Annotated in this window: 216 protein-coding genes, 1 other RNA gene, 1 pseudogene and 1 riboswitch (2 of these 219 running past the window's edge); of the genes and pseudogenes, 87 read left to right on the top strand and 131 right to left on the bottom strand. The window is 37.8% G+C overall.

All coding sequences use genetic code 11. The features are described 5' to 3' along the window. The 4 genes from HLV59_RS08550 to HLV59_RS08535 form a co-directional block, all read left to right on the top strand. Positions 1-523, top strand: the 3' portion of a protein-coding gene (locus HLV59_RS08550) for a phytanoyl-CoA dioxygenase family protein (protein WP_171429752.1). It extends 320 nt beyond the left edge of the window; the window shows 523 of its 843 coding nt (coding positions 321-843); its start codon lies off the left edge, out of view; it ends in the stop codon at positions 521-523. A gap of 29 nt (positions 524-552) precedes the next feature. Beyond that, positions 553-960: a RidA family protein gene (locus HLV59_RS08545; protein WP_031948427.1), complete on the top strand. Its 408-nt coding sequence runs from the start codon at positions 553-555 to the stop codon at positions 958-960. A 143-nt stretch (positions 961-1,103) separates the two neighbouring features. Then, the gene (locus tag HLV59_RS08540; protein WP_016145403.1) at positions 1,104-2,486 is read left to right on the top strand and encodes an MFS transporter; all 1,383 of its coding nucleotides are present in this window, start codon (positions 1,104-1,106) and stop codon (positions 2,484-2,486) included. A gap of 104 nt (positions 2,487-2,590) precedes the next feature. Next, positions 2,591-3,310 (top strand): TorF family putative porin, encoded by a 720-nt coding sequence (locus tag HLV59_RS08535; RefSeq protein ID WP_016145404.1) that lies wholly within the window; start codon positions 2,591-2,593, stop codon positions 3,308-3,310. A 133-nt stretch (positions 3,311-3,443) separates the two neighbouring features. Here the strand turns inward: HLV59_RS08535 and HLV59_RS08530 are convergent, their stop codons facing one another. From HLV59_RS08530 to HLV59_RS08490, 9 genes are all read right to left on the bottom strand, one after another. Further along, positions 3,444-4,628, bottom strand: a complete 1,185-nt coding sequence (locus HLV59_RS08530) for an acetyl-CoA C-acyltransferase (protein ID WP_016145405.1) — start codon at positions 4,626-4,628, stop codon at positions 3,444-3,446. Positions 4,629-4,914: 286 nt separating this feature from the next. After that, positions 4,915-6,738 carry an acyl-CoA dehydrogenase gene (locus tag HLV59_RS08525; protein WP_016145406.1) on the bottom strand — a complete coding sequence of 608 codons (1,824 nt, stop codon included), beginning with the start codon at positions 6,736-6,738 and terminating at the stop codon, positions 4,915-4,917. 12 nt (positions 6,739-6,750) lie between these two features. Continuing rightward, positions 6,751-7,227 carry a MaoC family dehydratase gene (locus HLV59_RS08520; RefSeq protein WP_016145407.1) on the bottom strand — a complete coding sequence of 159 codons (477 nt, stop codon included), beginning with the start codon at positions 7,225-7,227 and terminating at the stop codon, positions 6,751-6,753. A gap of 2 nt (positions 7,228-7,229) precedes the next feature. Beyond that, a complete protein-coding gene (locus HLV59_RS08515; RefSeq protein WP_171429751.1) occupies positions 7,230-8,141 on the bottom strand; it encodes an SDR family NAD(P)-dependent oxidoreductase in 912 nt (303 codons plus the stop codon). 44 nt (positions 8,142-8,185) lie between these two features. Beyond that, entirely contained in the window at positions 8,186-8,941 is a 756-nt protein-coding gene (locus HLV59_RS08510; RefSeq protein WP_016145409.1) for an SDR family NAD(P)-dependent oxidoreductase, read from the bottom strand. 12 nt (positions 8,942-8,953) lie between these two features. Further along, on the bottom strand, positions 8,954-9,718 hold the full coding sequence (locus HLV59_RS08505) for an SDR family oxidoreductase (RefSeq protein WP_171429750.1): 765 nt from the start codon (positions 9,716-9,718) through the stop codon (positions 8,954-8,956). An 89-nt stretch (positions 9,719-9,807) separates the two neighbouring features. Continuing rightward, entirely contained in the window at positions 9,808-10,500 is a 693-nt protein-coding gene (locus HLV59_RS08500; protein WP_171429749.1) for a histidine phosphatase family protein, read from the bottom strand. Between the two features lie 15 nt (positions 10,501-10,515). Further along, entirely contained in the window at positions 10,516-11,577 is a 1,062-nt protein-coding gene (locus HLV59_RS08495; RefSeq protein WP_125739761.1) for a phosphotransferase family protein, read from the bottom strand. Then, complete coding sequence (locus HLV59_RS08490; protein ID WP_171429748.1) at positions 11,577-12,839, bottom strand: acyl-CoA dehydrogenase family protein; 1,263 nt, start codon at positions 12,837-12,839, stop codon at positions 11,577-11,579. Before HLV59_RS08490 ends, HLV59_RS08495 begins: the two co-directional genes overlap by 1 nt. Before the next feature lie 81 nt (positions 12,840-12,920). Between HLV59_RS08490 and HLV59_RS08485 the strand changes: the two genes are divergently transcribed. The 3 genes from HLV59_RS08485 to HLV59_RS08475 all read left to right on the top strand — a co-directional run bounded on the left by HLV59_RS08485 (position 12,921) and on the right by HLV59_RS08475 (position 16,519). Further along, positions 12,921-13,874: a LysR family transcriptional regulator gene (locus HLV59_RS08485; protein WP_016145414.1), complete on the top strand. Its 954-nt coding sequence runs from the start codon at positions 12,921-12,923 to the stop codon at positions 13,872-13,874. Between the two features lie 104 nt (positions 13,875-13,978). After that, positions 13,979-15,595 (top strand): AMP-binding protein, encoded by a 1,617-nt coding sequence (locus HLV59_RS08480; protein ID WP_081173691.1) that lies wholly within the window; start codon positions 13,979-13,981, stop codon positions 15,593-15,595. Between the two features lie 72 nt (positions 15,596-15,667). Next, positions 15,668-16,519 carry an acyl-CoA thioesterase gene (locus HLV59_RS08475; protein ID WP_171429747.1) on the top strand — a complete coding sequence of 284 codons (852 nt, stop codon included), beginning with the start codon at positions 15,668-15,670 and terminating at the stop codon, positions 16,517-16,519. 189 nt (positions 16,520-16,708) lie between these two features. Here the strand turns inward: HLV59_RS08475 and HLV59_RS08470 are convergent, their stop codons facing one another. The 7 genes from HLV59_RS08470 to HLV59_RS08440 all read right to left on the bottom strand — a co-directional run bounded on the left by HLV59_RS08470 (position 16,709) and on the right by HLV59_RS08440 (position 25,372). Continuing rightward, entirely contained in the window at positions 16,709-17,581 is an 873-nt protein-coding gene (locus HLV59_RS08470; RefSeq protein ID WP_016145417.1) for a phytanoyl-CoA dioxygenase family protein, read from the bottom strand. Positions 17,582-17,902: 321 nt separating this feature from the next. Then, positions 17,903-19,324: an aldehyde dehydrogenase family protein gene (locus HLV59_RS08465; protein WP_171429746.1), complete on the bottom strand. Its 1,422-nt coding sequence runs from the start codon at positions 19,322-19,324 to the stop codon at positions 17,903-17,905. A gap of 150 nt (positions 19,325-19,474) precedes the next feature. Continuing rightward, the gene (locus HLV59_RS08460) at positions 19,475-20,590 is read right to left on the bottom strand and encodes an NAD(P)-dependent alcohol dehydrogenase (RefSeq protein ID WP_171429745.1); all 1,116 of its coding nucleotides are present in this window, start codon (positions 20,588-20,590) and stop codon (positions 19,475-19,477) included. A 429-nt stretch (positions 20,591-21,019) separates the two neighbouring features. Next, on the bottom strand, positions 21,020-21,790 hold the full coding sequence (locus HLV59_RS08455; RefSeq protein ID WP_171429744.1) for an IclR family transcriptional regulator: 771 nt from the start codon (positions 21,788-21,790) through the stop codon (positions 21,020-21,022). Positions 21,791-21,963: 173 nt separating this feature from the next. After that, positions 21,964-23,313 (bottom strand): outer membrane protein transport protein, encoded by a 1,350-nt coding sequence (locus HLV59_RS08450; RefSeq protein WP_171429743.1) that lies wholly within the window; start codon positions 23,311-23,313, stop codon positions 21,964-21,966. A gap of 252 nt (positions 23,314-23,565) precedes the next feature. After that, positions 23,566-24,177: a TetR/AcrR family transcriptional regulator gene (locus HLV59_RS08445; protein WP_171429742.1), complete on the bottom strand. Its 612-nt coding sequence runs from the start codon at positions 24,175-24,177 to the stop codon at positions 23,566-23,568. Positions 24,178-24,400: 223 nt separating this feature from the next. Beyond that, positions 24,401-25,372 carry an aminotransferase class IV gene (locus HLV59_RS08440; RefSeq protein WP_171429741.1) on the bottom strand — a complete coding sequence of 324 codons (972 nt, stop codon included), beginning with the start codon at positions 25,370-25,372 and terminating at the stop codon, positions 24,401-24,403. A 536-nt stretch (positions 25,373-25,908) separates the two neighbouring features. Between HLV59_RS08440 and HLV59_RS08435 the strand changes: the two genes are divergently transcribed. Together HLV59_RS08435 and HLV59_RS08430 are read left to right on the top strand one after the other, a co-directional pair. Continuing rightward, positions 25,909-27,441 carry a flavin-containing monooxygenase gene (locus tag HLV59_RS08435; RefSeq protein ID WP_171429740.1) on the top strand — a complete coding sequence of 511 codons (1,533 nt, stop codon included), beginning with the start codon at positions 25,909-25,911 and terminating at the stop codon, positions 27,439-27,441. A gap of 70 nt (positions 27,442-27,511) precedes the next feature. Then, the gene (locus HLV59_RS08430) at positions 27,512-28,417 is read left to right on the top strand and encodes an alpha/beta hydrolase (protein WP_171429739.1); all 906 of its coding nucleotides are present in this window, start codon (positions 27,512-27,514) and stop codon (positions 28,415-28,417) included. Positions 28,418-28,625: 208 nt separating this feature from the next. Here the strand turns inward: HLV59_RS08430 and HLV59_RS08425 are convergent, their stop codons facing one another. Then, entirely contained in the window at positions 28,626-29,495 is an 870-nt protein-coding gene (locus HLV59_RS08425; RefSeq protein ID WP_171429738.1) for a phytanoyl-CoA dioxygenase family protein, read from the bottom strand. 589 nt (positions 29,496-30,084) lie between these two features. Next, positions 30,085-30,729 carry a TetR/AcrR family transcriptional regulator gene (locus tag HLV59_RS08420; RefSeq protein WP_031948445.1) on the bottom strand — a complete coding sequence of 215 codons (645 nt, stop codon included), beginning with the start codon at positions 30,727-30,729 and terminating at the stop codon, positions 30,085-30,087. A gap of 436 nt (positions 30,730-31,165) precedes the next feature. Between HLV59_RS08420 and HLV59_RS08415 the strand changes: the two genes are divergently transcribed. After that, positions 31,166-31,738, top strand: coding sequence for a hypothetical protein (locus tag HLV59_RS08415; protein WP_163118602.1), 573 nt, complete (start codon positions 31,166-31,168; stop codon positions 31,736-31,738). Between the two features lie 96 nt (positions 31,739-31,834). Here HLV59_RS08415 and HLV59_RS08410 read toward each other — a convergent pair whose 3' ends face one another. From HLV59_RS08410 to adeR, 3 genes are all read right to left on the bottom strand, one after another. After that, positions 31,835-32,281 carry a phytanoyl-CoA dioxygenase family protein gene (locus HLV59_RS08410; RefSeq protein WP_267313496.1) on the bottom strand — a complete coding sequence of 149 codons (447 nt, stop codon included), beginning with the start codon at positions 32,279-32,281 and terminating at the stop codon, positions 31,835-31,837. 289 nt (positions 32,282-32,570) lie between these two features. After that, positions 32,571-33,641 carry a two-component sensor histidine kinase AdeS gene (adeS, locus tag HLV59_RS08405; RefSeq protein WP_171429737.1) on the bottom strand — a complete coding sequence of 357 codons (1,071 nt, stop codon included), beginning with the start codon at positions 33,639-33,641 and terminating at the stop codon, positions 32,571-32,573. Positions 33,642-33,689: 48 nt separating this feature from the next. Further along, positions 33,690-34,418 (bottom strand): efflux system response regulator transcription factor AdeR, encoded by a 729-nt coding sequence (gene adeR / locus HLV59_RS08400; protein ID WP_171429736.1) that lies wholly within the window; start codon positions 34,416-34,418, stop codon positions 33,690-33,692. 146 nt (positions 34,419-34,564) lie between these two features. Between adeR and HLV59_RS08395 the strand changes: the two genes are divergently transcribed. The 4 genes from HLV59_RS08395 (at position 34,565) to HLV59_RS08380 (ending at position 42,455) form a co-directional block, all read left to right on the top strand. Further along, the gene (locus HLV59_RS08395) at positions 34,565-35,710 is read left to right on the top strand and encodes an efflux RND transporter periplasmic adaptor subunit (protein ID WP_171429735.1); all 1,146 of its coding nucleotides are present in this window, start codon (positions 34,565-34,567) and stop codon (positions 35,708-35,710) included. After that, positions 35,710-38,820 (top strand): efflux RND transporter permease subunit, encoded by a 3,111-nt coding sequence (locus tag HLV59_RS08390; protein WP_171429734.1) that lies wholly within the window; start codon positions 35,710-35,712, stop codon positions 38,818-38,820. Before HLV59_RS08395 ends, HLV59_RS08390 begins: the two co-directional genes overlap by 1 nt. 79 nt (positions 38,821-38,899) lie before the next feature. Next, the gene (adeC, locus tag HLV59_RS08385) at positions 38,900-40,294 is read left to right on the top strand and encodes an AdeC/AdeK/OprM family multidrug efflux complex outer membrane factor (protein ID WP_171429733.1); all 1,395 of its coding nucleotides are present in this window, start codon (positions 38,900-38,902) and stop codon (positions 40,292-40,294) included. 154 nt (positions 40,295-40,448) lie between these two features. Then, on the top strand, positions 40,449-42,455 hold the full coding sequence (locus HLV59_RS08380) for an esterase/lipase family protein (RefSeq protein ID WP_171429732.1): 2,007 nt from the start codon (positions 40,449-40,451) through the stop codon (positions 42,453-42,455). Positions 42,456-42,498: 43 nt separating this feature from the next. On the opposite strand, the gene HLV59_RS08375 is transcribed toward HLV59_RS08380, so the two are convergent. Continuing rightward, positions 42,499-42,906: a hypothetical protein gene (locus HLV59_RS08375; protein ID WP_031948455.1), complete on the bottom strand. Its 408-nt coding sequence runs from the start codon at positions 42,904-42,906 to the stop codon at positions 42,499-42,501. 137 nt (positions 42,907-43,043) lie between these two features. Then, complete coding sequence (locus tag HLV59_RS08370; protein WP_171429731.1) at positions 43,044-43,640, bottom strand: TetR/AcrR family transcriptional regulator; 597 nt, start codon at positions 43,638-43,640, stop codon at positions 43,044-43,046. An 80-nt stretch (positions 43,641-43,720) separates the two neighbouring features. Here HLV59_RS08370 and HLV59_RS08365 point away from each other — a divergent pair, with 80 nt between their 5' ends. The 3 genes from HLV59_RS08365 to HLV59_RS08355 all read left to right on the top strand — a co-directional run bounded on the left by HLV59_RS08365 (position 43,721) and on the right by HLV59_RS08355 (position 46,757). Beyond that, the gene (locus tag HLV59_RS08365; RefSeq protein WP_062848838.1) at positions 43,721-44,476 is read left to right on the top strand and encodes a hypothetical protein; all 756 of its coding nucleotides are present in this window, start codon (positions 43,721-43,723) and stop codon (positions 44,474-44,476) included. 79 nt (positions 44,477-44,555) lie between these two features. After that, positions 44,556-45,923, top strand: a complete 1,368-nt coding sequence (locus tag HLV59_RS08360) for an NAD(P)/FAD-dependent oxidoreductase (RefSeq protein ID WP_171429730.1) — start codon at positions 44,556-44,558, stop codon at positions 45,921-45,923. 198 nt (positions 45,924-46,121) lie between these two features. Then, a complete protein-coding gene (locus HLV59_RS08355; protein WP_081173665.1) occupies positions 46,122-46,757 on the top strand; it encodes a TetR/AcrR family transcriptional regulator in 636 nt (211 codons plus the stop codon). 340 nt (positions 46,758-47,097) lie between these two features. Here the strand turns inward: HLV59_RS08355 and HLV59_RS08350 are convergent, their stop codons facing one another. The 3 genes from HLV59_RS08350 to abaQ are packed head-to-tail and all read right to left on the bottom strand — an operon-like array spanning position 47,098 to position 50,996. Further along, positions 47,098-48,672, bottom strand: coding sequence for an aldehyde dehydrogenase (NADP(+)) (locus HLV59_RS08350; RefSeq protein WP_081173663.1), 1,575 nt, complete (start codon positions 48,670-48,672; stop codon positions 47,098-47,100). A 10-nt stretch (positions 48,673-48,682) separates the two neighbouring features. Then, the gene (gene araD1 / locus HLV59_RS08345) at positions 48,683-49,681 is read right to left on the bottom strand and encodes an AraD1 family protein (RefSeq protein WP_171429729.1); all 999 of its coding nucleotides are present in this window, start codon (positions 49,679-49,681) and stop codon (positions 48,683-48,685) included. Between the two features lie 10 nt (positions 49,682-49,691). Further along, on the bottom strand, positions 49,692-50,996 hold the full coding sequence (gene abaQ / locus HLV59_RS08340) for a multidrug efflux MFS transporter AbaQ (protein ID WP_016140856.1): 1,305 nt from the start codon (positions 50,994-50,996) through the stop codon (positions 49,692-49,694). Between the two features lie 169 nt (positions 50,997-51,165). Between abaQ and HLV59_RS08335 the strand changes: the two genes are divergently transcribed. Next, positions 51,166-52,899 carry an IlvD/Edd family dehydratase gene (locus HLV59_RS08335; RefSeq protein ID WP_031948463.1) on the top strand — a complete coding sequence of 578 codons (1,734 nt, stop codon included), beginning with the start codon at positions 51,166-51,168 and terminating at the stop codon, positions 52,897-52,899. Positions 52,900-52,982: 83 nt separating this feature from the next. Next, complete coding sequence (locus HLV59_RS08330) at positions 52,983-53,699, top strand: FadR/GntR family transcriptional regulator (RefSeq protein ID WP_002113901.1); 717 nt, start codon at positions 52,983-52,985, stop codon at positions 53,697-53,699. Between the two features lie 68 nt (positions 53,700-53,767). Here HLV59_RS08330 and HLV59_RS08325 read toward each other — a convergent pair whose 3' ends face one another. Both HLV59_RS08325 and HLV59_RS08320 read right to left on the bottom strand, forming a co-directional pair. After that, the gene (locus HLV59_RS08325; protein ID WP_216606767.1) at positions 53,768-54,562 is read right to left on the bottom strand and encodes a TorF family putative porin; all 795 of its coding nucleotides are present in this window, start codon (positions 54,560-54,562) and stop codon (positions 53,768-53,770) included. A gap of 81 nt (positions 54,563-54,643) precedes the next feature. Then, positions 54,644-55,558 carry a LysR family transcriptional regulator gene (locus HLV59_RS08320; protein ID WP_016140852.1) on the bottom strand — a complete coding sequence of 305 codons (915 nt, stop codon included), beginning with the start codon at positions 55,556-55,558 and terminating at the stop codon, positions 54,644-54,646. A gap of 100 nt (positions 55,559-55,658) precedes the next feature. On the opposite strand from HLV59_RS08320, the gene HLV59_RS08315 reads away from it, so the two are divergent. From HLV59_RS08315 to pcaD (HLV59_RS08285), 7 genes are all read left to right on the top strand, one after another. Further along, positions 55,659-56,765, top strand: a complete 1,107-nt coding sequence (locus tag HLV59_RS08315; RefSeq protein ID WP_171429728.1) for a muconate/chloromuconate family cycloisomerase — start codon at positions 55,659-55,661, stop codon at positions 56,763-56,765. A 23-nt stretch (positions 56,766-56,788) separates the two neighbouring features. Beyond that, the gene (gene catC / locus HLV59_RS08310) at positions 56,789-57,079 is read left to right on the top strand and encodes a muconolactone Delta-isomerase (protein ID WP_016145449.1); all 291 of its coding nucleotides are present in this window, start codon (positions 56,789-56,791) and stop codon (positions 57,077-57,079) included. A gap of 162 nt (positions 57,080-57,241) precedes the next feature. Then, complete coding sequence (gene catA / locus HLV59_RS08305; RefSeq protein ID WP_061875030.1) at positions 57,242-58,162, top strand: catechol 1,2-dioxygenase; 921 nt, start codon at positions 57,242-57,244, stop codon at positions 58,160-58,162. Between the two features lie 134 nt (positions 58,163-58,296). Then, entirely contained in the window at positions 58,297-58,968 is a 672-nt protein-coding gene (locus HLV59_RS08300; RefSeq protein WP_163118584.1) for a 3-oxoacid CoA-transferase subunit A, read from the top strand. 18 nt (positions 58,969-58,986) lie between these two features. Next, entirely contained in the window at positions 58,987-59,637 is a 651-nt protein-coding gene (locus HLV59_RS08295) for a 3-oxoacid CoA-transferase subunit B (protein ID WP_171429727.1), read from the top strand. 503 nt (positions 59,638-60,140) lie between these two features. Further along, positions 60,141-61,355: a 3-oxoadipyl-CoA thiolase gene (pcaF, locus tag HLV59_RS08290; RefSeq protein ID WP_171429726.1), complete on the top strand. Its 1,215-nt coding sequence runs from the start codon at positions 60,141-60,143 to the stop codon at positions 61,353-61,355. Between the two features lie 10 nt (positions 61,356-61,365). Next, a complete protein-coding gene (gene pcaD / locus HLV59_RS08285; RefSeq protein ID WP_171429725.1) occupies positions 61,366-62,145 on the top strand; it encodes a 3-oxoadipate enol-lactonase in 780 nt (259 codons plus the stop codon). A 61-nt stretch (positions 62,146-62,206) separates the two neighbouring features. On the opposite strand, the gene HLV59_RS08280 is transcribed toward pcaD (HLV59_RS08285), so the two are convergent. The 14 genes from HLV59_RS08280 to HLV59_RS08215 form a co-directional block, all read right to left on the bottom strand. Beyond that, a complete protein-coding gene (locus tag HLV59_RS08280) occupies positions 62,207-63,694 on the bottom strand; it encodes an NAD-dependent phenylacetaldehyde dehydrogenase (RefSeq protein WP_171429724.1) in 1,488 nt (495 codons plus the stop codon). A 43-nt stretch (positions 63,695-63,737) separates the two neighbouring features. Beyond that, a complete protein-coding gene (locus tag HLV59_RS08275; RefSeq protein WP_171429723.1) occupies positions 63,738-65,345 on the bottom strand; it encodes a GMC family oxidoreductase in 1,608 nt (535 codons plus the stop codon). Between the two features lie 65 nt (positions 65,346-65,410). Further along, complete coding sequence (locus tag HLV59_RS08270; RefSeq protein ID WP_171430599.1) at positions 65,411-66,628, bottom strand: hypothetical protein; 1,218 nt, start codon at positions 66,626-66,628, stop codon at positions 65,411-65,413. A 143-nt stretch (positions 66,629-66,771) separates the two neighbouring features. Then, positions 66,772-69,087, bottom strand: coding sequence for a primary-amine oxidase (gene tynA, locus HLV59_RS08265; RefSeq protein ID WP_171429722.1), 2,316 nt, complete (start codon positions 69,085-69,087; stop codon positions 66,772-66,774). A gap of 208 nt (positions 69,088-69,295) precedes the next feature. Beyond that, positions 69,296-70,210, bottom strand: a complete 915-nt coding sequence (feaR, locus tag HLV59_RS08260) for a transcriptional regulator FeaR (RefSeq protein ID WP_016145458.1) — start codon at positions 70,208-70,210, stop codon at positions 69,296-69,298. Between the two features lie 197 nt (positions 70,211-70,407). Continuing rightward, positions 70,408-71,364, bottom strand: coding sequence for a p-hydroxyphenylacetate 3-hydroxylase reductase component (locus tag HLV59_RS08255; RefSeq protein ID WP_171429721.1), 957 nt, complete (start codon positions 71,362-71,364; stop codon positions 70,408-70,410). A gap of 45 nt (positions 71,365-71,409) precedes the next feature. Beyond that, complete coding sequence (locus HLV59_RS08250; protein ID WP_062848855.1) at positions 71,410-72,363, bottom strand: PDR/VanB family oxidoreductase; 954 nt, start codon at positions 72,361-72,363, stop codon at positions 71,410-71,412. 34 nt (positions 72,364-72,397) lie between these two features. Then, positions 72,398-73,135, bottom strand: a complete 738-nt coding sequence (locus tag HLV59_RS08245; protein ID WP_171429720.1) for an SDR family NAD(P)-dependent oxidoreductase — start codon at positions 73,133-73,135, stop codon at positions 72,398-72,400. Between the two features lie 10 nt (positions 73,136-73,145). Beyond that, on the bottom strand, positions 73,146-73,631 hold the full coding sequence (locus tag HLV59_RS08240; RefSeq protein WP_151748328.1) for an aromatic-ring-hydroxylating dioxygenase subunit beta: 486 nt from the start codon (positions 73,629-73,631) through the stop codon (positions 73,146-73,148). A 10-nt stretch (positions 73,632-73,641) separates the two neighbouring features. Continuing rightward, positions 73,642-74,919, bottom strand: coding sequence for an aromatic ring-hydroxylating oxygenase subunit alpha (locus tag HLV59_RS08235; RefSeq protein ID WP_005069110.1), 1,278 nt, complete (start codon positions 74,917-74,919; stop codon positions 73,642-73,644). Positions 74,920-74,948: 29 nt separating this feature from the next. After that, positions 74,949-75,482: a nuclear transport factor 2 family protein gene (locus HLV59_RS08230; protein ID WP_078224335.1), complete on the bottom strand. Its 534-nt coding sequence runs from the start codon at positions 75,480-75,482 to the stop codon at positions 74,949-74,951. Between the two features lie 4 nt (positions 75,483-75,486). Then, the gene (locus tag HLV59_RS08225) at positions 75,487-75,846 is read right to left on the bottom strand and encodes a hypothetical protein (RefSeq protein WP_000387554.1); all 360 of its coding nucleotides are present in this window, start codon (positions 75,844-75,846) and stop codon (positions 75,487-75,489) included. A gap of 25 nt (positions 75,847-75,871) precedes the next feature. After that, positions 75,872-77,020 (bottom strand): acyl-CoA dehydrogenase family protein, encoded by a 1,149-nt coding sequence (locus tag HLV59_RS08220; RefSeq protein WP_127492927.1) that lies wholly within the window; start codon positions 77,018-77,020, stop codon positions 75,872-75,874. A 36-nt stretch (positions 77,021-77,056) separates the two neighbouring features. Next, complete coding sequence (locus tag HLV59_RS08215; protein ID WP_171429719.1) at positions 77,057-78,166, bottom strand: amidase; 1,110 nt, start codon at positions 78,164-78,166, stop codon at positions 77,057-77,059. A gap of 149 nt (positions 78,167-78,315) precedes the next feature. Here HLV59_RS08215 and HLV59_RS08210 point away from each other — a divergent pair, with 149 nt between their 5' ends. The 3 genes from HLV59_RS08210 (at position 78,316) to HLV59_RS08200 (ending at position 81,898) form a co-directional block, all read left to right on the top strand. Further along, positions 78,316-78,783: a MarR family winged helix-turn-helix transcriptional regulator gene (locus tag HLV59_RS08210; protein ID WP_017386059.1), complete on the top strand. Its 468-nt coding sequence runs from the start codon at positions 78,316-78,318 to the stop codon at positions 78,781-78,783. Positions 78,784-79,182: 399 nt separating this feature from the next. Continuing rightward, a complete protein-coding gene (locus HLV59_RS08205; protein WP_171429718.1) occupies positions 79,183-80,532 on the top strand; it encodes a spinster family MFS transporter in 1,350 nt (449 codons plus the stop codon). Between the two features lie 109 nt (positions 80,533-80,641). Beyond that, positions 80,642-81,898, top strand: a complete 1,257-nt coding sequence (locus tag HLV59_RS08200) for an OprD family outer membrane porin (protein WP_171429717.1) — start codon at positions 80,642-80,644, stop codon at positions 81,896-81,898. Positions 81,899-81,935: 37 nt separating this feature from the next. Here the strand turns inward: HLV59_RS08200 and HLV59_RS08195 are convergent, their stop codons facing one another. Genes HLV59_RS08195 through HLV59_RS08180 form a run of 4 tightly spaced genes read right to left on the bottom strand, consistent with a single transcriptional unit; the run spans position 81,936 to position 85,769 of the window. Further along, the gene (locus HLV59_RS08195; protein WP_171429716.1) at positions 81,936-82,679 is read right to left on the bottom strand and encodes an SDR family oxidoreductase; all 744 of its coding nucleotides are present in this window, start codon (positions 82,677-82,679) and stop codon (positions 81,936-81,938) included. 14 nt (positions 82,680-82,693) lie between these two features. Beyond that, complete coding sequence (locus HLV59_RS08190; protein ID WP_171429715.1) at positions 82,694-83,392, bottom strand: histidine phosphatase family protein; 699 nt, start codon at positions 83,390-83,392, stop codon at positions 82,694-82,696. Next, positions 83,389-84,510, bottom strand: a complete 1,122-nt coding sequence (locus tag HLV59_RS08185; protein ID WP_171429714.1) for a phosphotransferase family protein — start codon at positions 84,508-84,510, stop codon at positions 83,389-83,391. Before HLV59_RS08185 ends, HLV59_RS08190 begins: the two co-directional genes overlap by 4 nt. Before the next feature lie 17 nt (positions 84,511-84,527). Further along, on the bottom strand, positions 84,528-85,769 hold the full coding sequence (locus HLV59_RS08180; protein WP_171429713.1) for an acyl-CoA dehydrogenase family protein: 1,242 nt from the start codon (positions 85,767-85,769) through the stop codon (positions 84,528-84,530). A gap of 88 nt (positions 85,770-85,857) precedes the next feature. Here HLV59_RS08180 and HLV59_RS08175 point away from each other — a divergent pair, with 88 nt between their 5' ends. After that, complete coding sequence (locus HLV59_RS08175) at positions 85,858-86,778, top strand: LysR family transcriptional regulator (protein ID WP_171429712.1); 921 nt, start codon at positions 85,858-85,860, stop codon at positions 86,776-86,778. 42 nt (positions 86,779-86,820) lie between these two features. Further along, on the top strand, positions 86,821-87,633 hold the full coding sequence (pcaU, locus tag HLV59_RS08170) for an IclR family transcriptional regulator PcaU (protein ID WP_163118556.1): 813 nt from the start codon (positions 86,821-86,823) through the stop codon (positions 87,631-87,633). Positions 87,634-87,727: 94 nt separating this feature from the next. On the opposite strand, the gene HLV59_RS08165 is transcribed toward pcaU, so the two are convergent. The 20 genes from HLV59_RS08165 to HLV59_RS08070 form a co-directional block, all read right to left on the bottom strand. Then, a complete protein-coding gene (locus HLV59_RS08165; RefSeq protein WP_171429711.1) occupies positions 87,728-88,594 on the bottom strand; it encodes an MBL fold metallo-hydrolase in 867 nt (288 codons plus the stop codon). A gap of 4 nt (positions 88,595-88,598) precedes the next feature. Continuing rightward, a complete protein-coding gene (locus HLV59_RS08160) occupies positions 88,599-89,012 on the bottom strand; it encodes a DUF6691 family protein (RefSeq protein ID WP_125739623.1) in 414 nt (137 codons plus the stop codon). 4 nt (positions 89,013-89,016) lie between these two features. Continuing rightward, positions 89,017-89,430: a YeeE/YedE family protein gene (locus tag HLV59_RS08155; RefSeq protein WP_016145477.1), complete on the bottom strand. Its 414-nt coding sequence runs from the start codon at positions 89,428-89,430 to the stop codon at positions 89,017-89,019. Between the two features lie 135 nt (positions 89,431-89,565). Next, positions 89,566-90,024 carry a DUF6438 domain-containing protein gene (locus HLV59_RS08150; protein ID WP_080648833.1) on the bottom strand — a complete coding sequence of 153 codons (459 nt, stop codon included), beginning with the start codon at positions 90,022-90,024 and terminating at the stop codon, positions 89,566-89,568. Positions 90,025-90,676: 652 nt separating this feature from the next. Then, on the bottom strand, positions 90,677-93,106 hold the full coding sequence (locus tag HLV59_RS08145; RefSeq protein WP_171429710.1) for a glucose/quinate/shikimate family membrane-bound PQQ-dependent dehydrogenase: 2,430 nt from the start codon (positions 93,104-93,106) through the stop codon (positions 90,677-90,679). Between the two features lie 82 nt (positions 93,107-93,188). After that, positions 93,189-94,508 (bottom strand): carbohydrate porin, encoded by a 1,320-nt coding sequence (locus HLV59_RS08140; protein WP_171429709.1) that lies wholly within the window; start codon positions 94,506-94,508, stop codon positions 93,189-93,191. Positions 94,509-94,569: 61 nt separating this feature from the next. Next, entirely contained in the window at positions 94,570-96,024 is a 1,455-nt protein-coding gene (locus tag HLV59_RS08135) for a right-handed parallel beta-helix repeat-containing protein (RefSeq protein ID WP_171429708.1), read from the bottom strand. A 19-nt stretch (positions 96,025-96,043) separates the two neighbouring features. Further along, positions 96,044-96,871, bottom strand: coding sequence for a type I 3-dehydroquinate dehydratase (gene aroD, locus HLV59_RS08130; protein ID WP_171430598.1), 828 nt, complete (start codon positions 96,869-96,871; stop codon positions 96,044-96,046). Between the two features lie 69 nt (positions 96,872-96,940). Further along, positions 96,941-97,570, bottom strand: a complete 630-nt coding sequence (gene pcaG, locus HLV59_RS08125; RefSeq protein WP_031948497.1) for a protocatechuate 3,4-dioxygenase subunit alpha — start codon at positions 97,568-97,570, stop codon at positions 96,941-96,943. A 14-nt stretch (positions 97,571-97,584) separates the two neighbouring features. Next, the gene (pcaH, locus tag HLV59_RS08120) at positions 97,585-98,310 is read right to left on the bottom strand and encodes a protocatechuate 3,4-dioxygenase subunit beta (RefSeq protein WP_000077912.1); all 726 of its coding nucleotides are present in this window, start codon (positions 98,308-98,310) and stop codon (positions 97,585-97,587) included. Positions 98,311-98,320: 10 nt separating this feature from the next. Beyond that, complete coding sequence (pcaC, locus tag HLV59_RS08115; protein ID WP_005306044.1) at positions 98,321-98,734, bottom strand: 4-carboxymuconolactone decarboxylase; 414 nt, start codon at positions 98,732-98,734, stop codon at positions 98,321-98,323. A gap of 15 nt (positions 98,735-98,749) precedes the next feature. Further along, positions 98,750-100,105 (bottom strand): MFS transporter, encoded by a 1,356-nt coding sequence (locus HLV59_RS08110; protein ID WP_016145484.1) that lies wholly within the window; start codon positions 100,103-100,105, stop codon positions 98,750-98,752. Between the two features lie 42 nt (positions 100,106-100,147). Continuing rightward, positions 100,148-100,933 carry a 3-oxoadipate enol-lactonase gene (gene pcaD / locus HLV59_RS08105; RefSeq protein WP_171429707.1) on the bottom strand — a complete coding sequence of 262 codons (786 nt, stop codon included), beginning with the start codon at positions 100,931-100,933 and terminating at the stop codon, positions 100,148-100,150. After that, positions 100,930-102,288: a 3-carboxy-cis,cis-muconate cycloisomerase gene (pcaB, locus tag HLV59_RS08100; protein WP_171429706.1), complete on the bottom strand. Its 1,359-nt coding sequence runs from the start codon at positions 102,286-102,288 to the stop codon at positions 100,930-100,932. Before pcaB ends, pcaD (HLV59_RS08105) begins: the two co-directional genes overlap by 4 nt. A gap of 2 nt (positions 102,289-102,290) precedes the next feature. Continuing rightward, positions 102,291-103,502, bottom strand: a complete 1,212-nt coding sequence (gene pcaF / locus HLV59_RS08095) for a 3-oxoadipyl-CoA thiolase (protein WP_171429705.1) — start codon at positions 103,500-103,502, stop codon at positions 102,291-102,293. 12 nt (positions 103,503-103,514) lie between these two features. Continuing rightward, positions 103,515-104,168: a 3-oxoacid CoA-transferase subunit B gene (locus HLV59_RS08090; protein WP_171429704.1), complete on the bottom strand. Its 654-nt coding sequence runs from the start codon at positions 104,166-104,168 to the stop codon at positions 103,515-103,517. Between the two features lie 18 nt (positions 104,169-104,186). After that, on the bottom strand, positions 104,187-104,858 hold the full coding sequence (locus HLV59_RS08085; RefSeq protein ID WP_171429703.1) for a 3-oxoacid CoA-transferase subunit A: 672 nt from the start codon (positions 104,856-104,858) through the stop codon (positions 104,187-104,189). A gap of 340 nt (positions 104,859-105,198) precedes the next feature. Next, on the bottom strand, positions 105,199-105,915 hold the full coding sequence (ispD, locus tag HLV59_RS08080; protein ID WP_171429702.1) for a 2-C-methyl-D-erythritol 4-phosphate cytidylyltransferase: 717 nt from the start codon (positions 105,913-105,915) through the stop codon (positions 105,199-105,201). Beyond that, positions 105,881-106,270 (bottom strand): cell division protein FtsB, encoded by a 390-nt coding sequence (gene ftsB, locus HLV59_RS08075; protein ID WP_004643028.1) that lies wholly within the window; start codon positions 106,268-106,270, stop codon positions 105,881-105,883. The genes ispD and ftsB overlap by 35 nt, the downstream gene beginning before the upstream one ends. Before the next feature lie 315 nt (positions 106,271-106,585). Beyond that, positions 106,586-108,781 carry a TonB-dependent siderophore receptor gene (locus tag HLV59_RS08070; protein ID WP_407646325.1) on the bottom strand — a complete coding sequence of 732 codons (2,196 nt, stop codon included), beginning with the start codon at positions 108,779-108,781 and terminating at the stop codon, positions 106,586-106,588. Positions 108,782-109,156: 375 nt separating this feature from the next. Between HLV59_RS08070 and HLV59_RS08065 the strand changes: the two genes are divergently transcribed. Together HLV59_RS08065 and HLV59_RS08060 are read left to right on the top strand one after the other, a co-directional pair. Further along, complete coding sequence (locus HLV59_RS08065) at positions 109,157-109,837, top strand: hypothetical protein (RefSeq protein WP_171429701.1); 681 nt, start codon at positions 109,157-109,159, stop codon at positions 109,835-109,837. Positions 109,838-110,176: 339 nt separating this feature from the next. Then, positions 110,177-110,854: a DUF421 domain-containing protein gene (locus tag HLV59_RS08060; RefSeq protein ID WP_016145493.1), complete on the top strand. Its 678-nt coding sequence runs from the start codon at positions 110,177-110,179 to the stop codon at positions 110,852-110,854. An 82-nt stretch (positions 110,855-110,936) separates the two neighbouring features. Here the strand turns inward: HLV59_RS08060 and eno are convergent, their stop codons facing one another. From eno to HLV59_RS08045, 3 genes are all read right to left on the bottom strand, one after another. Further along, positions 110,937-112,226, bottom strand: a complete 1,290-nt coding sequence (gene eno, locus HLV59_RS08055) for a phosphopyruvate hydratase (protein ID WP_016145494.1) — start codon at positions 112,224-112,226, stop codon at positions 110,937-110,939. Between the two features lie 63 nt (positions 112,227-112,289). Then, entirely contained in the window at positions 112,290-113,147 is an 858-nt protein-coding gene (gene kdsA / locus HLV59_RS08050; RefSeq protein ID WP_057106403.1) for a 3-deoxy-8-phosphooctulonate synthase, read from the bottom strand. Between the two features lie 30 nt (positions 113,148-113,177). Then, positions 113,178-114,815 (bottom strand): CTP synthase, encoded by a 1,638-nt coding sequence (locus tag HLV59_RS08045; protein ID WP_002121060.1) that lies wholly within the window; start codon positions 114,813-114,815, stop codon positions 113,178-113,180. Positions 114,816-115,038: 223 nt separating this feature from the next. Here HLV59_RS08045 and HLV59_RS08040 point away from each other — a divergent pair, with 223 nt between their 5' ends. After that, positions 115,039-115,491, top strand: a complete 453-nt coding sequence (locus tag HLV59_RS08040; RefSeq protein WP_171429700.1) for an internalin — start codon at positions 115,039-115,041, stop codon at positions 115,489-115,491. A gap of 242 nt (positions 115,492-115,733) precedes the next feature. After that, a complete protein-coding gene (locus HLV59_RS08035; RefSeq protein ID WP_216606766.1) occupies positions 115,734-116,579 on the top strand; it encodes a metal-dependent hydrolase in 846 nt (281 codons plus the stop codon). Positions 116,580-116,642: 63 nt separating this feature from the next. Here HLV59_RS08035 and HLV59_RS08030 read toward each other — a convergent pair whose 3' ends face one another. The 4 genes from HLV59_RS08030 to HLV59_RS08015 all read right to left on the bottom strand — a co-directional run bounded on the left by HLV59_RS08030 (position 116,643) and on the right by HLV59_RS08015 (position 121,015). Continuing rightward, a complete protein-coding gene (locus tag HLV59_RS08030; RefSeq protein ID WP_057106401.1) occupies positions 116,643-117,737 on the bottom strand; it encodes a YheT family hydrolase in 1,095 nt (364 codons plus the stop codon). 19 nt (positions 117,738-117,756) lie between these two features. Further along, the gene (locus tag HLV59_RS08025; protein WP_171429699.1) at positions 117,757-118,473 is read right to left on the bottom strand and encodes an SGNH/GDSL hydrolase family protein; all 717 of its coding nucleotides are present in this window, start codon (positions 118,471-118,473) and stop codon (positions 117,757-117,759) included. A gap of 38 nt (positions 118,474-118,511) precedes the next feature. Beyond that, positions 118,512-118,919, bottom strand: coding sequence for a nuclear transport factor 2 family protein (locus tag HLV59_RS08020; protein WP_057106400.1), 408 nt, complete (start codon positions 118,917-118,919; stop codon positions 118,512-118,514). Positions 118,920-118,990: 71 nt separating this feature from the next. Beyond that, entirely contained in the window at positions 118,991-121,015 is a 2,025-nt protein-coding gene (locus HLV59_RS08015) for an NADPH-dependent 2,4-dienoyl-CoA reductase (RefSeq protein ID WP_171429698.1), read from the bottom strand. Positions 121,016-121,150: 135 nt separating this feature from the next. Between HLV59_RS08015 and HLV59_RS08010 the strand changes: the two genes are divergently transcribed. Together HLV59_RS08010 and HLV59_RS08005 are read left to right on the top strand one after the other, a co-directional pair. Beyond that, the gene (locus HLV59_RS08010; protein WP_005069032.1) at positions 121,151-121,711 is read left to right on the top strand and encodes a PadR family transcriptional regulator; all 561 of its coding nucleotides are present in this window, start codon (positions 121,151-121,153) and stop codon (positions 121,709-121,711) included. A 2-nt stretch (positions 121,712-121,713) separates the two neighbouring features. Next, the gene (locus HLV59_RS08005) at positions 121,714-122,631 is read left to right on the top strand and encodes an alpha/beta fold hydrolase (RefSeq protein WP_171429697.1); all 918 of its coding nucleotides are present in this window, start codon (positions 121,714-121,716) and stop codon (positions 122,629-122,631) included. A 47-nt stretch (positions 122,632-122,678) separates the two neighbouring features. Here the strand turns inward: HLV59_RS08005 and HLV59_RS08000 are convergent, their stop codons facing one another. From HLV59_RS08000 to argC, 6 genes are all read right to left on the bottom strand, one after another. After that, positions 122,679-123,734, bottom strand: coding sequence for a 3-deoxy-7-phosphoheptulonate synthase (locus HLV59_RS08000; RefSeq protein ID WP_171429696.1), 1,056 nt, complete (start codon positions 123,732-123,734; stop codon positions 122,679-122,681). A 425-nt stretch (positions 123,735-124,159) separates the two neighbouring features. Continuing rightward, positions 124,160-124,522 (bottom strand): YnfA family protein, encoded by a 363-nt coding sequence (locus tag HLV59_RS07995; RefSeq protein ID WP_005069026.1) that lies wholly within the window; start codon positions 124,520-124,522, stop codon positions 124,160-124,162. A gap of 3 nt (positions 124,523-124,525) precedes the next feature. Further along, positions 124,526-126,802 carry an ATP-dependent Clp protease ATP-binding subunit ClpA gene (clpA, locus tag HLV59_RS07990; RefSeq protein ID WP_031948515.1) on the bottom strand — a complete coding sequence of 759 codons (2,277 nt, stop codon included), beginning with the start codon at positions 126,800-126,802 and terminating at the stop codon, positions 124,526-124,528. A gap of 9 nt (positions 126,803-126,811) precedes the next feature. Beyond that, positions 126,812-127,225 carry an ATP-dependent Clp protease adapter ClpS gene (clpS, locus tag HLV59_RS07985; RefSeq protein WP_002121129.1) on the bottom strand — a complete coding sequence of 138 codons (414 nt, stop codon included), beginning with the start codon at positions 127,223-127,225 and terminating at the stop codon, positions 126,812-126,814. A gap of 9 nt (positions 127,226-127,234) precedes the next feature. Next, entirely contained in the window at positions 127,235-127,993 is a 759-nt protein-coding gene (locus tag HLV59_RS07980; RefSeq protein ID WP_081173585.1) for a DUF6776 family protein, read from the bottom strand. A 75-nt stretch (positions 127,994-128,068) separates the two neighbouring features. Beyond that, positions 128,069-129,124 carry an N-acetyl-gamma-glutamyl-phosphate reductase gene (argC, locus tag HLV59_RS07975; RefSeq protein ID WP_171429695.1) on the bottom strand — a complete coding sequence of 352 codons (1,056 nt, stop codon included), beginning with the start codon at positions 129,122-129,124 and terminating at the stop codon, positions 128,069-128,071. A 183-nt stretch (positions 129,125-129,307) separates the two neighbouring features. On the opposite strand from argC, the gene HLV59_RS07970 reads away from it, so the two are divergent. Further along, positions 129,308-130,828, top strand: a complete 1,521-nt coding sequence (locus HLV59_RS07970) for a hypothetical protein (RefSeq protein ID WP_171429694.1) — start codon at positions 129,308-129,310, stop codon at positions 130,826-130,828. Here the strand turns inward: HLV59_RS07970 and HLV59_RS07965 are convergent. Together HLV59_RS07965 and rpiA are read right to left on the bottom strand one after the other, a co-directional pair. Then, a complete protein-coding gene (locus HLV59_RS07965; protein ID WP_171429693.1) occupies positions 130,825-131,505 on the bottom strand; it encodes a YgjP family zinc-dependent metalloprotease in 681 nt (226 codons plus the stop codon). The two genes, HLV59_RS07970 and HLV59_RS07965, sit on opposite strands and share 4 nt — an antisense overlap. Then, positions 131,505-132,176, bottom strand: coding sequence for a ribose-5-phosphate isomerase RpiA (gene rpiA, locus HLV59_RS07960; RefSeq protein WP_002046900.1), 672 nt, complete (start codon positions 132,174-132,176; stop codon positions 131,505-131,507). The genes HLV59_RS07965 and rpiA overlap by 1 nt, the downstream gene beginning before the upstream one ends. Positions 132,177-132,277: 101 nt before the next feature. Between rpiA and ilvA the strand changes: the two genes are divergently transcribed. The 3 genes from ilvA (at position 132,278) to HLV59_RS07945 (ending at position 135,976) form a co-directional block, all read left to right on the top strand. Then, positions 132,278-133,825 (top strand): threonine ammonia-lyase, biosynthetic, encoded by a 1,548-nt coding sequence (ilvA, locus tag HLV59_RS07955; protein ID WP_171429692.1) that lies wholly within the window; start codon positions 132,278-132,280, stop codon positions 133,823-133,825. 144 nt (positions 133,826-133,969) lie between these two features. Continuing rightward, entirely contained in the window at positions 133,970-134,620 is a 651-nt protein-coding gene (locus HLV59_RS07950) for a potassium channel family protein (protein WP_057106394.1), read from the top strand. Positions 134,621-134,638: 18 nt separating this feature from the next. Next, positions 134,639-135,976, top strand: a complete 1,338-nt coding sequence (locus HLV59_RS07945) for a TrkH family potassium uptake protein (RefSeq protein ID WP_171429691.1) — start codon at positions 134,639-134,641, stop codon at positions 135,974-135,976. Between the two features lie 39 nt (positions 135,977-136,015). On the opposite strand, the gene HLV59_RS07940 is transcribed toward HLV59_RS07945, so the two are convergent. Together HLV59_RS07940 and HLV59_RS07935 are read right to left on the bottom strand one after the other, a co-directional pair. After that, the gene (locus tag HLV59_RS07940; protein WP_151748160.1) at positions 136,016-137,167 is read right to left on the bottom strand and encodes a phospholipase A; all 1,152 of its coding nucleotides are present in this window, start codon (positions 137,165-137,167) and stop codon (positions 136,016-136,018) included. Between the two features lie 20 nt (positions 137,168-137,187). Beyond that, a complete protein-coding gene (locus tag HLV59_RS07935) occupies positions 137,188-140,127 on the bottom strand; it encodes an insulinase family protein (RefSeq protein ID WP_171429690.1) in 2,940 nt (979 codons plus the stop codon). Between the two features lie 370 nt (positions 140,128-140,497). On the opposite strand from HLV59_RS07935, the gene HLV59_RS07930 reads away from it, so the two are divergent. The 8 genes from HLV59_RS07930 (at position 140,498) to HLV59_RS07895 (ending at position 146,174) form a co-directional block, all read left to right on the top strand. Then, positions 140,498-141,502, top strand: a complete 1,005-nt coding sequence (locus HLV59_RS07930) for an adenosine kinase (protein WP_171429689.1) — start codon at positions 140,498-140,500, stop codon at positions 141,500-141,502. A 16-nt stretch (positions 141,503-141,518) separates the two neighbouring features. Further along, on the top strand, positions 141,519-141,827 hold the full coding sequence (locus HLV59_RS07925; protein ID WP_002121079.1) for a Rieske (2Fe-2S) protein: 309 nt from the start codon (positions 141,519-141,521) through the stop codon (positions 141,825-141,827). Between the two features lie 25 nt (positions 141,828-141,852). Beyond that, positions 141,853-142,461 carry an OB-fold-containig protein gene (locus HLV59_RS07920; protein WP_031948524.1) on the top strand — a complete coding sequence of 203 codons (609 nt, stop codon included), beginning with the start codon at positions 141,853-141,855 and terminating at the stop codon, positions 142,459-142,461. Positions 142,462-142,839: 378 nt separating this feature from the next. Beyond that, the gene (gene cydP, locus HLV59_RS07915) at positions 142,840-143,034 is read left to right on the top strand and encodes a cytochrome oxidase putative small subunit CydP (protein ID WP_005073962.1); all 195 of its coding nucleotides are present in this window, start codon (positions 142,840-142,842) and stop codon (positions 143,032-143,034) included. Then, positions 143,034-144,620 carry a cytochrome ubiquinol oxidase subunit I gene (locus HLV59_RS07910; protein WP_016145517.1) on the top strand — a complete coding sequence of 529 codons (1,587 nt, stop codon included), beginning with the start codon at positions 143,034-143,036 and terminating at the stop codon, positions 144,618-144,620. Before cydP ends, HLV59_RS07910 begins: the two co-directional genes overlap by 1 nt. Then, entirely contained in the window at positions 144,617-145,762 is a 1,146-nt protein-coding gene (gene cydB / locus HLV59_RS07905; protein WP_171429688.1) for a cytochrome d ubiquinol oxidase subunit II, read from the top strand. Before HLV59_RS07910 ends, cydB begins: the two co-directional genes overlap by 4 nt. A 10-nt stretch (positions 145,763-145,772) precedes the next feature. Further along, the gene (gene cydX / locus HLV59_RS07900) at positions 145,773-145,874 is read left to right on the top strand and encodes a cytochrome bd-I oxidase subunit CydX (RefSeq protein WP_000270276.1); all 102 of its coding nucleotides are present in this window, start codon (positions 145,773-145,775) and stop codon (positions 145,872-145,874) included. Then, positions 145,875-146,174 carry a cyd operon YbgE family protein gene (locus HLV59_RS07895; RefSeq protein WP_004791954.1) on the top strand — a complete coding sequence of 100 codons (300 nt, stop codon included), beginning with the start codon at positions 145,875-145,877 and terminating at the stop codon, positions 146,172-146,174. Between the two features lie 64 nt (positions 146,175-146,238). On the opposite strand, the gene HLV59_RS07890 is transcribed toward HLV59_RS07895, so the two are convergent. From HLV59_RS07890 to HLV59_RS07870, 5 genes are all read right to left on the bottom strand, one after another. Continuing rightward, positions 146,239-146,910 (bottom strand): YccT family protein, encoded by a 672-nt coding sequence (locus HLV59_RS07890; RefSeq protein ID WP_081173570.1) that lies wholly within the window; start codon positions 146,908-146,910, stop codon positions 146,239-146,241. Positions 146,911-147,130: 220 nt separating this feature from the next. Further along, positions 147,131-147,727 (bottom strand): nitroreductase family protein, encoded by a 597-nt coding sequence (locus HLV59_RS07885; protein WP_171429687.1) that lies wholly within the window; start codon positions 147,725-147,727, stop codon positions 147,131-147,133. A 189-nt stretch (positions 147,728-147,916) separates the two neighbouring features. Then, positions 147,917-149,029, bottom strand: a complete 1,113-nt coding sequence (ftsY, locus tag HLV59_RS07880; protein WP_171429686.1) for a signal recognition particle-docking protein FtsY — start codon at positions 149,027-149,029, stop codon at positions 147,917-147,919. Between the two features lie 120 nt (positions 149,030-149,149). Next, positions 149,150-149,476 carry a hypothetical protein gene (locus tag HLV59_RS07875; RefSeq protein ID WP_057105153.1) on the bottom strand — a complete coding sequence of 109 codons (327 nt, stop codon included), beginning with the start codon at positions 149,474-149,476 and terminating at the stop codon, positions 149,150-149,152. Between the two features lie 99 nt (positions 149,477-149,575). Beyond that, positions 149,576-149,935, bottom strand: coding sequence for a hypothetical protein (locus tag HLV59_RS07870; RefSeq protein WP_002120892.1), 360 nt, complete (start codon positions 149,933-149,935; stop codon positions 149,576-149,578). Between the two features lie 216 nt (positions 149,936-150,151). Here HLV59_RS07870 and HLV59_RS07865 point away from each other — a divergent pair, with 216 nt between their 5' ends. From HLV59_RS07865 to HLV59_RS07855, 3 genes are all read left to right on the top strand, one after another. Further along, positions 150,152-150,385, top strand: a complete 234-nt coding sequence (locus HLV59_RS07865; protein ID WP_002121063.1) for an SEL1-like repeat protein — start codon at positions 150,152-150,154, stop codon at positions 150,383-150,385. 387 nt (positions 150,386-150,772) lie between these two features. After that, positions 150,773-151,147 carry a DUF2750 domain-containing protein gene (locus HLV59_RS07860; RefSeq protein ID WP_057105154.1) on the top strand — a complete coding sequence of 125 codons (375 nt, stop codon included), beginning with the start codon at positions 150,773-150,775 and terminating at the stop codon, positions 151,145-151,147. Positions 151,148-151,295: 148 nt separating this feature from the next. Further along, the gene (locus HLV59_RS07855; protein WP_031948532.1) at positions 151,296-151,727 is read left to right on the top strand and encodes a CBS domain-containing protein; all 432 of its coding nucleotides are present in this window, start codon (positions 151,296-151,298) and stop codon (positions 151,725-151,727) included. A gap of 55 nt (positions 151,728-151,782) precedes the next feature. On the opposite strand, the gene HLV59_RS07850 is transcribed toward HLV59_RS07855, so the two are convergent. Next, positions 151,783-152,991 (bottom strand): aspartate aminotransferase family protein, encoded by a 1,209-nt coding sequence (locus HLV59_RS07850; protein ID WP_062849442.1) that lies wholly within the window; start codon positions 152,989-152,991, stop codon positions 151,783-151,785. Positions 152,992-153,218: 227 nt separating this feature from the next. Here HLV59_RS07850 and grxD point away from each other — a divergent pair, with 227 nt between their 5' ends. Beyond that, complete coding sequence (grxD, locus tag HLV59_RS07845; RefSeq protein ID WP_016145530.1) at positions 153,219-153,560, top strand: Grx4 family monothiol glutaredoxin; 342 nt, start codon at positions 153,219-153,221, stop codon at positions 153,558-153,560. A 47-nt stretch (positions 153,561-153,607) separates the two neighbouring features. Here the strand turns inward: grxD and HLV59_RS07840 are convergent, their stop codons facing one another. After that, on the bottom strand, positions 153,608-153,931 hold the full coding sequence (locus HLV59_RS07840; RefSeq protein ID WP_062849443.1) for a hypothetical protein: 324 nt from the start codon (positions 153,929-153,931) through the stop codon (positions 153,608-153,610). 244 nt (positions 153,932-154,175) lie between these two features. Here HLV59_RS07840 and HLV59_RS07835 point away from each other — a divergent pair, with 244 nt between their 5' ends. Further along, the gene (locus tag HLV59_RS07835) at positions 154,176-155,075 is read left to right on the top strand and encodes a LysR family transcriptional regulator (RefSeq protein WP_016145532.1); all 900 of its coding nucleotides are present in this window, start codon (positions 154,176-154,178) and stop codon (positions 155,073-155,075) included. A gap of 51 nt (positions 155,076-155,126) precedes the next feature. Here the strand turns inward: HLV59_RS07835 and map are convergent, their stop codons facing one another. Then, entirely contained in the window at positions 155,127-155,921 is a 795-nt protein-coding gene (gene map, locus HLV59_RS07830) for a type I methionyl aminopeptidase (protein WP_016145533.1), read from the bottom strand. 352 nt (positions 155,922-156,273) lie between these two features. On the opposite strand from map, the gene brnQ reads away from it, so the two are divergent. The 3 genes from brnQ (at position 156,274) to HLV59_RS07815 (ending at position 158,697) form a co-directional block, all read left to right on the top strand. Next, the gene (brnQ, locus tag HLV59_RS07825; protein WP_061875354.1) at positions 156,274-157,575 is read left to right on the top strand and encodes a branched-chain amino acid transport system II carrier protein; all 1,302 of its coding nucleotides are present in this window, start codon (positions 156,274-156,276) and stop codon (positions 157,573-157,575) included. Positions 157,576-157,764: 189 nt separating this feature from the next. Further along, the gene (locus HLV59_RS07820) at positions 157,765-158,184 is read left to right on the top strand and encodes a GlcG/HbpS family heme-binding protein (RefSeq protein ID WP_062849445.1); all 420 of its coding nucleotides are present in this window, start codon (positions 157,765-157,767) and stop codon (positions 158,182-158,184) included. Between the two features lie 258 nt (positions 158,185-158,442). Continuing rightward, on the top strand, positions 158,443-158,697 hold the full coding sequence (locus tag HLV59_RS07815; protein WP_005073940.1) for a hypothetical protein: 255 nt from the start codon (positions 158,443-158,445) through the stop codon (positions 158,695-158,697). Between the two features lie 30 nt (positions 158,698-158,727). Here the strand turns inward: HLV59_RS07815 and HLV59_RS07810 are convergent, their stop codons facing one another. Next, complete coding sequence (locus HLV59_RS07810; RefSeq protein WP_062849446.1) at positions 158,728-159,183, bottom strand: hypothetical protein; 456 nt, start codon at positions 159,181-159,183, stop codon at positions 158,728-158,730. A gap of 141 nt (positions 159,184-159,324) precedes the next feature. On the opposite strand from HLV59_RS07810, the gene HLV59_RS07805 reads away from it, so the two are divergent. From HLV59_RS07805 to HLV59_RS07770, 8 genes are all read left to right on the top strand, one after another. Beyond that, positions 159,325-160,185, top strand: a complete 861-nt coding sequence (locus HLV59_RS07805) for an alpha/beta hydrolase family protein (RefSeq protein WP_062849447.1) — start codon at positions 159,325-159,327, stop codon at positions 160,183-160,185. 323 nt (positions 160,186-160,508) lie between these two features. Next, positions 160,509-163,361 (top strand): phosphoenolpyruvate--protein phosphotransferase, encoded by a 2,853-nt coding sequence (gene ptsP, locus HLV59_RS07800; RefSeq protein WP_171429685.1) that lies wholly within the window; start codon positions 160,509-160,511, stop codon positions 163,359-163,361. 15 nt (positions 163,362-163,376) lie between these two features. After that, positions 163,377-164,324, top strand: a complete 948-nt coding sequence (gene pfkB, locus HLV59_RS07795; RefSeq protein WP_081173550.1) for a 1-phosphofructokinase — start codon at positions 163,377-163,379, stop codon at positions 164,322-164,324. Continuing rightward, complete coding sequence (locus HLV59_RS07790; RefSeq protein WP_171429684.1) at positions 164,311-166,029, top strand: fructose-specific PTS transporter subunit EIIC; 1,719 nt, start codon at positions 164,311-164,313, stop codon at positions 166,027-166,029. Before pfkB ends, HLV59_RS07790 begins: the two co-directional genes overlap by 14 nt. 840 nt (positions 166,030-166,869) lie before the next feature. Beyond that, on the top strand, positions 166,870-167,334 hold the full coding sequence (locus HLV59_RS07785; RefSeq protein ID WP_031948545.1) for a MarR family winged helix-turn-helix transcriptional regulator: 465 nt from the start codon (positions 166,870-166,872) through the stop codon (positions 167,332-167,334). Between the two features lie 185 nt (positions 167,335-167,519). Beyond that, on the top strand, positions 167,520-167,735 hold the full coding sequence (locus tag HLV59_RS07780) for a hypothetical protein (RefSeq protein ID WP_031948546.1): 216 nt from the start codon (positions 167,520-167,522) through the stop codon (positions 167,733-167,735). Between the two features lie 588 nt (positions 167,736-168,323). Then, a complete protein-coding gene (locus HLV59_RS07775) occupies positions 168,324-170,420 on the top strand; it encodes a putative bifunctional diguanylate cyclase/phosphodiesterase (RefSeq protein ID WP_031948547.1) in 2,097 nt (698 codons plus the stop codon). Between the two features lie 141 nt (positions 170,421-170,561). Then, positions 170,562-171,005 carry a universal stress protein gene (locus HLV59_RS07770; protein WP_031948548.1) on the top strand — a complete coding sequence of 148 codons (444 nt, stop codon included), beginning with the start codon at positions 170,562-170,564 and terminating at the stop codon, positions 171,003-171,005. 54 nt (positions 171,006-171,059) lie between these two features. Here the strand turns inward: HLV59_RS07770 and HLV59_RS07765 are convergent, their stop codons facing one another. Beyond that, the gene (locus tag HLV59_RS07765) at positions 171,060-172,499 is read right to left on the bottom strand and encodes a glucose/sorbosone family PQQ-dependent dehydrogenase (protein ID WP_171429683.1); all 1,440 of its coding nucleotides are present in this window, start codon (positions 172,497-172,499) and stop codon (positions 171,060-171,062) included. 387 nt (positions 172,500-172,886) lie between these two features. Here HLV59_RS07765 and HLV59_RS07760 point away from each other — a divergent pair, with 387 nt between their 5' ends. Next, a complete protein-coding gene (locus tag HLV59_RS07760) occupies positions 172,887-173,513 on the top strand; it encodes an SOS response-associated peptidase family protein (protein WP_171429682.1) in 627 nt (208 codons plus the stop codon). A gap of 232 nt (positions 173,514-173,745) precedes the next feature. Then, positions 173,746-175,200: a SulP family inorganic anion transporter gene (locus HLV59_RS07755; protein ID WP_171429681.1), complete on the top strand. Its 1,455-nt coding sequence runs from the start codon at positions 173,746-173,748 to the stop codon at positions 175,198-175,200. A gap of 41 nt (positions 175,201-175,241) precedes the next feature. On the opposite strand, the gene HLV59_RS07750 is transcribed toward HLV59_RS07755, so the two are convergent. From HLV59_RS07750 to kynU, 5 genes are all read right to left on the bottom strand, one after another. Then, entirely contained in the window at positions 175,242-176,423 is a 1,182-nt protein-coding gene (locus HLV59_RS07750) for a S8 family peptidase (protein ID WP_171429680.1), read from the bottom strand. A gap of 560 nt (positions 176,424-176,983) precedes the next feature. Then, positions 176,984-177,265, bottom strand: coding sequence for a DUF6527 family protein (locus HLV59_RS07745; RefSeq protein WP_125699297.1), 282 nt, complete (start codon positions 177,263-177,265; stop codon positions 176,984-176,986). Positions 177,266-177,870: 605 nt separating this feature from the next. Then, positions 177,871-178,617 carry an alpha/beta hydrolase gene (locus tag HLV59_RS07740; RefSeq protein WP_171429679.1) on the bottom strand — a complete coding sequence of 249 codons (747 nt, stop codon included), beginning with the start codon at positions 178,615-178,617 and terminating at the stop codon, positions 177,871-177,873. Positions 178,618-178,624: 7 nt separating this feature from the next. After that, positions 178,625-180,031 (bottom strand): amino acid permease, encoded by a 1,407-nt coding sequence (locus HLV59_RS07735; protein WP_171429678.1) that lies wholly within the window; start codon positions 180,029-180,031, stop codon positions 178,625-178,627. A 38-nt stretch (positions 180,032-180,069) separates the two neighbouring features. Further along, entirely contained in the window at positions 180,070-181,320 is a 1,251-nt protein-coding gene (kynU, locus tag HLV59_RS07730) for a kynureninase (RefSeq protein WP_171429677.1), read from the bottom strand. 147 nt (positions 181,321-181,467) lie between these two features. On the opposite strand from kynU, the gene gigD reads away from it, so the two are divergent. Next, on the top strand, positions 181,468-181,917 hold the full coding sequence (gigD, locus tag HLV59_RS07725) for an Lrp/AsnC family transcriptional regulator GigD (protein ID WP_004791887.1): 450 nt from the start codon (positions 181,468-181,470) through the stop codon (positions 181,915-181,917). Positions 181,918-181,947: 30 nt separating this feature from the next. Further along, positions 181,948-182,484, top strand: a pseudogene (locus HLV59_RS07720) (GNAT family N-acetyltransferase). Positions 182,485-182,521: 37 nt separating this feature from the next. On the opposite strand, the gene HLV59_RS07715 reads toward HLV59_RS07720, so the two are convergent. Continuing rightward, entirely contained in the window at positions 182,522-182,815 is a 294-nt protein-coding gene (locus HLV59_RS07715; protein ID WP_025465974.1) for a hypothetical protein, read from the bottom strand. A 424-nt stretch (positions 182,816-183,239) separates the two neighbouring features. On the opposite strand from HLV59_RS07715, the gene HLV59_RS07710 reads away from it, so the two are divergent. The 4 genes from HLV59_RS07710 to HLV59_RS07695 all read left to right on the top strand — a co-directional run bounded on the left by HLV59_RS07710 (position 183,240) and on the right by HLV59_RS07695 (position 186,075). Next, positions 183,240-183,926: an HAD-IA family hydrolase gene (locus tag HLV59_RS07710; RefSeq protein WP_171429676.1), complete on the top strand. Its 687-nt coding sequence runs from the start codon at positions 183,240-183,242 to the stop codon at positions 183,924-183,926. Beyond that, the gene (locus HLV59_RS07705; protein WP_171429675.1) at positions 183,910-184,338 is read left to right on the top strand and encodes an RNA-binding S4 domain-containing protein; all 429 of its coding nucleotides are present in this window, start codon (positions 183,910-183,912) and stop codon (positions 184,336-184,338) included. The genes HLV59_RS07710 and HLV59_RS07705 overlap by 17 nt, the downstream gene beginning before the upstream one ends. A 145-nt stretch (positions 184,339-184,483) precedes the next feature. Continuing rightward, a complete protein-coding gene (gene recA / locus HLV59_RS07700) occupies positions 184,484-185,530 on the top strand; it encodes a recombinase RecA (RefSeq protein ID WP_016140739.1) in 1,047 nt (348 codons plus the stop codon). Between the two features lie 62 nt (positions 185,531-185,592). Next, positions 185,593-186,075, top strand: coding sequence for a regulatory protein RecX (locus HLV59_RS07695; RefSeq protein ID WP_171429674.1), 483 nt, complete (start codon positions 185,593-185,595; stop codon positions 186,073-186,075). A 13-nt stretch (positions 186,076-186,088) separates the two neighbouring features. On the opposite strand, the gene ffs is transcribed toward HLV59_RS07695, so the two are convergent. Next, positions 186,089-186,185, bottom strand: an RNA gene (ffs, locus tag HLV59_RS07690) — signal recognition particle sRNA small type. A gap of 314 nt (positions 186,186-186,499) precedes the next feature. On the opposite strand from ffs, the gene HLV59_RS07685 reads away from it, so the two are divergent. Further along, positions 186,500-187,372, top strand: coding sequence for a YbgF trimerization domain-containing protein (locus HLV59_RS07685; protein ID WP_062848653.1), 873 nt, complete (start codon positions 186,500-186,502; stop codon positions 187,370-187,372). Positions 187,373-187,426: 54 nt separating this feature from the next. On the opposite strand, the gene lpxA is transcribed toward HLV59_RS07685, so the two are convergent. The 12 genes from lpxA to rimO all read right to left on the bottom strand — a co-directional run bounded on the left by lpxA (position 187,427) and on the right by rimO (position 199,774). After that, on the bottom strand, positions 187,427-188,215 hold the full coding sequence (gene lpxA, locus HLV59_RS07680) for an acyl-ACP--UDP-N-acetylglucosamine O-acyltransferase (RefSeq protein WP_031948565.1): 789 nt from the start codon (positions 188,213-188,215) through the stop codon (positions 187,427-187,429). After that, positions 188,212-188,697: a 3-hydroxyacyl-ACP dehydratase FabZ gene (gene fabZ / locus HLV59_RS07675; RefSeq protein ID WP_002115603.1), complete on the bottom strand. Its 486-nt coding sequence runs from the start codon at positions 188,695-188,697 to the stop codon at positions 188,212-188,214. Before fabZ ends, lpxA begins: the two co-directional genes overlap by 4 nt. A gap of 6 nt (positions 188,698-188,703) precedes the next feature. Then, entirely contained in the window at positions 188,704-189,774 is a 1,071-nt protein-coding gene (gene lpxD / locus HLV59_RS07670; protein WP_171429673.1) for a UDP-3-O-(3-hydroxymyristoyl)glucosamine N-acyltransferase, read from the bottom strand. A 4-nt stretch (positions 189,775-189,778) separates the two neighbouring features. Further along, entirely contained in the window at positions 189,779-190,279 is a 501-nt protein-coding gene (locus tag HLV59_RS07665; protein WP_151748214.1) for an OmpH family outer membrane protein, read from the bottom strand. Positions 190,280-190,320: 41 nt separating this feature from the next. Next, positions 190,321-192,840 (bottom strand): outer membrane protein assembly factor BamA, encoded by a 2,520-nt coding sequence (gene bamA, locus HLV59_RS07660; protein WP_171429672.1) that lies wholly within the window; start codon positions 192,838-192,840, stop codon positions 190,321-190,323. 36 nt (positions 192,841-192,876) lie between these two features. Continuing rightward, the gene (gene rseP, locus HLV59_RS07655; RefSeq protein ID WP_171429671.1) at positions 192,877-194,232 is read right to left on the bottom strand and encodes an RIP metalloprotease RseP; all 1,356 of its coding nucleotides are present in this window, start codon (positions 194,230-194,232) and stop codon (positions 192,877-192,879) included. A 1-nt stretch (position 194,233) separates the two neighbouring features. Continuing rightward, positions 194,234-195,430 (bottom strand): 1-deoxy-D-xylulose-5-phosphate reductoisomerase, encoded by a 1,197-nt coding sequence (gene ispC / locus HLV59_RS07650; protein WP_130119315.1) that lies wholly within the window; start codon positions 195,428-195,430, stop codon positions 194,234-194,236. Then, on the bottom strand, positions 195,431-196,255 hold the full coding sequence (locus tag HLV59_RS07645) for a phosphatidate cytidylyltransferase (protein ID WP_016145648.1): 825 nt from the start codon (positions 196,253-196,255) through the stop codon (positions 195,431-195,433). It abuts the gene before it with no gap. Next, the gene (uppS, locus tag HLV59_RS07640) at positions 196,255-197,007 is read right to left on the bottom strand and encodes a polyprenyl diphosphate synthase (RefSeq protein ID WP_016140730.1); all 753 of its coding nucleotides are present in this window, start codon (positions 197,005-197,007) and stop codon (positions 196,255-196,257) included. The genes HLV59_RS07645 and uppS overlap by 1 nt, the downstream gene beginning before the upstream one ends. Before the next feature lie 4 nt (positions 197,008-197,011). Continuing rightward, positions 197,012-197,566: a ribosome recycling factor gene (gene frr / locus HLV59_RS07635; protein WP_016145650.1), complete on the bottom strand. Its 555-nt coding sequence runs from the start codon at positions 197,564-197,566 to the stop codon at positions 197,012-197,014. 85 nt (positions 197,567-197,651) lie between these two features. Beyond that, on the bottom strand, positions 197,652-198,380 hold the full coding sequence (pyrH, locus tag HLV59_RS07630) for a UMP kinase (RefSeq protein ID WP_000852257.1): 729 nt from the start codon (positions 198,378-198,380) through the stop codon (positions 197,652-197,654). A 50-nt stretch (positions 198,381-198,430) separates the two neighbouring features. Further along, on the bottom strand, positions 198,431-199,774 hold the full coding sequence (gene rimO, locus HLV59_RS07625) for a 30S ribosomal protein S12 methylthiotransferase RimO (RefSeq protein ID WP_171429670.1): 1,344 nt from the start codon (positions 199,772-199,774) through the stop codon (positions 198,431-198,433). A gap of 342 nt (positions 199,775-200,116) precedes the next feature. Between rimO and glnL the strand changes: the two genes are divergently transcribed. The 5 genes from glnL (at position 200,117) to HLV59_RS07595 (ending at position 205,374) form a co-directional block, all read left to right on the top strand. Next, a complete protein-coding gene (gene glnL, locus HLV59_RS07615) occupies positions 200,117-201,226 on the top strand; it encodes a nitrogen regulation protein NR(II) (RefSeq protein ID WP_031948572.1) in 1,110 nt (369 codons plus the stop codon). Then, positions 201,213-202,706: a nitrogen regulation protein NR(I) gene (glnG, locus tag HLV59_RS07610; RefSeq protein ID WP_081173514.1), complete on the top strand. Its 1,494-nt coding sequence runs from the start codon at positions 201,213-201,215 to the stop codon at positions 202,704-202,706. The genes glnL and glnG overlap by 14 nt, the downstream gene beginning before the upstream one ends. A gap of 264 nt (positions 202,707-202,970) precedes the next feature. Continuing rightward, the gene (locus tag HLV59_RS07605) at positions 202,971-203,624 is read left to right on the top strand and encodes a TetR/AcrR family transcriptional regulator (RefSeq protein ID WP_171429669.1); all 654 of its coding nucleotides are present in this window, start codon (positions 202,971-202,973) and stop codon (positions 203,622-203,624) included. Between the two features lie 112 nt (positions 203,625-203,736). Next, positions 203,737-204,654 carry an ornithine carbamoyltransferase gene (gene argF, locus HLV59_RS07600; protein ID WP_057106884.1) on the top strand — a complete coding sequence of 306 codons (918 nt, stop codon included), beginning with the start codon at positions 203,737-203,739 and terminating at the stop codon, positions 204,652-204,654. Positions 204,655-204,849: 195 nt separating this feature from the next. Continuing rightward, on the top strand, positions 204,850-205,374 hold the full coding sequence (locus HLV59_RS07595) for a protein tyrosine phosphatase family protein (protein ID WP_087088130.1): 525 nt from the start codon (positions 204,850-204,852) through the stop codon (positions 205,372-205,374). On the opposite strand, the gene ispF is transcribed toward HLV59_RS07595, so the two are convergent. Continuing rightward, positions 205,362-205,853 (bottom strand): 2-C-methyl-D-erythritol 2,4-cyclodiphosphate synthase, encoded by a 492-nt coding sequence (gene ispF / locus HLV59_RS07590; protein ID WP_062848646.1) that lies wholly within the window; start codon positions 205,851-205,853, stop codon positions 205,362-205,364. The genes HLV59_RS07595 and ispF overlap by 13 nt on opposite strands. A gap of 100 nt (positions 205,854-205,953) precedes the next feature. On the opposite strand from ispF, the gene HLV59_RS07585 reads away from it, so the two are divergent. Next, positions 205,954-206,598 (top strand): A1S_1983 family putative colistin resistance protein, encoded by a 645-nt coding sequence (locus HLV59_RS07585; RefSeq protein WP_016145656.1) that lies wholly within the window; start codon positions 205,954-205,956, stop codon positions 206,596-206,598. A 44-nt stretch (positions 206,599-206,642) separates the two neighbouring features. Here the strand turns inward: HLV59_RS07585 and HLV59_RS07580 are convergent, their stop codons facing one another. The 3 genes from HLV59_RS07580 to HLV59_RS07570 all read right to left on the bottom strand — a co-directional run bounded on the left by HLV59_RS07580 (position 206,643) and on the right by HLV59_RS07570 (position 209,475). Beyond that, positions 206,643-207,887, bottom strand: coding sequence for a D-amino acid dehydrogenase (locus HLV59_RS07580; protein WP_171429668.1), 1,245 nt, complete (start codon positions 207,885-207,887; stop codon positions 206,643-206,645). Between the two features lie 175 nt (positions 207,888-208,062). Next, positions 208,063-208,151: riboswitch (glycine riboswitch) on the bottom strand. 149 nt (positions 208,152-208,300) lie between these two features. Beyond that, on the bottom strand, positions 208,301-208,792 hold the full coding sequence (locus tag HLV59_RS07575) for a hypothetical protein (RefSeq protein ID WP_061874508.1): 492 nt from the start codon (positions 208,790-208,792) through the stop codon (positions 208,301-208,303). Positions 208,793-209,031: 239 nt separating this feature from the next. Further along, a complete protein-coding gene (locus tag HLV59_RS07570; protein ID WP_031948581.1) occupies positions 209,032-209,475 on the bottom strand; it encodes a BLUF domain-containing protein in 444 nt (147 codons plus the stop codon). A 226-nt stretch (positions 209,476-209,701) separates the two neighbouring features. Here HLV59_RS07570 and HLV59_RS07565 point away from each other — a divergent pair, with 226 nt between their 5' ends. Then, the gene (locus tag HLV59_RS07565) at positions 209,702-209,965 is read left to right on the top strand and encodes a hypothetical protein (protein WP_016145660.1); all 264 of its coding nucleotides are present in this window, start codon (positions 209,702-209,704) and stop codon (positions 209,963-209,965) included. Here the strand turns inward: HLV59_RS07565 and HLV59_RS07560 are convergent. Beyond that, complete coding sequence (locus HLV59_RS07560) at positions 209,960-210,661, bottom strand: alpha/beta fold hydrolase (RefSeq protein WP_171429667.1); 702 nt, start codon at positions 210,659-210,661, stop codon at positions 209,960-209,962. The two genes, HLV59_RS07565 and HLV59_RS07560, sit on opposite strands and share 6 nt — an antisense overlap. 174 nt (positions 210,662-210,835) lie before the next feature. On the opposite strand from HLV59_RS07560, the gene HLV59_RS07555 reads away from it, so the two are divergent. Beyond that, on the top strand, positions 210,836-211,129 hold the full coding sequence (locus HLV59_RS07555) for a hypothetical protein (protein WP_016145661.1): 294 nt from the start codon (positions 210,836-210,838) through the stop codon (positions 211,127-211,129). Between the two features lie 96 nt (positions 211,130-211,225). Here the strand turns inward: HLV59_RS07555 and fumC are convergent, their stop codons facing one another. Continuing rightward, positions 211,226-212,620, bottom strand: coding sequence for a class II fumarate hydratase (fumC, locus tag HLV59_RS07550; protein WP_163118476.1), 1,395 nt, complete (start codon positions 212,618-212,620; stop codon positions 211,226-211,228). A 116-nt stretch (positions 212,621-212,736) separates the two neighbouring features. Further along, the gene (gene galE / locus HLV59_RS07545; RefSeq protein ID WP_171429666.1) at positions 212,737-213,744 is read right to left on the bottom strand and encodes a UDP-glucose 4-epimerase GalE; all 1,008 of its coding nucleotides are present in this window, start codon (positions 213,742-213,744) and stop codon (positions 212,737-212,739) included. Positions 213,745-213,809: 65 nt separating this feature from the next. Between galE and tusD the strand changes: the two genes are divergently transcribed. Genes tusD through HLV59_RS07525 form a run of 4 tightly spaced genes read left to right on the top strand, consistent with a single transcriptional unit; the run spans position 213,810 to position 215,205 of the window. Further along, positions 213,810-214,178 (top strand): sulfurtransferase complex subunit TusD, encoded by a 369-nt coding sequence (gene tusD, locus HLV59_RS07540; protein ID WP_002115623.1) that lies wholly within the window; start codon positions 213,810-213,812, stop codon positions 214,176-214,178. A gap of 44 nt (positions 214,179-214,222) precedes the next feature. Continuing rightward, positions 214,223-214,573, top strand: coding sequence for a hypothetical protein (locus HLV59_RS07535; protein ID WP_151748207.1), 351 nt, complete (start codon positions 214,223-214,225; stop codon positions 214,571-214,573). Positions 214,574-214,590: 17 nt separating this feature from the next. Next, on the top strand, positions 214,591-214,875 hold the full coding sequence (locus HLV59_RS07530) for a DsrH like protein (RefSeq protein WP_151748206.1): 285 nt from the start codon (positions 214,591-214,593) through the stop codon (positions 214,873-214,875). An 18-nt stretch (positions 214,876-214,893) separates the two neighbouring features. Then, positions 214,894-215,205, top strand: coding sequence for a TusE/DsrC/DsvC family sulfur relay protein (locus tag HLV59_RS07525; RefSeq protein ID WP_002115694.1), 312 nt, complete (start codon positions 214,894-214,896; stop codon positions 215,203-215,205). Between the two features lie 2 nt (positions 215,206-215,207). On the opposite strand, the gene HLV59_RS07520 is transcribed toward HLV59_RS07525, so the two are convergent. Beyond that, complete coding sequence (locus HLV59_RS07520; protein ID WP_016145666.1) at positions 215,208-216,071, bottom strand: DMT family transporter; 864 nt, start codon at positions 216,069-216,071, stop codon at positions 215,208-215,210. Positions 216,072-216,194: 123 nt separating this feature from the next. Between HLV59_RS07520 and HLV59_RS07515 the strand changes: the two genes are divergently transcribed. After that, the gene (locus tag HLV59_RS07515; RefSeq protein WP_171430595.1) at positions 216,195-217,586 is read left to right on the top strand and encodes an aminotransferase-like domain-containing protein; all 1,392 of its coding nucleotides are present in this window, start codon (positions 216,195-216,197) and stop codon (positions 217,584-217,586) included. Positions 217,587-217,597: 11 nt separating this feature from the next. On the opposite strand, the gene HLV59_RS07510 is transcribed toward HLV59_RS07515, so the two are convergent. The 11 genes from HLV59_RS07510 to nirB all read right to left on the bottom strand — a co-directional run. Then, complete coding sequence (locus HLV59_RS07510) at positions 217,598-218,080, bottom strand: winged helix-turn-helix transcriptional regulator (protein ID WP_005068860.1); 483 nt, start codon at positions 218,078-218,080, stop codon at positions 217,598-217,600. Positions 218,081-218,287: 207 nt separating this feature from the next. Further along, positions 218,288-219,523, bottom strand: coding sequence for a molybdopterin molybdotransferase MoeA (locus HLV59_RS07505; protein ID WP_171429665.1), 1,236 nt, complete (start codon positions 219,521-219,523; stop codon positions 218,288-218,290). Further along, the gene (gene moaCB, locus HLV59_RS07500; protein WP_000799986.1) at positions 219,523-220,446 is read right to left on the bottom strand and encodes a bifunctional molybdenum cofactor biosynthesis protein MoaC/MoaB; all 924 of its coding nucleotides are present in this window, start codon (positions 220,444-220,446) and stop codon (positions 219,523-219,525) included. Before moaCB ends, HLV59_RS07505 begins: the two co-directional genes overlap by 1 nt. A gap of 23 nt (positions 220,447-220,469) precedes the next feature. Next, entirely contained in the window at positions 220,470-220,955 is a 486-nt protein-coding gene (locus HLV59_RS07495; RefSeq protein ID WP_171429664.1) for a molybdenum cofactor biosynthesis protein MoaE, read from the bottom strand. Positions 220,956-220,958: 3 nt separating this feature from the next. After that, a complete protein-coding gene (locus HLV59_RS07490) occupies positions 220,959-221,213 on the bottom strand; it encodes a MoaD/ThiS family protein (protein WP_171429663.1) in 255 nt (84 codons plus the stop codon). Further along, positions 221,214-222,254, bottom strand: a complete 1,041-nt coding sequence (moaA, locus tag HLV59_RS07485) for a GTP 3',8-cyclase MoaA (RefSeq protein ID WP_171429662.1) — start codon at positions 222,252-222,254, stop codon at positions 221,214-221,216. Positions 222,255-222,481: 227 nt separating this feature from the next. Next, positions 222,482-224,755: a molybdopterin-dependent oxidoreductase gene (locus HLV59_RS07480; RefSeq protein WP_171429661.1), complete on the bottom strand. Its 2,274-nt coding sequence runs from the start codon at positions 224,753-224,755 to the stop codon at positions 222,482-222,484. 151 nt (positions 224,756-224,906) lie between these two features. Next, positions 224,907-225,536 (bottom strand): molybdenum cofactor guanylyltransferase, encoded by a 630-nt coding sequence (mobA, locus tag HLV59_RS07475; RefSeq protein WP_171429660.1) that lies wholly within the window; start codon positions 225,534-225,536, stop codon positions 224,907-224,909. Next, positions 225,533-228,313 (bottom strand): nitrate reductase, encoded by a 2,781-nt coding sequence (locus HLV59_RS07470; protein WP_171429659.1) that lies wholly within the window; start codon positions 228,311-228,313, stop codon positions 225,533-225,535. The genes mobA and HLV59_RS07470 overlap by 4 nt, the downstream gene beginning before the upstream one ends. Before the next feature lie 18 nt (positions 228,314-228,331). After that, on the bottom strand, positions 228,332-229,954 hold the full coding sequence (gene nirD, locus HLV59_RS07465; protein ID WP_171429658.1) for a nitrite reductase small subunit NirD: 1,623 nt from the start codon (positions 229,952-229,954) through the stop codon (positions 228,332-228,334). Positions 229,955-229,966: 12 nt separating this feature from the next. Beyond that, a protein-coding gene (gene nirB, locus HLV59_RS07460; protein ID WP_216606765.1) for a nitrite reductase large subunit NirB crosses the window boundary here: on the bottom strand, positions 229,967-230,686 show its 3' portion. The gene runs 1,827 nt beyond the window's last position; only the last 720 of its 2,547 coding nucleotides appear in the window; its start codon lies off the right edge, out of view; the stop codon is at positions 229,967-229,969.

Raw genomic sequence — 230,686 nt, 5'->3', positions numbered from 1 at the left:
TAACAGCGGTCGAGGACCTTGGCATCAAGACACAGCCAACCTTCCATGGGCTGGCAAACATTGGGGTAATGCTTGGATTACTTTTCAATCTTTACCTAAGAAAAATTCTTTAGAAATTATTCGTGGATCTCATAATGGTATCCAATATGATGGTTCAAGTTTCAGCAATCCAGACGATCCAACAGAGCCATTATGGGGTGATGGAACTTACCCTCGCTTACCACATATTGATGAAGAACTATCAAAAGATCCAAATGCTTACGATGTTTTATCATGGGATTTAAAACCAAGAGATGTTGTGATTCTTCATCCAAGAGCATTACATGGCGGAGCTCCTGTCGACGAACAGTGTCCAACTAGACATACATTAGTTTTACGTTTCTTTGGCGATGATGCTACGTTTCGTTGTTTACCTACTTCAAATCCAAGCCATGCACGTAATGGATTTCTTTTTAGAGAAGAAATGGAAAAACTGAATGAAGGAGATCTATTTAGATCACCAATCTTTCAGAAAATTGCTTAATAAATAAAATCTTAAAAATGGAATAAAAAATGCAAAAACAATTAATTAACCCCGGTTTACGCAAAGAGAAACACTACGATCCATTTCATTTTTCTGCTGCTGTACGTGTAGGCAATATGATTTGGGTCTCGGGCTGTGTAGGTGAAAATCTTGAAACTGGTGTTCTAGAACCATCTATGGAAAAACAAGCCCGTCAGACCTTTGAGAACATAAAAGAAGTGCTCAATGCTGCTGGTGCAACAATGAGTGACATCGTGGAAATCATCACATTCCATACAGATCAAAGAGGAGAAATTGCTGAATTTATGTCTGTAAAAGATGAGTATTTGCCAGAGAATTATCCTGCTTGGACAAGTATAGGTGTATCTCAACTAGCTCGGCCAGAATTCAAAATCGAAATACGTGTAGTAGCGGTGATTGGCTGTGGAGATAAATAAATTTAGCTCTTAAAGCTGTAGATAATCACTTTCATACAAATAAGCCTAAATAAACCTCCTTAATAGAGTAAGAACAGGTATTTATGCTTAATTGTATATAAAACAATGGACTAAATTAAATAATAGTAAATGGAGTTTTTAATATGAGTAATTCAGGCCCAATAAATGATAATAGTAGTGGTGCCCAACTTCTTGCTCGCTTAGATCGTTTACCGGTTATGAGGATGCATTACTTTTGGGCATTATTGCTAGCAATAAATTTAATGCTGGAATATTACGATAATGCAATTTTTGCCTATGCTTCTCCAACGATTAAGGCGCATACGAATTATAGTACAGAACAAATTGGTCTTATAGGAAGTATGTTTTTCGTTGGTATGATTATTGGAGCCTTAGTGGGTGGAAGGTTATCTGATAAATTTGGACGGCGTTCCATCATGGTCTGGGCTACTCTTCTCTACTCATTCGGCTCACTTTTGACAGCCCTTTCACCCAACTATGAAATAATGCTGTTTTCGAGAACAATCACAGGAATTGGCGTACAGGCAGCAACCTCGGTTTTGCTCGTATATGTGTCTGAAATGTTTCCTAGTAATACTCGTGGTCGCTTTATGTCGGTGGTCACAATCGGTTTTGCATTTTCAGCTGTAGCCGCATCCGCTTTAGCACTGTTCTATTTACCCAATAGTGGTGATAATGCTTGGCGTCATCTTTTTTATGTAGGCAGTATTGGATTTTTCATTGCTCCTTTTATGCGTTTTTATATCCCTGAATCTGTGCGTTGGTACATTGCCAGAAAAAAATATCAACAAGCAGAAACCCTTATTAGCGAATTTGAGAGACAAGCGATTTTAAAAAATAAAATATTAGAAACGCCAAATATTTCATCTGTAGAACATTATAAAGAGGCAAAACTTTCCGATCTTTTCACAAATAAAACCGTTGTTCTTACTATTATTGTAATGGGTATTGGTTACTTCGGCTCAACATTAGCATACTACTTATTTGGCAACTGGGCGGTCTACTCTTTCGTCTATGGTTTAAAATATTCCGAAGAAAAAGCTTATTATATTTTCTTTATATGGAACGTGATCTACTGCGTAACTCCATTTATAACTATGTTTATACTTGATCGCTTTGAACGTAAGTCATTAATTTTAGCCATGTCAGCATTAACGACTATCCCTCTTATTATATTAGGAATATCAAATATAATGTGGGAATTAATCGTTGCTGGCGGTATTGCCTGCATAGTCACGGGCATCATTGTAAGTGGCTATTACACTTATATTCCTGAATCATTGCCTACAAAATTACGAGCATTAGGAAGTGGAATTATTATCTCCATTGGTCGCTTTGGAGGTGCAGTCTCTGGAGTTCTTGGTGCTTGGTTATTTACCAATGGTGGGATACAAGGAGTAATGTTCACTGCCGCAGCATTGTATATTCTATTCGCCGTTCCTGTGATGTTATACGGCCCCCTCACCACTAACCGCTCTCTTGAAGTAGTCAACAGTAAAGAATAAGCAAATAGTCTTCTCAATCAAACATATAGTTTAAAAAATCTTGCGATTATTAATCGCAAGCTAGGAAAACTCAACTTAATTTCATGATATTTAAGGAAAAAATCATGTTAAATAAAAAACTTATAATTGTTTTTTTAAGCTTTACCGCAACTTCACCATTGGTTCAAGCAGTTGAAATTAATAAGGATTTAAATCTAAATTTCACTGCTACGGCTATGTCAGAATATCGCCGTTCTGGTTTTGATCTGAGTGATGGTAAACCAGTAGTACAAGGGTTAGTATCTCTCGCTCATAAATCAGGGTGGGATATTTCTGCACAAATTTCCAATTATGATGTAGTCGTTGTACCAGCAAAATATGAGATCGCTTATACGGCAGGCTATTTTCATGCCTTTAATGAGAAAGTATATGTTTACTCCTCTCTAGGGCAAACTATCTATCCAAATTGGGCTGATGGCAACGTAACTGAATGGTTTATCAGTGCGAATGCTTATGGAGCTTTTTTTAATTACTTTTATGACTGGGGAAAAAACTCAAATGCCCAATATCGTTATATAGGTTATAAATATAATTTCCCTAATGACGTCTGGCTTGATATGCGTTATGGCTATAATGATGTAGGTATACAATTAAAAAATGAGAATGGTGATATCCGTCATAATTACAGTACACGCAAGGTAGAGTTAGGGAAAAAATATAATGATATTAGTTACACACTCGCTTATGCTGATACTGATTTAACGAATTCAGAATGTACACAGATCATGGCATATGGAGATAAATGTTCATCCACTGTAGTATTTGGTATAAAAAAGACTTTTTAATTAAATAGATAGAGAACTTTTCTTAGATAGGAAAAGTTCTCTTTTTTTATTCATAATAATTTAATTTGTTATAAAAATACTGTTTGCACCTTATTCTATTTCAATACAAACAGTAGTTGAGTAATTTTTGACTTTATACGACTTCAAATAATCCAGCAGCGCCCATTCCTCCACCAATACACATTGAAACCACTACAAACTTCACACCACGTCGTTTACCTTCAAGTAAAGCATGTCCCACTAATCTTGATCCTGTCATGCCATATGGATGGCCAATTGAAATACTCCCTCCATTTACATTGTATTTATTTGGATCGATGCCTAGATGATCACGGCAATATAGTACTTGGCAAGCAAAAGCCTCATTGAGTTCCCACAATCCAATATCATCTATTGAAAGACCATGTTGTTTAAGTAGTTTAGGAATCGCATAAATAGGACCAATACCCATTTCTTCAGGCGCATTTCCAACAACAGTCATTCCACGATAAATACCTAGAGGTTCGATCCCCAACTGTTCTACTAATTTTCCATTCATTACTACACAAGCGCTTGCACCATCGGATAGTTGACTCGCATTTCCAGCAGTAATTACGCCCCCTTCAATGACTGGAGATAAACTATTTAATGACTCTATCGTAGTACTTGGACGATTACCTTCATCCTGACTTAACGTTACTTCTTTAAATGAAGATATCCCGGTAGTTTTATCCGTTATCATCATCTGAGTTGTCATTGGAACAATTTCATTATCAAATATTCCAGCTGCTTGTGCGCGAGCTGTACGCAATTGTGACTCTAAGGCATACTGATCTTGAACTTCTCGAGAAATGCCATATTTTTTTGAAACAAACTCTGCGGTTTCTAACATTGGCATATAAGCTGTAGGCTGATGGGCTAAAACATTAGGGTCCATTTCAGCTTTCACCCATTCCATATATCGGCTTTGTACAGCAGAAATATTTTCCTGACCTCCAGCAATAACGGTTTGCATACCGTCATACATAATTTGTTTCGCTGCGGTAGCAATCGCCATTAAACCGGATGCACATTGTCGATCAATTGTTTGAGCACCAATCACCGCTGGTAAGCCAGCAGCGAATAAACCATTTCGAGCGATATTATTTCCTGCCGTACCCGCATTTAAAACTGAACCAATAACAGCATCTTCAATACGATCAGGTTCAATGCCTGCGCGTTCAACGGCATGTTTAATAGCATGTCCTAACATCGTTGGGGAGTGCGTAGCATTAAAAGCACCTCTATATGCTTTCCCAATAGGTGTACGAGCTGTTGAAACAATTACTGCATCAATCATAAATCTTCCTTGTAAAAGAGAAATAAATAGAAATATTGCAATGGAATTAAGGTATTAAAGATATTCCAACTTATTAAAGTGGCACTAAGCTTATAAGGAAGTTTTATAAATTTTAGGCAAAGCAAATACATTGCCTCGTTAGGTAACGAAACTTATTTACTTACTTAGTCTACAAATTGAAATAAGAATATTTTTATCGAATAATCTATCACTACCTAATTTAGAATGGGCTTGAATTAGAAGTCACTTTTCATTCTAAAAATAATTGCTTATATATCTAAAATCCTTAAAACCATTGCTCAGGCATATTCAGTGGTGTTGTCTCCACTGGATCCAGTACTGCCAACCAACTGGATATTTTTGGCATTTCCCAGCCAAAAAAGTAATCACAAGCTGCCAATTTCCCATTTAAGAAATCGCTACTCGATGATGTCTTAATCATTTCATATATAGTTATTGCTTGATCTAACCATAACCACCCTACAACTAAATGCCCAAAAGCCTCTAAATAATTTGCAGCATTTGCTAACTGCATTTCTAAATCATCTAAGGCGTGTAATTGCTCAGTAACTTTAAGAATTTCTTGCCAATGATCATTTAGCTTTGTAGCGTGATTATGTAATTTATCTATTAAAAGTGCTTGGTGAACTGTTTTAGTAATCCGTTCATTTAACAACCTCATAGATAAACCATCATTTATACGTGTTTTACGGTCTAATAAATCGAGAGCTTGAATACCAAATGTACCTTCATGAATTGGGTTAAGGCGGTTGTCTCTATAAAACTGCTCAACGTTATATTCACGCGTATACCCATATCCACCATGAACTTGAATGGCCAAGTCATTTGCGACTAGCCCCCATTCAGAAGACCAACTTTTTACGACGGGTGTTAATAGATCTAGTAAAGCATTGATATTATTTTGTTCTTTTTCATCTTCAACAGATTTAATCTCATCGACCAATCTTGCTGCATACAAACATAATGCTAAAGCTCCTGATACATAAGACTTCTGTGCTAATAGCATTCTACGAACATCAGGGTGTTTTATAATTGGGACTTGAGAAGAATTAAGATTTCTGTCACTTTTTGGTCGCCCTTGTAGACGAGTTTTTGCATAATCAAGAGCATGCAAATAACCCGTATAACCTAATGCCGCAGCTGATAATCCCACAGAAATACGAGCTTCATTCATCATATGAAACATATAAGCCAATCCTTTACCAGGTTCACCTATGAGGTGTCCTAAGGCTCCAGCTTCACCTTCAGGAGTAAACTTACCTTCTCCAAAATTTAAAACACAATTAACTGTGCCTCTATAGCCCATTTTATGGTTTATTCCAGCCAGAACTACATCATTTCTTTCATCTGGTTGCCCATCTTTATTAAGTAGTTTTCGAGGGACGGCGAATAATGATATAGCTTTAACTCCTGTCGGAATTTGACCATTTTCATCAGGAATTTTAGCAAGTACTAAGTGTAGAATATTTTCAGAAATTTCATGATCTCCTCCCGAAATCCACATTTTATTGCCAAATAGACGATATCGACCATCTCCATTAGGAACAGCACGTGTACGAATATCAGCTAGACTTGAGCCTGCTTGGGGTTCAGATAAACACATAGTCCCGAAACATTTTCCTGCTGCCATAGCAGTAATATAAGGCGAGATAATTTCTTTCTCCCCATATGTTATTAAAAGATTAGCATTCCCAATTGTTAAAAAGGCATAAGCTGCTGTACCCGCATTTGCACCCAGCAGATATGCCATACCAGCCCGTTCAATTGTAGTAGGAAGACTCATTCCATCCCATTCTAGCGGAAGTGCAGCATTCATTAATCCAGCTTCAGAAAATTCGCGTAATGCTACTCCCACTTCTGGATTTACCGTGACCTTTTCTCCATCAAAGCTAGGTTCATTACTATCGTTTTTCTTATTGTGTGGGGCAAATAGATCAGTTGCTAAACTTTCATAAACATTTAAAACTGAAGTATAGTCAAAACGATCTTGACCAGAAAAACGTGTTCTCTGGTTTAATAGGTCTACTTTTAACCAGTCAAACAATATAAAATCCAAATCGCTACGAGACAGAATAAGTTCATCTACCATGGAAAATACCTACTATAAAATGAGAAGTGATAACCATTCTGCGACAAGCGCAGGCTTAGTTTCGTTTTCAATTTCAACACTTACATCAACAACCATTTGATAACGGCCAAGAGACTTCTCTTTAAGTGATTTTAATAAGAATTGGCCCCTTACTCTTTTTCCACTATGAACTGGATGAATAAAACGTAAATTATTCATTCCATAGTTTATAGAACTCGTTAGCTCTTTAATCTGCGGCAAAGCTTCTGAAGCCATAGCAGATAACAATGATAAGGTAAGGAACCCATGGGCAATTGTGCCTCCAAATGGACTTTTACTTGCTGCCTCCGTATCGACATGAATGTATTGCCAATCTCGTGTTACATCTGCAAACGCATTAATTGTTGCTTGATCAATAGTAATCCAATCAGACATTCCAAGTACTTCGCCTTGCAGTTCAAAAAGTTGAGCAATTGAAATCGGAGTTTTATTTGAAAGAGTATCACCCATTTTTATTCCCCTACTTTTAAACCCGCTTTATCCAACTCTAAATTACCTTGAATAAAACCAGATGTAGGGACGATTTCACCTGCACGATTAGATACTTCATTTAATCGCTCTAACAATTTATGTGCTGTCTCGTCGCTGTTTCCAATGTGAATACCGTGAGTCAATGTAATATGTGCAGCCTCGAAACTTCCCGCTCCTGCACATAAAATCATTCTTGTTGGAGCATCTTCGCTCACTAACACGGCGGCAGCTGGACTTACTGCAGCAGGTGCAAGTGCTTTAAGAGATTCATCAGGTAATAAACCTTCCAACATGCGAGTTGCTGCCGTAGGTGCAAGGCAATTAACCCGAATATTGTATTTTTCTCCCTCAAGCGCTAGCGTTTGCATTAATCCCACTAGCGCCATTTTTGCAGCACTATAATTAGACTGACCAAAGTTCCCATATAGGCCAGAAGAAGAAGTAGTCATTACTATACGACCATATTTTTGCTCGCGCATAATATCCCATACAGCCTTAGTGGAATTTACAGCTCCCATCAAATGCACATCTATAACAGTTCGAAAATCGTCTAAAGACATCTTGGTAAATGTTTTATCACGCAGGATACCTGCATTATTAATTAAAATATCGACACGCCCCCAGCGGGACATTGTTTGCTTTACCATTTCTTCTACTTGGGCTGCATCAGTTACAGATGCGCCATTTGCAATTGCTTCACCGCCTGCAGCAATAATTTCATCTACTACTTTTTGAGCAGCAGTAGTTGAACCGCCATTACCATGAACATCACTACCTAGGTCATTTACAACAACTTTTGCGCCTAAGCGTGCCAATAATAAAGCATGCTCTCTTCCAAGGCCTGCACCTGCACCAGTCACAATTGCTACACGATTTTTTAAATTAATTGTCATGATTTTTTCCTAAATAAATGAATAAGATGTATTTAATAAATGTTTTAATAAGCTGTCACGCCGCCATCAATTGCAATGGCTTGACCTGTGAGATATGAGTTTTCTTTGGCACACATCATCAGCATCATTGCCACCACTTCGCTTGGATGGCCAAGACGCTTCATTGGCGAGGCCTGCGCTAAAAAGTCTTGTTTCTCTTTGAGTTCACTGTCGACCACCATCGGGGTGGTTGTATAAAATGGACAAATTGCATTAACTCGAATACCTTTATTTGCATATTCAATCGCTGCTGTTTTGGTTAATCCCACCACAGCATGCTTTGCCGCAGCATAGGCAGCCAATTTGGGAGCCGCGCCTAAACCTGCAACAGAAGCAACATTCAGAATAATGCCACCACCTTGTTGCAACATCTGACGAATTTGATGCTTCATTCCAAAGAACACACCTTTGGCATTGACGGCAAAACTCAAATCTAGATCTGCTTCATTGGTATCAATAAAGCTTTTCATAGGCGGACTCATACCTGCATTATTGATCCCGACATCGATTCTACCAAACTGAGTAACTGCACTTTGCACCAAAGCCTGTACATCTGCTTCACAGCTGACATCACACACTTGCGCAACCACTTCCACTCCTGCTTGGCGTAGCGGTTCAACTACAGTATTTAACCTTTCAATATTCAAGTCACCCAACACTAATTTTGCACCATACTTTGCCAGTTGTTCTGCCAGCAATGCACCAAATCCACTCGCCGCACCTGTGATTAAGACCACTTGACCTGAATAATGTTCGTACATTGCTATTCCTCCCTAAATAGTTAAACCGCCATCAACCACAATACATTCACCATTCGTATAGCTCGCAGCATCTGACACTAAATAAAGTACAGTTCCAGCCATTTCACGCGGCTCTGCGTGACGGCGTAATGGAATTGTGTCCATCCAGCTTTTATAGATATCTTCATTTTCAAATAGTGCCGAAGCAAATTTGGTCTTGGTAAGACCAGGTAGCAAAGCATTCACTCGAATACCCAGCGGTCCACATTCCTTTGCAAATGCTTTGGTCATATTAACTACAGCAGCTTTGGTAATAGAATATATTCCTTGTTGGTCTCCCGGCTGCAGAGCATTCACAGATGCAGTATTTACAATGACACCACTTCCTTGTGATTTCATTAATTTACCGGCTTCAATAGACATGAAGAAATAACCACGAATATTCACTTCAACAGTTTTGTTATAAGCGGCTAAATCCGTATCGAGAACATGACCAAAATATGGATTTGCTGCAGCATTATTTATCAGAATATCTAATCGGCCATGCTGACTACGAATATGTTCAAAAATAGATGATATATCTTCCATTTTCCCAACATGACAAGCAAATGCCTCCGCAGTACCTCCGGCTGCAATAATTTCTTCTGCCACGACCTTACAGTCTTCAATTTTTCGGCTTGAAACGATGACATGAGCGCCTTGTTGTGCTAATAATTTAGCAATTTCTTCACCAATACCACGGCTAGCTCCTGTAACTAAAGCTATTTTTCCAGTTAAATCAAAAAGATTTGTGGCCATACTTTTATACTCCTAGTTCCTTTGTGTTCCATCTATCCTAATAATGATTTTTTATTGCTTTAGTAAACTTATTTTTCCACTTCAATAAGTTAGTGCCAAGTTAATAAATTTATACCATGTTCACGAAAGTGCTGATGTTCATTCATACTTAAAATACTATGACGTTTAGTATCGCTAAGAATTTGAGTAATACCACAATTCACCAGTGACCAATTCAATCTAAATGTCGCGCGATCACTTAAACCCAGTAAAGATTGAATAATCACGGAGATCACTCCACCAGAACTAAAAACGACGACATTTTTCCCTTTTGAACTATTTACAATATCTGTAAAAGCACCTACACATCTATTCTGAAATTGCTTCCATGTTTCAGTATAATTGGTGTCATATTCTCCACTCTGCCAACGGTAAACCGCCTCAGCAAACATGTCTCCCATTGTCTTTGTTGGATGAGTTGAATTTTTAATAAACTGAATAATCTCAGATTTATTCGCATATTTTTTCTTATCCAAATTCAACAAAATTTGTTCATGATCAAATTCATTTAGACCTGTATGCGGTATAGCGACCAGAGAAGAATGCATCTCGCTTAAACAATGTTGTGCGGTTTCATAGTGCCTAACCATTTCTCCACGCCATGCAATATCGAAAGATTTAGCCTGATCATCAAAGACTTTACCCAGAACCCTAGCCTGTTCAGTTCCTTTTATCGATAGTTGATCATAATTATCTGTGCCCCATGAAGCTTGCCCATGCCTAACAAAGGTAATTAAAGCCACGATAATCTCCTTCTTTTATTTCGATTGCCAAGACAATTGCATACAACGAACAAATAGAGCTTCAACAAAACGACCAAACTCTTTAAAATCAGGGTTTTGTGTTTCTTTATGGTAATAACGATAATAAATTTGCTGGCAAATTACGGCTAAACGAAATAAACCAAAAACTTCGTAAAAATTCCAGTTATCCGTGTGTAACCCTGTCTTTTGTAAATAATATTTAACCACTTCCTGACGAGTGAGCATTCCAAACAAATGGGTAGGCTGTCGTCTCAAAGTTCTTAATAAAACGCTGTCATCATCTTGTATCCAATAAGCTAGCGCACAACCTAAATCCATTAAGGGGTCACCTAAAGTTGCCATTTCCCAATCTAATACACCAATGAGTGTTGTAGGCGATTTGGGATCTAGAATCACGTTATCAAGACGCCAGTCATTATGAATAACACAGGTTTTCACATCATCTGGTATATGCTCTAACAACCAAGCTTGTATACCCTTAAAACTAGCAACATCTGGTGTTTTTGCTTGTTCAAAACGTCGTATCCAACCCTCTACTTGTCTACGACAATATCCATCACCTTTACCGATTGTTTCTAAATCAGAGCCTTTATAAGGCACATTATGAAGTGCAATTAGAGCATCTATGGCATTAATACATAGTTGATGCATTTGTTCAGGTGTTAAGTCTAAATTTTCCGGAAGATTTGCTCTTGTAATTACGCCCTCAATTCGATCCATAACATAAAAATCGCAACCAATAACATTTGCATCAGTGCAAAGTGCCACCATATCTGGCACCAATGGATAGAGTGGCTTAAGCGCTTTTTGAACGTTATATTCACGTTGCATATCATGAGCAGACTTAGCTTTGGTTCCTGCAGGTGGACGCCTTAAAATCAGATCTCGATTTTCATACTGTATTCGATATGTCCAATTGGAAGCCCCACCTGAATACTGAGTAATTTGTGGTATACCTTTTAAAACAATGTCTTGTTCCTTCAACCACTGATTTACTTTATTAATATCTAACTCTTCACCTCGGCGAACAGCTCCACCTACATCTATAGTACTCATTAAGCAATCTTTCCTTTTAATGGCTGGTAATTACGTCCGTAACCTCGCTTTTTGAGCTCAATTCTTGTAATTACTCTCTTATGGACTTCATCAGGACCATCGGCGAGTCTTAATGAGCGAGCAATTCCCATAAAACGTGCTAAAGGTGTGTCATTGGAAACTCCCATCGCTCCGTGCATTTGAATGGCCATATCTATAACTTGTTGCATCATATTTGGTGCAATTACCTTAATCGCCGAAATCTCTGTCATTGCAGCAGTATTCCCAACCGTATCCATTTTCCAAGCAGCATAAAGTGTCATTAGACGTGCTTGTTCAATAGCAATTCGAGCATCTGCGATTTTTTCTTTATTTCCTCCTAACTCTAGGATAGGTTGACCAAAAGCAATACGAGTCATTCCCCTGTCAATCATTAACTCCAATGCACGCTCTGCAGCACCCACACATCGCATACAATGATGAATTCGTCCTGGACCTAATCTGCCTTGGGCGATTGCAAAACCTTCACCTGGGCCACCAATAAAGTTTTCAATAGGTACACGCACGTTATTAAAACAAACTTCTCCATGACCATGCGGCGCATCAATATCGCCAAAAATTGGTAACATTCTTTCAATTTTTACTCCTGGTGTGTTAACAGGAACAAGAACCATAGAATGTTGCTCATGATGGCCTTTTGATGAATCAGGTGTATGTGCCATAAAAATTAAGAGTTTTGTATTAGGATCTCCTAACCCTGATGACCACCATTTACGGCCATTTAAAATAATTTCATTTCCATCGACTATTGCTGTGGCTTGCATATTGGTTGCATCACTTGAAGCTACATCAGGTTCAGTCATACAAAATACGGAACGAATTTCACCATTTAATAATGGCATTAACCATTGATTCTTTTGTGCTTCACTGCCGTACTTCCACAAAAGCTCCATATTTCCTGTATCAGGCGCATTACAATTAAAGACCATAGGTGCTAAAAAACTACGGCCAGTATATTCAGCAATATGAGCATACTCTTGAATACTTAATCCGGCTCCAAGCTTTTCATCAGGCAGAAACATATTCCACAATCCAGCTGATTTTGCTTTAGCTTTTAGAATTTCTAAAGCTGCTGGCCATTTCCACGTAGTCCAATCTTCTGGATCACAAGTTTGGTGTACTTCTTTCCAAAATTTTTCTTCTATTGGAATAATCTCTGTATCCATGAATTGTTTAGTTTTTTCTAAATACGCCTTACCTTTAGCGCTAAGTTCAAAATCCATTATCTATAACTCTGTTTTAGTATTTGCCAAGCGTACATAAAATCGTATAATGAATAAAATGAATTAATTTAATAGTAAATCATGCACGAAGATAATAAAAAGGTAGCATCGCTTGCGAGAATTGATCTCAATTTATTTCGAGTTTTTGCCACGATTTATAAAGAAAAAAACTTAACACGTGCTAGTGAACAATTGTTCTTAAGCCAACCTGCGGTAAGTCATGCGCTTGCACGTCTTCGCGAACATTTTAATGATCCATTATTTATTAGAGATGGTCACGGCGTAATGCCGTCTATATTGGCTAAACGCATATGGCCCAATATTGAACAATCATTGTCTTTAATGAACGAAGCAATAAAAAGCACTTTAGATTTTCAACCAGAAAGAGACTTAAAAAAATTAACAATCGCAATGATTGATGAATTTGAACCCATACTACTTCCTTTGATTACTCAACATTTTTCAAAGTTTAATAAAGATTTAATTATAAATAGCGTGCGTATTGATAGAAAAAATTTACGTCAAGAGTTAGTGTCGGGAAGAATTGATTTTTCGATAGACGTTAATCATTTAGTTGAAGAAGGAATTGCTCAGCAAACCTGTTTGAAAGATAAATTAGTCATTATGTGTCATAAAGAACATCCAATTTTACAATCGGGTATAAGCATAGAAAGCTATTTAAATGCAAAACATATTACGGTATCCGCTCGACCAACAGGTAGAGTATTTGAGGATTTTATTTTATCAAAACATGGATTTAAGAGAGAAATTAAACTTCGTTGCCAACAGTATCAGACCGCTATTAGTATGTTGGCTCAAACAGAGTACTTACTTACGATTTCTCACACGCAAGCGTTGTATCATAAAAAAAATTATCCTGATGTAAATATTTATTCTATTCCAGCAAAAATTGAAGGGTATGAAATGAACCTTTATTGGGATGAAGAAAAATCAAAAGAACAAGAAATCGTGTGGTGTAAAGCACAATTAATAGAGATTATGAATACTCTCCAAAACCAGTTTAAAAGTGACTAAATAAAATTAGTTTTATGCATGATTTAATATTTGTTTAATTCATTTTATTCATTGAATAAAAAACCTTACTCTTTTTGCAATACAAGGAAGATAGGAATTAAACAGTGAATAAAAAATGGCAAAAGACATATGATGAATTAGGCATTCCTAACGAAATTACATTGCCACCCGTAAACACTTCAATGATTGAGATTTTTGAAAGAAATGTTCAAAAATTCTCAGACAAAACGGCTTATATTTTTAGAAATGAAAAATTAAGTTATCAACAAGTAGATAATTTATCTTTACGGTTCGCGGCCTATTTCCAGTCTCTAGGACTAAAAAAAGGTACACGTATCGCGGTGATGCTACCGAACGTTTTACAATACCCGATCTCCGTTATGGGTATTTTGCGGGCAGGACTAATTCTAGTAAATGTAAACCCATTGTACACTCCAAGAGAACTTGAGCATCAACTTAAAGACTCGGGTGCTGAGGCTATTATTTTATTAGAAAATTTAAAAGGTATTTTTCAGCAAATTGCCTCAAATACATTTGTAAAACATGTATTTATAGTAAATTTAGAAGATTCTTTAACTCACCCATTCACAGACCATACTCATGACAAATTAAATTCTTTTAATAGAGGATTAAGATATCCGTCATGTTGTTATACTAAACCAAAATTAAATTTGGATGATACCGCTGTTTTACAATATACAGGTGGTACAACTGGTGTGTCTAAAGGAGCCGAATTAACACATCGCAATCTGGTTGCTAACTTATTACAAAATGATGCAGTTTATGGCCCAGTTTTACTCACAGGCAGTCAAGATCATCAAAATATGATTTGTGCGTTACCGCTTTATCATATTTTCGCTTTTCAACTTTCCATGATTTCTCAGTATGCAGGTTTCGCTTGTGTATTAATTTTAAATCCAAGAGATACTGCAAGTCTGATAGAGGAAATGGTTAAATACCCTCCTGTATTATTTCCTTCTGTAAACACTTTAACCAACGCTTTAATCAACCATGAAAATATTAAATTAGTAGATTTTAGTCATTTAAAATTATCGACTAGCGGTGGAATGGCCACCTTGCCATCAACTGCAAAAGCTTGGTATGAACTAACAAATAAACCTCTACTAGAAGGTTACGGTTTATCTGAAACTTCACCGGTTGTCACGATTAACCCACCGACTCTTAAAGGATTTAATGGAAAAATAGGTATACCTTTACCTTCCACTGAGGTTGCTATTCTGGACGATAATGGACATGAGGTTCCATTGAACCAAGAGGGAGAAATTGCGATTAAAGGTCCCCAAGTAATGAAAGGATACTGGAACCGTCCGGAAGAAACGGCGAATGTGATGACACAAAACGGTTTTTTCCGTACTGGGGATATAGGTGTAATGGACTCAGATGGTTTCACAAAAATTGTGGATCGCAAAAAAGATATGATTTTAGTATCTGGCTTTAATGTTTATCCTAATGAAATAGAAGAAGTTGTTAGTAGACATCCTAAGGTACTAGAAGCAGCAGCGATTGGCGTCATCGATGAAAAAAGTGGAGAAGTCCCAAAGCTATTCATTGTAAAAAAAGAAAATGATTTGACTGAAAATGATATTTTCGCATTTGTTTCAGATAAATTAACAGCGTACAAGCAACCTAAATATATTGAGTTTTTAAGTGAACTACCTAAATCAAATGTAGGTAAAATTTTACGTAAAGAATTGAGATAAGATTAGGTTAATCATTTATTGAGACATATTTAAACAAATCTGTCTCTTTTTATTTATTAAGGGACATAAATAATGAACATCCTTACTCAGGATCTCCTTTATTTACTTGAGCTAAGAGAAATCGATTCTTTAATATTTCAAGGAAATTGTACACAAGTCTTCGGTTCACATTTATTTGGTGGACAACTTTTAGCTCAATCCTTAGTCGCTGCAGCAAAAACAACAGATCGCCCGGCCCATTCATTACATGCATATTTCATACAAGCTGGCAGAACTGATATCCCAATTCTTTATCAAGTATCTAACCTCCAAGATGGTTCAAGTTTTAGCCGCAGAGAAGTAAAAGCTTTACAAAATGGACAGTTAATTTTTATTGCACTCATCTCTTTTGCATATTTTGAACAAGGCCCCGAGTTCCAGGTTTCTCCTCCAGTTTACCCTTCCCCAGATTCCTTACAGCCAGAGCAGCACCATAAGTTACAAGTGATTGAACAAGTGCCAGACAATCATAAATCAATATTTATGCGCCCTTTTCAATTAGAAATTAAACCAACTCAATTTTTAGGTTTTAAAGCAGAAAGTAAGTCTTCTTATGCTGAATATTTTCGAACTTATGACAAATTAACCTTAAAAATAGACTCTGTTATTTTACATCAAGCTATTATGGCCTATTATTCCGATTACAACCTACTTTCTATTTCTCTTTTAAATCATGGAATTAGTTACTTTGATGATAAGATCAAAGCTATAAGTTTAGATCATATTATTTTTTTTCATCATGACTTTAGAGTTGATGAATGGTCTCTTTATGATTTAAGTACAAACATTAGTTCACAGGCAAGAAGCTTGAACTACGGTAAAGTATGGCAGAACAATAAACTCGTCTGCAGTACTGTTCAGGAATGCTTGATACGAAAAGTCTAAAAAATCATATTTTTATTTTAAAGAATTAAAAACTGATGCTAAAAAATAAACTAATTAAATTAAAACTCATATAAATAAAATATAAAGGGGTATTTAATAAAATATGACCTCTATCCATATTTGAATAGAGGTTAAATGTAAGTTAAAAACTATCAAAAAATTAAATACTATTTTTTATAAAGATAAGGGTTAATCCAAACCTAAAAACTTTTCTAGTTTGTCATAATTATGTTGCCAAAGCCCACTGCCTGTAGAAGGAAATACAGATCTAAATCCAATCATTTTTTGAACACGTGAAGGAAGAGTTTTTACAATTTCTAGATCTATAGAAAACGCATATGATTCTTCCGGAGTAAAATAAGCTGGAGTTAATGGTATAGCTATACCCCGTCTGTACTCATCTTTTGTCTTGTTTTCCCCACCAGAATGAATAACTTTACCATCCCAAATTAGCATATCTCCTGCCTTCATTAGGGCTGGAATAGTGTCTTCATGTTTTTGACGATCTTCTGGTGACATCACAAAATTATCCCATTCATGACTTCCAGGAATTATACGTGTTGCTCCATTCTCTTCAGTAAAGTCTGTTAAAGCTAGCATACAATTTGCCGCTACACATGGCCCACTTTTTCCCATTTTAATAAACGGTGGAAAATTCTCTAAATCTCTATGTAATCTTTGAGCAGTATTACCGGGACCAATTTGAATGAGTTGTGTTGCTAATAGCCACCAATCACCGCTCTCCTCTCTGAAATAGTATTCACCAAGGTCATGTATCAAATCATGATCTAATATTTCTTCCCTAAAAAGCTTACTATGAGTGACTAAATTATTAATACGCGTGGTTTGATATCCGTGAAATTCTTTAATACTCTCGTATCCATCACCTCTTTTCGAACCTGGACCAGTATCAATAATTGGCTGATCAAAATCTAAGTTCATTTGTTTAACTTGTTCAGGGCTTGCAAATCCTTCATAAACAACTGCGCCATCTTTTCGTAGAATGTCAAAAATTGTCTGTAAATCTGTATTTTTATCTACCCTTTTTAGTTCCGTAGTCATTTATTTTTTCCTATCAATAAAGTTCTTACTACAAATAAACTCTAATAAAAATAGTTTACGAACACTAAGCTCAAAATCTATTCTCATAACTCCGTTTAGCATTTATCTAGCGTACATATAAATACATAATGAATAAAATGAATAAATTTAATAGTAAATCATGCATAAAAATAATAAAAAGATAGCCCTACTTGTCAGAATTGGATCAGATCTAATATGATTTTTTACTATGATTGATAAATAAAAAATTAACCTCCCAAGCTAAAAAATACTTTCATTAAATAAAAAACAGGGCTTTTAAAGCCCTGTTTTTTTATTTAATTATCCGAAGCCAACTACTGACTTTATTTCAACAAATTCATACAGTGCTTGTTCTCCCCATTCTCGACCATTTCCAGATTGTTTATAGCCTCCAAATGGAGCAGCAAAATCTAACGGGGCATAATTTAAATAAATCTGTCCTGCCCGAATTTTCGATGCGACTTTTCGAGCACGTTCTATGGAACTACTTTGCACATAACCTGCTAAACCAAAAGGAGAGTCATTGGCAATTGCGATCGCCTCCTCCTCATTAGAATAAGGAATCATGACAAGTACTGGCCCAAAGATCTCTTCCCGAGCAATTCTCATAGAATTCGTTACATTCGCAAAAATAGTCGGTTTAGCAAAAAAACCTTTTTCTAACCCTTCAGGTGAACCTAGACCACCGGCAATAATTTCTGCGCCTTCATCAATACCAATTTGAATATATTTTTGAACAGTATCAAATTGTTTTTTAGATGAAAGTGGCCCCATATAAGAATTACTAGATGGAGCACCCACCGTAATACTTTCTGCAGTTTTACGAGCCTGTTCCACAGCTGCTTCATATTTTGATTCATGAATAAGCATTCTGGTAGGAGCAGTACAGGTCTGGCCTGTATTCATCATAATTGCTTTGACCCCATTATCTACAGCCTGAGCAATATCAGCGTCATCTAATATAATATTGGCAGATTTTCCGCCTAATTCTTGATGAACACGTTTCACTGTAGGAGCAGCATCTACAGCCACAGAAATCCCTGCACCCGTAGATCCTGTAAAGCTAATCATGTCTATATCTGGATGACGTGATAAAGCTGACCCAACTTTACCACCATGCCCGTTTACTAGATTAAAGACGCCTGCAGGTACACCAGCTTTATCAAAAATCTCTGTTAGGAGCCATGCTGAAAATGGGGTTTGAGCAGCTGGCTTCAATACCATAGTGCAGCCAGTAGCTAGAGCTGGCAAAACCTTTACAACCACTTGATTGATAGGCCAATTCCATGGAGTAATAAACCCACACACACCTATAGGCTCTCTTAATATACGCGTAGTACCTTTTTGCTCTTCAAACGGAAACTTTGACAGTGCTTCAATCGTAGTATTTAAATGGGCTAATCCCATCGCTGCCTGATATTGACTAGCAAGCCAATCAGGAGCACCCATTTCTTCACTAATTGCAGCCGCTATTTCAGCTTCACGTTGTTTATATTCATTCGTAATTGCTTTTAGAAGTTCAAGCCGCTCATTGACTGAAGTTTGTGAAAAACTGACAAAGGCACGTTTTGCAGCTTCTACGGCATTATTAACTTGTTTTTCGTTACCATCAGAAATAATACCAGCAACTTCACCAGTAGATGGGTTAATTACTTCAATATTAGATGTACCTTGTGCATCCAACCAGTTACCATCAATGTAAAATCCTGTATATTTACGCATAACTTCTCCTATTTTAAGGCTTATTTTCCTTAAAAATTATTAAATTTAATATATAGTTTATGAATATAAATTTTTAACTAAGATATAATTCTAGTTATAAATAGTTTCATATTAAGAACTACAATCCATTTTACTTAACATTCATTTAAACTATGCAGCATAATTCCGATCAACAATTAAAACAGGTTTAATCGTTGTTCCATTTAGTGAATCAGAAGATGCCGTATTAATATCATCGAAATCATAGAATTTTATTAGTTTTTCATAAGGAAATTTTCCTTGAGCATGAAATTCTAATAATTGGGGAATACTAATTTGTGGAATACCTTCGCCCATAACGACACCAATAATCTTTCGACTATATACAACAAGATCTGCTAGTGTATTCACGGTAAGATCCTTGTTTGTCACAGCAACGGGAGCAGCTACCCCTTTAATTGCTAATGCATCAATAGACGCTTTCATAACTTCAGATATTCCTGTGGTATCGATTGAATAATTAACACCGACCCCTTTGGTAATTTCTTTAATTTTTTCTACGGCATCTACAGACTTGCTATTAATTACATGAGTCGCCCCTAACTCTTCAGCTAGACTCAGTCGCGAATCATGGATATCAACCGCAATAATTGTTGAGCAACCCATAATTTTAGCAGTCATCATTGCTGCTAAACCTACCGCACCAGTACCAAAAATCGCAATTGAAGAACCAGTTGTTGGCTTCAAGCCATTAAGAACGGTGCCTGAACCTGTTAACAAACCGCATCCTAAAGGACCAAGGAGGCGAAGATCTGCTTCTTTAGGAACTGCAATTAAGTTAGTTTCTTTAACATTTGTATGAGTCGCAAAAGATGATTGGAAGAAGAAATTATTCACCTCTGTACCATCTTCTTTTTTAAATGGAGCTGAACCATCATCACGATGTTTACCCCAATTTAAAGTCATCCAATCTGTACATGCTGCAGGCAATCCATGCATGCAGTGATTACACTGTTTACAGTATGCATAAGCTAAAACAACGTGATCACCGATTTTAAAATTTTTAATATTTTTGCCTACTTTCTCTACAATACCAGCACCTTCATGTCCTAATACGCCTGGAAATTCATAGGCAGCATGGCCTAATCGAACAGCATCATCAGAATGACAAATCCCTGAGGCAACAATTTTGACTTGTACCTCATCATCTAATGGCTCAGCGAGTTCAAGAGTTTCTATTTCATATGGCTCATTAACTGATTTAACAACAGCTGCTCTAATTTTCATCTTATAACTCCATTTAAGATTTTGATTATTATAGATAACCTAGGATGTAAATATTATTTAAAAATATAATAAAATAAATAGGTCATCGCTAGAACTCTAACATTAATAACTGCAATTGAAATTTATTTAAAGTCCACTCTATGGATCATTTAAAATAAGAAACATAACTAGGTTTAAAATCAACCCAGCATCTTTTAATAAATAATTGAATTTAAAAATAAAACATAAAATTCTCATAGAAAATATAGAATTTAAATAAAAACAACTTAATTTAAATAGATTTTTAAGAGAAATTAATATATTTAAAATTATTTTACATACTATTTTTATTTATTATATACATTGAAAAAATTAGCCCATATATAACGATAAATTATTATATTTTTGATATTTATTAAAAAAAACAAATAGCTAATTATTTATATAAAATCAATAAATTAAACTCGACATCTTACTTGCTGTACTCATTATTTTGGGTATTAACTTCTTTGCGTACTCTGGTTGAAGTCGCTCGGTACTAGCTGAAATGGAAAGCGTCATATATGGCATTCCTCCATTTTGGGATGGAATAATAGTCGTAATTCCACTAATGTTTGGGTAGACTAAATTTTGAGCATATATATAATTATCCTTTTTCATTTTATCTATAAAATCAGGTATAGATTTCTTTAAATGTAAATGGTTCTCTGAAACCCATTCTATAGGAGCATCTAATTTCGGTTTTTGAATCCAGTATCTTTGCTCTTCTTCTTTTAAATAAGCTAAAAGTGCAATACCTGAATAAGTCGCAGTAAAGGGCTTCAAATCACCTTTATGTATGCTGTAAGGGAAAATAGGATTTTCACCTTGACAAACAGCGACATAGCGTACTCCATTAAATTGCTTTAATCCAATACAAACTAAATCGCCACAGTCATCTGCCAACTCTTGCGCAAATTCCTCTAAGGTATTTAAGTCTGATATTGGTACAGGTGCACTTAGTCCTAAAGTAAATATTTCTGGACCAAGTTGATATATTTTATTATCTAGCTGCTGAACAAACCCAATTTTAATCAAATCATTCAATATACGATGTGTAGAAGCATGTGCAATACCCGTTTCAAGCACTAAATCTTTTAAACGCATACCTTCTTTAGAACTACTTAAGCTTAATAAAATATGAGCAATTTTATTCGTTAATATTGCAGTTTCACTTCTCATTACTTTATCCCTTGTAATATTAATGAGATATATATCATTAGAGCCTTACAAACATCACCCCATTGATTTAATTAATATTTTTTAAAAATTTAAATTAAAATAAACTCAGGCAGAAAAATAAGTTAGTCTGCCTTACATTTCAAAAATTTCAAAAAATAGCTACCCCACATAGACTAAAAGCGATATCCAAATTTTAACGCATATACAATTGCGCGATTATCTTTAAACTCAGCCTGCTCTGAAAATTCTTTAATACCTTCGATTGGTAAGAAGTAACCACCACCTTCAGCTTTAGTATCCCCTAGCCAGAAATATTTTACGCCAGCAGCAATAAAATAATTAGGTGCTGGATTAAATTGAGCGCCAAGCCCAAAAGACCAAAAACCGTTCACGGGTCCAAGCGTTGAAGCAGGATGACCTGATCCAGAATCCCAACCAATATCAGATGCAATACTCCAACGGTCTGTTAACTGTTGTCCTAACCCAAGCGTTACACTATATTGATCTTTTTGGTAAGAATCCAAATCAATACCTTGTTTATATGCTCCTCCTGTTAATGTATCCATATAGAATGCTGTAAGTGCATCATATTGCGTTGGGCGAATATTAAATTTTTTCCAATTCACCCATCTAAGGTTCATATAGGCAAGCGTCTTTTCAGCAATACCTGTTTGAAAATCTATATTTACAGATTGAGGTGCTTCTATTCTTGTTTTTGCAGGTGCAGTGTATTGTAATGGCTCACCAAAGATATTTTCATCTACTTGAAAATCATATTTAATTTTTGAACGATAAGTTACAGCTGCTTTAAGCGCAATTTCCGGAATTTGATAACTTCCCCCTACTAGCCAACCTAGCTCTCCCTCTTTTTTAAATTTAGCATTGTATCCATTAAAAGCTTCGGTATATGCCATTCCTCTGAAAGACACATCACCTTCTACAGTTTGATAAACGGGTCCACCATAAACTTGAAAGTTTTTAATAGGTGAATAACCCAAAATAAAACTTAAATTTTGGCTTTTTACATTTACGGATGTACCTTCACGACTGGCTTCATCAGAATAACTATTATTAGGGAGAACTGGATATGCTGATTTTGCAGCAAAAGGCTGATCGTAGAGTAACCCAAAACTGAATTGGTCTGTGAGTTGCAACTTTAATGCAGCTGTATAGAATTGATTATCTTGCCCAATATCACCTGTATTACGACTTTGATTAGGTCGAACAAGATCTGGACGATCATGGACTACACCAGAAACAGAAGGATCAATAGCGAAAGCACTTACTTCTGCATAATTACCGGCTTCCAAAAAAGGCAATATCGATTGGCCCGACTGTTCAAGTGCTGAAGCATGACTATAACCACTAAAAAAGACACCGATTGTACTAAATATAATGGAGCCAGATTTCAACTGAAATTTTCTGCCTAAGAAATATTTCATTCGGTTATTTACAATCGTATTTTTAACTATTCCTAAGTGTGATCCTAACTCAGCACACCCTTTGCTTACAGATTTTTCCATCATTAATCCTTGAGTTATAATTCTTTATAAACCATAAGTTAATTAATAACTTACCTATCCATTTCAATTAATTTTAATAATAAAAAAGAACAAAATATACACTACAAAATTAATAACACAGTGTCAATGACATTGTGTCAATATTATGAAAAATTACAGAATGGTTTAACAATATTTTTAATTAATGAACATGGAATGTAACTTTAAAGTTGATTAAAGATAGAAAAAATTCTTTCTATTACTCCACTCTTGCTAATTCGCACCATATAATGTTGAAATCCAAATATTTTCTAATACCCGAATTACAACATCTGATTGAACTTGTGTAGTGTATCCAAAAGCTTCTGAAAGATATCTTTCTTCAAGCCAAATTAGAGCTTTTGCTGTTTCTTCTACTTCTACATCTTTTCTAATTTTTCCAGCTTGTTGCTCTGCCCTTATATGCTGAGCAGCAGCGGTGATAAATTCCTGTATTAAGCCACGATAGACAGCATCAACGCGCTCATCACCACTTGCAGCTTCGACAAAAGCTCTTAATAAACGACCATGCTCTACATAGACTTTTACTGAATCGACTAACGCCCGATGGAAATCTTCCTTAGGATTATTACCCTCTAACCAGCGATCTGAAATCTTAAATAGTTCTTTACTAATATTTTGAACGAGACGAAGAGTAAGATCATTTTTATCACGAAAATGGACATAAAAAGCTGGGCGTTTTAAACCCGTGCGTCGCATAACTTCATCAACATTGAGTTCACGAAAATGATGTTCACTTAAAAACTGTTCAGCAGCTTCCAATATTTCTCGCTCAGATTCTTTTGGGTCGTGTTTTGGTCTACGGTGGCGAGGAGCAGTTGTCATACTATCCTAGTTCTAATGAGCACGGTGCCATTGTAGGTATTAATAAAAATTTCGACAAGACTTAAATTATTTTAGTTCATACATAAACAGATTTTCAAATTATCTTTAACAATCAATTATATAAAATTAAAAGTATTATTTTAATAAGTTTCAGATATTTTAGTTATAAACAAGTTAAGCCTATTTATCGAAATAGGCTTAACTATTTTTATATTATAAAACTTTAAGAATCATAGTTGACCTTAGTCGCTAACCAACCGTCCCAACGCTTTGTCCAATATAAATCGTGTAATTTAGCCGCTAAAGAATTTTCGTTGGTAGGTGCAATGGGTAAAACCACCTCATCAACTGTTTGAATAGGCATAACTCCACCTGCTGAGCTTGAAGTGAACGCTTCATCAGCTTCTAGAAGTTCTTCCTCTTTCACTTTTGTTATATGTGTTTTTACGCCTAATTCATTAGCCAATTCAATGACAGTTCTTCGGGTAATACCTTCTAAACACCCTGAATCTGGAGTATAAATTTCATTATTTTTTATAGCAAAAATATTGGCGCCAGCAGCTTCAGTTAAATAACCATTTCCATCAGTCAAAACAACCCAATCTTTGTCTTGACTACGAGCTTCGTAAAGACCAAGTTTCATGTCCATCCAATGGAAATTTTTAGCTGTTGGATCTACAGCTTTCTCAGAAATACGATTGTAGTGTTTACTAATTAATATTTCTAAGCCATTTGTTCTACGTTCATCATCTGCTTGGAAGAAGTATGGTGATACAAAAGCGAACATAGCATTTTGTTGCAATACAGGATTTTTTCTGCTTGCACTGCTTAAAGGTCCTCTTGTTACAGCCCACCAAACATAAGCATCTTTTAGACCTGTTAATTTAACTAGGTTTGTAAGAATTTCTCTGACTTCTTCACGACTATACGGATTTTCAAGAAAGAATTTTTGACATGATGCTTCCATACGATCCAAGTGATCATCTAAACGGAAAAAAGCACCTCTAGAAACCGTAACCACATCATATGCCGCATCTGCATGTAAAAAACCAGCATCCATTAATGGGACAGATGCTTCTTGTATTGGTACGTATTGTCCATTACAAAATGCACTTCCATAAGAATATTGCTCTTCATGTTCTGCACGCTGATGCAATTCATGTTCAGCCATGATTTTTTCGACTTGTATAACCATTTACAACTTCCTTTTGTGCAACACAACTAATCTATAGAAAATATGACTTAATAAAATTAAAAAAGCAATAATTTTATAAAAAATGAAAATTAATCCATAATTGATATTATTTAATGTTACTTAAAATTTCTAATAAACTATGAGATTCAATTACTTTTTATATTTTTTCCAATAAATATGATAAAAAATAAGCGCATATCTATAATTAAATTAACAAGATAAAATCAATAACTTAAAGCAATAAAAATAATTTATTTTTTTAAAATTAATATTTATCAAACATTTAGGGCATGAATTTTCAAAATTAAACTGTAGAGTTCAATAACTACCACAAGTCATTGACACAGTGTAATTGATAAATTAATAATAAAAGAATGCCTCTTTTCCTTTACCAGAGCAGGCTTATAAACCTGAATAGACATATAGGAATTAGGCTTTTGTTCATCAGAGTCAAGGAAGAATGAAGATTAAAAATCATCATCTTAGAAATCTAACTGGTGCTCAATTTACTGAAATTATGTAAAGAGGAAAAAGATATGAGCTCATCAGATCAATCAGCCATTACTGATGTTTTAATTATTGGTGCAGGGATCGCAGGTATTAGCGCTGCTTATCATTTAAAGAAATATAGACCACAATCGACATTTAAAATATTAGAAGGACGTGATGAAATTGGTGGGACGTGGAGTTTATTCCGCTACCCTGGTATCCGTTCTGATTCAGATATGCAATGTTTTGCTTTTGGTTTTAAGCCTTGGACTAGCGAAAGAACTTTTGGTAGTGCAAAAATGATCTGTGATTATCTAAAAGAAACGGTTTCAGAGAATGATATTGAAAAGCATATTTGTCTTAGCCACTCTGTAACAAATGCAGAATTTTCATCTGATGAAGGTATCTGGTTAGTCAAAGTTAAACAAAAAAATCAAAAAAACATCACCACTTTGCGTTCTAGGTTCTTAATCCTAGGTACAGGTTATTATGACTACAGCACTGGTTACACACCAGATTTTAAAGGAACCGAAGACTTTCAAGGTCAAATCATCCATCCTCAACAATGGCCTGAAAACCTAGACTATACGGGTAAGAAAGTTGTTGTTATTGGTAGTGGCGCTACTGCAGTGACATTAATTCCAGCTATGGCTGAAAAAGTTAAGCATATTACTATGCTTCAAAGATCTCCGAGCTACTTAATGGCGCTTCCTAGTGTAGATCCTATCGCCAATACTATAAATAAACTTTTTTCTCCTAAACGTGCCTTTGATCTTATTAGACGTAAGAATATTACGTTAAGTAGAGCAGTTTATAAATTAAGTCGTCAATTCCCAAGTGCTATGCGCCGCTTATTAATTGCAGATGTACGAAGAAAACTACCTAAAGACTTTGATGTATCTACTCATTTTTCGCCAAAGTACAATCCATGGGATGAACGTCTATGCGTAGTACCAGATGGAGATATGTTTAAAGCAATTTCTTCTGGAAAAGCATCAGTTGTAACCGATCATATCGATAAATTTACCAAAGATGGTATTTTACTAAAATCCGGGAAAACATTAGACGCCGATATTATTATTACAGCTACCGGCTTAAATGCTCTGCCATTTAGTCGCATTCAATTATCTGTAGATGGTAAAGCAATAAACTATCCAGACACTACGATATTTAAATCAATGATGTTGTCAGATGTACCTAATTTTGCGTTCGCATTTGGCTATACCAACATCGCCTGGACCTTAAAAATTGATCTTATTTGGAGACACTTCTGTAGACTTTTAGACTACATGGATAAGAACCAATATAGAATTTTTACACCAGTCATCAGTAACAAAAATATGAACCGTGTACCATTTGTCGATTTGAATTCTGGGTACATTCAAAGAAGTATTGCACAATTTCCTAAGGCAGGTACCGAAGGTCCATGGACTTTATTACAGGATTATGAGTTTGATCTTGAAAGACTTGATAAGGGACCTGTATTTGATAAGGAATTACAGTTTAGTCAGATCATCCCTAAGAAAAAATTAACTGTAGTTACGGACCCATCACCAGAAGGCGCAAAAGTACAAGCTTAATCATATATAAAAAATTTCAGTCTCTTATAAACCTACTCAAATAAGAGACTGAATATAAAGGAAAAATATTATGGAAAATATCAAATTTACAAGTAAAGGAGTTACATGTTCAGCATGGTATATTCCTGCAAGTACCGATAAACATATGAATTCAAAAGGTAGACCATGCATTGTCATGGCGAATGGTTTTGGCGGTACTAAAGATACAGGTTTATTAAGTTTTGCTGAACCCTTAAACAAAGCTGGTTTTGATACATTTATTTTCGATTATCGTGGTTTTGGAGAATCTGGCGGCTTCCCAAGACAAAATGTTTCCTATAAAGCTCAGCGTGAAGACTACCAAGCAGCAATTACAACTGTGCGGAATCTACCTTATATAGATCGAAACCGAATAATACTTTGGGGTACCTCTTACTCTGGTGGTCATGTTATTACCGTTGCAGCGCAAGATCAAAAAGTTTCAGCTGTTATTTCTATGAATCCTGCAACAGATGGTTTAGCAGCTCTTTTTCAAGTTTACCAATATGGCGGTTTCAAACAATTAACCACCGCTATTGCCCATGGCTTGAAAGATCAATTTAGGGCAATTATGCTTCAAGACTCTCACACCATTCCAATTGTGGGACAACCTGGAACGGCTGCAATGATTAGTACGCCTGGCGCAGAAGAGAATTATAAATCAATGGCTGGCCCGACGTGGCGTAATGAAGTCTGTGCTCGAGCAGCCTTAGAAGTAACTAGAAATCGACCTATCACTTTTGCTAAAAGTATACAATGCCCTGCGTTAGTACAAGTAGGAGCCAATGATCAAATTGCTCCACCAGATGCTGCCAGAAAAACTGCAAGCTTAATGAAAGGTCCTACCGAATTAATTGAGTACCCAATTGATCACTTTGATTTTTACGCTACACCATGGCAAGAAAAGTTACTTACCGATCAAATTAACTTTTTAGAAAAACATCTAAGTACAGTTTGAAAAATAATTTTAATTAAATTGAATATCATGCAATTCAATAATACAGTGTTGAATTGCATTTTTATAGAAAATATTTTAATAGCATCAACTTAATCTAACTTATTCTTAAAATAGAAATAAATTTTAAATAGATTAGAATATATTAAAAAACCAAATAAAGTATAATCATTCATACTCTATTTGGCTCTAAAATATTTAATAATAAATATTAGATTTTCTGACTAGTTTGTTGAGCATTTAATAAATCAAGAGGATTCATCATTCTACCCTCATGCTCCACAAACCCTACAAATGTACTACTCATGTTCCAGCCTAATAGCCCCTTCAGCTCATCTGAAAAATTACTCATTGATTCAGGTGACATAGAAAGATAATGATTCTCTTCTTGTCTTAAAAAAGCTAAATCATAAGACATAGTCAAACCAATTCGAGGTTCACTGCTAACATTTTCTCCCCCGCCATGATAAGTTGATCCAATCCAGATTAAAGCATCTCCTGCTTTCATTTCTGCAGAAACTGCTTCATCTATTTGAGGCCCTCTTTGGTCATCCCATAAATGGCTTTGAGGGATCACTTTTGTAGCACCATTTTCTTCAGTAAAGTCAGTAACAGCAACCATAATTTGTACACGTGCTTCGCGCCCATATATAGGATGTCGCCACATCCATACGGCATCATCACGATGCAGAGGTTGAGCTTTTTGACCTGGCCAAATTTGAATGGCTTGAGTCATTCCGATTTGAACGTCTGGGATAAGTTCTACTCTATTTTCACCACTCCAAAAATGCAAAGGCTTTTGAAGGATAGTTTTTGCCGTTTCAAAAAAGACCGGATTCATTGCCACTAATTGCATTTGTGGTAAACGTGAGAATAATCGACTCATTCTTCGTGTTTTAGTACCTGCAAAATACTCATCCTCACCATCAGGGATACTATCTAATTGTTTAGATAATTCTTGATAAATTTCTTGGGTAAGTTCTTCATTTAAAAAATTTTCAATAATTACTCCACCATCTCTCATGATAGTAGAAACAATTTCATTGATTTCTGTGTCTTTACTTAGCTTCATTAATGACATATGAGGTCCTTTTCTTTAACTATTTAATATTTAAAGCATTTTTGCTTTACTTTTAAAGTTGCAAAAGCATGCCTATAGAATATTGCTACTTGTATCCATTGTAGGATCTATCAAACATATAATAAACTACAATTATTATAGCTTAATTGCTATTTTTCAATAATAAAACTATTCCAATCAAAAATAAACTATAATTACTATAGTTTAGTAAGAATTTTTTGGATTTCTGATCCCATAAATCAGCTACTGACTAATTGAAAAAATTTCTGAGATTTAGGTTAATTAGGCAAAGTTAAAAAAGACATAAGGTTTTGATAAGAAATAATTAATTTGTATTTATAAATAATATATTTTAGTAATCAACTTATTGCCTGAATTGTATTTTCGGCTATTTTATTAAATTAGCTTCGCTACTATAAGTTTCTGTAATCTAAACAATTCTTTGTTTTTTTATTTGTCTCTTTTAAGTCTATGCTTTATTGATATATAAATGAGAAATATGAATTTTATAGCTGTGAAATATTGAAGTAAAAATTTAAAAAACACTCTATGAACTCTTAACAATTAAGAGTTCATAGAGGCTTAATTTTTAAGCCTCTAGCTTCTTTTTGGGTTCGAAGTCTTCTGGGAAATAACTTCTTAGATAAGAAATCAATGCTCTTTGGGATTCTTTTACAATTTCATCTGGTAACGAGCCATACTGAAAAAAAGCATTTTTCCAAATTCCATCTAAGATATACACTGCAATAATCATTTTTTCTGTATAACGAGCTTTGTTAATCCCTTCAAAGTAATTATCTAGACTATCCATTATTGCCATCGCTAAAGCAGCGCATTGATTTGAATCAACTTCTCTAGTTTCCATTGGTGAATTATTATTTAAAATTAGTTTAGGTACATATGAGTTTTCTCTAAGATGATTCGCACCAATAGATATAAACTGGCAAATTAACTCTTGCCATGATTCAATATCAGGACTAATTTTTGAACGAATATTTTGTCTCCAATTTTCATGAACTCTTTCAGTAAGAGCAACCAATATGCTATTTTTATTTGGGAAATGATAGTAGATTGAAGGTAATGCTATTCCAGTTAAGTCAGAAATTTCGACCAGATTAATATCGTTTATTTCTTTTTCTTTGAGCAAAGCTTCCATACAATCTAAAATTTGATTGGTTCTTTCTATTTGCCTTTGCTGAGGCGCACGAATGCGTTTTACACGAATATTATTCACTACAGATCACCACATATAAAACTTCACAACCTACTGATGAAAGTCTACTTTAGATTAACACTTTGTCCAAACTAATATTTTTTATAGATCTTTTCAGTAAATTTCTTCACCTTTAAGCCTATTGGCTGTGTAATTCTTAAAAAAGCATGATTCACATGAGTTATATAGGGCTTATTTTAACACCTCAATAAACAAAAACAAATATAGCTTAATAAAATAATAATCAAAATTAAAACCACTAAATACTTAATATATATAAATATTTTAAATTAAAATTATGCACATTTTATAACTAAACTATAATAAAAATAGTTTAATCTTTATAATCTCTAAGAGTTTTAAAGGAAATTTAAGTAATTTTTGTTTTAGAACTAAAAAATACTCTAGATAAAAAATTTAGATTTCCACCTGTTAGAAGATGCATACGGAGCTAGAAATGGAATTTATACTCAAACATGTTACAGAATTCTCTGTAACTTTATTTCCTAAGAATTTACATCTACATCTTCAAAAAGATGGCTTTTTATTAATCCGTAATTTTTGGGATAACAATCAAGTTAAATATATAAAAAAGAATAATTATTTTAAATTTGATGTAATTAGTAGCTTAGTAGAGATGGATACAATTTTAGAGAAGAATTTAATTTTATATAAAGTACAGTTAGATTTAATAAGGTCAATTAAAACTAATTGTAATTCAGCAATTTATATAAAAGATTTCAATTTAAAACACACCTCTAATAATGCTCAAAAATTTATGAGTTATATTGAAAGGTTTAACCCACAGGATATGAATAAGCCTGAAGTGCTTTCCTCAGTAAAATGTATAACTAATTTTAATAATTTAGACAGCCTTGATTTTGATTTATTACTCGGAAGTCATAAATGGGAAGATGATCTAGATGCTTTTAGGCTCAGTTCAGATTTATCGGTAAAAGCTTCTATAAACTCAACAGACCTAGCCTTTATCTCTACGCAATTGCTTTATAAACTTTCCTCAAACACCTAAAAATCGGTCATTAAGTAAAGTGTCTAAGATCAGTGGCGGTAGTTTATATCTCAAGTTTAGCCATATAAACTACTTCACTTAAGTTCAAAAAGAATTCTAATTTAGGCCTAAATAGTCTTCTAATTTTTCGAAATTATGTTGCCAAAGTCCATTACCAGTTTTCGGAAAAATTGACCTAAAACCTATAATTTTTTTAACACGTGCAGGTAAATTTCTGACAATTTCTAGATCTATTGAAAATGGATAAGTTTCTTCAGGAGTAAAATATCCTGGAATCATTGGCAATGAAATACCCCGTCTATATTCATTACCAGTTTTATTTTCACCACCGGAATGGATAACCTTACCTTCCCAAATTAGCATATCGCCTGCTTTCATGAGAGCGGGAATAGTCTCTTGGTGTCTAAAGCGTTCTTCATCAGACATTTCAAAATTATCCCATTCATGACTACCTGGAACTACACGCGTAGCTCCATTTTCTTCAGTAAAATCTGTTAAGGCTATCATGCAATTTGCAGTAACACAGGGTCCTTTTTTACCCATCTCAATAAAAGCGGGGAAATTCTCTAAATCTCGGTGTAATGGTTGGGCTACGTTAAGAGCATCAAAAATTGTTTGTAAATCTACTTTTTTAGCTCCATAACCATGTAACTCTCCTCATCCTTAAATATTTCTTACCACTAAATTATATAAATTATGTTTTATTTGTAAAAAAAATATCAACAATTTTTATGAAAAGCCAAATAAACCATATTAAATATAGTTTAATATTTATAACTCTCTTATTCTTTATATTTTTTTAAAGATTTACTTTCTCATTTATCAATTAAGGCTAACTTTTTATATTTATTGTGATAATAAATAGACTTCTCGAATCTTTATTTTCATATTCAATTGTACCTGAATGAGCTAAAACAATGGCTTGCACGACTGCTAAGCCCAGCCCCGTTCCACCTAAAGCTTTATTTCTGGACTGCTCTACTCTATAAAAAGGATTGAATAACTCTTTTTGATATTCAAGTGGAATTCCCGGTCCTTCATCTAGTATTTCTAATGTCCATTGGTCTTGTTCAACTGACGACTTAATTTTTAGAACTCCAGAGTTTGAGTATCTAACAGCATTATCAATTAAAGCGATTAAAACTTGTTCTATACGTCTTGAATCGCATCTTACAAAATCATGTGAAATGTCGTAATCAATAGTAATCTTTGCTTGTGTTAGCTTTTCCTCAAACATCTGTACTACTTTTTCAATACATGTTAAAAAATCAACTGACTCAATATTTAATCTAAGCTGTTTATTTTCAAATAAACTCAATGTTCTCAAGTCTTCTACTAGATGTGACAGCCCCTCTACTTGATTCAATAAACTTCGGATTAGCTCTGGTTCAGCTTTAAAAACTCCATCTACAATACCTTGTAATCTACCTTGTAAAATTGTGATAGGCGTTCTTAATTCATGAGCAATAGCAGCATTCCATACTTGTGCATTTTGTACAGAACTTTCAAGCTTTTGAGCCATATCATTAAAATTTAAAATTAATGTATAAATCTCTGTAGAATGGACTTTTTGATCATTTGCTCGGGCAGACAAATCACCCTCACTAATTTTATTCGCGGCATCTGCCAATGAATTGATGGGCACAATAAATCTTTTTGCTAACTGCATTCCAATAATTAAAGAAATAATTGAACCACATAAAATGACTGTACCTAGCCAAATCCAGTCAATAAAATGAAAATCAGTAAAGTCTCCTTGCAGCGAACTTAATGAAATCCAGTCATGATCAATTGCATACTTATAAACTACATAGCCTAGAAATACAGACAATAAAGTGATGCTCAAATTCACCATACTAAAAGCAATAAAAAATTGCTTATTAATCCCTAATTTATTTTTCATTGTCGTATCTCAACTTACAGTATGTCGGCTTGTTTCTGTCCAATCCTATTATTCTTGGGGATGATCTAATCTATACCCGACACCACGGACATTAATTAGCATCTGTTCAAGCCCATATTCCTCTAATTTTTTTCTTAATTTACTGACGTGGCTATCCACTGTTCTTTCTAAAGCATCGCTGTCTGGCAAACATTGATTCATCAATTCTCCACGCGTAAATACTTTATGTGGCTGATTAATCATCAAAAGTAATATTTTATATTCAGTTAATGTCAAGTTAAGTAAGGTCTTCTTTTCCATCTGATTGATATAAGCACTATGAATCTCAGTATCGATTTCAATATTTTTATAAATCAGATTTTTGATAACCGTTTTTTTATTCTGATGGGTTCTTCTAAGAACAGCCTGAACACGTGCAACCACTTCATTTGGATTGAAAGGCTTAACCACAAAATCATCTGCGCCGATTCGCAAGGCCATCACTTTATCTATATCTTGATCTAATGCAGTCAGCATAATGACGGGCGTTTGTGCTTTTTGACGAATTTTACTGAGTACTTCCCAACCATTGAGTTCAGGTAATTTAATATCAAGTAAGATTAAATCAATTGTTTGTGACGCATGAATTTCTATCGCCTGTTTTCCATTCATTGCCCGAATAACTCTCATGCCTTCACGTTTTAAATATTGTTCAATAATGTCACCAATATCGTATTCATCTTCTACAACAAGAATTTGTTTATCACGACAATCAAAAGAAAATGAAGCTTCGAACATAGATAAATCATCGAAAAATTTCAGACAAACATCATAATACGCTTATTTATGTGCTGATCTCCACACTTTTTCCACATTTCAAAGATCTTGATTACACACTTACCCAAAATAATAACAACATCAAAAACTCCATAAGGTTGGACAGTATGCAAAAGCATTTTTTACTTCCATTATTTTTGTCTATTGGACTGGTTGTCCAAGGTTGTAGTTCCGAAGAAGCTAAACAACCAGAAGTACCACCGGCGAAAGTCAGTGTATTAAGTCTTAAGCCACAATCCGTTAATTTTAGCGAGAATCTCCCAGCTCGCGTTCAAGCCTTCCGTACTGCTGAAATTCGTCCGCAAGTCGGCGGTATTATTGAAAAAGTATTATTTACTCAAGGTAGTGAAGTTAGAGCGGGTCAAGCCCTCTACAAAATTAATGCTGAAACTTTTCAGGCTGATGTAAACAGCAATAAAGCTTCTCTCAATAAAGCCGAAGCTGAAGTCGCACGTTTAAAGGTCCAGTTGGAACGCTATGAACAACTTTTACCAAGTAATGCGATTAGTAAACAGGAAGTCAGTAATGCTCAGGCTGAATATCGCCAAGCTTTAGCTGATGTCGCGCAAATGAAAGCTTTACTGGTACGTCAAAATCTTAATTTACAATACGCAACAGTACGTGCTCCCATCTCTGGACGTATTGGGCAATCATTTGTGACCGAAGGTGCACTAGTCAGCCAAGGTGACACAAATACTCTTGCTACAGTGCAGCAGATTGACAAAGTTTATGTGGATGTAAAGCAGTCTATTGGTGAATATGAACGTTTACAGGCTGCACTACAAAGCGGTGAGTTGTCTGCCAATAGTGATAAAACCGTTCGTATTTCTAATAGCCAAGGTCAGTTCTACAATGTTAGCGCAAAGATGCTATTTGAGGATATCAATGTAGATCCTGAAACAGGCGATGTTACCATTCGTATTGTAGTAAACAATCCTGAACGTAAATTACTTCCTGGAATGTATGTGCGTGTCAATATTGACCGAGCATCAGTCCCTCAAGCCCTTCTTGTACCAGCTCAAGCGATCCAGCGTAATAACAATGGTGATCCACAGGTTTATGTCATCAATGCTAAAGGCTCTGCAGATATTCGTCCAATTGAACTTGGGCAGCAATATGAACAGTTCTACTTAGTGAATAAAGGGCTCAAAGTAGGTGACAAAGTCATCGTTGAGGGAATTGATCGCATTCAACCTAATCAAAAGCTTGAAATAACGAATTGGAAAGCACCTGTTAATAAAGGAGCTCAATGATGTTGTCACAATTTTTTATTCGTCGCCCTGTATTTGCATGGGTGATTGCGATTTTCATTATCTTGTTTGGGCTACTTAGTATTCCCAAACTCCCCATAGCACGTTTCCCTAGCGTCGCGCCTCCACAGGTCACCATTAGTGCTGTTTATCCAGGTGCTACTCCGAAAACAATTAATGACAGTGTAGTGACACTGATTGAAAGAGAACTATCCGGCGTTAAAAACTTACTTTATTACAGCGCAACCACCGATACTTCGGGTATGGCTCAAATATCGGCTACCTTTAAACCAGGTACAGATGTCGATATGGCTCAGGTTGATGTACAAAATAAAATTAAAGCCGTTGAAGCTCGTCTTCCTCAAATTGTTCGTCAACAAGGTCTACAAGTCGAGGCGACATCATCTGGCTTCTTAATGTTAGTGGGTATTAATTCACCTACCAATCAATATTCTGAAGTTGATCTGAGCGATTACCTTGTCCGAAATGTCGTTGAAGAGTTAAAACGTGTTGAAGGTGTTGGTAAAGTTCAATCTTTTGGTGCCGAAAAAGCCATGCGTATTTGGGTAGATCCAAATAGGTTAGTTTCATATGGTCTTTCAATCAGTGATGTAAATGCGGCAATTCGTGAAAATAATGTCGAAATCGCTCCTGGCCGTTTAGGTGATTTACCTGCTGAAAAAGGACAACTTATTACGGTTCCTTTATCTGCCCAAGGACAATTGAATGACGTTGAACAATTCAAAAATATCAGCTTAAAAAGTAAGATCAACGGTAGTGTCATTAGACTTTCTGATGTCGCGAATGTTGAAATTGGTTCACAAGCATATAACTTTGCTATTTTAGAAAATGGTAAACCAGCAACGGCAGCAGCCATCCAGCTTAGCCCTGGCGCAAATGCTGTAAAAACTGCTGAAGGTGTCAGAGCTAAAATTGAAGAATTAAAAGTTAATTTACCGGAAGGTATGCAATTTAGTATTCCTTACGATACTGCTCCATTTGTCAAAATATCGATTGAAAAGGTAATTCACACATTACTTGAAGCCATGGTTTTGGTCTTCATTGTGATGTATCTATTTCTTCATAATGTCCGTTATACGCTCATTCCGGCAATTGTTGCTCCTATTGCATTGTTAGGAACATTTGCAGTCATGCTGATTGCAGGTTTCTCAATCAACGTACTCACCATGTTTGGTATGGTGCTCGCCATCGGTATTATCGTCGATGATGCGATTGTTGTCGTAGAGAATGTCGAACGAATTATGGCGACTGAGGGCTTACCTCCCAAGGAGGCGACCTCTAAAGCCATGAAAGAAATCACCAGTCCAATTATTGGGATTACCTTAGTACTCGCTGCTGTATTTTTACCGATGGCTTTTGCCAGTGGTTCGGTCGGAATCATTTACAAGCAATTTACGCTGACCATGTCAGTGTCTATCTTATTCTCTGCACTGTTAGCATTGATTTTAACCCCCGCACTTTGTGCGACAATTCTTAAACCAATTGATGAACATCATCAGAAAAAAGGATTCTTTGCATGGTTTGACCGTACTTTTGATAACCTCACTAAAAAGTATGAAATCATTCTCTTTAAGGTCATCAAACACTCCATTCCAATGATGGTGCTCTTTATCATTATTACAGTTGCGACTTTTGCTGGAATGAAATATTGGCCAACCGCATTTATGCCCGAAGAAGATCAAGGTTGGTTTTTAACAACCTTCCAACTTCCATCTGATGCTTCTACTGAACGAACTAAAAGTGTCGTGAAAGAGTTTGAAGCAAGTATTCAAGACAATCCGGATATTAAAAGCAATACGTCAATTTTAGGTTGGGGTTTCGGTGGTTCAGGTCAGAACGTTGCCGTTGCCTTTACAACACTAAAAGATTTCAAGGAAAGAACATCTTCAGCATCTGAAATGACCAACTCAATTAATCAAACAATGGCACATAGTAAAGAAGGAACATCAATGGCTGTTCTACCTCCAGCCATTGATGAGTTAGGTACGTTCTCTGGCTTTAGTCTTCGATTACAAGACCGAGCGAACTTAGGTATGCCTGCATTGCTTGCTGCCCAAGATCAATTAATGGAAATGGCTGCCAAAAATAAAAAGTTTTATATGGTTTGGAATGAGGGCCTCCCTCAAGGAGATAGTATTTCTCTAAAAATTGACCGAGAAAAATTAAGTGCTCTGGGTGTTAAATTCGCTGATGTTTCAGACATTATCTCAACATCAATGGGTTCGATGTATATCAATGACTTCCCAAATCAAGGTCGCATGCAGCAAGTGATTGTGCAGGTTGAAGCAAAATCACGTATGCAATTAAAGGATATTTTGAATCTTAAAGTAATGGGTGCCAGCGGCCAGTTGGTGTCTTTATCAGAAGTTGTGACTCCTCAATGGAACAAAGCACCCCAACAATACAACCGCTACAACGGACGTCCATCTTTAAGTATTGCGGGTATTCCTAACTTCGATACTTCATCTGGTGATGCAATGCGTGAAATGGAACAACTCATCGCAAAATTACCAAAAGGGATTGGCTATGAATGGACTGGTATTTCTCTCCAAGAGAAACAATCAGAATCACAAATGGCATTCTTACTTGGATTATCGATGCTCGTTGTGTTCCTTGTACTCGCAGCTCTTTATGAAAGCTGGTCAATTCCGCTATCTGTCATGCTGGTTGTGCCATTAGGTATTTTTGGAGCGATCATTGCCATTATGTGCAAAGGGCTGATGAATGATGTGTTTTTCAAGATTGGCCTGATTACGATCATTGGTCTTTCCGCCAAGAATGCAATTTTGATTGTTGAATTCGCCAAGATGCTCAAAGAAGAAGGAATGAGTTTAGTTGAAGCTACTGTTGCCGCAGCAAAACTTCGCTTACGCCCTATTCTCATGACTTCCCTTGCCTTTACTTGTGGTGTTGTGCCTTTAGTCATTGCATCAGGAGCAAGTTCTGAAACACAACATGCGCTTGGAACTGGTGTGTTTGGCGGCATGATTTCAGCAACAATTTTGGCAATTTTCTTTGTACCGGTGTTCTTTATCTTTGTACTAGGTGCGGCCGAAAAACTGTTTTCTTCCAAGCAGAAAATTAAATCTTAAATGAAATAAAACAAGGGAAATTAAAGAATTTCCCTTGTTCCTCTTATATCTAAATTTATTCTATTATTTGGAGAAAAGCATGTCTAAGTCGGCTGTTTTATCTCGTGGATTTATGATTTCCACACTTTCAATTACCTTAACTGCATGTATAAGTATGCAATCGCCTCAACCGGCTGTTAAGTCTGATATTCCACAAAATTTCGCTGAAACTTATTCTGGTCCTTCAATTGCTAAACAAGGATATAAAACTTTCTTTTCCGATCCTCGTTTATTGGAAGTCATTGAAATAAGCTTGAATAATAACCGTGATTTACGTACAGCAGCGTTAAATATTGAGCGTGCCCAGCAGCAATACCAAATTACTAAATATGATCAACTTCCAACTATTGGTGCAACAGCAAACGCCATTAGGCAAGTTAACCCATCTGTAGATCCTAACAATCCTTATTCTACATTTCAGGTAGGATTAGGTGTAACGGCGTATGAGCTAGATTTTTGGGGCCGTGTTAAAAGTCTTAAAGATGCGGCATTAAATAACTACCTTGCAACACAAAGTGCTAAAGACTCAACTCAAATTAGTTTGGTGAGCCAAGTTGCACAAGCTTGGTTAAACTATTCGTTTGCAACAGCAAACTTAAACCTTGCGCAGCAAACCTTAAAAGCTCAACTTGATTCATACAATCTCAACCAGAAACGTTTTAACGTCGGGATTGATAGTGAAATACCTTTACGCCAAGCCCAGATTTCAGTCGAAACAGCACGTAATGATGTCGCAAACTATAGAACTCAAGTTTCACAAGCACAGAACTTGTTAAATCTTTTGGCTGGACAAGCGATTCCATCAAAACTACTTCCGACTCGGTCGGTTAAAACGATTACTCAAGAAAAGAATTTTTCAACAGGCTTAAGTAGCGATTTACTACAAAACCGTCCAGACCTAAAAGTAGCTGAATATCAACTTCGTGCAGCTGGTGCCAACATTGGCGCTGCAAAAGCCCGCATGTTTCCGACCATTACACTCACAGGTTCAGCTGGATATGCATCAACGGAACTGAAAGATTTATTTAAATCTGGCGGCTTTGCATGGTCAGTTGGTCCTAGTATAGACCTGCCTATTTTTGACTGGGGAACGCGTAAAGCCAATATTAAGGTTTCAGAGATCGACCAAAAGATTGCACTTTCTGAATATGAAAAAGCGATTCAGTCTTCTTTCCGCGAAGTCAATGATGCCTTAGCAGCCCATGCTCATATCGAAGAACGTTTAAATGCCCAGCGCCGTTTAGTGTCTGCAACCGATACCAATTATAAACTCTCTACTGCCCGCTTTAGAGCCGGGATTGATAGTTATTTGACTGTTTTGGATGCTCAGCGTTCTGCATATTCGGCTCAACAAGGTTTACTGATTCTCGAACAAACCAAATTAAATAATCAAATTGAACTCTATAAAGCCTTGGGTGGAGGGTTAAATAAATAATCTATTCTCAAAAAATCTTTAAAGGCTAATTAGGCATCATCATTAGCCTTTAAATTTCATATTTTTTCTAAAAAGGACGATTAGAAATTTGTTTTTTCGCATATTTAATTCAGTTGAATTGAATTTTGCCCTGCCTTATTTATGAGGTCTATTTATGAAAATACTAATATTCCCCCTACGCCAATCCCTATATATTCTCAGCCTATTTAGTATAGTAATTACAAGTGGCTGTCAGTTGGTGAGCTTGAAAAAACAGACACTTCATACCACTATTTCAAACGAACGTAATAGTATTCTCACCCAAAAAAAATTAAGTGAAGCCAGCCTAAATGTTTTATATATGTCTGGTATGGATGCAAAAATTTGCATGCAAACTCCAGAAGCATGTATTGCTGATTTAGAGAAAATTCCTCAAATTCAGGGAGATCAATTATTATCTACTGCCAGTGAACTCTATCTCTCAAAAGCTTTAGCTCTTTCGGAGTCTTATGATTGCAAAACCAATAATAATGTAAATGCTAAAGCTGAAGAAGCAAACAATGGGGACTGTTTGGAACAAGAACTTCACGCTTTAGATAAAACTATTCGCTATAGCTATGCTTATTTATTTAAGTCGTCTCGCGAACCTCAAGATCGTATTTTTGATAATCGACAAGTACAAATTCGAGATTTTTATAATCAAGCACTCAATCAATTAGTGAATGTGTATAGTGAAAAGAATACTTCCGCAACAATTCCTTCCGAGATAAAAATTGGTAAAAGTACATATACGATTGATATTGAGTCCTATCAAAAATTACAAGGCAAAAAACTTGAAAAATTCACTTCAAGCTACAACATGAATTTTTCTGGTTTAAGAAGTATTAACCGTCGTGATGGTTTTGGTTCAGATTTTGTTGCGGTTTTACACTCTAATGAAGACCCATCTCAAAAAGAGAACCCTTATATTCTTGATCCATTAGCTTACAACTACCCAAATGGCATCAATCCCAATATTCATAAAGCCCATTATCTCGCTTCTACTCTTGTGGCCGAACCACAAAATAAAATAACGACCCAAAGTGACATATTGAATAGTCCAGATTTCAAAATAAAAATCTATGACCCTTACAATGTCGAAAAAATTAATATTGCGGGCAAAGAATACTCACTGGCAGCAAATTTTTCTGCACCTTATGGTTTATGGCTGGCCGAAAATAATCTAGGTGCGGCTGCATATTTGACACTGATTGACCGCAATCAACGATTAAACATGCCGCATTTATATATGCTTGAACCCTATAATCCAAATAAAAAAGTAATTGTATTGGTTCACGGGCTTGCCAGTAGTCCAGAAGCATGGATTGCAGTAACCAATGAAATTATGGGAGATAAAACGTTACGTGAAAATTATCAAGTTTGGCAAATCTTTTACTCAACCAATATGCCTATTTTGGAAAGTCGTTTTCAAATTTACGCATTATTGAAGCAAGCATTTGGATCTCTTAATCCTCAAGATCCAGCTGCCACTAATGCTGTTTTAATTGGTCATAGCATGGGAGGAATTATTAGTCGGCTTTTAGTGAGTAATGCTGATATTTTAAAAGAAGCCTTACCTATGATGAGTAACTATGAACAAGCACGTATGAGAAAACATCCTGTAATTGGCGAACGTTTAAAAATGGAACCCATTCCAAACTTTGATCGCGTCATTTTCCTTGCGGCTCCGCATCGGGGGACAAACTATGCCGATCGTTGGTTCACTTTAACTGCACGTAAAATTATTCGATTACCCTCTACATTTTTAAAAACCTTAACTGATACATTGATAAGTAATGATGACGACCTTAAAGACTTTGTAAGAACTATCAATAATAAACTTCAAAATGGCCCTAGCGATCTGAGTAATAAATCTGAGTTTATGGAACTCACCTCAGGCATAACCCCTAAAGAAGGTCTAGTTTTTCACTCTATTATGGGCAATATCACCAAAAGCGATGATCCAAACACCATTACAGACGGTATCGTTCCCTATAAGAGCGCTCATTTGGAGGGGGCTATTTCAGAAAAAGTCATTAAAGGTGGGCATTCAATCCAACTAAAACCTGAAACAGTATTAGAACTTCGTCGTATATTGAGCCAACATTTAATAAATCATAGTTTAAATGATCAGAAAAACTAAATATAAAAAAGCTAAAGTGAAATCACTTTAGCTTTTTTTCTATCTATTGTTTAGTTTCTTCTATCCGTTTACGAATTTCTTCTCGCCATTTTACGGCGTTTTCTTGTTGTTTATTCAGTAGGACGCCGAGCATATAAGCGGTCACTGCTGCACCAATTAAAGCAATTCCACTTTCATAAATAATATCTATGACGAACTCTAAAACGCCTTCTGACAAAAAGTCTAAAGTACCAGAAAATTTAAGGAGTTTAGCGATTGCTACTACAACAATTCCTAAAAGTGCTCCAGTCCATAAAAATATTTTGTGGATATTAATAGGCGCTGTGACTTGGTCAATTTGGTCAGGATATTTTCGATAGTACTCAACTTCATCTTCTGTCACTTTGGCAGATGACTTAAATAGTAATTTAATAAAAAGTGTATCTTGATCAAGTTTTGAATTTTTCTTCATAGATACCGTACTTTATAAATTTTCTAATCTTTTATCTTACCTATTGTTGTTCACTACGCAACTACTCCTTAGAAGATCTAGCCATTTATAGAGAGCTTTAACATCCTCTATATTCACATTTTTATTAAGTATTAAATTTAGCTTAGCCCATTTAAAATCATTAATACCGTTTGCTCCATTTGCTTTTGTCTGTGTTGATCAGTGACGCCTTGAATACTGAACGCCCAATAAGCTTCAAATAAACAAACAATGACATAGGCCGCTGAGCTAATCGCCTCTGGAGGTGCTTTTGTATATTCTTGTGCCAATTGATTTTTAAAATCCGGAAGCCAATGCTTTGTCCAAAGTGTATGGAGCATTTGCTGGATAAACGGATTTCTCGCACTTTGAGCAACCAGTTCGAACCAAACGATTAAATCATCTTGAGTCCGATACACTTCCGGTGTGAACATCATTATGATTCGTTCGCTCAATGGTTTCCCACTAAAACGATGAATAATTTCAGTCCCCATTTTCGAAATGTAATGTTCAATGAAAGCGTTCATTAACTCTGAACGTGACGAAAAATAATGATGTACTAGAGTACGTTGCATGCCTGAAGCTTCAGCTACTTTGGCAAAAGTAATTCCTTCGAGTCCTTCCCTCGCCACTACAGAAACAGCCGCTTGAAGAATTTCATAAGACCTTTCCTGAGCTTTACTCGGCCTTCCTATTTTGTTTTCCATTATCGCCATAAATAAAAAGTAGTTTACTAATTAATCATAACATATTATTTTACTGACATGACAGTCAATTAATTACAAGGAAGTCTATTATGAAAATTCTCGGTCTAGATGCCGGCAGTGAAACGGAAGCTACGGCATCAAAAATCCTAACAAACAATGAAATGACACATGCCGCTATTTTGGAAATTGTAAATATTTGCGGGCTGGTTGCCTGTATTGTATTAGCACTTATTGGCTGGATGTACGGCGCAAAATTTCTCAAGAAAAAGAATATATTGCTCGGCTTAGAATGTTGGATCGTTGCTTTCTCTGCCACTAACTTTGTTGCTTACATGTTGACTGCTTGGAATGTTAATCTTTCAATTACTATGTTTCTTGATTCATTCTCACGTAGTTTCGGTATGCCAATTATTGCCGTGCTTGGCCTGATGGCTCTGACCCATAATTACAAACCTTCTCCTCTTAAGGAGTTTCTATTATTCGCATTTTCATTTGCCGGCACTTTTGTTGTTTTTCTGGCGGATTTCTTTGACGAAATACGTCCATATTTTTACATAGTTATGTGGGTAATTCTGGTGATTTACCTTTGTTACTTCATTATTTGTTTGGTACGTGCCAGAGAGATCGTACATGCTTTGGCTACTACATTAACAGTTATAAGCAGTCTATCGATAGCTATCGTATATGACTTCTTCCCTATACCTGGCGATGACAACCATATGATTTTTATGACTTTGGCTTTTATTACCTGGGGGTTCTCTATTATTCAATTGTATTACGCATATACAGCCCTAGAGCGATCACAAAATGTTTCTATGCAATCTTTTGTTCCTGCTCGCCAGTAAAAACATAGCAAATGCATTGTTTTTAAAAAGGATTAAAACCAGTGCTCTAGCACTGTGAAATGATATAGAAGGATAACGAATGAATTATTCAGATAAACAAGTGATGAGTGGCAACCCTGAATCAATGCCATTTCGTCTTTTAGGTGGCTGGATAGAACAGCCTAGCGACCTTCAACCGGAACTGGAAGGTTCTGTTAGTGCAGATGTTATTGTGGTCGGTGCTGGTTTTGCCGGGTTGTCGACAGCTCTTGAACTCACTGCTCGTGGTGCAAAAGTCATCGTACTTGAGCAAGAGTTCGGTGGTTTCGGTGCCAGCGGCCGTAATGCTGGCTATCTGCTCGGTAGTATGGGAATTGAATTCGAAGTGTTCGCCAAGCGCCTTGGCGTTGACCGTGCAAGGCAATTTGTTAATTTCTACGATGAGGGTGTGACCTATGTTGAAAAGCGTCTAGTCGAGTTAGGCATTGATTGTGATTACAATCCTTCTGGCATTATCCGCGCTGTCATAGATCCTTCGCAGGAAAAATGGCTACGCCGTAGTATGAGAGTTGGTGAAGAACTAGGGTCCCATACTCGCTTTGTAGATCAAGCTGAAATGCGTGCTCGTGGGATTCCACCAGCTTTTTTGTTTGGTAGCGAACAGCGCGGCGGCACGCTAAACCCTGGTAAATACGTGAGTGGTTTACGCCGTGCAGCCATACAAGCAGGTGTTAAGATTTATGAGAAAACACCAGTGCTCTCTTATAACGAAGGACCAATCATTACATGCAAAACCGCACGCGGTAGTGCCAGCGCACCCATCATGGTGTTAACTACAAATGCTTTCACACCTCAGTTAGGATTGCTGCGTGATAAAGTTGCGCCAATACGGGTTTCGGCAATTGAAACCCACCAATTATCTCCAAAGCAATTGGAATCTCTGGGTTGGCCTGGCCGAGAAGGTATTATTACACCGCACCTCATGATGGAAAGTCATCGTCTTACTGCCCACAACACAATGGTGTTGACAGTTAAGAAGTTGAATTATGTTTACGGTTCAAAAACTCCAAACGTACCAGATCACGACGCCTATGCTGCACTCGCACAGACCTTACGTGAGCGTCATCCCACATTGAAAGGTCTTGGCATTAAGCACTGCTGGAGTGGTTACGTTAGTGTGGCTTATGACTTTTTGCCTGTGGTTGGATCAACTGGACCACATCAAAACATTATCTATGCCGCGGGCTGTACGGGACATGGGCTTGCAACTCAGTCACTCATGGGACAGCTCCTTGCCGAGAAAATTAAAGGAGTAGAAAATCCTATTCTGAAGAACTTATACCACAAGACTCCTTCGACACTACCTGAACCACTCCAGTGGTGTGTATTTAAAACAGGTTTCAAGGGAGCAGCCTTCTATGATCGTCTAACTGACCGCAAAGCGCTTGCTGCTAAAAAGGATTCATAGGGCTAAGCATTTGTTAGTGCCGTAAATAATTAATGGGCTACATTCTTGTAGTCCATTTTAAAAATCTCCTCTAAGCCTAGCTTTAAATATTGCCCTATCTAAACCCATGATCAATTCAAACAGTGATTTCGACTCAACGCATTCGTTATTTTTTGATATCAAAATTTATTAATTAGAATAAAAAGGATAGTAATTATTGTGACTAAAAACAATCGAGGCAAACGTGGTCGGCCTGCCAATCTAACACTTAGCCAAACGATAATCGATGCAGCATACGAACTATTTGTAGAATTAGGTTTTAAAGCAGCGACATTGAACATGGTCGCCCAACGTGCAAATATTTCTAAGCTGAGTATTTATAGACACTTCGAGAATAAAGAAGCCCTTTTCAGCGCGGTTGTCGCCACCCGCTGCCAACATTTTGCAACTCATGCTTTTCTAAAAGATCTCGATGGTTCAGCCGAAGAACAGCTTATGTCAGTGGGATCATCTCTACTTTGTACTCTATTGAGCTCGGACTTCCGTAGTCTTGAGACTATGATCATAGCTGATAGGACAAACCAAAAACTTTTAAGCGAACTACATTACGAAGTCGTGTTCGTTCATGTCATTAGACAAATTGAGGCACTACTCCGTCGGTTACACATGAAGAAGGTTCTAAACGTGCCTTATCCTCTTCAGTCCGCCCACTTGTTTGTCGCGCTTTTCAAAGGATCCAACCTCCGGATTATTGCACGTTTCGATGATGCAAAAGCAGAAGACGATAACACAATTAAATCCTACTGCCGCTCAGCTGTCGACATGTTCATCGCTATTCATAGGGGTAGTGGCTAAATAGGTTGTTTATTCTATCAGTTATAAGATGGGTAATATTTCAATCTATTTAGAGTACAAAAAATTTATTTTAACATACTAATTGTTTGTCCTAAAATTTTAATACTCTTATGTAATTTAAAGAAAAATATAAATACTATCCTTTAATAAACAATCTACTTTATATAAATATTAATATGTATAGTAAATTATAATTAGATCAAAAATTATCTTTTATAATGTTTAAAATAGTTTTCTTTTAAAAGTTAACGATGCTCAAGTCCTGCTTAATTTGCCTACTCCGCTATAGATTTATTTTTAGGATATGAAAAGAGACCAGCTAGTGGTCTCTTTTTCATTTTTAGATCGCTGCTTTGGTCATCTTACCATTGACCAGTCTTAAAATCTGCAATGGGTTGCTGTCTTTTAAAGCTTCCGGCAACAAACTTTGCGGGTAGTTTTGGTAACAGACTGGGCGCAAATAACGGTCTATGGCCAAAGTTCCAACCGAGGTGCCTCGTGCATCAGAAGTCGCTGGATATGGCCCGCCGTGTACCATGGCATCACATACTTCAACACCCGTTGGGTAGCCATTTATAAGTAATCGGCCAGCTTTTTCTTCTAGCACAGGAACCACATCTGCAAACTCGGTGAAGTCTGCTTCATCGGCAATTAAAGTTGCTGTCAGTTGTCCATTCATACTTTGTAGGGCTTGCACAAGTTGAGCTTTATCTGCTACCTCAATTACCACTGTCGCTGGACCAAAGATTTCTTCTTGTAAAAGCTGATCACCTGCAAGTAACAGCTCCACATCAGCTTTAAATAGTTGTGGCTGTGCCTGATTGCCTTGTTGGGTTTGACCTGCCAAGTGTTTAATACCTTGATGCTGGGTTAAATGCTCAAGACCAGCGGTATAGCTTTTTAAGGTGCCTGCATTCAGCATAGTCTGTGCAGGTTTACCGCCCATAATTTCGGTTAGGTTACGAATGAGCTGGCTAAATTCAGCTGATTTAATACCTAAAATTAAACCTGGATTGGTACAGAACTGACCACAGCCTAAAACAACTGAGTCGGCTAAGTCCTGTGCAATTTTTTCACCACGGTTTTTCAAGGCTTCCGGTAACATCAGCATCGGGTTAATACTGCTCATTTCCGCAAAGACAGGAATCGGTTGTGGACGGGCTGCGGCCATATCACATAAAGCACGGCCACCGCGAAGAGAGCCTGTAAAACCTACAGCCTGTATTAAAGGATGCTTAACCAGTGGTTCACCCACACCATTACCGTAGATCATGTTAAATACGCCTTTAGGCATATTTGATTTTTCGACAGCACGTTCGATTGCCTGAGCCACAAAATCTGCTGTCGCCATATGACCACTATGCGCTTTCACCACTACCGAACAACCAGCTGCCAGTGCAGAAGCAGTGTCACCACCCGCAGTTGAAAAAGCGAGTGGAAAGTTACTTGCCCCAAAGACTGCCACAGGGCCAATACCAATTTTAATCTGGCGCAAGTCTGGGCGAGGTAAAGGCTGACGCTCAGGCAAAGCTGTATCAATACGAGCCCCTAAGAAGTCACCACGACGCAACACTTTAGCAAACAGGCGCATTTGTCCACTGGTACGGCCACGTTCACCTTGCAAACGTACAAGTGGCAAAGCAGTTTCTTGCGAGACAATTTCTAGAAAATCTGTTCCTAAAGCATCGAGTTCATCAGCAATGTTTTCTAAAAAAGTAGCACGCTGTTCAGGTGAAGTATGGCGGTAAGTCTTAAAGGCTTGACTTGCAGCTTCACAGGCCTGATTAATTTCCTGTTCGGTTGCATGGTGAAACTCATAAGGCAAAGCCTCACCCGTTGTTGCATTCACACTTTTCAATAAAGTTGTACTTTGTGCACTACGTGAACCGCCAATAAAGTTGTGTCCGATGACCATTTTAAATTCCTTAAAGTGTTATAACTGAACCGATCGGTAACTCTGCTTGTGTATGAGCAAGTTTGTTTTTAAGGGGAAGACCGAATTCTTTCATTTCGATTTCAAACTCATCGTTGACTTGTGCCTGAATACCATCGGCAAAAGATAAAGTGGCTGTACCGAAGTAATGAATATGAACATCCCCTGCTTTTAAGAATTGTTGATACTTAAAGTGGTGATATTCCAGATTTGCCAAGCTATGGCACATATTGTCCTCACCCGACAAAAACTCTTTTTCCCAAATAATTTGTCCATCACGACGCAAGCGGCTGGTTCCCACTAAATGTTTCGGTAATTCGCCTGTTCGTAAAGCTGGACCAAAACTACAAAAACGTAATTTTGAATGGGCCAGATATAAATAATTACGGCGCTCCATTACATGGTCAGAATATTCATTACCCAGTGCAAACCCGATTCGGTAAGGCTTTAAGTCTTCTCCAATCACATATAGGCCAGCGATTTCAGGCTCTTCGCCACCGTCTTCAGCAAATGGAGGTAAAGGCAACTCCGCTCCCGGTCTTACCACAATTGAACCATCGCCTTTATAAAACCATTCTGGCTGCGCACCGACCTGACCTTCTGGTGGACGGCCCTTTTGTAGCCCCCATTGAAATATCCGCATGGTGTCGGTCACTGAGCTGTCATCGCTTAAATTTTGCTGATGCATTTTGTCGCGTGCTGATGCAGAACCTAAATGAGTTAAACCTGTACCAGAAACTAAACAATGCGTTGGATCTGGATGGTCTAAAGGCGGCAGTACCTTTAAATCTGCTAATAAAGATGAATAATCATAGGTCTCTGATTCAAACCCTAACGCCTCAACTTGTTGCTCCAATGAAACTTTATTACGAATTGCCAAAAGTGCTAAATCACGAACCGATTGAATATTTTTAACCGGATATGCCGTGTTGCCTTCTACTTTGGCAACGGCACGTTGATTTGCACGATTTTCAAATTGAATAATTTGCATGTTTTAATCCTTACAAAGGCTTTTGAATATTCACTGTTTGTGTTTTTTGACGTTCGAGCTTGGCATAGACGATATAAGTCAAAATCAGACCAAAAAGCATGACGATAGATAAGAAATACAAACCTGCAGCCATATTTCCTGTGTATTCTTTTAAAAGTCCGATGCCAAATGGCCCAACATAGCCACCTAAATTTCCGACAGAATTAATTAAGGCAATGCCAGCCGCTGCACTTGCGCCTGTTAAGAAACGGCCCGGTAATGTCCAAAACACAGCAGTTGATGAAAATAGGCAGAATGCAACAACAGCCAAAGCAGCCAACTGCATGACTGGAGAATTTAGCCAAGCACTTAAAAACATTGCGCAAGCGCCTAGTGCGTAGAGAAAACTTAAATGTCCATAGCGATCATTTAGACGATCGGTACTACGTGGAATAATTAATAATCCAATAATTCCAAAAACGTAGGGAATGCTAGATAAGAAGCCAATTTGAAGATCAGTACCGCCTCCAAATTGCTTGATAATAGAAGGCAGCCAGAGGTTTAAACCGTAAATACTTAAAGTCACTGGTAAGTAATACAATGCTAATAAAAGTACGCGTTTGTCTTTTAAAGCATGTAATGGATTGGCATGTCGAGTTTGATCGTATTCGGCTTCATCTTTAACAAGTTCATTTTTAAGCCATTGTTTTTGTTCAATGCTTAACCATTTCACTTTATCAATATTATCTGGTAACCACAGGAATGTTGGTAGAGCCAATAAAACTGCAGGTAAGCCGACTGCAATGAATAACCATTGCCAACCATGTAAGTTTGCAATGCCATCCATCCCAAGTAATAGACCCGCTAAAGGCCCCGCAATCATCATGGCAATGGGTTGTGAAAGCACAAACATTCCCATAATTTTTCCGCGATGACGCACCGGATACCACTGAGTGATGAGATATAAAACACCCGGGAAAAAGCCTGCCTCCGCTACACCCAGTAAAAACCGTAAGAGATAAAAGCTTTTCGGCCCTTCAATGAGCGCCATAGCCATGGTGATTAAACCCCACGTCAACAAAATGCGGGTAAACCATTTGCGGGCACCAAATTTGTCTAAAAGTAAGTTACTCGGTACTTCAAAAAGAAAGTACCCAATAAAGAATAAGCCTGCTCCTAGACCATAGGCTGCATCACCAATTCCGACGTCGGCACCCATATGCAAATGAGCGAACCCAACAGCGGCACGATCAATGTATGCCACCAGATATAGTATGACTAATGCGGGTATGAGCTTAAACGTGACCGTCCGTATTACATCCTTTTCGAAATCCATCTTCGACTCCATTTCCTATTATTTACTTATAGAGCATCTTGCTCGTAAATTATCCTTTCAATTTAAAATATAGTAATACTATTTAAATTTCAAACCTTTTAAAAATAAAATTTATGGTGTATTTTTAAATCAATTGGTTCTAATAGTAATACTATATAGGGAAATTTGTATGAATAACAAACAAGTTCTTCGTTCGGCTGCCTGGTTTGGTACAACGGATAAAAATGGCTTTATGTATCGCAGCTGGATGAAGAATCAAGGAATTCCAGATCATGAGTTTCAAGGTAAACCGATCATTGGGATTTGTAATACGTGGTCTGAACTCACACCATGTAATGCCCATTTTCGAAAAATTGCCGAACACGTAAAAAAAGGGATTTTAGAAGCTGGTGGCTACCCTGTTGAGTTTCCAGTATTTTCAAATGGTGAGTCGAATTTACGCCCTACTGCCATGTTTACCCGTAACTTAGCCAGTATGGATGTTGAAGAAGCTATTCGTGGTAACCCTATTGATGGGGTGGTGTTACTAACAGGTTGTGACAAAACTACACCTGCATTATTAATGGGTGCAGCAAGCTGTGATATTCCTGCCATTGTAGTAACTGGTGGGCCAATGCTGAATGGTAAACACAAAGGTAAAGATATTGGTGCTGGTACCATCGTTTGGCAAATGCATGAAGAGTTAAAAGCAGGCAAAATCGATTTAAATGAATTTCTTTCTGCCGAATCTGGTATGTCACGCTCAGCGGGTACATGTAATACCATGGGTACTGCTTCTACCATGGCGTGTATGGCAGAAGCCTTAGGCACTTCTTTACCACACAATGCAGCCATTCCAGCAGTAGATTCTCGTCGTTATGTGTTAGCTCACCTTTCTGGCATGCGTATTGTCGACATGGTTCATGAAGATTTACGCCTTTCTAAAATCTTAACCAAAGAAGCCTTTGAAAATGCGATTAAAGTTAATGCCGCTATTGGTGGTTCAACCAATGCCGTGATTCATTTAAAGGCAATTGCTGGACGTATTGGGGTGGATTTACAACTCGATGACTGGAACCGTGTTGGCCGAGGTATGCCAACGATTGTTGACTTGCAGCCTTCTGGTCGTTTTCTCATGGAAGAGTTCTATTATAGCGGTGGCTTACCAGCCGTAATCCGTCGTATGGGCGAAGCCAATCTCTTACCACATCCACACGCTTTAACCGTAAATGGTCAAGGCATTTGGGAAAATTGCCAGCAGTCACCTATTTATAACGATGAAGTGATTCGAAAAATAGATAACCCAATTCGACAAGATGGCGGCATGTGTATTTTACGCGGTAATTTAGCCCCTAAAGGTGCTGTGCTTAAACCTTCTGCTGCAACACCAGAACTGATGAAACACCGCGGTCGTGCAGTCGTATTTGAAAACTTTGATGACTATAAAGCCCGTATTAATGACCCAGACCTAGATGTCGATGAAACTTGTATTCTAGTCATGAAAAACGCTGGTCCTAAAGGCTACCCAGGCATGGCTGAGGTTGGAAATATGGGATTACCACCAAAGATTTTAGCCAAAGGCATTACCGACATGGTTCGTATTTCCGATGCACGTATGAGCGGTACAGCGTATGGCACCGTGGTTTTACATGTTGCCCCTGAAGCTATGGCTGGCGGGCCTTTAGCCGTAGTTCAAAATGGTGACTTTATCGAACTCGATGCCTATGAAGGAAAACTTCATCTGGAAGTGAGTGATGAAGAACTTAAACAACGTCTTGAGAATTTAGCGCCTCCAGCACCACCAAGTTTTATTGGCGGCTATCGCAAACTCTATGTAGAACATGTTCTACAAGCAGACGAAGGTTGTGATTTTGATTTCTTGGTCGGTTGTCGAGGCTCGGAAGTTCCACACCATTCCCATTAATATTTATTCTTGAAAAAGATGATCTTGTTAAAACACAAGGTCATCTATACCATAGGATATTCAACATGTCGTAATAGTGAAATATGAGTAAAGCTGACTATAAAAATCCTATTCCAAGCAAAAGCCAACATGCATTAATTGTTCAACAATTGGGATTAAAAATTGTTTCTGGTGAAATCTCAGAAAATGAAAAGCTCCCAAGTGAAGTTGATTTATGTGAGGAATATAAAGTCAGCCGCCCTGTCTTTCGCGAAGCAATCCGTGTTTTAAACGCGAAAGGCTTAACTTACTCAAGACCAAAAATTGGAACTGTAGTAAGGCCTAAAGAAGAATGGCATTTGCTCGATCCGGATGTATTGTTTTGGTTGATTCAAACGACGCCTGAACATGAGTTTTTCAAAACACTTTCTACCGTACGACGCGTTTTGGAACCTGAGCTTGCTTATATTGCGGCAAGTACGGCAAACGAAGAAGATATTGAACGCATTAAACATGCCTATGATGGGATGGAAAAAGCGACAACAGTTGAAGAATTTATAGAGCCAGATATTCAATTTCACTTAGCAATTGCTAAAGCAACGCATAATGACTTGCTGGCGTATATGTCGAAAATGCTGGTTTTACCTTTACAACAATCGATTCAAGTCACCAGTTTACGTCCAAATTTACAAGGCCATTCGTTACCTAGACATAAAGCAATTTTAACCGCAATTGAAAATAAAGACCCGCTTTCTGCTCGTCATGCTTCACTTGTTCAGCTGGACGACACCAAAATGGCTTACGATTTAATTAAAAAATAATTTTTATATATTCATTACTTAAAGCCTGACAACTCAAAATAAAGTCATCAGGCTTTTTTATTTATAAACTAAAACACTTTTTTAACTGAGACAGTCAATGTCGAACCAATCGGGTTAGAAATGGGTGCATCAGGTTCACCATTACTATACTTTTTATAGAACCCATCTTTGTCCCAAGCTTTGGTATAGGCTAAGCCAGTAGTCCAGCCATCACCTAAATCTTTAATCAGCTCGACTTTCATATCCTGAAAATTAGCTTCCGAGAAATTTTTAATTCTTTCATAGCCATAATGAGCACCAAAAGTCCAAGTCTCATTGATAGGCTGAGTAAAAGTTAGATCTAAATAAGTTGTTCCCCGTGAACGTTTACCCTCAGGGCCGCCCATCGTATCGGAGTTATAGCCTGCATAATCTGGGGTATAGGTAATATAATATTTAAGAGTCAAAGGTCCATAACCAATTTGAGGCACGATTTCGCCATAGTTATAACTGGTACTCCCCGTTTCAGGCGTGCTTTCAGCTCCCGGATAGTAGTAATAAAAAACCGTCATTCCAGCCGAAAACTTATCGAAAGTTTTGATATAACCTGCATAAACATCCCACTCAACTGAAGCATCTCGCAAATAGTTAGAACTTACATTCGATGCCCAAGTTCCCACAAATAATCCATTCGGATTTGCATAATCTAGACCAATTTGTAATGCAGGCTTGCCCCAAGTTTGTTGAAAACCACGTGAAATGTATTGGCTAGCAAAAGTAATATTCGCACTATATGGAGAAATTTTTTCTTGTTCATTTAATTGTTCAGCATGTACAACACCAGTAGACATAATAAGTGAAGCTATCCCTAAAATTTTTCTCATTCAATAATTCCTTTTACATATTACCTATAGGTTTAAAGTTTTAAAATAACATGATAATTCAATTTAAAACGTATTAAAAAGTTATAAATTTAGATTTCTAGATACTTCTTCTTGACTATAGATCTCTTCAATACAATCTAAGATTTTAGGAATGTATGAACTTTGGTCCATGTTGCGCATCGATAGAGAAATGGGACTATAGGCTTCTAAATCCAAGATATTTAAATAAGTTAAATTCTTCATTCCAATGTCACAGGCACTTTCGGGAATAATACATATACCCTCACCCGATGCCACTAAACCGAGTGCCATGTGAATTTCGCGGACTTCAGTCAGTTTGGCAGGAACAAGACCTAATTTGGTAAATAAAGCTTGAATAGTGGTCGAAAAGTTCGGTTTAGGTGTGGTTGGATAAGAAAAAATTGTCTCATTGATAATTTGAGATAAATAAATTCCCGATTCTTGGAACTCACTTAAAGGATGTTTTTTATGAATCGCGAGTTTTAATTTTTCTTTTCGAAGTAGAAGTCGCTTAATGGCTGGGTCACTAATTGGTAAGCGACCAAAACCTAAATCAATTTTTCCTAACTTTAAAGCTTCGACCTGATCTCGTGTGCCACATTCAATAAGCTCGACATGAATGTCAGGATTTTTTTGTCTAAATAGATAAATGACCTGCGGTAATCGCCCATAAAGAAGCGAACTCACATAGCCAACTTTAACAACATTCTCGACCAGCTTCATTTTTTTAGCCATCGAAGCAGCTTGAGCCGTATGCGTTAAAATCTGAACAGCATGTTGGTAAAAAAACAGCCCTGCCTCTGTCACCTTTAATGGACGTGAGCCTTTCACAAACAAATCAATGCCTAACTCTTCCTCTAGCTTTTTGATTTGACGCGTGAGTGGTGGCTGAGCAATAAAAAGCTTTTCTGCGGCTTTAGTCAGACTTTGTTCTTCAACCACGGTAACAAAATAACGCAGATGTCTTAATTCCATTAATATACCTTTTTAGTATCTTAAAATACCGTTCTATATCTATTTTAGGCTATTACATTCTTCTATGGTATGTAAACAAGTTTGAAATAGTTGAAACTTCATGTATAGAACCATAGAAACCATACTTGTGGATATTCCAACTATCCGTCCTCACCAGTTGTCTGTGACTACCATGCGTACTCAGACTTTGGTGCTCGTTAAAATTACGACCACGGATGGTATTGTAGGTTGGGGTGAAGCGACCACCATTGGTGGACTGAACTATGGTGAAGAAAGTCCTGAAAGTGTCAAAGCCAATATTGATACTTACTTTGCACCATTACTCGCATCAGTTAAAGATTTAAACGTTGCTCAAACACTAAAACTGATTCGAAAAAATATTAATGGTAACCGTTTCGCGAAATGTGCCATTCAGACTGCTCTACTTGATATTCAGGCAAAACGTTTAGGCGTGCCGTTAAGTGAAGTTTTAGGCGGCCGTCTGCGTGATAGTTTACCTGTACTTTGGACGCTCGCGTCTGGCGACACAGAAAAAGACATTGCTGAAGCTCGAAAAATGATTGAGCTAAAACGTCATAACACGTTCAAACTCAAAATCGGCTCACGCCCTTTGCAACACGATGTTGATCATGTGATTGCAATTAAAAAAGCATTAGGTGCAGATATTAGTGTACGTGTCGATGTAAATCGTGCATGGTCAGAGCTGGAATGTATTCAAGGTATTCAACAGCTACAAGATGGCGGAATTGATTTAATTGAACAGCCTTGCGCTATTCAAAATACTGAAGCACTTGCTCGTTTAACGCGTCGTTTTGATGTCGCAATCATGGCAGATGAAGCTTTAACTGGCCCTGACAGCGCATACCGTATTGCAAAAAGTCATGGTGCAGATGTATTTGCGGTGAAGATTGAACAATCTGGTGGTCTGATCGAAGCATGTGAAGTTGCCAAGATTGCAGGCTTAGCTGGAATCGATCTTTATGGCGGTACTATGCTTGAAGGGCCTATAGGTAGCATGGCTTCTGCTCATGCATTTGCAACCTTTGAAACATTAGCGTTTGGTACTGAATTATTTGGTCCGTTATTACTTACCGAAGAAATTTTGAAAGAACCGCTACGTTACGAAAACTTTGAATTGCACTTGCCAACGGCACCAGGCTTAGGCATTGAAATTGATGAAGATAAAGTTGAAAAGTTACGTCGTTAAGGCAACAGGATAAGGAGTTTCCCATGTTATTTCATGTACGTATGGATGTGCATATTCCACTTGATATGCCAGCCGACAAAGCGAATGAAATTAAAGCCGTTGAAAAGGCTTATTCGCAAGACTTACAACGTCAAGGTAAATGGCGCCACATCTGGCGAGTTACAGGCCAGTACTCAAACATCAGTATTTTTGATGTCGAGAGCAATGAAGAATTGCATAACATTTTACAGGGTTTGCCACTTTATCCTTACATGGATATCGAAGTGATGGCGCTTAATCGTCACCCTTCATCTGTTCGTGATGATGATTCGTAATCCAAAAGAATTTTTTAAATGTGATTTCTGAAGTCTATTTAAAAACTAAGCATATTTTATTCAGAAGGTAACAAGGAACGTGGTAGCAACTATTCGCTAGCAAAATAAAATGCCCGCAACGCTGCCACCCAAAACCGTATTGCATACTTAAGGAGTTTTAGTATGAACCGTCAACAAATTGATGCGCTTGTAAAACAAATGAATGTCGACACTGCAAAAGGTGAAGTTGATGCACGTGTTCAACAAATTGTAGTGCGCCTTCTCGGGGATTTATTTCAAGCCATCGAAGACTTAGACATCCAACCTTCAGAAGTATGGAAAGGTCTGGAATATTTTACCGATGCTGGTCAAGCCAATGAACTTGGTCTTTTAGCAGCTGGCTTAGGTCTAGAGCACTATCTTGATTTACGTGCAGATGAAGCTGATGCAAAAGCTGGTGTTACGGGTGGCACACCTCGTACCATCGAAGGTCCACTTTACGTAGCAGGTGCGCCTGAATCTGTTGGTTTTGCGCGTATGGATGATGGTACTGAAACAGGCAAAATCGATACTTTAATTATTGAAGGTACTGTGACCGATACTGATGGCAATATCATTGAAAATGCTAAAGTTGAAGTTTGGCATGCCAACAGTTTGGGTAACTACTCATTCTTTGATAAGTCTCAATCTGACTTCAACTTACGCCGTAGTATTTTGACTGATGCTGATGGTAAATATGTTGCATTAACGACTATGCCTGTAGGTTATGGTTGCCCTCCTGAAGGCACGACTCAAGCTCTGCTTAACAAGTTAGGCCGTCATGGTAATCGTCCATCTCACGTTCACTATTTTGTTTCTGCACCGGGTTACCGCAAACTTACAACTCAATTCAACATTGAGGGTGATGAGTACCTATGGGACGACTTTGCCTTCGCTACTCGTGACGGCTTAGTTGCAACAGCAGTTGATGTAACAGACCCAGCTGAAATTCAACGCCGTGGTTTAGATCACGCTTTCAAACACATCACATTTAACATTGAACTTGTTAAAGATGCCGCTGCTGCTCCTTCAACTGAAGTTGAACGTCGTCGTGCTAGTGCTTAATTGAAAGTATATGTGAGTTAAAAGTTCGCTTTTGACTCACAAAATTTATTCCATTTATTACTACCATTAAGAATTTAAATAAATTTTTAGCGGTAGTAATACATCACGTTACCTCATGCTCTAAGGTTTCTCACATGATTGACAAAAGTAAGTCCTCACTAAGCGAGGCACTCTCGCAGATTAAAGATGGCGCAACCATTCTGATTGGTGGTTTTGGTACCGCAGGACAACCCGCTGAACTCATTGATGGACTGATTGAACTGGGTGTTAAAGACCTGACCATTGTGAGCAACAATGCCGGTAATGGCGATTATGGCTTGGCTAAACTACTTAAAGCCGGCTCAGTTAAAAAAGTGATTTGTTCTTTTCCACGTCAGGCAGACTCTTACGTGTTTGATGAACTGTACCGTGCCGGAAAAGTTGAACTTGAAGTCGTACCACAAGGTAATCTGGCTTGTCGTATTCAGGCAGCAGGTATGGGACTTGGAGCCGTGTTTACCCCAACTGGCTTTGGAACACTTTTGGCCGAAGGCAAAGAAACCCGTGAGATTGATGGCAAAGATTATGTACTTGAATATCCGATCAAGGCTGACTTTGCCTTGATTAAAGCTTACAAGGGCGACCGCTGGGGCAATCTGGTTTACCGTAAATCTGCACGTAACTTTGGCCCGATCATGGCGATGGCTGCTGATGTCACCATTGCTCAGGTGTCTGAGGTTGTAGAACTGGGTGGATTAGACCCTGAGCACATCATCACGCCAGGTATCTTTGTACAGCATGTTGTACAAGTCGCACCCGCACAGTAAGCAATAAGGAGAAATAACATGAGCTACCAGAAACTCAGCCGTGACCAGATTGCAAAACGTGTGGCACAAGATATTCCAGACGGTGCCTATGTGAATTTGGGTATTGGTTTACCGACCAAGATTGCAAGCTACTTACCTAACGATAAAGATATTTTTCTTCATTCTGAAAATGGCCTGTTGGCATTTGGCCCGCCACCTGCGGCAGGTGAAGAAGACCCAGAACTGATTAATGCGGGTAAAGAGTTTGTGACCATGCTTGAAGGTGGCAGCTTTTTTCACCATGGCGATTCATTTGCCATGATGCGTGGAGGTCACCTCGATATTGCTGTTCTTGGCGCATTTCAGGTTGCAGCCAATGGTGACTTGGCGAACTGGCACACTGGTGCACCGGATGCGATTCCTGCAGTAGGTGGTGCGATGGATTTGGCTGTAGGTGCCAAGAAAGTCTTTATCACCACAGACCATGTAACCAAGCAAGGTGAACCGAAGATTGTGGCTGAGCTCACTTACCCAGTTACGGGTAAGCAATGTGTTGACCGTATTTACACTGACCTGTGTGTAATAGATGTGACTAAAGATGGTTTAAAAGTGATTGAGAAAGTGGAAGGTCTTAGCTTTGATGAGTTACAAGCTTTAACGGGTGCAACTTTGTTTGATGCAACGAATTAAGTCTCTAAATTGATTGAGTATGGCAGCTAATCAATAGCGCCACAGCCTATAAATGATGGTGATATTCAAAGGCCCTTTGTATAGGCAATACCTTACTTTTTAAGGATAAAAAGTAACAAAAATCCTTTGTTACTCAGACACAACATCCCTGTTGTGCTGAGCAACGAGGCGACATCCATGTCGCCAACGCGAAACATTGAATGGAACTCTTTGAATACGGTTCTTGCTTATTAATTTGGATTTTACCGTAATTCGCTATTGTGACAGGCGACATGGATGTCGCCCGTTGGACAGGGAGGCAAGGAAGCCTCCTCTGTTCAACAAAGGTTTTTGGTTACTTTTTTAAAAAAGTGACAAGAATTAGCTACTGGCATTTGACTCAACACGATAAGACTCTGTCATGACTACTTTTAACTTAGTAACCATGATGATCGCCAGCAAACTCTGGAAAAGCCTAACTATGTGGCAATGACAGCAATAGATTTCAAAATGGAAATGTAAGAATGAAAAACGCTTATATCATCGATGCGATCCGTACTCCATTCGGCCGTTATGCCGGTGGCCTTGCACCTGTCCGTGCCGATGACCTTGGCGCTGTGCCGATTAAGGCGCTTATGCAGCGTAACCCGAATGTAGATTGGGAACAGGTCGATGATGTGATCTATGGCTGTGCCAACCAGGCCGGTGAAGATAACCGTAACGTGGGCCGTATGTCAGCACTGCTTGCAGGTTTACCGTATCAAGTACCAGCAACCACCATTAACCGTCTCTGTGGTTCTTCACTCGATGCGATTGCCATTGCTGCCCGTGCTATTAAAGCCGGTGAAGCAAACTTGGTGATTGCAGGCGGTGTGGAAAGCATGAGCCGTGCACCTTATGTGATGGGTAAGTCAGACAGTGCTTTTGGCCGTAGCCAGAAGATCGAAGATACCACCATGGGCTGGCGTTTCATTAACCCTAAACTTAAAGAATTGTATGGTGTAGACACTATGCCCCAGACTGCCGAAAACGTGGCTGAACAGTTTAACGTTAATCGTGCAGATCAGGACCAGTTTGCCTTGGTGAGCCAACAACGCACCGCAAGCGCGCAAGCCAAAGGCTTTTTTTCTAAAGAAATCGTGGCAGTTGAAATCCCTCAGCGTAAGGGTGATGCTGTTGTGATTGATACCGATGAGCATCCACGTGCATCAACCACGCTTGAAGCTTTAAGCAAACTTAAACCAGTGGTTAAAGCAGATGGTTCAGTTACTGCGGGTAATGCTTCAGGCATCAACGATGGTGCAGCAGCTCTGCTGATTGCTTCTGATGAGGCAGTTCAGGCCTATAAGCTAAAACCACGTGCCAAGATCATTGCTTCAACAGCGGTGGGTGTAGAACCCCGCATTATGGGTTTTGCTCCGGCACCAGCCATTAAAAAATTACTTAAACAAGCCAACCTGACTTTAGAGCAGATGGATGTAATTGAGCTGAATGAAGCCTTTGCTGCACAAGCTTTGGCTGTGACCCGTGATTTAGGTTTGCCAGATGATTCTGACAAAGTGAATCCGAACGGTGGTGCGATTGCACTGGGTCATCCGCTTGGTGCATCAGGTGCACGCCTAGTCACCACAGCCCTAAACCAACTTGAACAGACAGGTGGTCGCTATGCCTTGTGTTCAATGTGTATTGGTGTAGGCCAAGGCATCGCTTTGATTATTGAACGTGTTGAAGCACTTTAAGGAGAAAAAAATGCCATCTTTTCAATCTGCCGATGCACAAATTAACTATCAAACCTTTGGTGAGCCATCTTCCCCTGCTCTGGTATTTTCCAATTCGTTGGGCACCAATTATGGTATGTGGCAAAAACAGTTTAATGAATTGAAAGATCAGTTTTTTGTAATCTGCTATGACACTCGTGGTCACGGTTCATCATCCACACCTGACGGCCCATACACTGTAGAGCAATTAGGTGAAGATGTTGTACGTTTACTTGATCATCTGAATATTACTAAAGCTGCTTTTTGTGGTATTTCAATGGGCGGTTTAACCGGTCAATGGCTTGCAATTCAATACCCTGACCGCTTTAGTCATGTCGTTGTGGCAAATACTGCCGCTAAAATTGGACAAGAACAGGCATGGCTTGACCGTGCAAAATTAGTACGTGAGCAAGGTTTACAACCAATCGCAGCTACAGCAGCTTCGCGATGGTTTACAGATCCCTTTATCCAAAGTCATACTTCAATTGTCAACAACCTGTGTAACGACTTAAGTGCTGGCAGCGCAATCGGTTATGCCAATTGTTGTGAGGCTTTGGCTAAAGCGGATGTCCGTGAGCAGTTAAAAGACATTAAAATTCCAGTATTAGTAATTGCTGGAACTCAAGACCCTGTAACAACTGTTGCAGATGGTGAATTTATGCAGCAACGCATTCCACAAGCAAAACTTGCAGAAATAGATGCTTCTCATATTTCCAATGTAGAACAGCCAGAAGCTTTTAATAAAATCTTAAAGGATTTTTTATTAGGTTAATTTAATGATTCAAAAAATGGCCTTTATAGGCCATTTTTTATATCTCGTAGAATCTTTGAACTTAATACCGAATCATGACCGATTTCAATTCGGTGTAATCTTCAATAAATGCATCTGAAAACTCTCTGCCAATTCCTGAAGCTTTCACCCCACCAAATGGAACAGATGGATCTAAGAACGTATGCATATTGACCCATAGAGTGCCTGCTTCAATCTTAGGAATTAAACGCAAAGCTTTAGATAAGTCATTTGTCCAAATACTTGCAGTTAAGCCAAAGCGCGACTGATTCATCAACTGAATAAGCTCTTCGTCAGTTTCAAATGACATTACCCCGACCACTGGACCAAAGGTTTCTTCTGAAAATAAAGGATCATCCGTATTTTTAAAGGAAATTAAAGTCGGCTGTACAAAATAACCAGTCTGATCTAAAGCCTCACCACCTGCAATAATCTGGTTGTTGGCTTTTGCCATATCTAAATAATGTTTTACTTTATGAAAATGTGGCTGATTAGAGAGTGGACCAAACATACTTCCCTCATCCATGGCCGACCCAATTTTGAAACCAGAGAGTGCTTTAGAGAGTTTTTCCACCAATTCATCGTATTTTGTACGGTGTACAAAAAACCGCTCTGGGGATGCACAAACTTGGCCTTGATGTACAAAAGTTGCTTGCAACAAAGTCGGTAAAATCTCATCGACATTTGCATCAGCCAAAACAGCTATAGCATTTTTACCGCCTAACTCCAGACTTACACGGGTTAAATCGCTGCTCATCGCGAGTTTACCAATCGCAATGCCTGTCGGCACTGAACCTGTAAATGAGACTTTCTTAACGAGCGGTGACTCAATTAAATATTGCCCTGTTTCTCCATTACCTGTTACTACATTAATCACACCCGCTGGAATACCTGCTTCAATGGCAAGTTCAGCTAAGCGTAATAAAGATAAGCTGGCAAACTCACTCGGTTTAAGCACAATGGTACAACCCGTTGTTAAAGCTGAACCGATTTTCCAAACGCCAATCATCAGTGAAAAATTCCAAGGCACAATCCCTGCAACCACACCAATCGGTTGTCTTAAAGTAAAGGCCGTATATTTCTCACCTTGCATAGAAGGAATAGAGGGTCGCATGGTTTGACCATTAATTTTGGTTGCCCAACCAGCAAAATATCTTAAGAAAATAACAGATTGTGCGACTTCAAGATGGCGGGAAATATTGATAAGTTTTCCGGTAGACAACGTCTCGAGCTGTGCAAGTTCTTCACCATATTGCTCAATTAAATCGGCCAGCTTGTTCAGTTTAACGCCACGCTCATACGGTGTCGTTTCAGCCCAAGCATTTTGAAAAGCATGTTCAGCACTTTTCACCGCATTTTCGACATCTTGTTGACTACCAACACTAATTTGAGCAACAACTTGTTCAGTGGATGGATTTACAATATCCACTTTATCCAAAAGCTCGGCAGCAACTAGTTTTCCATTAATAAAATGTCCATGTTGTCGCGCCATAAATTGCTGTACGCTTTCTAAAATCTGAACTTCACTCATTTTCTTTTCCTCTTTTCATTTCTAAATATTGATATGACAGCAACTACGCGACCTGATTCAAAATAAAGTCTGCACCACGTTCTCCAATCATGATGGCAATTGCGTTGGTATTACCGCTTGGAACTTGGGGGCAAATAGAACAATCCACCACACGTAAATTTTTAAAACCATGGACTTTTAGGGTCTGATCTGTGACCGAATCTTGCGGAGCATTGCCCATTTTGCAACTACCAGCGGGGTGATAAACCGTTTTAATGTTCTGGCGCATCCATTTATCAATCGCTTCAATATCATCAGGATCGATATTTGCAGGCTCAATCACTTCTTTGACAATTGCTTTTAATGCGGGCTGTTGTAATAGACGAAGTCCGGCCTGTACCGCACGGATATTGGCGTCAATATCTTCTTGATGACCTAAATAATTAGGATCAATGACAGGTAAATCTTTAGGATCTTTACTACCTAAACGTAAAGTCCCACGTGCTTTTGGCTGTACATGTCCGACCTTAATCGTAAGGCCATGTGCTTGAGCCACTGATTTTTCACCAGGGGTATTATCGAAATTATCCAGCACAGGTAAAAAATGAAACTGAACATCAGGTCGACCATTGTTATTGGTGTCAATAAAACCACCACCTTCTAGAATATTGGTGGTCAACAATCCTGAACGTGTAAAACACCATTGTAAAAAGTGCCGTACGGCGGTTAAACCTTGGTCTTCACCGAGCAGACTATTATTGGTTGTTACCGTTGCATTCACCGACATATGCAAATGATCGTGAAAATTTTCACCTACGGGTAGGTCACGGATACATTCAATGCCGAGCTCATCTAAATGCTGTTTTGGACCAATTCCCGAAAGTAATAAAACCTTAGGACTACCAATTGCACCAGCGCTCAGAATGACTTCTTTTTGAGCTTGTACAGTAATTGGTGATTTACCCCCAACGCTATAAGTCACCCCAGTAACCTGATCACCTTGAGTTTCAATTTTATGGACTAAGGCATCAGTAATCACCGTGAGGTCTGGGTGGTTTTCGACTGACTTTAAATAGGTTTTTGAGGTACTCGCCCGTGAACCATTTTGAGTGGTGGTTTGATAAAACCCTATACCTGCCTGATCCCAACCATTAATATCATTGACGTAATTCATGCCCATTTGCTGACCTGCTTTAATACAAGCAAGTGTCAAAGGATGGCGATAGCGGTTTTCACTGACAGGTAAAATGCCATCTTGTCCGTGATATTCATTAGCAAGACTTTCATTTTTTTCTGCTTTTTTAAAAAAAGGCAGTACATGTTGATAAGACCACTGATTGCATCCCCATTCCGTGGCCCATAAATCATAATCCTGACGTTGGCCTCGGCAATAGATCATTCCATTGACCGAGCTTCCGCCTCCCAACACTTTTCCTTGTGCAAGGATCATTTCACGATGATTACAATATTTCTGAGGGACAGTCATGTATTGCCATGATTTTTGCTGGAATACTTTAACCACCGTGGCAGGTATAGTATGAAACATACTGCTATCTCGGCTTCCTGCCTCTAAAACAAGAACGCGCCCTGCTTTGGCCTGTAACAGCCGTGCTGCAACCACACAGCCTGCCGAGCCCGCACCAATCACGATATAGTCATATTGTTTATTCATCTGATTTCACCTAAGTTTATTTTTATGAATGCACCGTCAATAAACACGGTCTCCTTTGCTCTGATTTAATAGATGTATTGCAAAATTAACTGTGCATACACATTGGTTTTGTCATCGTAGTTTTGAGTACCACCACTATGGATATCGTGTTTCGGTTTATAGAGTCCCACTAAAGGAATAACGTTGAATTTTTTATTAACCGACCAAACCGAAAACACATCTAGTTCATGTCCATCTACATTAGTTAAAGATTTATTAACTGTTTTGAACTTATAAGCCAAAGCACCTAACATAAAATTTTCTTTTAGATTCATACTGTAAGAAACTTGGTGAATATCTGCATTTTTATTAAATGGGCCAGCATAATTTCCTGCAACTTCACCTTGAAACCACGTGCCGAACCCGACTGTATTTCCATAAAACATCGGGTCGTATTGGTCGGAAAAATGGCTAAAACGATAGCCTAATGAGGGCGTATATTTGGAAGATAAAAAGTTATAGTTCAGCGCCAAGTAGCCTGCATTTTCTTGACTATCTTTTTTATCTTGCACAACAAACTCAGTTTTAACTTGTAGTTCTGGCAAAGGTTGATAATTTAAACGTAAAGCATAATTTTTAAGATCTTCGCGCCCTGAAACTTGCTCAGCATCTTCAAGGTCTAATACATTTAAGTAAGTAAATCCAACACCTTTATCTTTAAGCTGATACATCAGATCGGTTACAAAGAGTTCAGGTGCAAATTGTGCTTTATTGTCCGATTTTAAATAAGCCAGTTTTAGCGTGGTATTCTCTTGCGGTTTGTATTGAAGCAAACTTGTAAAATCAAAACTTCGACGGGCTGCCAGATAATATGCTCCGCCCCGATCGAGTGCGCCATCCGCAGGCACTTTACCGAGGTTTAATGCATCACCCGCAATAAAAAACCCGTCACCAATCATGATATTTTGTCGACCAATACTTAAATCATAGGTCGTTAACTCATCTTTATTGGTGCCATCTTTAAAACCTAAGATCCATTCATTCACATCTGTTTTGCGTTCTTTACCATTACTATTTTGGCCTGCATCACCATCACCAAATGTTGCCGAGCTAATACCGCTCAAGCTTGCATAAAGCTGATTGTTTTTAAAGGTGTATTGTCCTTTAGCACCATATTTAAGATGGCCTTCTTGCCAATTGACTCTTTCATCATCTAGGTTTTCGCCGTTATAGCTTTTACCGCTACTAAAAGCCCCAAAAGTTGCTTCAAAAGTCGGCTTAATTTCAAGCTCACCAGCATGCACTGTTGAAAAAAATGAGACAAAGAGAGTCCCTCTCATAACTTGAGAAAGTAGAGTTTTCATACAAAATTCCTTTTTTGTGAATGGTCTACCAGACGCTAAGAGTGGGTAACCGATTCGTTACCCATCTCGCGTGATACACGTCTTTAGTGATGGTCGTGCTGCGTGTTTTGCTCTTCTTCGCCCAAGTTTAAAGTCGGCGTATTGTCAAAGAAGTTCCACGGTTTGATCAGTGTATTCACCCACTCTGTCGGCATGATTGGCCATTCTTCAGCACGTGCCACATGGGTTGTGCCTGTTGTCATCCACACCACAAGATCTTTATTTTCAATATTTTCATTGTTGCTAATAAACTGACCTAAGCCTGTGTCATGAGTCGAACGGTTTGAATATTTACCTTCAGGATAGCGTTCATCCTGATTATATTGCGTCACCCAAATTTGCTTATCCATAAAGTTCAAACGTTTAAATAACCATTCATCTTTAGAAAAATTAGCACCCTTCGCCACAGGGTGTGTTCCACCTGCAAAAGGAATGAGCTGGTAAGAAACAGGATTTCCTAATTTATTTTCCTTATTGAAATTAGTTAGTAAGCGAATGGTAGATGGATCAAATTTTTCAGCTGCATTTTGCTCATTGGTAATGACTTTACTATCAATTTGCATCGTACTTGTACGCACCCCACCTCGGTCATTGGCCTTAACCACAGGATCCATGTGCATAAAGCTGTTGTTCTCACCATCTACATCCATGTCTAAGCGGAAGTTATAGATGTGTTGATGGGTTGTACCCACAATATTATGGTCAATTAAAGTGCCATATTTAGTGTCTTCTTTTGCGGTACTGTCATGCATGGTGCGTGCTTTAACGCCTTTAACCGCTTCAATACCTGTAGCACCTGCATTAATGCCAATCACGCCATTTTGAGCAAATACCCAGTCAAACATGTAATCGTAGTTACCCACTGTGCTAATCCAGCGTACTACAAGTTCACGGCGTGCTTCACTGGCATCTTGATCACCAAATATTTCTTGATGTTTATATTCAGGGCCAGCATAGCGCTCGAAAATTGCAATCGCATTTGGAATCACTTGTGGCTGGCCTTTATAGTCTGCAATCACTGCATCAAGTAACACCGCATTTTCTGGCGCATCGGTCCCAAGTTGAATGGCTGATGTGAGTGTTCCCATTCCGTACTCACCAGAGTCCAGATAAGACTTAAAGTACCATCCCATGTCAGGGTCACCATATGGAACCACCATTCCACCAAGGTTACCTTCATACATGACTTTACGTTTTACGCCTTTATCTTTATATGTCACGGTTGAAAGCTGTAAGCCAACACGAGAATCTAAAGCCACATGGAAGCACCAATTACCCCAATGTACCGTTTGTCCTGTAATAGAAAAGTTCTTACCTTCGGGTTCACTAATATTCAACGGTTTGATTTTTGGTGGTTTGGTATTTTTAGTGGCATAAGGTCGATCCGTCATGGGAACTGGAATCATGGCTCCTTCTTCGATTTTAATAATTTTTTCTTTATCTAAATCAACCACAGCCACCAAGTTTTCAATTGGATGTGCCCAATAGTTACCATCACCAGTATCTAGATACGACACAACTTTTAAAACATTAAGTTGTTTATCCAAGCCATCTTTACCGCCAAAATATCCAACGGTTAATGGATTGGTAATGACTTTCTTAACATCTGTTACACCACGCTTGCGTAAAGCATCCTGATATTCTTTACTCGCTTCAATCACACGCTGTACGGTTTCAAAGTTATCTAGCAAGACCATTCCATGAGTATCTTTAAGTACATTCCATTTTGTGACTTGCTGAGTGTTAAGGTTAACTTCACCTTCAATCGCTTGGTTGCCTTTTAGCAAAATGAAAGATGCAATTCGAGCGTCTTTATATTCTTTGTGATTAATAAAGTAATCCCAAACTTTTGCTTTTTCTGGTTCTTTTAGCTTTAACTCGGCAAAACGCATATTTTTATAGGCATATTTTGAGCGGTTAATGACATCAAATGTCTTTTTAATTTCGTCAGAATTTAAACTATTGAGTGGATGAAACGTATTTTCAACTTTAAAAGTTTGATCTAAACCAGACTGAAATACTTCATTAAAGAAGTCTTTTCCAATAACAGGTTTATTATCTTTAATTAATAGCGGGACACTTAATTTTAGAGGTTTGCCATTCACTAAAACCTGATTTGAGTTTGGCTTGGCTCTTACCACGATAGAGCCTTTGGTAATCATATAAGTATTAGTAAAATCGTCTTTGACAACTTTAGCGCCTTGCTCACTCATGTTTTGGTAAAGAGATACCATTTCAGCTTTTCCACCATGAGCAAAAGCTTGAGTATTTAATCCCCAAAAGCTTGCAGCTATTGATAAATTAAGCGCTAATATCTTTTGTATGTCATTCAATAATCGTTGTTTACGCATTGGTTTCATCCTTTTCATCTATCCCTGAACTATCTGAATCAGACAGTTAAAATGCACTTTCCCATGTGTGAAATTCATTAAATAAACTTAATAGTTCTATGCTTATTAAGCTCATCTAACCTGTTCTAATTAATTTAATTTCAACACACTTGCATGGGGCTAGCTTGTTCAAGAATGACCTAGAACTTGTCTAAAAATGACATCAAGAGAGGAGCGTTTAAGCTGTCATCCCCTCTCTAAATTCTTTAGGAGAAATACCATAAGTCTTTTTAAAGATTTTTGAAAAATGAGCGCCGTCCCAAAACCCCCATTTCAAGGCAATCTGGGTAATCGAGCTTTGTTTATTTCTTTTATCGAGTAAATCTGCTTTGACTTTTTCTAGGCGTTTGAGCTGTATATACTTGTTAATAGATAAATTTTCTTGAAGGAATAAACGGTAAAGATGTCGTAGTGATACACCAATATGCTCTGCAATTAATTTGGGTGTTAAATCTGGTTTTGCTAAGTTCTCAATAATAAAACGCTCGGCTTTTTCCATCAGGTTATTTGAGCTATTAATATTTTTATAATTAATTGTGGGTTTGATTAAGGCAATCAGCGCATCTTCAAAAGCATTACCATCTTCGGTCGCATACCAAAGCTTGATGTTTTCGGGAGACATATTTTTCAAAATATTTTTGAGTAAAAAACCGCTCATATTTTGAGTAATGAGTTTTCCAAAATATTCGGTACTAATATTTTCTTTAAGTAATTTTTCACGCGACAGGTGTACTGAAATCTGGCTGACTAAGCCTTGCGGGTACATCGAAATGGTTTCAACCGGGTCCACCAACACAATATCGCCTTCATTCAGGCTTAGCGTTTCATTTTTATATTCGAGCAGCATTTTTCCCGAATACTGCAAAATCAAAAAGCAAAAACGATTATTCACTCGATCGATTTCATCGGCTTTTCGGACAATCTTATTTGCATTATTTCTAATGAACGCAATTTCGGTATCTCCCAATAAAAAGCATTGAACTTCTCCAATGAATAAATTACGGGTGCCGTCAAAATCTGTTTCAAAATTTCCGCAAACATTCTTGATATGGTGTGTCCAATTCAACAATGCGTCACTTACATATTGGTTCATCCCTTACCTCTCTATACACGTGCTACAGCGAAACATTTTCTTTGGCTGTAGTTCACTGTCTTGGCTTATTTGCAATCATGTTTTATTGATAAACAAATTGTGTGCCAAAAATTCCTTATCCTTGGAATTGTTTTGATGATAGTCAGCTAGATGTAAAGAAGCTGATAAATCAATTCAATTTATCAGCTTAATGGGGCTTATGCTACTCCTGCAAAATCTCGTAGCATGGTAATAAAAATATCCTTTTGCTCATCAGAATATTTTTTAAACACTTCATTTTGGTGGCTGTCGGCAATATCAAACAAATACTGCGCCGTTTGTTTACCTTTCTCGGTCAGTGCATACAAATTATCGTGGTCGACCAATAATCCTTCAAATTTTAGAATTTCAGCCGATCTTTCAACTTCTTGCATTGGCATAGCAATATCGCGCGGTAAATCTTCCTTACTAGAAGCAGTACCACTGGCTAAAACGAGTAAAAGACGTGATTCACTGGTACGGAACCCTGAAGCCATTTGCTTAGGAATATAGTCAGTTTGATAAGCTTTAAAAGCACGACTCATCAAATAGCAGACATTATTATATAAGTGCCCATAATGTGTTTGGTCTACGCCATTCTGCTCAGTTTGTTTAACTTGCAGGCTTGGATGCGGCATGACACAAGAATATGCGCCTTGATGGTAGACCAGTGGGCTTCGGCCTTGGTCATGGAAACGAACCACTTTACCAATAATAATCCAGTGGTCACCACCTTCAATCACTTGATAGCGTTCACACTCAAACACCGCAGAACAATTTTCTAAAATGGGTGCGCGTCCAACACCAAGTTGAAAGTTTGTGTCTGCAAATTTATCAATATTGCGTCTCGAAAACTTATTAGACAGCTCAATTTGCGTACCCGATAAAATATTGACCGCAAAATGAGTTGCTTCTTCAAATACTGAAAAACTCGAAGATTTTTTATCAATGCTCCACAAAATAAGTGGTGGGTCTAGAGACACTGAGTTAAAGCTATTTGCTGTTACACCAACCTTCTCACCTTGCGCATTCTGTGCGGTAATAATCGTAACGCCTGTTGCAAAATTTCCTAATGCCCGTCGGAACTGTAGTGGATCGACCGTAAACTCATCTATTTGTTGTAATACATTCATCATCTTTCTCCTAAACCTTCTCTTACATCCATATAAATCGCGAGAGCATTAGATATCTAAAACTAGTCTCGGTGTTTTAGAGCGCGAACAGCACACCAATATTTGCTCATTGCTGGCTTTTTCTTCATCAGTAAAGTAAACATCTCGATGGTCAGGTTCGCCTTCAATCACATCGCACATACAGGTTCCGCATACGCCTTGCTCACAAGACATTTCAATCTCGATGCCTTCTTTAGCCAAAGCCTGCAAAATGGTTTCACCTGCTTCAACCATAATGATTTTTCCGCTACGCTCAGCCACCACCTCAAATGAATCTCCAGAAGTGTCAGTTTCAACTTGGAAATATTCTTTGTGGATTTGCTGCTCAGGAAAATCGTGAGTCGTGGCAAGGTTAATCACCCAGTCCATGAAACCGACTGGACCACAGGTGTAAATATGGCTCTCAAGGTCAATATCTTTAATAGCAGATTCAAAAAATGCCCTGTGGCTTGCCCCTTCGGATTTAAAATGGAAGGTTGTGTACTTGGCTAACTCACCATTTTTAATTTCATCAACAAAAGCACAGTTTTCTGGGCTAGCGCCGCAGTAATGAAGCTCAAATGATTCGCCTTCATGTGCAAGTTGATATGCCATCGTAATTAACGGCGTAATCCCGATACCACCGCCAATCAATACACTGTGTTTGGCTTTTAAAAGTGGAAATAAATTTTTTGGCTCACTGACCTGAATTTGCATGCCATCTTTAATTTCATCAAAAGCCGAGATTGAGCCACCACGTGATTCAGGATCACGTAAAATTCCAAGGCGAAACTTACCTTCGTCATTTGGATTTTGGCAAAGTGAATATTGGCGCACCATGCCATTTGGTAAGTGCACATCAATATGCGCACCTGCTTCCACTTTTGGCAAGGTTGTAGAAGTTGCAGATTCAAATTCCATGACTGCAATATTTCCACCTTCCACATGGCGATTTTTAACGACAACATCATAAAGTGTAGTCATGATTCAACTCCCTTTTCATGGTTAAGCTCGTGGCTTAACGCATGAATAAACCACCGTTAATATCCCATGTTGCACCAGTCACAAACCCCGCATTTGGACTCGCGAGCAAGCCACAAGTTTCAGCAATGAAATGCATACTTCCTAAGGCTTTAACCGGAATATTCTGGATGAACTGTTCCATTTTTTCGTCTGACACCACACTATGAACGATTGGTGATTCCATTGGACCCGGTGCAACTGCATTGACCGTCACCCCTTTTGCCGCAAACTCTTTGGCAAAAATTTTGGTTAATGTCACAATCGCACCTTTTGTTGCCGCATAGTGTGCACCCGTTGCAGTACCACCGTTTTGTCCCGCCAAAGACGCCATATTAATGATGCGTCCATAGCCTTTTTTAGCCATATATTGGCCAATAATTTGACAAGCCTGAAAGGTGCCACGTTGGTTGACTTGGGTCACCCAATCAAAATCGGCTGCGGTAATTTCTAATACTGGCGTTGCTTTGGTGACGGTGGCATTGTTAATCAACACATCAAGTTTAGAAAATTTCTCTTCAATCCATTGCACGGCAGCATGAAAATCTGCTTCGACAGAAATATCTAATTTCACTGGAAACATATGTTGTGCATATTGACTTTGTGCCTTGGCATTTTCGGCTTTTTCAAGCGTACTTGCCGACAAAATCACTTGATGACCTTGGCTCGCAAAATATTCAGCAATGACATTACCGAGTCCAGAAGCAGCACCTGTCACTAAAACAACTTGTTTCATGTTACTGCTCCTAAAGAATGTAGCTAATACCAGCTAAGGTATCGGTTGAGTTAACCAAGTTAATGATTTTACGGTTAATCTTAAAGCCTGTAGCCGCATCACGAGTTAGATGGTAAGTAATATCTGCGGTGTAATGCTTAAGGTTTTCTTTACGGAATTCACGTAAGTTTTGAGCACAACGCAAAACGATTTCATCATCTTGGTCCTGAACAATGCGTACACGAGAAACGCTACGCACCGTATTTGCCTTAGGTGCTGTAGAAATCGCTTCACCATTTTCAAGACGCTCTACACGTAAAGTACGCATATGATTATCGTCATAGGCATAATTTAAGTTGTTTTCGTAGTCCGTTAGGTTTGGGTCAATTGGAATGATATAAACGCCTTTTTCATCCCATAAATTGAGCCATTCACGGTATTCACTATGATCTAACATATCTGCTTCAGCCCAGATGAAAGCAGTGACTTCATTTAATAATTGCAGATTTATATTCATTGCTCTCTCCTTAAGCCGTCATCATCTTTTTCCACTGCTGATAGGCTGCACGCATACCTGTTTCAGCACTGACATCACTTTTTAAGCCATCTTCAGTTTTGACTTCGCCTGGTAAACCACGGTTCAACATGATCCATAAATCATTACCCGCATTGGCGCCGTGCTGTACGCGCTCCCAAGCTTCTGAGTCATCTGGCGTACCAAAACCAAATGGACCTTGGAAATGTTCATGCAAACGTAAGCGGTATTGGTTGGCAATTTGCGGACCGCCATCCATCGTAATCACCGAGTGATGAATTTCTGTTTCAGCAACTGAAATTGGTTGTAACACACGGAAGAAGGCCATTGAACATGCAATATTTGGGAATAAATTTAAGTTAAAGCCAGAACCACCCACTGCGCGAACAATACGGCGGACTTCTAATTCTTCATGACCTTCATCACGCAAAGCTTGAGCCAAGTCTTCAAAACGCTCTTGAATTGGTCGCTCCATAAGCTCTTCGTCTAGATCAACCAGTTCAGGAATCATTACCATCACACTGTGACCATTACCTAAGTCTTCAACAAAGCCCGGTTGGTTTTCGAAGTTAAAGAGTTCTTCTGTTTTTTCATCGACAGAACTTAAGAATGACTTATGTACCAACGGGAAGTGATATGCATCGGTGGTATTTTCAAGCTGGATTTTCCAGTTACCCGGGAAACGGAAACGGTGTTCACCCAACACTTTAATTGGATAACCCGCGCCCTGTTTCATAAATAGGTCAATCCATTTTTTTGCAGGCCCAAGGAACTCTTCAAGCGGTTGAATGTCTTCTTTAAATGAAGCGAAGATCATGCCGTTATATTCTTCTACCCGTAGACTCACCAGTGGTAATTCTGATTTATCTAAACAATCGCCGTAGCTTTCCGGAGATGGAACACCACGTAAACTACCGTCAAGTGCATAACTCCAACCGTGGTACGGACATACAAAACTATTGGTTTTTCCTTTTTTATGTTCACATACGGTTGCTGCACGGTGACGACAACGGTTTAAAAGTACATGGACTTTCTTTTTACGGTCACGTACCACAACCACAGGCTGTTTACCGATATTAATGGTTTTATAGCTTCCGCCTTCCGGAATTTCGCTGGCATGCGCAACCCACACCCAAGTGCTATAAAAGATTTTTTCCATCTCTTCATCAAAAATGCGTTCATCTTTATAAAGAGAAGTATGGGCACGGTCACTTTGAACCAAAGCATCGTAATCAATGCCAATGTTATGCGTTGGGATAATACTGTTCATATCAATAGTCCTTTTAAATATGTCCTGGGTCATTCCTGGGAAGGTACCGGCAATTCAGCTTCACTGTGCCAATGCGATACCGGACGACTGAAAATATTCTGTGTTTGGAAATGTTTAATTTTCCATGTTCCATCTGCTTGCTTTTGAAACTTCACATTGAGCTTTGCTGTATTCAGATGACTACGGCCATCTTTAAAGGTTGAAGTTTGCAACATGAGCCATGAAGCATTTGCATCATTTTGATTTACATAAATTTGTTCTGAATTTACAAAGTGTGCATTCATAACAAAGTGAGATTCTTTTTGGGTATAGCTTTTAAACATGTCGTAAATCGACTGCCAAGAATCATAACGGCCAAAAGATTTGGCATATTTCTCGCCAACACCTTCCCAAATACAGTCCTGATCAAAAAGATTCATTAGCTCATCAAGGTCTGTATTTGCATTAAGCTCGTCGCAGATCTCCATATAACGGTTCAGGCAGTTACGAATCGCGTTGTGCGCTTCTAACTGTTCTAGCCGCTCTATGATTTCTGCCATATTCACTTTGTCATTCATTGCCATCGCCTTAACGTTGGATAATCAATTCACGCCCAACACGAGCTTCAACTTTGCAATATTTCCAAAGTTTGTATGGCCCTTCACCCACCACGGTCGTTCTAAACAAGTTACAAGCGGCATGTACGGTTTCAATATCCGGAACATCAGCAAGCAAATAAGTTGTCCAAGGCCAACCTGCACTTGGGCCAACCATGCTTTGGTCATCATCAAGATTTCCAAAAACATGCACGCCCGGTAAGTCATGAATGCCATTCCACATTTCACCAAACGCTGCCCAAACTGCTTTGGCTTCAGCAGGTTCTGCATCAAAAAAGTTTTGGTTAATACCCATGCAGAACAAAACGCGTAATGATTTTTTAGCTTCCATCTCAATATCCTTTTAAAAATTAAACTTATAAATAACCTGGGGTTGGTTTTAACCCGAAACTGATTGAGCCTGCATTTTGTAAAGTTGCATCACCCATAAAGGCATGCTGAGTCACCACGTTGGTGTCATTCACAAAACGGCTAAATGGATTGTTGGTATAAATCGCTGTCATGCCCGCAAGCATTTGCATTTTTCGGGTGACTTTGGCGCAAACTCGAGCTGCATGAGTACATGCCAGACGCATATCACTAATTTGTTCAGCAGTTGCTTCATGCCCAGCAATAATTTCATTCCAAACAATGTCCATGGTTTGATAAAACCAAGACTTTGCAGCCTGAAACTCTGCATCAGCCTGAGCAAACTCATATTGAGTCACTGGACGGTTTGCAATTTCTGACCCGCCAGTAATGGATGCTTTACCCGGTGCCAATTTTTCAAATTCTTCTAATGCAGCAGCAGCAACACCAATACCCACCACGGTTAATACTTGCGTCGCTAACGACAGTGACGGATATTTAAAAAATGGCTCGCTTAGTTTTGAAGGTTCACCACGGACAAAGGTCCATTTCTTTTCAACCAATACATCTTCGACCACTAAATCATGGCTTCCCGTGCCTTTTAGGCCAACGGTGTCCCATGTCATTTCAATTTTGGCTTTTTTGGCAGGCATCACTGCCATGCGTGGTAAGCCTTGCATTTCATTGTTTTTAAGCGGTGAAATCCCCACGCCAACAATGTCAGCTCCCATACAGCCGCTGGAAAATTTCCAACGTCCACGAACCACTACACCTTCATCGGTAATTTCAGCAGGTTGTGGCGGAAAAATACCTCCGGCAAATACAACATCTGGCCCGTTTTGGTACAATTCTTTAAGCGTTTCTTCAGGCAAACTTCCTAAATAGGCAGGGCTCATACCGAAACTTGCCACCCAACCGACTGAACCATCAGCTTTAGATAAAGTTTCGATCAACTCACAAAATTGCCGAGGAGACCATTCTTCACCACCAAAACGTTTAGGCACCAACGCACGATAAACCCCAATCTGTTTAAGTTTTTCGATAATGTCTTGGCTCACATACGCCTGATTATCAAATTCACCTGTACAGGCACGCTCACGTATTTCTTGACACAAAGCATCTAAATCAACTGCTTTGTCTTGAGAAGCAAACTCCATTTTAGACAACTTATTCATCATCTAACTCCTTGTAATTTATTGCATTGCATCAACACAAAATTTAGCTATTGCGCATAATTGCTCATCTTTTTGATGCTTCGATACGATCTGTAAGCCCACAGGTAAACCTTCACTGGTTGCAAGTGGCACTGAAATGGCTGGATGCCCTGATAAATTAAATGGTCGAACTAAACCCGTAAGATTTAAAAAAGCGACCGTGTTTTCAGCTTCAGAAACTTTCGGTGGAATTTGTGGAAGTGTCGGTAAAACCAATGCATCATATTTTTCTAGTAGAGCATCGAGTTCTTGGGTCAACTGCACTTTCACAACTTCTGCTTGTTTAACTTGCTCTAAAGTTGTTGCGGCAGCTTTTAATAAACGATTATTTACATCAGAACCAACTAAGCCTGTCTGAGTTAACTCACCAAAAGCTTGCCAATTTTCATAATTAATAATCTGCATGCCTGCATCAAAAGCAGCTTCAAAATGTTCAACTTTTTCTAAAGTGGTCTGTAAATTGGCTTTTTGAAGTGCTTGATAAATACAGTTCCAAATAACCTCATCTGCTTTTACATCGAGAACAGCAATTTTTGGGGCACTAGTAAATTCAGTTGGCTTAAAAGTTGGATCAATAATTTGCATCGCTTTTTCAATCATCTCGACTGAATTTGCAAAAGGGCCAACACAATCTAAAGAACTCGACGGCGGATATACGCCTTTTCTGCTGACGCGCCCGAAAGTCGGTTTTAAACCAAAAACTCCACAACACGCAGCGGGCATACGGATAGAGCCGCCCGTGTCTGTACCTAAAGTAAAGTCAGCTTGCTTTGCAGCAACGGCTGCGGCCGAACCACTCGAAGACCCACCAGGAATAAGTTCAGAATATTTAGGATTAATGGGTGTACCAAAAGCATGATTAATGCCCGTAATTCCAAAAGCCAATTCGTGCAAATTTGTTTTCGCAATAATTTCACAATCTGCTTTTAAAATGTTTTTAACTACCTCAGCATCCTCTTGAGCAGGTTCAACATTTAATAAAGCTCGACTACCAGCAATGGTTTTTAGACCTTGAATATCAATTGTGTCCTTGACCATGACCTTGAGCTTGCCACTTCCTTTGTGCACGCTTTGGCTAACAATATTCATTCACTTTTCCATGTATTTTTATTCATTAATTAAAATATGGGAAAATTTAATGGAATTGTCAAGTATTTTTTATAATTTGTTCTCAAGGAAATATGCAAAATTTTGTTTATAATAGGATTACCCTTTTTTCACTAAGTTATTGCTTAGCTATGCTTGATCATTTAGAACAATTTCTTCCTAATAAAGAACCGTCGAGTATTCAAAATTTTCCTTTTTTTTGGGTTTCTCAAGTTAACGGAAAGTATTCACAACTCATTGAAAAGTCAATAAAAAAACTAGGTATTGATAATACACGCCGTAAAATTATTTTAAGTACGAATGCCCTTGGTGAAGCCAGTATTACCGATATTGCCAATCTTTCTACATTAAAGTTAACGACAGCAACCAAAGCTGTATATCGCTTGGTAGAAGATGGAATTGTCGAGGTCTACTCTTCTACTTCGGATGAACGAATCTCGATGGTGAAATTAACAGCCAAAGGCATTGAGCTGGTTGAACAGATTAATCAAATTAGTGTGGTCACCTTAGCAGGCATCCTGAATGCTTTTTCAGAAGATGAGCTACACAATTTAAATCATCAGTTAAAGAAATTATTTGACCTGATGCCGTCAAGTTAAAAATTCCTCATCATAATAAATTAGTTCTTTTAGAGCAGTTAAAATTTCTTTTCCTTTAGCTGCTCTTTCGTTAGAATACTAAAAACAAATAAAATCAAATTCTTATATCATAAATTTATCTATATATAATTACTTAACATACTTTTTAGGTATTCTAACATACTCAATAAGTAATGGAATTTTACATATAAAAAGAAAATAATAATTCCATGATCTTAAAAATCCCATTAACTCCTAATTGGGTTTAGACACACTCTTCCGGTCTGTACGAGACCAAATTACTCATTTCTAGCCTATTTATTATTCTTATCTAAAAGGGGGAAATATCGAAAACTTCAGAGGAATAATAAAAGTTAGATATCAATTTCTTTAAGCGTTTTATACATAAGGATTAAGTGTATGAACCAAAGTAATATCGCTGTTGAAAGGACACAGAAGAAAAGCAATGCCTATGCATGGTATGTGGTCATACTTTGTATGTTGGCATATATATTTTCATTTATTGATCGCCAAATTCTGGCGCTGATGATTGAACCCATCAAAGCAGATCTCCAACTTTCAGATACACAATTTAGCTTGTTACATGGCCTCGCCTTCTCACTGTTTTACGCAGTTATGGGCTTACCATTAGCCTATATTGCCGATCGTTTTTCACGACCAAAACTGATTTCAATCGGGATTATTGTTTGGAGTCTAGCAACGGCAACTTGTGGTTTAAGTAAAAACTTTATTCAACTGTTTTTAAGCCGTATGGCAGTAGGTGTCGGTGAAGCTGCCTTATCTCCAGCTGCTTATTCAATGTTTAGCGACATGTTTAGTAAGGACAAACTGGGGCGTGCCGTCGGGATCTATTCAATTGGTGCTTTTTTAGGTGGAGGTATTGCCTTCTTAGTTGGCGGTTATGTCATTAACTTGCTTAAAGGCGTGACACTCATTGAAGTTCCACTATTAGGCGCACTCAAGGCATGGCAAATTGCCTTTTTAGTAGTGGGTTTACCCGGCATCATTATTGGTTTGCTGTTTATTTTGACCGTTAAAGATCCTGCACGTAAAGGCCAACAACTCAACCAAAATGGACAAGTTGACCAAGTTAAATTCACGCAATGTCTTCAGTTTATTAAAAAACATTCGAAAACATTTACTTGTCATTATTTAGGTTTTACCTTTTATGCAATGGCGCTCTATAGCCTAACTAGCTGGACACCTGCATTTTATATTCGAAAGTTTCAACTTGCGCCGACTGAAACAGGCTATATGCTCGGTACCATTCTATTAATCGCAAATACATTAGGCGTGTTCTGTGCAGGCTGGCTAAACGACTGGTTTATCAAAAAAGGCCGTCAAGATGCACCGATGTTCACAGGCGTTATTGGTATTGTTGGTCTGATTATTCCAATTGCATTTTTTACCCAAACAGACCAGCTTTGGCTTTCAGTTAGCTTACTGATTCCGGCAATGTTCTTTGCTTCTTTCCCTTTAGTGATTTCGGCAACTGCTTTACAGATGTTAGCTCCTAACCAATTTAGAGCACGACTTTCTGCCCTCTTTCTTTTGGTCAGTAACTTAATTGGACTCGGTATTGGTACAACATTGGTGGCCATTATTACAGATAAAGTTTTTGGTAATCCGTTAATGGTGGGTTCTTCTTTATCTATTGTGGGTGGTCTGTCATGTGTACTGGCTTTAATTCTACTTTTTAAAGGCTGCAAATTCTTTAGTGAAAGCATGAAGCTTGAAAAATTAAATTAATAGTTCTCAACGTTTGCAAAAAAGTACTCTCTATCTATATGCATAGAGAGTACCAAAATATTCAAAATTAAGTATTGCCGAGGACTGGCATACATCTGGGAAATGGATTATGGAATTATTTCACCGTTTTAAACCACATACTTTAGCTGTTGCCACTTTATTACTGATGTGCAGCAGCTCATGGGCCGCAAATCCGAATCAGCAAGCTGAAGATGAATGGAAATTCACTTTAAAAAATGCCTATATCAACCGTGATTTTGATAACGATGCCTTAAAAGATACTGGCAGTTGGTCTCAGGCAGCATCGTTATTTTATAAATCGAAAATGCATGACACCCCACTAGTTATTGCAGACAAGCCTATCACGATTGGGGCCGATGCTTCTGTTCAATACGCCGTGCGCCTGAGTTCAGACAAACATGTCGCAGATACAGTTTTGCCTTTTAATAAAGAAACGCAATCTCAGGCATCAGACTATCTTAAATACGGTGCCACCTTAAAACTTGGCTATGACAAAACCCTTTTAAGTGTCGGTGAACTCTGGCTCGATTTACCTGTAACGGCGGTAGATGCTAGTCGTCAGCTACTCACTTCTTATTGGGGAACCAACCTAAAGTCACAACTTTCAGATCAACTCTATGCTGAAATTGGCCGAGTTGAAAAAGTGTCTCCACGTAATGAAGAAGACTTTAAAAAGTTTTCCTTTACTGCAAATGGAATTACTAAAGAATCTGATGGATTGAATTATATTGACCTGCGATATCAATTCACACCGTCTTTGAAGGGTGAATACTACTTTGGTAATTTAGAAGATCTGTATAACAAGCATTATGTTGGGCTTGAACATACTTGGAAACAGCCAACTTTCGCTCTTACTTCTAAGTTTAAGTACTTTAATGCCAAAGATGACGGTAATACCTTTGATATTGATGCAGAGAACATTGGATTACTTGAAACCGTCAAAGTAAAAAACCATACCTTTGGTTTGGGTTACCAACAAATTATTGGTGAGTCAGCTTATCCACTACCAGATGGTTTTTTACCAGAAACTTATTTCATTAATTGGAACGCAACAGGTTTCTTTAAAGAAGACGAAAAGTCTTACCATGTCATGTACGGCTATGACTTTAAAGATTATGTACCAGGCTTAAATGCGATGGTGAAATATGTTTACGGTCATGATTTTAAAGCAGCCAATGGTGAGAAAAACCACGAAACTGAGTCAAATGTGATTTTAAACTATGCGTTTCAGCAACCTTTCCTAAAAGGCGTGGCCCTGCAATACATTCGGATTGATTACAACGTTAAACACGGCAATGACTTTGGTGAAGACCGTTTATTCGTCAATTACACCAAAAAATTCTAAATAAAAAATACCCCCCTAAAATTTAGGGGGTATTTTTTTATCCTAATTTATTAACCAATCTTAAAGGCAAAACCTTCATAGCAATACTCATTGGTAACCATGGCCACTGTGGTACATACGCTTTTACAGGTTGTTTTTCGATAGCTTTAACCAAAGCCTTACATCCTGTTTTGGCATCAACTTCAAAAGGTAAATGTTTAGCGCCTTCATTCATTTCAGTACGAATGTAGCCCGGGAAAATGGTTGAGACTTTAATTGGGGTATCCAATAATTCAGCACGAATACCTTCAGCCAAGTGAGCAACCGCAGCTTTACTTGCTGCATAAGTCGATAAATGTTTTGGTAATCCGCGCATCGCACTCATGGATGACATCACCACTAAATGACCTGCATTTTGCTCTCTAAAAATTTCGGTTGCTGCCTCACATTGTGCTAAAGCAGAAATAAAGTTGGTTTCGGCAGTGGCTTTGTTAATTTCAAAATTGCCTTTACCAATACGGCGGCCATTTCCGACTCCAGCATTAACAATAATTCGGTCTAAATAGCCAAACTCTTGTTTAAAGGCACGAAATACTTCAAAAACTTGATCGTAATTGGTAACGTCCAGACTTTTTGCAATGACTTTAATATCGTACTGATTTTCAAGTTCGAGTTTTAAAGTTTCCAATCTGTCTAAACGGCGTGCACAAATCGCCAAGTTATAACCTTTGGCTGCAAATTCATGGGCCATACCCGCGCCAAGGCCTGAACTTGCGCCTGTAATTAAAATTGTCTTTGCCATGTTTTATCCTTATTTTAAATCCATGTCAGTAAATCTGGACGTTCAGCTTTTATAAAGTGATGTTCATTTAAACTTAATACCTGAGCTTCATTTCCAACCAAACGCAAAGTGGTGAGGCTTGTATTAGCAATTGCCCAATTCAACGCAAAAGTTCGATTGGGACTCAGTTCAAGCAGTTTGCCAATTGCTACGGAAATCACACCGCCAGAGGTAAAAACAACTGCATAGCGAGGCTTGGTTTTTGCTAAATCATCACAAAGTTGCTGTAATGCCTTTTCGACTCTATTTTTAAAATGCGGCCAAGACTCATCATACTCATGATGAAAATCACCATCAGTCCATCGTCCAATGGCACCTTCGAATATTTTGGCAAGATATGCACGAGGGTTCTGTTCTTGTGCGACATCAGCTTTTAAAAGTTCAGGCTGTTCAAAACGTGGTTCATAGCGGGCAAAAACTTGTTGATGGTTAAACTCATTCCATAAATTGTTATGATGAATCACTGCATCTGGAAAGCATTCATTGAGTGCGAGCTTTGCTGTTTGCTCATGACGCTGCATAGTCCCTGCAACCACATAAGGCTGTTCTTTCAATATTTGCTTAAAATAACGACCTAACAGAGTCGCTTGAGCTTCACCATTTTCAGACAGCTCATCATAGTTACTTTTACCAAATGATGCCTGTCCATGTCTTACCAGATAAATTGTGGTCATTTTCTTAAAATACCCTGTATTTTCTGTAGAGATTGCTGAGCAAATTCCGATTCTTGCAATTTTTGCTGCCCAATAAGTTTTAAAGCTCTGATATGCAGCGCATGAATGACAATCCAGAAATCTTTAAAAGCAGGATTTCGGGTTTGCTTGTGGTAATAACGGTAATAGATTTGCTGGGCAATCACTGCTAAGCGGAATACACCAAACACTTCATAAAAAGCCCAGTTTTGAGGTTCCAACCCTGTTTTTTGCAAATAATAATCAACCACTTCTTTTCGAGAGAACATTCCCTTTAAGTGAGTCGGCTGACGGCGTGTTGATCTAAAAATCATGTTATCCGTAGGCTCAACCCAGTAGGCCAAAGCACTACCCAAATCCATTAGTGGATCACCCAAGGTCGCCATTTCCCAATCAAGCACACCAATCACTTCTGTTGGATGCTCTGGATCTAAAATCACATTATCAAAACGCCAATCATTGTGAATAATACAAGTCGTCGAGTCTTGAGGGATATTATCGTTTAGCCATTTTCGAACATATTTAAATGAAGGGACATTAATTGTGCGAACCTTTTCATAACGCTTATCCCAACCCTCAACTTGTCTACGGCAATATCCTGTACCTTTCCCAAGTTCAGCTAAAGGCGTGTTCTCATAAGGAACTTGATGTAGCTCAATCAACTTATCAATAACATTTACACAAAGTTGATGCACATCATCTTCATGAAAACCAAGTTCAGGCGGTAATTTTGCACGAGGAATAATGCCTTCAATACGTTCCATGACATAGAAATCACAGCCAATGACTGATTCATCCTGACAAAGTGCCACCATTTTTGGAAGCACTGGATAATAAGGCGCAAGATTTTTCTGCACCATATATTCACGGGCCATATCATGAGCTGACTTCGCTTTTGTTCCTTTTGGGGGACGTCGTAAAATTAAATCGGTATTTTCATACTTTAAACGATAAGTCCAATTCGACGCCCCACCTGTATATTGAGTAACAACTGCTAGACCAACCAACTCAACACCCTGGCTTTTTAACCAGTTTTCAACTGCCCCAATATCAAGCTCTTCACCTTCACGTACTTCACCACCTATATCAATTACCGACATATTCACTTCCTTTAAACTTATACTTTCTTATGACGACCATAACCACGTTTGGCCAACTCTAATTTGGCAATCATGCCTTTATGTACTTCATCTGGACCATCAGCTAAACGTAAACTGCGTGCTTGGGCAAAGAAACCAGTTAATGGTGTATCTCTTGAAACACCCGCACCACCATGTAGCTGAATCGCCATATCGACTACTTTTTCTAAAACACTCGGAGCGACCACTTTAATTGCAGATATTTCTGTTAAAGCAGCCATATTTCCTAAAGTATCCATTTTATAAGCAGCATACAAGGTTAAAAGTCTGGCTTGATCTATGGCGACTCGAGCATCGGCTACACGTTCGAGGTTTCCTCCGAGTCTTAAAATTTCTTTGCCAAACGCCGTTCTAGACATGCCTCTATCAATCATGAGTTCTAGTGCTTTTTCAGCAGCCCCAATACAGCGCATGCAATGGTGAATACGTCCTGGTCCTAAACGGCCTTGGGCAATTTCAAAACCTTGTCCCGCTCCGCCAATAAAGTTTTCGATAGGCACTCGAACATTATTAAAATGAACTTCACCATGTCCATGCGGTGCATCGTAGTCACCAAACACAGGTAACATCCGCTGAATTTCGACACCCGCCGTATCAATCGGTACTAAAACCATAGAGTGTTGATGATGACGGTCTTTACTTTCATCTGGGGTGTGCGCCATAAAAATAATGACTTTGGCATTTGGATCACCTAAACCAGACGACCACCACTTTTTGCCATTTAAAACAATTTCATTACCGTCGATTAAGGCAGTCGCTTGCATATTGGTCGCATCACTTGAGGCCACTTCTGGTTCAGTCATACAAAAAACCGAGCGAATTTTGCCATCTAATAAAGGCTGTAACCATTGTTGTTTTTGCTGTTCACTACCATAGCGCCATAACAATTCCATATTTCCCGTATCCGGTGCATTACAGTTAAAAACGGTTGGTGCCAATAAGCTACGGCCAGTTAATTCAGCTATATGCGCATATTCTTGAACAGTTAATCCAGCACCCAGCTTTTCATCGGGTAAAAACATATTCCAAAGGCCAGCTTGCTTCGCTTTAGATTTCAGCGTTTCTAAGAGCTCTGGCCACTGCCATTTTTTCCAATTTCCATCCGGATTTAACTCATGAACTTCTTCCCAAAATTTTGCTTCGACAGGTTCTATTTCTTCTAAAATAAATTTTCTTGTTCGCTCGACAAAATCTTGAGCTTTTTTTGAGAGTTCAAACATTCTTTTTCCCTTACATCGCTATCTTGTCTTTACATGAACATAACTTGAAACTTAATATGAATGAAATGATTTTATTAAATAACGCCTCATGAATAATATTCATAACCTTCACGGCCTAGACTTAAATTTTTTTCACCGAATTGATATCAATTTATATCCGCTTTTTGTTGCGATTTATGAGCAAAAAAGTATTTCGAATGCGGCAAGTAGTCTTAATATTACGCAGTCGGCAGCCAGTCATGCTTTACAACGATTGCGTCAGCAACTTGAAGATGATGTGTTTATACGAGTAGGCAATAAAATGTCTGCCACTCCTTTTGCCGAACAGATTTACCCAACTGTGAAGCAAGCGCTTTTAACCATTCAAAATATTAGCCAGCAGAAACATGTCTTTGATCCAACCAGTTTAAAAAATTTAAAAATCGCCGTGCATGATGAAATTGAGCCGATTATTCTTCCAAGACTCGCTCAACACTTTCAAAATCTTAATTTAGATTTGCAGTTTGTCAGTATGAAGCTAGATCGAAAACACATCATGGCTGACTTGGCAACGCAGCAACTCGATTTCGTAATTGACCTAGAACAATACTTATCTCCAAAAATTACTTTTGATCATTTGGTAACAGATGAGTTCGTTATTTGCAGTCAACTTAAAGAAGTCAATTTATCAAGCTATATTAATGGACGACACATTGGCGTTTCATCACGCCGTACAGGCGCCTTGCTTGAAGATATTTATTTAAACCAACATCAAAAAATTTCAAGAAATGTATTTATGCGCTGTCAAAACTACTCAACGGCGTTACAAGTTTTAGGTGCTCAAGCCAACGCAATATTGACCATGCCACGTATGATTTTGCAGCATTTGTCTTATAGTTCTGAAATTTGCTTACATTCCCTACCTTTTGAGATAACCAATATTAAAATGGGTATGTTTTGGCACGAAGATTTAAGGGATAATTTAAGACATCAATTTTTGCGACATGAAATTATTAAACTTTTTCAGTAAAGCAAATTGATCAACCAAGTTTCTATCGTACAAGGACCAGTAATGAGTAAAGATGAACGGATAATCCAGAATCAGGACAACAAAAAAACGATTCGTCATGAAGATTACATTGCTGGCATCGGTAAAGGCATGGCGATTTTAGATAGCTTTAGCAGTAATCAACACCGTTTAAATATTTCTATGGCAGCTGAAAAAACTGGACTCACCCGAGCGGCAGCTAGACGTCATTTATTAACTTTAGAATATTTAGGTTATCTTGAATCTGATGGTCATTATTACTATTTAACTCCTAAAGTTCTTAAATTTTCAGGTGCTTATTTAGGTGCAGCTCAGCTTCCAAAAGTATCTCAACCCTTATTAAATCTGTTAACCAACCAAACTTCTCTCATTTATTCAGTGATGGTACTTGATGGTTATGAAGCCATTACCATTGCCCGTAGTGCTGCCCACCAACAAACCGACAGAGTAAACCCATACGGTTTGCACTTAGGTAACCGCCTACCTGCTCATGCGACCTCGGCGGGTAAAATTTTGTTAGCGCATTTAAGCCAAGAGGAACAATTAGATTGGCTTCAAAAATATCCACTCCAGCGTTTAACCAAATATACCCATGTCGAAAATGATAAATTTTTAGAGTTACTAAAGGAGATTCGAGAACAAGATTGGTGCTATTCACGTGAAGAACACGAATTAGGAGTTCATGCGCTCGCCGTACCAATTTATGGACAAGACTTTAAAGTTGTTGCAGCCTTGAATATTGTCTCTCCGACCATGAGAACAACTGAAGAGTATTTAATTCAACACATTTTGCCTTTATTGCAAGAAACTTCGCGGGATTTGAGACAAGTTCTTTAAATCTTACTTAGGCTATTTTCATAAGATAATTTTATCGTTTGCTTAGGCTATTTAGGATAGTGAAAACAATCCAAAATAAATGCTTAGGCTATTTCTAGAAATAGTTGAAAGGAATTTTCAAATAACGGATGCCATTCGATTCTGGTTCCGGAAAATTTCCACCGTTCATATTAATTTGAATTGAAGGCAGAATTAATTTTGGGATTGCCAAAGTTGCATCTCGTTCTTGACGCATTTTTATGAATGAGTCTTTGGAAACACGTCGATTTAAATGAATGTTGCTTTGCTTTTGAGTCTTAATATCTGTTTGACATACATATTCATCACGACCTTCGGGTTTATAGTCGTGGCATAAGAACATACGCATTTCGTCAGGAAGTTGGTAAAGCTTTTGTACCGAATCATAAAGTGCAGCAGCACTTCCTTTAGGAAAATCGCATCTGGCCGAACCATAATCGGGCATAAATAAAGTATCACCTACAAAAACAGCATCAGCAATCACATAGCTTAAGCAAGCAGGTGTATGCCCTGGTGTAGGAATGTTATAAGCTTCTATATCCCCTATTTTGAAATGTTCATAATCTTCGAACAAATAATCAAAGGGCTGATTTTCATTGAATTTCTTAAAATCAAAATTATAGATAGCCGAAAATGTTTCTTGTACTACCGAGATTTTTTGACTAATCGCAATTGTACCGCCCAATTTAGATTTTAAATATTGAGCCGCGGTCATATGGTCGGCGTGTACATGGGTTTCTAAAATCCATTGCACTTTAAAGTTTTGAGCCAAGACATAATCGATAATACGATCGGCATTGGTTGTTTTTGTAGTTGCCGAAGCTGCGTCATAGTCAAGCACACTATCAATAATTGCGCATTGACGAGTCGCTAAATCCGCAACAACATAGCTAAAAGTATTGGTGTTTTCATCAAAAAAATCTTTTACTAGAGGTTGTTGCATAGGTTTAATTTCCTTTATTTAAGACTCGGTAAATAAACATTCCTAATAACATAGCGACAATAAAATAAAGCGCTTCAAAATGCCCTAACCCTATAAGGGTTAAAGCGGGCGCTGGACATATCCCTGCTATTCCCCAGCCTATACCGAAAATAAAAGCTCCAACAATTAACCTTTGGTCAATCTGTGTATTTGTTGGTAATTGAATTTGTTCATTAAAGAGTGTTTTAGGACTTTTTATAGCCTTTTGAAATGGAATAAATGCCACAGCAATCGCGCCTAACATCACAAACATTAAGCTAATATCCCACTGCCCAAAGATATCTAAAAACCCTAATACTTTTTCAGGATTAGACATACCAGAAATCATTAAGCCTAATGAAAACAAAGCACCAAATATAAAAGCAAAAATATTTTTCATAAGATTACCCCAACACATGACGAATGATATAAACCGTTAACATGCCAACAAACATGAAAACTGCTGTCGCCACTATTGAGCGTTTTGATAACCTGCTCATACCACAAATACCATGACCGCTTGTACATCCAGAGCCTAACCGTGTTCCAAAGCCAACAAGTACACCTGCTAAAATAAGTGCAAATGTGTTCGCTTTAATTTCAATTTCAGGCTGATAAAAATAACCATATATGAACGGTGTAATCATGAGTCCGGCAATGAACCAGAAGGCAGAACTCTTAAAGGTGTCTTTAGTAGGATTTATGATTTGAGCAAGCAATCCACTAATTCCGGCTATACGACCATTTATATATAAATATCCAACTGTTGCGATGCCGAGTAATAAACCACCCAAGAATGCATAGACAATATTTGACATATAACCACTCTTAACAATATATGTTTTTATAATCTGTATTATACGCTGATTCTTTTAGAAATACTTAAAGTAAAACGTCTAACCTTATAATTCTTCTTAACAAGAAAAAGCCCCAAGGTTTTGGGGCTTTTATCATTAAATTAGATCTTTAATGCCTAATTGTTCAGGCAGTTTTTCCATGACTTTATTCAATCTAGTATTTGCCGGAGAAATACAACCTGTGTAATGGCTCAATTTTGTTTCCGTACCATTTGGTTGAATCCATGAAATGTAATAGCTAGACATGTCTGTTGCCGTTTGCAGACAACCCGCAGTTTTAGATTGTGTACCTGTTTCAGGACGATAAGCTTTTAGATCATCTGCAAGTTTTTTATAGTCTTTTACGCTACCTTGAATTTCTTTAACACCAATAGCTTTAGTGTATTGTTTACCTTCAAAGCGAATTAAACCCGTTGGTGTTACTTCTACAGAATAAATTGGACATGCACCAAAGCATGGGCTAGAAGCATAACGAATTGTCTCTTGTGTATTCGGTGCTTGCTGAACAGAAGCACAACCCATCAAAGCTAAACCAGATAAAGTTGCAAGAACCAAAAATCTCATCGTATCACCTATTATTATCAAGTGGCTTTAATTTATCAAATCATACACTTCTTGTCATTAAAGACTATTTTTTGTGATTCTCTACAATATTTATTTCACATACCCGCTTAGGCTATTTAAATATTAATTAAAAATTGTTCCCGTCTTTTCATAAAAAAAGGCCCATCTTTCGATGAGCCTTAAGCTAATAAGAGCTTAAATTCCTGAAATACAAATTATTACTAGATAGTAATAACCTGCGTCGACCATTCTAACGCAACCCAATAAATTATATAAATATAATATAAATATATATTTACGCTCGTTTTTCCTACAAAAAAAACCTAATTTTTAAGAGTAAAAACTTAATAATGTTTATTTCTAATTAAAATTCACAACCTTAGGTTAAACAAAACTTAATAAAAGTTAAGCTTTTATTTATAGGTAAAACATTATAAGAAAATGGTCAATCGTTAGGCTATATCTAGCGTTCAGGATGAAGCGTCTGGTAGGATATTTTAAGTTTGGCAACAACATCAAGCACTTTTTTACTACTTGGTAAAGCTATCTTGTTAAAAATACAGAATTTACTTTTATTCTTTTATAGAAAAAATATATTAAAGATAAAAGGCAAAAGAGAAAATTTCTCTTTTGCCTCATTTAATTATTGTTCTAGACTATAAGCGATCACATAATCGCCATGATCAGGTGATTGACGTGCTCCGCCTGCGGTAACAACCACATACTGTTTACCTGTTTTAGGTGAAACATAGCTTATTGGTGTTCCCTGACTACCTACTGGCATACGTGATTTCCACAGTTCTTTACCTGTAGATGAATCAAATGCACGTAAGTAGTAGTCTTGTGTTGCAGCAAAGAAAACCAAACCACCTTGAGTTGCCATCGGTCCGCCAATGGTTGGCATACCAATCGGTGCTTTTAAGCCCATCTTAATACCCATAGGACCAGTATCCTCTACTGTACCTAATGGTACTTGCCATGCAACTTGACGAGTTTTCAAATCAATCGCGGTCATGGTACCAAATGGAGGTTTCTGACAAGGAATGCTTAATGCTGACATAAAGCGGTTTTTATTCACTTTATACGGCGTACCTTTCATTGGTACAGCGCCCATACCTGTGTTTACTTTTTCCCCACCATTCGCTTGAATCTTAATGTCTTCAGGAGTTTGCTCCATTAATTGAATCCATAAGCCAAGGCGCATATCGTTCACGAACATATAACGATGAGTTGGATCAAAAGCAATGCTACCCCAGTTCATGCCACCCAAAGAACCTGGGAAACTTAATGAAACGTCAGTACCCGGTGCAGTAAATAGACCTTCGTAACGCATTGACTTAAAGTTAATACGGCACATCAGTTGGTCAAACGGCGTAGCACCCCACATATCCGATTCTGTTAAAGTCTGATTACCAATTTGAGGCATTTCAACAGAACGTGGTTGAGTTAAGCTGTATTGTTCACCTGGAATATTTGCCGCTTTCACTGGCTGTTCAACCACTTTAGTCAGTGGTTTACCCGTGACACGATCAAGAACAAAGAATTGGCCTGATTTGGTTCCAATAACAACAGCTGGTTTAGTCGTACCGTCTTTTAATGGGAAGTCGACTAAACTTGGTTGCATTGGTAAGTCAAAGTCCCATAAATCGTTATGAACAGTTTGATATACCCACTTTTCTTTACCCGTTGTCGCATCAAGTGCCAAAACAGAAGTATTGTATTTATGATCTAGCGGATTACGGTTACCGCCCCAAATGTCGACAGATGAGCTACCCATAGGTAAGAACACAGTATTCATTTGTGGATCATACGACATTGCTGCCCAAGAGTTTGCCGAACTGCGTTTATAGGTTTCACCCGGTTTAAGAACATAGTTAGGGTTTGGATTACGCGGGTCAAATGCCCAGCGAAGTTTACCTGTAATCACGTCATAACCACGGATAACACCACCTGGCATATCTGCTGCTACGTTATCGGCAATACGGCTACCCACTACAATGGTTGTTCCAGCAATCGTCGGTGCAGAAGTCACTTCAAAACGTGGTGCTTTTGTTCCAGCACCAAGACCTTCTAACAAATCAACAGTTCCATTTACACCAAAATCAACACAGCGCTGACCATTATCTGCATTCACTGCAATTAAACGACCATCAGGTGTATTGGTATATACACGGCGTGGACATGCAGTGTTTGTTGCAACCGCGGTTACTGCATTTGCACCCGCTAAAGTTGGCTGTACAAGTGGTTTTGTTGAATCAAAATATGCAACACCACGGCAACGTTCCCAAGCATCTGCTTTAGAGTTCACCTCAGCTTTCCAGAGTTGTTTACCCGAGTCAGCATCTATGGCAAACATATTGTTATGTGGTGTACATAAGAAGACTTTATTTCCAACTTGTAGCGGAGTCATTTGGTCTTCAGCACCATTACCACTACCTGTTGTAAAATCACCCGTTCTAAAGCGCCATGCTTCTTTTAATTTATGAACGTTATCTCGGTTAATTTGATCGAGAGCAACAAAACGGCTTCCTCCCGCATCATTTCCATAATTTTCCCAATTCACCTGTTTTTTAGAAGGGTCAACTGGTACTAAAGGGAGCTTTTCACCTGAACTTGCTACTGTTGGATGTGGTTGGAACATTTGATAGAGCGCAATCAACATACCCACAACAACTAATCCACCTACAGCATAGGCTGAAGATGCCAAACTAGTTTGAAATTGGTAACGTCGAATTGAAGGCAAAGTAAATAGCAAGGCAGCAAAAAGACCAGCAGGAAACATTAAACGCGAGAATAATGGCCAAAATTCCCATCCCGCATCAATGAGTGACCAAATTACCGTACCCACAAAAACAGCCGCAAAAATCCATACACCAAGCGCTTTTTTACGGAAAATACTAATTGCAGAAATGGTAATAAATAGCCCTGCGACTAGGAAATACCAAGAACCACTAAGAGATACTAGCTTTCCACCGCCTACAATGTAAAAAACACCTGTAGCCAATAAAACTAGGCCTAAAATAAAACACCATATTTTGAATAAGATATGAAACTTAGAATCTGACTCAGACATAGATCCTACTCCACATATACTGAACCCGAATAGTTCAAGCATTTGGGCCAGTTAAACTATGTCTAACCAGCCATCAATATTGTTAAAAATTGACTTTCACACTAAGTCCAGCCACCCATGCATCATCCACTTCTTTAACACCCGCAGGTTGATGGATATATTGAATGTTTGGACGTAACATGACGGCCGGAGACCATTGATAGGTATAGTTCAACTCGACATTTAGCTCGTCGTCTTGAATTGGAATATAGTCAGATGCAATCGGATCATAACTGTAATATCCACGACTTTCATTTGTTGCGATTTGCTTATCTTTCGCACGATCATTAACCACATAATTGGCTATACCAAAACCAATCGAGTCATTTGGACGGCTATCAAACGGCCCTTTATACCAAAGAGCAAGTTGTTGCGTGCTTTGAACAAAGGTGGTTGCTTTATCATTTACAACACCGTTAAAACTGATATATAAACCGCGTTTCGGATCTTCGCCTTTATTCGTCAGTTGTTGCTGAGCATTCAGCCAGAAACTTTGCTTTCCATCATGAACTTTACCGGCAGTTTTAATATCATTCGCTTCTGCGGTTGAGTACAACGCACCAACTTTATACTCACCCGGTAAACCATTAAAAGCAGTAAGTTTTGGTTTCCATGCGAGCTCAACTGGTATGGTTGCGCCCTTCACGTTGTTCATATCCAGATTAAAACCATCACTATTTGATTCGGTTTTAATATTGTCTGGATTGACCTCGTACACACCCAATCCCAAAGTCCATTCAGGTGCAAACTGATATTTAACGTTTGTCGCCCAAACACCGACTGGTGAGTTATACCAAATTGAACCGATTGATTTTCCTAGCTGTCCACCGCAAAGCAATAAGTTCTGAAACTCACATTGAGAACTATTGAAGTCCTCTGACATTCCCATACGACCAAATTTGACCTGTACAGTATTATCAACAAAGCCCTTCTTCACCCATGCTTGAGATAAACGCCAGATTTTACCGCGACCATAAATCTCTTGAGCATTGCCCAATTGGCTTGAGCGTGGGTCTTTAATACGCTCAAGAGTTAATGCATTCCCGTCACGTTTAGTCACGACTAAGTTCGCTGTTGTATCTTTCCATCCAGCAATTTTTTCTAAATTGAAGTTTGCACCCAAAGAAAGTTGCGCAGCATTTTCAAAAGTATTGCTGTCGTTGTAACCACCATCTAAATTTGTAGCAGCTTGGCTCATGATAGAAGCCGTAAATTTATAGCCCTGTTGTTCTAGCTGCTGGCGTTTTCCATTCCAGTCGCCAAGCAACCATTGACGGTCTTGTGACCACGGCTCATTCGCAAGCGCAAATTGACTGCCTAATACAGCGATTGTTAATACACTTAGTTTCATTAAATTTGGCATCTTAAGTCCCTTTTATCATTTCTATGCTGCGCCTCGGTTTGAGGCGCTTTCCTTATTGTTATTATTTAGTTTGTACGACCGAACTGAGTTCAGACGTCGCTCCAAAGCGATCAGTGATATTTGCTGTAATTGAGGCAACTTTTACAGTTGGTTTCCAATTCGCTTTTGCATTACCTTGCGCATCTGTAGCAACAGTTATTGCTCCTAAATATTGCTCAGCTTCTTTTGATGCCGCATTTTGATTTCCAAAGAACTCCACTTGATAGCGTTGGTTTGGTAAACCATTAATTTCTACAGCCACTGAGCCTTTAGTAGCGGTTAACTTAGGTGCTTTAATGCCCTGATTAGGTTGAGCATTACAGTTTTGCTGATTTGGTTGAGTACATGTTTTTTGTTGTTTAGATGGATCAACAACCACACCGCCACCACGAGAACCGACAAATCCTTCGTGCTCAAGTGCTGGCACAGCAAATACAATTGCCCCTAAACGCTGATCTGGTACACATGAACCGCCAGCTTCACAGCGTTTAATATCTTTACCATTGTCCCAAATCAGGTTTTTCGTCAATGTAATTTTTGCATTTGCATCTTTTTCTGAACGAATAGCAACACCAATACGATTACCATGCACTCTATTGCTATCAAGAATGTTTCCATCACCCGTCATGTTAAAACCAATCGAGTTATTGGTCAGTTCGTTGTAGGCAATATAGTTACGCTTACCCCAGTTAATCTGTAAGCCATCAGAGTAGTTTTCAAACTTGTTCCCAACTACCGCATTATCATTACCCCACAAGATTTCAATACCTTGTGATGGCTCTGGGTTTGCTTTCGTTGAAACAAAATGGTTATTGGCAATTAAGTTAAATGCAGCACCACGTGTCAGTTCTAAACCATCCCCATTGTCTTGGAAAATATTGTCTAAAACTTTGTTGTTATTGGTCGTCGTTGCAGTTGGGTTACCTTGCCCATCATCACCAGTCAGCATGACACCAGCACCACCGTAGTTATTACTAATGCGGTTGTGTTGAATGAGGTTATTGCTTGAACGGTTAACCAAAACACCGATACAGAAACGATGAATGTCTAAACCTTTTAAAGTGACATTGTTGACGTCACGTAGTACCAATCCCGGTAAAGTCATGGTACGTACATTAGTTCCGTATTGTTCAGGGTTTGCACCAGGACAAGCTTTTGCACCTTCGCCTTTAATGTAATTTGAACCATCAATTGCGATGTATTCACCCGTTTTATCCCACTGGGTACCAATAATTTTGACAGGTGCTTTAATTTCAGGAAGTGCGCTATTTAATTTAATCGCATAAGGTGCTTTGCCTACTGCTTGAATCAAAATGTCGCTAGCTTCGCTTGAGTTTGCATTGGCTTGTTCAATTGCCCAGCGTAAAGAGCCTTTATTGCTATCGTCTTGATAACGGTCAACCACATAAGTTTGCGCTGCAGTCACACCTGAAACCATCAAACCTAATGCAAGAGTAGTTAAAGGTAATGTATTCATTTGATCATATCCTTATGATTTATGGGTTTGTTGGTTGAACGGTTTTTAAAATCTGTTTGAGCTTAGTCACATCAATTTGTCCTGGTGCTGACGCCTCACCAATCATGCCAAAGCTATAACTTCCGCCCATGTTGGCAGTCGCAACACGAGAAATCGTACCAAGTTGTCCCATCGACATCGTTAACAATGGTTTAGTGGTTTGCTGACTTACTTTTAAAGTTGCGTTCATTAAAGTGAAAACGTCTTGTTTAGATTTTGGCATTACAGCAATTTTTAGAATATCTGCGCCCATTTGATCTTGTTTTAACAAGCGTTTTTCAATTTCATCTTGGCTTGGTGTTTTTTGGAAGTCATGATTAGACATCACCACTAACACTTTCTTTTGATGTGCTTTTTGAACAATCTCTGAAACTATTTTTTGATCACGGAACATTTCAACATCTAACCAGTCCATGAACGGATTTTTTAAATAAGCCTGATATGTCTTGCCATAATCAGCATCACTAATTTCAAGCTGACCACCTTCGTTTTTAGTACGAATGGTGGCAATCATTGGCTTATTGCCTAAAATCTTTTTCAATTCATGACCCAAAGCAATCACTTGTTTTGTATCACTCGCAAAACTGAGTAAATCGATACGAAACTCTGCCAAATCAGCATCTGCTGTATTTGCAATGATTTGAGCTTGCGCGAATGCTTGTTCTTTGGTTTTTGCTGTAATTGGAACAATCGTTTTAACGGCTGTAGTCGCTGATTGTGTTTGAGCAGTTAACGCAACGGGTTCAGCATTTGTCTGTGCTGAAAAAAATGGGAGGGCAAGCAAACTTAGGCTTAATAATGTTTTCATGTTCATATCATTTATCCTTAAAAAGGCTACACGCATCCATTGACGATCATGTGTAGCCTTAGGTGTTTCTTAAATATCAAAAAATACAGTTTCGTCATCGCCCTGAATACGAATATCAAAGCGGTAAACAACTTCACCATTTTGTTCAGAACGTTTTGCAATAAGCGTCTGACGACGCGGTGCCCATTCAATGCTATTTAGAATTGCGTCATTGGCATTTGCTTCAGCCTCATCTTCAAAATAAACACGTGTATGAAGACCTAAATTAATACCGCGAGCGAAAATCACTAAAGCAATGTGAGGCGCTTGAGTTGAACCTTTACGACCTGCTGTTGCACCCGGCTTAATTGTATTAAAACTCCAAACACCAGTTTCAAAGTCGGCGCCTGTACGACCCCATCCCTGAAATGCAGGATCAGCTTTTTGCTCACGCGTATCTGCCTGACTTGGATAAATACCGTTCGCATCAGCTTGCCAAATCTCGATCAGTACATCGCGTAGTGGTAAACCCAATCCGTCAAATACTTGCCCCTCAAGACGAATGCGCTCACCTTTAGTCTGGTCTTGTACAAGCTGGTTATTAAAGTTGTTTTCAAAAACTTCGATATTTGCTTGTTGTGGTAACAAACCAATGTGAACGTAAGGACCACCCGTTTGAGATGCAGTTTCTTTTAATTCCTGAAAATTCCAGTTATTCATGTTCGTGCTCCCAATTAAGTCAAATCATTTTCGAAGTAAGTCGCTCGACGTCCACGTAAAGTGATGTCAAAACGGTAACAACGGCTATCAGCTTCGATAAAGTTGTTTTTATCTTCTAGTGCAATCAATGCACGACGTTGATCTTCAGAAGGAATCGTTTTTAGGATCGGACAAGTATCGATGAGCGTATCGCCTTCAAAATAAAACTGCGAAATCAGACGCTGGGCCCAACCATCAGCAATTAAAGAGAAGTGAATATGAGCTGGACGCCACTCATTAATACGGTTACGCCACGGATACGGGCCCGGTTTAATGGTACGGAAAATATAAAAACCATTTTCATCAGTTAAGGTACGACCACAACCACCAAAGTTAGGGTCCATTGCACCAATAAATTTATCGTTTGGATGGCGATATCGACCAGAAGCATTGGCTTGCCATACTTCTAAAAGTGCATTTTTTACAGGACGACCAAATTGATCACGAACATAACCATGAACAATGACACGCTCACCAATTGGCAAACCATCTTTAGCATAGTTCAAAATCAAGTCGTTATCTTTTGGACCAAACAAATTTGAAGAAAAATGCGGTGCAGTAACTTCAGTTAAAGTCTCATTAATAGAGATCAATGCATTTTTTGGCGAACGTAATACACTTGTTTTATAACCTGGCGTATACGCTGGTGGATGATCATCTGTATTACGTTGGGCGTAAGCACCCCAGCTATGTTGTGACATCTTTATCTCCTTAATCCTGTTCTTTCGCTGCAACTGAGTTGACTTCTATTCCCAACTCTTTAAAGACTTCTTCAGCCATATGCATTGCAGCGTTTGCAGCAGGTAAACCTGCATAGAGTGAGCTATGTAAGATCAACTCTTTTAAATCTTCTTTGGTTACGCCATTGTTGAAGCAAGCACGTAAATGCATACGTAGTTCGTCTTCACGGCCAAGCGCCAATAAAATTGCGATAGTGACTAAACTACGTGTATGACGTGGTAAGCCCGGACGAGACCACACCTCACCCCATGCGTAACGACTAATAAAATTTTGGAAATCTTGGTTAAAGTCATTTAAATTTTGCAAAGACCGACCAACATGCTTTTCACCCAAAACTTCAGTCCGCACTTCAATGCCTTGTTTATAGCGTTGTTCATCATTCATTGTGATAGACCTCTATTAAGTTGCATCGGTATGCGCAACAAGTGATTTAACAAATACAGCAACAGCCGCAGCAGTCGCCGGAATTAGTAATAAACTAAGAATGGCAGTAAACGACCAATCATTGCCGAGTAACACAGCCCCAATCCAAGCACCAAATACCGCACCAAAACGTCCAATACCCGTCATCCAAGACACACCCGTTGCACGGCACTGCGTTGGATAGAAACGTGCACTTAAAGCTGGCATTGAAGATTGCGCACCGTTAATCGCGATACCGGCACAAAGCACCAATACTGCAAGTAATGTTGAGTTTCCTAAGCTTTGACCAACAGCAATCGCAAATAGACCTGCAGCAAAGTAAAAAATGGCAATGACTCGGTTCGGGTTAAATTTGTCCATCGCCCAACCAATGAATAATGCACTTACCACACCACCAAACTGGAATAATCCACCGATAAATGCAGCGCGCTCCATTGAAGCACCGGTTTCACGCATCAGTGTTGGTAACCAGCTTGTAAGCAAGTAAACAACCACTAATCCCATGAAGTAGGTCAACCAAAGCAAAACCGTTCCTTTCGCATATGGTTTAGAAAACATAATTCCAAAGACATTTTTCTTTTGAGCTGTCTCAGTTTTCTCTTCTGGTACATGAAATGCAGTCGCATTTTGAACTTGAGTTGGTGCGATATGATTTAAGATTTTGCGTACTTTTTCAGGGTTCTTACCTTTCACAATTAAAAAGCGGTAAGACTCAGGTAAAACCAAAATCACTAAAACCATTAAAATCAAAGGTGACCAACCGCCAAGTAAAAATAGACTGTGCCAACCATAGGTAGGGATGAGCCAGCTACTAATAAAACCGCCTGTAGCCATACCTAAGTTGTAGCCACAGAACATGCATGTCACCAGCAGTGAACGAATGCGTGTTGGACAATACTCAGAAAATAATGTGGTGGCATTCGGCATTGCTGCACCAAGCCCAATACCTGTCAAAAAGCGTAAAACGACAAGGCTATCTAAGTTGGTTGCATAAGCAGATGCCAAGGTAAATCCACCAAAAATCAGCATTGATACTGCTAAAACAATTTTGCGGCCAAAACGGTCAGCTGTTGGACCTGAAACTAAAGCTCCAATAATCATTCCACCAAGTGCAGCACTCATTACTGGTCCTAACTGAGAGCGGTCAACCCCCCAATCCTGAGCCAATGCTGGAGCGATAAAACCCATCGCTGCAGTATCAATTCCATCAGTAAAAATAATTAAGAAACAGATGATTGCGATCATCCATTGATACTTACTGAGTGGAGCATCATTAATCAGTGCTTGAGCATCGATACTTTTATTTGGTGCAGCGTAATCCTGAGACGCCATATTTGCCTCCTTAAGGCCAATTCCTTTTAAACTACTAAGCTATTAGATTTGCTGAATAAACCTAGTCAATTCCTGAGTAAATCTTTGCGGTTGCTCAATATTAGAAAGATGAGATGCTTCCAATTTAGCTAGTTGACTATTCGTAATAGCATTCTGCATAAACTCAGCATCTGCTACTGTTGTCACTGGATCTGCCGTTCCTGCAATTAGCAATACCGGAACTTGGATTTGTGCAATTTCATCTCTTAAATCGGCATGTGCTAATGCACGACATGCATTGGCATAACCTTGTGCTGGTGTGTTTGCCAGACTTTGAATCGTCGTTTGTGCAACCACATTATGTTGATAGTCGAATTTTTCGCTAAACCAACGTGTGTGCGTGGTCTTAACCAATTCAGCTAGTCCATTTTCTTCTACTGATTCTGCGCGACTCAACCACGCTTCAGCCTGTCCAATTTTTGCCGCCGAATTTGCGACAGTAATGCTTAGAAAGCGCTCTGGGTAATGGATAGCTAACCAAAGCCCTGTAATGCCGCCCATTGAAATTCCACAAAAATGAGCTTTTTCAATATCTAAGGCATCTAAAATATCAGCAACATCTTCACCTAAATTTTGTAAAGATGATTCAGCGATCACATCACTCTCGCCATGACCACGTGTGTCGTATGTAATGACATTAAAATGACTTTTAAGCTCATCTACTTGTGGCTGCCACATTCCATGATCTGTTCCTAACGAGTTAGATAACACAAGTGCTGGAGCATCTTTTAATCCATCGGTATATACAGCGAGCTGTTTACCTTGTCGATTGGTTATAAGCTGTTTCACTTTATGTCTCCTCCTTGTGCTTCTTGCAGAACAGCATCAATTTGAGCTTGAATGTTGCCCAAATAGTTTTCTGCTTTAAATATTTCCAAAATTTCTGTTGGGCTAAAATGTTCTTTTACTTCATCTAACTGACTAACAACTTCAGATAAATGCTGCTTTTGAGCCACAGCGGTTTTACAAGCTGCTTCAACTAAATGATGAGCATTTAAACGTCCAATTTTTGGAGCAAGTGCCATCATCACAGCTTCTGCCATAATCAACCCGTTGGTACAGTCAAGGTTCTGCTGCATATGCTCAGCATTAACTTCAAAACCTTGTAAAACTTCACCAGTACGAGTTAATGCTCCAGCACAAAGCTGAAAAATTTCAGGGATTGCCAACCATTCTGCATGCCATGCACCTAAGCTACGCTCATGTTCCTGCACCATGCTTTGATAGATGCTAGACATAAGTGCTGGTACACGATTTGCTGCTGCAAGTACTGAAGCTGCTGCAACTGGATTACGCTTATGAGGCATGGTTGACGAACCACCACGACCTTTTGCTGTTGGTTCAAACAACTCTGCAATTTCAGTTTGCATCATAAGAGACCAATCACGTGCCATCTTGCCTGTATTCCCAACAATCATGCCAAGCACACTTGCAATTTCCACGATACGATCTCGCTCGCCATGCCATGTGCTTGTCGGTACAGTCAGATTCAGTTGCTGAGCAAATGCCCTAACCACAAGTGAACCTTGATCTTGCAAAGAAGCCAGTGAACCCACAGCACCACCTAACTGAGCAGTAAATACACGTGATTTCATGGCTTGGATACGATCTAAATCACGCTTAAATGCAGAAGCCCAACGAGCAAGTTTATGTCCTAAGGTAATTGGTAAAGCTTGCTGTAACCATGTACGCCCAATCATGACTTGATGACGATATTGCTTAGCTTGCTGTAATGCAGTCGCATAGCATTGTTGAAGTTGAGCTTCCACAATGTTTAAGGCATCTCGGCATTGCAAAATACATGCTGTGTCTAAAATATCCTGACTCGTTGCTCCCCAATGCACATAGCGTGAAGCATCTTCATCAACATCTTTAACAATTGCTGTAAGTTGTTTTACAAATGGAATTGCGATATTCCCAGCTAAGCCAGTTGCGACAGCCAAAGCTGAAAAATCAAACTTTTCTATTGCCTGCTCGGCTACTTGGGCAATGGTATTAGCTGCATTTTGAGGAATCACGCCAACTTGTGCCTGTGCTTGAGCTAACGCAACTTCAACCTGAATCATGTATGTGATTAAAGATGAGTCACTAAAGATGTCAGTGACGTCTTTTTGATAAAACAAGCTGGCATATAACTGGCTCATGATTAGACTCTCTCAATAATGAGTGCAATACCTTGGCCTACACCAATACACATCGAACACAAGGCATAACAACCGCCTGTTTGCTCAAGCTGGTTTAAGGCTGTGGTCACTAGGCGTGCACCTGATGCACCAAGCGGATGGCCCAAAGCAATTGCACCGCCGTTTGGATTTACCTTGTCAGAGTTGTCTGGCAAACCTAAATCACGAGTCACGGCCAAAGCTTGTGCAGCAAAAGCTTCATTCAGCTCAATCACATCCATCTGATCTAAAGTCAGGTTGGCTTGTTTAAGAAGCTTTTTGATTGCAGGTGCCGGAGCAAAACCCATAATGCGTGGTTCTACACCTACTGCTGTTGAAGCAATGATCTTGGCACGCGGTTTTAGGTTATAAGTTTGAACTGCATCATCAGAAGCAATCAATAGAGCTGCTGCACCATCGTTAATGCCTGAAGCATTGCCTGCCGTAACTGTACCGTCTGCTTTAACCACAGGCTTCAGTTTGCTTAAACCTTCAAGCGTGGTTGATGCACGTGGATGCTCATCGGTATCAATCACCACAGCATCACCCTTACGCTGAGGGATTTCAACTGCGACGATTTCTTTAGAAAAAAAGCCTTTGGCTTGCGCGCTTGCGGTGCGTTGTTGGCTCACCAAGGCAAACTGGTCCTGATCTGCACGATTAACGTTAAACTGTTCAGCCACGTTTTCGGCAGTCTGGGGCATGGTGTCTACACCATACAATTCTTTAAGTTTTGGGTTAATGAAGCGCCATCCCATGGTAGTGTCTTCGATCTTCTGGCTACGGCCAAAAGCACTGTCTGACTTACCCATCACATAAGGTGCACGGCTCATGCTTTCCACACCGCCTGCAATCACCAAGTTCGCTTCACCTGCTTTAATAGCACGGGCAGCAATGGCAATCGCATCGAGTGAAGAACCGCACAAACGGTTAATGGTGGTTGCTGGTACTTGATACGGTAAACCTGCAAGCAGTGCTGACATACGGCCCACGTTACGGTTATCTTCACCGGCCTGGTTGGCACAGCCATAGATCACATCATCGACCTGTTCCCAATCTACATTCGGGTTACGCTGCATAAGCGCCTTAATCGGCACAGCGCCAAGGTCATCGGCACGGACAGGTGCAAGGCCACCGGCATAACGGCCGAATGGGGTACGGATCGCATCGATGATATAAGCGTTTTTTAATGTCATTTCCCTACTTCCTTACCCTTGAGTCGCATCAAACAAAGTTGCACCAGTCAAAGCCTGTAACTCTTCAAAGCTCAGACCTTCAACTTTCTCAATCACCTTTAAACCGTCTTGGGTCACATCAATCACACACAGATCAGTGTAAATACGATCCACACATTGCTTACCCGTAACCGGATAGCTTAGCTCAGCCACAATTTTCGGTTCACCTTGCTTGGTCACATGGTCGGTAGTGATAAATACTTTTTTAGCACCAACCGCTAAATCCATCGCACCACCTACTGCAGGAATCGCATCCGGTGCACCCGTGTGCCAGTTCGCCAAGTCACCATTCGCTGCAACCTGAAAGGCACCAAGCACTGCAATATCAAGGTGACCTCCACGCATCATGGCAAATGAATCGCCATGGTGAAAAAAGCTGCCACCTTCAAGCATGGTCACAAACTCTTTACCCGCATTAATCAGTTCTGGGTCTTCTTCACCTGCCGCAGGTGGCGGGCCAAATGCCAACAGGCCATTTTCAGAATGAAGAAAAATATCTTTATCGTTAGGTAAGTAGCTTGCAATCTTGGTCGGTAAACCAATACCCAAATTCACATAGGCACCGTCTGGAATATCTTGTGCCACACGTTTTGCAATCTGGTCACGGCTGAGTTTCTGGTAGCTCATGTTATTTCTCCTTATTGCTTACTGTGCGGGTGCGACTTGTACAACATGCTGTACAAAGATACCTGGCGTGATGATGTGCTCAGGGTCTAATCCACCCAGTTCTACAACCTCAGACACCTGAGCAATGGTGACATCAGCAGCCATCGCCATGATCGGGCCAAAGTTACGTGCAGATTTACGGTAAACCAGATTGCCCCAGCGGTCGCCCTTGTAAGCTTTAATCAAGGCAAAGTCAGCCTTGATCGGATATTCAAGTACATAATCTTTGCCATCAATCTCACGGGTTTCTTTGCCTTCGGCCAAAAGTGTTCCAAAGCCAGTTGGGGTAAACACGGCTCCAAGTCCCATACCTGCTGCCTGAATACGACAAGCCAGATTACCTTGTGGTACGACTTCAAGTTCAACTTTTCCGGCACGGTACAGTTCATCAAACACGTAAGAGTCTGCCTGACGTGGAAAAGAACAAATCACTTTTTTAACTGAGCCGGCTTTGAGCAGTTTCGCCAGACCATAATCACCGTTACCGGCATTGTTGCTCACAATGGTCAGGTCCTTAATACCTAGTTCAATCAGTCCGTCAATGAGTTCAGCGGGTTGTCCTGCGGTACCAAAACCACCAATCAGAATGGTTGCACCATCTTTAATCTGCGAGAGTGCCTCGCTTAGTGAGGACTTACTTTTGTCAATCATTAGACAACTCCATTGTGCTCATTGAAGAAGAAATAGGTAAGAGAGTTAGGCACACAGAGGCAGAATGAACAGATAGATATTTCACTCAATCCCGAGTGTTTCCCTTAGATTTCCTTTTAAACATTCTTGATAATTTTTGTAATTTGATCTAGTTATCAAACGATGGTTTTGTTCGGTATAAATATTTTTTGTTCGATGATCGAACATTATCTAGTGTAGTTGTCCGATCTTGATAAATCCTAAAACTTATCAATGTAAAAGAATACGAGTGGTTATAAATAGATATGTAGAAAACTTGCTTAGATGAACAAATCATCCAAGCAAGTTAGAAATAATAGAATTAATACTGAGATTGAAGAATCAAACGTGCGAGTTCTAAATCATCGGGATAGGTAATTTTTATATTATCCGAACGTCCCATTACGACCTGTACAGTTTCACCCATATATTCAAGTGCGCTTGCTTCGTCAGTAATAGCAATATGATTTTCTAAAGCATATTCAATTGCTTTTTTGAGCTTACCAATTTTAGCAATTTGAGGAGTTTGAGCTTGCCATAAAGAATCTCGGCTTACCGTTTTATTAATACGATTATTTAATTCAACATACTTTAATGTGTCACGAACGGGGATAGCTAAAATAGCACTCTCATTTGATTCAATTGCCTTTGCCACAAGTGCATTTAAACAATCAATGGTTACACAAGGACGAGCCGCATCATGGACAAGTACCCAATCATTTTCATCAGCAAAATTTAAAAGATAATTTAAAGCATTTAATACCGAATGGACTCGTTCAGCCCCACCCGTACAAAAATGCGCCTTATCTATATTTTGAAATGCTAGAGTCTGGGCAAAGGTATCTTGTGTACCAATTGCCAAAACATAACCATTTAATGGAAGTTGGCTTATACGGCCAATCGTATGTTCTAAAACAGTCCTATTCTGAATATATTGATACTGCTTCAATTCAGTTTTAGAAAAACGACTTCCTGATCCTGCAGCGGGAATAACTGCCCATAATTTAGTCTGGGATATCTGGGGATGCAGGTGTCTCATTCGTTTCCAAATCAACTTTAGCGTTCGGGTCAATATAAATAGGCTTGTAATGGGTACTGATTGTACTCATTTGAACAAATGTCTCATGTGGTTTAACCAAACCAAGATCAAGGCGTGCATGTTCTTCAATTGCTTCTGTACCATTTTTCAAGTCAAAAACCTCTGCTGCCAAAATACGGTTTCGTTCTTTAAGCTCTTCATTTACCTCAGCTTGTTGCTGAATTTGTTGCATGAGAGCTTGATGAGGGATATAACCACCCTCACCTAACCAAAATTGATATTGCAGTATGGCTACTAAAACAATAACAAGTAGCAATATCAGTTTGCTTGAAGTGGATCGAAATACTTCTAACATATCATTAAGAGTTTTAATTAAAAACTTTGATTAAGCTTTTGTATTGTATAACAATTTAAAAAGAGCATGCAAAATTCCTGCAAAATCAGTGCAAAACTATTAATGCGCATGTTACTTTAAATTGACCATTGTGACATGTTTCATTTTGTCAAAAATGAATGGAATTTGAAAGGGAAATCATATTTATAAGTACAACTGCTTATAAATCACTCTATGGATATAAAAGCTATTCTGCGTATCAAAAAATTATGTTGAATAAATAGAAAAAAGTCCTCCGAAGAGGACTTTTCAATAGAGATTTAAATGAACCAGTAATTAGAAGTTATAACGAACACTCACCGTTGCATTTCTTGGTGTTCCCCAGTTCATTCCATTGTCACCAATACCTTCATAATATTTCTCATCAAAAATATTATCGATGTTGAATTGAAGTTTAATATTTTTATCTACCTGATAGCCAACCATCGCACTTGCTAACACATAAGCATCTTGTTCAATACGAGAGCTTCCACTACCCGTATAGTATTTACTCTTATAATTTAAACCAAGTCCTGCACTCCATTGATCAAGTTTGTACTTAACAAATAGATTCGAAGTTGTTCGAGAGTTTGTCGTATTAACCTTGGTGCCTTTTGCATCTTTTGCTTCAAAATTAGCAATACCAAAGTTAATCCCCCAATTGTCGTTAATCTCACCCTCAGCTTCAAACTCAAAACCTTTACTTTCAACACCATCTATAGCGCGATAAGCCTGCTCTGTAGTTTGTGTACCATTACGGACAATAAATACTCCAGGTATCGATTCAGCAAAATTAGATTGTTCTATTCGAAATACTGAAAGCGCTGTATTTAAACGCCCTCCAAACCATTCGCTCTTTAAACCGGCCTCATAACTCTTACCTGTAATCGGATCTATATATTGATCATTTACATCTTTACGTTCTTGAGGTTTAAAAATTTCTGTATAACTCGCATATACAGAATGATCTTGGGCAAAATCATAAATAGCGCCAATATATGGTGCTAATTCATTGTTAAATTCACGGTTACCTTTATCATTTTCAGACTTGTATTCCCAGTTAGATAAACGTGCACCAGCAATAATTTTTAAAGGATCAAGAATTTGAAATTTACCCGCAATATATGCAGCAGTTTGTGTGGTTTCATTAAGAGCACCTCTGGTATTTAGTACCAGTGGCTGAAGTAACTCTTGAGCCATATCATTATAGTTAAGTGGTTCACCTAAATATTTCTCAATTTCACTATTTGCATTAGAACCACCAGAAAGATCTTTCGTTTTTTCATTTTTATTCCAAGATCCGCCAATAATGATTTCCTGAGGGCGATTAAATAACGTAAATGGTGCATTGATAAAAACATCAATATTGTTTTCTTCATTTGCAGCTTTTGCGCCATATACAGAAACATAATCAGTTTTATTCGGCTGATTATCATTTAGATTTTCTAATGGACTTGTATTGGTTGCCTTGTCTACTTTTCCAGCTGTATACAACAACATAGAAGCTGTATCTTCTTTACGGAAGGTATAAGCAATATTTAAATTAACGTCCTTAAATAAATTCTGCTTTAAGTTCGCAAATACTGCTGTTGTATTCACATCCCAATATGTCCAAGGTGCACTTACTGTTAAGCTTCTAGAAAAATTGGTACGGGTCCCATCAGTATAAAAAGCAGGTGTTCCGCCCCAACGAATACCATCACGATGTAACTCTTGATAAGTTGCACCAAGCGACATGCTTGTTTTATCACTCAAGTCATAATCAAGGGCACCATAAAATACATTTCGTTCTTTTTCATAAAAATCCATAAATGATTTTTCATCAGAATGCTTTACAAACATGCGACCACGCAAAGAGCCATCAGCGTTAAGTGGTGTAGAAATATCTGCCGAACTACTCCAAGAATTCCACGAACCTAAAGATGTGCTGACATTACCAGTAAGCTCTTTTGAGTTTGCATGTTTTCGAATCATGTTCAGTGCCATCGCCGGATTCCCAGCACCTGTAGTTAAACCATTAGCACCTTTCACCACCTCGACGCGATCATAAATATCTAAATCAAGGTCCCCTGTACCTAAATTAATCGTGCTCGGTATTCCGTCTATTAAGTAATAATCTACCTCAAAACCACGCGCATAAACTTTCTGGCGCTCATCAGTACGTGAAGTTGAAACTCCCGTAATATTGTTCATTAAATCCTGAAAAGAATCGATTTTTCGATCATCTAAATATTCACGAGTTAAAACTTTGACCGATTGCGGTGTTTCACGAAGAGATAAATTTAATTTTGTAGAAGTATTTGCGCTTTTTGCTGCGTAACTGCCCGAACCTTCGGTAACTGCAGAATTTTCTTGTTGTGCTTGTACTTTTATCGTTTCTAAAGTGGCGGTTCCAGTTGTCTCATCTGCATAAGCAACTGAAGGAACAGTTAAAGCCATAGCAAATGCTAAAGGATGAGCTTTAAATGCTTTTCTAAAGGGCGGAGTGTACATAAGAAAATTCCATAATAACCAATGTGCTGTGCGAGATTCCTTAGTCTTTTGCTACTCTGCTCTTTGTTACATAGCAGCAAAAGTTCGGCACAAAAACTAACACGAATGATAATTGTTATCAACAAAATATTAATAATTATTCTTTTTTATTTAGATTAAATTATCAATCTTTCTAATTACTTATATATTTCAACCGCTTCTAGACTTGTCTGATTATCAGATAATTTTTTAATTTATTGTTTATTCAACTTATTAATAATAATGTTATGCAGTAGTCTTACGATTAACTCAAAAATAACAAACTAAATACTATTTTCTTTTATATTTTATTATTCTTCTTAAATCTCATAACAGAGAATAAAGGTATGGCTTGTAGTGCATAAAGTTTTAGCATTTTCTTTAGTAAGCATAGGTTTGAGTGCTTGTAATAACCATACAGATGATAGTCCTTCAAAAATAATTAATATGGAGGATACTCAGAAACAACATACACCGACTAATACTTATATATATGAATATAATGATATTATTTATAAACTAAACACTGAACAAGACCAAACTACTGCTCATATAAGATTAAAAAGTTTATTAAAAAAGATGCCATCTCATGATAGCAACTTAAACATTTTAAAAACTAAACGTAAAATACTTGTACATTTGGGTTGTCTGAATGAAGCTTATATCGTTACTGAAAAAATATTAGCTAAAACAGATAGTTCACAGCTACAAGAGATGCAATGTATTTTTTTAAGTAAAATGAAAAAAGATGCTCATGAAATAAAAGCATGTTACGAAAGAACTGCTAATAGTTATTTAAATGAAATAAATTTAATACCTAAAGCTGCTTTGCGATATCAATATGCTTTATGGGGGCATTATGCAGCAATGTTCCATGCAGGTCATATAGAATATAAAGATAGACTCCAAGAAATTATCGACTATCACAACATTGAAGATCACAAAAAAACATATCAACAAATGTATGAAAACGTTATGAACTCCTCTATTTTTCAAAAACGTTTAGATGCAATCCCTTATACCTCTCAATGTCGTTAAACTATTTTTAATTTTAAGTCCTATTATGAGGCATATTTATAACCTGTATCTTTATTAATTTTAATTTATTTAATAACAAGAAAGTACGTATCGAAATATAACTTTTATGCTTCCATTCTTATCCTAGGAATACAATCTCATATAATCCTGTCCCTTATTGCTCTCTTATTTTGAAACGTCTACTTTTGATCACATGATGAATAGTAAGTTTACTCATAAAAAGTCACATATATTTCGAGTTTTTAACCAATAACTACCTAAAAATTATATTTTTTTATTTTTTACTCTGTTAATAGTTTTATAAGGATTTCTTCTAACTATTTTAATAAGGAGAAAAAAATGGATTTTATTAATATTTTCATAGGTGACACGACTTGGAACTTTGTTTTAGAAGTTTTAGTTCGTTGTAGCGTGATGTTCATCATCATTATTAGTTTTTTAAGACTATCTGGTAAACGAGGTGTGCGTCAGCTCTCCCTTTTTGAACTCGCAATTATTTTATGTTTAGGTTCAGCCGCCGGCGACCCTATGTTTACTGAAGACATACCTATTGCCCATGCCTTCGTCGTATTTGTTGTTATTCTTTTTCTTTATCGATTTGCTACATGGAGCATGGTAAAGCATAAAAAAATTGAAGATTTGCTAGAAGGAAAAGCACTTTGTATTGTTAAAGATGGTCTTGTAGTCTATAAAGATTTCCAAAAGCAATCATATTCTCATGATGAGTTTTTCTCTGAAATGCGGCAACAACATGTTGAGCATCTTGGGCAAGTGCGAGCTGCTTTGTTAGAGTCCGATGGTATTCTCAGTCTGCTTTATTTTGAAGATGAAGATGTAAAGTGGGGCTTGCCACTATTCCCTGATGCTTACCGCAAAGCAGATATACTTAAACCTAATACTTTTTATTCATGCATGAAATGTGGTGAAACTAAAATTTTAAATACAATTGATCAAGAATGTACTCGATGCAAACATCATAGTTGGGCCGAGTCTTTGAAAACACGCCGATTAGGATAATAAAAAAGGTGCTATTTCCTATTAAAAACAGAAAATAGCACCCTCAAATGTTAAAAATTAATTTTAACTTTTTATTTAAAGATTAGTTTAAACCTTTAAACTCAGCTTTACCGCGGTAAGCAGCTTTAGTCAATTCTTCAATACGAAGTAATTGGTTGTACTTAGAAACACGGTCAGAACGGCAAAGTGAACCAGTCTTAATTTGACCCGCTGCTGTACCTACTGCCAGGTCAGCAATAGTAGAATCTTCTGTTTCACCAGAACGGTGAGAAATTACAGTCGAATAACCATTTGCTTTAGCAAGATAGATCGCATCTAAAGTTTCAGTTAAAGTACCGATCTGGTTGTATTTGATTAAGATTGAGTTACCAACTTTTTCATCAATACCACGTTGTAAAATCTTAGGATTAGTTACGAACAAGTCATCACCAACCAATTGGATTTTATCACCAAGGATTGAAGTCAAGTAGCTCCAGCCTTCCCAGTCAGATTCATCAAGACCATCTTCGATCGAGATAATTGGATATTGATTTACAAGACCAGCTAAGTAATCTGCAAACTGATTGCTTGTAAATGCACGATTACCTTCGCCTTCTAAAACGTATTGACCGTTTTTGTAGAACTCTGAAGATGCGCAGTCAAGTGCAAGCATCATGTCTGAACCAGCTTTGTAACCAGTCAATTCAATTGCTTGTAAAATGATTTGAATTGCTTCTTCGTTAGAACGTAAGTTAGGAGCAAAACCACCCTCATCACCTACAGCAGTATTCAAACCTTGTTTCTTTAAAACTGATTTTAAAGAATGGAATACTTCAGCACCAGCGCGTAAAGCTTCAGCAAATGAAGTGAAGCCTACAGGTTCGATCATGAACTCTTGAATATCAACAGTGTTGTCCGCATGCTCACCACCATTTAAGATGTTCATCATCGGTACAGGCATTGTCAAAATTGTTTGACCACGAAGATCTGCGATGTATTGGAAAAGAGGAAGTTTCTTTTCTTCAGCAGCAGCACGTGCAGCAGCCAATGACACAGCCAAAGTTGCGTTAGCACCTAATTTCTCTTTGTTTTCAGTACCATCAAGCGCGATCATTGTATTATCAATGTCTTTTTGCTCAAAAACTGATTTACCCAACAAAGCATCACGAATCAACGTATTAACGTTGTTAACTGCTGTACGAACGCCTTTACCTAAGTAACGTGATTTATCACCGTCACGTAGTTCTAAAGCTTCACGAGAACCAGTTGAAGCACCAGATGGTGCACATGCACGACCAACAACCCCAGATTCTAAAATTACGTCTGCTTCGATGGTTGGGTTACCACGAGAGTCCAAAATTTCACGTGCACGAATGTCAACGATTTGGCTCATGAACAATTCCTCTTTGAATGAATATGAGCTGCGGTTAAAGCAGCGTAAGGGTTATAAAACAACTCAATGGGTGTCTAACTTTTTGAATCCTTTAACTAAAGTATCCAATTCTTTTATTTGTGCCAAGAACGGCTCTAGCTGCGACATGCGTAATGCACAAGGTCCATCGCATTTTGCATGTTCTGGGTCTGGATGAGCTTCCAAGAACAATCCAGCCAAGCCAGTTGCCATTCCAGCGCGTGCTAAAGTTGTAATTTGAGCACGACGACCACCTGCTGAGTCAGCACGACCACCAGGGGTTTGCAACGCATGTGTCACGTCAAAGAAAACTGGCACATTCATTTCTTTCATGATGTCAAAGCCAAGCATATCTACAACAAGATTGTTATAACCAAATGCTGAACCACGTTCACAAAGAATAAGTTTGTCGTTTCCTGCTTCTAAACATTTATGCAGGATATGACGCATTTCATGGGGTGCTAAAAACTGGGCTTTCTTAATATTAATAATAGCCTGTGTTTTCGCCATCGCCTCAACGAGATCAGTCTGACGACTTAAGAAAGCGGGTAATTGAATAATATCGGCTACTTCTGCAACAGGTGCAGCTTGATATGGCTCATGCACATCAGTAATGATAGGAACATTAAAATGCTTTTTAATATCACCTAACCATTCGATACCTTTTTCAAGTCCAGGACCACGGAATGAATGAAGACTCGAACGATTTGCTTTATCGAAACTCGCTTTAAATACATAAGGGATATCTAAGCGTTTGCAAATATCAACATAAGTTTCTGCAATTTCAAAAGCTAAATCTTTTGATTCAAGTACGTTCATTCCGCCAAATAATACAAATGGCAAATGATTTGCCATTTGTATATCGCCTAAACGTACAACTTCTTGTGGTTTTAATTGTGACATTTAAACTTTCCCAGTTTATTTAAAATCGCATTATTTACTTTTTTGATGCTGTGTTTTTGCAGCGTCAATAAAACTAGCAAATAATGGATGTCCATCACGTGGTGAACTTGTAAATTCCGGGTGGAATTGTACAGCAATAAACCAAGGATGTTCAGGAATTTCTACAGTTTCAACTAAATGTTGTGCTGAAGAGTAACCTGAAATCTTCATACCAGCTTGTTCAATCGACTCGATGAAACGGTTATTCATTTCATAACGGTGACGATGACGCTCTGTAATTTCAGCTTTACCGTAGACTTCACGTGTTTTTGTGCCTTCAACCAATTCAGATTTCTGAGCACCTAAACGCATAGTTCCACCTAAATCAGACTCAAGACTACGTTGTTGTAATTCACCGCGCTCATCTAGCCATTCAGTAATTAAACCAATGAGTGGATACTTTGTAGAACGATTAAATTCTGTAGAAGAAGCTTCTGGCATACCTGCAACATGGCGAGCGTATTCAATAACAGCCAATTGCATGCCTAAACAAATACCCAAGAATGGGATTTTGTTTTCACGTGCGTATTGAATAGCTTTCATTTTGCCTTCAGTACCACGTTCACCGAAACCGCCTGGAACTAAAATTGCGTCAGCTGTACTTAAAATAGATACGTCTTGGCTTTCAAGTTCTTCAGCGTTGACATAATCAATTTGTACTTTTACGCGATTTTTAATACCTGCATGTAGCAATGCTTCATTTACAGACTTATAAGCATCTGGTAATTCAACATACTTACCAACCATAGCTACACGTAAAGTATATTCAGGATTTAGTAATGCTTCGACGACATTGTCCCAATCTTCTAGATTTGCTTCTGGAAGATCATTAAATCCAAAACGCTCACAGATCAAGTCATCAACGTTTTGTTCATAGAATGTACGTGGAATTTGATAAATCGTTTTCGCATCTTTACATACCACTACAGCACGTGCTTCTACGTTAGTGAACAATGCAATTTTGCGTTTAGTATCAACATCCACATCATATTCAGTACGACAGATAAGAATATCTGGCTGAATACCAATTGAAAGCAACTCTTTTACAGAGTGTTGAGTTGGTTTTGTCTTAAGCTCTGCTGCAGATTTAATATATGGCAACAAAGTTAAATGCATAAGCATGGTTCTTTTATGACCAAGCTCAACCATTAACTGACGAACTGACTCCATAAATGGAAGTGATTCGATATCACCTACCGTACCGCCAATTTCTACGATAGCAACATCGTAGCCTTCGCCTGCGCGAAGTACGCGTTCTTTAATGTTGTCAGTAATATGAGGAATAACTTGAACTGTACCACCAAGGTAGTCACCACGACGTTCTTTATTTAAAACGTCCTGATATACACGACCACTAGTAAAGTTATTAAGTTTGGTCATTTTCGCACGACGTAAGAAACGTTCGTAATAACCCAAGTCTAGATCAGTTTCGGCACCATCCTCTGTGACAAAAACTTCACCATGTTGGAAAGGGCTCATTGTCCCTGGATCGACATTAATGTAGGGATCCATTTTAACCATTGTGACTTTTAAGCCACGGGCTTCCAAAAGTGCAGCAACTGAAGCAGCAGAAATACCTTTACCTAGCGATGAAACTACACCACCAGTGACAAAAATAAAATGGGTCATTAAGTTTCTCGTACAATCAAGCCGAAATCGGCCTACAATGTTTGGCAATTTTACTGTACTCTGCCCCTATAAAGCAAAGTCAAACCGCATCAATTCAAAGATCATTAAACAACTGGCTATTCTATCAGCATTTTTAATAAAAATTTAGGTCAATCTCACATGATTTTTTCATTCTCTTTTGCTGTTATAATGCCAGCTCCTCAATTAAATGTTGTTTAGGACAATGGCAAATAAAAAACTTTTAATCTGTGCTGCAATTGCTGCTGGACTATTGTTAACCGCATGTGTCAAAAAAGAAACACCTAAAGAAGAAGAGCAAGAAAAGGTTGAAACTGCTGTTTCAGAACCTACACCTGCTGAACCTGCAAAATTTGAGTCTTTAGAAAGTGTGCAAACTGAAGAAGCTCAAACTCAGGAACCACCGCAAGTTGAAGTTCACCACGAAGAAACAGCGAATACGACAACTGAAATTCGCCGTGAAACTCGTCCTGCCCAACCTGATCAAGGTTCACAAACTGTTTCTGAGCAACCTAAAGTAGAGCCGAAACCAAAACCTGAACCTAAGCCTGAGCCAAAAGCAGAGCCAAAACCTTCTAAGCCAGCTGAACCAGCTCAAAGTGAAGATGACGCTGTTGCCGCTGCCATTGCTGCTGCTACCCCTGCGCTGAAAAACTAAGTTCGTACGCACATATGCCCAAATTGAACCATCGATTTGGGCTTTTTAAAAATTATTCAAATTATCAATTCAATCATAAATTTTACTTTTTCTTTCTATTTATCTTTAAAGTTTCCCTAGATATCAATTAAGGACAATCTACTTTTTCTGCCTAAAAAAGCATTGACGATAGATATATGACGTTGTAGTTTTTTATCAAGTTCCTTTTTGGAACTTTAATTAAAAGAAGATTGGAGCTTAGAATGAATATTGTATCAAATCGCATCCCCGCCTCATTTCCAGTCCGTCGTATGGACTACAATTTTGAAAACACACCTCGCTATTGGTGTAATAACGAACCAACTTTCACGCATTATTTTACGGGTTTATCCACTTTATTTCCTGAAGGTGAATCATATTTCGTTCGTTCCGTAAGAGCTTTACGTGAAAAAGCAAAATCGAACGAGATTCTAGATCGAGAAATCAGTGCTTTTATTGGCCAAGAAGCAATGCACTCTAAAGAGCATCATGCTTTTCATGTGAGTGCACAGCAACATGGATTAGATCCTCAATCTTTAGAAAAGGTAACTGGTATCGTTTTAAAAAGTATTGAAAAAGTTTTTAGTAAAAAGTGGAATTTGCTTGTAACAGTAGGTTTGGAACATTACACAGCAGTACTCGTGGTTAGCATGATGCAATCTGTTAATGAATTAATGACAGACTCAACTATTCGTAATTTATGGTTATGGCACAGTATTGAAGAAACCGAACACAAAGCTGTCGCTTTTGATCTCTATCAACATTTATATGGAAGTGGGCTAAGTGCATATCTCCCACGTATCACCGTCTTCACTTTAAGTTTAATTTTAATTACGGGCTTCTCAACAATTTATCAATTTGTTCTTATGAAACGGGATCATCAACTTCTAAATTTCAAATCTTGGCGTAAATTCTTTAGTTTTGCGAATAAACAATATAGAACACTGATCCCTAAATTTTTTGATTATTATCGCCTTGATTTTCACCCCAACCAAACTGATGAAAAAGATCTCGTTGCTAGTACGAAAATCAAAATTGGTCTAAAAGATCCCACGTTGCTTTTATCTTGATCTAACAAAATGATAAAGCCCATCTGTTAAATGGGCTTTATTTAACTTATTGCAGAGTTATCGTTATTGCTTATGTTCAACCATAAAATAATTTGCTATTAATTTGGCAGCCCATGAGGTACTTTTCCAACCTTCGTAAAAACCACAATGACTTCCTTTTTTTGTAGTAATTACCGCAATATTACTCATTTGCTGAATCGTTTCTTTGTAAGGTTCCAAATTCTTAATAGAACAGACTGGATCATCCTCAGCATTAAGAATCATCAATGGAATTTTGACATTCTCAAATACATAAATTGGATTAATGGCTTGGCAATAACTTTGATAATCCTCAAAGCCAGCCATTTCAAAATATTCTTTTTCAAACTCTTCCAGACTTGTCGTCGCTAGAACTTTTTCTATAGAAGAAAGTTGATTCCATGTATTTTGATAAGGATGAATAAAATATTTAAATAATTTTTTGGTCATCATTTTGCTATAAAACGGATGCACATTTTTAAAGCCAATCTCCGTGTTATAGCCTGGACACATTGCAAAAGCAGCTTTAAATGGTGTATCTGCGCCTTGCTCACCCAAATAACGAACCAATAACCCTGTTCCCGCAGAGGAACCTACGGCGTATAAATCTGACTTTGGAAACAAGTTTTGAACATGAGTAAGTTGCTCTTTAAGATCGCTCGTTGACCCAAAAAGAGAGATCTGTGGTACAGGCATAGGTAAGCCAGCATGCCCACGGCGTAAGCATAGTGCGATTCTCCATCCCGTATAGTGATGTATATCTTTTACAAGTTCGCGCATACTTTCAGGTGTTCCCGTAATAGTATGCATAATGACAACTGTAGGAGTATTTGGAGGAAGATGATAGCCATACCACGCAATTGCAGTTACACCACCATCTTTCATAGTGAGTTGATCAATACGATCATATTCAAGTTTGATGGTTTTTTTTCTAATAATATCAAAATACAAAAGATGAACATGATTGTTGCTTAACCATGGTGTAGGACGATATTTTTGCTTGAGCTGGGGCAATTTCTCGAGAATATCTTTTATTTTCCCATTTGGGTCATAATAGATTTTTGGCTGTTCGGCACCTAATACCGAATCGAACAATTCTGAACCGAAAGCTTTAATTTTATTTAAAGTAGATATGCCCATTTCCAATCACTACCTCTGATTATGAGTTAAATGATTGCCGCACTAATGCTGCAACCTGCTGTCCCCAAATTGCATAAATTTCTTTACTCGGATGAAAGCCATCACTTGCCATAGGCAAATTCATTGCCCGAAAATGCTCAATATCATATTGAATGAATATAAATTGGTTTTGTGATTCTAACCATTTATTTAGTGTCTGATTCATTTGTTCCGCATATTTTCCAAACAACCAAGCCAATGGATTTGGTAAAGCTGGAAAATGCTGCATTGGTGGAACACCAGAAACAATAATGAGCTTAGGCTTAAAATGTCCCTGTATATATTGAAATAATTGTTTTTGCTGTTTTATCCATGAACTTGCTGAGGTTAGTTTTGTTACATCGTTAACACCAATCGAAGTAACCACGACATCGTAATTTTGTTGCTCTAAATGCTGTACTGCTTGAAAAACTTGCTTAGTTGTATCACCTGTTTTTGCATGCAGTTTCCAGCTTATCGAATATTGATCTTGCAACTCAGAAATAATTGCACCAGATAAAGCATCTTTTTGAGTTTCTACCCCCACACCAGCTGCGGCAGAGTCCCCTAAAATAAGTAATGATAGAGGTCTTCCCTTGCCAACGATGCCTTCTCTTTCGCCACTGGCTTCTAGCAAGCGTGGTGTATTCTTACGAACTTTTGTTCCCTGTACAAATAGTATAGGAAGCAATGCTAGAGTTGAAAGCTTTAACCACATTTTATTGATCTCTATCTTACTTAGGCTATTTACTAAAATTATTGTGGTTGAAACTTAGCAATTCTTATACCCATTTGTTCAGCCAGCGCAGCTAAGCCACTCATTGGACGAATCATTACTTCAAAATCAACAATTTTGCCTTGTTTATTAAAACGAATCATATCGATACCTTTTAATGATTTGCCACTAACATTGGCACTGAACTCAAGCACTACATTTTCACCGTCTTCTGTATAGAACTCACGATGATAGGTAAAGTTTTCGAACACCTGAATCACATTGGTAAGAATGAAGAAAACAACCTGCTTTCCTTCATAAGGTTTGTAAGCAACTGGTGAGCGAAAAACCACCTCATCCGCCAGCAAGTCATTTAGATCAGACAAGTTCCCAGCCTGAACCATTTCATGCCATTTTTCTAAAGACTGTTTTGTAGTTTCAAGTGTCATTATTTTTATATCCTATAATTTAACCAAAGAAGTAACGGGCATTTCTCTTTAAAAGAAATGCCCATAAAAATTTATAGTGTCGCTGCTAATTCAGCGCCTTGGCGTATTGCACGTTTTGCATCTAGTTCTCCCGCCTCTTTAGCACCACCAATTAAATGAACATTTTTTCCATCTTCTTTTAATTTTTCATACATTGCAGTAAATGACTCTTGGCCTGCGCAAATCACAACATGATCTACCTCAAGCACACTTGGTTTCCCGTCTACAGTTATATGTAAACCTTGATCATCTACCTTGTCGTATTGCACACCTGCAAACATTTTGACCTGACGATTTTTTAGTCCTGTGCGATGAATCCAGCCTGTTGTTTTACCTAAACCAGCGCCTACAGCAGCAGTTTTACGTTGCAATAAATAAATTTCTCGTTCAGATGCCTCAACTTTTGGCTGCTTTAAGCCACCCACATGTTCATATTGAGTATCGATTCCCCACTCTTCATAGAACTTTTCTGGATTTAAGCTGCCACTTTCACCTTCGTGAGTAAGATATTCAGCTGTGTCGAAACCAATACCACCTGCGCCAATAATGGCAACACGTTGTCCTACTGGTACACGCTCTTTTAGAACTTGTAAATAGCTCAGTACTTTAGGATGATCAATTCCCTCAAATTGTAATTGACGAGGCGTCACGCCTGTTGCAACTACAATTTCATCAAAATTTGCTTGGCTTAATTCGTCATAAGTCGCTTGATGATTTAGTACAAGTTCAATGTTTGGGCGCAATTCAATTTGACGGCTAAAGTAGCGTAATGTTTCGTAAAACTCTTCTTTACCAGGAACTGTTTTTGCAATATTAAATTGGCCACCAATTTGATGACTTGCCTCAAACACTTTAACTTGATGCCCGCGATCGGCTGCATATACTGCAAAACTCAGCCCTGCTGGACCCGCGCCAATCACAGCGATATTCTTTTTAACCTGAGCTTCTTTAAAAATCAGCTCAGTTTCATAACACGCACGAGGATTGACTAAACAAGTTGCAATTTTCATTGAGAAAATATGATCTAAACAAGCTTGGTTACATCCAATACAAGTATTAATTTCATCACTACGACCTTCACTTGCTTTCAAGACAAATTCAGCATCCGCTAACATTGGGCGTGCCATAGACACCATATCAGCATGACCAGATGCCAATACATGTTCAGCCATTTCAGGCGTATTAATTCGGTTAGAAGTAATTAAAGGAATAGAAACTTCACCTTTAAGTTTTTCAGTCACCCAAGTAAATGCAGCACGAGGAACTTTGGTTGCAATTGTAGGAATACGTGCCTCATGCCAGCCAATACCTGTATTGATAATTGTTGCACCTGCTTTTTCAATTTCTTTTGCAAGCTGAATCACTTCATCAAAACTTGAACCACCTTCAACTAAATCAAGCATCGACAGACGATAAATGATGATAAAATTTTCACCAACTAAAGCCCGTGTGCGCTTTACAATTTCAATTGGAAAGCGGATACGATTTTCGTAACTACCACCCCATTCATCATCACGATGATTCGTACGCGCTGCAATAAACTCATTAATTAAATAACCTTCAGAGCCCATGATTTCTACGCCATCATAGCCCGCATACTGAGCAAGTTTGGCGCAGTTAGCAAAGTCATCAATGGTTTGTTGCACTTCGGCAGAACTTAAAGCTTTAGGCTTAATCGGGTTAATCGGTGCTTGAATTGCTGAAGGTGCAACGTTATTTGCCTGATAAGAATAACGACCCGTATGTAAAATCTGCATAGCAATTTTACCCCCAGCTTCATGGACAGCTTGGGTAATCACTTTATGTTTTTCAGCTTCTTCAACTGTATCTAGTTTGGTCCCGTGGCTAAATACAACACCATCATCATTTGGAGAAACACCGCCAGTTACAATTAACCCCACATCACCTTTCGCACGCTCAGCATAAAACGCAGCCATGCGCTCATATCCTTGCGGTGCTTCTTCTAATCCAATGTGCATCGACCCCATAAGCACACGATTTTTTAAAGTAGTAAAGCCTAAATCAAGTGGCTTTAATAAATGTGGATAAGCTGACATATTTTCTCCTATGGCTAGCAATAAGCTTGCTAATGCAACTTGTTGCATAAATTTATAATCAAATTTTGACTTTTATGCAACATGTTGCATAATCTCATGAGTCACACTTTACTTTTGCTTACAAACTGGATTGCCATGTCACTTCCTCATGTTTTATTGACCAGCTTGCTTGAACGTCCAAGTACAGGGTTTGAACTTGCCCGCCGCTTTGACCGCTCAATGGGCTTTTTCTGGAATGCCACTCACCAGCAAATTTATCGTGAACTCAATAACATGCTTAAAAAAGGCTGGGTTTCCACTTTAGAAAATGAAATGGATAATGGCCGTAAAAAAACCTATCAGGTCGAACAACTGGGACGGATCGAACTGGCTTCATGGATGACTCAACAAAGTGAACCTGCGCAGCTTCGTGATGATTTAATGGTTAGATTGCGTGCAGAAGCACAATTGAGCAATAATCAGATATTACCTGAACTGTTAAGGCATCTTGGTTTACATCAAGAGAAGCTCAAACTTTATCAAAGTATTTATGATAAAGATTTTAAAGACAGTGATGATCTAAATGACCGTGTGTTATACATCCACAAAATGATCTTAGAACTTGGAATTACGATGGAAAGTGAATGGATCAAATGGTTGGAACAAGTCATCCCTCAATTAAAACGCTTTGCCCAAGATAACCCATCTGGAGAATAGCCATGCCGTATTACACCATGCCCGATCAGGAAAATTTATTTGTACGCCGTGTTGGTCGTGGTGAGCCTGTTTTAGTTTTATCAGGCCTTGGTATGCAAAGTTGGCAGTGGCTACCATTTATCTATGCAAATCGTAAAGAATATGAATTTATTATTCCAGACTGGCGTGGTTTCGGTGGTTCAAAAAATTGTGCAATTCCCGAGAAAGATGCAATTTCTAGTCACTGGCAAGATGTTGCTCATTTAATAGATCAATTAAAACTCGATAACTTTATCTTAATGGGTTATTCAATGGGTGCGACAACTGCTATGCATGGCATGAAACATGCACAACTGGCACCGCAGTTAAAAGCCTATTTACATATTGATCAAACACCAAAAATATCAGTAGATTCGACTTGGGAATATGGTTTATTCGGCACTCTTCACACCCAGTTCAAACAATTATTAAATGATATTTATCAATTATTGTTAAAGCATAAAAACGCCAAATATCTTTATGAACTATCTCTTCCAGATCGACAACAACTCGTTCGTCTTTGGGTAGATTTTATTGAGTTACAAAGTAGCAATCCATTTAGTCCACTAGTTTTTAAAACAGCTTTAAAACAGCCTTTTTTACAAAAATATTTATTACCTATTCAACGTTTAGATTACTTGTTTTGGTATGTCGAAAATTATCTTTATCACAATGAAGATTATCGCGAAGCAATTCAGCAGTTAGCATGTCCTACCACTTTCTTTATTGGTCGTAATTCGACACTTTATCCAGAAACTGGGCAGACACTGATTGCACATAGTGTTGAACATGCAAAAGCAATATATTTTGAACGCTCAGGCCATACACCTTTATTAACCGAGCCAAAAAAGTTTGGACATGAAATCAATACATTCTTATCCGAACTCAAACATGCTTCTTAAAAATAAAGGGATCTATTTACAGATCCCTTTTTTAAATCTAAAAATAATTAAGCGGAATGAGCTAACTCTTTCGCTTTTAATTGCTCCGAAACATTTAACAAAAGTTGTTCTGTTTTTTCCCACCCTAAACAACCATCAGTTACTGACTGGCCATAAGTCATATCACAAGAAATCTTTTGGTTACCATCAACCAAATGACTTTCAATCATGACACCTCGAACTTGTGTTTTTAAACGTTCAGCAACGATTTTCTGTAAAACTTCCGGCTGACGCAATGGATCTTTACCACTATTACCATGACTACAATCAATCACCAGAGCAGGTAGATTTTGTTTATATTTTTCGCGAATCGCCTGAATTGAAGCCAAATCGTAATTTGGTCCATGATTTGCACCACGCAAGATCAGGTGCGGTAATGGATTCCCAGCACTCTGAATCACTGAAGGTAAGCCTTGTTGATTCATTCCTAAAAATTGATGTTCATTTTGCGCGGACTGAATCGCATCTAGTGCAATCTGAATAGAACCATCAGTACCATTCTTGAAACCAATACTGTATGGCATATGACTTGAAATTTCACGGTGAATCTGAGATTCGCTTGTGCGAGCCCCAATTGCACCCCAAGCCAATAAATCATCAAAATAGCCAGTTGCCATTGGACTTAAAATTTCACTCGCAATTGGCAAACCCTTTTCAATGATTTTTAGGTAGAGTTCACGAGATTTTTCTAAACCAAGTTGTAAATTTGATGAACCATCTAAATTTGGATCATACATGAACCCCTTCCAACCAACTGTGGTACGTGGTTTTTCAATGTATGTGCGCATTACGATGAAAATCTGATCTTTTACTTTTTCTTGTAATTTTTGCAGTTTTTCAGCGTATTCAAGTACTGCAACTGGATCATGAATTGAACAAGGCCCTGTAATTACCATTAGACGATGATCGTTGCCGTTAAGAATATTTTGAATAATTTGGCGATGTTCGGCAATTTGACGTGCGAAAGTGTGTGCAAGCGGGTATTTCGCTTTTAACTGGATAGGTAAACTAACTGGTGTTTCTTTTGTATTGGTTTGAGTCAGTAAAGTATTTAGGGCATTCATTGGTTTTTTCCTTGGGACTGCAATCTACTCAGTCCGATCATTTATTTGAGCATTTTGGATCTATTCGTTGGTAAAGGTAAGCAAAAGTAAAACCAATAAAAGTTGCTAAAGTACGAATAAGTCATGTTGTTCATTTTAAGTTCCTCGATTCTAAAAAGATAAAGCATAAAAAAACCTGATCGGGGTTGCCGATCAGGTATTAACTGTGATGGGCAACTTTCTCATGCCCGAATACGCTCAGGCAACTATATAAATTGCCAAAAGTAATAATAAGCGTTAGTGTTCACAGATTGATTTAACATCTTTATCTCAAATATTAAAAAATGTTCCTTAAATCTAAAATACGCATTGTTGATGAGTTTGACAAGTCTTTTTTTTGAAAAAAACTTCTTATTTTCTCGCTTAAGATTTGATTCAATGATGCATTAACGAATCAACCCTTGAGGTTGCAAAATAATTAAACCAGCTCCACAAAGCACAATTAGACCACCTAATATATCCCATCTTGTTAATCCCACCTGATCAACAAAGCGTAGCCACATGAGCGCAGTAAAAATGTAGATACCACCATATGCAGCATAAATGCGCCCAGAAGCAGCGGGATGTAGGGTCAGCAGCCATACAAAGATAGCCAGACTTAAGACCGTAGGTAGCCACAGCCAAGCTGACTTACCCTCTTTTAAAATCAGATAAGGAAAATAACAACCAAGAATTTCAGCAATTGCTGTGATAATAAATAACCCAAATACACTCAGTATTCGGGTTATAGCAAGACTATCAATTAACATAAGTTATGCTGGTTCTGCCGTATGATGATCTTCAAAAACTTCAAGTTTCAAGCCGACAGCTTTACCATCTTCTTTTTTCACTGATACAGCTACATTACCACCATGATCTGCAAGTTCACCAAACAGAATCATTTCAGCGAGTGGTTTCTTTAAGTGCTCTTGAATGAGACGTTGCATTGGACGGGCACCCATCAAACGATCATAACCATTTGTAGCTAACCAATCTCGTGCACTTTGATCGACATCAAGAACAACTTGTTTTTCATCCAATTGCGCTTGTAGTTCTGTTAAGAATTTGTCGACTACAGACTCAATCACAGTAGTTGGTAATGCTTTGAATTGAATAACACCATCTAGACGGTTACGGAACTCTGGAGAGAAAGCACGTTTCATCGCTTCTTGGTTATCAGAACTATGATCTTGTTCCGTGAAACCAATGCTCGCGCGAGAAATACTTTCCGCGCCAATATTCGTAGTCAGAACGATAATCACATTTCTAAAGTCTGACTTACGTCCATTGTTATCCGTCAACGCACCATGATCCATGATTTGTAGCAATAGATTAAACACATCCGGATGTGCTTTCTCAATTTCATCAAGCAACAAGACACAATGCGGATTTTTATGAATCGCATCAGTAAGCAAACCACCTTGGTCATAACCCACATACCCTGGAGGTGCACCAATTAAGCGTGAAACTGCATGACGTTCCATATATTCAGACATATCGAAACGTACAAGCTCTACACCCAATAATTTCGCCAACTGCTTAGTAACCTCAGTTTTACCAACACCAGTTGGGCCAGCAAAAACAAAACTACCTACTGGTTTATCTGGTGATTTTAATCCAGCACGAGATAACTTGATCGCTGAACCTAATGCAGTAATTGCTTCGTCTTGACCAAACACCACACGTTTCAAGTCACGCTCAAGATTTTCAAGCACTGACTTATCATCTTTAGACACAGTTTTTGGTGGAATACGAGCAATCTTAGAAACGATATCTTCGATATTCTCTACGGTAATCAAGCTATCATCACTTTCAGCTTTCAAACGGCGTTGAGCACCTGCTTCATCAATGACATCAATTGCCTTATCTGGCAAGAAACGATCATTAATGAACTTAGCAGAAAGTTCTACAGCTGATACCAAAGCCTTATCGTCATATTGTACGTGGTGGAAATCTTCAAACTTAGTTTTCAATCCACGTAAAATATCAATCGTTTCCGAAATACTTGGCTCATTGACATCAATTTTTTGGAAACGACGTGATAACGCATGGTCTTTTTCAAAAACCTGACGATATTCTTGGAAAGTCGTTGAACCAATACAACGTAAAGTACCATTAGCTAAAGCTGGCTTAATGAGATTTGAAGCATCCATTGTACTGCCCATACTTGAGCCTGCACCAATGATCATATGAATCTCATCAATGAATAAAATCGCATTTGGATTTTTCTTCAATGCATTAAGCAGTTGTTTTAAACGTTTTTCAAAGTCACCACGATATTTGGTTCCAGCAACCAATGCACCAATGTCTAGACTATAAATTTCAGCCTGACTTAAAGGTTTAGGCGCCTTACCATTCACAATTAACCATGCTAAACCTTCAGCAATCGAGGTTTTACCAACGCCGGGATCACCCACAAGTAATGGGTTATTTTTACGACGGCGGCATAGAATTTGTGCTGTACGCTCAATTTCTTTTTCACGACCAATCAGTGGATCAGTTTTGCCTTTTTGCGCTTCAACGTTTAGGTTTAACGTATAAAGTTCTAATGGTCCTGCATTACCTGTGCTAGTTTCACCTTCAATATCTTCAACTTCTTCTTCAACTTGCACTTCGTCTTTACGTGTCCCATGAGACAAGTATTGAGTTAATGTCAAACGATTAATTTGATGACGTTTAAGTAAATATACAGCAAAAGAATCACGCTCTGAATACATTGCAACCAAAACATCCGCACCTTCAACAGTACGATCGCCGCCACTTGATTGCACGTGGAAAATAGCACGTTGCAGAATGCGGTCAAAACTTTCTGTAGGATGTGGAGCTTGCTCGCTATTTTCGCCAAGCTTAGGAGTATGTTGTTCTACATATTCTTCTAATTCTTTACGCAAAGAAACTATATCAGCCCCGCATGCTTTTAATGCATTCACGGCCGAATCGTTGTCGAGTAGTGCTAATAATAAGTGTTCGACTGTAAGAAACTCATGTCTCTTTTGACGAGCCATGCTAACAGCCAAACGTAATGATACTTCTAATTGACGACTGAGCATGTAACCCCCTTATGCTTTAGGCTCAATCTGGCAAAGTAATGGATGACCTTGAGATCGAGCGTAATTATTAACAAGGTTTGCCTTAGTTTCCGCGATGTCTCTTGGATAGACTCCGGCAATACCTTTACCTTCATAGTGTACTGTTAGCATTACTTGAGTTGCTTGGTCAAGATTCATTGCAAAGTATTGTTGTAAAATTTCAATTACAAAGTCCATTGGAGTGTAATCGTCATTCATTAATACGACTGCATATAATGGGGGACGCTTGAGTTCTGGAGGAGCTGTTTGTACAACAACCTCTCCATCATGATCTTCGTTTTGCGAATCACTTAAGCGTGGATGGAAGTGCCAATCGACATAGCCAGACTGCTGAAAAGAAGCCTTGATATCTTTTAAGTTTGTTTGACGCTTATTTGTTCGCATAGGATGTTACTATTGTGAATTTGCTTCAGCTTGAGGAATTTCTGCCACGAAAGCAGAAGATGTTTCGACAGGTTTTCCGCGCTGCCAACTAAAACGTTTAATAACTGGTGTTTCAGAGCCACCTGTTAAACGCACTTCAATAAATTGAGGTGTAAAACCTTTAGGCATCGTCCAACGGCCTGTTAAGCGCTCAAAATCAGTAAAGTTAAAGTTCTTCGCTTCAAGCGGCACGACTAAAACTTCTGTATCTTTGATCAATCTGATTTCAACCGATCCTAGAGCACGGCGCTTACTTGGACTTACTTGGACTAAATCTAGCTGATATTCATAAGCATTTTCAGGTAAAGGCTTAATTGCTAGATTTTGAACCGTTAAGCTTAAACCACCACGTTGTCTCAAAATCTCACGGTAGATATTACTCATACCTTCTTGCTGAGTCTTATCAGCGTTCGCTTGATTAAGCGCTTCAAACAAATCATTTGCATTCGTCACAGCCACATCACGCTCTTGCACCGCTGCATTTAAGCTTTTGTTAACTGCATCTAAAGCTGTTTTTTGCTTTTGCACCACTTCAACCAATTGTTCCGCATCTGCATCGTAACCAACAACAGTTAAACCTTGACGGTGCCCAATTGTATAGCCGAGCGCAAAACAACCACTCATTAAAATAGCAGCACCAATAAACAAAGGCTTATTGGTGTTTAAAAATTTTTTCTTTTGCAACGAACTTTCTACTGAAGTCGTCTGTCCAGAGTTTTGCATCGTCATCTCAGTGTTCAAGATCAGAGTCAAGACACACATTTAAATCGAAATTTAAATGTGTGTGAAGCAAAAAAGAGTTTTTTATGGTAATAAACCAATCCCTTGTAAGCCTTCATCTTCACTAAAGCCAAACATAAGGTTCATATTTTGTACAGCCTGACCAGATGCACCTTTTACAAGGTTATCTTGAGCCGCCAAAATAATCAGTTTATTTGGTTGTGGTTTATACAAAGCAATACGAAGCTCATTTGCACCGCGTACACTACGTGTTTCAGGTGAACTATTTGCAGGCATGACATCTACAAATTTTTCATTAGCATAGAAGTTTTCATATAAAGCTTGTAAGTCTGTCTGCTTTCCCGCTTCCGTTAAGTCTACATAAATTGTACTCAACATACCGCGAATCATTGGCACTAAATGGGGAACAAACAAGAGCCCTTCAAAGCCACCCTTTTGGCCTGCAATATTTTCTAGAGCTTCTATAATTTCCGGATGATGACGATGACCTGCAACACCATATGCTTTAAAGTTATCTGCATTTTCACTATAAATCATGCCTAAGCTTGCTTTACGGCCAGCACCAGAAACACCAGATTTCGCATCAATAATAATATTTTTTGTTTCAATGAGTGCTTGTGCTGATTTTAACAGTGGCGCTAAACCTAATTGAACAGTCGTCGGATAGCAACCTGGGTTACCAATAACTTGAGCTTGTTTAATTTTTTCACGGTTTAACTCAGTTAGACCATATACAGAATCTTTTAATACATCAGGGCAAGCATGCTCCATACCATACCATTTTTCAAACTGCTCAAGATCTTGTAAGCGAAAGTCTGCTGCTAAATCAATTACTTTAGTTCCAGCTGCAATCAACTCTTTGGCATGCTGCATCGCAACGCCGTGTGGAGTTGCAAAAAATACAACATCACATTCTTTTAATGCATCAATATTTAAATCTGAAAATTGAAGATCTGTATGGCCACGTAAATTAGGGAACATATCTGCAACTGGTTTGCCCGCTTCTGTACGTGAAGTAAGAACTCGAACCTGCGCTTTAGGATGTCGTAATAAAATACGTAATAGTTCAACGCCTGTATAACCCGTTCCACCAACAATTCCGACAGAAATCACGTGCATTACCTCAATTTTTGAATCTATACTTGGGCAGTAGTATGACAGGATGTCCAAGCTTACAAAACCATTTCATGCTTGGTAATTTTAATTTTTTAATTTTAGCGACAATTAGATAGTACTTATTGGACTGTCATAACCACATAAATATCAGCAAATAAATACCAGATTAATTTTTGGAGAGCTAGGATGCTTCAACAATCAAAAGAAACAAAATTACGCACGTACCTTGGCTTTAGCACATTAATTTTAAGTGTGGCCCTTACTGGTTGTGGAGGTGGAGGTAGTAGTGGAGGCAGTTCACCAACTACACCAACGCCTGTTGACCCTATACCTGAAGCAACAACTGATGTTACTTTAAAAACCCCTGTAGAAATGCGTAATATCCAACTTAAAGTATATGACAACACCAATAACGCTGTTTTGTTGGATACTTCAATTACAAGTTTAAACAGCTTTAATGTCAAAATTCCTACTGCAAAATTGAATCGTTTATATCGCGTAGAAATTACAACTCAAAGCTCATCTCAAGTGTTTGACCCACTTACTTCGCAGTACCAAAATTTATCAGGTATTTATCATGCATTTATTACACCAAATACGGTAAGTAGCAGAACCCAATTCATTAGCCCAAGTAGTGAAGCGGTGTACCAACGAGCTGTCATACGTTCGGGACAACTCCCTCAAGAGACAATCGACCCAACTCGTATTGAGCAATTACATGTGGACTTAGCTTCTCAAGATGTCTACAAATCATTAATGAATGCATTTAAAGACGCCGCTATTCCTAGTTTAAGCCCAGCTAATCCATTAACAATTTTAAATTTACAGCAGTATTCAACCAAACAACCTAGTACATATGTAGATAGCTACCTTAGCTTTGGCTATTTACAATATTGGTCAGCAATTCATGGTGAAGCAAGCACCTACCAAGAACTCGTTAAAAGTTTAGCAACTGATTTAAAAGATGGCTTTTTAGATGGTAAAAAACTTCATGGCGATCAAACATCCTTCACCCCTATTTTCACCCCTGCTCCTGATAATATTGATCCAGCAAAAAATACATTGTTAGATATTGCTGCCAATCAAAAAGTAACGCGCGATTACTTTGGAACCAACCTAAAAGCATCTACTTTGCAATTAGCTACAGCCAATTCCCAGCAGTCTTTAGATCAAACGGGCTATGAACTTCTGCAAAAGAAACAATATACAGGTGTTGTTCCTACCGTAAATTCAACGACCTTTATTCGTATTGATGGTGCTGGAGATTATCGTAGAGCTGTTGGATTTACCACTACAGCGACTTGTAATGGGTCAACCTACCCATGCAAACAAGGCCTAACCAGCATCAACCTATCAGATCCAAACCTACCTGCTACAGACTATTTGATTGGTCACTATGAAGAAACTTCAAATGGATGTCAGCTTAATTTCCGTGCGAACGGTCAAATCGACTTAAGTAAAGGTTCTCAAATTTATCGCACTGCTCTAAGTGCTGATAGTACCGATAATTTATTGCAAACAGATGCTGCCAGCTCAAGTTATTTACTCAATTCAAGTTCAGCCGAACCAAATAACTCGACGCAACAATACAACTTCATACAATTATCTATTAAAGCAAATAAGATTATGAGTGCTAAAGCAGGTTTAGATAGTCGGAAAGCACCCGATAACTTACAAACACCTCAACTAGAATGTAGTTTTAGTTAAGCTGAAACATACCACCATGCAGGCAATGGATTTGATTTAAGTTGTCTGCGGTGTTTTTGAAAATTTGGATCATATTTTTCAACTTCTGCCCAAAATGCAGGACTATGGTCAAAATGTTTGGTATGCGCCAACTCATGAATAGCCACATAGCGAGCAATTTCATGTGACATGAGTACCAGCCCTGCATGTAGCATAATATTATGTTGGCTACTACAACTTCCCCACCGAGTTTTCGGGCGGCGAATTGTACACTCCCTATAATTTAAATGAGTCTTCTCACTTAACTCTTTTAAAAGCTCGGGTAATTCCTGCTTCGCATAGGCAATAACTGCACTTTGCAATGCCAAATATGGCTGTGTGTCTTTAATAAATAATCGACGACTTTCCCAATCAAATTGAAAAACACGATGCTGTTTGTGAACAATCACTTGAAATAGCTGTTCTTTATTAAAAAAATAAATTTCTGAAGGAATATCAATGGATGCCGATTGGACGTTTTGTTGTTTATTCCACGTTTCGGTTAACCATTGTTCAGATTGGGCTAAAAAATGCTGAATTTGCCTCTTACTACAAAATAAAGGAACCGTAAGGCGGATTGAAGCAGGCTCAACACGTAAGCGCAATTTTCTTGCTCTTACGTGTCGAACGATTTTAATCTCTGGCATTTTTGCAGACATTACTGTGCTGTACGCTCTTCAATACCATTATTTGTTGCAACAATTGCAATCGTTGCTGGATTTAAGGCAAAGATACCGTTAGTTACTACACCAGGAATATTGTTAATTGTTTTTTCGAGCTCAATAGCATTTAAGATATTGAGATTGAAAACATCTAAAATAACATTACCGTTATCTGTAACTACACCTTCACGATAAACTGGGTCACCACCTAAACTTACCAATTTACGAGCTACAGCCGAACGCGCCATCGGAATAACTTCCACTGGTAATGGGAAATCACGCCCAAGTTGATCAACCCATTTGGAATCATCAACAATACACACAAACTTTTTAGCAATTGATGCCACGATTTTTTCACGTGTTAATGCAGCACCACCACCTTTAATCATATGCATATGACGGTCGATCTCATCTGCACCATCAACATAGGCATCTAGGCTACCCACATGATTCATGTCTACAACTTCAATACCAAGCTTTTTAAGACGATCAGCAGTTGCTTGAGAACTTGCCACAGCTGCTTCTAATTGTAATTCAGGTAATAAATCAATTAGAAAATTTACGGTACTTCCAGTCCCAACCCCCAAAATGCCACCTTTGGGTAAGTGTTTTAAAGCAGCTTTCGCAGCAGCTTGTTTCTTTTCATCTTGGGTTGCATATAGACTCATGACATCACTCAACTATTTTTTGACATTTATGCACCAATAAACGGCGCAAATGCACAAGGGTTTGCTACAATAATTTCCTATTTTAAACTGTTATAGGGAAGATGAACATGCTGTCTCGTGTGGTACGACAAATTTTACAAGCAACGGTTTATGATGTTGCAATTGAAACACCTCTCGAAGCAGCTCCACGAATTAGTCAAAAATTAAATAATACAATTCGTTTTAAGCGTGAAGATTTACAACCCGTTTTTTCTTTTAAATTACGTGGTGCCTATAACCGTATTAGTCAATTACCTAAAGAACAACTTGAACGTGGGGTGATTTGCGCCTCTGCAGGCAATCATGCTCAAGGCGTTGCATTGTCAGGTCAAAGACTAGGAATTCCTGCAATTATCGTTATGCCAAGCACAACCCCTGATATTAAAGTTCAGGCAGTTAAACGTTTAGGTGGTCAAGTTGTGTTACATGGCGATAGCTTTGATATCGCAAATAAATATGCTCAACAACGTGCTGAAGTTGAAGGTCTTGTATTTATTCCGCCTTATGACGATGAACTTGTCATTGCAGGTCAAGGCACAATAGCCAATGAAATATTACGTCAATGGCGTGATGTAGAATATGTGTTTGTTGCCGTAGGTGGTGGTGGCCTTATTTCAGGCGTAGCAGCTTACCTTGGAGAAGTTGCACCACACGTAAAAGTGATTGGCGTTGAATATGAAGAGTCTGCTTGTTTAAAAGCAGCCTTAGAAGCAAATGAACGTGTAATTTTGCCACATGTAGGTTTATTTGCAGATGGTACAGCGGTTGCACAAATTGGTGCTTTACCATTTGATATTATTCGTTTGCGAAAATCTGATAACTCAGGTCCGATTGTTGATCCTGATATTGTGACTGTGAATACAGATGAAATCTGTGCAGCAATTAAAGACACATTTGATGAAAACCGCAGCATTGTTGAACCTTCTGGAGCAATGGCTTTAGCGGGTATTAAAAAATATATTCACGAACACAAAATCAGCAATAAAAATATGGTGTCGATTGTTTGTGGCGCCAATATGAATTTTGACCGCCTACGTTATATTGCTGAGCGTACCGAGTTAGGTGAGCAACGCGAAGCGATTTACGCGGTTACCCTATCTGAAGAAAAAGGTGCATTCTTAGGCTTCTGCCGTGCTTTACAAGGTCGTAATATCACTGAGTTTAACTACCGAGCAAACAATACAGAGGAAGCACAAGTATTCGTCGGTATTAGTTTGAAAGGTGGAGATGCAGAGCGCCATGAAATTTTGGAACAATTAAAACAGCAAGATTACATTGTAGATGACCTTTCTGACGATGAAGTTGCCAAATTACATATTCGTTATTTAATTGGTGGTCATGCAAATCTAGATGATGAAAGATTGTTCCGTGTTGAGTTCCCTGAACGTCCGGGTGCGCTCTTAACATTCTTAACTCGTCTTGGTCCAACGCACAACATTACCCTCTTCCATTACCGTAATCATGGTGCAGCAGAAGGACGTGTTTTAGTTGGCTTACAAGCAACCGATGCGAAACAAAACCCTGATGGATTGATTGAAACGCTTGAGCAGATTAATTATCCATATGCAGAAATTACTAATAATGTCGGTTATAAACGCTTCTTGAAATAATCTTTAATTTTGATGAAGAGGCCGACAAAGTTGTCGGCTTTTTTATACAATTCTTTTATATTTCTATCATCTTTACATTGCCTCTCTTTATCTTAAAGAAAATATCCTTAAAAATAATGATCTAACTCGGAAAAAAGGACCAACATGGCACAGTTCGCAGTCATTGGCTTAGGTAGTTTTGGAGCAACAGTTGCTCAAGAGCTCTCAAAATTAAATCATGATGTTATTGGCATCGATACGGTAAAAAAGAATGTCGAGAATCTTGCCGATGTTTTAACTCATGCCGTCATTGCTGATGCTACCGACGAACATGTGCTTGACGAATTGAATATCCAAAATTGTGACGCAGTTGTAGTGGCAATTGGTGAAGATATTGAAGCCAGTATTTTGTGTGTGCTGAATTTAAAAAATTTGGGAATTGATAAAATTTGGGTAAAAGCAAAAACCAAAGCTCATCACACCATTTTGTCACATCTCAATATCAATAAAATTATTCATCCTGAAGAAGATATGGGGGTAAGAGTTGCTCAAGCCCTGAATTATCCGATGGTAAGTCGCTATATGTCTTTAGAAGACGACCATTACATTATAAAAATTGAAATCCCAGATAAACTTAACGGCATTAATTTATATGGCATTATGCAGCAAGCTCCTCAGGTCAAAACATTGCTCGTAAAAAGACAACAGCAGATTTTGTTTGAAACTGAAGAAAATTTTACTTTGCAAACACATGATATTCTTATTTTAGAAGGCCATCTCTCGCAGTTAAAGAAACTTTCTAATTGCTTTATATAAGAAAACGAACTCTAGAATATGTCTATATATCCCAAGCCTCATAAAACATTAAATTTAAGCCCTCCTTCACTTTTAGCGCTAGGGTTCTTAGGCTTTATTACTTTTGGTACTTTATTGCTTAAATTGCCATTTGCGAATACAGGCAATGTCAGCTGGATGGATGCGCTTTTTACAGCCACCTCAGCAGTTACAATTACTGGTCTATCTGTTTTAAATATTCATGAATCTTTTACCCTCTTTGGGCAAACTATTATTTTATTGTTGATTCAATCTGGCGGTTTGGGTTTTATGACTTTTGCGATATTGGCTGCATTAAGTTTATCTCCCAAAGTTGGTCTTAAACAGCAAATGATGGCTCAAGATAGTCTCGGACAAACAAGCCTATCAAAAGTTACTTTTGTTGCTAAAGGAGTTGTCACCTACACCCTTATTTTTGAGCTGATTGGTACAGTTATTCTTACCGCTGCTTTTGCACCAACATATGGATTTGCTCGTGGTTTATATTATGCGGTTTTTTACAGTATCTCCTCATTTAATAATGCAGGTTTTTCATTATTTTCCAATAGTTTAATGAATTTCCAAAGTAACTATATTATTTGTATAACCATTAGCATACTTTACACTTTAGGTGGCCTTGGTTTTTTAGTTCTCATGGATATTAAACAAAACAAAAAATGGAAAAAACTAACTCCCAATAGCAAGCTTATTCTGACAACGATTACTATTATTAACCTAGTTGCCTTTATTTTAATATGGGCTTTAGAAGCTCAAAATCCTGCAACTTTAGGGATGTTAAACTCAGGTGAACAAGCATTAAATGCTTGGTTTCAAGCAACAGTTCCTCGATCTTCAGGGTTTAATACCATTGATACGGGTGCAATGACCAACAGTAGCTCTTTACTGATGATGTTACTGATGTTTATTGGTGGGGGTTCACTGAGTACAGCGGGTGGAATCAAAGTTGGAACCTTTGTCATTTTAGTGCTGAGTGTAATTTCATTTTTACGCCGTACAGATGAAATTAGAATATTTAATCATTCTGTATCTCATGAAACGACCTATAAAGCATTAGCGGTAACTGCTATTACGAGCATCCTCATCTTCATGGGCTTCTTTATTCTTTTGCTTTTAGAGCCTAAAGCAGATTTTATGAATTTACTTTTTGAAGTTGTTTCAGCAGCGTGTACCGTGGGTCTGTCTCGTGGAATCACACCAGATTTACACAATGGTAGTTTATTCATTTTAAGTCTACTCATGTTTGCTGGACGACTTGGACCTTTAACACTAGCCTATTTAATTGCTACTCCTAAAAAGAGTCGACTCAAACACCCTCAAGCCAACATTCAAATTGGATAATAAAAAAGCCGCTTTTCAAAGCGGCTTTTTTATAACGTTTTAGTACCAATTCAACAGTGATACACCCAAACCTGCATAAGTTGCTCGATGGTTATAATCAATCAAGCTTTCACCATAACCGTTAAACAACTGGAAATGTCCACGCAACTTGCCACTGATTGGAAAAGCCCAATCAAATTGCACAGCACCATGAGAATCATTACCACCTTTCAATGAATGACGCAGCATTAAAGAGAAGTCATTCTGCTTCCACTTATAAAACGCTGTTAAATCACCACGACCGATGTAATCTTCCATATCCGGATTATTATCATCTTTACTATCTTCTTCAATGCGCACCCACGGACGAAGCATTAACGCAAAGTTACCTCGTTCTAATCCAACGTTAAAAATTACACGGTTCCAGCTACGGGATAATGGATCTGAGCGACCATTTGACTGATGATTTAAGGTCACCCCAAGCAAACGCCCATCTAAACCTAGCAATTCATAGTTCGTTCTAAACATCAAACTTGCTTCTGGCTCATAGTTGGTTTCACGGAAAGGGCGAGATTCTTCAGCATTGAATGTCTGCCAACGTGAAGATTGCGTATACCCTACCCATAAATCTCCATTATTTCCAAAAATATTTTCCCAAGCTTTGGTTTTAAAAGAAATCTGAAATTTACTTTCGGTTGATTTTAGATTTTGAGCTGTATGTTCTACGTTGTTTGGATTTGGGCTAGTAGGTAATTCATTTTTGTCGCTGGTCCAGAATACAGGTAGCAAATAGACTGGTTGATAAGCCCGAATATTCCAAGCACCTAATTTACTTTCTTCAGACAACTCCCAACGTTGATCAAGTAAAGAAGTCGTCGTTTCAAGTTTAGGCGCTTTCCCAATAAGTTTGATATTACTTACCGTGTCTACAACCTTCTCTTTAAATGTTTCAGGTTGCACAGCAGGCTGATCAATTTTTTTAACAGGTTCAGGCACTGCTGCTGTTTGAATAACTGGTAAAGCTGCTGGTTTAAATACAGAGTCGTAACAAGCCAGACGATCAGCATTCGAAGTAAGAGCAACACATGCATCAACTGTGGCAGGGTTTGCAGGTGCTAAGGTATCAGCATATGTTACAGACGCACATAAACAGCTAAGCACGATTCCCATGCTTAGCTGTAAAGATGTGCGTTCAAATTGTCTGAACGCCATGTTCATCTCCAATTTTTATTTTAATTAACTTGTTGAATGGTGAAACCTAACTGTTGCAATTCATCGCGTTTCGCAAATGGTGCAACTACAGCTTTTACAGGTGTTTGCTCTACTAAATATTGACGAGCAACGCGCTGTAAATCGCCTAATGTTACATGCAACAATCTTTCACGCAAAGTACGGCGGAAAGCTGGTGTTCTCGCATGCAACAATGCATAACATGCTGTAATCGCTTCCCCGGCTGGAGAACCTGGTTTATCCATACTTGCTACTAAACCAAGAATCGCTTCTTCAAGCTGATGAGGTTGTTGCTCTGTATTTAATAACCATTGCACACTTGCTTCAAAGTCTTTAAAAGTCTCTGCTAAACGTGGGTCACGGTAGCTAAAGAAACGGAATGAACATGCATTTCCATCATAACTAGCACCGCCACCATAAGCACCACCTTTTTCACGGATAGCACTGTGCAAGAATCCATTACGTAAATAAGCTGCCAATACCATTAATGGAGCCGCATCTGGATGCGACACTTCTACCGCTTGATATGCAGACGCACAGAATTGGACATTTGCCTGAATTAACCACGCCTCATGATTATTATCATTAGCTTGTTCTACTTGAGTTAACTCAGTTGTAGCTATATCAACATTCAATTTATCCCAAACATTCTGGATTTCTTCAACCAAACGTTCAGATTGATGTTCTTCACACACAAGTAAGAACTGTTTAGGTGCTTGCAATAATTTGCTATGAATACGCTTTAATTCTGCAATTAATTCGTCATAAGCAGCATCATCTTGAGTAATTTTAGCAACAAGCTCACCCAACCAGTTCAATGCACCTAAACCCGTGTTTTGATAGTCACGTTGAGCCAAGGCACTCATATTACGAGATGCAATCTGCATCGCATAGCTATGACCTGATCCAGATAAACGAGATTGCCAACGTGTTTTACGTTGCTGCAGTAACTCGATAATTCGTTCTTTCTCATCAAAGCGAAGCTGTTCAAATGCTAATTTTAATAGATGAATTGCATCAAATTTCTGAGTCAACGATTTAGTCGTTAAAGTTAACCAAGCACTAATTTTATCTTTATCGTCAACTTTACTACGTAATGAAGCACCCATTCCCAAACCACCACTTACAGCCGTTTGTAAGTTTTGCAGTTCAAGATAGTCATACTCACCTGCACCAACTTCACCCATCAAAATAGAAAGCAAATTGAAATAAGGCGACTTCACAATATCTTCAGGAATCTGAATGAGTACTTGTTGATAGTAAATGCCATTAGTACCCGCATGGTACAAGTTCAACGGTGTATCCATACGATTACAAATAATTTCGCGTAACTGACCTTGCACGATATGCAAGTCAGCAGGTACATCTTCCAAGCCTACTTTTGGCAATAACTCAAGATTATCAGGAGTATCTTGACGTTCCTCTAGGGCCTTGGTATTAGCGATAATTTCAGCCTTATCAGCATCTGTTAACTTTTCACCAATAGCAGCTAAACGTGCTTTTTCTGCTTCTTGCTCTTTTACAGACTTAGTTGGGTCTGGAACTAGAGTCATCTGCACACGATGTGGGTTGTCGAGCAAATGTGTTTGAATCAGATTTGATAACCACATTGGGTCCTTCAACTCTTCTTTAACCTGTGCAATTGCGCTGTCAACGTCCCAAATTTGAATTGGATCATTATGATGAATTGCACCGCTTAAACCATTTAAAATTAGACTTAAACCATATGGTGTACCATCACCATTAATTTCACGTTGATGTAACTCGATTTGATGCAAAATTGCATCAACTAAATTACTATCAATTGGTTTTGCAGCAACATCACGCAGAATATTTAAAACACCATCTCTAAAACTTTGAGCATGTTCAGGATTTGAACCTTGAACGCCACAATAGAAAGTCATTTCAAAATTACTATCGTCTACGCCCATCAATGGACCTGTAGATTGAGCATAACCACAAGTTTCTAAGTAATGACGTAGTGGAGAAGCCGAATTTTCTAACAAAATCCCTTCAACTAAACGCATTCCTAAACGCAATTTAATATCATTTGCTTCTGGCAATAACCAAGATAGAACATGATAAGTTTTATCTTTTAAATCATCGCTATCAACACCATAGTTTTCTGTCACTTCAATTGGCGCTGCTAAACGTTTTTCAGGCTTAGAATATAAAGTTGTACCCGCAGAAAACTTATGTAGAGCTAGTTTTTCAAATTGCTCTTGCAGCTCATATGCGGTTTGATTACCAAAGGTCATGAATACAGCATTACTTGGGTGGTAATGTACTTTATAAAAATCGACTAACTGCTCATACGTTAAATCAGGAATATCTTTCGGGTCACCACCTGAGTTGTAATGATAGGTTGTTTCAGGGAATAAATGATGAGCCAACTGATGATAAAGCTGGTCAGACGGCGCACTCATCGCACCTTTCATTTCATTAAAAACAACACCTTTATAAACAGGTTGGCCATTTTCAAGTTCAATACGAATACCTTCTTGAGCAAAATCAAGTGGATTCAAATTGGCAGCAAATGCCGCATCAAGATAAACAGAAAGTAAGTTTTGGAAATCTTTTTTGTTTTGAGTAGCAAATGGATATGCAGTCCAATCTGCTGCTGTAAACGCGTTCATAAAAGTATTTAAAGAACGACGAATCATTAAAAAGAATGGATCACGTACCGGAAACTTTTCAGATCCACACAAAGCCGTATGTTCTAAAATATGTGCCGTGCCTTTAGAGTCCATAGGCTGTGTTCTAAAAGCAACAAGAAATACATTTTCATCATAATCAGTTGCCAAGTGATAATGCACCGCACCTGTGACTTTATGCTTATATTCAGACACTAAAATATCTAATGCTTCTACATGGTGCTGACGTAGCAACTGAAACGCAGGGTGAACAGTTTGAGAAATGGTTTCAGTGACATCTACAGTCATGTGATCTCCTAACATATCGGATAAGTGAATAAGTCTCATTATAGCCTGAGTCAGCTTGAGATTGGCGAACAAAAGCCAAGTAAAACACTATGTTTTTGTTGAGTATTAGTTTTCGTTAGCACGGCTTTGATATCAAGCATATAGCTATCGATGTTTTATCCTAACAGAACAAAAGCTTTTAATTCTATGTATGAGATAGATATTGAATAAAAAAGCTTATCAAGTTTATCTCACTGATCTAAAGAATCTTCTAACAACAATATTTCTCCCCTAATTTTTGATTTAACTGAATTTTATTCAACAAACTACAGCAAATCCAAGCAATGGTGTAAACTTAGCTACCTGATTTTTTTATTTTGTGACAACACATATGGCAACTGTAGATCTTTTTGCAATTGGTAATGCATTAATCGACCAAGAATTTAAAGTGTCTGATGATTTTCTTAGTCAGCAAGGCTTGCAAAAAGGCACAATGCAGTTGTCCGATTGTGACACCCAATCTGCTCTTTATGCAGAGTTAAGACAACACCAAGACTACAAAGGTCAAGCGAGTGGCGGTTCAGCGGCAAACACAACTGTGGCCTTTAGTGCATTAGGCGGAAGTGCTTTTTATGGTTGCCGTGTTGGTAATGATGATTTAGGTTCAATTTATCTACAAGGTCTAAATGAAGCTGGGATCCAGACGACTCCAAAATCGATTAGTGAAGGCGTGACAGGTACTTGCATGGTACTCATTAGTCCTGACTCTGAACGCACAATGCATACCTATTTAGGTATCACTGCTGAACTTTCTCAAGATCAAATCGATTTTGAACCATTAAAAACAGCAAAATGGCTTTATATTGAAGGTTATCTTTCTACAAGTGAAACAGCGCGTAAAGCTGTAAAGCAAGCCAGAGAAATTGCCAAAGCAAATGGTGTTAAGATTGCTTTATCTCTTTCAGATCCTGCGATGGTGCAATACGCTCGCGATGGCTTAGAAGAACTTATGGATGATGGCGTAGATTTATTATTTTGTAATGAACAAGAAGCCTTAATGTATACCAATACAAAAACTGTAGAAGACGCTCTTGCTCAATTACGTTTTAAAAATCATACAGTAGTCATTACACAAAGTGCTAAAGGTGCTTTAGTCTCTAACTCTACTCAACATTTCCATGTTGCAGGTCGTCATGTAGAAGCAGTTGATACCAATGGTGCTGGCGATGCATTTGCAGGCGCATTCCTTTATGCCCTAAACCATCATCAAGATTTGAATGCTGCTGCACAGTTAGCCGTGTTAATTTCAAGTGAAGTTGTTTCCCAATTTGGCCCACGTTTAGCGATTAATGATTATGCTAAACTTCTTGAAAATTTTCAGAAGGAATGTGCTTGAAATGGAAAGGATCTGTATGACGGAAGAAGTTCCTGAGCGTGAAGCTAGAGCTTTTGACACTTTACAAGGAACTACTATTTTCATTACGCAACGTGACGGCGCATTCTATGCTTATCAGAATTTATGCCCTCATTTGCAAACTGAGCTTGAGTATTTAGAAAATCAATTTCTTGACCAAGATCAAGAATACATCCAATGTTCTACTCATGGTGCTTTATTTACCGTGGAAACAGGTGAATGTATTTCCGGACCATGTTTAGGTGATTTTTTAAATAAAGTTGAGATTAAAGTACATTCAGATGGCGGTATCTACATCGTAGACTGAAGTGATCAACATTAGAGTTTCTGCCATGGCTGATTTCTTTTTCAATTATTATCTTATGCCATTTCACTTAAGTGTAGTGGCTTTGATATTACTCAGCGTGGTAGAAACCATTGGTATGTATATTGGACTTCGTCCAAGTCAATTACTCAAAAAAATTGCGCCTGTTTGGCTTTCTAACTCACCACTACTTAACGTTAAATTTTCTAAAGCCTTAATTTTCGTTTTTTTACTTATCAATTTTAGTTTTGCAGGTTATTTTTTACAGCTCTCTTTTTTTGCAATCCAGCATTATTTTATTTCACCGTTTTATTTAATTGTCCCCGCTCTTGTGATCGCCATCTTTTTTACTGTGTTCATGATTCACTGCCTAGACCAAGTAATTAAACCAAAGCTTACTCATACCAACTATAATCTTTTAGGGCGATTAGCGACGATTTCCAGCGGTAATGCTCGACCTGGATTTTCTGCCCAAGCCCGTGTCCGTGATGAATTTGGCCAGCTCCACTACGTTCAAGTCGAACCAGAATACGGCGAACTCGAATTATACTCTCAGGTGATTCTTGTCAGAGTGCATAAAAGCCATTATGTAGCCAAGAAAATTTCTGTATCAAACGATCTTTTTGCACCTGATTAACTTTTAATCAACCCTCTATTTTCTTATTGCTTTTTACTGGCTTTATTACGCCTATATTTTATTATTTTCTTTTTAATTAATTATTTATTATTCCGACCAATTTAGTTTGAAATAAAATTTATAAATATTATATAAAACCATTTTAGTTGGTATTATTTAAAAACAAACTATTTTAATCAACTTAAAAAATTTATTTACAAGTGTTTTAGTAGGATTTAATAATCAATTCAAACTATTTTAGTATAGTATTTATTTTAAAATACCAAGTATTTGTTTTACATAAATTAATTATTTAAATATTCATTTAAAATATATTTAATGTTTATTTTTATTATATTTTGATTAATAATAAAATTAATATCAAATGAGGTTTAATTTATGAGCCTTAATTTTAAGAATCTTAATGGTCGTTTAGTTAAAGAAATCACTATTATTCTAATAATAAAAATAGTGCTCCTCTTAACGATCAAACATATTTGGTTTGATGCTCCCACCATCCCCAAAAATTTTGACAATCAGGTCGCCGAGCATATTGCTGGCGATAACATTTCCCACATTAAGGAGACACGTTGATGATTTCTGAAAGCGTGGTTGATCTTTCGCGGTTTCAATTTGCGATGACCGCAATGTATCACTTTCTTTTCGTCCCTTTAACTCTAGGCTTGGCATTTATTCTTGCCATCATGGAAACCACTTATGTCATTTCTGGTAAAGAAATTTATAAGGATATGACTAAATTTTGGGGAAAATTATTTGGTATTAACTTTGCTTTAGGGGTAACAACTGGCTTAACAATGGAGTTCCAATTTGGAACAAACTGGGCTTATTACTCACACTATGTAGGTGATATTTTTGGTGCTCCATTAGCAATTGAAGGCCTTATGGCATTCTTTCTTGAGTCTACATTTATTGGTTTATTCTTCTTCGGATGGGATCGTTTAAGTAAGGTTCAGCATCTAGGCGTAACGTGGTTAGTCGCTCTAGGTTCTAACATGTCAGCGCTTTGGATTTTAGTAGCTAATGGATGGATGCAAAACCCAGTAGGTGCTGCATTTAACTTTGAAACAATGCGTATGGAATTAGTTGATTTCGGCGCGCTTATCTTTAACCCTGTGGCTCAGGTGAAATTCGTACATACCGTTTCTGCAGGTTATGTAACTGGTGCAGTTTTTGTACTTGCCATCTCAAGTTATTACTTACTTAAAAAACGTGATCTTCCTTTCGCACGTCGTTCATTTGCAATTGCTGCCATTTTCGGTCTTGCCTCTACACTTTCTGTGATTTTGTTAGGTGATGAATCTGGCTATGAGCTAGGCGATGTTCAAAAAACTAAACTCGCTGCGATCGAAGCCGAATGGGATACTCACCCTGCTCCTGCTCCGTTTACTTTATTTGGTGTACCAAACCATGAAGAAATGCGGACAGATTACGCAGTTAAAATTCCATATGCATTAGGTCTAATTGCAACTCGGTCAACAACCAAAGAAGTTACTGGTCTAAAAGATCTCATGCAACAGCACGAAGTTCGTATTCGCAACGGTATGCTTGCCTATGCTGAACTTGAAAAATTACGTGCAGGTGATCGTTCACCAGAGTTATTGGCTTCTTTTGAAAAAAATCAAAAAGATTTAGGTTATGGCCTTCTTCTTAAGAAATATGCACCAAATGTAGTTGATGCAAGCGAGCAAAATATTAAAGCAGCTGTAAAAGATACTGTTCCAAATGTTACAGCACTATTTTTCTCTTTCCGTGCAATGGTTGCCTCAGGTTTCTTAATGCTCTTACTTTTCGTTTTAGCAACGTGGGCCGTAGCAAAAAGAAATGCTGAAAATAAACCTTGGTTACTTAAATATGCATTGTTTGCTCTACCGCTTCCTTGGATTGCTGCACAAACTGGTTGGTATGTAGCTGAAGGTGGTCGTCAACCATGGTCTATTGGTGAGATTTTACCAACCCATCTCTCTACTTCTAGTTTAAGTACTGGTGACGTATGGGGTTCGATTATTGCGCTAGCAGCGTTCTATACCGCTCTTTTGATTATTGAAATGTATTTAATGATCAAATTTGCTCGCTTAGGACCAAGCTCTCTACACACTGGCAAATATCATTTTGAAAAGCAAGAACCAAAAGCAGCTGTTAATGGGGAGGCCTTATCATGATTGAATATGAATTATTAAAAATCATTTGGTGGGTGTTAGTTGGCGTATTGCTAATAGGCTTCGCTCTTACTGATGGCTTTGATATGGGTTCTATGGCTCTCATGCCTTTCGTTGGAAAAACTGATAGCGAACGCCGTGCCGCAATCAATACGATTGCCCCACACTGGGATGGTAATCAGGTCTGGTTTATTACGGCGGGAGGTGCACTATTCGCTGCATGGCCAATGGTTTACTCAGTCGCTTTCTCAGGAATGTACTGGGCACTCTTGTTAGTTCTATTTGCACTTTTCCTAAGACCAGTAGGTTTCGATTATCGTTCTAAACTTGAAAATACTAAATGGCGTAACTCTTGGGACTGGGGTCTGTGCATCGGCGGTGCTGTTCCCGCACTTGTGTTTGGTGTAGCCTTCGGTAATTTGTTTTTAGGTATTCCTTTTAGTTTAGATAGTACATTACGCTCTGAATATACAGGCAGCTTTTTTGCCCTTCTTAACCCGTTTGCTTTAGTTTGCGGTGTGGTAAGTCTGTCTATGCTTTGTGCACATGGCGGTGCATGGCTCATGCTCCGTACTGATGAAACTTTAAAACAGCGCTCTGCCAAAGCCACTCAAATTATGGCGATTATATTTTTAATTTGTTTCCTTGTAATTGGAGCATGGCTGTATTTCGGGCAAGTTCCAGGTTATAGCTATGCTGTTGCTATAGACCCAAATGCTGCGCTTAACCCTTTAGCTAAAGAAGTGATTACCAATAACAATCCAGGTTGGATGAACAATTACAGCACCTATCCAGTGACTAAAGTTGCCCCTGTTCTTGCCATATTAGGCGCGATCATTGCAATTTTTGCATCTTCAAAAGCAAAAGCGGGCTTAAGTTTTGCTGGTACAAGTTTAATGATTGTAGGAGCAATTTTAACTGCCGGTTTTGCCTTATTCCCCTTCCTACTTCCATCTAGTATCAATCCTAATTCTAGTTTGACAATGTGGGATGCTGTATCAAGTCACCTTACTTTAGGCGTTATGACGGTTGCTGCCTGCATCTTTGTTCCTCTTATTTTGATCTATACCAGCTGGTCTTATTACAAAATGTGGGGAGTCATCACTAACAAACATATCGAGTCAAACTCGCATAGCTTGTATTAAGGAGAAGACTATGTGGTATTTCGCATGGATCCTAGGCATTTTGATGGCATGTTTTGCAGGTGTACTTAGTGCGCTGTATATCGAACATCATCAAAATCTAGATGAGGAATAAATGATGGCAAAAGCAATGACAGCATCAAATCATCGAAAAGCACAAGCATTTGCAATGGCCCTTTCTTTTCTGTTGGCATTGCCTCTTGCTGCAATTTTGTTGGTTTACCCTTCACTCATGCTTGATGCTAATGGACACTACAATCATAGCCAGCTTATGCTGGTGATGATTGGTATTTCTGGTGGCTTTATTTACGGAGTGGGTTTCGTACCCAACTTCTGGTTATGGAAATGGCTATTTAGCCCATGGGTGGCTTGGCCTCTCATGCTTTTAGGTTATTACATCTGGTTTCTAACCTAAATCAAAAAGACCTCATCTGAGGTCTTTTTTCATTTCGATTAATTTAATAGGTACTCATATTAAATTAATTCGATTGTTCAGCTAACCATGCCATAAATTTTTGACGCTCAGCTTTAGAAGCTTTCTGCCATGTTTCTACTAAACGTTGATCATTCGTTTGGGCTACACCCGTTACTGGCATAGAAGTTGGAGCTGGTACAGCCACCTGAGCAGAAGTAGGTTTAGCAGAGGCATACACTGCCTCAGGCTGCGATTTAGATGATTTAGTCGTAAAGTCAGTGACTTTTCCTAATAAACCTGTTGCAAACCATGGTTTTGCCTCATTGTTTGCACCAGTTTGTTGTACGATTAATTCATTATTTGCACTGTACAAAGCCACTGTGGGTTGCTCAGCATATTTCTTAGCTTGTTCAAATTGCTTTGGTGCATTAACCATTGCGAGCTTATACATTTGCCCATCCTTGAGTGCTGGAGTTTGAATTGTGACTACTCCAGATTTAACAATGTCATGCTCCCCACTTAAATGTTCAAAGTATTCTTGGTAGCGCACACTTAAGCTTGTTTCACCAGCATCGACTTTATAATTATTTTTAGATGAACGAAATAACCCAGAGTTGACTTCCTGACCATTCACCGCAAGGATTACAATTTCCTCTGGTGCTGTAATTGTAACTGCTGAAAATACCGAACCGCTGAGTAATAAACCAATTGCAGCAACACCTAATCTTAAAGTCATCTGTCTCTTTCTCTGTGTTTGATAAGCTATTAAATCATGAGCAATATGCAATATGATTGTGACTATTTTATGACAATGCAATTATCGGCTAATTTCTTGATTTATTATTTTGAAATATACATTTGAATTTCATAAATTTTCGCTTTATGTATTCCTCCTATTAATTCCAAAAACATAAAAAGAGCACCTAAAATAGGTGCTCTTTTTAACTTCAATTAAATTAATTGAAAGTTTTGAAACGATCAGCATCATTAATAAACGCTTTTTCACCTGCTGGTGCTTCAACCGAACCAAATACTAATTGAGCACGTAATTTCCAAGTTGCAGGAACATCAAATGCTTCAGCTGCTTCTGCATCAACAATTGGGTTATAGTGCTGTAAAGATGCACCTAAACCAAGCTCTGAAAGCGCAGTCCAAGTTGCAAATTGAGCAATTGCACTTGAGTGTTCAGACCATACTGGGAAATTGTCTGCATATAATTCGAATTGCTCTTGTAAGCTTTTAACAACAGCTTGGTCTTCATAAAATAAAACCGTACCAACACCAGCTACAAAGCTATCAATTTTTGCATTTGTACCAGCAAAAGCATCTGCAGGAACAATTTTACGCAATGCTTCACGAACTAAATTCCAGAATTTAGCATGTGACTCACCATATAGAGTCACTACTCGTGAAGATTGTGAGTTAAAAGCTGAAGGACTATGTTTAACAGCTTCACGGATAGTTTCTTCAATTTTTGTGCGATCTAATGCAACGTTTTTACCAATTGCATAAATTGTACGACGGTTTTTAATTTTATCTAAGAAAGTAGACATTTTGTTATTTCCTACCTATTGATTTGACCAAGGGTCGTTGTTTGGGAATGAATACAGTTTATTAAAGTCATTTTTTATAATCAGCATTAAAAATATGACAGTTCGTTTTATTTTCGCAACAATAAAAAAAGATATAGATATAAAAAAGCTTCACGATTTAGTGAAGCTTTTAAGGTTAAAAAAACCTACTTACTTATCAGTTTCAAACAGTGCAGCAACAAATGACTTAGCCGAGAATGGTCTTAAATCATCAATTTTTTCACCAACACCAATAAAACGAATTGGCACATGGGTACGGCTTGCGATATTAAACAATACGCCACCTTTCGCTGTTCCATCCAACTTCGTAATGGTAATGCCCGTTAAACCTACAGCTTGATCAAACTCTTGCACTTGGTTAATCGCGTTTTGTCCCGTACCGGCATCTACCACCAACATAATTTCATGAGGCGCAGTTGCATCGATTTTTTGCATAACACGTTTAACTTTTTTGAGCTCTTCCATTAAATTGCTCTTATTATGTAAACGACCTGCCGTATCTGCGATTAATACGTCAATTCCTTTAGCACGCGCACTTTCAATAGCATCAAAAATAACAGAAGCACTATCAGCTCCGTGACCTTGGGCTACCACTGAGATATCGTTACGTTCACCCCAGATCTGTAATTGTTCAGTTGCTGCGGCACGGAAGGTATCACCAGCCGCCAACATCACCTTTTTACCTTCCCCTTGCAAACGTTTCGCCAACTTACCAATAGTTGTAGTTTTACCCACTCCATTTACCCCAACCATCAAAATCACATAAGGAGATTTATTAGGGTCAATATGCAAAGGTTTTACACGTGGGGCCAACAAAGCAACCAACTCTTCTTGTAACGCTTTATATAAAGAGTGGGAATAGATCAAATCCCCACGAGCTGTACGCTCCGTTAAATTAGTAATAATGGTTTTTGTTGCTTCAACGCCAATATCTGCAACGAGTAATTGCTCTTCGACTTCTTCCAATAATTCGTCGTCAATTTCCTTTCCGCCAATCAAGATATTGACCATACCATCAGCGAAATTACGACGAGTTTTGGTTAAACCCTCTTTCATCCGGCCAAAAAAACCAGTTTTTGGTTGCTCAGCCGCTGTTTCTGAAGGAGCTAATTCAACTTTGGCTGCTTCAATACTTTCTTGTGTTTTAACAGGAGATTCAGCGATGGGAACATCGATAGCAGGTAAATTAGGTAATGTGACATCGTCATCACCGATCTCAGCATCTATCAAGAATTTATTTTGCATATTCGATTGTTGCTCCATGCGGATTCCTTGAAAAGCAGCGTGTTTAAAAAGATAAAGTTTAGCATAAATTCAAAATTTTTCCTGCCACAATACTGCTCAAAAAGCTTTGGAAACCAAGATTTAGGCTATTTCACTAGTTTACTGAGTATCTTCCTGAGCTAGTGCTGGATATTGTCTAATATGAGCACCTTCAAATTGATATGCATGCATTAATTTTAAATACTCTGCTCTATGAATTTCTGATTGAGCTATAAGCAACTCAGCCATATCTTGAGTTCTAGGATAAGTTGCCTGATGTGAGAGTTGTATAATTCGTTGATATTGTTCGGGACTAATAGGCCGAAGTAATGCTAAATATGACAGCACAAAAATACAACCAATGACAATAACCACAAATAGGTTAAAACATTGATCAACTTTTAACTCAGACTTTAATTTAAGGAAATTTTGTTTGAATATGAGCATGACCTACCTCGAATTAGTGTAGTGTAGGGTTCAATACTCATAAGCACAAGATCAAACATCCAGTAAGGCCAAGAATCGTACCTTACTGGATAATAATACTTAGCTTATTAGTGAACGAATGACAGAAAAGTATAAAATTGCAGCAATAATCACCAAGACTAAAAACATGGCAAAAATACTTAGTCCCTCTTCTGCATCCGCTGGATGCAACTCGTCTTCGTCAGCAATTTTTCTCAATTCACCATCATAGACTTGATAAAACCAGTTTTTTTGTGCAGGTTCCAAGTGCCGAGCAAAGTCAAATACTCTTTTGCGCTGAGCAAGACAATAGTCCCCTAAATGGATCTCTTGATGGAAGATCGCTTCATCTAATAGTTTGCGATGATAATGGGCTAGTTCAATGATTTGTTCCTCTCTAGGTGGAGTATCAAAAACAAAGCCGTCGATTGTATTTGTCATATTTTATTCTCCTTGTCTTTTATTCTCATATTGATTTTACTCAAAATTATTTGTGAATAATGTTTAATCATGTATCCTAATAGTGAATAAAGTGGTTTGCACCAATAGTTGACAAATCCATTAATTTGTAATATTAGTTTAACATTACTAAGTTAAATTAATTTAAAGGCAGAGGCCTTTAGAAAAAGTAATCATAATTACAATAAGGAGTTTTCTATGATTCAACGTATCTCTCATCATGATTTAGAACATGTATACGCAACTGCAGTAAACACAATTCATTCTCAAATGAATTTTCAGGATGCAGTTGCACAGTTAGAAGAAGTTGCTCGCGCTGGGCATGGTAAAGCTGCTTTGTTTTTAGCAGAATTGTATTATCAAGGTTTCCGTGTCGAACGTGACTCACTTAAAGCACAATACTGGCAAAAGTTAGCCACAATGCAAGCATAAAAAAACGTCACTTAGGTGGCGTTTTTTTATGCCTGTAAAAAACCCAAAGTTATCAATTTATCTAAAGCCTTAATTTCTCCACTTCAGTCATGGTTCAGGCGGCGTTTTTTATGCCCGTAAAAACATTCTATAAATATAATTTACTACGCACTTCGTTTGTCTTGCGCTTCGCCAAAGCTTTAGTCGCTTTGTCTTGCTCAGGTGGCGTTTTTTTTATGCCTGTAATTACCTAAAGTTATTAATTAATTTAAAAATTTAGACACTTTAAGTAGAGGAATATAATTTCATAGCTGGAATATTTGTTTACGATTTGATACCTGTTTAAACTGAAATGTCATCTGATTTTTCTATAATAAGCAAGATAAGTTAGGAACCTTTATATTCACAATGAAAAGTTTAAGTAATCTACAACCGGTTTCAAAAGACTTGATGATTAAGATTTATATTTTAAGAACTATGATGTACTGCGGCGTTCTTTGGGGTTTATTTCATCAAGGATGGGCTATTAAATCAGATCAGGAAGATTTTATTTTTCCTTTTTGGCTTAATGGTTTACAAGCACATCGCTATGCAAAAGAACATTGGCCGCATTATAAACCAAGAAGAATTACCCCTAAAGATTTCCATGAGTCTTTGTTACCAACCTTAACTCGACTTAACGTCACTCCTGCTTTGTTTAATTCATCACATAGAAAATTAAAGCTATCTACTCAGCAAATGCAGCATTTCTTTTTTAAACATCCACATTGGCAAGGAGCATAAGGTTTTTTCTTTTGGTAGCTATTGATCAATATAGAATGCTTTTTGAACGCTTGAATACAAAACTTGTATTTGAATGACTATTCAGTCTTTGCATTTTTATAAAATCGAGCTACTTTAAATCAAAATGATAAAACACAGGACAGAAGAAATGACAATTGTTGCACAAGTAATCAAGAACAAATTAGAGCAAAATATTTTTACAATTTCTCCAGAAGCCACTGTCCTTGAAGCAATTAAGATCATGGCTGATAAAGGAATTGGTGCACTCGTCGTAGCTGAAGGTGAAAAAGTTGTCGGAATCTTATCTGAACGTGACTACACACGAAAAGTAACGCTCATGGAACGTTCATCATATAGCACCACAGTTGCTGAAATTATGACATCCAAAGTACTTACGGTAAGCCTAAATAATACGGTTGAAGAATGTTTGCAACTTATGACAGACCGTCACTTACGTCACTTACCAGTATTAGACAATGAAAAATTAGTTGGATTTATCTCTATTGGTGACTTAGTAAAAGCGGCAATGGAAGATCAGAAAAACCTCATTGAACAATTAAAACAGTACATTTCTGGTTAATTCTTTCACACAAAAAATGGGCATTTATATGCCCATTTTTTATTGATTTAAAAACTTAAAGATAATTATTAATTAAAGCAATTAAACGCTCTAGTAAGTCATCAGCCTGTGCCTGAGTCATGTTAATTGGTGGTAATAAACGTACTACAGAACCAGCTGTAACATTAATAATCAGTTTATGTTGATCACGAGCAATTGCAACGAGCTCACCACAGTCTTTAGGCAATTGAATACCAATCATCATCCCAAAGCCACGTACTTGTACATTTTTATCTGCCAATTGAGCACGTAACTGATCAACAATATAACCACCAACGACTGCCGCATTTTCTACAGCATTTTCTTTTTGGATTGTATCAATTACTGTATAAACCACACGAGAACCTAACACAGTTCCACCGTAAGTAGAGCCATGGCTACCAGGTCCTAATAAACCTACAGCTTTACCTTGTGTCATTACAGCACCTACTGGAAAGCCATTACCAAGGCCTTTCGCAGTCGTAAGAACATCCGGCACAATGTTGGTGTGCTGATAAGCAAAATACTTACCGGTACGACCATTACCAGTTTGGATTTCATCTAGCATCATGAGCCAGTTATGTTGATTACATATGTTGCGGACTTCTTCAAGATAGCTAAAGCCTTGAGGCGCTGTATTAATACCACCCTCACCTTGAATAGGTTCAATTAAAATCGCAACAATATCGGGATGCTGCAAAGCAGCTTCTTGAATTGCTTCTACATCACCAAATGGCACACGAATAAAATCATTGGTTAAAGGAGCAAAACCATCTTGTACTTTCTTATTACCAGTGGCTGAAAGTGTTGCTAAAGTACGACCATGAAATGATTGCTCTGCCACAATAATCTTTGGTGAAGTTACACCTTGTTGAGTACCAAATTTACGAGCAATTTTAATTGCTCCTTCATTTGACTCAGCGCCACTGTTTGAAAAGAAGATCTCTTCCATTCCTGAAACTTCAGCAAGCTTCTGAGCAGCAGCCGTTTGCCAAGGAATCTCAAATAAGTTACTCGTATGTACAAGTGTTGCAGCTTGTTCAGCAATTGCTTCTGCAATGACTGGATGTGCATGACCTAAACCACATACGGCGATACCCGTTAAAGCATCTAGATACTCTGTGCCATCTTCGGTATATAGATATGCCCCTCGGCCTCGTACAAAACTGATCGCTTGGCGACCATAAGTAGCCATTAAGTGTGATGGTTGATCAGGTTGTATTGGAGCTAGGGTAATATCAGTCATGACGAACTCTGTCTGTATGAGGATTTAAGAAGGGTTTATATAAGCAAAAACTAGCTCTGATGAAAAGTCTCATCACGCATTTATCTAAAATTTCGTCCTCTTTTTGCTATGACTTCGGTTTATACAATAAAATATTGAATATTCAATGCAACTTTAAGTAATCAGGTGGTTTGCAAAGCGATGTGAACACGCCCTATAATGCTGCTAGATTAGTTGAGGATCTCTTTATGACTGAACAAGCACGTGATACTGAAGCGTTAATCCGCGATCAAATTGCGAAGCATCCCGTTTTACTTTACATGAAAGGCACTCCACAGTTTCCACAATGTGGTTTCTCTGCACGTGCTGTAGAGGCGCTCAGTCAAATTGGTCGTCCATTTGCATATGTAAATATTTTGGAAAACCCTGATATTCGTGCAATCTTACCGAAAATTGCGAACTGGCCTACATTCCCGCAACTTTGGGTAAACGGCGAACTTATTGGCGGTAGCGATATCATGCTTGAAATGTTCCAAAATGGCGAATTAAAACCATTAGTTGAACAATACAGCGCAGCTCCAGAAGCGTAAATAATAAAAAAGCCAATCAATCGATTGGCTTTTTTATACTCTCAATTCTAACGATCACTTATCCCCACATAGCGAAATAAATTTTCTACGCCTAAATCAGACTTCAAAATAGTTAGATTTTCATAATCGCTTGTCGTTAAAGCTTCAAATACATTCATATTCGGATCTTCGTGTAACTCATCTACATTCTGATTCATACATTCTTCAAATCGATCAGCAATAAATTCGAATCCTAAATCCATAGCAATAAATAAAGTATGTTCACATGGCTGAAGATATTGTTCTTGTGCCCAATTAATTATCGCGTGTTTGCACAAAGGACATTCAATATTCGCAGAAGCATCGTTAAGTTCAATTAATTGATAATGCATTAGAGTGGAGAATTAGAGAAAATTGTAGTGTAAAAGAAATTAATTGAAAGTTCTATAAAAGGCAAGAACACTTACCCAAAAAAAACATACATTAAAATTACATCGTAATTACAATATAATTTCAAATTATTATTTCCAACTAAACAGTTAGTCTATGTTTTAATTACAAAAAATTTATTTTAAGAATGATCGTTGCAAAAATAATAATGTAAAATCATGGGTGTTGCAGAAATAGGATATTTTAATGCTCACAGATCTTGATGATTTTTATTGTTTCGCTCTCGTCGTTGAGCACGGAGGCTTTAGTGCTGCTGAGCGTGTAACGGATATACCAAAATCAAAACTAAGTCGTCGCGTATATAGTCTAGAAGAAAACTTAGGAGTGCGCCTGATTCAACGCAGCTCTCGTCATTTTGCTGTTACAGATATTGGAATGGATATTTATAGACATGCCCAAGTCATGATGAATGCCGCACAAGCCGCTCATGATTTGGTTGATCATCTAAGCATTCAACCTAGAGGCGTTGTGAAGGTTAGTGTGCCTGTTGATATTGCTCAAAATCAACTTCCTAAAATTCTGCCTGCTTTCCTAAAAAAATATCCAGAAATTCGTTTGCAACTTATGGTCAGCAATCGTCGAGTAGATGTTATCAATGAAGGGATTGATCTTGCTTTACGAGTTCGCTCAAAACTAGATGATGACCCAAGTCTAGTTCTTCGACAATTTGCTCTTATAGAGCAAAGCCTATTCGCAAGTCAGGCCTACTTAAATGAGTTTGGTGATATAAAAACGCCTGAGCAGCTGAGTGAACATCGCATTTTAAGCTTATCTGAAGAGCATCTTGATCAGCAATTCCTTTTGCATGGGCCAGATAATCAGCAAAAGAAAATCAAAGTTAGTCCTATCGTAATGGGTACAAACATCCATATGTTGGCACAATTGGCGAGTCAAAACTGTGGTATCGCATTATTACCAGAAAGTGCAGCAGAAGATTTTCTAAAATCAGGTCAACTTATACAAATATTACCGGAATGGAAAGCTCCTCACGGTATATTACATGCCGTATATCCATCACGCCGAGGGTTGCTACCTGCTGTTCGTGTATTTATTGACTATTTAGTAGAACATCTTTCTGAGCATTAAAATGAATTAAAACAAAAAAGTTCGATAATCATCGAACTTTTTTAATATTTTTCAAATTGCGGGATAATTTCCAACGCCTTCAGGCCAAGGCGTTAATAGTTCAAAACCTGTATCGGTTACTGCAACCATATGTTCCCATTGAGCTGATAATGAAAGATCTTGAGTAATGACGGTCCATCCATCATTCAACTCTTTCACTTGCGGTCTACCTGCATTAATCATCGGTTCAATGGTAAAAACCATTCCCTTCTTTAAAACCAAACCTTGGCCACGCTGTCCATAATGCAAAATATTGGGTTGTTCATGATAAACCTTACCAATCCCATGTCCACAATACTCTCGAACAATGCTATACCCTTCTCGATGAGCAACTGACTGAATAGCGTAACCGATATCACCTAATGTAGCTCCTGGCTTGACGGTATGAATACCAGCAACCATCGCTTCATACGTTGTTTCAACAAGTTTCTTTGCTTGTGGATTTACATTACCCACAAAATACATGCGGCTCGTATCGCCAAAATAGCCATCTTTAATAATTGCAACATCAATATTAATAATATCGCCATCTTTTAAAATTTTATTCGGGGATGGAATTCCATGACAAACAACTTCATTTACTGATGTACATATTGTTTTCGTAAAACCATGATATCCCACATTAGCAGGGATAACTTTTAAAGTATTTACAATATAGTCATTACACAAGTTATCTAAATATTCAGTAGATACACCTGGTTTAATATATGCCCCTATCATTTCTAAAACTTGCGCAGCCAAGCGACCAGAAACTCTTAATTTTTCCAGATCTTGCTCAGTTTTTATTGTAACAGTAGAAGCTCTCATTCAGTTTTATCCTCGTAGACCCTGCTTTTGCAATGCCTACAAAAATGTAAGTTAATTTAGAATATTTTAGAACGGATATAGGATAGGCTGGAAGCGTTAAATGCCCAAATATTCAACATTCATAATAGAAATCTATACTTTTATTTTTGCATAATTTCTTTAAAAAGTCAGACACAAAAAATGATTTCCTAATTTCTTTCAATGGTTTTTCAAATAGATACCTTAACCAGTTGATATTTTTAATATCTACTAAAGCTTTTTACGCTCCGAAAAAAATCTTTTTCACATAAAATACCGCTTGATCATGCTTTCTTTTGCTCTAAAATTCCTTCTTTTTTATTCATTTTAATTTATGCAACATCTTCGTACTGGAGATATTATTGCCTTAGGTTTTATGACCTTTGCCCTTTTTATTGGGGCTGGCAATATTATCTTTCCTCCCATTGTCGCTCAACAAGCAGGTGATCATGTATGGCTAGCCGCTATAGGCTTTTTGATTACTGCAGTTGGTCTACCTGTAATTACCATCATGGCACTCTCTCGTATGCAGGGTTCCATTGAAATAATTAGCTCTCCTCTAGGTCGTGTAGCAAGTCTGATTTTAACTGTTGTTTGTTATTTATCAGTAGGCCCTTTATTTGCTACTCCACGTACAGCTACTGTTTCTTACGAAATTGGTTTTTCTTCTTATTTTGGAACATCAAGTAGTAGCCTTTTAATCTACAGCGCAATTTATTTTTCATTTGTAACTGTAGTTTCACTTTATCCAAACAAGTTGTTGGATACTGTTGGACATGTGCTTGCTCCCCTAAAAATTATTGCTTTAGCAATTTTAGGCATTGCAGCAGTGATGATCCCTGCGGGTTATGTCCCTGCTCCAATCAACGATTACGTTGCCTCTCCTGTTTCGGAAGGTTTCGTAAATGGTTATCTCACTATGGATACTTTAGGCGCATTAGTATTCGGTATCGTAATTATTCAAGCGATTTATTCGCGTGGTGTTACAGATAAAAAATTAGTGACCAAATATGCGATTATTGCCAGTCTTATTTCTGGTGCAGGCCTGACTTTAGTCTATTTAAGCTTATTCAAATTAGGTGTAGGTAGTCATGAAGTTGCACCAAATGCAGCAAATGGTGCAGTAATTTTACATGCATATGTTCAACATGCTTTTGGCAATATGGGTTCATTATTCTTAACTGGCCTAATTTTTCTAGCATGTATGGTGACAGCGATTGGCTTAACTTGTGCTTGCGGTGAGTATTTTGCTCAGTTAACTAAGTTGCCTTACAAACTTTTAGTATTCATTTTAGTTGGTTTCTCTTTCATTATTTCTAATCTTGGATTAACCAAACTTATTGCTGTATCAGTACCTGTTTTAAGTGCAATTTATCCACCAGCAATTGTTGTGATTATGCTGAGCTTCTTTTGGAAATTTTGGCACAAACCTTCTTTTATTGTCGGTTCAGTAACAAGTATTGCTTTAATTTTCGGTATTATTGACGGTATTAAAGTTGCTGGTTTTGGTGATTATTTACCTAATTTTCTTCAACATTTACCTTTAAATGAACAAAACTTAGCTTGGTTGATCCCATCTTTAGTTGTTCTAGCAATTACCGTAATTATCGACAAAGTTAAATTTAAAAACATTTAATCTAGTGTCTCTTTTGAAATCGAGTTTTACCCAAACATGATTTTATATATTGAATAAAATGCTGAGTTTACCCAACCGGCATTTTATTTCCACACTACTTTCAATGACAAATCAACTATAGATATAATCATTTTTTACTGTAAAATTACACTAAAATAATTTTTAACTTACTAGGAAAGAAGAGCAACAATGAAAAGTAAATATTACCTAACACAAGCAGATGCAGAGTTTTTAATGGAAGAAGCTCAAAAATATGCAATTGAACACAACTTTAAAGTCAGTATCGCTATTGTTGATGAAACAAGTTCTCTACTGTTGATGAAGCGTTTAGATGGTGCTTCACCTTTATCCTCCCATTTATGTTTAGAAAAAGCAAAATGCTCTTCAATATCAGGTAGACCTTCAAAATTCTATGAAGAACTTCTGCAAAGTGGTCGCTTAGGTTTTTTAAGTATGCCTAGTGCTCAAGGAATGCTTGAAGGTGGAAAACCAATTCTTTATGACGGCCAAATTTTAGGGGCGATTGGTGTGTCTGGTGTTCAATCTTTTGAAGATGCAGAAATTGCTCAACATGCAATTGATACCTTTTTAAAAAAACAAAATAGCTAAACTGAACTTATAGAAAAGAGAAATTATTACACTTTTCACTTAAATATTTCTCTTTTCTAAAAAATTAAGTATTTTATACAAAAATATTTAATATTTACTTTTTTAATACCTTAACCTTTTATAAATATAGAGTTTTTTATAAAACTGCTCAAAAAATTTTCTATTCACTATTGAATTGCACTAAAAATAGAAGTACAACATTAAACTTATTCTTGACTAAAACATACGGTTTTAGCACAACCACAAGGAGGGATGGAGATGTTATCATTACATTTCAACAAACAAGTCTTCATTAACACTCTGAACAGCAAAGATTCAGTTGTTTATGGAGTAACACCGCTTGCTCTTATGCTGACTTTACTGTTTCAAGGTATGATTAAAGGAAATCTGAAACCCGAATACTTTATGTATGCGATGGTTGTTTCTTTCATATTTTGTGTGTGGGCCTTTGTCGACCATAAGATGCGAAAACTAGCTAAAAGACGTCTTAGTCAACAAAATTTGAATACTTAAAAAATGGATGAGCAATCATCCATTTTTATTTTACACACCTAGAAATAAAAAAATTGTTCCAATAACTAAAATAGCTGTAGCTAGTAATTCAGTCACAATCAAACCTATCATCATTAAAGACATTAACCATGAAGGCAAACTAAAATGACCCAACTTATGTGGACGTTTAAATTGATTTGTCGTGTCCTGTAAATAGCCATGTACGATATAAATCAGAATTGAAAAACTAAAAAATAGAATATTTGCGAACACGCACCACAAAGCAATATTTTCATTTAAAACAGTAAAATAGCTTAATACAGCTAGAATGAGACTAGCAGCTGCATATAACAAACTACTTCGATGAGCGATATCTACATAATAATGCGCACGACTTAATTCTGAACGGCGTATTTGCCAATATTTCCATACCCCAGTTAACATCCCTACCCATAAAAATATGCCACTAAACACAATTGCAAGTTGTACTGCTTTCGGTAAATCCATCTTTTTTCCAATTATTTGTTTTATTCAAATTTAATGAGCTGTATAACATAAATATTGACTTTATAGTCACATTTTAATCAAGTATCATTTTAGAACTCATGTAAATTACAGATATCAACAAACTAACTATTACGCAATATTATGGATAACACTTTTGAATCATTTTGGATGACCTGCGAAGATGGTTATCAACTTGCTGCACATTTTTATCCAGCTCAATCAAAACAACTAGCCACTCCTGTGTTAATTTGCCCAGCCACAGGTATTACTAAAAACTTCTATCATTCTTTCGCTACATGGTTAAGCGAACAAGGATATGACGTATTAAGCTTTGACTTCCGTGGAATTGGAGACTCCTTACACGGGTCTCTGAAGCAAAGTACTGCAAGTATTAATGATTGGGGAATTCTCGATATTCCTTGTGCAATTGATACATTATTAGAAAAAACTAAAGCAGAACAAGTTACCCTTCTTGGCCATAGTGCTGGTGGGCAATTACTAGGAATTGTGCCTAATTTTCATAAAGTCGCAAAAGTTGTTGCAGTCGCAGGCTCTACGGGCCATGTAAGGGGTCTCAAAGGTAAAACCAAGTTTTTAGCGCCAGTCATGTTCAATTTTATCTTCCCAATCTCTAGTGCCTTAAAAGGATACGGAGCAACACAATTTATTGGAATGGGAGAAAACTTACCAAAAAAAGTCGCTCAACAATGGCGCGAGTTTTGTAGTCGTCCAGGCTATGTGAAAAATGCAATTGGTAAAACAGTCCACCATGATTTTCATAATGAAATTATCTGCCCTATTACTTCTATTTGGGCAAGTGACGATGAAATTGCAACCAAGCGTAACGTAGAAGAGTTATTAAAACTTTATCCTAATGCACCCACAAAAATGCTAGAACTAAACCCTATCAAACATGGATATAAATCAATTGGTCACATGTTAATGTTTAAAAAATCACATCAAAAGTTGTGGTCACTCTTGGAACAAGAAATTCAACACTAATTTTAATTAATCTTTTTACTTTTGCCTCTATGCCCGTAATCCGGTGTAGAGGTATTTTTTTAATATGTGTCTTCAGTTTCTATTATAAAATTGCTTTATTATCTTTACAGTTATCATAAAAATTTAAAATATTAATAATGGATTCTCCTTTGTATTAAAAACAAGCATTTTTTACGTAAATACGTCGATATAGCCTTAAAGTTCTGCTATGGTAATTTATACGAAGCTGTTGTTTAAAAACGGTTAAATTAACCTATTTTTAATACAAACGGCTTCTTTTTTTCTGTTTTAGCTAAACCTAAAGATATCGTTCAAGGATAAATATGCTAGCACTAGAGCCTCGACATATTCATATGAATCAACATGCTGTTGATAAAACACATGCATTACAGTGTCTAGTAGATATATTGGAGAAAGATGGGTTAGTCACACCTGACTATATTACAGGACTCATTAATCGTGAAGAGCAAAGTGCAACCTATTTGGGCCAAGGAATTGCTATTCCCCACGGTACTCCCCAATCTCGTGAATGTATTTTAGAAACAGGTATCCGTTTAGCTCATTTCCCCGAAGGAATAATATGGGATGGTGAAAACAGAGTTTATTTAGCTGTTGTTATTGCAGCAAAATCAGATGAACACTTACAAGTCCTACAAATATTAACCAGAGCTTTAATGCATGATGTAAGTGAACAGGTAAAAAATGCGAAACAACCTGAGCAAATTATTGAAATATTACAAGCTCAGCCGTTATCTTTAAATTTACATGAAAATTTAATTCAAACTGAAATTGAATCTCAAGATATTGAAGATTTGTTTTGGTCAGCATCTCAAATTCTAAAAAAACACAATTTTGTAAAGTGTGGTTTTCTAAGTTCACTTGACCCTAATCAAGTTATTCAACTACAAGATCAGATCTGGTCTATTTCAAGTACCAAATTCGTTCAACAACCAGCAATCAGTATCGTAAAGCCTCACCATGCATTAGAGTTAGGTGAAAAAAAATTAAATACACTCGTATGTATAGCTGCCAATGAACAATTAGATAGCCAGAGATTTAATCGACTGATTGATATTCTGTTTAATCCAGAGCAAGTTGCGCAATTAGACCAAACACAAGCACCAAATGAAATTGCTAAAATCATTGGTGCAGATGTTATTCCAGATTGGCCTCATCGTTCTGTTGTACTCGCTAATGCACATGGATTACATGCTCGACCAGCCACTCATTTAGTGAACTTAACCAAAAGTTTTCAAGGTGATATTCAGGTCGCAGTAGATGAAGGAAATTTTGTTTCCGCTAAAAGTTTGACGCGGCTCTTGGCTTTAGGATGTAAACGTGGACAAACTCTACGTTTTATTGCCGAACCAGAAACGGATGCAGTTGAAGGTTTAGATAAAGTTATTCAAGCAGTACAACAAGGCTTAGGGGAAGAAGTTGAACCTCTTCAATCTTCAGACATCACAGTAGAACAACCAAATAAAATTGAAGCTCCCTCAAAAAGAATTAGTTCAAATACAGGTATTCCGGCTTCTAGTGGTCTAGCTTTTGGCCCTGTACATGTCATTAAACCCAAAGTCTATCAATATGAACGTATGGGTTTGAGCGTCAAAGTAGAAAAAGAAAATCTTGATATTGCCCTTCATGCAGTTAAAAACAACATTCACCAAGTTATTGCAAAATCTGAAGTGGCTGAAATTAAGCAGATCTTCCAAGCCCATTTAGAAATGCTTGACGATCCAGATCTTATTAATGGTGTATATCAAAAAATTAACTTAAACCTTTCTGCTCCTGCTGCTTGGCATGAACATATTGAAGCAGCAGCCAAAGAGCAAGCAGCTCTACCAGACCGATTACTGGCTGAGCGTGCCACAGATTTACGTGATATTGGTGATCGCGTTTTGGCTCAACTTTGTGGTGAGGTTATCATCGAAGAACCTAAAGAGCCTTATATTTTAATTATGTATGATGTGGGACCAAGTGATGTGGCCCGCCTTAATAAAGATAGAGTTGCAGGTATTTTGACAGCTGTAGGTGGTGCAAGTGCACATAGTGCTATTGTTGCTCGGGCTTTAGGTATACCCGCAATTGTTGGTGCTGGTGATCAAGTACTAGATATTGAGCAAAAAAGTTCTCTATTAATTAATGGAGATACAGGAGCCTTTATCTTAAATCCTAATACTCAGCAAATTGAACATGCCAAACAAGAACGTGAGCTTCAGAAAAAAATTCGTGAAGAAGCTGAACGTCATAGCCAAGAGCCTGCGATTACTCTAGATCAGCATCAAATTGAAATTGCTGCCAATCTCGGAAGAGTTCAAGCAACCGCCCATGCAGTAGAATGTGGTGCCGAAGCAATTGGCCTACTGAGAACAGAGCTTGTTTTTATGGCTCATAGTAGCGCTCCAAGTGAAGCTACCCAAGAAGCAGATTATCGCATTGTCTTAGATGCTCTTGCAGGCCGACCACTTGTAGTACGTACTCTAGATGTAGGTGGTGACAAACCACTCTCTTACCTTCCTATTGCTGAAGAAGAAAATCCATTTTTAGGATTAAGAGGTATTCGTTTAACGCTGAGACAGCCAGAACTGTTGCGTCAACAACTTATCGCATTGCTTAAAGCTGCGGATGACCGCCCTTTAAGAATCATGTTTCCAATGATTGGCCGTGTAGAGGAATGGCGTGCTGCGAAAGTAATTCTTGATGAAGTTAGGGTTCAACATCCATGTGATAATTTACAAGTCGGTATTATGATAGAAGTTCCTTCTGCTGCTTTGCTTGCACCTATCCTCGCTCAAGAAGTGGACTTCTTTAGCATAGGAACAAATGACTTAACTCAATATACTTTAGCCATTGACCGTGGCCACCCTATTCTCTCGGCTGAAGCAGATGGACTACACCCAAGTATTTTGCAATTGATTGATCAAACTGTAAAAGCTGCACACAAACATGGCAAATGGGTGGGTATATGCGGTGAACTTGCTGCTGATCCAAAAGCTGTACCAATCCTTGTAGGTTTAGGTGTAGATGAGCTCAGTATGTCGCCAAATAGCATTCCTTTAGTGAAAGCTCAAATTCGTACACTCAACTACAGCAAAGCTCAGATGCTTGCAAATCGTGCACTAGAATGTGATAGCGCCCCTGCTGTACGTCAGTTATCCGAACAAGAAATGTAAAGATTAGGAATGGTAATGGCTAAAGTTTTAACAATTACTTTAAATCCTGCAATTGATGTGACTATACAACTCAATGAGTTACAGATAGGTCAAGTGAATCGTCAAGAATCTGTAGAAATACATGCAGCAGGCAAAGGCTTAAATATTGCACAAGTTTTAAAAGATTTGGAGCATGAGGTTATTGTTTCTGGCTTTTTAGGAACAACTAACAAACAGATTTTTGATGAGCATTTTAAAAAAGCTCAATTTCAACCTGAATTTATTTATGTTGAAGGTGAAACTCGTCAAAATATAAAAATTGCTGAAGATTCCGGACGGATGACTGATTTAAATGGAAAAGGTTTCTTAGTTTCTGAACTAGATAAAAAAAACCTCTTCCAAAAAATCGAAATGATATTGCCTCAGATCGATGTGGTCGCTATTGCTGGAAGTCTCCCACAAGGTTTTAGTGTTGATGAATTACAACAACTTATTAAACTCATTCAAGACCACGGGAAAAAAGTTGCACTTGATACTAGCGGTAAAGCTTTGGTTGCCGCCATTGAATGCCAACCATGGATGATTAAACCAAATACAGATGAGTTAGTAGAAAGTTATCAGCTCCCTGCTACAACTTATGCTGAACAAAAAAAGCTTTTTGAAAAGTTAGCTAAAATTGAGCATGTCGTTATTTCAATGGGTGAAGACGGTGTAAACTGGTTACACGACACTCACCCACTTCATGCTACAGCCCCTAAAGTGATAGTTAAAAGTACCGTTGGTGCGGGTGACTCTCTTTTAGCAGCTATGATTCATGGTTTAATAAATGGTTTTTCTGCCGAAGAAACATTAAAAACAGCCACGGCTATTGCGAGCCACGCTGTAACACAAATAGGCTTTCGTATTCCTAATACTGAAAAGCTAAACCAATTAAAAGCCCAAACTACAATCAATTCATTGAGTGAATCTGATGCCAACTGCTAAACGTTTATTATTTGTTATTAATAGTCCGCAACAGCAAGTCAATGCTTTGATTTTAGCTCGCAAACTTGCACAAGTCGCTTCCCAACAGGGTTATCAAAATAGCATTACCACGATCAACGAATTCGATCCGAGTGAAAGCTTTGATCAAGTCATCGTGATTGGACAACGGCCGAAAGATCTTCATATTTTTGGTACACATTCTTTAGCTTTCATTAGCATTGAAGAGATCAAAAATGATGCTCACACAGCGTTGCAAACAGCATTAGACAATTTTAAGTTTGCCCATGACTGGCAAAATGATAACAACGTGACGGCAACTACTGCTAAAAAGTTTGTAGCAATCACTGCATGTCCTACTGGTGTTGCACATACCTTTATGGCCGCTGAAGCTTTACAGCAAGGCGCAGAAAAACTCGGTTATGACATTGAGGTAGAAACACAAGGTTCCGTTGGTGCAAAAAATATTTTATCAGCTCAAGCTATTGCTGAAGCGGACATTGTGATTCTTGCGACTGACATTGAAGTTAATACAGACCGTTTTGTAGGTAAACGTGTTTATCGATGTAGTACAGGTTTTGCACTAAAGCAAACAGATAAAGCCTTTGCTGAGGCAATCAGCAATGCACAAGTTTTAGAACAAGGTAAGCAACAAACATCTGCAGAAAACAAAGATAAAACTGAAAAAGTTGGCATATACAAACATCTCTTAACTGGTGTTTCTTTTATGCTGCCTATGGTAGTGGCTGGAGGTCTTTTAATCGCCCTCTCTTTATGCTTTGGTCTCAATGCAGCTGAGCAAGCGGGTAGCTTACCAGCCATATTAAAACAAATTGGGGCCGCAGCATTTATGCTTATGGTTCCAATGTTATCTGGTTATATTGCCTACTCGATTGCTGATCGTCCTGGTCTTGCACCTGGTTTAATTGGGGGCTTACTCGCATCTCAGCTACAAGCAGGTTTTTTAGGTGGTATTGTTTCAGGTTTCCTCGCAGGTTATATCGCGCTTTTTATTGCAAAAAAACTTAAACTTCCTACAAGTTTAGAGGCACTTAAACCGATTTTAATTATTCCTCTATTAGGTACGTTATTTGTTGGCCTTATTATGTTCTATGTGGTTGGGCAACCTGTAGCACATGTTTTTGAGCTAATGAAAGACTTCTTAAATAACATGGGTACAACAAATGCTGTGTTAATGGGAATTATATTAGCAAGCATGATGTGTATTGATTTGGGTGGTCCAATCAACAAAGCAGCCTACGCTTTTACTGTCGGATTACTGACAACAAATACTTATATGCCTATGGCAGCCACAATGGCTGGCGGCATGGTCCCAGCTATTGGTATGGCAATTGCAACTTTCATCGCTAAAAGTAAATTTAGTACAGGAGAGAAAGATGCCGGAAAAGCAGCTTTTGTATTAGGTTTATGTTTTATTTCTGAAGGTGCTATTCCCTTTGCAGCTAAGGACCCAATGCGTGTAATCCCGACATGTATTTTAGGTGGAGCTGTGACTGGAGCACTTGTTGCCCTCTTCCATTGCGAATTGGTTACACCTCACGGCGGTGTATTTGTTCTTTTAATTCCTAATGCAATTAATCATGCTTGGTTATATCTTGCTGCAATTGCTGCGGGTAGTATCGTTACAGGTATAAGCTATGCGATTGTTAAGAAAAAGTTAGAAGAAAAACCTGTCGCTATTTCATAATTAAAAAGGGAGAATATAAATTCTCCCTTTTTAATTAAATATCCTTTCTCAAATAAAAATTAAAAACCATTTAATAATTAATTTTCTAAAGTTTGGATCATTTAATCTGAATAGCTCTCGCCATAATTTGTGCTGGTACTTCTTTTGCGAGCATTACAGTTAAAGTTGATTCTTTTTTGTGATTTAGCAGATACATTTGAAGTAAAATTTATAAAAAATATAATTTATAGAAAAAACAACACCATTTCACAAGCTCACAGTCTTGGAGCAACTTATTATTTTTTCAATAATAATCAAATAGTTAATTAAAGAAATACTTTTATTTTACTAAATAAGAGATGTTTCATGTTAAATGTATGGTAAATTTCACCAATACCAAAACAATACAAGATATTGATATTTATGTATATTTATTATTTAAATATCTTGATTTTTCATAATTATGACTTTAGAGACAAAAACTTTCTCGTTCAATGCCACGTTCAAATCATAATTTTTTTTCTACGATGCCCTTGCAAGCAATATCGTTCAATTAACGATCAAGCAAGCTTAAATGCAATCTTACATATCTGCTCAAAGAACTTTAGATACTGCTTTGTTAAGCAGTATTAAACTCTAATAATCTTTGATGATAGATGAAGAATATTTTAAGTTTATGCAAAGTTATAGTTGTGCTCTATAAAGATAATGGCTGTTAAAACATGTCATTGTTAAATGAAGCTATATAACTTTTGCTCATCAAGTAAAGTCCTGCTATAAATTGCTTGATGAAACTATATTTTTCAACTATTAAAGATAGTTCACCAGAAATGCGATCCACCAAGGTATGGGGAAAAGTCAATGACAAAGAAGTATGCGCGTTTTTTACCTACAACAGAATCTTTTACTCTTGAAGATTTTCCATATTATTGGATTACTCAAGTACATGCTCAATATGTACAAAACATTGATAATGCTTTAAAAAAATATGGTTTAGATAACTCACGTCGACGCATCATGTTGGCTTTAAGCAGCAAGCCCCATGCAAGTGTTTCTGAACTTTCAGATATGATTATTTCAAAAATGTCGACCACCACAAAAATCGTTTATCGTTTAAAAGATGAAGGTTTGGTTGAAACATATTCTTGCCAGACTGATGGTCGAATTACCCGTGTAGTACTCACAGATAAAGGTATTGAAATGATCAACAAGATCAATGATCTAACCAGTGTAGTACTTGAGCAGTCCTTTGAAGGAATCACTCCTTTACAGTTAGAAAAAATGATGGAAAGTCTAAAATTACTTTTAAAAAACCTTTCTCGTTAAAATCAAATAAAAACTTTTTTATAAGTAGTAATTAAGCTCTCTTTACGAGAGCTTAATTATTTTAGCTTTAAAGGTTAGGTCATAACTGCCAACATAAAATAATCAATTAACCTTCCATCTGTTGACTTGAGCTCTTAACTCCAGTAGAAATTCTCTTTCAATAATTGAATAGCAAATTTCGGAAAATGGCTAAAAGAAAATACAAAAGTGACAAGTTTCAGGTGCGTCGTATTAACCGTAAATGGTGGGTACTCGAAAAAGATCTTGAATCAAACTGCTATTTAAAACATGAGCAAGTGGCAACAAAAACCTTGGCAAACAATTATGCTGATGATTATATCGAACAGTACTATATGAATCTGTACATTCAACAAGAGTTGAATAAAGCAGAAACTGTATAAAAAGCCATTTTGGCTTTTTTTATTTTTATTGTGTGATTTTATAAAAACTAAAAATTATGCATAAAAAAAACCTACATCTTGGGGAAAATGTAGGCTATAAAATGCACAAAAAGGAAATATATATCCTTTTTGACAAAGAGAATTTTACGATAATGTAAGTCATTACTTTATGTTACTTTTGTAAATTTAATAGTGTTTATTGTATTTATTCAAACTCTTTTAGAATTTCTTTAGTTATATAATATGTATAAAATTTAATTTATCAGAATTTTTATTTCCAAGTTTACTCTTTCTTTATTGTTAAGTTTATTTTGATTAAGATAAATATAACTAAATATTTATAAGCTTCTGTTTTAATAAGTTTTTTACAAAAAGAATCATAAATATTTTTTTAAGAAAAGATCGATAAAACTCAATAAATAACAAAAACATAAATTAAATATTGAGTATATATTAATTTTAATAACTCAATTTTAGTTCAAAAAAAACACACATGAAATTTATTTATTACTGTTTTGGATACTACAGAAAGATTACAATAACGACTAATAAATAGATTAATCAACTCGCAATCTTTCTAGGCATGTTATGACTTCAATGTCGAACAACACCCAAAAGCATTTTATTGTTGAGCAGATTCCACTACCAACTTGGGTTAGTGATGAAAATGGCTTGATATTATATTGCAATGTTGAGTGTACAGAATATTGGTTGGATACTTTTTCTCCACTGCCCCAGCAATGGTTAGATTTTATATATCCTGCCGATTTAGATGAAGTCAAAAATAGATGGCTCGAAGCAATTCGTCTACAAAAAAGAATAGAATTAAAGTGTCGACTTTTACAAGTTGGGAATCAATATAGATGGTGCAAACTCTCTATTCAAGCCTCTAAGTATCGTGGTTCATCTCAGATTAACGAATGGTATGTTAGTTTTTTAGATATTGATCATGATATTCAAGAACAACAAAACTTGCAGAAGAACATTGAAATACAAAATCAAATGTTAGACATCAGTGTAGATTGCATTAAAGTACTGAATGTAGACGGCACAGTTTCTCATATGAATAAATCAGGATGCCTCGCTTTAGGTATCCCTGTTGATGAAACAGAATTTGGAATGAAATGGCTTGAACTATTGCCGCCCCATATTCGTAAACGTGGACGCATTGCTTTAAAAAAAGCTCTGCAAGGCAAGGTTGCCCGATTTGCTGGGATGAGCTGTTTACCAGATCAAGACCCTGAGTATTGGGATAATATGCTTACCCCGATTCATCGGGAAAATGGTGAAATCGGACAAATACTTTGTGTTTCGCGTAATGTTACTCAGCAGCATTTAACAGAAAACCAGCTTAGGAATATGAGCGAGAGAGATGAACTGACGGGTTTATGTAATCGACGTTCATTTAAATTCCAACTTAAACGTACCCTTGCCTATTCAAAAGACACTCAAACAAGTGTGGGTTTGCTTTTAATTGATCTCGATCATTTTAAGCATATTAATGATACTTTAGGACATAGTGCTGGTGATCATCTATTAAAAGTTCTCTCCAAACGCTTTAGCCATTGTGTAGATGCGGAACGATGTTTTGTTGCACGGCTAGGTGGAGACGAGTTTGCGGTTATTATTAATAACCTCAGCTCTGAAAGCGACGTGCGTGACCTTGCAGCAATTTTACTTCAGCAGCTAAATCAACCTATTACCTATTTAGGTAATGTTCTAAATGGCGGTATGAGTATTGGTTGTGCGATTTACCCGCAAGATGCCGAAGACCAGTCAGGTTTACTTAGTTGCGCTGATATGGCCTTACATGACTTAAAAGCGCGTGGTCGTGGCGGAATTCGCATGTATGACCCATGCATGATGCAAATGACCGAGACAGTCGCTTCTCAGCTTAACTTAGCACGTCAACTCATTCGTCATCATACAATCCAGCCATACTACCAACCAAAAGTAGATTTAAGAACTCACCATGTGGTGGGTTTTGAAGCTTTATTAAGATGGCATACGACTTCAGCTCAAAGAGGCTACCCAGCACAAATTGCAGAAGCTTTTAAGGATTATAATTTAGCGAGTAAAATTGGTGAAACGATGCAACATCAAGTTTTGCGTGACATCGCTAAATGGATAAATCTTGGTATTACCCCCCTTCCTGTTTCCTTAAATGCCGCACCTGTAGAGTTCTTAAGAGACAACTATGCTGAACGGCTTTTGAAGAAGATTAATCAATTTCAAATACCGACACATTATATTGAAATTGAAGTCACCGAACATATGCTGGGTGACCGAGGTTCAGAATATGTGATCCGGGCACTAAATAAATTAAAACAGCATGGGGTACGTATTGCACTAGACGACTTTGGTACTGGTTTTTCATCGCTAACCCACATTCGCGATTACCCGATTGACAGTTTAAAAGTAGATTGTAGCTTTATACAAAAGATGCAACATGACCCATCAATTTATGCGATTGTTCAAGCAATTGGTTTACTCGCCCCAAATTTATCACTCGGGCTTATTGCTGAAGGGATTGAGACGCCTGAACAAGAAGAACTACTTCGACAATTTGGTTATAGCATAGGTCAGGGATTTTTATTTGAATCTGCTATAGATTCTAATCAAGTCATTTCAATACTCAAACAAAATCGACCCTACCTAGAAAGTCATTACAATGGGTTAAGATAAAATATTAAGTAAACTTTCTTGGTTCCATTCATACTAAAAATAAACAATAACGTTAAAAAAAATTGTTCATAATATAAACACAAGGATAATAATTCGGTGTTTTCACACCATACATTGTCATCGGACAGTAAGGAGCAATATATGAGTTACCAACATATTTTAGTTCCCGTTGATGGTTCACCTACCTCACTTATTGCAGTTAATCATGCAGCAGCAATTGCTAAGGCCTTTAACAGTAAAGTAACTCTAGTATATGCCCTCACAATAGATCCTTTCATTTCTGTTGAATTTATTGATAGTACAGAATTAGCAAGGGATTATTTTGATAAAGCAAAAACTGCAATTCAGGGAATTCTCGATCAAGCCAAAGAACAGTTTAATCAACATGGGATTTCTGTAGATACACAAATTGTCGAGGGTCAAACAATTCATACTGAAATTATTAAAGCGGCAACTGAGTCAAAAGCTGATCTTGTTGTGATTGGCTCCCATGGACGTAAAGGGTTTAAAAAATTCTTCTTAGGAAGCGTGACCCAAGCTCTTTTAGGAGAAATTCATTTACCGGTACTCGTCGTAACTGAATAGCCTTTTTGAAGCTAAAAAACCGATCTTTATAGATCGGTTTTTTAATAGGCTGTTTTACTTAGCTTTATACGTAAACTTAATGAGAGATCCTGAATTCTCTAATGTATTTGTTACAGAGCCGTCATCCTTTTGAACATTTCCGGCTGTATCAGTTAATACATATAAAACGTTCCCATCTGGGCTTGCAATTACATCTCGATAACGGTTGTTGCTTTTAAACATCGGCACAGCATCATCATAAGTTGTGCTGTAAGTTGGATCTAGCTTAATACGGAAAATAACGCCACGTTTTAAAGATGGAACCAATAATGTATTTTCCCAACCGGAAATTGCTTTTTTGCCGCCCTTATAGACGTAAGCAGATGACGGCGCAACTGTTGGCCAACAAATATAGGTCATATCTCCACAAGTTGGATCGTTATAGTTGTAGGTATCTTGAACGGTATATAAAGTTTTTAATGGTGGGACAAAGTTTTTACCTGTCCATTCAGATTCGTTCGTCACAGGAACACCTGCGGCTACTTTTACTCCGTTCTGAGCTAGATCCTTAACTGACTTATTGGCTGCTGCTGAATAATTTGCATAAGCATAACCACTATCGTCTTTATACCCAGCTACATTTGGCCAACCATAGTTGCCACCTTTAACTATGAGATTAATTTCATCGTCAGAGTTTGGACCTTGTTCAGATTGCAGAAGCTTACCATTTGGAGTGAATGCTAAGCCCTGAGGATTACGATGCCCAAGTGTATAAATATGACTAACTACCCCATTAAAACTTGGGTTATCTTTTGGGATACTTCCGTCAAGATTTAAGCGTAGTACTTTACCCATGTAGGCATGATAGTTTTTACCACTCAGCTCTTGTTGAGTTGGTGTATGCTGTGCTTCATTTGGCAAGAACAAATAAGCAAGCTGGTTACGTCCTTGGTCACCGATCGTATAATAAATTTTTTGATCTGGACCAATGACAAGTCGACCTGACTGATGGTCTTTCGATGAAGGTAATCCTGCTAATAAATCTACAGGCTTCTCAAGCGTATCCGTAGCCTTATTATAGGTATAACGACGGATAATCGTTTGATTTGGTAATTCTTTATCTGTAGATTTCGGGTTTTTAAAAGTACCTGAAATATAGATATAAGGATTATTTTCAAAGTCAGGATGAAAAGCAAAGCCTAATAAACCGTTTTGCCCATCAGAATCACTTACAATCTCCGGCACCTGAAAGACTGTTTTTACACTGCCCGACTCTGGATTAACTCTTAGAATCTTGCCTGTTGCCCGTTCAGTTAACCAAATTTGATTATCAGGGCCCCATAACAAAGCATGCGGCTTATTTAAATTAGATAGAATAACTTTCTTATCAAACTTGTCTGTTTTTGCTTTAGCAAATTGAGAAGGAGTAAGAGGAACGTCAGCAAATGCTGCATTGAGAGTAACTAACTGAGCAACGCCCAGTAAGGCTATTTTAGCCAATAAATGTTTATTCATATGTCCACCCTATAAATTTTTCGAGAATTTTTAAACCCTTATTAAAGGCTTTGTATGAGTTCTCTATATGATTTGTATTATGAAGAATAGCAAATTTATTAAAATCTAAATTTCTGAAAGGCTCTGTTGCATAAAAGTAGCTATTAAAAATAAATAAACTCTCTTTAAGATGAGCAACTTAACTTTATAGTTTATCTATTTTGCTATCTATTTTATATCTAGATTTTTTTGAAAATAGACATCAGTTAGATAAACACTTATTAACGAAGTTATTGATAGTTAAAAATTAATACTTAAAGAGACAATTCTAATGAGAAAAATATACATGATAAAAAGATAAAAGTTAGAAGCTGTAATTGAGAGCTATTTTTATAACTAAGGTGTCTTATGTGTGCAAACTTTAAACCTATTAAGAAAACACATGCTAATCAATTAAAGTTATTTGAACCCACTTTTGAATATAAGATGGATATTTTCCCAAGTGATGATTGTCCACTCCTTTTATTGAATCAAAATGAGCTTGTGTGGCGAAAAGCTAAATTTGGAATGCTCCCTCCCTATGCCAAGGAAATCGCATTCAAATATGCAACTTATAATGCCAGAACAGAAACTGTAGAACAAAAGCGCACCTTTAAACATGCATGGTTAAATAACCAATTTGCGCTTGTCCCTGTCGAAGCCATTTATGAACCTAAATATATCAATGGAAAAGCACATTGGTATGGTATTTTCCGGCAAGATGGACAACCTTTTACACTTGCTGCGATCTGTGAGGAAACACTTATTGATGAAGAAAAAGAGAGATCAATGTCACTATTAACAATCAATGCTGATCACCACCCTTTCATGAAACAATTTCATAAACCAGATGATGAAAAACGTTCAGTTATTGTGATACCTGATCATCTCAGAAATGATTGGCTCAACTGCACTCATTCTGAAGCAAAAGAGTTTTTCTTAGATATGCCTTCGAATGAGTTTACTTCGATGCCAAAAGCCGAAATGAAAAATTAGGATTAAGTCAGTTTAGTCGACTTAGGTTAGTTAACGTTAAAAACTTATGCTATTCTTCGGGCACTTTTAACTGCCTCAAACTCTCTATACCTATGACACTTACGCCACCTTAAGTTTATTTACGCTTATCTCCTGTAAATAACTCATCACTGTTTAGTGATGTGGTGTAGTCGCTTGTGTTGGTATATCACATCACTAGCCTTTTCAAAATTTAGAACTTAGGCTATTTCTCATGTTAACGAATGTTCGAGAAGAATGGTTCTCTAATGTCCGCGCAGATATTCTTTCCGGTCTTGTTGTGGGTCTTGCTTTAATTCCAGAAGCAATTGCATTTTCAATTATTGCGGGTGTAGATCCCAAAGTCGGTTTATATGCATCCTTTTGTATTGCCGTTATTATTTCTTTTGTAGGCGGTCGTCCCGCTATGATTTCAGCGGCTACAGGCGCGATGGCTTTGGTTATGACAACGCTCGTAAAGGAACACGGGCTTCAATACCTATTTGCAGCAACTGTTTTAACCGGTGTCATACAAATTTTAGCTGGATATTTCAAACTCGCTAAACTCATGCGTTTTGTTTCTAAATCGGTGGTTATTGGATTCGTTAATGCCCTCGCCATACTCATCTTTATGGCTCAATTACCAGAATTGGTAAATGTGACATGGCATGTCTACTTACTAGTAGCAATTGGTTTAGGAATTATTTACCTTTTCCCCTATATTCCAAAAATTGGAAAGTTCTTTCCTTCTCCCCTTATCTGTATTGTGGCAGTCACACTACTCGCTATTTTCTTAGGCTTTGATGTTCGAACGGTTGGTGATATGGGGTCATTACCAGATACGTTACCTATATTTCTAATTCCGAATATTCCGTTAAATTTAGAAACCCTTCTTATTATTCTTCCATATTCTTTAGCCCTTGCCGCGGTTGGCTTACTTGAATCAATGATGACTGCAACAATCGTTGATGAAATGACAGATACATCTAGTGATAAATTTCAAGAATGTAAAGGTCAAGGTATCGCAAATATTGCTTCAGGTTTTATGGGCGGCATGGCTGGTTGCGCCATGATTGGTCAATCAATGATTAATGTAAAATCGGGTGGTCGTACACGTTTATCCACTTTCTGCGCAGGCATATTCTTACTTATTCTTGTTGTATTTTTACGTGATTGGTTAAAGGTGATTCCTATGGCAGCTCTGGTTGCTGTCATGATTATGGTATCGATCAGTACTTTTGAGTGGAGCTCTCTGACTCAATTTAAAAATAATCCTAAAAGTAGTAATGTCGTTATGATCGCTACGGTTATTGTAGTGGTTGCTACCCATAACTTGGCGCTAGGTGTATTAACTGGCGTATTACTTTCAGCACTTTTCTTAGCAAATAAACTTGAAAATGATATTCGCATTGAAACTTCATTCGAAGATCAAGCTCGTCTATATGAATTAAGAGGTCAAATATTTTTCAGTTCATCTGAAAAATTTATGCAAAGTTTTAATTTTAAAGAAGATGTTAAAGAAGTCATTATTGATCTCACCCATTCTCATATTTGGGATGTGACTTCAGTTGCCATGTTAGATTCAGTTGTGAATAAATTTCAAAAAAACGGTATTAGTGTAACAGTTCGCGGATTAAATGAAGCCAGCTCAATCATGATTGATAAATACGGTACTCATGCAAAAATCTAAAAAAGGTCCTTCGGGACCTTTTTTAATTTAAATAACTGCTTTTACTGAGGAGATTTATATAGCAACCGATTTGGGCTACCTGAAGGATTTTTTACTACATTATTACTTGCTTGGTTTAAAAGATTATTCGAGATTGTCTGAGGGGTTGCGGTAGGTGTACTTTGCAACATTTGGGCAACTACACCTGCAGCATGTGGGGTAGCCATTGAGGTGCCATTTAGAACCTTAGTTGCTGTATTACTTCCAATCCAAGAAGAGTTAATCTGGCTTCCGGGCGCAAAAATATCAACACAGCTTCCATAATTAGAATAACTGGCTCGAGTATCTGTATTATCTGTAGCAGCAACAGTAATCGCTTTACTTACTCTGGCAGGAGAAGAACTACACGCATCTGTATTCGAGTTTCCTGCAGCCACAACCATCACGTAACCATTATTAAATAAGTTGTCTACCGCACTATCTAAAGATGTGCTTACATCACCTCCTAATGACATATTCACGACAGCAGGCTTTTTACCATTTTTCAATATCCAATCTAAACCAGCAATCACATTACTCGAAGCACCAGAACCATCACACCCTAAAATCCGAATAGGCACTAAGCTTACATTCTTGGCAACCCCATAAGTACTACCACCAACTGTTCCTGCTACATGTGTACCATGACCATGACAGTCGCTTGTACCATTTCCATCAGATATTGCGGTATAGCCACTTAATACCCGTCCAGAGAACTGTTGATGTGTAGACAATATCCCTGTATCAACAATATAAGCTGTTGTGCCTGAACCTGTTTGTAAGTACGAATAGGATGAATTTAAAGGTAAGGTTTTTTGGTCAATACGATCTAGTCCCCAATCTGGATTGCTTTGGGTAGTCGCATCAATTTTCATGACTGTGTCATTTTCTACTGAAAGGACATTTGGATTTTTATTCATTGCTTCAACGAAAGCACTACCTGCCGCCTCAGGAAGGTAAACAGCAAATCCCTTTAGTACAGTATCATAAACCTGTAATACCTTTCCCCCATGTTGTTTAGCAATACCTTGTGCAAACTCATTAGAAGACCCCACATCCTTATTAAGGATAACAATGTATTGATTTTTAATAATTCCTTTTGCTCCAGACGAGCTTAATACAGAATTTGTTGTAACCGGTGCAGCATAGGTTAAATGGCTTAGCGCTATTGCTAAAAGAAAAATCGAAATTTGGCCAAACTTCATAGAAAATCTCCATATCTTTTACTTCAGACATCATTGTTATGATCGGTACAGTCTTTATATTTAGGGATTAAAATTTTTGGAAAGGAGTTTTTATTATGTTCTCCATATATTATGACCACGTCATGTTTTCATAAAACTTGGGTCCACACAATGCTATTATCTTTTTTCAATTAAAAGTGAGAACCAATTCAAAGAAATTAATACATCAAAAATTTTGAAATAAATAATTATCTTACTTTATCTATAATTTATTTTAGTTGGGATGTATAATGTAAAAATATATAATCATTAAAAATAATATAAATGTAGAAATAATGAGATATGTTCCTGTCGTATTAAAGCTTTTTAAAAATTTCCAGATATCCATAAATAAAAATATAAAACAGTAAGTTATAAAAATTTTTGCAAATTTTAATATAGCCTTCAACTAAAAGAGATTTACAATTTTTTAAACTATATATGTTCAGTATCAAATACGTAAAGATATATTACATAAATACCTGTTAATTAACGAATGGACAGTTTTTTAAATATTTATAATTAACAATTACCAAAATCAATTATGCTCTATAGTTTTTTAATTTTAATTCTGGTAGCTCAACCTTACAACCAGCTAAATGATGCCTACAATTAACGCTATATTCGATAAAGCCATCTTTAATAAAGTAATTACAATATTCATTTATACTTATGATGGGATCAAATGTCGGTTTTTCCAAGTTACCATTAAAAAACCATTGGTTGCCGTTAGAGAAAGGATAATGTACAGGAATATAATGAAGATATCCGCAAGCAGGACACATATGTTTATACATGCCTCCTTCAAAATACTGTACTTTCATTAACACTCCTTTAAAAATAAAAAAGCCAACTCATAAGAGCCGACTAAACCATTTATTTACAGATGCTATATATTATTAAATTATGTGCTATAGCCTTCTCTCTTTTATTTTTCTGTTTTTAATTTATCTAACCTATATGACAAATTCATGAAGTTCCGAGTGTAATCTCACTCTTTGTTAGTTTGGTAAAATATATTTTATATGATCTATTAATTAAATGATAATTCCAGTTAAATAATGAAAAGCAAATACTAGTTTGTTTCTTATTTGGCAGAGGGCTATGTGATTAACTCATATTAATCATTAAATAGATATTACCGCCATATCCAAGAACAAAATTCGATTTATCTTATTGTTTTTAAAAATCAAATAAAAAAGTCCGCATCTTGGGAAGCTACGGACTTGAAACTCAACTAAACAACAGCTAAACATTTTGCCGCTTAGTGAGAAAGCACTATCTTTTTAATCTAATTAAGTTCTATAGTCAGGTCAATAAGGATACTTAATTTTTATAAAAATTAGGTTGAGTTGTGATTTATCTCACATTTTATCTTCTAATAAGTTTAATATGTTATCTTTACTCAATTACATTCCATTTCAAACACTTAATTTAAAAGATTATTAAAGTAATGCTTTAAAATAGAATAATGGTTAATTTCAGGAATAAGCTTGAAACAAACAAAATCCTGATCTTGTCTTTTCTTCATTTCAAAATAATTTTGGCTTTGCCATTTCAGCTCTTCGAGCTCAAGTTCGCCACATAAAATTGAACATGGAGCAGTAATTCGTTTTGACTGATGAACAGGACTGTATTTTAAGATATCTTCACTTGAAAGATTGAGAGCCTGATTTAAATGGGTGCTTTTTATAGGCTCCAAATCATAAATTCCACTTAACAACACCATCTCAGAGATGATTGGATGGCCTAATGACAAAGCAGCCAGATGTGCTCCTGCCGAATGCCCAACCAGAACAACCTCATCGGTTCTCCAGTCTTGCTCTCGAATAAAATCGAGAGCTTGATTAACTTGAGAAAAAATATCTGAAATTTTGCTTTGTGGTGCCAAATCATATTCTAAAAGAACACACTGGACTCCTTTTGCTAGAACATACGGTACGATGAATGCAAAATCTGATTTATCACACCATTGCCAATATCCACCATGAATAAAAATAACTGTCTTTTTGGCTTGCTTTAATGGGAATAAATCTAAAGTTGACCGTGAGTGCGTACCATATTGGATATCTTCAATATGAGTAAATTCTTGATAGCTCAATAAGCTTGTTCTTTTAAATTCTGCCAATATTTCATATTCATTGGCCACAGTTCTAGCATTATCATATGGTCGCATAGGTCACTCACTTCAACGATTCTTCATGAGCATTTAAAGCAAGCTTGGTTGACGAGCGTTTTAAAAAATAGAAAAACGTAAGCACAACAACTAATGGCACTCCAAACTGTAGAGTTGACTTGAATTCATTGGTAAACCATGTGGTGACTGTGATACTTAAAATTGCGATTAATCCCAACAGTGAAATTAATTGGATCGCTGGAACCTTAAATTTTAATTTCTGTCCTTTCCGTGCCATGTGCCTTCTAAAACACATATGGGTAACAAAAATACTGCCCCAAGTGAACAACGCACCAAACATAGATAAAGCAATCATGATCGGGAAAGCAGAGCTCGGATTAATGGTATAAACAATACTCGCGATACCAATACCAACAGCTGACAATAACAACGCATTAATTGGTACGCCATTGTGACTAATACGACCAAATAGTTTTGGTGCATCACCTGCTCGTGACAAGCTAAATAGCATACGTGTTGAGATATACAGCATACTATTCATGGCTGATAAGGCCGCGACAATTACAATAAAATTTAAAATACTATCTGCATATGGAATACCTACAATTTTCATCACCATCACAAAAGGACTAGTCGCGTCTGCTCCAATTAAAGTTGTCCAAGGCACAAGTGCCACTATGAGAAATAAAGACAGTAAGTAAAATAGGATTAAGCGAATTGCAGTACTTTTAAAAGCTTTCCTAACCGCTCTTTCCGGATCTTTAGCCTCACCCGCTGCTACAGCGATCATTTCAATACTTAAATAGCTAAATATTGAAATGATTACCCCAATCCAGACTCCACTAAAACCATGAGGGAAAAAGCCCCCATGCTCGGTTAAATTAGAAACAACCTGAACTGCTCCTCCATGACTTTGAGTCAAAATACCAATTGCTAAAAGAATAAATACAATAATTGCAAAGACTTTTATGGTCGAAAACCAATATTCAACCAATCCAAAAGCTTTAACGCTATATGCATTAACAACAAGTAAAGTTAGGGAGAAAAAGGCAATCCAGACCCAAGAACCTACCTCTGGAAACCATAATTTCATATAGTCAGCAACCGCTGTAATTTCTGTACCAACCGCTAAGACAATACATGCCCAATAACAATAACGGACTAAAAATCCCGCAAGTGGACTTACATAATGCTCAGCATATGCTCCAAATGAGCCTGATGTAGGATGCTGAACTGTCATCTCAGCCAAACAAGCCATAATAGCAAATGCGATTAAGCCGCCAATGGCATAACTCACAATGACAGCGGGACCAGCAAAGCTGATTGCAAACTTGCTTCCCATGAACAGCCCTGTACCAATCGCTCCACCAATTGCAATCATTCCCATCTGTTTTGCAGATAATTTTTTATGTAAACCCGCTTCTCGATTTTGTATTTCATCAAAACTGCTCATAAGCCCTCCTAGCCATTCTTCTGATATAGACCTAAATATCAGGTCACTTCACTGCGCACTAGATAACGATCATTTTTCCATTCACTATTCAGCATAATTTGCTTAAGTTGTTGTACGGCATTCCAGATATCTTCAAATCCTAGATATAAAGGTGTAATTCCAAAACGTAATACTTCTGGCTCTCGGTAATCCCCAATCACACCACGAGCAATAAGCGCCTGAATAATTTCATAGCCAAACTCATGTTTATAACTGACATGACTGCCACGATATTTATGGTTTAAAGGAGTAATGAGTTCAAAGGCAAACTGAGCACATTCTTGTTGAACAAGTTGAATAAACAAATCAGTTAATTTGAGTGATTTCTCGCGTATTTGTTGCATATCAGCTTGTAAGAAAATATCGATACCACATTCGATTAGACTCATCGAAATGATAGGTTGAGTTCCACACAAATAACGACGAATGCTGTTAGCTGGTTCATAGTGCTGAGCCATATCAAATGGTTTTTTATGCCCCCACCAGCCTGATAAAGGTTGCCAGAACTGATCACGATGCTTTCGATTTACCCATAACAATGCTGGAGAACCTGGGCCGCCGTTTAAGTATTTGTAAGTACAACCGATGGCAAAATCACTATTACTCTGATTAAGATCCATAGGCACCGCACCAACTGAGTGACATAAATCCCAAATAATCAAAGCATCTTTAGCGTGAATTTGTTGATTAATAAATTCCATATCATAGAAATATCCAGTCCGATAATTCACATGAGAAAGAACAACTACCGCCACATCTTTTGCTAAAACACGAGATAAATCATCCGCACCATCAATCAATTCAATTTGATAGCCCTGATGAATCAAGTCTATAAAGCCTTCAATAATATAAATATCGGTTGGAAAGGCATCTTTTTCTGCAACAATAATTTTACGTTCCGGAAATTTTTCAGCTTGAATTTTTACCGCTGCTGATAAAACTTTGAATAAATTTAGGGTCGTTGAGTCTGAAATAACGACTTCACCTTTTTCAGCACCGATAAGCTGCGCGACTTTATCTCCGAGTCTAGTCGGTAGTCCCCACCAATCTGCTTTATTCCAACTATTAATGAGGTCCTCACCCCACTCTTTTGCAATAATGTGCTGAGCAACCTCTAATGATTTTTTTGGTCTTGCACCCAAAGAATTACCATCTAAATAAATGATATTTTCTGGTAGTGCAAATTCGTCTTTAAACTTTTTGAGTTCATCTTCCTGATCCCAATAGAGGCATTGTTCGTGAGTAATCATTTGTTATTTCACCTATTTTCAACATTTCCTTTGTATTTGAATTTTATCACGCCAATTCTTTGGATTTATTCGATAATATTTGATTAAAATTTGCTATTTTCGTATAAAATTCGAATTAAAATTAAAAAACATGGATGAAATTCGAAAATGAATGTAGATGCAATCGACCTAAAAATTCTGAAGTATTTACAAGATAATGCTCGGTTAAGTAACCAAGAACTGGCCGATCTCGTTAACCTTTCGGCTTCAGCTTGTCATAGGCGAGTTAAAATTTTAGAAAGCAATGGTGTAATTGAAAAATATCAAGCAAAAGTTAATTATGAAAAACTAGGCATAAAAATTGAGGCAATCGTCGAAATAAAACTTGCCCAACTCACAGAAAATGATCACAACTTCTTTTTAAGTCAGATCAAAAATTTTGATGAAGTCATTAATGCATATATTATTACTGGCGAATCTAATTATGTTTTACACGTTGCGACCAAAGATTTGAGTTCTTTTTCTCATTTCGTCATTAATACCTTAAATAAAATAAAAGGTGTTGTGAGCATTAATTCCAAGATCATTTTACAAAAGATTGTACAAAAACCACTTTGACACCTTCATTTTCAATTAAAGAGCTATCTCATGATCGAAACTCAGCGCTTAATTTTAAGACAGTGGAAAGAAAGTGATGTCGAGCCTTTTATAACAATGGGCTTAGATCAAGATGTTATGCAATTTTTCCCAAATCTATTAACACCTCAAGAAAGCCATAATTTAATCCAAAAAATTTCATCTCTCATTAATGAAAATGGTTGGGGCTTCTGGGCAGTAGAATTAAAAGAAGCCCATCAATTTATCGGGTTTATTGGTTTACATAGCCAACCTGAACAATTTGACTTCTCTCCATGTGTGGAAATTGGGTGGCGACTTGCAAAAGAATTCTGGAAACAAGGGTATGCAACTGAAGGAGCAAAAGCGGCTTTAGACTATGGTTTTAATGTACTGAATTTAGATAAAATCGTTTCATTTACCGCTAACATAAATACACCCTCTCAAGCTGTCATGAAAAGACTTTGAATGCAAAAAGTTAAAAACTTTGATCATCCCAAAGTTCCTCTCCATCACCAATTAAAAGCACATGTGTTATATGAAATTACAAGCTCTTCATTTAATTTTTGATTAAAGTTAAAACTTTAAGTTATTAATAAATATTTTCTTAATCATCGAAATCATAACCAACAGATGTAGAGCATTCCCAATACTCATGGATTTTACTTGCGATATCATCTTTTCCCATTGTAGTAAGTACATAAAAGAGTTTAGCCTCTTTATTTTTTCTAAGTATTAATAGGTTGTAGTAATCATACTCAGGCCCATTAAGCCCTAATGTTGGCTGCGATTCACAGTGCTTTTCTGCTTTGTAGTGCCATTCAAGCTTATAAGTATCAAGGCCATCGGCAGCATTGATTACAATACCGTCATTGGCTCCGCCAATAAATCCAATTTTCATTGCTTTCTCTAATTTCTTATTAGGGGTAATTTTAAATATAACTTTAAACAAGTATCCTTCAATTTATAAAATGTATGTCAATACGTATCCTATGTAAGCAAAATTAACCATAAATATAGATGACTTTTAAGATTTCTTAATTATAAAACTTTACCTCACTATTTTTACTTCAAATATAGGAAAATTTATCCATTAAAAAAGCTCTTATTATTGTTACCTGTTTTGCAAAATTACACGCTATAATTTTCAAATCATTTATCCTCCTACCCATCACATTAATCAAAACACCTTTTGAAAGAATTAAGGGGTGGAGTTTTAAATTAATTTTATATCTCGAAGTTTCTTTAATTAATGATTTTAAAAAGGATATATGGTAGATGTGTCTTAAAAAATTTGCTTTAAATGATTTTGGAGATATTTAGATATGTCTAAAATCGTAATGTTTGACATGGATGGTACGCTATTAGATCTCGCTTTTGATGATTTTATTTGGAATGAATGCCTTCCTAAGCGACATGCAGAGATACATCAACTCCCACTCGCCCAGAGCCAAAAAACACTCTATCAGTTTTATCAATCACATAGACATACACTTGTTTGGTATTCATCAGCTTATTGGACTAAAACTGTAGGCATTGATGTACTCAGATTACAGCAAGAGTTTCAGACAAAAATTCAAGCTCGCTCTGGTTGTATTGAGCTTCTGCAGGAACTGAAAGAACAAGAATATAATTGTTGGTTAGTTACAAATGCTGACCGTGCAAGCTTACGGTTAAAGCTCAATAATGTTGCAATTGAACACTTCTTTGACGTAATCGTATCGAGTGAACAAATTGGTTATGCAAAAGAAAATATTCATTTTTGGAAAGAGCTCCAAAAATTGCATCCTTTCGATCCAGACTCAACAATTTTTATTGATGATACAGCTCCTGTACTAAAAACAGCGGAAAAATTTGGTATCAAGCACTTGTTTACTATCTTGCAGCCCTCAAGTCTAAAGGATGTAAGAAAGTATGAAGATTTAGAATATAAAGCGCTAGATCGACTAACTGAATTGCTGTCTATATTGAATCAAATTGATAGAAAGGATAATGATGTCAAAATTGCTTGAAAACGATGCTGTAGAGACCATGCGTGTCGACAAATGGTTATGGGCTGCTCGTTTTTTTAAAACTCGTTCAATTGCTAAAGCTGCGATCGAAGGAGGTAAAGTACATCACAATAATGAGCGTGTAAAAGTTTCCAAAGAAATTCGTGTTGGAATGGAACTTATTATTCAACAAGGTTTTGATAAAAAAACCGTTGTAATAAAAGCACTTTCGAACACACGTGGTCCAGCATCAGTTGCCCAGCAACTTTATGAAGAAACAGAAGTAAGTATTGCCAGACGGGAGTTGATTGCATCCCAACGAAAATTGCATAATCTTGCTCGACCTGATCATAGACCGAGTAAAAAGGATCGTAGACAGATTAATCGGTTTAAACAGGACAATGATCAACACTGGTCGTATGGTGATGAATAAAAACGTCGAGTTGTGTCGCACAGACACAGACAACACATAGAAGCTATAGAAAAAATCTGTCACTATTAGCCCTGTGAAACAAGTTGAGATTCAATGCATCCACTTGGGTTAAACGTGATGAACTTAGAGTATTGAGGTTTTTGAGATGGATGAGAATAAAAGCAAAGCATTACAAGCCGCGCTAAGTCAAATTGAGAAACAATTTGGCAAAAATACGGTGATGCGTCTCGGTGACAACACTGTTCAAGCAGTTGAAGCTGTATCTACAGGTTCGTTGACTTTAGATATTGCATTGGGGATTGGCGGTTTACCGAAAGGTCGTATCGTTGAGATTTATGGTCCAGAATCTTCTGGTAAAACCACAATGACTCTCCAAGCGATTGCACAATGTCAAAAAGCTGGTGGTACTTGTGCATTTATCGATGCAGAGCACGCATTAGATCCACAATATGCACGTAAACTCGGTGTAGACATTGACAACCTACTTGTATCGCAACCTGACAACGGTGAACAAGCTCTTGAAATTGCAGACATGCTAGTTCGCTCTGGCGCAATTGATTTAATCGTTGTCGACTCAGTTGCTGCACTTACTCCTAAAGCAGAAATTGAAGGCGAAATGGGCGACTCTCACATGGGCTTACAAGCTCGTTTAATGAGTCAGGCACTACGTAAAATTACGGGTAATGCTAAACGCTCAAACTGTATGGTTATTTTCATTAACCAGATCCGTATGAAAATTGGTGTAATGTTTGGTAGCCCTGAGACTACGACTGGTGGTAACGCATTGAAGTTCTATGCTTCTGTACGTTTAGATATCCGCCGTATTGGTCAAGTCAAAGAAGGTGATGAAATCATCGGCTCTGAAACTCGAGTTAAAGTTGTTAAAAACAAAATGGCTCCTCCTTTCAAAGAAGCTATTTTCCAAATCTTATACGGTAAAGGTACAAACCAGCTTGGCGAACTGGTAGATTTAGCTGTACAACAAGATATCGTGCAAAAAGCAGGTGCTTGGTATTCGTATCAAGGCAATAAAATTGGTCAAGGTAAAAATAACGTTATCCGCCACTTCGAAGAAAACCCTCAAATGGCTGGAGAGATTGAAAAAGTTATCCGTGAACAACTATTAACTACGGGTACTAATGGCGCTGTACAGGTCGAAGAGGAAGAAGAAGATCTTCTATTAGAGTCTTAATCATTATCGCTCATTAGTCTTAAAAACGCCCTTCGGGGCGTTTTTTACAAGGAAATCTTAATATGTTCAAAAGATCAGAAGAACAGTCTCAACAACGCGCTTTGCTTACAGGTCAGCGTTTGCGTTCCTATGCTTTCGCATTATTGACTCGTCGAGATTATTCAAAAGCAGAACTTATCGAAAAATTAAATCGTTATGCACAAAACCCAGAAGAGGTTAAGCAACTTGTTGAAGAATTATCTGAACAAAACTATCAAAGCGACCAACGCGTTGCAGAACTAACATTGGCTAGCCAAATTCGAAAAGGTAAAGGCCCAAAACGTATTAAACAAGCTTTAAAAACAAAACAAATCGAAAATGATTTAATTGCAGACGAAATTCATAATATTGATTGGGTAGAACAGGCTTATCAGCTTAAAGTGAAGAAGTTTGGTGAAGAAGTAGAAAAAGATCCCAAACTGAAAGCAAAACAAATGAGATTTTTACAGTATAGAGGATTTGATTTAGATGTAATTATTAAAGCAATCCAACGGAAAGTGGATTAAAGAATGGTGGCAGCCCCACTAGCAAAACTTCGGCACATCATAGATCTGTTACCGTTGCTACCTTCCGGTCCTGGCGGGGTTCACAGAGTACAATTGCGAAGCCACCAGCGGGGCTACCATTGCAAAACAGAGTATAGAGATTTTTAAAAGAGTTGCAAGCCTTCTTCTCAATTTTAAGCAAGTTTATGTTTCAATTGATTAATTCATCAGCAAAAATACGTAACTTCCTAGAATCTCTTATCTGATATTCTTTCTTGATGCTTATTTTGAATAAAATATGCTTGAAGATTGTAAACTATTCTTGCATTTATATTGTTAGCTGTTTTAATTGCAATGATCAATTAAAACCTTAAATAGCTAATGTGAATAGTTTATATATTCCCTTCTCAAGTTAGCTTTTACATAAAATTATGGACCTATACTCATGCGATTGATGAAGCATTCTTTATTATTTATTGCCTTAATGAGCACTACTTCTCTCTATGCCAATATTCCAATTGAATCGCGCGGTTTAAGTCAAAGTGGCGGCAGCTCAACCACTACTTCATCTAATAATGCTTCGGTTCCTAGTAATTTAAATTGGGAATTGATGCAAAAAAATCAACAATTAGAAAATGATATACGCGCCTTACGCGGACAGTTAGAAGAACAATCAAACGATATTGAACAATTGAAAAAAGATTTAGCTAATCGCTATACTGATTTAGACCAGCGTTTGGAATTACTTAATCAAAAAGTAGATCCAGAAAGTGCAACACCAGACAATACAGCAAATAGTGATGCTACAGCTACTGGCAGCTCAGAAGTTCCACCTACCGACAATAAAGCAGCAAGTGCTATAGCTTCTACAAGTCAAGTTACTTCCCAGCCACAAACGCAAGTAACACAACCAGCTTCACCGTCTGCTACGCAAAATCAATCGAACCCTGTAGAACTTGAAAAAGCAGCTTATACTGTTGCTTTAGATGCCTATAAACAAGGTGGAGCAAAAAAAGCGATTGCTCCAATGCAGAACTTTATCAAAAATCATCCTAATAGCGTCTATACAGGTAATGCCTATTTTTGGTTAGCCGAGTTTAATTTAGCAACTGATCCGGTGAATTATAATGAAGCTAAAAAGAACTATAATGTGGTCGCTACTCAATATCCAAACTCAAGTAAAGCTCCTCGCGCGCTTTATCAACTATACAGCATTGCTAAAGATGTCGATAAAAATACTGTTTCAGCAAACCAATACAAAGCTAAGATCTTAAGCCAGTATCCAAAATCTGAAGAAGCCAAATTCTTTAATAAATAAGGTTTTTAAGAAAAAAAACACCGCAATATGCGGTGTTTTTTTGAATATCTTTGCTTAACGCACAATACCACGTTCTGATTGCTCAACAGAGTCAATTAATAATTGAGCTTCTGGAACATTCGGAAGAATATCATTTTTAATCTGCTCAACAGCTTGAACAGAAGTCAGGCCTGATTTAAAAATCAATTTATAAGCCTCTCTAAGACCTTGAATTGTATCTTTAGACCAACCCTTTCGGCGCATACCTTCAATATTGATACCAAACGCATGTGCTGGATTACCAGACGCCATAACATAAGCTGGTACATCTTTTAAGATTAAAGATGCTCCACCGACCATACTGTAAGAATCGATTTTACAGAATTGATGAATTCCTGAATTACCACCAATAATGACATGATCACCGATATGTACGTGTCCAGCAACACCGACATTATTTGCAAAAATATTATGATCACCAACAACACAATCATGTGCAATATGCGTATTAACCATCAATAAGTTATGACTACCTATTTTAGTTAAAGCATGATCTTGTACAGTTCCTCTATGTAAACTGCAATGCTCACGAATTAAATTATGATCTCCAATCTCTAACCAAGTTTCTTCACCTTGATATTTCAAGTCTTGGCAAACTTCACCAACACTTGCAAACTGGAAAATCTCATTATTTTGACCAATTTTGGTAAAACCACCAACTACAACATGTGAATGTAATTTAGTACCAGCGCCAATCGTCACATTTGGACCAATAATACAATAAGGTCCAATCTGGACATCTGGGGCAATCACTGCAGATGGATCAATAATGGCCGTAGAATGAATTAAATCGTGATTGCTCATGCCTGCTCTGTTTTTTGGTGTGAAATCATAATTTCAGCGGTTGTTGCTACAATACCGTCAACGGTAGCCGTACAGTTATATTTGTAGATACCGCGTTTTTGCATTACTAATTCAGATTTTAATACAAGTTGGTCGCCCGCAACTACTTGTTTTTTAAATCTAACCTTTTCTGCACCAGCAAAGAGGAATAAAGAACCTGGTTTTGGCGTCTCATTGTTCATAATAAAACCTAGAACGCCCGAAACTTGAGCTAATGCCTCTACAATTAGAACACCAGGCATAATCGGATATTCTGGGAAATGTCCTTGTAGGAATTCTTCATTGATAGAAACATTTTTATAACCAACAATACTATTGTCAGTTACTTCAGTCACACGATCAACCAATAAGAATGGGTAACGATGCGGCAAATATTGACGAATCGTTTGAATCTGCATTGGTAATTCAGGGATGGCAAATTTAGGTGTAGTTGACTCGGTCATAATATTCTATTTACGCAAATTAAAAGTTGATTCAAGAGACTCTATTTGAGCTTGTATATGATCAAGTCGTTTAGTGATTTGGGTCAATGGCACATCTGCTAATTGTCGCAAGCGTACAATCGTCTTTTTCCAATGATTATTTTCAAATAATCCAATTCCTGAAGAATAGGTACCAGATTCAGAAATATTTTTTGTGACCATTGACATTCCAGTTAAAGTCACATTATCAGTGATTGAAAGGTGACCAGACACACCGCAGGCGCCTGCAAGAATACAGTTTTTGCCAATTTTAGTACTTCCTGCAATTCCACATTTAGCAGCAATAGCAGTATTTGAGCCAATATGAACGTTATGTGCAATTTGCACAAGGTTATCAATAATTACCCCATCTTCCAAAATTGTATTATCTAAAGCACCTCGATCAATACTACAATTTGAACCAATGCGGACATCATTACCAATGATAACTGAACCTAATTGTGCAATACGATGCCATTTGCCTTGATATGGTGCAAAGCCAAAACCTTCACCACCAATTACAGTGCTTGCATGAACTCGAACACGATCTAGTAATTTAGTTCCACCAGTAATGGTGACATGAGAATCAATAAAACAATCCTTGCCAATTTCTACATTATCATCCAGACGAGTATGAGACTGAATAATCGTGTTCTCTCCTACTACACAATTTTCACCAATGACAACGTAATGGCCAATATATGCTTTTTCAGAAATAATTGCAGAAGGATGAATTTGAGCAGTACTTTCAATACCTAGTGATGTGACCTTTTTATCAAAGGCATGGGTAAGGATGGCAAAAGCTAAATAAGGATTATCAACAATAATAAAATTTTGTTTATCAGTAAGCTGTTCTTTAATAGAGTTTGTAACAATGTACGCACCCGCACGGCTAGCCTTTGCTTGATCAATATACTTTTCGCCATTCACAAAAGTAATATGAGAAGGTTCAGCATTTTCTAAACTTGCTAAGTTTATAAATTGAAGACTACCCGTACCAACTAACTCACCATTAACTAGGTGAGCTAGTTCATCTAAACGATAATGTTGCACTTTCATTAATTTATTTCATTGAATTAACCTTTTGTATCATTTTATCAGTTAAATCATATTTAGCGTCATAGGCAACGGTCGAATTTTTATTCAAAATGAAGTCAAGATTATTTTCTTTTCGTAATTGTTCAGCTGCTTGCTTCACACGTGTCTCAAAAGTTGAGTTCATTCCTTGCAAACTAGTTTGAACCTTAGACTGCAAACCTTGTTGAGTTGAATTAAATTCATTTAATTTTGACTGATATTGAGTTTGAAGCTTTTTAATATCGTCTTCTTTCATTTTTTGTCCTTGAGTTTGAGCTTGACGCTGAAGACCTTCTAACTCTTTACCCAACTGCTCAAGGCGAGTTGTTGTTGGTTTAACTGATTGATTTAAACTTGCATTTTGTTGTTTTAAATAAGTACTGCTTTCAACAACTTTAGCAAGATCAATAACACCATAACCAGCTGCATTAGTCATAGCAGAAAGTGTAAGGCCTAACCCTAACATTAATATATTTAATTTTTTCATCTTGATTTGTGTCCTTATTTCATTGTTTAGTCAAGTCGTACTTAGAAAGTACGACCGATTTCAAACTGAATCTCTTTAGTTTCGTCACCAGGCTTATCATTTAACGGGAATGCATAGCTAAGAGATAACGGCCCAATCATAGTGATCCATGTGAAGCCCACGCCTACGCTATAACGCATGTTGCCTAAATCAAAACCGTAGTTATCTTCACAGTATTTTTTAGCATCTGCGATTTGCTGCCCATTCATAATCATAGAATAAGAACCAACGTCGCACTTGGTGTCAAATACTTGACCGCCTTCAGCAAAAATAACTGGTCTCACTTGACGAGTCCAATCTCCTTTAAACGGTAATGGTAAAGCAAGCTCTGTACCAAACTGGACTAAAGCATTACCACCCACTTCTTCAGGAGAACCATCATTTTTTTGCTCTTCTTGTAAATTCACGCTTGAATATTTCGGCCCCAAGGTGCTGTTATCATAACCACGAACAGAACCATAACCACCCGCATAGAAGTTTTTATAGAACGGCAAATCATTACCATAGCCAAGCTTACCATAGCCACGTAATACAAAACCTGTACTACCGATTGGGAAGAATGCTTGAGCATCATAAGTCGCTTTTTGATAGTCGACATCACTACCAGGTAAACCAATTTCTAAGCCTACTCGATGAGACATCCCTGATGTAGGGAAAATTGGACGGTTTAATGTGTTATATGACCAACCTAAATTTAAGTTGTAAGTAAAGAACTCACCTTCAAAAGCGTTGTCATAAGTTATTGGATCAGTCTTACACTTGATTTCGATAATATTACCCTGTTCATCTTTTACAGGATCTTGCTGATCTATTGGACAATAACTCTCTTTACCTGTTGCCTTACCGCCATTTGCTAACAAGTAGTCACGTACATATGTAGAAACATAAGGGCCAGTCGTTACTTTAGTATTATCAATACCTAAAGAGGCACTTAGACTTTGGTTTTCATCAATTGGATAGCCAAAACTTAAACTACCACCGAAACTATCCGTAACATAGTTGTTAACGTTATAGTCATCATTTAGTTTCGTTTTACGATAGTAAACGTTATAACCACGGCTTACCCCATCAATAGTGAAGTAAGGGTCGGTAACGCTTAAGTTATAGTAGTCTTGAGTTTCAGAACGAGATAAATCAATCGAAACACGATTACCTGTTCCCATGAAGTTAGTTTGGCTTAAACCTGCCTGGAAGGTGATACCACCACTTTGTGAGTAACCTACAGCTAAGGTTGTAGTTCCCGAGTGTTGTTCCTCAACATTTACGTTTAAGTCCACTTGATCTGGTGAATTTGGGATACGAGCTGGTTTGATATCAACTGTCTTAAAGAATCCTGTACGTTCTAAACGGACTTTAGATAAATCAATTTTTTCATTACTTGCTAAAGCGCCTTCCATTTGACGCATTTCACGACGTAAAACTTCATCAGCAGTTTTACTATTACCTGTAAAGTTAATACGACGTACGGTCACTTGCTGACCTGGGTTTACATAATAATTTAGGTCAACAACGCCTGTTTCGTTATTAATTTGCGGAACAACGTTCACATCGGCAAAGTAATAACCAGCATTACCATATTTACGCAATAACAATTGTTTAACAGCGTTTACTTTTTCTTGAGAATAAGTATCGCCATCTTTATAGATTTTTAAAGCTTGCAGCTCTTCAGGTTTATAAAGTGCGTCACCTAAGAATTTGGTTTGACCAAACTTGAACTGACTACCTTCCTCTACAGCAACTTCAATAAAGATATTCTTTTTATCTTCACTAATATTAAGCTGTGAGTTATTGATATGAAAATTGATATAACCTTTATTCAGATACATCGCACGCAAAGCTTCAAGGCTCGCTGCCATTTTCTCTCTAGCATAACGGTCATTACGAGTTACAACAGACGCCCAACCACTTTCTTTAACTGCAAAAGCTTGTTTAATTTCACTGTCTTTAAAAACAGTATTACCAATAATATTGATATTAAAAACTTTAGCAGCCGTACCTTCATTAAAATTTAATTTAAGTTCAACACGGTTATTTGGACGAGCTATAGTATCAACAGTTACATCAGCATCATAACGGCCTTGTTGAGTATATTGCTGCTCTAATTCAGTTTCAATTGTTTGTAAAGCTGACTTCTTAAAAACTTCGCCTTCAGCAATTCCCATTTTTTTGAGGCCTTGCTCTAAAGCCTCTTTAGGAATAAGTTTGTTACCCTTAAATTCAAGTTTTGAAATAATTGGGCGCTCTACAACATTAAAAACTAAAGTATCGTTATCTCGTGATGCTTTAATATCGTCAAAAAGTCCAGTGGCATACAATATTCGAATTGCTTCTGCGATCATCGGTTCATTAACGCGATCGCCACTGTTGATTGGCAACATGGTAGAAACATTTGCAGGAGTAAGACGGACCAAACCATCTATACGAATATCTCGAACAACGAAATCATCAGCTGCATATGCTTGTTGTACCGCTGCCATAGCGCTAACAAGTGCCAAAGGCATTAAAAAATGTGTGTGCCGCATGCCAGTTTTTCCAGTAAGTTATAAATCCATATACGTTTACAAACGCATAAAATCGTTAAATAAAGCTAAAAGCATCATACTACCGAGCAGTACCATACCAATTTTTAGACCAAACATTTGTATTTGTTCAGAAACAGGCTTCCCACGAATAGCTTCAATAATGTAATAAACGAGATGTCCACCATCAAGCATTGGAATTGGCAATAAATTTAAAATTCCAAGACTTACACTCATTAAAGCCATAAATGAGATAAAAGTCTGCCATCCCATTTCTGCACTTTGTCCCGCTACTTTCGCGATTGTAATTGGTCCAGAAAGATTCTCTAAGCCAATTAAACCCTTAACCATTTTTACTATCGAACTCAATATCATGCTAGAGATTTGGCCAGTCTTATCTAGCGACATCTGGAAAGCTTGTAATGGAGTATATTGAATTGTTTGCTTATATTCGTCAGGAATTGTAATTTTTCCTGCATCGCTTTTTACGCCTAAAACCCCACTCACTTGCCCCATATTGTCACGCTTTCCTTGAGGCATGACTTGCAAATGAACGAGTTGACCATTACGCAACACATCAATATTAAGTAACTTTTCTGGTGAGTGCTGTACGACTTCTACAACATCAAACCAGTCTTTCATCGGTTGTCCATTAATCGAAACAATATGATCACCGACTTTCATACCTTGTCGAATTGCTGCTCCATCTGCAGTCAACTCAGTTACAACAGCCGGAATAATGGGACGATATGGTAAAAAACCTAACACATCTAAAGCTGATTCATTTTGGTTTTTTAAAAAATCTTTAATCGGTAAAACAATATTTTTCTCAGTACCTGCACGATCTACATCGATATTCAAGCTACCAGTTTCACCTACACGGTCAATCAAAGCAAAGTTAAGTTTTTCCCAAGTTTGCGTTTCCTTTCCGTCAACAGCAATAATCTTGTCACCTACTTGTAGTTGAGCTGTAGCAGCTGGCGAGTTGGGTACAACCTTACCCACTCTTGTATTTAGTTGTTCCTGTGCTGGTAAAAATAAAATCCAAAAAAGTAAAACAGCAAAAATCAAGTTAATTAAAGGTCCAGCCGCAACAATTGCTATACGCTTCCATGGTTTTTGACGGTTAAATGCATAAGGTAAATCTTGCTCTGCAACATTACCTTCGCGCTCATCAAGCATTTTTACATAACCGCCTAAAGGCAAAGCTGAAAGTTGGTACTTAATTCCAGATTTTTTTGATGTCCACTTAAGTAATGTCGGACCAAAACCAATAGAATAAACTAGAACCTTAACACCAAGTTTTCGTGCCACCCAATAATGACCGAACTCATGAATTGCAATTAATGGACCGAGCAAGAGAGCTGCTGCTGCAATCATAAATAATGCGCTCATTTCAGCCTCCTATACTTGATATATACTGCTGTGCTACATGTCGTGCTACTTCATCTTTATTCAAAATAGACTCGATATTATCAGCAACTGAGTTTTCCAATTTTTGCAAAGTATGCTCTACCACTTGTGGGATATTTGTAAATCCAATCTGTTCCTTTAAAAATGCAGCAACGGCAACCTCATTTGCAGCATTTAAAATAGTAGGTGCCAGCCCTCCCGCACGCATTGCCTGACGGGCTAAATCAAGTGCTGGAAATTTCTGAATATCCGGTGCTTGAAAATTAAGCTGAGAATATTCAAATAAATCTAAAGCAGGAACATTAGTCTGTAAACGCTCTGGCCATGCTAATGCATGGGCAATCGGTGTACACATGTCTGGATTACCCATTTGAGCCAATGTTGAACCGTCAACATATTGCACCATAGAATGAATAATACTTTGTGGATGAACAACAACTGTAACAAAATGTTCAGATATTGAAAACAAATGACATGCCTCGATCAACTCTAACCCTTTATTCATAAGAGTAGCTGAGTCAACTGAGATTTTCTGTCCCATAGACCAATTGGGATGCTTACAGGCCTGTGCAGGAGTAACTTTTTCTAATTGTTCTAACGAATGGTTTAAAAATGGTCCACCTGAAGCGGTCAATAAGATTCTTGATACACCCTGTTGCGGTTGTCCACTTCTTTCAGCCTCTAAATAATTATGAGGTAATGATTGAAAAATAGCGTTGTGTTCTGAATCTACCGGTAATAATAATGCCTGATGATCACGTGCTGCTTGCATCATGATTTCACCAGACATGACCAAAGCTTCTTTATTAGCAAGCAATACGCGTTTACCAGCTTTTACAGCCGCTAATGTTGGTAATAAACCAGCTGCTCCAACAATTGCAGCCATAACTACATCAACATCTGGATGAGATGCGATACTTACTAGCCCTTCCTGATCAGTCAAAATTTCAATATTTTGTAATTCATTTTTTGCAAATAAAGCTGCTAATTCGTCAACTTTTTGCTTTGGAACAACTACAACTTTTGGTTGAAATTGTTTACATATATCAACCAATTCAAAAATTCGACTATGAGCTGAAATTGCAAATACTGAATACTTATCAGGATGTTGATTTAAAATTTTTAAGGTACTTTGCCCAATGGAACCGGTTACACCCAATATGCAAACAGATTGTGTCATTTATAAATCTACACCAATAAGTTTTAATATATACATTCCCGTTGCAAAGATCGGGGCTGCAGCAAGTAAAGAATCAATACGATCTAAAACACCACCATGACCAGGTAGTACACGTCCAGAATCTTTAATACCAGCACGACGTTTAATCATCGACTCAAATAAATCACCTAAAACTGAACCGAATACTGTAATCAGTGACAATATAAGAAACAGGATTTGCTGAATTAAAGTTAAATTTAGATATTGGTATTGCACAACCAACATTACCAGTATGGTCGTGATAATACCACCATACAAACCCTCTACCGATTTGTTCGGACTTACGGTTGGAGCCAGTTTTCTTTTACCAAATTTGCGACCAACAAAGTAAGCACCACTATCTGCACCCCACACGAGTAAGAACAGATACATTAACCACCATGGTGAACTTTGCCACACGACAAAAATTGAAGTTACTGCAGCACAGACTAAAATTATGCCAATTACATACAAGGTCGCGTTATACCAACCATCAAACTCAGGAAAAGATTTGACCCAATAAACGCTCACAAGCCAAGTTAAAATTGAAGCAGACCACAACAGTAATGCAATATCATGAAAAAATAGCGCAACGCCTGAAACGAATGCAACAAGCAGACCGTAGCACCAAGCTTTAGGCTTTACAGCATTTACAGTTTCACGAGGCATTAATTTATACCATTCATACCCCGCAACCCCTGCTGCCACAATCATAAGAACCAACATTGGATAATGTGATTGCGTAGCAAACATACAGCCTAAAACAACTGCAACAAGTACCAATGCGGTAACAATCCGCTCTAACATTATAAGTTCTCTATTTTCTCTTGCTGAATTTGTTCAGATGTTTTGCCAAACCGACGCTCACGTCCTGAAAAAACATTCAATGCATGATCGAATTCTTGTACTGTAAATTCTGGCCATAAAGTATCAGTAAAATACAGTTCCGCATATGCTGCTTGCCATAACAAGAAATTAGATATGCGATAATCTCCACCTGTACGGATCAATAAGTCCACAGCTGGCAGATCGTTTAGACTGACATATTTTTCGAACAAATCAACATTTATTTGATCAGCACCAAATTCTCCACGGGAAACTGCTTCAGCAACTTGTTTTGCTGCATTTGCAATATCCCACATCCCACCATAGCTCACGGCAATAGTTAAGGTCATAGTGTCGTGATGTGCTGTTTGTTGCTCTGCATCTTCCATTAAGGCAACTAAGTGTGAGGGTAATCGTGAACGATCACCTATAAAACGCAAAGCAATATTAAATTTCTTCATGCGAGGTATTTGCTCATGAATAGTTTCTTCAAGAAGTTTCATAAGCAGATCGACTTCAAATTGTGGTCGATTCCAGTTTTCACTTGAAAATGCAAAAACTGTTAAAGCGCGAATACCAGTTTTTTTACAATGTTCAACGATAGGATCAAGAACATTTTTACCCTCTCGATGCCCATCACCTTTTTGCATTTGATTTTTTTTTGCAAAGCGATTGTTGCCATCCATGATGATGGCAACATGCTTAGGAAGATGATACTCTTCTGAATCGGTCATAAAATTAGACCTTCATCAATTCTGCTTCTTTCGCTGCAAGACGCTTGTCTACTTCTGCAACATATTTATCAGTGATTTTCTGGATATCTTCACCTGCACGGCGCTCATCATCTTCAGAAATTTCTTTCTCTTTTAATAATGCTTTAATATCACCTAAAACATCACGACGAATATTACGAATCGCAACTTTTGCATTTTCAGCTTCACTACGTGCAACTTTTTGCATATCACGACGTGTTTCTTCAGTTAATGCTGGTAAAGGTACACGAATCGCATCTGCTGTAATCGGGTTTAAACCAAGATCACTTTCACGGATTGCCTTATCAATAGCAGATACCATTGTACGTTCAAATGGTTGAACAAGAAGTGTACGAGAGTCTTCAATACCTACGTTTGCTACTTGGTTTAAAGGCACATCAGAACCGTAGTAAGGAACCATCACACCATTTAAAATTGATGGGTGCGCACGGCCGGTACGAACTTTAGCAAACCCTTGTTCCAAAGAATCAAGAGTTTTTAACATACGCTGTTCGCTGTCTTTTTTCAGATCGTTAATCATATGATCTACCTTACTTATTTATTCAAGAATGTATTTAACAAATTTAATTTAGCGCTAGTATAAAGAGCTTTCAACAACACGTACATTATTTAGTAACGCGTGTACCTTCTTTTTCACCCATTACTACTGACAATAGCGCACCTGATTTATTCATATCAAAAACTTGTAGTGGCACATTATGGTCACGACATAAACAAATAGCAGTCAAATCCATAACACCAAGTTTTTCGTCTAACACTTGATCAAAGGTTAAATGATCGTATTTAACTGCGTCTTCGTATTTACTTGGGTCTTTATTATATACGCCATCTACTTTAGTCGCTTTTAGAATTAAATTGGCTTCAATTTCAATTCCCCGTAAGCATGCTGCCGTATCTGTTGTAAAGAATGGATTTCCTGTGCCAGCGACAAAAACACAAACTTCACCTTGGCTCAAGTGACGAATAGCATCACGACTTGAATAAGACTCTACAACTGTACCAATTGGTAATGCTGACATCAGGCGAGTTCTGATATTACGGCGAACTAATGCATCACGCATAGCCAAGCCATTCATTACAGTTGCAAGCATCCCCATTTGATCGCCAGTTACACGACCAACCAAGCCATCTTTTTGCAACTGACTACCACGATACAAGTTACCGCCACCAACAACGATACCCACTTGCACACCTAAGCCAACTAAGTGAGCAATTGAAAGGGACATTTGATCAAGAACTTGGGCATCAATACCCATATCTTTATTACCTGACAGTGCCTCACCAGATAGTTTCAATAAAATGCGTGAATAACGGGGGCTAATTGTTTCCGCCATGAGTTTGCTCCAAAACCTCTTAAACTGAATGCTTTTTGAATCGTTATCGATTAGACCGACTTAATTTTAATTAACTTTGCAAATAAGTCGTATTCATCCGCATCGGTGATTTCGACTTCCAACATATCGCCTGGTTGAATTGTGCACTTATCGATATCTTCTACAAAGACATTACCGTCAATTTCCGGAGCATCCGCATAAGAACGTGCAACAGCAACAGGATATTCATCTTCCAAACTATCGATTAATACAGTCATCGTTTGACCAATACGTTTTTGCAACTTAGCAGCAGAAATTTGTTGCTGCACTTGCATAAAGCGCTCGTAACGCTCTTGCTTAATTTCTTCAGGCACATGATCGGGTAAATCATTTGCCGTAGCGCCTTCTACTGGTGAGTAGGTAAAGCAGCCAACACGATCAAGTTCAGCTTCAACTAACCAATCGAGCAATATTTGAAAATCTTCTTCAGTTTCGCCTGGGAAACCCACTACAAATGTAGAACGAATCACAAGATCCGGGCATTTTTCACGCCACAATTTAATCTTTTCGAGTGTATTTTCACTGTGAGCCGGACGCTTCATTAACTTAAGAATACGCGGGCTTGCATGTTGGAATGGAATATCAAGATATGGCAGAATTTTACCTTGTGCCATTAAATCAATAACTGCATCAACATGTGGGTATGGATAAACATAATGTAAGCGCACCCAGATGCCAAGTTGGCCTAGTGCTTCACACATATCAAAGAATTTTGTTTTAACAGGCTGGCCATTCCAGAAATCAAGTTTGTATTTGGTATCTACACCATAAGCTGATGTATCTTGAGAAATAACTAAGATTTCTTTAACGCCCGCTCTTTTAAGCGCAGCTGCTTCTTCCAGCACACTTCCGACTGGACGAGAAACAAGATCACCACGCATACTTGGGATAATACAGAAGGTACAACGATGGTTACATCCTTCAGATATTTTTAAATAGGCATAATGTTTTGGTGTTAAGCGAATTCCTTGTTCAGGAACCAAATCAACAAACGGGTTGTGTTTAGGTGGTGCTGGCACATATTCATGTACAGCTTCCATTACATCTTGATAAGCTGCTGCACCAGTAACCTTTAAAACATTTGGATGCATTTGACGAATTTTGTCTTCGTCTTTACCTAAGCATCCAGTAACGATTACTCGACCATTTTCACTCATGGCCTCGCCAATTGCATCTAGCGACTCTTGTACCGCAGATTCGATAAAACCACAGGTATTAACAACAACTAAATCAGCACCATCATAATCTGATGCAACTTGATAACCTTCAGTCTTTAACTGAGTTAAAATTCGTTCAGAATCTACCAATGCCTTAGGACAACCTAAAGAAACAAAACCGACTTTGGGGGTCTTCATGAATCTGCGCTCCACTTGAATGCGCGTATTGTATGTCTTTTCTTGCTTCAAGCATAGGTGGAAAGCCTACTCTTTGTGTAATGCACCAAAATACGACCAACATTTGCACCAAAACTCACCTTTGCACCAAGTTGGATCATGTTATTATCTATATTCAAGCCATCAGTTTTGATCAACCGATATAAAGACCGATTTCAGCGCGTTTTTAAATACTTTAAAACTTTAAAATAACCCATAAACAAAGTTGGCGTATATTTTGCATCGTTCATGTTCTATAACGGTGAAAATCCGATAATCAATGAAGATGCCATTGCGCTATTTTAAGACAGGAACGATTCGCTAATGGATCAACACAACCCTATCGACTATCGCCTATTGGTAGACAATCTAACTACTGCGATTTTATTGATCGATAGTAACTTGAATATTTTTTATTTAAATTCTGCCTGCGAAGCTCTATTTGATATTAGTTTGCTTCGAGCTTCAGGACAGCCCGTTTTAAACCTACTTCATGCGCCTGACGATACTTTTAATACTCATGAAGCTTTATTAAACACCATAAAAACTGGTCAACCTTACACTCGAAGAGAAGCTATTATTAATGTCAACTTTAAAGATCTCCATGTCGATTATACAGTTTCTCAATTAAATGCTGGTAAAAGTTATCACCCATTACTATTAATTGAGCTTAACCCGATTGATCGTATGTTAAAGATTTCTAAAGAAGAAAATCTCGTACAACAGCATCAGGTAGCAAGGCAACTTGTACGCGGCGTTGCACATGAAATTAAGAATCCACTTGCAGGTATTCGCGGTGCGACTCAATTACTAGCTCGCAGTTTAAACGATAAAAGTTATGCCGAATTTACAGATGTCATCATTAATGAAGTAGATCGCTTAACGAACTTGGCAGATACCATGTTGGGTTCTAGACAACTCCCAAGTTATGAGAATGTTAATGTACACGAACCTTTGGAACGAGTGCGTTCACTTATCGCCAACCAGACAAAGAAAAAAATTAAAATTATACGGGATTATGATTTGTCTTTACCCGATGTTAATGCTGATCGTGATCAATTAATCCAAGTCATGCTCAACATTAGTGTAAATGCAATTCAAGCTATAACAGAAAACAAAACATTCTTTATAGATCATGAACCAGAACTAATTCTACGTACACGCATACAACGTCTTGTCACGATTAATGGTGTACTGAATCGATCTACTGTACGGGTCGACATAGAGGACAATGGACCAGGCATTCCAGAAAGTATTTTAGAGTCTGTGTTTTACCCTTTGGTTACTGGACGAGCAAAAGGTACTGGGCTTGGCCTGAGTATTGCACAGAATATTATGCATCAACATAACGGAATGATTGAATGCCAATCTGTTCCTGGAAAAACAATTTTTAGCTTATATTTACCTTGGGAGTCAGACCGTGTCGCGAAATAAAATATGGGTTATTGATGATGATCGCGCCATGCGATGGGTATTGGAAAAGACCTTTAAAGAGGAAGGTTTTGATGTTACCAATTTTGAAGAAGCTCAAACTGCGCTGGAACGCTTACATCATGATGCTCCCGATGTCATCTTAACTGACATCCGCATGCCTGGAATTGATGGTTTAACTTTTTTATCTAAAGTCAAAAACACTCACCCCGATTTACCTGTCATTATTATGACAGCACATTCTGACTTAGAGTCAGCTGTATCGAGCTATCAAACAGGTGCATTTGAATATTTACCAAAACCGTTTGATATTGATGAAGCTTTAGCTTTAGTTAACCGTGCAATTCTGCATATTAATAAACTGCAACAGCAAGAAGCTACAAAAACAGCTTCACCGCTTCAATCAACAGAAATTATTGGTGAATCTCCAGCAATGCAGGAGGTTTTCCGCGCCATTGGTCGTTTATCTCAATCTCATATTACCGTTTTAATTAATGGTGAATCGGGTACAGGTAAAGAACTAGTTGCTCATGCTTTACACAAGCACTCCCCACGCCGTGCCAAGCCTTTTATTGCTTTAAATATGGCTGCCATACCAAAAGACTTGATTGAAACCGAATTATTTGGTCATGAAAAAGGTGCTTTCACAGGTGCAAACACTCAGCATCAAGGTCGCTTTGAACAAGCAAATGGCGGAACATTGTTCCTTGATGAAATTGGTGATATGCCATTTGAAACACAAACTCGACTGCTACGCGTACTCGCTGACGGTGAGTTCTATCGTGTGGGTGGACACATCCCAGTTAAAGTAGACGTTCGAATTGTGGCGGCAACGCATCAGGATTTAGAAAAGCTGGTCAATGAAGGTCGCTTCCGTGAAGACTTATATCACCGCTTGAATGTGATTCGTATTCACATTCCTAAGCTTGCTCACCGAAGTGAAGATATTCCAATGCTTGCTCAGCATTTTCTTGCGCGTGCAGGTAAAGAACTTGGTGTAAGTCCAAAAATCTTACGTACTGAAACCACGGACTATATGCAACAGTTACCATGGCCTGGCAACGTTCGACAACTTGAAAATACGTGCCGTTGGTTAACTGTGATGATCACGGGTCGCGAGGTTTATCCAGAAGATTTACCTTCAGAGCTCAAACAAGTTCCATTGCAAAAGAGTAGTGACGCTGGACAACCGGCTCCTTCATTTGAACGTATTTCTCTACACCATTGGGATGAATTATTGAATCAATGGGCCATTCAAAAACTTAAGAATGGTGAAATGAAAATTTTGGATATTGCCACACCAATGTTTGAACGCACGTTGATTAATGCTGCATTACAACAAACACGCGGACGCAAACGTCACGCAGCAGAACTGTTGGGTTGGGGCCGTAATACCTTAACTCGAAAGTTAAAAGAACTTGGAATGGACTCTGCAGATGATGATGAAGAAGATGAGCATAAAGTTACTCAAACCGAAGCCTAAAAGTTTATGAGTTAAATTCAGAGCGGTTAAGTCATTCTTAGCCGCTTTATTTTTATTAGCAATTTTCCATTAAACTCTAAATAAACATAAGGTTACATCATTACAACCTTCTACAATCTACTCTAAGCTCATATTTTCTATTAGTTTATTTCTTTAATTAATCACTTACTGTTCAGCAGATGATCTAAGAAAATAGCAATAGCCATCTTTAAAGATAGTTTTGCTATACTAAATAAGCAAAGTCAGTTGTTGTTATTAAATTTTATGTATGATTCAGTCCTGGATTCACATCATCTTGCATGTGAAAAACCTCAAACACGCCGCGGTATTGAACGTCGTTTAGCTCTATTGTTAAGCGCGACCGAGCTGTTTCTAGAGAAAGGATATGATGCTGTATCTCTCGATGACATAGTTAATCATGCAGGCGGTTCAAAGGCTTCTATTTATAAATATTTTGGTAATAAAGAAGGACTTTTTACTGCTATTTGTGACTATAAACGTGAAATGTTTTTTAAAGATATTTGTATTCCATTTCAACCAGAGAAAAGCACTTTAAGAGAATATCTAATTCAAACACTCAATCGTGTCTATGTTCATATTATTCAACCTGAACATGTCGCGTTTTTAAGACTGATTATCGAACAAACCGAGTGTAATACTGTCCTCATACAATACTTATATGACAAATGGGTGCACAACTTACAAAACACACTTACTCAAGCATTAGAGTTTGCAGATAAATCAGGCGAAATTACATGCACTTCTCCGTATTACTCTTCACTGATGTACTTTGGAATTTTACGTGATATTGAATGGCGTATGATTATGGGCATGCCCGCCCTACCAGATGAGAAAGAAGCTTTTGATTATATTGAATATTGTGTAGATATTTTCTTAAAAGGCCATCATAAAGTCTAATTCTTTTGCATTTTAAAATGCTTATAGTATAGTAGACTTCTTTTTTCCCACATCCACCCAGCCAACAACAGATAATTGTTGTATTTCAAAACAATTATTATGGAGTAGCTACATGGCTCTAAGACATTTCCTGACTTTACGTGATCTATCCACTCTAGAACTTAATCGCATTTTAGAACGCGCAAGTGAACTGAAAAAAATGCAACATGACAATAAGGTCTACCAACCTTTTGTCGGTAAAGTATTGGGAATGATTTTTGAGAAATCTAGTACGCGTACACGTATCTCTTTTGAAGCAGGTATTAACCAATTTGGCGGTAGTGCGATTTTTTTATCGCCTCGTGATACACAATTGGGCCGCGGTGAACCAATTGAAGACTCAGCACGTGTAATTTCAAGTATGCTTGATATCGTGATGATTCGTACCTTCGGTCATGACATTGTTGAACGCTTTGCATCTTATTCAAAAGTTCCTGTGATTAATGGCTTAACTGATGATCATCATCCATGCCAGTTACTTGCAGATTTACAGACTTATATTGAACATCGCGGTAGTATTGAAGGCAAAACGGTTGCTTGGATCGGTGATGGCAATAATATGTGCAACTCATATATTGAAGCTGCACATATGATGGGTTTCAAACTTAAAATTGCATCGCCAAAAGGATATGAACCAAAACCTGAATTTTTAGCAGAGTTTGGTCATTGTGTTGAGCTTTTTGATAATGCAGAAGATGCAGCAGTAAATGCTGATCTTATTGTGACAGATGTATGGGCAAGCATGGGCCAAGAAGAAGAGCAAAAACTTCGTGAAAAGGCCTTTGCTAATTTTCAGGTTAACGAAAAATTAATGAGTCTTGCTCACCCTGACTGTTTATTCATGCATTGCTTACCTGCTCATCGTGGTGAAGAAATTTCTGAAACCATGCTCGATCATAAAAATGCAGTCGTATGGGATGAAGCAGAAAATCGTCTTCATGCTCAAAAAGCTTTAGTTGAATTTTTATTGAATGAAAATCTAAAAGCTTAACTATTTAAATAAAAGAAAACAGCATCTTTATGATGCTGTTTTTTTATTTTAAAAGACTTGTACTTTTCCAGTTAATTATTTTTAAAATTTTGATAACGTTGTCGAATATATAAGCAGGCTGTATTTCAACTATTCACTAGAATCGTGTATAACATTCTACACAATAAGCTAAGCCTACTCTTGTAGAGTGCGATCATGACAACCCTTGAACAATCATTATCTCAAATTCCCGCATTTTCGATTATTCATGAACATTTATTTAGTTCGGCACAGCCTTCTGTTGAACAACTAAAATTGATTAAAGAGTATGGCTGTAGCACAGTCATTAATCTTGCTTTAACTAATGCTCCAAATCATATTGAGAATGAAGATCGTATTTGTTTAGACCTTGGTTTAAATTACATCCATATTCCAATTGATTGGGAAACCCCATCAGCAGAGCAATGTTTACTCGTGCTTGATCTGATTGATCACTTAGTTCAAAACGAGATTATTTGGGTGCATTGTTCCAAAAATGATCGTTCAAGCTGTCTAATGTATGTTTACAGACAGTTTTATATGAATATGGATATGCCCACTTCTCAAGATTTACTACACGAAATTTGGGAGCCTAATGAAACTTGGACAGGACTCATTCATAGTATTACCTTACAGCTACAAGGCCGTAAGGCAACTTTAGAACTTCAGCAGTCTTTACAGCAGGCTGATCACTTAGTGTGATGAGAAACTAAAACAGTCGCTGTAGCCAAAATACCTTCTTGACGACCGGTAAACCCAAGTTTTTCGGTTGTCGTTGCTTTAATGCTAATTTGATTAATATCTACATTTAGAACATCAGCAATGCTTTGACGCATTTGTAGATTATGCTTAGCTAATTTTGGACGCTCACAAGCTACCGTAATATCGGCATTATTTAACTGATAACCACGGTCTAAGATCAATTGATAAACATGCTTTAACAATACTCGGCTATCTGCACCTTTGTATTCTGGGTCAGTATCAGGAAAATGTTGTCCAATATCTCCAAGCGCTAAAGCACCTAATAAAGCATCACATAGCGCATGAAGTACAACATCACCGTCAGAGTGTGCTTTCAAACCATGTGTATGTGGAATTTGAATACCCGCCAATGTAACGAAGTCCCCCTCTTCAAAGGCGTGTACATCCATTCCTTGTCCAATACGAATCTGAGCAACCATATAAATTATTACCTTCCATAAAAACTTAAGAAATCTTGTATTCAGCCGTTCTGTTTCGCTATAGTACACCTAGCAAAGTAGACTGAAAGTATAAGCGATCATGCTGTCTAATACTGATATGAATCAATTGAAAAGATTAAGTTTTGTCGTGACACTGAGTTGTTTATGTTCACCTCTTGTCTTTGCAGAATCAATAGACTGCTCCAATACTGGAGCTGAGCTTAAAATCTGCTCAAAAACATTTAGTGAATCAAGAAAAGAACTCAATAATAAATATCTTTCTGCATATTTAGTTACTGATGCCCCCTTACAGCTCTTACAGGATACACAAAAGTTATGGTCTAAACATACTCAGCAATGCAAGAGTAATACATGCATTCAGCAACAGTTTGATTTACGTACTGATGACTTAAATTTTTATGCGTCGCTTAAGCAAACGCTTACCCAGCATTATCTTAAGTTTGAAAATGGACATATAGCAGCTCAGCCTGTACACATTCAAGTCCATCAGCTCGCAAAAGATAAAATCAAAATTGAAGGGATAGCATACCGCAATCCAAATAACCGCAAGGAAACTCAAACGATTTCATTGATGGCCTATAGTTCACCTGAACAAAAAAGTGAAATTTTAGACAATGAGCACAACTGTAAATATCAGTTTAATTTTCAAAAAGCCTTACTTAATGTGAAAACCCAGCAAAAAGGCTGTGAACGTTTTAGCGGAATCTACCGCTTATATGATTAACTCTTTAAATAAAAGCCAGTGTTTGAACACTGGCTTTTTACTTTCTACACTGGATATTTTTGAGCAATATCCTGACCGACTAAAACTGCGGTTGCCGCAGACAAAGTCCAACCTAAATGCCCATGCCCTGTATTATAAAAAACACGAGGTTGTTTAGATTGCTTAACAACAGGCAACATGTTTGGCATCATCGGTCTTAATCCTGCCCAAGGCACTACATGCTCAGTTGAAATATCAAAGTTACGATTAACCCAATTCACTAATGGTTGAATACGATCAGCCCGTATGTCGCGGTTATAGCCATTAAACTCAGCAGTTCCCGCTACACGCAAACGATCCTTACCTAAACGAGAAGTCACGATCTTTGCACTTTCATCTAGCAAGCTCACCCAAGGAGCATTCTTTACACTGTGCTCATCTTTTAATTGCACTGTAATTGAATAACCTTTTACTGGATACACATTTACACGCTCACCAATCATATCGGCAAGTTGATAACTTCCTACCCCCCCACATACAACAAGCACATCACCCTCAAGTTGAATGTTATCGGACTCAACCAGATAAGGATGCTCCGCACTTGGCTGACAAGTCACGACCACTTTGTCTGCGCTGCACTTAATATCCATAACTTCTAGGCCGAACTTATATTGAACGCCATATTGTTTAGTCTTCTCAGCCAAAGAGGTTGAATATTTATGAATATCACCCGTTGCATCACTTGGCGTGTAATAGCCGCCGAAATAGTCACCTGTCAAAGATGGTTCTATTGCTTTCATTTCATCAGGTGAAACCGAATAGCGTTCCAATGTCCCTTTGTTCAATACGTTATTGACCTGTTTAGCAATCTCATAGTCAGCCTTACTATGATACATATGGAGAATTCCACGCTTCTCCAAGTCAAACTCGAGCTGTTCTTTTTCAGCAACTTCAAACAGACGCTTACGAGCGAGTAATGCCAAACGGACTGTCTCAATCGTATTCGCCTCATAGTTCTTAATATGTGATAGAAATTCAACTAGCCAACTATACTTATGCAAACTAAATGAAGGGTTTAACAATAGAGGAGCATCTTTTTGTCTCATCCATTTAAAGCCTTTAATCACGGTGGCTTTTTGGTTCCATACTTCGGCATTACAAGCCGATAGTTGCCCTCCATTGGCAAATGACGTTTCCATTGCAGGATATAAATGTCGATCAATCACTGTGACTTGATAACCCAGTTGCGATAATTCATAAGCAGAGGTAACCCCTGTGATTCCCGCACCTATCACAATAACATGTGGCATAACAGACTCCTCAGAAATGCAAAACATTTCATCAGTACAGCCCATCTGTCATTGGTACCTGAGAGTTTTGACCCCAACGTTACCTTTTAACGTTTAGATCTTCCCCTTCGGTGAGTTTATAATTTATAAGTTATTGTTTTCCATTCTTATAAATCTAAGCTTCTCTCCAGATTTTTTAATTATTACAGTCCTTTTGCCTGAGAGTTTCCGGGCTTGTTGCTCCTTCGGCGGGTTCTTAATGAACCTCTCTCCCGCAATAATTTTGTATTTATATAAGCAATGTATCTGCCACATTGAAAAAAACGCATTCTTTTCTTGTAAACTTTTGTACAAGCATTCTTAAAATTATAAGATATTGATTTAGTTAATAATAAAAAAGGTGAATCTTTATAAATTCACCTTTTGTACTTAAATTAAAGTTTTCCGTTTAGTACTTGGTCTGTAACTGTACCTTTCCATTGCTCACGCAAGGTTGGTAAGTAGAATTTCTCACCAATAGTGACCAGTTCAGCATCAATCAATGCATGAACTTCGTGCATAAAAATATAATCTAGAGCAACTAAAGAAAGCTGATGATTTTTTTGTGCTGTTTTCTTACGTTTTACCTGTGCTTGTTTCACTAGCTCATTTGCAAAGTTTTTATCTTTATAAGCAGTAATTGCATTTAAACGAAGCTCAATAACACCCCATCCCGCTAATAGCTTTTTAAAGATTCCAAAATCTTTTGAGGTTGATTCCCATGTAACATTTTCCAAATTATTATCTTCAGGTAAAACTGGTAATAATAAATCCGCTGTACTTGGGAAAATCTTTTTAAGATTTAACAGAAACTTAACTGGCTGATCACTAGGATAATCATTAAATTGCACATGTTGTTGGGTATCTGTCAAATAAATAGAGAGCATTCAAAAATCCTTAACTAAGCAGCTGTTTTTAATAATTTTATCTCTAACTTTGCGAAATAAATGCAAAACAAAAAACAATATAAAAACAGGACAAGGTGGGCATTTTAACAATTATGACAGCTTATTCAACGCCAATTCTCTATTAATTAGTGAAAGTTTAGCTTTGTGATAAAAAGCTCTCCGAAGAGAGCTTAACTTTAAATAGAAAACTTAAGATCCACTTTAATCCCTAGTTTTGATCAAACTTGGTATTGATCAACTTTGTGATTGGGTTGATCTACAAGCAATTTAATAAAAGAAGGAATAGAAGTAGTGTTAAGCAGATACGGATTAAACTCATCAACATGATGATGATGAAAGAAATCTTTTATTTTCGTATTAATAGGAGCAAATTTCATGCTCCAGTGTTTAAATAGCCGTTGTTCGGATCGTTCTGAAAAAATGATTTCACAGTTCTGGTGTCTCGAATCTTTCAAAATTAAATTATAAAATAGCGATTCGACCTGCTCTTTCTCACCTTCCAAATATTGCAAGAAGTATCCATTACCGTAGTAAAGCACCCCTGTAATATCATTATGAGAGTTAAAGCTAACTGCCTCTGTGAGAATATCAATTAAATCTTGTTTTATTTGACTGTGTTCACTATTGGTTTTACTTGCATACATAAAGCCTATTAAACTCATAGCGATACTCGAAAATAGATTGAATATATTCTGACATCCACACTCTCTTCTTACAATGTAAGCTATTTAAAACCTTGTATTTCAAAAGTAAAGATTTTTTTCATTTTGAAAAATGACAAACTTTAACAACCCGAAATCTTTTGTAAATTAATGCCAACTTAATAACTTAATCTAACAGCATTAAGTTTAGTACAATTGAAAATTATCTTTAATGTATGGATGTCTAATGGAGAATCATGAAATTATTCTTCAAGACGAACATCATAAACAGTTTAAGATTGTGAAAGTTCAAGATGTTCGTTTTGATAAAAATACGCTTAACAATAGTTACCAATGGTTATGGATATTTGATCATAGTTCAGAGTTTTTTCCATTTGAATTATGGGATCAACTGGATCATGCAACTATTCATCAAAAGATCAAACTTGGTAATCAAGTTTTCAGAATTATTAAGATCCTTACAAAGAAAACGAAAATTAGACCCTCATAAAAGATAAGTACTTAACCAAGTTGAAATCACTGAAACCAATATCTTCGGCTGTTCAATCGGAATCATATGGCCCGTATTTTTAATTATCTCAAGCTTTGCATGTGGCAACTGATCTAATAATTCTATCGCTTCTTCCTTAGAACGCAGCTGGTCCTCTGCACCAGAAATAATTAAAGTTGGGCATGTGATCTTACTCATATCATAAGAACTTCTATCTAACATAGATTGTTTAACGAACTCTTCATAACCTAAAGTCCTGCCCATCTCTTGGATTCTTTTTACAAGAGCGCGATTCTGAACATTCGATGGATGAAGTGTTTTTTCAATCGATATTGAACTTAGCCCATGGAAATTTTTCCCCGTGTTAAGTTTAATCGCCGTTAACTTTTGATTTTTCTGCTCTTCTGTATCTGAGCGTAATGAAGACGCTATTAAAACAAGCGCCTTAACTTTTTGAGGAAATTGCTCCAATATAGATCTCGCAATGTATCCTCCAAGTGAGAATCCAATTAGTACAAAGCTCTCAGGCGCATTTTTAGCAATATTCTGAGCAATCTCTTTTATTGTTTGTCCTTCTTTTAAAGTAGCTCGATATGTATTCCACTCTTTAGGCACCTCATTTATGACTTCATTCCACAGAGATTCGTCAAGCATATAACCAGGAATTAAAACAACTGAAAGTGGCTTTTGATTCATAAGTTTTTTAATACCTTACTTGTAAATTATAGCTAACAGCATTTTATGCTAATAAAAAAATCGATAACTAGAATATTGAAGTAAAAAATAAAATCACTATATAAATTAAACAGTATTAACTTTAGAAGCGCGCCAGACTAAAGCATTCTATTTCTACGCTTGAAGGAGGTACACATGAAAGTTAGAGCATCACGTACGTATTCCGCCTCAGCAAATAATTATTTTATTTCCAAAGAATACGACTGTACTGTTATTCCTGTAAAAGGAATGTGTTTTATCGACTCTGGTTTAACTGAGAGTGGAGTGATTCAACCCGTAGAAATTATTGAAGTGACCATAGAACCAGAATCTAACTCGTACCATGTTCTTTTAGCAGGCGATCCTCATGACCACGAAAAAGAAGAGCTAAAAAAGAAATTTGAAGCGATGAAATCTCATGGTTGGGAATATATAGAAGGCTTACTTTGATATTTTCCTATCTCAAGCTATAAGTTAGTCTCTACCTATAAAAGCCCTCGGATGAGGGCTTTTATATACACATTAACGCTTACATTGTTTTAGTGATTACTTGCTATTTGGTGAAACCATTTTTTCAGGTTTTACCACTTCATCAAATTGCTCTGCTGTAACCAAACCAAACTCAACAGCAACCTGCTTCAACGTTTTATTTTCTTTATAAGCAGTCTTTGCAACTTTTGCAGAATTTTCATAACCAATCACTGGGTTTAACGCTGTGACCAACATGAGAGAGTTATGTAAGAAGTGGTCAATCTTATCTCGATTAGGCTCAATTCCTACCGCACAGTGGTCGTTAAAACTATTACACGCATCACCAAGCAATTGAATAGACTGCAATAAGTTATAAGCAATTACAGGCATAAATACGTTTAACTCAAAGTTACCGGAAGCACCAGCCACGTTAATGGTCGTATCATTTCCAAGCACTTGCGCGACAACCATGGTCATTGCTTCACTTTGTGTCGGATTTACTTTCCCCGGCATAATGCTTGAACCAGGTTCATTTTCAGGAATACGGATTTCACCGAAACCACAGCGTGGACCACTGGCCAACCAACGAATATCATTCGCAATTTTATTTAAGCTTACAGCTAAAGTTTTCAATGCACCTGATGCAAAAACAGCTGCATCACGCCCCGCTAGTGCTTCAAATTTATTAGGCGCAGTTATAAATGGCAAACCTGTAAGTAGAGCAAGCTGAGCTGCTGCTTTCACTGCATAGTCAGGATGTGCATTTAACCCGGTTCCTACAGCAGTTCCGCCCAATGGCAACTCATATAAACCACTTAAGGCTTGTTGTAGTCGAACCAATCCATGCTCAAGCTGAGAAACATAGCCACTAAACTCTTGGCCTAAAGTTAATGGTGTGGCATCTTGCAAATGGGTACGGCCAATTTTGACGATGTCTTGAAATTCGTCAGACTTTTTTTGCAAAGTCGCTTTAAGTTGCTCAACGGCAGGGATGAGTAATTCGTTAATTTGCAAACTTGCTGCAACATGAATAGCCGTTGGAAATGAGTCGTTTGTTGATTGAGCACGATTGACATGATCATTTGGATGTACTGGTTTTTGTGCGCCTAAAGCTTGCCCTAATTTCTGGTTTGCAATATTGGCAATCACTTCATTACAGTTCATGTTACTTTGCGTACCAGAACCCGTTTGCCAGACAACTAAAGGAAACTGTGAATCCCACTTGCCATCAATGACCTCTTCAGCTGCGCCCACAATATATTGGCTCAAATCTTGTGGTAATTGTTCAAGTTCAGCATTGGTTATTGCAGCAGCCTTTTTGACTAAACCCATTGCTCGAATCATGGCACGGGGTAATCGTTCTTGCCCGATTTTAAAGTTCTGCAAGCTGCGTTGAGTCTGTGCCCCCCACAATGCTTCATTCGGAACTTCAATCTCACCCATCGTGTCATGTTCAATTCGTGTTTGCATAGAAACCTCGGTTATCTCAATAAAGAACTCACGGGCTGAAGCAAGTATTTGCTCTGGCTAGTTAATTTTGAATATCCTACTCAACCATACCAGCATTGTAAATAAGAATCATTATCTTATCTTCCATTTAGCGTATTTTGATAAAAGCGCCATTCATCTTCGATCATTTGTTTTAACGTGCGTTTCGGCGACCATTGCAATAAGGTTTTTGCTTTCCCAATATTAGCCCCAACTTGATCTAACTCAACATGTTTATAAATTGCTGATTGTGTCGGAATCTCAGCTTGAGTGACTTGGGAAATTTCATCGAGTAATTGACGAATTGAATGAACTTGATCATGGGCAATATTAAATGCTTCACAACAATGTGTTTGATCACGCAGCCAATGTAAACTCGCGCTCACCGCCTCGCATAAATCTAAAACATGTAGAAAACTACGTTCAGTCGTATGATCTGACGTTTCGGCTTGATCTTGTAATTCAATCAAATCACGCTGCATCGCTGCGACTTGCATCGCAAGTGGTACGATATTTTTAGGGAGCTGAGCGACATACTCTCCGAGTACACCATGTTCAAATGCACCTACAATATTAGATAAGCGCAAGATTGCAATTTTCCACTCATGGTCAATTTTATAAGTATCACGGATAATTTCTTCAATCATCTGTTGAGACTTAATGTAGGGATTAGGATAAGCGTAATTAAATTCTTCTGTTTCACTTAATTGCAACCCAGATTTCCCATAAGCTGCAAGACTAGACAAGTGAATAAAGTGACGAACACCTGTACGTTGCATGGCGCGTAATAAACTCATGATGCAACTGACATTATCATTATAATATTCAAGAGGTTTAAGGTTAGATTCTTCAATTGATTTGAATCCGGCAGTATGAATAACCGCATCAATTGAGTATTGCTCAAACACCTTATTTAATGCTGGTGTATTACGTACATCAAGTTTGACAAATGGAACGTACATACCAGAAATAAACTCTAGCCGTTCAAGCGTTTGCAAGGTCGAATTAGCCAAATTATCGACGATTACCACTTCTTGCCCTTGAGCCATGAGACTCAACGCAATGTGTGAACCGATAAAGCCTAAACCACCTGTCACTAAAATCATTGTATACTTACCTTTCTCTTAATGTATCTACGCCCATTTAGACGTATGACCATAGTGAATTCTCAATGAGTACATTACTACTAATTACCTCTGCTCCTACTTCCATTCATGCTTGGCATGCGTTAGGACTTGCTCAGGCACTCAAAAGTAAAAATGAAGACTTCCGTGTATTCTTTTACCAAGATGGCGTGCAGGTTGCTAATGATTTTCAATGGGTTCCTGACGACCAGCGTAATTTAACGCATGAATGGCAAAAGCTTGCGATTCGTCTTCCTGTTTGTGTGAGTGCTGCCCTCGCTCGTGGTATTACAGATGCAGAAAATGCTAGTCGCCATCACCTCACTCATCACAACCTTGCCAAAGACTTTGAACTTGTCGGGTTAGGTGAACTTGCTGATGCAGTACAGTCAGCATCTCGTCTTATTCAATTTTAAGTTACTTTGTTTGCTTAGATTGTTGCTTTTAAAAGGTATATTGTGTGAAATCTGTACTCGTCATCTTAAGCCAAGCAAATTTAACCAGTCTTCAAATCAATGAAAGCCTTTCCGCTACTATGGTTTTAGCAACCTTTGGCTCACCAGTCAAAGTATTATTGAAAGATGGTGCTCTTAGTCTTTTGCAAAATGATTTGTGCTTTGATCAGTTTGCTCAGGCTTTTAAAGTGGCTTCAAATATGGTCGAAAGTTTTGAGTTCTACGACTTGAGCCCCATTCTGATTGAAAGTAAAAATCAGCAACATCCTCTTGTACAAAAAACCGAACAAGAGATTGAATTTGTTCAGTTGAATGCTGAATTTATTCAATCTTTTGATCATGTTCTATATTGGTAGATGAAGGTGTAAGTTTAATGAATCCATCAACGCTTTATCTTGTGCAATCTTCTTATCACGCTACGCCTAAGATTATTGATGAGTTAAGTCATCTTATTCAGGCAGGTGACCAGATTGTTTTTATGGGTGATTCAATTGCACAGCTTTCTGCTGAAATGATTCAATCATTTGAATCTGTTTCATGTTTAAGCGTCGAAAAAGATTTACTTGATACAGATACTTTAGCTCAGATGAATGTATTAGATTATGATCAATTTGCTGATCTGATTTTGACGTTTAATCGCTGTATTTCTCTTAAATAATATATTTAGGCTGGTTTCATGAATTTAGAATTAGACCAAGATGGTCATTTGGTTGATTACACAATTTGGAATCCCGAAGTTGCACAAGAACTTGCCAAATCACTTGATCTTGAACTCACTGATTGGCATTTTGAAGTCTTAGCGGCTGTACGTCAGTTTTATCAACAGTTTGGACATTCTCCAGCAACTCGCCCACTGATTAAATTTTTAATGAAAACGGTCAGTCCAGAAATTAATAATGCGGTTTTACAGCAACAATTTAATACTGGTTTAGTGGCGCGTCATTTAAGTCGTTTAGCAGGGATCCCTAAACCAGCAAATTGTTTATAAAATTAAGTAAACTTTTTGGCGGCAGCAACGCATAAAATAGTTGCTGCTGTAACCACTAACATTGACCAACTTACTTGTTCGTTTAACAAGACCGCAGCAATACCTAACCCTATTAAAGGCTGTAACAGTTGTAGTTGGCTAATTGCAGCAATTCCTCCTTGTGCAAGCCCTTTGTACCAAAAGAAAAAGCCAATCAGCATACTAAATAAAGACACATAAATAAGGCCAACCAAAGCTGACGTAGACACGCTCTGAAATGAAGCTGGCATATAAAAAATAGTCAGAAATAGCATAAAAGGTAATGACAAAATTAACGCCCAACAAATGACCTGCCACCCCCCTATTTTTCTTGAAAGAACACCGCCTTCTGCATAGCCAAAGCCACAAAAAATAATTGCCATTAGCATATAAAAGTCACCCATCCCAAGTGATGTATCACCAGAGATGAAAAACATATAAGCGAAGACAACCGCACTCCCCAAGACTGCAAATATCCAGAAAAATTGATTCGGTTTTTCGCCGCCTCTCAACACAGCAAATATTGCTGTTGCAAGGGGTAAAAGGCTAACAAAAACGATTGAATGAGCTGCATTCATGTACTGTAGGGCAAGTGCTGTAAACAACGGGAAACCGATCACCACGCCTAAAGCAACGATGGCAAGAGGCCACCAATCTTGCTTAGCTGGTTTCTCTTGTTTTAAAACTAATATCAGAATAAGACCTAAAATCCCGGCAATTGCCGCACGTGCTGCGGTTAAAAAACCAGGATCGAAACCCATTACAGCTACACGTGTTGCTGGCAATGAACCCGCAAAAATAGCTACGCCAATAAAACCATTAACCCAGCCATTCATAAACCTATTCATAATTTTCTCCGTCACTATACGAAGAATTTAAGCTGTGCTAAGGTGATTAAACCAGATACAAAGCAGTACAATTTAAAAGAACTGTTATGTACTACTAACCAGTACAGTTGGGATTTTAAGTCAGTGAATCAGAGCAAAACAAAAATTGAAATTGTTATTTCAGAGATTGAGCAACAAATAAAAAATCGGTCTTTAATGCCTGGAGCACGCTTACCTTCTGTTCGTAAGTTAGCGAATGATCTGGGATTTTCAGTATCAACAGTTGTAGAAGCGTATGAAAGATTAATTGCTTTGGGAAAAATCGAATCAAGAACTGGATCTGGTTTTTATATTGTTGGTCCGCTCGCACCTTTAGCTTTAAGTGAATTAGGCCCTAAATTAGATCGTTCAGTTGATCCATTATGGATTTCACGTCAATCTTTGGAAGCAAAAGCAGATGTTTTTAAGCCTGGTTGCGGTTGGCTACCTGATGACTGGATGCCCTTAGACAGTATTCGTAAAGCCTTAAGGTCAGCTGCAAGAAGCCCTGATGATTGTTTAATGGGTTATTCAACACCGTTAGGATTACCCGCTCTACGTGACTTACTGGCAAGACGCGCTCAAGCAAAAGGGATAAACGCAAACCTTAATCAGGTGCTTTTAACAGACTCAGGGACTCAAGCGATTGATTTGGTTTGCCGATTTTTATTAAGGCCTGATGATGTGGTTTTGATTGATGATCCTTGTTATTTCAACTTTCATGCTTTACTTAAAGTTCATCAAGTCAAGGTTATTGGTATTCCCTACACACAAACAGGTCCTAACTTAGAGGCATTTAAAGAAGCAATTGAAACTTATAATCCGCGTCTTTATATCACCAACTCAGGAATTCACAATCCAACTGGAGCAGTACTTTCTCTTTCTACGGCGCATCAATTATTAAAGCTTATTGAGCAATCCAATTTGATTGTTGTTGAAGATGATATTTTTTCAGATTTTGAATATAGCCCTGCTCCTCGGCTTGCTGCTTTGGATAATCTTTCACGTGTAATCTTTATTGGAAGTTTTTCTAAAACGTTATCAGCATCTATTCGCTGTGGTTATATTATTGCAAAACCAGAATGGATTGATCAGCTCACTGACCTGAAAATTGCCACTAGCTTTTCTCACAATGGAGTATCGGCTGAAGTTTTATTAAGTGCTTTAACAGATGGATCTTACCGTAAACATATAGAATTACTAAAGGTTCGTTTAACAAAAGCGATGCACGATACGATTAATAAACTTGAACCATTAGGTATCAAGCCATGGATTAAGCCTCAAGCTGGAATTTTTGTTTGGTGTCATTTGCCAGAGGGAGTTGAAGCTTCAAAAATTGCAAAATATTGTATTAACCATCATGTTATTCTTGCACCAGGAAATGCGTTTAGCCAAGCTCCTAATGCTGGTCAATTCATACGTTTTAATGTAACCCAGTCAAATCATGACCATATCTATAAGACCCTAGCTGATGCGATTCAACAAGAGTCTTCATAATTAGTAATAAATTAGGCTTGTTTCTGTTTTTGCTGCATATATGCAAAATAACCCGGCCCAGCTGAAACCTGAACTTGTTTTGCATGTAAAGGTTCACGGCAAACCGAACATACCATGACTGGTTCAAACTTATGACCACAAGTTTTATGACGATATTCTAAAGGTTTACCCAAACCTTGATCCATCCATTTATCTGCCCAATTTGCCATAGATAAGATAATTGGATAAAGCTCAAAACCTTTATCAGTCAATTTATATTCAAAACGTTCCTGACGGTCAAAATAAGGAGCTTTGACTAAAATTTCATATTCAACTAAACGCTTTAGGCGATCCGAAAGGACATGACGAGTTACACCTAATGACTTTTGAAAATCGTCAAAACGGCGTATTCCCATAAAAGCATTACGTAATATTAGCATCGTCCATCGATCGCCAATTACTGATAGCATACGAGCAACCGAACAAGGTTGATCACCGATGTCGTCCCATTTCATCTTTATGCGTTCCTCGATATTTACTAGCCTAATGGCCCTATTATTTATACCCTAAACCACTTACCACGATTTATGCAAGATTCATTATAAAAATAACTTCTTATCAATTTTATAAAAGAATTATCATTATAAAAAAATAAAAAGTTATTATATAAATTTGCTTAACAAATATAACTCACCCAATTGTATAGTGAGTTATATTTATCATTAGTTTGAAATGAATACGCCTTTCAATATATAACCCGCTTCCAACTTTACATTTGCCGGAATTCGAACTAGACAATTGGCTTGCATTAAATTACTCAGCATGTGCGATTGTTGTTTTGCCAGACTTTTAACTTTGAGTTGTCCATTGTCAAAATAAGCATGCATTCGTAGAAAACGCTCGCGTGCATCCTCTTTTAAATCATGATCTAAAATTGCACTAAACCACTCTGGCCCAGTTTGCTTTCCCTGCAAAGTATCGAGCAATACTTTACCGTAAACCTGCATAGAGACATAGACTGCAGCAGGATTACCCGGCAACCCAAGCAAATAACAATAGTGATCTTTTTTAGGTTGAGAATATTCAGCAAAAAAGAGTGGCTTACCCGGCTTTTGTTTTACTTTCCAAAAGATCTGTTCAAAACCAACTTCAAAAGCGCATGGTCGAACAAAGTCATAATCACCTACTGACACTCCGCCTGTGGTTATGATGACATCATGACTATCTTTTAATCGGTCGAAATATTGTGTGACCTGTGTTGCCTCATCTGCCACATGAATAATTTCAACATCTAAGCCATAATCTTTAAACCAAGCTTTTAGTAATGGACCATTTGCATCAAAAATTTTACCTTCGGCAAGATCTTCTGCTTTTTCGGCAACTTCATCACCAGTAACTAAAACAGCGACTTTCGGTGCACGGTAAATCTCAACCGTTTGTACACCCGCCATACTTAAGGCAGCTAAGCTTCCAATATTTAGAAACTGTCCAACTTGTGCAAGCAACTGTCCATTCTGGATTTCTTCGCCAGTAAAACGGATATCAGCTTGAGAGCGAATATGTTCAGTTAACGAAATTTCTTGTGCTGAAATGACCTCTACTATTTCTTGCCTCGCAACATGTGTTGTGCCTTCAGGAATTTTACCCCCCGTAAATATACGAATTGCCTGACCTTCACTCAAAATGTCATGACTTTCGCTTCCAGCACGAATTTCACCAGTAACCTGAAATTTTTGATTATTTAAATCTTCTGCATGGCTACAAAGCGCATAACCATCTACAGCACTTTGAGAAAAGCTTGGCAAATTAATTTCTGAATAAATTTCTTTAGCAAGATACCTGCTTAGGCTATTTTGAAGCGCTTGCTGAATTGAACCTATTTTTTTAGGACGATTACTAATCAGCTCAATTGCTTCATCTACGCTAATCAATCCACGTTCTGCACCACAACCAGCCATTACTCATAGCCTCCCGGATGTGGTAAATCTCGGCAAACATCAAAAATATGGACTAAGGCAGGTAAAATAGCAGCCATTGATTCGCTTGCTCCACCACGGCTTCCCGGCAAAGTCACCACCAGTGAACGATCAATAAAACCGGCTACTCCACGCGACATTGCAGCATATGGCGTGCGTTTTTGTCCAAAAGATCGTGCAGCTTCCATTAAGCCATCTAACTTACGTTCTAAAAGGGGCTCTAACGTATCGACCGTAATATCACGTTTACCAATTCCCGTACCGCCAACAGTCATAATGCAAGCATATGATTTGCTCAGCTCAAGCACTAAGTTTTTTAAAGTATCCGCTTCATCTGGCAAAATCTGGTAATGAATTGGGTCGAATCCTGCCTCGGTTAAAGTTTCAACTACAGATTTTCCGGCAGTATCTGGCTTTCTACCCGCTGCGACAGTATCGGACAGCACAATAACAGCCGCCGAAACAGGCTGACGAAGAACTCGCTTAAAGTGTGATTTCCCACCTTTTTTCTTAAGCAATTTACATTGATCCATCCAGAGCTCTTCTGGTTCACAATGCGGTTTTAACATGTCATAAATGGTTAACCCTGCAAGACTGGCAGCAGTTAAGGCTTCCATTTCTACGCCAGTTGGACCAATGGTTTCAACCACGGTAATAATCTTCACAAAATCATGTTCTAATTCATATTCAACATCTGCACGATAAATCGGCAGTGGATGACACAAAGGAATCAGCTCATCAGTACGTTTTGCTGCCAAGATTCCTGCAACACGTGCAGTTTTTAATGCATCGCCTTTTTCAGTATTTCCTTGTCTTAATAATTCGATACAGTGTGGTGGTGCGTATAAAATGGCTTGTGCTTCAGCAACACGATAACTTTCCGGCTTCATTCCTACGTTTTTCATTATTTATCCTAATCTTGCTTATTTCAGTGTGAGTGTTCATGGCCGGCATGATGGTGATGTTTGTGTTCGTGCGGTGCATCCTTACGAATACAGCAACCTTCTACATAGTGACTTGTACCATCTGCAAAGAACTCTTCTTTAAACACAGGCACTTCATGTTTTACTCGCTCAACCGCTTCTTCGCATGCTTGAAACGCTTCACGGCGATGGGCTGCATAAGCAATTGCAATGATTGCTGTTTCACCGACATCTAGATGCCCAATCCGGTGAACCACTCGCACATAAGATACCTGATACTTTTTCTCAATTTCTAGTTCAATTTCACGTATCATTTTTTCAGAAAGCGGTTTATACGAGGTATATTTCAACGCTTTTACCGCTTTCCCTTCATGGTGATTACGAACCGTTCCCATAAAAATATCGATTCCACCACACTCAGGAAATGATTCAATAGGATCAAAAGTATCTAAACTCAAAGCCTGCTCTTGTATACGTGCAAAATCTCGCATGGCTTAGCCTCCTGCAACTGGTGATAATAAAACCAAAGTACACGGCTGACTTAAAACAGATTGTCTGGTTATAACGTTATCCTCTATCGCACACGCACATTTTTCCATGGCCTGTGTACATTCTGGATGTAAACTAACAATTTGATCTAAGACATCTTTCACTAAAGTATTGGTAGGACAAACAATCGAAAGATTTTGGGGAAGCAATTTTTCAATTGCACCGAACGATTCGATTTTAATTTGGATAGATTGCTGCATTTATCCCCCAAGCATATGCATACTGATTTTACGGGTTTGTTGATGTTGTAAGGCATGAAAGCCTTTGGCTTTATTCCAGATATACGGCATAACTCTCTCTTTTAACTGCTGACTATGTAGCAGATGATCGCTTGAGTTCTGTGCGCGCAATAATGCTTGAAGCTGTGGCTTAATATTTAAACCCTGCTGCGCAAATAGACAGTTATACAACTCACCTTGTGCTGTTAGTCGTATGCGATCACATTGGTGGCAAAATGAATGAGTAATGGTTGAAATGATGCCTAGAGCATAGCTATTGTTAAGCAGATATTGGCGCGCTGGTTCATGCTGCTGCTCAATAACTTGTACTGAATAATGCGGTTGTAAAGCCTGTAAAATATCAGCTTCACTCACCACATCTTTATTTGACCAAAGTGCATCACCATCAAGTGGCATGAATTCAATAAAACGTAGTGGAATATGGTTGGCGATTGACCATCTCACCATAGGTAAGATTTGATCGTCATTTTTATTTTTCATTAACACACAGTTGATTTTAAAAGGTAGTTTTGCATCTTTTGCAGCTTGAATACCCTCAAGAACTGGTTCTAATTTTTTCTTGGTGAGCTCTTTAAATTGAATCGGATCTAAGCTATCTAAACTAATATTTAAGTCATCTAAACCAGCATCTTTTAATTGCTGAGCGTATTTAGCCAGATAATGTCCATTAGTGGTCATTGAAATACGTTTTAAGCCTAATACTTTTAGAGCTTGTAAATCACGGACGAAATGGACAATGCCTTGACGCATTAATGGCTCTCCGCCCGTAATACGGATGCTTTCAACACCATGTTGCACCATAAAACTGCAAAACTGAAAAAGCGCCTCAAAACTAAGCAAATCTTGTTTATTTAGCCATTCAGGATGTTCAGGCATGCAATATACACACTTAAAATTACAGCGATCGGTTACCGAAATTCGTAACTTTCGCTTGATACGCCCATATTGGTCTTGTAGAACAGGTGGCGTATTTTCAGAGTGATATTGTTTCATCTTTTGCACTCATGTCGAGAACAGTTCAAATATTGCTAGCACTGATTATGAGCAATTAAACTTAAAAAATTGCGCCTTAGTAGTGCTTTAATCTTTATAGCAAAATTTGTTCCAATTCTATTTATCATCCATAATTCTTTGGGTTTTAATTAAAATATTCGCCTTACCGTTTTAGCTCAGTTTTAAAGCTTTAAAAAACCTTTGTGGCGTCAACCTGTTATATGTCTGCTCTATTTCTAGCACTTTTCTAAACGTATGGGTATATATTTATGGTACGGCGTTTTAGATAAAGGATCACAATGCTCACCAGAAATTAGCAGATTTAATTGTGGTCCAATTGGCTCTCCACCTTGGAAGCGCATGCCATAGCCATGTGGAAGTGACACCACACCTTTTCGCATTCCCTCATCAAAATCTACAGTAACCTGAATTTCTCCATGTTGTGAGATACATTTGAGCTGACCTCCTGCATCTACATTTAAGTTTCTCGCATCTTCAGGATGAATTCGTAAAGCCCCTTCAGCATCTACTTTTCGCCAAGCTGGATCACGGTAAATTTGATTGGCGTTATAACTACGTCGCTCACCTGATAAAAGTATGAATGGAAACTCTTCAGCATTAACCTGATGATTTTTTAAATTTGCTAGCTCAGTTAACATCTCTGGAATAGCAAGGCGTATTTTCTTATCTTTATAAGCCACCAATTTCCAGACTTCGTCATATTCATGTTGCGATAACACCACACCTGAACGTTGCTTTAAAATTTGTTCAAATAAACGAACGCCTAAGGTTAAAGGATTACCTTTGTAACCTGCACGACGTACAGCCTTAGTATGTAAGACAGCATATTGAATCGATAACGGCAATAAAAAAGCAACTGAATCTGCAGAATTGCCAATTCGTTTGCCAAGAGTTCGATAAATGATAGAAGCAGCAAAAGGGATATATTTTTTATTTCGCGCAAAAGTAAGCCCTAATGCCGACAAGTACGGTAAATAGGCTGTTTTTTTCGAGTCGACTGAAGCTATTTTTTCTAAAATTGGAAAGCGTTTTGGAATCACCTGCATGGCTTCAAGTAATCGTGTATATATTTCGGCTTCTGGTAAAGTGTTTGCTTGAGCAGTCAATACGGGATGTCGCAGGTGAAAGCCATTCTTAGGAAACTCAAGATTAAAGCCAGTAAATTCCCATTTCTCAAATTGAGTATGAGCAGGCAAAATGTAATCCGCTAGTCTTGCTGTTTCTGTCATGGCAACATCGACCACAACCAAAAAATCTAATGCTTTAAAGGCTTCCTCAAAAGCAGGTGTATCAGGGTAAGTTAATAGCGGATTACAACTATCTACAAACACAGCACGAATTCGTTTTTCCCCTGCTTTTAAGATTTCATCGGGTAAAATATTAGGGGGAAAGAACCCAGAAATTGGGAACATTTTATGGTAAACACTACGTCTATATTTCGGCTTTCTTTCATCTGTATCGCTTAAGATTGGAATAAACATGGTATGTAAATTATTGGTACCCTGCTTTCCAAAGTTTCCCGTCACTAAGTACAGTAGTTTTTCTAAATATCCATTTAATGTCGTATTTAAAGTATGTTGAATACCTAAATCAATCCGCACACAGCCTCTTTTTGCCTTTGCAAAGTCTCGAACAACCTGATAAATCAAATCGACTGGAACATCAGCTTTAGCAATATAGTCTTCAATCGGGATATGACTAAATGCTGTTTTCACGTCTTCAAAATCGTGCGTATGCTGATCGATAAATGTTGCATCATAAAGCTTTTCTTTAATAATGATCGCAATCATGGCCGACATTAAAAAAGCATCTGTCCCCGGTTTTAATTGCACATGAATATCTGCTTGTTTTGCTGTTTCAGTAACACGTGGATCAAACACCACCATGGTGCGGTTCGGATCTTTCTTAATATGTTTTAACGTGTCTCGTGCGTTGGGAATACCATGGGCCTGAAAAGGATTTGTCCCAATAAAAAGAACATAATCGGCATATTCAACATCTTCTGTGGTATGGCAAGCCTGGCTCCCGAACAAACGCCCATTGAGCCAGAAATCACCCGTTTTTTCTTGTGCAAGCGAGTTATAAGCATAATAACTTTTCATAGCCAGTAAAAGTTGTCGACCATAAGCTGCACCTAGATGGTTGCCTTGACCACCGCCCCCAACAGATGCAAAAGCTGTCCCACCAAAATTATCTCTAATCTGTACTAATCGATCAGCAATTTCTTGAATGGCGACATCCCAGCTCACTTCTTGAAATGAACCATCTGGCTGGCGTTTTAAAGGCGCGTTCAAACGGTCTGCATGTTTCTGGTAGTGTTGTAATCTGGCAGCTTTTTGGCAAATGTACCCTTGAGAAAATGGATGCTCAGGATTGCCTTTAATTTTGACAAACTGATTATCTTTAACTTCAACACTTAAACCGCAGTTTCTAGAACACAAAATACATGCGGTCACATCTGTTTTATTTTGCTGAACTGCATCGATCATTTTTCTGGCTCCATTTATTTTTATACATCTGGCTAGAATGAAAACAACAAGTTCCAAAATAGAACTTAAATTCTAAATAGTCAATAACTCAAAATTTTAAAAAATGATTTCAGATTATCAATGTAAATTTTAAATCGATATGGTTAAAGTTTTAATTTGTCGAAAACATCTCTTTAAATGCTTTGATTTGTTTGTATTGCTGGAGTTCATCCAATGAATTAATGCTATGAAAAAACAGGTTTTGTTTTTGAAATATAGCCACTTGAGCATGTAAAAGCTTAAAACACTCTTTCAAACTTAACCGCTGCTTTTCAATTTGCTCTGTTATGGTATTTAGACTTTCACGTTTTAATAAACAAAATGGGTACAAGGCATCTCCATTAATTGAAACATAGGCTGCCTGAGCCTGTTTATTTTTTCGAAGTGCGCTGTGTAATTTTGCAACGACTTGGGTAGGAATATAAGTTACATCACAAGGGATAAATAAAACATAATCTGCGCTTACATTTGACCATGCACTTTTCATTCCCATGAGTGGACCAAAAAAGCCTGCTGCATCATCTTGATAACATTGAATGTCCGGCACAATACTTTGATAAATTGAATAATCACGATGGCTATTCACCCAAATTTCAGACACTGATGATCTTAATTTCTGATGAATTTTAATCAGTTGCGTTTCACCATCAAATTGCTGCAATAACTTATTTAAACCATTCATACGGCGAGCTTGTCCACCCGCCAGAATGACCATATCAGTTATGGGATATCCCTTATTCACACTTCTACCTCCTGTTGGCAAGCTTTAATCAAACCACGGATTTCAGGTAAACATGAACCACAGTTTCCACCTGCTTTTAAACAAGCCGTCACTTGCTTTTCATGAGTAATATTTTGAGTTTTGATTGCGTCTATAATTTTGTTCTTACCTACTTTAAAACAACTACAGACTAAAGGTCCGTCATTATTTGTAGCAGACATTGGCATGCCAGCCAGTAACGCTTTTCGGTGTAAGGCACTTAAACGTTCCCGTTTAAACAAACTTGCTACCCAGTCACGGTCCGGTAATAAATCTGGCGGTGCAATATATAAGCTTGCAATTACAATGCCATCTTTCAAAATAATGCTATGACTCAGTTGTGAGGAAATATCTTCAATGCTTAACCATTCAAAAGTTTCATCGGCAAATGGCAAAAAGCTTTTCAGATTCTTCTGCGTGTCATGAAAAGTTTGGCGGTCTGCAAGTTCATAACGGTTGGTTTTCAGCATTTTGACCTTGGTCCACCATGCACAGTGATGTAGCGATTCTTGAATATGCGAATCGTATCCTTCACGAATATAGAGCACGCCTTGCCAAGTCGTATAGAATGGTTGAATGGTTACAGGCGTATGTTTGAACTCAGGTTCGCCTGAAATTGCATCGACTTCGGGGTTAACGACTTTACCAATACGGGCATCGGATGCGACCTGTTCAGTCCAGTGAATCGGCGCAAAAATTTGACCACGGCGTACACCAGATGAGAACGTTACGCGTAGTACACAACTGCCCCATTTCGAGCGAACTTCTACCAAGCCTTGATCACGTACACCAAATTTCAAGGCATCACTCGGATGAATCTCGCAGAATGGTTCAGCGCGATGGCTGGTCAAATTTGGTGACAAACCGGTACGCGTCATGGTGTGCCATTGGTCTCGAATACGTCCAGTGTTTAAAATGAGTGGATAGTCTTCCGAAATTGCATGAACTGGATCAATTGCAACAGTTGGAATCAATTTCGCCTTCGCATTTTTATGACTAAACTGGCCCTTGCCAAACAGTTGTTGAACGGCTTTAGCGTCTTGGTTTTTATTCCACACTGGCCATTGCACTGGTTGTAGAGCATCGTACTCGTCATTACTTAGGTTCATTAATCCTTTCAGGTTGAAATAACGGAAATTATTACTCTCTTCTCGCACATCCATATCTGCATTGTCTTGTGCAGATAACGCTGCATGCTCATTGAAAATATCAACAGCACTCGCGAAATCAAAACCATTAAAGCCTAATTTTTTTGCGACTTGACTCACCGACCACCAGTCTGCTTTTGCTTCACCTGGCGAAGGTAAGAATGCTCGCTGACGAGAAATACGGCGCTCAGAGTTCGTCACAGTTCCATCTTTTTCTCCCCACCCTAAAGCTGGAAGCAAAACATCGGCATAGGCAGTAGTATCCGTATCTGCACAGATATCTGACACGACAACTAACTCGCACTTCTCTAATGCCCGTTTGACTTGATCGGCATCTGGCAAACTCACGACTGGATTGGTCGCCATAATCCAGATGGCTTTAATTTTTCCGGCTTCAACGGCACGGAATAAATCAACTGCTTTTAAACCCGCTTGAGTTGCAATGAATGGACTGTCCCAGAAAGTTTGAACTACTTTTTGATGTAGTGGGTTATCTAAATCCATATGTGCAGCCAACATATTGGCTAGGCCACCCACTTCACGGCCACCCATCGCATTTGGCTGACCTGTCATTGAAAACGGCGCAGCGCCGAGCTTACCAATTTTTCCAGTCAATAAATGACAATTAATAATACTGTTGGCTTTATTTACACCCTGACTTGATTGATTCACACCCATTGAAAATAGGGTGATGACTTTTTCAGTTTGAGCAAATTTTTCAAAAAACTGTTGCAACTTATCGAACGTAATTCCCGTACGCTTTGCCACATATTCAATTTCAGTTTCTGGCTGACTACTTGCCAAAACTTCTTGCAGACCTTCGGTATAAGCATCCACAAAAGCCTGATCGGCATGTCCATTTCCATATAAATATTGAAATAAACCATTAAACAAAGCGACATCTTGACCCGGCAAAATCGGTAAATGTAAATCAGCCTGCTCACAAGTACTGGTAAACCGTGGGTCAATTACCACGACAAACATATCTGGATTTTGGCTTTTAGCCTGCATGATCCGTTGATAAAGCACAGGATGGCACCATGCGGTATTAGAACCAACTAATACCACCATGTCTGCATGCTCAAAATCTTCATAACTTGCAGGCACAATATCTTCACCAAAGCTGCGTTTATGCCCAGCAACCGCAGATGACATGCAAAGGCGCGAGTTGGTGTCGATATTTGCAGTGCCCAAATAGCCTTTTACAAACTTATTCACCACATAATAATCTTCAGTCAAAAGCTGACCTGAAACATAAAATGCAATGCTGTCACGGCCATATTGGTCAATACAAGATTGGAATTTATCGGCAATTTTATTGATTGCCGCATCCCATGTCGTTACCACCCGATCAGCTTTGCGCCCTATCATCGGCTGTAAAACACGTGTTTCCAACCCCAAAGTATCCGCCAAGCGGCTACCTTTAATACACAAGCGTCCAAAGTTGGAAGGATGCTCAGCATCCCCCTCAACTTGTACCAGAGGTCTTTGAGGTTTTTGTTGGACGTTTACACTGACACCACAACCTACCCCACAATATGGACATGTTGTTTTGGTGATTTTTGCAACATGGTCGGAGCTATCGATTTCAACACTTGGAATACTATTCATAACTGCTCCTTTCCCTATTTAGCCTGCATTTTTTAATGCAAAATCTCGACCAAATAGCAGCTTATTTCTAAATGAAGAAACAGGTGTTTGATCTGCAATTAACTCTGCATACCACATGCCATCTTCAGTATCTCCAAATAATACTGCACCGATTACTCGATCGCTTTGAATGATAATACGCTTATAAATCTGGCGTTTTTCATCGTTCAGGATAATGTCTTCATAATCATCTTTCGGCTCAAAATTCCCCGCAGAGAATACATCGACACCACTGACTTTTAACTGAGTCGGTACAGTAGGTGCTTTAAAAGTTAAGCTGCCGTGCTCTGCTAAATGTGTCGCGCAAATAAATGCTTGGCCCCATAATGGTTCAACCAAACCAAAAGTTTGTCCGCGATGTTCAATACACTCACCCACCGCATAAATACTTGGGTCAAACGTTTGCATGGTGTCATTGACCAACACACCGCGGTTACAACGTAAACCGGCACTTTGCGCCAAGCTAATATTTGGACGAATACCGACTGCAAATACCACAAGATCGGCTTCTAAAACCGTGCCATCTTTCAAACGGATTTGCTTCACATGACCGTTTTCATCACCAATTAACGCTTCGGTATTCGCTTCGGTAATGATTTGAATACCTTTTTGCTCAATGCTATGACGAAGTAATTGACTTGCACGACCATCAAGTTGGCGTTCCATAATACGGTCCATCAAATGCAGGACTGTGACATTCATACCGCGTTGTTTTAAACCATATGCTGCCTCTAAACCCAGTAAACCACCGCCAATTACGACCGCATTAGTTTTTGAACCACAGTATTCAATCATGGTGTTAACGTCATAAATATCACGGAAAGTTAGAACACCCTTTAAATCGACACCTTGAACTGGGGGAATAAACGGAGCCGAGCCTGTTGCCAAGATCAAACGATCATAGTCAACAGCTTGCCCTTTTTCGGTGTAAACTACTTTACGCGGACGATCAATCTTTACGGCCTTGTCACCCGCAATAAATTTGATGCCTTTCTCGTCATACCACTTTGGTGGATGTAGCATGATATCTTCAATGGTTTTTTCACCAGATAAAACCGGAGATAACATGATACGGTTATAATTCCCCCAAGGTTCCTTACCAACTACTGTAACTTCATAACGGTCTGGTGCCATATCAAGTAAATCTTCTAGACAACGCATACCTGCCAAGCCATTTCCGATCAGTACCAGTTTAAGTTTGTCTTGAGACACACCTGTATTGGTAATATAAGTTTTTTGCGGCACTGCATTGATCCAAACACGACCATCAACAATTTTGCTTGGGTAAACTGAAAGCTTTTGGTCTTTATCTTCTAAACAACGGCCCGTCGCTAAACTAAAATGTTGTTTATAGATTGGTGATGCAATGACACGTTCGCCTTGCAAATCACCAATAATCCCGCGGCTCATCACATTCGCTTGGCTAAACGGATCTTTATTGCTGAGCACATAAACACGTTTTTCATGACCCACACGAAAGATTGCAACCGCTTGACCGCCAACTAACGCTCCCGCGCCAGTGTTCGGTGTTAAATCATCGAGTGCACACACGTCAATCCATTGATCATCAGGAAGCATATTTTTGTCTTGTACAATATTCATAGAAATTCTCCTTTATGCTTCAACCATTGGAATGCGATCTTCTGAACGTTCAGCATCAGTTAATGGACGGATTTGACCACGTTCAGTCGTAAATTGAATGTGTGGATCGGCCTGTTCACTCGCGCCTGCATTGATATAGGTTTGGAAGCGTTTACGCACTTCAGGATTTTCTACCGCAGTACGCCATTCGTCTTGGTAGGTGCCAATAATGTGTTCCATACGGCGTTCAAGCTCAGCAGCTAAACCAAGAGAATCATCTACAACAACAGATTTAAGGTAATCTAAACCACCTTCCATGTTGTCACGCCATACACTGGTACGTTGTAAACGGTCTGCGGTCTGAATGTAGAACATATAGAAACGGTCGATGTAGCGGATGAGCGTTGCTTTATCAAGGTCAGACGCAAGCAATTCTGCATGACGTGGTTTCATACCACCGTTACCACATACATAAAGGTTCCAACCTTTTTCGGTCGCGATAATACCGACGTCTTTGCCTTGTGCTTCTGCACACTCACGTGTACATCCAGACACAGCCATTTTTAATTTATGTGGTGACCGTAAACCTTTGTAGCGGTTTTCAAGTTCAATCGCCAAACCAACCGAGTTGTCTACCCCGTAACGGCACCATGTGCTACCTACACATGATTTCACGGTACGCAATGATTTACCGTAAGCATGACCAGACTCGAAACCAGCAGCATTTAACTCTTCCCAAATGAATGGAAGCTC

Source organism: Acinetobacter lactucae (genome assembly GCF_013122135.1).
Lineage (GTDB): Bacteria > Pseudomonadota > Gammaproteobacteria > Pseudomonadales > Moraxellaceae > Acinetobacter > Acinetobacter lactucae.
Note: the sequence above shows the minus strand (reverse complement) of the source record. Positions and strands in the feature narration are given on the sequence as shown.

Coding starts and splice junctions, on each gene's coding strand:
- HLV59_RS07855 (WP_031948532.1), top strand. CDS start 151,296: ATGACAATTGTTGCACAAGTAATCAAGAACAAATTAGAGCAAAATATT.
- HLV59_RS08515 (WP_171429751.1), bottom strand. CDS start 8,141: ATGACAATTAATTTAAAAAATCGTGTAGCAATTGTGACTGGTGCAGGT.
- HLV59_RS07910 (WP_016145517.1), top strand. CDS start 143,034: ATGATTTCTGAAAGCGTGGTTGATCTTTCGCGGTTTCAATTTGCGATG.
- HLV59_RS08245 (WP_171429720.1), bottom strand. CDS start 73,135: ATGAAACAAGTTGTTTTAGTGACAGGTGCTGCTTCTGGACTCGGTAAT.
- HLV59_RS08225 (WP_000387554.1), bottom strand. CDS start 75,846: ATGGAAGCTAAAAAATCATTACGCGTTTTGTTCTGCATGGGTATTAAC.
- nirD (WP_171429658.1), bottom strand. CDS start 229,954: ATGAATATTGTACAAGACAAAAATATGCTTCCTGATGATCAATGGATT.
- HLV59_RS07925 (WP_002121079.1), top strand. CDS start 141,519: ATGACGGAAGAAGTTCCTGAGCGTGAAGCTAGAGCTTTTGACACTTTA.
- HLV59_RS07695 (WP_171429674.1), top strand. CDS start 185,593: ATGTTCAAAAGATCAGAAGAACAGTCTCAACAACGCGCTTTGCTTACA.
- HLV59_RS07875 (WP_057105153.1), bottom strand. CDS start 149,476: ATGCTCATATTCAAACAAAATTTCCTTAAATTAAAGTCTGAGTTAAAA.
- HLV59_RS08470 (WP_016145417.1), bottom strand. CDS start 17,581: ATGACTACGGAACTAAAAAGGGTAGATAAAAATACAGATTTACAGACA.
- pcaD (WP_171429725.1), top strand. CDS start 61,366: ATGCCATCTTTTCAATCTGCCGATGCACAAATTAACTATCAAACCTTT.
- HLV59_RS07595 (WP_087088130.1), top strand. CDS start 204,850: ATGACAACCCTTGAACAATCATTATCTCAAATTCCCGCATTTTCGATT.
- HLV59_RS08205 (WP_171429718.1), top strand. CDS start 79,183: ATGAACCAAAGTAATATCGCTGTTGAAAGGACACAGAAGAAAAGCAAT.
- HLV59_RS08430 (WP_171429739.1), top strand. CDS start 27,512: ATGGAAAATATCAAATTTACAAGTAAAGGAGTTACATGTTCAGCATGG.
- HLV59_RS08250 (WP_062848855.1), bottom strand. CDS start 72,363: ATGACTACACTTTATGATGTTGTCGTTAAAAATCGCCATGTGGAAGGT.
- HLV59_RS08505 (WP_171429750.1), bottom strand. CDS start 9,718: ATGGCCACAAATCTTTTTGATTTAACTGGAAAAATAGCTTTAGTTACA.
- HLV59_RS07685 (WP_062848653.1), top strand. CDS start 186,500: ATGCGATTGATGAAGCATTCTTTATTATTTATTGCCTTAATGAGCACT.
- gigD (WP_004791887.1), top strand. CDS start 181,468: ATGAATGTAGATGCAATCGACCTAAAAATTCTGAAGTATTTACAAGAT.
- HLV59_RS08425 (WP_171429738.1), bottom strand. CDS start 29,495: ATGTCATTAATGAAGCTAAGTAAAGACACAGAAATCAATGAAATTGTT.
- HLV59_RS07770 (WP_031948548.1), top strand. CDS start 170,562: ATGAGTTACCAACATATTTTAGTTCCCGTTGATGGTTCACCTACCTCA.
- HLV59_RS08335 (WP_031948463.1), top strand. CDS start 51,166: ATGAATAACAAACAAGTTCTTCGTTCGGCTGCCTGGTTTGGTACAACG.
- HLV59_RS07995 (WP_005069026.1), bottom strand. CDS start 124,522: ATGTTAATTGATAGTCTTGCTATAACCCGAATACTGAGTGTATTTGGG.
- HLV59_RS08185 (WP_171429714.1), bottom strand. CDS start 84,510: ATGTCGGTAATTGATATAGGTGGTGAAGTACGTGAAGGTGAAGAGCTT.
- kdsA (WP_057106403.1), bottom strand. CDS start 113,147: ATGTCACAATTAAAACCACAAGAAGTTGTACGTTTAGGCGATATACAA.
- HLV59_RS07980 (WP_081173585.1), bottom strand. CDS start 127,993: ATGACGATGCAAAACTCTGGACAGACGACTTCAGTAGAAAGTTCGTTG.
- HLV59_RS08110 (WP_016145484.1), bottom strand. CDS start 100,105: ATGGCGTCTCAGGATTACGCTGCACCAAATAAAAGTATCGATGCTCAA.
- recA (WP_016140739.1), top strand. CDS start 184,484: ATGGATGAGAATAAAAGCAAAGCATTACAAGCCGCGCTAAGTCAAATT.
- galE (WP_171429666.1), bottom strand. CDS start 213,744: ATGATTTTAGTGACAGGTGGTTTAGGCTTTATCGGTTCACACATTGCG.
- HLV59_RS07580 (WP_171429668.1), bottom strand. CDS start 207,887: ATGCCACATGTTATTGTGATAGGTGCGGGAATCACAGGGGTTACCTCT.
- eno (WP_016145494.1), bottom strand. CDS start 112,226: ATGAGCCAAATCGTTGACATTCGTGCACGTGAAATTTTGGACTCTCGT.
- pcaB (WP_171429706.1), bottom strand. CDS start 102,288: ATGAGCCAGTTATATGCCAGCTTGTTTTATCAAAAAGACGTCACTGAC.
- ilvA (WP_171429692.1), top strand. CDS start 132,278: ATGAACATGCTGTCTCGTGTGGTACGACAAATTTTACAAGCAACGGTT.
- HLV59_RS07745 (WP_125699297.1), bottom strand. CDS start 177,265: ATGAAAGTACAGTATTTTGAAGGAGGCATGTATAAACATATGTGTCCT.
- HLV59_RS08155 (WP_016145477.1), bottom strand. CDS start 89,430: ATGTCAAATATTGTCTATGCATTCTTGGGTGGTTTATTACTCGGCATC.
- HLV59_RS07820 (WP_062849445.1), top strand. CDS start 157,765: ATGAAAAGTAAATATTACCTAACACAAGCAGATGCAGAGTTTTTAATG.
- bamA (WP_171429672.1), bottom strand. CDS start 192,840: ATGCGGCACACACATTTTTTAATGCCTTTGGCACTTGTTAGCGCTATG.
- HLV59_RS07505 (WP_171429665.1), bottom strand. CDS start 219,523: ATGGCTGGTTGTGGTGCAGAACGTGGATTGATTAGCGTAGATGAAGCA.
- adeC (WP_171429733.1), top strand. CDS start 38,900: ATGTCTAAGTCGGCTGTTTTATCTCGTGGATTTATGATTTCCACACTT.
- pcaH (WP_000077912.1), bottom strand. CDS start 98,310: ATGTCACAACATAGCTGGGGTGCTTACGCCCAACGTAATACAGATGAT.
- HLV59_RS08490 (WP_171429748.1), bottom strand. CDS start 12,839: ATGGATTTTGAACTTAGCGCTAAAGGTAAGGCGTATTTAGAAAAAACT.
- HLV59_RS08210 (WP_017386059.1), top strand. CDS start 78,316: ATGCTTGATCATTTAGAACAATTTCTTCCTAATAAAGAACCGTCGAGT.
- HLV59_RS08545 (WP_031948427.1), top strand. CDS start 553: ATGCAAAAACAATTAATTAACCCCGGTTTACGCAAAGAGAAACACTAC.
- HLV59_RS08135 (WP_171429708.1), bottom strand. CDS start 96,024: ATGAATACATTACCTTTAACTACTCTTGCATTAGGTTTGATGGTTTCA.
- HLV59_RS08495 (WP_125739761.1), bottom strand. CDS start 11,577: ATGAGTACTATAGATGTAGGTGGAGCTGTTCGCCGAGGTGAAGAGTTA.
- HLV59_RS07870 (WP_002120892.1), bottom strand. CDS start 149,935: ATGACAAATACAATCGACGGCTTTGTTTTTGATACTCCACCTAGAGAG.
- HLV59_RS07810 (WP_062849446.1), bottom strand. CDS start 159,183: ATGGATTTACCGAAAGCAGTACAACTTGCAATTGTGTTTAGTGGCATA.
- HLV59_RS07575 (WP_061874508.1), bottom strand. CDS start 208,792: ATGCTCTCTATTTATTTGACAGATACCCAACAACATGTGCAATTTAAT.
- HLV59_RS08255 (WP_171429721.1), bottom strand. CDS start 71,364: ATGATGAATGTATTACAACAAATAGATGAGTTTACGGTCGATCCACTA.
- HLV59_RS07760 (WP_171429682.1), top strand. CDS start 172,887: ATGTGTGCAAACTTTAAACCTATTAAGAAAACACATGCTAATCAATTA.
- HLV59_RS08040 (WP_171429700.1), top strand. CDS start 115,039: ATGGCAAATAAAAAACTTTTAATCTGTGCTGCAATTGCTGCTGGACTA.
- HLV59_RS08365 (WP_062848838.1), top strand. CDS start 43,721: ATGAAAATTCTCGGTCTAGATGCCGGCAGTGAAACGGAAGCTACGGCA.
- HLV59_RS07865 (WP_002121063.1), top strand. CDS start 150,152: ATGATTCAACGTATCTCTCATCATGATTTAGAACATGTATACGCAACT.
- HLV59_RS07940 (WP_151748160.1), bottom strand. CDS start 137,167: ATGGCGTTCAGACAATTTGAACGCACATCTTTACAGCTAAGCATGGGA.
- rseP (WP_171429671.1), bottom strand. CDS start 194,232: ATGAGCGCATTATTTATGATTGCAGCAGCAGCTCTCTTGCTCGGTCCA.
- HLV59_RS08045 (WP_002121060.1), bottom strand. CDS start 114,815: ATGACCCATTTTATTTTTGTCACTGGTGGTGTAGTTTCATCGCTAGGT.
- HLV59_RS07890 (WP_081173570.1), bottom strand. CDS start 146,910: ATGACTTTAAGATTAGGTGTTGCTGCAATTGGTTTATTACTCAGCGGT.
- HLV59_RS08200 (WP_171429717.1), top strand. CDS start 80,642: ATGGAATTATTTCACCGTTTTAAACCACATACTTTAGCTGTTGCCACT.
- moaCB (WP_000799986.1), bottom strand. CDS start 220,446: ATGAAAAACGTAGGAATGAAGCCGGAAAGTTATCGTGTTGCTGAAGCA.
- HLV59_RS07480 (WP_171429661.1), bottom strand. CDS start 224,755: ATGATCGATGCAGTTCAGCAAAATAAAACAGATGTGACCGCATGTATT.
- HLV59_RS07835 (WP_016145532.1), top strand. CDS start 154,176: ATGCTCACAGATCTTGATGATTTTTATTGTTTCGCTCTCGTCGTTGAG.
- pcaF (WP_171429726.1), top strand. CDS start 60,141: ATGAAAAACGCTTATATCATCGATGCGATCCGTACTCCATTCGGCCGT.
- HLV59_RS08390 (WP_171429734.1), top strand. CDS start 35,710: ATGTTGTCACAATTTTTTATTCGTCGCCCTGTATTTGCATGGGTGATT.
- HLV59_RS07735 (WP_171429678.1), bottom strand. CDS start 180,031: ATGAGCAGTTTTGATGAAATACAAAATCGAGAAGCGGGTTTACATAAA.
- HLV59_RS08435 (WP_171429740.1), top strand. CDS start 25,909: ATGAGCTCATCAGATCAATCAGCCATTACTGATGTTTTAATTATTGGT.
- clpS (WP_002121129.1), bottom strand. CDS start 127,225: ATGCGAACAAATAAGCGTCAAACAAACTTAAAAGATATCAAGGCTTCT.
- HLV59_RS07805 (WP_062849447.1), top strand. CDS start 159,325: ATGGATAACACTTTTGAATCATTTTGGATGACCTGCGAAGATGGTTAT.
- HLV59_RS07930 (WP_171429689.1), top strand. CDS start 140,498: ATGGCAACTGTAGATCTTTTTGCAATTGGTAATGCATTAATCGACCAA.
- HLV59_RS07815 (WP_005073940.1), top strand. CDS start 158,443: ATGTTATCATTACATTTCAACAAACAAGTCTTCATTAACACTCTGAAC.
- HLV59_RS08300 (WP_163118584.1), top strand. CDS start 58,297: ATGATTGACAAAAGTAAGTCCTCACTAAGCGAGGCACTCTCGCAGATT.
- HLV59_RS08025 (WP_171429699.1), bottom strand. CDS start 118,473: ATGTGGTTAAAGCTTTCAACTCTAGCATTGCTTCCTATACTATTTGTA.
- HLV59_RS07525 (WP_002115694.1), top strand. CDS start 214,894: ATGAATTTAGAATTAGACCAAGATGGTCATTTGGTTGATTACACAATT.
- HLV59_RS07470 (WP_171429659.1), bottom strand. CDS start 228,313: ATGAATAGTATTCCAAGTGTTGAAATCGATAGCTCCGACCATGTTGCA.
- HLV59_RS07495 (WP_171429664.1), bottom strand. CDS start 220,955: ATGCGAGATTTTGCACGTATACAAGAGCAGGCTTTGAGTTTAGATACT.
- HLV59_RS08030 (WP_057106401.1), bottom strand. CDS start 117,737: ATGGGCATATCTACTTTAAATAAAATTAAAGCTTTCGGTTCAGAATTG.
- pcaF (WP_171429705.1), bottom strand. CDS start 103,502: ATGACATTAAAAAACGCTTATATCATCGATGCGATCCGTACCCCATTC.
- HLV59_RS07490 (WP_171429663.1), bottom strand. CDS start 221,213: ATGCAGCAATCTATCCAAATTAAAATCGAATCGTTCGGTGCAATTGAA.
- HLV59_RS08370 (WP_171429731.1), bottom strand. CDS start 43,640: ATGGCGATAATGGAAAACAAAATAGGAAGGCCGAGTAAAGCTCAGGAA.
- HLV59_RS07570 (WP_031948581.1), bottom strand. CDS start 209,475: ATGAGTTTAATAGGCTTTATGTATGCAAGTAAAACCAATAGTGAACAC.
- abaQ (WP_016140856.1), bottom strand. CDS start 50,996: ATGGATTTCGAAAAGGATGTAATACGGACGGTCACGTTTAAGCTCATA.
- tusD (WP_002115623.1), top strand. CDS start 213,810: ATGAGTACATTACTACTAATTACCTCTGCTCCTACTTCCATTCATGCT.
- map (WP_016145533.1), bottom strand. CDS start 155,921: ATGAGAGCTTCTACTGTTACAATAAAAACTGAGCAAGATCTGGAAAAA.
- HLV59_RS08395 (WP_171429735.1), top strand. CDS start 34,565: ATGCAAAAGCATTTTTTACTTCCATTATTTTTGTCTATTGGACTGGTT.
- tynA (WP_171429722.1), bottom strand. CDS start 69,087: ATGAAACCAATGCGTAAACAACGATTATTGAATGACATACAAAAGATA.
- HLV59_RS08525 (WP_016145406.1), bottom strand. CDS start 6,738: ATGGTAGATGAACTTATTCTGTCTCGTAGCGATTTGGATTTTATATTG.
- HLV59_RS07970 (WP_171429694.1), top strand. CDS start 129,308: ATGCTTCAACAATCAAAAGAAACAAAATTACGCACGTACCTTGGCTTT.
- HLV59_RS07950 (WP_057106394.1), top strand. CDS start 133,970: ATGGCACAGTTCGCAGTCATTGGCTTAGGTAGTTTTGGAGCAACAGTT.
- cydP (WP_005073962.1), top strand. CDS start 142,840: ATGAGCCTTAATTTTAAGAATCTTAATGGTCGTTTAGTTAAAGAAATC.
- HLV59_RS07935 (WP_171429690.1), bottom strand. CDS start 140,127: ATGACTGTAGATGTCACTGAAACCATTTCTCAAACTGTTCACCCTGCG.
- fabZ (WP_002115603.1), bottom strand. CDS start 188,697: ATGACCGAGTCAACTACACCTAAATTTGCCATCCCTGAATTACCAATG.
- HLV59_RS08360 (WP_171429730.1), top strand. CDS start 44,556: ATGAATTATTCAGATAAACAAGTGATGAGTGGCAACCCTGAATCAATG.
- HLV59_RS08380 (WP_171429732.1), top strand. CDS start 40,449: ATGAAAATACTAATATTCCCCCTACGCCAATCCCTATATATTCTCAGC.
- ftsY (WP_171429686.1), bottom strand. CDS start 149,029: ATGGAGCAACAATCGAATATGCAAAATAAATTCTTGATAGATGCTGAG.
- HLV59_RS08535 (WP_016145404.1), top strand. CDS start 2,591: ATGTTAAATAAAAAACTTATAATTGTTTTTTTAAGCTTTACCGCAACT.
- HLV59_RS07860 (WP_057105154.1), top strand. CDS start 150,773: ATGAAAAGTTTAAGTAATCTACAACCGGTTTCAAAAGACTTGATGATT.
- HLV59_RS07715 (WP_025465974.1), bottom strand. CDS start 182,815: ATGAAAATTGGATTTATTGGCGGAGCCAATGACGGTATTGTAATCAAT.
- HLV59_RS07785 (WP_031948545.1), top strand. CDS start 166,870: ATGACAAAGAAGTATGCGCGTTTTTTACCTACAACAGAATCTTTTACT.
- HLV59_RS08350 (WP_081173663.1), bottom strand. CDS start 48,672: ATGGTCATCGGACACAACTTTATTGGCGGTTCACGTAGTGCACAAAGT.
- pyrH (WP_000852257.1), bottom strand. CDS start 198,380: ATGGCGGAAACAATTAGCCCCCGTTATTCACGCATTTTATTGAAACTA.
- HLV59_RS08325 (WP_216606767.1), bottom strand. CDS start 54,562: ATGAGAAAAATTTTAGGGATAGCTTCACTTATTATGTCTACTGGTGTT.
- HLV59_RS07740 (WP_171429679.1), bottom strand. CDS start 178,617: ATGCGACCATATGATAATGCTAGAACTGTGGCCAATGAATATGAAATA.
- HLV59_RS07755 (WP_171429681.1), top strand. CDS start 173,746: ATGTTAACGAATGTTCGAGAAGAATGGTTCTCTAATGTCCGCGCAGAT.
- HLV59_RS07710 (WP_171429676.1), top strand. CDS start 183,240: ATGTCTAAAATCGTAATGTTTGACATGGATGGTACGCTATTAGATCTC.
- HLV59_RS07510 (WP_005068860.1), bottom strand. CDS start 218,080: ATGAAATGGGACGACATCGGTGATCAACCTTGTTCGGTTGCTCGTATG.
- argF (WP_057106884.1), top strand. CDS start 203,737: ATGGCTCTAAGACATTTCCTGACTTTACGTGATCTATCCACTCTAGAA.
- HLV59_RS07520 (WP_016145666.1), bottom strand. CDS start 216,071: ATGAATAGGTTTATGAATGGCTGGGTTAATGGTTTTATTGGCGTAGCT.
- catC (WP_016145449.1), top strand. CDS start 56,789: ATGTTATTTCATGTACGTATGGATGTGCATATTCCACTTGATATGCCA.
- HLV59_RS08460 (WP_171429745.1), bottom strand. CDS start 20,590: ATGAAAATTAGAGCAGCTGTTGTTAAATCAGTTAATGAGCCATATGAA.
- HLV59_RS07605 (WP_171429669.1), top strand. CDS start 202,971: ATGTATGATTCAGTCCTGGATTCACATCATCTTGCATGTGAAAAACCT.
- ispC (WP_130119315.1), bottom strand. CDS start 195,430: ATGACACAATCTGTTTGCATATTGGGTGTAACCGGTTCCATTGGGCAA.
- ispF (WP_062848646.1), bottom strand. CDS start 205,853: ATGGTTGCTCAGATTCGTATTGGACAAGGAATGGATGTACACGCCTTT.
- pfkB (WP_081173550.1), top strand. CDS start 163,377: ATGGCTAAAGTTTTAACAATTACTTTAAATCCTGCAATTGATGTGACT.
- pcaU (WP_163118556.1), top strand. CDS start 86,821: ATGAGTAAAGATGAACGGATAATCCAGAATCAGGACAACAAAAAAACG.
- HLV59_RS07780 (WP_031948546.1), top strand. CDS start 167,520: ATGGCTAAAAGAAAATACAAAAGTGACAAGTTTCAGGTGCGTCGTATT.
- lpxA (WP_031948565.1), bottom strand. CDS start 188,215: ATGAGCAATCACGATTTAATTCATTCTACGGCCATTATTGATCCATCT.
- HLV59_RS08540 (WP_016145403.1), top strand. CDS start 1,104: ATGAGTAATTCAGGCCCAATAAATGATAATAGTAGTGGTGCCCAACTT.
- HLV59_RS08180 (WP_171429713.1), bottom strand. CDS start 85,769: ATGTTTGAACTCTCAAAAAAAGCTCAAGATTTTGTCGAGCGAACAAGA.
- HLV59_RS08235 (WP_005069110.1), bottom strand. CDS start 74,919: ATGAACAGTATTATCCCAACGCATAACATTGGCATTGATTACGATGCT.
- HLV59_RS07920 (WP_031948524.1), top strand. CDS start 141,853: ATGGCTGATTTCTTTTTCAATTATTATCTTATGCCATTTCACTTAAGT.
- HLV59_RS08455 (WP_171429744.1), bottom strand. CDS start 21,790: ATGAGAAGTGAAACTGCAATATTAACGAATAAAATTGCTCATATTTTA.
- HLV59_RS08215 (WP_171429719.1), bottom strand. CDS start 78,166: ATGAATATTGTTAGCCAAAGCGTGCACAAAGGAAGTGGCAAGCTCAAG.
- HLV59_RS08035 (WP_216606766.1), top strand. CDS start 115,734: ATGAATATTGTATCAAATCGCATCCCCGCCTCATTTCCAGTCCGTCGT.
- HLV59_RS08275 (WP_171429723.1), bottom strand. CDS start 65,345: ATGAATAAACAATATGACTATATCGTGATTGGTGCGGGCTCGGCAGGC.
- glnL (WP_031948572.1), top strand. CDS start 200,117: ATGGATCAACACAACCCTATCGACTATCGCCTATTGGTAGACAATCTA.
- HLV59_RS08375 (WP_031948455.1), bottom strand. CDS start 42,906: ATGAAGAAAAATTCAAAACTTGATCAAGATACACTTTTTATTAAATTA.
- HLV59_RS07750 (WP_171429680.1), bottom strand. CDS start 176,423: ATGAAGTTTGGCCAAATTTCGATTTTTCTTTTAGCAATAGCGCTAAGC.
- cydB (WP_171429688.1), top strand. CDS start 144,617: ATGATTGAATATGAATTATTAAAAATCATTTGGTGGGTGTTAGTTGGC.
- HLV59_RS07555 (WP_016145661.1), top strand. CDS start 210,836: ATGAAAGTTAGAGCATCACGTACGTATTCCGCCTCAGCAAATAATTAT.
- HLV59_RS08160 (WP_125739623.1), bottom strand. CDS start 89,012: ATGAAAAATATTTTTGCTTTTATATTTGGTGCTTTGTTTTCATTAGGC.
- HLV59_RS08070 (WP_407646325.1), bottom strand. CDS start 108,781: ATGTACACTCCGCCCTTTAGAAAAGCATTTAAAGCTCATCCTTTAGCA.
- HLV59_RS08140 (WP_171429709.1), bottom strand. CDS start 94,508: ATGCCAAATTTAATGAAACTAAGTGTATTAACAATCGCTGTATTAGGC.
- HLV59_RS08005 (WP_171429697.1), top strand. CDS start 121,714: ATGCCGTATTACACCATGCCCGATCAGGAAAATTTATTTGTACGCCGT.
- brnQ (WP_061875354.1), top strand. CDS start 156,274: ATGCAACATCTTCGTACTGGAGATATTATTGCCTTAGGTTTTATGACC.
- HLV59_RS07945 (WP_171429691.1), top strand. CDS start 134,639: ATGTCTATATATCCCAAGCCTCATAAAACATTAAATTTAAGCCCTCCT.
- HLV59_RS08445 (WP_171429742.1), bottom strand. CDS start 24,177: ATGACAACTGCTCCTCGCCACCGTAGACCAAAACACGACCCAAAAGAA.
- argC (WP_171429695.1), bottom strand. CDS start 129,124: ATGCACGTGATTTCTGTCGGAATTGTTGGTGGAACGGGTTATACAGGC.
- HLV59_RS08410 (WP_267313496.1), bottom strand. CDS start 32,281: ATGGGTAAAAAAGGACCCTGTGTTACTGCAAATTGCATGATAGCCTTA.
- rpiA (WP_002046900.1), bottom strand. CDS start 132,176: ATGAGTCTATATGCAACCCAAGATGAAAAGAAACAAGCTGCTGCGAAA.
- adeR (WP_171429736.1), bottom strand. CDS start 34,418: ATGTTCGAAGCTTCATTTTCTTTTGATTGTCGTGATAAACAAATTCTT.
- araD1 (WP_171429729.1), bottom strand. CDS start 49,681: ATGCAAATTATTCAATTTGAAAATCGTGCAAATCAACGTGCCGTTGCC.
- HLV59_RS08450 (WP_171429743.1), bottom strand. CDS start 23,313: ATGGAAAAATCTGTAAGCAAAGGGTGTGCTGAGTTAGGATCACACTTA.
- HLV59_RS08280 (WP_171429724.1), bottom strand. CDS start 63,694: ATGAGTGAAGTTCAGATTTTAGAAAGCGTACAGCAATTTATGGCGCGA.
- HLV59_RS08465 (WP_171429746.1), bottom strand. CDS start 19,324: ATGCGTAAATATACAGGATTTTACATTGATGGTAACTGGTTGGATGCA.
- HLV59_RS08315 (WP_171429728.1), top strand. CDS start 55,659: ATGTATAGAACCATAGAAACCATACTTGTGGATATTCCAACTATCCGT.
- ftsB (WP_004643028.1), bottom strand. CDS start 106,270: ATGTTAGAAGTATTTCGATCCACTTCAAGCAAACTGATATTGCTACTT.
- HLV59_RS07840 (WP_062849443.1), bottom strand. CDS start 153,931: ATGCATTATCAATTAATTGAACTTAACGATGCTTCTGCGAATATTGAA.
- HLV59_RS08175 (WP_171429712.1), top strand. CDS start 85,858: ATGAATAATATTCATAACCTTCACGGCCTAGACTTAAATTTTTTTCAC.
- HLV59_RS08485 (WP_016145414.1), top strand. CDS start 12,921: ATGCACGAAGATAATAAAAAGGTAGCATCGCTTGCGAGAATTGATCTC.
- HLV59_RS08085 (WP_171429703.1), bottom strand. CDS start 104,858: ATGATTGACAAAAGTAAGTCCTCACTAAGCGAGGCACTCTCGCAGATT.
- HLV59_RS08295 (WP_171429727.1), top strand. CDS start 58,987: ATGAGCTACCAGAAACTCAGCCGTGACCAGATTGCAAAACGTGTGGCA.
- HLV59_RS08195 (WP_171429716.1), bottom strand. CDS start 82,679: ATGGCAAAGACAATTTTAATTACAGGCGCAAGTTCAGGCCTTGGCGCG.
- clpA (WP_031948515.1), bottom strand. CDS start 126,802: ATGCTCAGTCGTCAATTAGAAGTATCATTACGTTTGGCTGTTAGCATG.
- HLV59_RS07645 (WP_016145648.1), bottom strand. CDS start 196,255: ATGTTAGAGCGGATTGTTACCGCATTGGTACTTGTTGCAGTTGTTTTA.
- HLV59_RS07850 (WP_062849442.1), bottom strand. CDS start 152,991: ATGACTGATATTACCCTAGCTCCAATACAACCTGATCAACCATCACAC.
- HLV59_RS07665 (WP_151748214.1), bottom strand. CDS start 190,279: ATGAAAAAATTAAATATATTAATGTTAGGGTTAGGCCTTACACTTTCT.
- cydX (WP_000270276.1), top strand. CDS start 145,773: ATGTGGTATTTCGCATGGATCCTAGGCATTTTGATGGCATGTTTTGCA.
- aroD (WP_171430598.1), bottom strand. CDS start 96,871: ATGAAAACATTATTAAGCCTAAGTTTGCTTGCCCTCCCATTTTTTTCA.
- fumC (WP_163118476.1), bottom strand. CDS start 212,620: ATGCAAACACGAATTGAACATGACACGATGGGTGAGATTGAAGTTCCG.
- kynU (WP_171429677.1), bottom strand. CDS start 181,320: ATGATTACTCACGAACAATGCCTCTATTGGGATCAGGAAGATGAACTC.
- ptsP (WP_171429685.1), top strand. CDS start 160,509: ATGCTAGCACTAGAGCCTCGACATATTCATATGAATCAACATGCTGTT.
- feaR (WP_016145458.1), bottom strand. CDS start 70,210: ATGAACCAATATGTAAGTGACGCATTGTTGAATTGGACACACCATATC.
- HLV59_RS08530 (WP_016145405.1), bottom strand. CDS start 4,628: ATGATTGATGCAGTAATTGTTTCAACAGCTCGTACACCTATTGGGAAA.
- HLV59_RS08190 (WP_171429715.1), bottom strand. CDS start 83,392: ATGACCACAATTTATCTGGTAAGACATGGACAGGCATCATTTGGTAAA.
- ispD (WP_171429702.1), bottom strand. CDS start 105,915: ATGAGACACCTGCATCCCCAGATATCCCAGACTAAATTATGGGCAGTT.
- HLV59_RS07530 (WP_151748206.1), top strand. CDS start 214,591: ATGAATCCATCAACGCTTTATCTTGTGCAATCTTCTTATCACGCTACG.
- HLV59_RS07790 (WP_171429684.1), top strand. CDS start 164,311: ATGCCAACTGCTAAACGTTTATTATTTGTTATTAATAGTCCGCAACAG.
- HLV59_RS08060 (WP_016145493.1), top strand. CDS start 110,177: ATGGATTTTATTAATATTTTCATAGGTGACACGACTTGGAACTTTGTT.
- HLV59_RS08415 (WP_163118602.1), top strand. CDS start 31,166: ATGGAATTTATACTCAAACATGTTACAGAATTCTCTGTAACTTTATTT.
- HLV59_RS07585 (WP_016145656.1), top strand. CDS start 205,954: ATGCTGTCTAATACTGATATGAATCAATTGAAAAGATTAAGTTTTGTC.
- HLV59_RS08015 (WP_171429698.1), bottom strand. CDS start 121,015: ATGTCAGCTTATCCACATTTATTAAAGCCACTTGATTTAGGCTTTACT.
- HLV59_RS08520 (WP_016145407.1), bottom strand. CDS start 7,227: ATGGGTGATACTCTTTCAAATAAAACTCCGATTTCAATTGCTCAACTT.
- HLV59_RS07765 (WP_171429683.1), bottom strand. CDS start 172,499: ATGAATAAACATTTATTGGCTAAAATAGCCTTACTGGGCGTTGCTCAG.
- HLV59_RS08220 (WP_127492927.1), bottom strand. CDS start 77,020: ATGGAGTTTGCTTCTCAAGACAAAGCAGTTGATTTAGATGCTTTGTGT.
- HLV59_RS07965 (WP_171429693.1), bottom strand. CDS start 131,505: ATGTCTGCAAAAATGCCAGAGATTAAAATCGTTCGACACGTAAGAGCA.
- frr (WP_016145650.1), bottom strand. CDS start 197,566: ATGATTAACGATCTGAAAAAAGACAGCGAACAGCGTATGTTAAAAACT.
- HLV59_RS08475 (WP_171429747.1), top strand. CDS start 15,668: ATGAACATCCTTACTCAGGATCTCCTTTATTTACTTGAGCTAAGAGAA.
- catA (WP_061875030.1), top strand. CDS start 57,242: ATGAACCGTCAACAAATTGATGCGCTTGTAAAACAAATGAATGTCGAC.
- HLV59_RS08330 (WP_002113901.1), top strand. CDS start 52,983: ATGAGTAAAGCTGACTATAAAAATCCTATTCCAAGCAAAAGCCAACAT.
- HLV59_RS08020 (WP_057106400.1), bottom strand. CDS start 118,919: ATGACACTTGAAACTACAAAACAGTCTTTAGAAAAATGGCATGAAATG.
- HLV59_RS08240 (WP_151748328.1), bottom strand. CDS start 73,631: ATGAATATAAATCTGCAATTATTAAATGAAGTCACTGCTTTCATCTGG.
- HLV59_RS08090 (WP_171429704.1), bottom strand. CDS start 104,168: ATGAGCTACCAGAAACTCAGCCGTGACCAGATTGCAAAACGTGTGGCA.
- HLV59_RS07705 (WP_171429675.1), top strand. CDS start 183,910: ATGTCAAAATTGCTTGAAAACGATGCTGTAGAGACCATGCGTGTCGAC.
- HLV59_RS08440 (WP_171429741.1), bottom strand. CDS start 25,372: ATGGTTATACAAGTCGAAAAAATCATGGCTGAACATGAATTGCATCAG.
- HLV59_RS08000 (WP_171429696.1), bottom strand. CDS start 123,734: ATGAATGCCCTAAATACTTTACTGACTCAAACCAATACAAAAGAAACA.
- adeS (WP_171429737.1), bottom strand. CDS start 33,641: ATGAAAAATAAATTAGGGATTAATAAGCAATTTTTTATTGCTTTTAGT.
- HLV59_RS08230 (WP_078224335.1), bottom strand. CDS start 75,482: ATGGCAATGAATGACAAAGTGAATATGGCAGAAATCATAGAGCGGCTA.
- uppS (WP_016140730.1), bottom strand. CDS start 197,007: ATGACCGATTCAGAAGAGTATCATCTTCCTAAGCATGTTGCCATCATC.
- lpxD (WP_171429673.1), bottom strand. CDS start 189,774: ATGAAAGTGCAACATTATCGTTTAGATGAACTAGCTCACCTAGTTAAT.
- HLV59_RS08165 (WP_171429711.1), bottom strand. CDS start 88,594: ATGCAACAACCTCTAGTAAAAGATTTTTTTGATGAAAACACCAATACT.
- grxD (WP_016145530.1), top strand. CDS start 153,219: ATGACTGAACAAGCACGTGATACTGAAGCGTTAATCCGCGATCAAATT.
- HLV59_RS08510 (WP_016145409.1), bottom strand. CDS start 8,941: ATGTACGAACATTATTCAGGTCAAGTGGTCTTAATCACAGGTGCGGCG.
- HLV59_RS08145 (WP_171429710.1), bottom strand. CDS start 93,106: ATGTCTGAGTCAGATTCTAAGTTTCATATCTTATTCAAAATATGGTGT.
- pcaC (WP_005306044.1), bottom strand. CDS start 98,734: ATGAATGATGAACAACGCTATAAACAAGGCATTGAAGTGCGGACTGAA.
- pcaG (WP_031948497.1), bottom strand. CDS start 97,570: ATGAATAACTGGAATTTTCAGGAATTAAAAGAAACTGCATCTCAAACG.
- HLV59_RS07775 (WP_031948547.1), top strand. CDS start 168,324: ATGACTTCAATGTCGAACAACACCCAAAAGCATTTTATTGTTGAGCAG.
- HLV59_RS08320 (WP_016140852.1), bottom strand. CDS start 55,558: ATGGAATTAAGACATCTGCGTTATTTTGTTACCGTGGTTGAAGAACAA.
- HLV59_RS07560 (WP_171429667.1), bottom strand. CDS start 210,661: ATGAATCAAAAGCCACTTTCAGTTGTTTTAATTCCTGGTTATATGCTT.
- HLV59_RS07885 (WP_171429687.1), bottom strand. CDS start 147,727: ATGTCTACTTTCTTAGATAAAATTAAAAACCGTCGTACAATTTATGCA.
- HLV59_RS07565 (WP_016145660.1), top strand. CDS start 209,702: ATGGAGAATCATGAAATTATTCTTCAAGACGAACATCATAAACAGTTT.
- HLV59_RS07895 (WP_004791954.1), top strand. CDS start 145,875: ATGATGGCAAAAGCAATGACAGCATCAAATCATCGAAAAGCACAAGCA.
- rimO (WP_171429670.1), bottom strand. CDS start 199,774: ATGAAGACCCCCAAAGTCGGTTTTGTTTCTTTAGGTTGTCCTAAGGCA.
- HLV59_RS08010 (WP_005069032.1), top strand. CDS start 121,151: ATGTCACTTCCTCATGTTTTATTGACCAGCTTGCTTGAACGTCCAAGT.